Here is a 224,201-nt window from a genome sequence, read left to right as displayed (position 1 = left end):
GCTGGAGACGCTGGTCGGCGGCCTGCACTTCAGCAACGCCCAGCTCGACGGGCAGTGGCAGCAGACGCGGGAGAACGTCGCCGTCCTGGTGAAGGACGTCAACGCCGCGGCCGACACCATCGCGCAGCTGAACACCGCGATCCTCCGCGCCACCCAGGGCGGCCTGCCCGCGAACGACCTCATGGATCAGCGCGACCTCCTGGTCACCAAGCTCGCCGACCAGGTCGGCGCGACGGCGCGCACCCGGGAGGGGGGAGTGGTCGACGTCGTCGTCGGCAGCGTCACGCTCGTCGCGGGCGGGTCGGCGTCGAAGCTCGCCGTCACCGGCTCCACCGACCCGGCCGACCCGCTGGGCGACCCGCCGCGGATCGTGACCGCCTCCGGCGGCCTGACGGTCACCGTCGGCGGCACCGCCGGAGGCCAGCTGACCGCGCTCACCTCGATCATCCCCACCTACCGGGCGCAGCTCGACAGCATCGCCACCGACCTCGCGACGGCGCTGAACGACGCGCACGACGACGGTTTCGACCTCGACGGCACGCGCGGCGGGCCGCTCCTCGGCTCGACCACCGGCCCGATCACCGCCGCCTCGATCACCGTCGTCCTCACCGACCCCCGGAAGCTGGCGGCGTCCTCCATCGGCGCCGACGACGGCTCGGTCCCCGGCAACCTCGACCGCGGCAACGCCGACAAGCTCGCCCAGCTGGGCACCGGCGTCGGCTCGCCGGACACGACCTACCGCAAGATGATCGTCGAGCTGGGCGTCCAGTCCGCGGTGTCGCAGCGCAACCTCGGCATCCAGCAGGTGATCACCGGGCAGGTGGACGCCGCCCGGGAGTCCGTGGCGGGGGTCAACCTCGACGAGGAGATGACCAACATGCTCTCGTTCCAGCACGCCTACTCGGCCGCCGGCCGGCTGGTCAGCGCGATCGACGAGATGCTCGACATCCTCATCAACCGCACCGGCCGCGTGGGGCTGTGATCTGAGTGCGCATCACGCAGAAGGCCGTCGCCCTCACCAGCCTGCAGGGCCTCAACCGCAACCTCGACCAGTTCGGCAGGCTGCAGCAGCAGCTCACCTCCGGGCGGGTCATCAACAGGCCGTCGGACTCGCCGACCGGTACGAACAAGGCCATGCAGACCCGGTCGGACCAGGCCGCGGTGGAGCAGTTCGGGCGCAACATCGCCGACGCCGAGAGCTGGCTGGGCATCACCGACTCGACGCTGCAGAACATGCTCGCCGTCACCCGGCGGGTCCGGGACCTCACCGTCCAGGGCGCCAGCACCGGCAACTCCTCCGAGGCCAGCCGGCGCGCGCTGGCCACGGAGGTCGAGTCGCTGCGCGGCAGCCTGCTGGGGCTGGCCAACACCACCATCCAGGGCCGGCCCATCTTCGGCGGGATCACCGCGGGCACCAAGGCCTACGACGCCGACACCGGTGACTTCGTCGGCATGGCCCCGGCCGGTGGTGACGTGATGCGCCGGGTCTCCTTCACCGAGGAGGTCCGCGTCGACCTCGCCGGGCCGCAGGCTTTCGGGCCCGCCGGCGCCGACCTGTTCGCCGTGGTCGCCCGCATCGCCGACGACCTGGTCACCGACCCCGCGGCGCTGGACCAGGGCCTGGCCGACCTCGACGTGGCCATGCAGCGGATGCTCGGCAGCGTCGCCGACGTCGGCGCCCGCGCCGCCCGGGTCGACCGCGAGGCCCAGATCAACGCCGACCGCGCGCTCGACCTGGAGATCCAGCTGGGCGACGTCGAGAACGTCGACCTGCCGGGCACGATGATGCGGTTGAAGATGCAGGAGGTCGGCTACCAGGCCGCCCTCCAGGCGACCGCGAAGGCGATCTCGCCGACGCTCATGGACTACCTGCGTTGATGACCGGCCGCCCCCGGCCCGTCGCCGTCCGCCCGAGGAGGTGCCCCGCATGACCCCGTCCCCGGCCACCCTGGCCGCGCGTCCGCACGCCCCCGCGTCCGCGCCGGTCCGGACCGCCGTGGCGGTGCCCGCGGTGCAGGTCCTCACCCTGACCGAGCCGCTGCCGGGCTTCCCGGCCCACCGGGACTACGTGCTGGTCCCGGCGGACGGCGCCGGTCTCCTGTCGTGGCTGCAGTCCGTCGCCCCCGACGGACCGCGGTTCCTCGTCGCCCGGGCGGACACGTGGTTCCCGGGCTACGCGCCGGCCCTACCGTGGGCGGCCTGCGCCGAGCTCGGGCTCGACGGGGCGGCCGACGCCCAGGTGCACTGCCTCGTGACGGTGCCCGACGGCGACGTCGCCTCGGCCACGGCCAACCTCCGGGCACCGCTCGTGGTGAGCCCCCTCACCGCCCGCGCCCGGCAGGTCGTCCTGACCGACCCCGCACATCCGGTCCGGCGCCCATTGCGCCGATAACACCTGCAGCGGCGCACGGCGCCGCCCGCCCGGTCCTCCGGGCACGCCACGGACGGCCACACACAGACCCATGGAGGGGTACCCGTGCTCACACTCACCCGCAGCGTCGGCGAGACGATCCGCATCGGCGACGACATCGAGGTCCACGTCGTCGAGGTGCGCGGCGGCACCGTCCGCCTCGGCTTCAAGGCCCCGCGCGAGGTCACGATCCACCGCGAGGAGGTCTACCGGCAGATCGCCGAGGCCAACCTCCTCGCCGCGCAGGTGACCGCCGACACCCTCGGTGCCCTCGCGGCCTTCGCCCCTTCGGCCGTCGCGGCCGAGGCGGTCGGGGCGACCGCCGGCGAGCCCGCACCGGCACCCGCCGAGACGGCGGCGGGGGACACGCAGGCCTGAGCCGCCCAGCCCGGGACAGCCTTGTCGGCAGATGCTGCCGAAGGGCCCGTCGGCCGGGTGGGGCAGCGTGCAACACGGGCAAGATCTGCCGAAGTGTTGGTCGAGAAGTGCGTAGGACACGGCGAGTGTTGTGCCCTCGGTTGCCGAGGGGATGCGGCAGATTTCTCCCCAAGCAAGTGACAGGGGGCGATCACCATGCAACACAGTGCATCCAACGCGCAGGCCGACGTCGAGCTCGGCGGTGAGCAGGAGTCCGTGGTCGTCCACGTGCAGCTGCGGCCGCGCCGGGGCGCGACCCGCAAGTGCCTGGCGGCGCTCGCGGCGCTGGCCGCCGAGCACGACGAGGTCGCCTTCGCCGTCACCGGGCTGAGCAAGGACGACCGCGTCGTCCGCGTGACCGTCGGCGTCGACCTCGGCCCGCGGGCCGGCGTCGCGAAGTTCTCGCCGCAGGCGCAGGCCGCCTACGCGTTCGTCAGCGCCCTGTTCGCCTCGCTCTACGACCACATGCCGGTCTACGTCGCCGAGCCGAGCCAGGCCGAGCGCGCCGCGGCCGCCGTCCTCATCGAGCGGGCGGCCGCCGGCGCGACCGCCGCCGAGGTCGTCGAGGAGCTGCCCGCGACCCCGGCCGTCCCGAGCCCGCGGACCGCGGGTCCCGGCGAGCGCATCCCGGCCTGAGAGCCGGCTCCCGAGCGTCTTCGCAGGCTTCCTTCCCCGGAGCCTGTCCTTCCCCTCGTAGTGCCCAGGAGTTCCGGTGACCGACATCCTCGCGTCCGCCCCCGCCACCCTCGATCCCCGCACCCGCACCCGCCAGCCGCTCGTCTTCGGTGGCATCCCCGAGGCCGAGGGCTGGGTGCTCGCCCCCATCACCCCCCGCGACCGGGTGCACTTCCGCGTGGACCGCGAGCTGCCGCTCGACGAGTTCCGCGCCGACCTGCCCGACGGCGTCACGGTCAGCTACGACCAGGGTGACGGCCTCTACCGGGTGGACGGCGCCCGCGGCTCGGCATCGGTCCTCGCCGACTGGGTGCGCGCCTGGTGCGCCGGTCGCGGCGCCACGACGGTGGGCCTCCGGGCCGAGACCGACGTCCGTCGCCGCGCCCCGCGCGACCTGCCGCCGGAGTTCCTCGCCGACCTCTGCCGGCACTACGGCCCGGTCAGCCTCAAGCGGCTGCAGCGCAACATGAGCACCATCCGGCTGCACCTGCCCGACCCCGACGACCTCGGTCAGCAGGTCTACGAGTGGGTGCTCAAGGCCGTCAGCCAGTTCGACGAGACCAAGTCGGTCCCGTTCGGGGCGTTCCTGGCCACGCAGCTGTCCAAGTGGGTGCACGACCTGGGCCGCAACGCCCACGGGCGCACCGCAGCCGACACCGAGCACAAGCAGCAGAAGGCGATCGCGGCCTACATCGCCGAGCACCAGCGCCGGCCCAGCGAGAAGGAGCTGGCCGCCTACATGGGGCAGAGCGTCGCCACGCTGCGGCGCAACTCGCAGACCGTGGCCACCCTCAACGGGCTGCGCAACCTGCAGTCGCTCGACGGCGGCCCCGACGGCACCGAGATCCTCCTGCCGGACTCGGGCGAGGCCCCCGACGAGATCATGGGCGAGGCCGAGCAGACGCTGCTCTCGCACGCCCTCACCGCGGCCTGCGCCCCGGACCCGAGCGCGCGCCGCGACCAGCGGGCCGGCCAGCCCAACGTGCTCGGCTGGGCCACCTGGTACCTGACCACCTGGGGTGGGCAGACCAAGACGCAGCTCTCGTCCGACCTCAACACCTCGGTGCGCAACATGAACGTCTACGCCGACCGCGTCGAGAAGGCGCTGAAGGACCGGCTGGCCGAGCTCGCCGAGTAGCCCGCTCCACGAGATCTGCACACTCGGGGCCTTCAGACGTCTGAAGGCCCCGAGTGTGCAGATCTCACGGGCGGAGGGCCCGCCGGATCTCGGCGACGACCTCGGCCGGCCGCCCGAGGACGTCGGCCGATGTGAAGCGCAGGACGGTCCAGCCCTCGGTGACCAGCGCGTTCTGTCGCCGGAGGTCGCGCACGAACACGTCCCGGTCCCGGTGGACGTCGCCGTCGAACTCGACGAGCACCTTCCGGTCGGGCCAGGCGAGGTCGGCGCGGCCGAGGAACCGGCCACCGGCATCCCGCACGTCGTGCTGCAGGACGGGTCGGGGCACCCCCGCGACGTGCAGGAGCCAGCGCAGCACCGACTCCATCGGCGACTCCGCCCGCGGGTCGGCGAGCGGCAGCACCACCCGGGCCCGCGCGCAGCCCCGGCCGTGCGGACGCCGGTCGAGCTGCGTGCGCAGGTCGAGCATCGACGTGCCCGCAGCCAGGAGCTGGTCGGTGACGGCGAGGAGTGCCGCGGACTGCAGGACCATGGCCAGGTCCCGCCACGTGCGCGCCGGCGTGGTCACGGGGATGCCGTGGTGCCGGGTGGTCTCGTCGTCCGTGAGCGGTCTGCGGTGGACGACGCGGTCCCGGCGCGCCCGCACGGCGCTGCCGGTGCCGACGGTGATGTCGACGGCCCGCTGCTCGGGCTGCAGCGGGATCGCCACACCCCACAGCGCTGCCGCTGTCACATGGCTGACGACCGCACCCGGCGGCGCGGTGAGCAGGACCGCCGCGGCGAGAGCGGGGAGGTCGCGCGCGACGGCGCGGGGGAGGTAGGTGTCCCGGGAGAGACGGACGACGTCGCGGTGGCGGAGCTGCTCGTCGGTGATCCCCGCTTCCCGTGCCATGGACCGGGTCACCGGTGCGGTCAGGCGGGACGGATGACGTCGATTCGGCACCCGGTGAGCCTCGCCGGTGGCCGGCATCCCCCGTTGCCGCCGTCCACAGGTGCACCGAGATCTGCACACTCGTGGCCTTCACAGCGCTGAAGCCCACGAGTGTGCAGATCTCGTGGAGGATTCGCTGCCTGGAACGGGTCCATCGGGGCTCTGCGCTGCCGATATCCACTGCGTGACGCCGTCCCGCCCGACTCCCCGGGCCGCTCCCGCGGCCCCGGTGGGGGCGGTCGCGGCGGGTGCCTCGTGAGCGCCGTGCCCGCGGGCGAGGCCGGCTCCGGCGTGCTCGTCCCGCACTGGCTCGGTGCCCCCGAGCGGGTGGAGCTGGCGGGCGCCGTCCGCGCCGCGCTGGGTGACCCGGCCGTGCACCCGGTCGCCGTTCTGCACCTCGAGGACGTCCTGACCGAGCTGCACGTCGCGGCCGCTCGGGACGCCGTCTGGCCCGCCCCGGCCGCCCGGGTGCGGCTGGCCACGGGGTGGGACGCCGACGTGCTCCCCGTGCGGCTCAGCGTCGCGGAGGTGACCGCGGTGCTGGCGCTGTGCGCGCTGCCCGAGGCGCTCCGGGTCCGGCTCGCCGGTGGCCACGCGTGACCACGTTCGGGGCGCCGGCCCGGGGGCCCCTGCTGCAGCGGCTGCGCCCGACCCGCATCGGGGTCTCCGACCTCCTCGACGTGGCCGGGGCGGTCCTGCCCGCGCTGGCCGGCCCGAACCTGCGGGTGGAGCTGGTCCGCCGGCCGTCGGCGGGCTCGGTCGTCGTGCTGGAGGAGGACGAGCGCAGCCTCCGGGTCGACCTCGCCGACCTGGCCGACGACATGACCCGCGCCGGGGTCGCGCCCACCGCCGACGCGATGGCCGCCGCGCTCGGCTCCTGGATCGCCCACCGCCCCGTGACCGACGCCGCCGCTGCGTCCGACGGCATCGCGGTGCTCGACTGGACCGATGGCCACCGGACCGCGGTCGGCCGGCGGGTCGTCGTGCGCCGGGGCGACATCGCCCTGCCGTGGGACCCGGCTGCCGGCGACGCCGACGCGGTCCGCGCCGACGCCGCCCGGCGGTCCGCGGACGTGGAGCTCGTGCTGCGGGTCGAGGGCCCGGTCGCGCTCTGGTCGCACCCGGTCGTGCCGGTGCTCGCGACCACCGTGCTCGTCGCCCCCGCGTCCCTGCCCGCCCGGATCGCCGCGGCCGGTCTGCCGGTCGACGACCTGCACGTGGTGGTCACCCCGCACCGCCCGGTCGCCTGCGCCGGCCGCGGTGTGGCCGCCCGCCTCGCCGGGGAGACCTCCGAGGCCAGCGTGACCCTGCCGTGGGAGCGCCTGGCCGACCTGCCCTGGCTGGGGTGAGGATCGCAGCCCGGATCGGTGAACCAGGTCGCCCGAACGGTCGGCTGCCCGCCCCGATCGGTCACCGAGCGTGACGTGCACCGGCAGGATGCCCGCTGTGACGACAGCCCGCAGAGCGCTCGCTTCGCTGGCGACCATCGCCGCGGCGGCCGGGCTCATGGTGTTCGGGACCCTCGGTGAGCTCACCGCCGAGAACTCGGGCATCACGCGGTCCGTGCTCACGACCGCGGACGACGACTGAGCTCCGTTCCCCGGGACGAGCTCAGGAGATGTAGCCGTACTCCCAGTGCCAGGGCTCGGGCTTCTCGCCGCCGGGCGAGGCCCAGTCGGGCTGGACGAAGCCGAAGCGCCCGGCGTTGGCCGTCATCCAGCGCCACTCCGCGGAGCCGCTGTTCTGGATGCCGCCGCACAGGTCCACCGCGAGGGCCCACCCGTGGTTGGACGTCCCGGGCACGGCGGCCAGCGCCGGCTTGAGGCGGAAGGCCGACATCTGCGCACCCAGCGAGCGGTACGAGTCGGTGATGCACAGATCCGAACCGAAGGCGTCGCGGAAGGCGGCGCCGAGCTGCGCGTAGCCGGCGGCGGCGTCGCAGCGCAGCGCGTGGCGGTGGACGCCGAGCTGGCACAGCGCCTCGGTCGGGATCTCGCCGTTGTCCCAGCCGCCCCACTCCGGGCTGCTGGCCCCCGGGGTCGGGAGCGGCGCGCCGCACGGGCCGGTCGGGCCGCCCGCGGGCAGCGGCGCGTTCGGCTCACCGGCCCGCTCCACCGGAACCCGGACGGCGGTCGAGCCGGCGGCGACCGAGCGGACGCCGACCTGGTACGTGGCCGCCGACGCGCCGAGGACGTCGCCGTCGCCGAGGTAGATGCCGACGTCCTCGCCGCCCGGGGCGAACACGAGGTCGCCGATCTGCAGCCCGTCCAGCGGCACCGCGGTCCCGGCGGCCCACTGCTGCTGCGGGGTCGCGGGCAGCGCGTACCCGCCGAGCAGCCAGGACGCCGCCGTGAAGCCGCCGCAGTCATAGGTCTCGGGGCCGGCCGTGCCCGCGACGAAGGGCTTGCCGAGCTGGGACAGCGCGTTGCTCACCGCGGCGATCGTCTCCGACGGCAGCACGGTCACCGGGCTGCTGCCGACCACCGCCCACGCGACGCCGGGCACGGGGGAGCCGGAGGCGTCGAGCGCGGGGGAGAGGCCGGCGGGCAGCGCCGCGGGGTCGGCGAGCGCCGCCGCCGCGGGGGGCGTGATGCCGCCCGCGGTCAGCTGCGCCAGGTAGCCCTGCCAGCGGGCGACGGCGGCCTGGTTGCGGTCCTGCTGCTGCCCGGCGGCCGGGATGGTGCCCAGCGCCGCCAGCCGACCGGAGACCTCGGTGCTGAGGTCGTCGACCTGGGCGCGCATCGACTCCAGCGCCACGTCGAGCCGGGCCTCGGCCGCCGCGGCGGCGTCCTCGGCCCGCTCGACCCGGCTGACGGCGTCGGCCAGGGCGGTGCCGGTGCGCTCGGCGCGGACGACCGCGCTCTCCAGCTCGCGGTCGACGCGCTCGGTGACGGCCTGCAGGAACAGCACGTCGGAGGTGGCGCCGGCGTCGGCGGCGTCCAGGGACAGCACGGGGTAGCGGGAGGTGGGCGTGGCCCGGTACAGCTCGGCGGCACCGGCCCCGACGGCGCGCTGCTCCGCGGCGACGGCGTCGCGCGCGGCCTGCTCGGCGGCGCGGGCCTGGTCCAGCTGGGCCCGGCGGTGGTCGGCGGCCTGCTCCAGGGCGCGGTAGCCGTCAGCCGCCTCGAGCAGCGAGCTGCGCGCGGTCATCGCCAGCGCCGTCACGTCCAGCGGACCACCGGACGGGGTGGTCGCACCGGGCAGGACGACGGTGACGAGGGCGGGGACGAGCACGGTGCCGAGTGCGACGACGCCCAGCCGGGTCGACCAGCGGGAGCCGGTCCGGGGCGTGGTCGGCGACGACGAGGAGCCGGGACGCCGGGTCGGGCGCCGGGCGGCGGAGCGCTTCGGGGTGGACCGCTTGGCGGCGGGTCGCTTCGCAGCGGGGCGGGGTCCGGCTTGGGCAGCCAGCGCGGTGCGGGCGGCCGCGAGCTGCGCGGGGGTGAGGCCGGGGCGGGCCGACGCGACCTGTCGCAGGGCCATGGCGTCGCGCAGCGCCTGCGCCTCGCGCGCGCTGAGCACCGGGCGGCCCGGGCGGGCTCCGGAGGCAGCGGGGCGGGGCGTCCGTGGTGCGGGCACTGCGGCGTCCCCCGGCGGTCTCGTCTCGATGGCCGGCCCGGCTGCTGAGTGCAGTCGGGCCCTGACCTCGTATCGACGTGCCGCGAGCGGCGCCGGAGGGAGGGGGAGGTGGTCTAACCCCTGCGGGTGAGGGTGGATCCGGGTGGATCGCCCGGGAGGATGAACAGCCGGGGGTGCGGTTACGGAGCCCACCAGGCGCCGTGCCGGTGCACGAGGGGGATCCGCAGCTCGCCGCCGTCCTCGGTGGACACGACGACCTCGACCGCGGTGATCCGCACCGGCGGCCCGTCGCCCTCGGGTTCGAGCAGGCTGCCGCTCGCCAGCGGGATGGGCGGCACGACGAGGACGTCGTCGCCGGGCGGCTCGGCCATGGGCGGACCTCCTGTCCGGGGACCCCCGCGCGGGTGCGGGACGCCCTCACCGTAGGGGGGTCACGACCCGGACAGCGATCGGGCCGGGTCGAACCCCCTGGTGGGAGCTCCCCCGGCCCGATCGGTGGAGTCCATCAGCGGCGGTCGATGGGTACGAACGGCCGCTCGGTCTCGCCGATGTACAGCTGCCGCGGACGACCGATCTTGGTCGTCGGGTCGGCGATCATCTCGCGCCACTGCGCGATCCACCCGGGCAGCCGGCCCAGCGCGAACAGCACGGTGAACATCCGGGTCGGGAAGCCCATCGCCCGGTAGATCAGCCCGGTGTAGAAGTCGACGTTCGGGTAGAGCTTGCGCTCCACGAAGTAGTCGTCCTCGAGCGCGATCTCCTCGAGCTGCCGGGCGAGGTCGAGCAGCTCGTTGCTGCCGCCGAGCTTGTCCAGCACCGTGTCGGCGGTGGACTTCACGATCGCTGCGCGCGGGTCGTAGTTCTTGTATACCCGGTGCCCGAAGCCCATGAGCTTGACGCCGGGCTCCTTGTTCTTGACCCGCTCGACGAAGCGCCGGATGTCGCCGCCGTCGGCCTGGATCGCCTCGAGCATCTCCAGCACCGACTGGTTGGCCCCGCCGTGCAGCGGGCCGAACAGCGCGTTGATGCCGGCCGAGACCGACGCGAACAGGTTGGCGTGCGAGGAGCCGACCAGCCGGACGGTCGAGGTGGAGCAGTTCTGCTCGTGGTCGGCGTGCAGGACGAACAGCATGTCCAGCGCCTTGACCAGCTCGGGGTCCAGGGCGTACGGCTCGGCCGGGAAGCCGAAGGTCATCCGGAGGAAGTTCTCCACCAGACCCAGCGAGTTGTCCGGGTAGAGGAAGGGCTGGCCGACGGACTTCTTGTACGCGTAGGCCGCGATGGTCGGCAGCTTGGCCAGCAGGCGCAGCGTGGACATCTCGACCTGGTCGGAGTCGAAGGGGTCCAGCGAGTCCTGGTAGAAGGTCGACAGCGCGCTGACCGCCGACGAGAGCACCGGCATCGGGTGCGCGTCGAGCGGGAAGCCCTTGAAGAACTGCTTGAGGTCCTCGTGCAGCAGGGTGTGCCGCCGCAGCCGCTGGTCGAACTCGGCCAGCTGGTCGGCCGTGGGCAGCTCGCCGTAGATCAGGAGGTAGCTGACCTCGACGAAGCTGGCCTGGCCGGCGAGCTGGTCGATCGGGTACCCGCGGTAGCGCAGGATGCCCGCGTCACCGTCGATGTACGTGATGGCCGAGGTGCACGCGGCCGTGTTCACGAAGCCGATGTCCAGCGCGACCGTGCCGGTCGTGGCCAGCAGCTTGCTCGTGTCGAGGCCGTCGGCGCCCTCCGTCCCGTGCTTCACGGGAAGGGGCAGTTCTCCACCGGGGTAGCGCAGGGCTACATCTGTCTCGCTCATCGGGTGGGACGCTACCCCCGTCGGATTTCGCAGGCCCGGTGTCTTTACCTCGCGCTTGCGTCGACGGGTCGGGCGAACACGTTCACTTGGCCGCGGTAGCCCTCGGGGAGGGGGAACGGCAGCACCGCACCATCACTCTCGGCAAGAGCGGTGAACCGGAACTCCCCGGCGTGGCCGAGCAGATCGATCGCCTCCTCCTGCGTCCAGCCGTGGTCGGCGGCCGCGAGAGGGGTGTACTCGAAGACGACCGTCGGCCGGACCGCCGCGATGAAGTCCAGCGCACCGCGGAGCACGTTCAGCTCGTGACCCTCCACGTCGATCTTGACCAGCGAGACGTTGTCGAGCTCTCCGGCCGCGTGGAGGGTATCGAGGCGGACAGCCGGCACGGTGACTTGCTGCCACTCGTTCAGCAGGCCGAAGGCGTGCTGCCGCGCTGAGGCGATGGCGCTGTTACCGGGTGTCGCGTGGAAAGCCAGGTGCCCGTCGGTGTCGCTCGCCGCGGCGTTGTAGAGGACCACGTTGTCTGCGTCGTTCAACGCGATGGTCGAGGCGGCCAGCCGCAACGTCTCCGGCGAGGGCTCGAAGGCGAGGACGCGGCCTGATGATCCGAGGTGCGCGGCCACGCTTGCAGCGACGACGCCGATGTTGGTGCCGACGTCGACGTAGTCGCCCGGCCGCTGCGTGAGCTCGCTGGTGAGCGCGTCGATGAGGGTGTCATTGCACCCGGGGTCGACGGCGTGCAGGGCCGACGGCCAGTCACGGGCGTCACCGAGGTAGCGAATGCCCCCGGCCACAGAGCCGGTGAAGTAGGGGGCGTCCGGCGGGACGCTGGCCCGCGAGCGCTCGAAGTCCTGGATGAACCGCCCGTCCAGCCGGGTCACCAAGCCGTCACGTCGTCCCGACCGCCGGAACTCCGCCTCCGCCAGCGTGGCCCAGGTCGCGCTGCGGTCGCCGACCTGTTCCTGCGTGTCGGCGAGCACCGCTCGGCAGTCCTGGAGATCGAGTCGCGTCAGGCTGGGGCACGCGGGCTCCGCGGAGCCCGCGACCTCGAAGGTCCAGGTCGCCAGGGCCCGTCCGTCGTGCCACCAACGGTCCTCGGGGACGACGGCCAGCCAGGGCTCCGGCAACAGCGTGGCCGCGTCCTCGGTGGCCACGAGCTCCAGGTCGATATCCGACCCGCCGGCCAGGGCGGCCTCGAGCAGAGGGACGAAGCGGTCGAGGTCCGCCGACGGCACGGCGACCACTGCCTGCTCGGCGACGCCGGCGGTCAGCAACTCGCGGAAGGCCTGCACCGTCGCGCCGATCTCGTCCGAGTCGAGCGAGGGGGCGGCCAGCGCGTAGGGGTACACCCGCGTCCAGACGTCCAGTTCTTGTACGAGGTGCGCACGCACCGCGGGACCGTGGGCGCGCTCCGGCAGACCGTCGACGGCGCTGGCCGGCGTCGGCCGGGTGAGCTCCACCAGCGCGACGGTGGACAGGTACGCGGCCTCCAGCGCGGCGCCGTAGTTCGGCGTGTCGATGAGCTGGTGCAACCGGGAGGCGGCCTCGAGCAGCGCCCGCGCCTGGGCACGGCGGGCCTGTCCCTCGCCGGCGAGGAAGCCGTGCCGCGCGCCCCAATCAGCCAGCCGGGACCAGTCGCGCTCCCCCCGGCCGAGGTAGCGCGGGTTGTTCGTGTTCTGCCCCGGGTGGGACCGGAACCGGCTCAGGCTGCGGGGGGTGTAGTAGGCCGGCCCCTTCGCGAGCAGGTTGAGCCACAGTTGAACATCATTCAGGACGTCGACGGTGCGGCCGTCGAAGATCCAGAGGTCCTCCGGTGTCACGTCGTCGCGGCGGAACAGCACGGTGGTCGGCTCACCGATGACGTTGGCGCAGTTGAGCAGCACGGCGTTGCCCAGCTCGCGACCGTCGAGCAGGCCGGCGCGGTCGGTCAGCTTCTGGAACGAGTGACCGGGCACGGGTTGGCCGTTCTCGTCGATCAGCACCCGGTGCGAGAAGGCCATCGTCGCCTCGGGGTGCTGCTGCATCCCGCGGACCAGTTCCCGCACGCAGTCGGTACCGAGGACGTCGTCGTGCATGAGGTACTTCACGTACTCCCCGCGCGCCTCCGCCAGCAGGCGGCGCGGGTTCTCCAGCCCTCCGATGTTGGGGTCGAACCGGAGCACCCGCACGCGGGCGTCCTGCGCGGCCACCGCAGCGAGGATCTCGGGTGTGCGGTCGGTGGACCCGTCGTCGCCGACGATCACCTCGATGTTCCGGTAGCTCTGCCCGACCGCGGACTGCAGCGTCGCCTTGAGGAACCGCTCACCGTTGTAGGCAGGAATGAGGATGCTGACGAGGGGATCGGCTGTGGCTGCGGCCCGCCGGTCCGGGGCGGCGTCGCGAGCCGCCTCCAGGACCCGGCGGCGGGTCCGCAGCTGCGCGTCCACCCCGTAGGTGCGACGGGTGGTCCGCAGTCCGGCCTGAGCAACACGGCGCACCCCGTCGGGCTCCGCAACCAGGTCCAGGATGCGGGCGACGACGGCGTCCGGGTCGGCGCTCGGCATGTGGATGTCAGTGCCGTCGGTGTAGAGCCGGTTCTGGTTGAGCGGATCGGTCGCCACCACCGCAACGCCGCACAGCGCTGCCTCGACGCACGCCCCGGTCGGAAACCCGTCGAAGGCGCCGGGCGCCAGCCGGCCGGGAGCCGTGGGGGAGATGATGACGTCCTTGTCGAGGTAGAAGCGGCGCAGCTCGGGGGTGCTCAGGATCCCGGAGAAGCTCAGGTCGAGGTCCGCGTGCTCGGGCCCGACGTCGGCGGGGCCGAAGCCGCCGACCACGTGGCCGCGCACCGGGAGGCCGGCCAGCGCCAACATGCGGAGGGAGGCCAGGAAGACCGGCCAGCCCTTGTCGGAGCCGTCGGCGGTGTACCGCGCCGCGACGAAGCAGACGTCGAGGACGTCCTTGCCGGTACCGAAGTAGTCGGTGCGCAGCCCCGGCCCCGGCTGCAGGTAGCTCCTGCCGACGGGTCCGCCGATGACCTCGGTGACCGGCACCGAGCCTCCGGTGATCTCCCGCACGAGGGCGGTGACCAGTGGCTGGGTGGTGATCACGTGCGTGAGCAGGGGCGACCCGAGGACCCTGCGCAGCTTGCGCTCCGCCGCCGGCTCGCCGAGGTGCAGTCCGCCGCCGGGGTAGAGCTGCAGGACGAACGGAAGTCCGTGCCGCTCCAGGTCGGGCAGGAACCGCGCGGCGTTGTTGAGGAACATGATCGACGCGCAGCTGAACTGCCCGAGCCGGCGGGCGTCGTACGCGGAGACCTGCCCGGCGGATTCGGGGTACAGGGTGGCGTACTCCGCCAGGCGGGTGCTCAGGTCCGGGACGGTCGTCATCACCTCGGCGACGACGCCGGAGCGCAGCATCCAGTCGAACTCCGCGATGCGGAAACCGGTGCTGGTCGTCGGGAAGAAGTCGTCCAGGACGACGATCGCCTCGCGCTGCCCGGTGGCTGGCGGCGTGTGGGGCTCCCCGACGGAGCGGCTCAACGCCTCGACCACCGCCGGCAGCGGGTTCGGCGTCTCGTAGAGCCCTGGGTCGAGTCGCTCCAGCAGCTCGGCACGGAACAGCAGGCAGCCCGGGGTCGCGAAGCGGTCGCCGTCCACCGGGGTGGCGGACGTCGACAGTTCCGGGTGCCGGTCCAGGAGGTCCACCTGGCGGCGGAGCGCGTCCGCCGACGTCCACTCGTCCCCGCCGTCGAGCACGGCGACGTAGCGGCCGCGGCAGGCGGCGAGCCCCCGGTGCAGGGTCGGCCCGACGCCGAGCCGCGCCTCGTCAGGGAGGACGCGCACCTGGAGATCAGCGCCGTCCGCCCACTCCGCGACGACGACTGGCGTCCGGTCCTCCGACGCGTCGTCGGCCACTACCACCTCGATCGCCTCATCGAGCACCTGGCTGCGGATCGACGCCAGTGCGCGGGCGACGTGCTGCTCGTGGTCGCGAGTGGTCAGGAGCACGCTCACTCGGGGAGTCGTCACGTGGGCGGTCGCCTTTCGGGGAGGAGCGCTGCGGCGCGGGGGTCGCAGGAGGGCGGGGCTGTCATGCCAGCGGGCGGGCCGGCACGCCGACGGCGGTGATGTCGGCCGGGAGATCGCGGACGACGGCTGCGCCGGCGCCAACCGTGCTGCGGGCACCGATCCGCCGGCCTTCGATGACCGTGGCGCCGGTGCCCATGGTCACCTCGTCCTCGAGCACGGTTTTCCCGGAGATGGAGACGTTGGGGTTGACCGTCACGTAGTCGCCGAGGACGGCGTCGTGGCCGACGGTGACCGCCAGGTTCAGGTGCACGTGCCGGCCGAGGCGCACGTTGGTGGTGACCACCGCCGAGGCGCAGACGATGGAACCGGGACCGAGCACCACCCGGTGCCGGCCCAGGACCGCGCCCGGGTGGACGAGGGACGTGGTCTCGCGACCCTCCGCTCGCGCCCATTCGTCGATGCGCCGACGAGCCGCTCCGCTGCCGATCGCGATGACATGGCGGACGTCCGCAGGGAGGGACGTCAGCTCGGCGACGGGGCCGAGGAAGGGAACTCCGCGCTCCTCCACGAGCGCCACGTCGGCGTGACCGTCGGCCAGGAAGCCGACGCAGTCGAAAAGCGGTCGCCCGCTCGCGGACCGTGCGTCGTTCTCCGCCTCCAGCACGTCGTGCACCTCGCGTCCGAAGCCGCCCGCGCCGATGATCACCACCCTTGTCGCGATCACAGCGCCGCCGGGAGGTCCACGACCGCCTTGCGGCGCGGATGGGGGAGGACGCCGGGTGTCCGGGAGGACGACGCGGGAAAGGCCGGGTGCGACGCGTGCCGCGGGGCCACCGAGACCGCACGGACAACCAGGTCACGGATGCGCTCCAGCGAGTCCGCGGTCATGTCGTTGGCCATCGGCAGGCCCACGATCCGCTGCGACAGCGACTCGGTGACCGTCAGGTCGCTCACGCGTCGCAATCCGTGGAGCGCCGGCAGCTTGTGCATGGGCGGGTCGAAGTATGCGCGGACCTCGATGCGGGCGTCATGCGCGTTCTGCAACAGCTGATTGCGGGCGGCGCCGGTGGGCAGCGCCACCGGCACGAATTGAAAGGTCGATCCCGCAGACCCCGCCTGGAACGCCACGCCCGCAGGTTCGAGCTCGTCCCGCAACCACCCGGCGGCGGCGCGGCGGTGGGCGAGCACGTCGTCGAAGGACTCCAGGACGGCAAGCCCGACGGCGGCGGTCAGCTCGGGCAACTTCCCGTTGATGCCGAGGTGCCCGGTGACCGACCGGGCGTGGTCGAAACCGAAGTTGACCAGCTCGGCCAGGGACGCCCGGACCGCGGCCGAGCGGGATGTGACGAGCCCGCCCTCGCCTATCGCGAAGGGCTTGGTGGCGTGGAAGCTGAAGACCTCGGCGTCCCCCTGGTCGCCGAGGGTGCGGCCGTCCTCGTCGACGGCGCCGAAGCCCGCCGCGGAGTCGACGACGACCGGGACCCCCAGGTCGCGAGCCGCGGCGGCCAGCGAGTCCCGGCGCGCCCGGCTCGGAGCGGTACCGAAGGTGGAGCACTGCAGCACACCGGCGAGGGAGTCGCCGAGGCCCCGGAGCGCAGCGAGCGACGCCTCGGAGGGCTGCCAGTCGTCGGGGTCGATGTCGATGAACACCGGCTCGAAGCCGGCCCAGGTCACTGCGTTGACGCTGGCGATGAAGGTGAACGAGGGCACCGCGACCAGCCGGCGCCGGCCGTGGGGAACGCCGAGGCAGGCGCGCAGCGCCACCATCAGCCCCGAGGTCGCGTTGTTGACCGCCACGCCGGGGTGCTCGAGGCCCAGCCGATCGGCGCAGGCGCGCTCCAGCCGTGCGACGCACGGGCCGCCGTTGGAGAACCAGCGCTGCCGCTCGGCCTCGGCGAACCAGGGCTGGACCTGCGCGAGGGTGGGCAGGCTGGGCGCCTGGAAGCGGATCAGCTCGTGTGCGACCACCGCGGGGCTCCTCACGGGACGAAGGTCCGCCCGGTCGGACGACCGAGGGCGTCCGAGCTGAGGTCCTGTTGGCAAGCCCGGCGCGAGTGCCGAGGTGCGGCGGCCGCATGGTGCGACCGGAGAAGGCGGGCCTCGAGGCCCGGCTGCGGACAAGCTGAATCGTCACCCGACTGCTGTCCGCTCGGGACCAGCGACTCGCCGTGCCGACGCGGGGGCGGAGCCCTCCCCGGCTCAGTTCTGCTCTGCGGTCACAGCCGTCCCAGTCGTCCCGGCCGGGCAGAGCGCCGGCCGGGACGCGAGCCTGCTCAGGGGTGGGTCATGGAGAGCACGTCGAGCGCCTCGTCGAGCTGCTGCTCGGTGAGCTTGCCCTGCTCGACGTAGCCGCGCTCGAGCACCACCTGGCGGATGGTCTTCTGCTCCTTGAGCGACTGCTTGGCCACGACCGCGGCCTCCTCGTACCCGATGTACTTGTTCAGCGGGGTGACGATCGAGGGCGAGGACTCGGCGTACTCCCGGCACTGCTCGACGTTCGCGACGATGCCGTCGACGCAGCGGTCGGCCAGCAGCCGGCTGACGTTGGCCAGCAGGCGGATCGACTCGAGGACGTTGCGCGCCATGAGCGGCAGCGTCACGTTGAGCTCGAAGACACCGGTGGTGCCGGCGTAGGTCACCGCCGCGTCGTTGCCGATCACCTGGGCGCCCACCTGGATCACCGCCTCCGGGATCACCGGGTTCACCTTGCCGGGCATGATCGAGCTGCCGGGCTGGAGGTCGGGGAGCTGGATCTCGCCCAGGCCGGTGCGCGGGCCCGAACCCATCCACCGCAGGTCGTTGACGATCTTGATGAGGCCGACGGCGATGGTCTTCAGCTGGCCGGAGGCCTCGACCAGCCCGTCGCGCGAGCTCTGCGCCTCGAAGTGGTCCCGTGCCTCGGTCAGCGGCAGGTCCAGCTCGCCCGCGAGCCGCTCGATGATGGCGGCGGCGAACCCGGGCGGGGTGTTGATGCCGGTGCCGACCGCGGTGCCTCCCAGCGGCAGCTCGGCGATGCGGGGGAGCGAGGCCTCCAGCCGCTCGACGCCGTAGCGGACCGCAGCCGCGTAGCCGCCGAACTCCTGACCGAGGGTGACCGGGGTGGCGTCCATGAGGTGGGTGCGGCCGCTCTTCACGACGGTGGCGAACTCGTCGGACTTGCGCGCCAGCGACAGCTCGAGGTGGCGCAGCGCCGGGATCAGGTCGCGGACGATCGCGCTGGTGGCGGCGACGTGGATCGCCGACGGGAAGACGTCGTTGGACGACTGCGAGGCGTTCACGTGGTCGTTCGGGTGCACCGGGCTGCCGAGGGCCTCGGTGGCGAGCGTGGCGATGACCTCGTTGGTGTTCATGTTGCTCGACGTCCCCGAGCCGGTCTGGAAGACGTCGATCGGGAAGTGCTCGTCCCACTCGCCGCGGGCGACCGCGGCGGCCGCCTCCACGACGGCGCCCGCGACCGGGGCGTCGAGGACGCCGAGGTCGGCGTTCACGGCGGCGGCCGCGCCCTTGATGGCGGCCAGGGCGCCGATGAGCTCGCGCTCGATCGGGGTGCCGGAGATCGGGAAGTTCTCGACGGCGCGCTGGGTCTGGGCCCGCCACTTGGCCCAGGCGGGAACGCGGACCTCCCCCATGGAGTCGTGCTCGATGCGGTAGTCGGTGCCGTCCTGCTGGGTGGCCACGCGCTGCTCCCGGGTGTGGTGGATGGTGACGGTGCTCCGGGAGAAACCCTAGACACCGGCGCGGGCGGGGGAGGGTTCCGGCCCGGCCCGCGGCGGCCGATGAGTGCTGCGGCGGCGGGTCGCTGCCGGTGACCCGAGCCGAGGAGCCCCCATGTCCCAGCCGCCGCCGTCGCAGCAGCCCCCGCCGCCGTGGACCCCCGGCTGGACGCCGCCCGGCCCGGCCGCACCGCCCGCTCCGGCCGGCCCGCCCGCAGCCGGCAAGCCCTCCCGGCCGGTCGGACCGCTGCTGCTCGCCGCGGGAGCCGGGCTCCTGGCCGGGCTGCTCGGCTCGGGACTGGTCGTCGCGGGACTCTTCACCGTGGCGGCCGAGGACATCGGGCAGTCGATGGCCGACCGCCTCGGCCCCGTGGTGGAGGACGCCATCGTCGACGGCACGCTCGAGGCGATGGAGGAGAGCCTCGACGACTACGGCGCCTACCCGGAGGACATCTACGGGGGCTCCGGCGGCTCCCTGGAGGACGTGGAGGTCTTCGAGCCCGTGCCGCCGGAGAACCTGGGACCCGACCCGGTGCTCGACGGCTACGCGCGGGAGTGCTTCGACGGTGCGCTGCAGGCGTGCGACGACCTGCTGTACGAGGCGCCGCCGCTGTCCGCCTACGAGGAGTACGGGCTGACCTGCGCCGGTCGGGTGAAGTCCTACTCGATCGGCTACTGCACCGATCTGGACTGAGGAGACCCGGGCGGCTGCGCCTAGCATCCGCGGGACCGACCCGAACGCCGAGGAGCTCCGATGTCACAGCCGCCGTACCCGCCTCCGGGTGAGCCCGACCCGCGGGGCAGCGGCCCGGCGGGCGACGGCGCGGGCGCCGCGGGCCAGGGGGATCAGGGCTGGGCGTCGCCGCTGTACGGGCAGCCGCCGCAGTACGGGCAGCCGCAGCCCTACGGCCAGCAGCCCTACGGCCGGTCCCCGTACGGGCAGCAGCCGCCGTACGGCCAGCAGCCCTACGTCCAGCAGCCGTACGGCACGCCGCAGCCCGGCGGGCCCGTCCCGGCGTGGGGCGCCCCCGCCGGGCAGCCGAAGCCGGCGACCAGCCGCACGCTCGTGGCCGGGATCGTGGCCGGCGTGGCGGTGCTGATCATCGGGCTCGCGGTGGCGCTGGTCGTCGGCCTCCGCTCCGACGAGGGCGGCGGCAGCGGCGGCAGCGACGACTCCGGCATCCCGGAGGCGACGTCCGACCCGGACGGCCTGGGCGACGACCCCGAGCTGGACGGGTACGCCGAGGACTGCCACGACGGCGACATGGTGGCGTGCGACGACCTGTTCCGGCTCTCGCCCCTGGGCTCGGCCTACGAGCTGTACGGCGGCAGCTGCGCCGGCCGGCAGTCGAACTCGGAGGCCCGGACGGTCTACTGCGTGGACGCCTTCCCGCCCGCCAGCTGACCGGTCCGCTCGCGGGCCGGCTCCGCTACGGTCGGGCCGTGCCCGACGATCCCGGTCTGCCCGTCCCTGCTGCCGGAGACGCCGGGGCGCCCGGCGTCCGGGCCTCCGACGGGGACCGCGAGGCCCTGGTCGCCCGCCTGCAGCAGGCGCTCGCCGAGGGCCGGCTGGACCTCGACGAGTTCGGCCAGCGGGCCGGCGCGGCCTACGCGGCGGTGACCACCGCCGAGCTCGCGGCGCTGGTCGCCGACCTGCCCGCGGAGGCGCCGGTGGAGATCGTCGGCACCCGCGCGCCGGAGGTGCAGACCAGCGTCTTCGGCGACATCAAGCTCGCCGGGCCGTCGGTCCCGCTGCGCGCGAGCACGGTCTTCGGCGACGTGCGGCTGGACCTGCGCGGGCTGCGCACCGACGCCGACCGGCTCGACCTGTACCTGTCCACCGTCTTCGGCGACGTCCAGGTGATCGTCGCCGAGGGGGTGGACGCGCAGCTGCACGGCCGCACCGTCCTCGGCGACCGGAAGATCGACCTGGCCGCCGTGCCGCGGGTGGCCGGCACCCCGCGGATCGTCGTCCACGGCCGGACCGTCTTCGGCGACCTGGTGCTGCGCAGCCTGGCTCCGGGGGAGTCGGCCAGCCGCTGGCGGCAGGTCATGGACCGGCTCGCGGGCGGTCAGGCCTCGCGGTCGAAGGGCACGGCGGAGTAGGCGCGCAGCTTCTCCAGCGAGTGCAGGCTCTCGATCGAGCGGATGGTCCCCGACCGCGAGCGCATGACCAGCGACTGCGTGGTGCACCCGCCCGCCTGGTACTGCACCCCGCGCAGCAGCTCGCCGTCGGTGATGCCGGTGGCGACGAAGAAGACGTCGCCCTGCACGAGGTCGTCGATGTGCAGGACGCGGTCGAGGTCGTGCCCGGCGTCGAGGGCCTTCTGCCGCTCCTCGTCGTCCTTGGGCCACAGCCGGCCCTGCAGCGCACCGCCCATGCACTTGAGCGCGCAGGCGGCGATGATGCCCTCCGGCGTGCCGCCGATGCCGAGCAGCAGGTCCACGCCGGTGCCCTCGCGGGCGGCGGCGATGGCGCCGGCCACGTCGCCGTCGGTGATGAACTTGATCCGCGCGCCGGCCTCGCGGACCTCCTGCACCAGCGACTCGTGCCGCGGCCGGTCGAGGATGCAGACGGTGACGTCGCCGACCGAGCTCTTCTTGGCCTTGGCGATGCGCCGGATGTTCTCGGCGACCGGGGCGGTGATGTCGACGACGTCGGCCGCGGCCGGGCCGGTGGCCAGCTTCTCCATGTAGAAGACCGCCGACGGGTCGTACATGGCGCCGCGGTCGGCCACGGCCATGACCGCGATGGCGTTGGGCATGCCCTTGGCCATCAGCGTGGTGCCGTCGATCGGGTCGACGGCGACGTCGCACTCCGGGCCGTGGCCGTCGCCGACCTGCTCGCCGTTGTAGAGCATCGGGGCCTCGTCCTTCTCGCCCTCCCCGATGACGACGACGCCCTTCATGCTCACCGTGCCGATGAGCGCCCGCATCGCGTCCACCGCGGCGCCGTCGCCGCCGTTCTTGTCACCGCGCCCCACCCAGCGGCCCGCGGCCATCGCGGCCGCCTCGGTGACCCGCACCAGCTCGAGGGCCAGGTTGCGGTCGGGGGCGGGGCGGTCGGGGTGGAAGCCGCTCCCGCTCGAGGAGACGGGGCCTTCGGGGACGGGCAGCGACACGGGACCTCCAGGCGAGGGACCCGGTCCCGCCCGCCTGCGGGCGCAGGGCGGACCCGGGACGCAGGCCAGGGCGGCAGGGTGGAGCAGCGTTCCTGCGATCCTAGGTGCATGACCGAAGTCGGCCCGACGAGCCCGCGCCCCGCTGACCGCCCGGAGGCGCCTTCGTCGCTGCAGGCGCCGGCGGAGGCACCGGGAGCCACCGCGGCGGCGCCGTCGGCGGCCGTGGAGCGGGCGAACCGGCTGACCGCGGCGAACATGCTCCGGTCGCTGCTCCCGCTGGTGGTCATCTGCCTGCTCCTCGTCGGCTGGCAGGCGTTCCGCGCGAGCGAGGAGGAGACGGTCCGGGAGGTCGACCCGGCGAGCACCGTGCAGCTGGCCTCCGCCCGCGCCGGCTACCCGGTGCAGGCGCCGGAGGGGCTGCCGGAGGACTTCCGACCGACGAGCGCGCGCACCGACGCCGGGCTCGCCGACGAGGGCGACCCCGTCACCCTGGAGATCGGCTACCTGACGCCGTCGGAGGAGTACGCCGGCTTCACGATCAGCGACGACGTGCGCGCCGAGCCCGTCCGCACCGTGCTCGACGGGTCGACCGACGAGGGCGAGGTCGACGTCGACGGCGAGCCGTGGACGCGGCTGACCACCGAGCGGGGCGAGACCGCGCTGACCCGCGAGGACGCAGGCGTGGTGCTGGTCGTCAGCGGCTCGGCCACCGACGAGGAGCTGCGCGAGGTCGCCGCCGCCGTCCGCCCGGTCGAGGGCTGAGCCGGGCGATCGTTGCGGTCCCGTGTCGGGTGCGGGACGAGTCGGCGACGGCGGCCGTCGCAGCGGGGCGCCGGCCGGCGGAGCGGCCAGGCTGGGTTGACTCCCGGCGCCACCCCGGTCGCCGGCCGGCCGAGGAGCCGCCATGCACGACGACGCCTGCGCGCACGGGAAGCACCTCGCCCCGGCCACCGGCGGCTGCTGCCCCTGCGGGATGGTCACCCGCGTACCGGCCGCGCGCCCGGACCCTGCGGACCGGTGCGTGCGCGACCTGGTCGCCCGGTGCCTGGTCGAGCGCGGGGGCGCGGCGGACCTGCCGGAGCTCCGGCGGCGGGCCGACCGCGTGCTGGCGGCGCTGGCACGGGCCGGCCTCGAGCTGACCCCCCGGGCGGGGCGCGACGCGCCGGCGGAGCGGCGCCCCGCCTGAGCTCAGTCCCCGCCGTCGACGGGGGTGGCGGCGGCGAGCCGCTCGCGGGCCCGGTCGAGCCAGTGCTGGCACAGCGTGGCCAGCTCCTCGCCGCGCTCCCAGAGGGCCAGCGACTCCTCCAGCGTCAGCCCGCCCGCCTCGAGCCTGCGGACGACGTCGGCGAGCTCCTCGCGGGCCTGTTCGTAGGTGGTCGTCGGCTCGTCGGCCCCCCCGTCGGCGGGCCCCTCGGTCTGGTCGCTGCTCACGGTCGTCCATCCTCCCGGTCGACGCGGACGCCCAGCCGGCCCCCGCTCACCCGCACCCGCAGGTGCTCGCCCTCGGCCACCTCGGCGGGGTCGCGCACCAGCGCGCCGTCGGCCCGCTGGACCACCGCGTACCCGCGGTCCAGCGTCGCCGCCGGGGACAGCGCCGCCACGCGGGCACGGGCGTGCTCGAGGTCGCGCTCGGCGCCCTCGAGCCGGTGGGCGACGGTCCGGCGGGCCCGGGTGCGCAACGAGGCGACGTCGTCGGCCCGGCCGTGCAGCATCCGCTCGGGGTCGGCGAGCACCGGGCGGGTGCGGACCGACTCCAGCCAGCGCTCCTGCTGCTCGACCCGGGCGGTGAGCAGGTGCCGGGCCCGGGCGCGCAGCCCCTCGACCAGCCGCCGCTGCTCGCCGATCTCGGGCACGATGCGGTGCGCGGCGTCGGTCGGTGTGGCGGCGCGGACGTCGGCGACGTGGTCGACCAGCGTCGTGTCGGTCTCGTGGCCCACGGCGGTGACGACCGGGGTGCGGGTGGCCGCGATCGCGCGCACCAGCCCCTCGTCGGAGAACGGCAGCAGGTCCTCGACCGAGCCGCCACCACGGGCGATGACGATGACCTCGACCGACGGGTCGGCGTCCAGCCTTCGCAGGCCGTCGATCACGTTCTGCGCGGCCTGCGGTCCCTGGACGGCGCAGTTGTGCATCTCGAAGCGGACGGCCGGCCAGCGACGGCGGGCGGTGACCAGCACGTCGCGCTCGGCGGCGCTGTCCCGCCCGGTGATGACACCGACGACGGCCGGCGCGAAGGGCAGCGGGCGCTTGCGAACGGCGTCGAACAGGCCCTCGGCGGCCAGCAGCTGCCGGATCCGCTCGATGCGCGCCAGCAGCTCCCCGAGGCCGACGGCCCGGATCTCGGTGGCCCGCAGCGAGAAGGAGCCGCGGGCGACGTAGTAGTCCGGCCGGGCGCGGACGACCACCCGGGCTCCCTCGGTGAGCTCCAGGCCCGGCCGGTCGGCGATGTCGCGGTGGCAGGTGACCGGCACGGACAGGTCGGCGACCGGGTCGCGCAGGGTGAGGAAGACGGTGGCCGCACCGCCGCGGCGGGAGAGCTGGGCCACCTGGCCCTCGACCCACACCTCGCCGAGCCGGCCGATCCAGTCGGCGACCTTGCGCGCGACCGTGCGCACCGGCCACGGCGCCTCGGGGGAGGAAGGTGCCGTCATTCCGTCAGCCTGTCACGGCCCCTCTGCAGGGCCCCGCGCCGAGCATGCGAGGCGTGGGGGGCAGAGGGGTCCTTCTGCACACCCCGAGGGTGTCAGACGGTGCCGACACCGCTCAGGCGCCGCGGGGAGCCAGCGGGCTGGACTCGACCGCCTGCTCCTCGAGCTTCTCCAGCCGGTTGCGCAGCATCCGGAGGTAGGGCTCGCGGGCCTGGTTGGCCTCCTCGTACGCGACCAGGTCGGCGACGGTGCTGAGGGCGTAGCCGCGGAGGCGGCCCCGCAGCTGGGCGATGGAGAAGGAGTCGTAGCCGTCGATCGGCGCCTCGGCCGGGGCCGGGGAGGCCGCGCCCCCCGCGGTCCCGCCGCTCGCGTCCGCGGGGGAGTCGACGGCCGCGCCGGCGGCGATGGGTGCGTCCTCGGGAGCGGTGCCGGCGCCGTCCGCCTCCAGCACGCCGGTGGCCGTGGCGACGGGGCCGTCACCGCGGGCGACGTCCGTGCCGTCGTCGGTGGCGTCGGTGTGGTCGGCGGGCACCGGGGCGGCGATGCCCTCGTCGGTCACGGTGGCCTCGACGGTCGCGACGTCGCTGCCGTCGGTGGTCAGCACGTCCACCGCGACGGGGACGTCGTCGATGGCCGCACCGGCGACGCCGAGCTCGTCGGCGAGCTCGGCGTCGGAGTCGAGCACGTCTGCGTCCGGGGCGCCTGCGGCCGCGGACGCTGCCGGAGCCGTCTCCTCCAGCGTCGGCGCGGCCTCGATCGCCTCGTCGATGGCCAGCTCGTCGAGGATCTCCTCGGTGGCCGGCGCCTCCTCGACGAACTCCTCGACGGTGGTCTGGGCGCCCACGCGGTCGGGCACCTCGTCCGGGACCACGTCGGCCCGGTCGAACGCGGAGCCGCGGAAGCCCTGCGCCGGAGCGGCGTCGCCGTCGTCGTCGAAGGTGGCCAGGCCGGGCTCGGCCTCGCCGCGGATCCCCGTGAACAGCTCGTCGCCGCGGGCGACCAGCCCGGCGTACTGCTGCTGCACCTTCATCGCGTGCTGCATCGCCATGCCGATGATGCGCACCGGCAGGCCGGGGAGCGTCTCGGGCAGCTTGCGCGCCTCGTCGACGACCGTCGCCGCCAGGCCGGCAGCGGCGCGGACAACCTCAGGGATCTCGCGAGCCATGGGCACACCTTGCCCCAGGAATCGCCGTGCGACACCCCCACCGGAGCGCTCCACCCGGCCGGGGGCGTGTTCCTGACCACGTCCGGCAGCCCCGGCCGGGGCGCCCGCCCACGTACGCTGGGTGCATGGCAGATCAGCGCGGACGTGTCCTGCTGGCCGATCCCCGGGGCTACTGCGCCGGCGTGGACCGGGCGGTGGTGGCCGTCGAGCGGGCACTGGAGATCCACGGCGCCCCCGTCTACGTCCGCAAGCAGATCGTCCACAACAAGCACGTGGTGGCGACCCTCGAGCGGCGCGGTGCCGTCTTCGTCGACGAGACCACCGAGGTCCCCGAGGGCTCCGTCGTGGTGTTCAGCGCCCACGGCGTCTCGCCGGCGGTGCACCAGGAGGCGGCCGACCGGCAGCTGCGCACCATCGACGCGACCTGCCCGCTGGTGACCAAGGTGCACCAGGAGGCCAAGCGCTTCGCCCGCGACGACTACGACATCCTGCTGATCGGCCACCGCGGCCACGAGGAGGTCGAGGGCACCGCCGGTGAGGCGCCGGCCCACATCCAGCTCGTCGACGGCGCCGACGACGTCGCCAACGTGCAGGTGCGCGACCCGGAGAAGGTCGTCTGGCTCTCCCAGACCACCCTCTCGGTGGACGAGACCCTGGCGACGGTCGACCAGCTGAAGAACCGCTTCCCCGGGCTGCAGTCCCCGCCGAGCGACGACATCTGCTACGCCACGCAGAACCGCCAGCAGGCGGTGAAGCAGATGGCCGCCGAGTGCGACCTCGTGCTGGTGGTCGGCTCCACCAACTCCTCGAACTCGGTGCGCCTGGTGGAGGTGGCCCTGGAGGCCGGCTCCCGGGCCTCCTACCTCGTCGACTACGCCGCCGAGATCGACGAGGCGTGGCTCGAGGGCGTGCGCACCGTCGGCGTGACCAGCGGCGCCTCGGTGCCGGAGATCCTGGTCAGCGAGGTGCTGGACTGGCTGGCGGCCCGCGGCTTCGCGGACGTGGAGACGGTCAAGGCCGCCGAGGAGCGCCTGGTCTTCGCGCTGCCGCACGAGCTCCGCAAGCCCCGCGCCGCCACGGACTGACGGGGCTCCTCGTCAGCGGCGGGTGGCGAGCCGGAAGAGCGCCAGGACGAGGGCCACGCCCGTGCCCATGGCCATCGTCGGGAAGCCGCGGATGAGCAGCGTGGCGACCGTGGGGACGTTGAAGGTCGCCGAGGGTGCCAGTGCGATGTTGAGCGCCGCGACCCCGATGAAGACCAGCGGCGGGGCGACGACGACGGTGACCAGGTCGCGGCGCCGCACGACCAGGGTGGCGACCGTCGTGGAGGCGAGCAGCGCGGCGAGCGTGATGATGCCCAGGCCCACGCCGACGTAGGAGTCGATCCCGGCGCCGGCCAGCGTCACCAGGAAGATGCCGAGGACCGCGACCAGCCCGCGGACGGTGCCGCTGCCGGCGGCCGGCCGGGTGTCGGTCCGGCCGCGGGACGCGGTCGAGCCGCGCGCCTCGGCCGGGCGGGCCGCCGGGGGGCGCCCGCCGACGGGCCGGGACCCGCCGGGGATGCGCTCGGAGGGGCGGTGCGGCCGCATCGGCTCGCGGCGGGGCGGGAGCGGACGGCTGTCGAGGTCCGGACGCGCGCGGTCGGCGGCGCGGCCCCGCGGGGGCACCGGCGGGCGTCCCGCCCGGGAGTGGCGGTCGGGGTTCACGGCACGTTCCTCACGGGGCCCGCGGGACCCGGGGAACGGCCGGTCGGGGAAGCCCCCGCCCTGCCGCCAGGCGTCGGCCGTACTCGGCGTGGCCATGGCGCACCTCCGTTCCACCTCGGGCGGGCCCGGACGGCCGTCCCTCGATGGTCACGGTAACGAGCGGATGCGCAACAGCGGCGGATGTCGGGCCCGCGTCGCCCCCGGACCCGACCCTCGTGCGACCTGGGTGAGCGGTGGTGCGGGCGGGACTCCGGATGACGCCGGAGCCGGAACCCGGGCGTCCGGATCAGGCGGGGTCAGCCGTGCGTGCCGTCCCGTCCGCCGTCCTGGCGGCGGCCGACGTCGAACCGGTCCTCGCCGTCGAGGACGACGGCGTCGGTGCCGTCGGTCGGTTCCGGGCGCAGCGTGCGCACGGTGGCCTCCACCGGCTCCGGGCTGGGCACCGGCTGCTCGGCGACGCCGAGGTCGTCGAAGCGGCGGGCCGCGGTGAGGACCGACCGCTCGTAGGAGCCGACCGTCTCGTTGAACCGGGTCATGGTCGTGCCGAGGGCCGACCCCAGCCGGGTCAGGTGACCGGACAGCGTGGACAGCCGGGCGTGCAGCCGGCGGCCCACCTCCAGCACCTGGTCGGCGTCACGGGCCAGCCGCTCCTGGCGCCACGAGTAGGCCACCGTGCGCAGCAGCGCGAGCAGCGTGCTGGGCGTCGCCAGCACGACGTCGCGGGCGAAGCCGTGCTCGAGCAGGCCGGGCTCGGCCTCCAGTGCGGTGGTGAGGAAGCCGTCGGAGGGGACGAAGAGCACGGTGAACGGCGCGGCCGGCCGGAACGCGGTCGGGTAGCGCCGCGCGGCGAGCGCATCGATGTGGGCGCGGAGCTGCCGGGCGTGCACCGCCACCCGCTGGCCGCGCACCGCCTGGTCGGTGGCCTGGACCGCCTCGATGTACCCGGTGAACGGGACCTTGGCGTCGACCACCACCTGCCGGCCGTCGGCGAGGGTGACGACGAGGTCGGGCCGGACGCCGGCGCCCTCGTCGTTGGTGCCGGAGGGCTGCTCCACGAAGTCGCAGTGCTCCAGCAGCCCGGCCACCTCGACCATGCGGCGCAGCTGGACCTCGCCCCAGCGCCCGCGCACGTGCGGGGTGCGCAGCGCGGTGACCAGCGCGGCCGTCTCGTGCTTCAGCTGGGCGGAGGTCTGCCCGACCGTGCCCATCTGCTCGCGGAGCTCCCCGTGCGCGGTGGCCCGGGCCCGTTCCATCCCGGCCAGCAGGCGGTGCAGGTGGTCCAGCGACTCGTGGACCGGCTCGAGGCCGGCCTCGGCGGGGGAGCGGCGGGCGAGCAGGGAGACCACGCCGAGGGTGGCGGCGGTGGCGAGCAGTGCACCGAGGAGGAGCCCGAGGAGCAGGGAAGCGGCGTCCATGCCCCGGAGGGTGCCCGACGGGTCCGACAGTTCCGGTTCAGGCGGGCACCGGGGCGTGGCGCGCCTCGTGGTCGAGCAGCTGCTGCTTGACCGCCGTCCCCCAGCGGAAGCCGCCCAGCCCGCCGCTGGACCCGAGCACCCGGTGGCAGGGCACGAACAGCGCCGTGGCGTTGCGGGCGCAGGCGTTGGCCGCCGCCCGGACCGCGCTCGGCCGCCCGCACCGGGCGGCGAAGGAGGTGTAGGTGTCCGGCGTGCCCGCGGGCACGGTGCGCAGCACCTCCCACGCGTCCTCCAGGAACGGGCCGGAGCGCTGGCGGACCGGGATCGCGTCGATGGCGGTCACGTCCCCGGCGAAGAACGCGTCCGCGGCGTCCAGCACGGCGAGGTGCTCGGCGTGCTCGACCCAGGTCGGGCGCAGCGAGCGGTGCACCACGGGCAGCAGGTCGGCGACGTCGTCGGTCCAGCCGCTGGCCAGCACGACGTCACCGCCGTCCGGGGCGGTGGTGACCACGACGGTGAACGGGCCGGGCGGGGTGGACGTCGTCGCCCAGCGGGCGGGGGGAGGGGTCATCAGGCGCTCCGTTCCGATAGGGCCGGCACGGGGGCCGGGAGCTCTGCGAGGGGGTGGCGGAGGAAGAGGGACGGCGCGGCGAGCGCCCACAGGTGCATCACCGCGTAGGAGCGCCAGGGGCGCCAGCGGGTCGCGGCCTCGGCGTCGCTGCTGCCGAGGGCGCTCAGGGAGCGTCGCAACGCCAGGTCCCCGGGCAGCCACACGTCGGGGTCGGCGAGGCCGCGCAGGGCGACCAGCGCCGCCGTCCAGGGGCCGACGCCGCGGACGGCGAGCAGCGCGCGGACGGCCTCCTCGCGGTCGGCGCCCGGGTCGAGCGCGACGTCGCCGTCGGCCAGGGCGGTGCTCAGCGCGCGCACCGTCGCGCGGCGCGCGCCGGTGAGGCCGACCGTCGCGAGGTCGGCGTCCGCGAGCGCCTCGGGGCGGGGGAAGGCGTGGGTGAGGGTCCCGACCGGCGCGGCCAGCGGGACGCCGGCCAACGGCAGGAGCCGGGCGGTGAGCGTGCGGGCGCCGGCGACGGAGACCTGCTGACCGAGGACGGCCCGGACCGCCAGCTCGGGGCCGTCCGGGGAGCCGGGCACGCGACGGCCGGGGGCGGCCGCCACCAGGGCGGCCAGTGCGGGGTCGGCCCCGAGCACCTCGTCGACGGCCACCGGGTCGGCGTCCAGGTCGAGCATCCGCCGGCACCGGCTCACGGCCACGCCCAGGTCGCGCAGCTGGGCGAGGTGCAGCCGCGCGGTGACCGCGGGGCCGCCGTCCGCCGCGGGGGAGAGGGCGACGACGCCGGGCCCGTGCGGCAGGTCCAGCACCCGGGAGAAGGTGGTGCCGTCCCACTCCTCGAGGCCGGGGACCGCGTGCGCGCCGAGGAAGAGCAGCACCTCGGCGGCGTCGTACGGCGCCCGGGCGGTCAGCCGCAGGCTCAGCCAGCCCGGCGCCGTGCCCCCGGCAGGGGTCGGACGGCGGCGTAGCTCGGTGGGGGAGGCGGCGAACACCTCGCGCACGGTGTCGTTGAACTGCCGGATGCTGGCGAAGCCCGCGGCGAAGGCGACGTCGGCCATCGGCAGGTCGGTGGTCTCGATCAGCAGCCGGGCGGTCTGCGCGCGCTGCGCCCGGGCCAGCGCCAAGGGCCCGACCCCGAGCTCGCCGACGACCAGCCGGTGCAGCTGGCGCTCGGAGTAGCCCAGCCGGCGGGCCAGCCCGGGGACCCCGGTCCGCTCCACCTCGCCGTCGGCGATCAGCCGCATGGCACGGGCGACGGCGTCGGCCCGCACGTCCCACTCGGGCGAACCGGGTGCCGCGTCGGGCCGGCAGCGGCGGCAGGCGCGGTAGCCGGCGGCCTGGGCACCTGCGGCCGAGGTGAAGAAGGAGACGTTCGACGGCTTGGGGGTGCGGGCCGGGCAGGAGGGCCGGCAGTAGATGCCCGTCGTCCGCACCGCGGTGAAGAACCAGCCGTCGAAGCGGGCGTCGCGGCCGGCCACCGCCCGGTAGCGGCGCTCGTGGTCGGCCGAGGTGTCCATGCACCGAGCATGGCACCCGCCGGCGGCGGGCACTGGCGGGTTTCGGACGCCGCCGTCGTCAGCGCTCGATGACGGCGGCGACCCCGTCGAGCAACCGCTCGAGCCCGAACGCGTAGGCGCGCTCCGCTGGGTAGGCGCCGAGCTCCGGGCCCGACACCGGGCCGATCCGGGTGGCCGTCGGGTACCGATCGGGGTCGAACACGCGGTCCAGGTGCGGCTCGGTCGCCGCCCACCACTGCTCCTCGGTGAGGCCGCTGGCCTGCTCGGCCGCGACCTTCTCGTGCAGCCCACCGACGATGCCCCTCACGAAGCCGGTCACCAGGATCGTGACCAGCTCCATCTCCACCTCGGTCAGGCCCAGCCCGTCCACCGCGGCGAGCTCGGTCTCGTACTTCGCCATCAGGTTCGGCCCCAGGATCGGCCGGCCGGTACCCACCGTGGCGACCCAGGGATGGCGCACGAGCAGGTCCCAGTTCGCCTGCGCGACCGCGGTCAGCCGGGCCCGCCAGTCGCCCGACGGCGGTTCGGCGTACAGCTCGCCGAGCACCGCGTCGTGCATCAGCGCGATCAGCTCCGCCTTGCCGGGGACGTGCGTGTACAGGCTCATCGCCCCGACGCCGAGCTCGGCGGCCACACGGCGCATCGACAGCGCAGGCAGCCCGTCGGCGTCGGCCAGCCGGACGGCCGCGGCCACGATGCGGTCCACGTCGAGGGTCGCCCGGGGGCCGGGGCGTGCGGCGGTGCCGGGGGCTCCGCGCCACAGCAGCGCCATGGTGCGGGCCGGGTCGGCGCCGCCGGTGGACTCGGGAGCCATGCCCTCACTCTCCCGCACCCCGCGAGCGACCTGCGCGGCTCCTGGCGGAACTCTCCCCGTACGGCGTACGTTGTCGGCTCGCCGGAATGACGTACAGCGTACGGAGGGGTGGGCGTGGGAGCGATCTCGGTCGTGGGGCTGACCAAGCGGTACGGGGACAGGGAGGTGCTCGGCGGTGTCGACCTGGAGGTGGCGCGAGGCTCCGTCTGCGCGCTCCTGGGGCCCAACGGGGCGGGGAAGACGACGACGGTGCGGATCCTCGCCACGCTCGCCCGCCCCGACGGCGGCCGGGTGGAGGTGGCCGGCATCGACGTCCTCCGGCACCCGCGCGCGGTGCGCCGGCGGATCGGCCTGATCGGCCAGCAGCCGGCGGTCGACGACGCGCTGGACGCGCGGCAGAACCTGGTCCTCTTCGGCCGGCTGCACCACCTCGGGCGCAGGGCGGCGGCCGCGCGCGCCGACGAGCTGCTGGAGCAGGTGGACCTCACCGGTACCGGTGCGCAGCCCGTGCGGGAGTTCTCCGGCGGCATGCGGCGCCGGCTGGACATCGCCGCCGGGCTGGTGCTGGACCCGGAGGTGCTGTTCCTCGACGAGCCGACCACGGGGCTGGACCCGGCCGGCCGGCGGGACGTGTGGGACGCGGTGCGCGGCCTGGTCGCCGGCGGCAGCGCGGTGCTCCTGACCACGCAGTACCTGGAGGAGGCCGAGCAGCTGGCCGACCAGGTCTGCGTGCTCGACGGCGGCCGGGTCGTGGCCTCCGGCTCGCCGCGCGAGCTGACCGCGGCGGTCGGGGGCGACCGGCTGGAGCTCGTCGTCACCGACTCCTCGCGGGCCGCCGAGGCGGCGCTGCTGGCCGAGCGGGTGGCAGCCGGTCCGCCGGTGCTGCGGGCCGGGGGGATCGGGGAGCGGGTCGTCGTCGCGGTGTCCCGACGGCCGGGCGTGGTCGGGGACGTGGCGAGGGCCCTGGACGAGGCCGGGATCGGGGTCGACGACGTCGTCCTCCGGCCGGCCACCCTGGACGAGGCCTACCTGCGCCTCACCGGGGCGGAGCGGGCGCGGACGGGGGTGCCGGCGTGACCGCGGCCGCGGTTCCCGTGGAGTCGTCGGCAGAGCGGCTGCGCTGGGCGGTGGTGGACGCCTTCACCGTGGCCGGCCGCGACGTCGCGCACTGGCGGCGGCAGCCGTCGGTGGTGCTGGTCAACGCGCTGTTCCCGGTGCTGCTGCTGGTCATGTTCGCGTACCTGCTGGGCGGCGGCATGGTCGTGCCGGGAGGTGGCGACTACCGGGACTTCCTCGTCCCCGGGATGCTCGCCGTCGCGATGGTCTTCGGCGTCGAGGCGACCATGACCGCGGTGGTCACCGACACCGCGCGCGGGATCACCGACCGGTTCCGGTCGCTGCCGATGGCGCCCTCGGCGGTGGTCGCCGGTCGCTGCCTGGCCGACATGGCGTCCTCCGCGGTGGGCCTGGCCGTGCTGGTCGCGGCCGGGCTGGCCATCGGCTGGCGGCCGGACGGCGGGGCGGGGCTGCTGGCCGCGGTCGGGCTGCTGCTCCTGCTCCGGCTGGGGTTCCTCTGGATGGGCATCTACCTGGGCCTGCTGGTCCGCGACCCCGCCGCGGTGACCGCCGTGCAGATCCTCGTGTGGCCGTTCGTGTTCTTGTCGAACGCGTTCGTCGCCGCGTCGGGGATGCCGGGCTGGCTGGCCGTGGTCGCCGAGTGGAACCCGCTGGCGCCGACCGTCACCGCCGTGCGGGAGCTGGTGGGCTCGCCGGTCGGCACCGGTGGCGGCTGGGCGACCGAGCACGCCACCCTGCTCGCCGTCGGCTGGCCGGTCGCGCTCACCGCGGTGTTCGCCGCGCTCAGCGTCCGCAGGTTCCAGCAGCTCGGCCGCTGAGTTCCCGCTGTCGGACCCGTCGTCCACTCTGACGACGGGTCCGACCCGGGAGGTGGAGATGCACGTTGCGTTCCTCGCCGGCGTGCGGGCGGTCGCGCTCGCGCTGCCGGAGACCCTCGAGGAGCCGGCCTGGGTCGGCGTGCGGTGGCGCGTCCGGAGCCGGACCTTCGCCCACCTGCTCACCATCGAGGACGGCCGTCCGCAGTCGCACGCGCGCGCCGCGGGCACCGCCGGCCCGTGCCCGGTGCTGCTGTTCCGGTCGTCGGGCCTGGAGCTGGAGACCCTGCGCCGGACCGGCCCGCCGTTCTTCGCCGCGCCCTGGCGGGGCGACGAGGTCGGGCTGCACCTGGCCGACGACGTCGACTGGGCCGAGGTCGAGGAGCTGCTGACCGACAGCTACTGCCTGCTGGCCCCGACGTACCTGGCCGCATCGGTGGCGCGGCCGCAGTTCGACGAGGAGGCGCTCCGCCCGCCGCCATGAGGTCGGCCGGTCCACCGGTCGGTGGACGGGAGGACCAGCGCTTCGGCGGTGCCGCGACGGCGGCGGCGCCGACAGGCTCGGTGCATGACCACTGCAGAGCTCGCGCCGCTCCTCGTGAGCAGCGGACCCGACCACGCCGCGGTGACCGTGCGCGGCCTGACCAAGCGGTACGGCGGACGCCGGGTGCTCGACGGGCTGGACCTGGACGTGCGGCGCGGCGAGTGCTTCGCGCTGCTGGGGCCCAATGGCGCCGGCAAGACGACGACGATCGAGATCCTCGAGGGCGTGCGACCCCGCGAGGGCGGGCTGGTCGACGTCCTCGGGGCGGACCCGGCGGTGGCCGGCCGCGGCTGGCGGGACCGGATCGGCGTGGTCAGCCAGGGCGAGGGCGCGGGCCCGGCGCTCACGGTGCGGGAGACCCTCGACCACTTCGCCGGCTACCACGGCGCGCGCCGCCCGACCGACGAGCTGCTGGCCGCGGTCGGGCTGGCGGAGTCCGCTGCCGTGCGGGTGGAGCGCCTCTCCGGCGGGCAGCGCCGCCGGCTCGCCGTCGCCCTCGGGGTGCAGGGCCACCCGGAGCTGCTGTTCCTCGACGAGCCCACCACCGGCATGGACCCGGTCGCGCGCCGGCAGTTCTGGCAGCTGATCCGCGACCTGCGCGCCGACGGCACGACGATCCTGCTCACCACCCACTACCTCGACGAGGCCGCCGAGCTCGCCGACCGGGTGGGGGTGATCTCCGGTGGCCGGCTGGTCGACGTGGCGCCGCCCGATGAGCTGGGCGCCGCGCTGCGCCGCGAGTCGACGGTGAGCTGGCTGGAGGCCGGCGCCCGGCGGTCCGTGCGCACCGAGGCGCCCGCCGCGGTGCTGCGGGACCTGCTCGCCGCGCAGGCCGAGGTCCCCGGCCTCACCGTCACCCGTCCGGGCCTGGAGGACGTCTACCTCCGGCTCGTCGGCGCCGTCCCGACCCCCGAAGGAGCCTCCCGATGACCGCCGTCCTGACCCCGACCCGTCCCGCACCCCCGTCGGCCGCCCGCATCGCCGTCTCCCGGGTCGGCCTGGAGCTCCGGTTGTTCTCCCGCGAGCGGCAGCAGGTGGTGTTCGCCTTCGCCTACCCGCTGGTCATGCTGCTGATCTTCGCCTCGATCCTCGGCGACGAGGACCGGCCGGGCGGCATCCCGTTCGCCCAGTACTTCCTGGCCGGCATCGCGGCGACCGGGATCATGCTCACCAGCTTCCAGGCTGTCGGCACGGCGGTCGCGCACGAGCGGGAGAGCGGGCAGCTGGAGCGGCTGCAGCTGCTCGGCACGCCGCCGGTCGCCTACTTCGCCGGCAAGGCCGGGCAGGTGCTCGTGACGGCGGGGGTGCAGCTCGCGCTGCTGCTGCCGGTCGCGCGCTACGGATTCGACGTCCCGATGCCGGCCGACGCGGCGCACTGGCTGACGTTCCTCTGGGTGGCCGCCCTCGGGGCGCTGGCCGGCACGGTGCTCGGCATCGCCGCCTCCGCGCTGCCCGGCAGCGCCACCGCCACCGCCACCGCCATCTCGGCGCTCGCGATCGTGCTGCAGTTCTTCTCCGGCGTCTTCTTCGGCTTCCTGGAGCTGCCCGGGTGGATGCAGCAGGCCGCGGCGCTGTTCCCGCTGAAGTGGATGACCCAGGGGATGCGGTCGGCGTTCCTGCCCGAGGAGGCCGGGGCGTTCGAGATCGCGGGGGGATGGGAGCACGGAAGGATCGCCCTGGTGCTTGCCGCATGGGTGATCATCGGCGTCATGGTCTGCGTGCGCACGTTCCGCTGGCGCCGGGGCGAGGGATGACGTCCTCCTTCGCCGACGCCGCCGCCGTCCCCGCACCGGGGGACGGCGGCGGCCGGCCGCTGTCCGAGCGCGGCTGGCAGGTGACCCTGGTCGTGCACCACGTCGTGCTGGCGGTGCTGGTCGTCGTCGCCGCGGTGGACGCCGTCATCGAGGAGTCCGGGGCGCGCGAGGCCGTGCTGCTCACCGCCCTCGCGGTCCTGGCGCTGGCCTACGCGACGGTGGGCGGGCCGGCGCTCGTGCGGCGGGACCACCGGCGGGCCGCCTGGTACCTCGGCGTCCTCGTGGCCGTGGTAGCCGTCCTGGCGTGGATCCTGCCGGAGCTGCTCTTCCTGCTGTTCCTGGCGTTCCCGCAGGTCTGGTTCATGGTGGCGGACCTGCGGCGCGGGGTGCTGTGGACGCTGGCCCTGGGCGCGGCCGCGACCCTCGGCCCGGTGGTGCACTGGGCGCAGGGCACCGAACCCTTCGACCTGCAGACGTTCGTGGGGCTCGGGTTCAGCCTCGCGATGGGCGCCTGGGTGACCAGCGTGCTCGCGCACAGCGAGCAGCGGGCGGATCTGATCCGCGAGCTCGAGTCGACCCGCGCGGAGCTGGCCCTGCTGCACCACCAGCAGGGGATGGTCGCCGAGCGGGAGCGGCTGGCCCGCGAGGTGCACGACACCCTGGCGCAGGGCTACACGAGCATCGTGGTGCTGGCCCAGACCGCGGCCGCCGCGCTGCCGGGGGAGCCCGCGACCGCCGCCGAGCGGCTGGCCGTCATCGAGGAGGTCGCGCGGGAGAACCTCGCCGAGGCGCGGGCGATGGTGGCCGCCTTTGCGCCGGTCGCGCTGGACTCCGCGAGCCTGGTCGAGGCCCTGCAGCGGCTGGCCGAGCGGTTCCGTCGGGAGACCGGCGTCGCCACGCGCGTGGACACCGCGGCGCTGGGCGGAGGCGGCCCCGCGCTCAGCCGCGCGGAGGAGATCGTGCTGCTCCGCGGGGCACAGGAGGCGCTGGCCAACGTGCGCCGGCACGCCTCGGCCACCGCCGTGGTGCTGCGGCTGAGCCGGGTGGGCGCCGGGGAGGACGCGCAGGTGTCGGTGCACGTGGAGGACGACGGCGTGGGGTTCGACCCCGCGGTCTCCGCGGGCGTGGGGCTGGCCGGACTGCGCGACCGGGCGGAGGAGGTCGGCGGCGCCGTCGACGTCCGCTCGGCCCCGGGGGAGGGGACCCGCGTGACCGTGCGGGTGCCGGCCCAGTGATCAGGGTGCTGGTGGTGGATGACCACCCGGTCGTCCGCGGCGGTGTGGTCGGCTGGCTGGCCGCGCAGCCGGACATCGACGTCGTCGGCGAGGCGGGGGACGGGCTGGAGGCGCTGGCGATGGCCGCGGCGCTGGCGCCGGACGTCGTCCTGATGGACCTGCGCATGCCGCGCATGGACGGCGCCACGGCGACCGGCCGGCTCGCCGCGGACCACCCGGGCGTGCGGGTGCTGGTGCTGACCACCTATGACACCGACGCCGACATCGTGCGGGCGGTGGAGGCGGGCGCGACCGGCTACCTGCTCAAGGACACCCCGCTGCCGCAGCTGGCCGACGCCGTCCGCGCCGCCGCGCGCGGGGAGACGGTGCTCGCGCCGCCGGTGGCCGCCCGGCTGGTGTCGCGGATGCGGGCCCCGGCGGCGGACGCGCCGACCGCTCGCGAGCTGGAGGTGCTGGCCGGTGTGGCCCGCGGGCTGACCAACGCCGACATCGGGCGGGAGCTGTTCATCGGCGAGGCGACGGTGAAGACGCACCTGCTGCGGGTGTTCGCGAAGCTGGGCGTCGACGACCGCACGCGGGCGGTGCTCGTCGCGGTGGAGCGGGGGCTGCTGCCCGCACCCGGGCGCTGAGCGGTCAGGCGCTGAAGGCCCCGTCGCGGAGGACGGGCACGACCCGGCTGCGGTCCACCTCGACGGCGATCTCGACATCGGCGGCGAAGCCGCTCGCCGTGAGCTCGATCCCGGAGGCGCAGCCGCGGACGGCGTCGGGGACCGAGCGGGTCGCCTGGAACGCCGCCGCGGCAGCCGCGGCCTCGGGGGACGGCCTGACCCCGGTGCGCTCCAGCAGCGCGGCGATGACGGCGCCGGCGCCGAGCAGGTCCTCCAGCGCCGGGCGGAGCGTGCCGTCGGGCCAGCGCTCACCGGCGGCGATCACGGTGACCGGCGATCCGCCCTCCAGCCACCCGGCGACGGCGGAGGCGTTGCGCAGGCAGGCGGCCACGACCGTGCCCCCGCCCGCGGCGGCGGCGATGGCGGAGCCGTTCGGCGAGGGGAGGACCAGGCGCCCGGGTGCGGGCGCCGCGCGCAGGGCGGCCGGCGACAGCGACCACGGGTGGTCCGGCGTCACGTCGCGGCGGCCCACCGCCAGCCGCGCGTCCCTGTCGCGGGCCAGCGTCTCCGCGCGGGCGTCGCACCAGGCCACGGGGAGGACGGCGGTGCCCCGCTCGACGGCCACCGACACCGACGTGGTGAAGGAGAGGACGTCGACGACGACGAGCGGGCCGTCGTCGGTGTGCAGCGCCGCCGCACCGGTCGCACCCCAGTCGAAGCGGACGTCGTGGGCCTGCTGCGCCCAGGGGCTCTCCGGCATGCGGACCTCCGGTTGCTCTGTTCGCTCTCGCGGAGCCTCCGGCCCGCAGCGGCGGGCTGTCAAGCGTCCTCAGCGACCTGTGGACGGGTGTCTGAGCTGCGGATTCATGGGGTGCGGCGTGCTCGATCGCGGTAGACTTCGAACACCTGATCGAACCGGTGGAGGTGTTGTGAACGAGCTGGCCGAGGCCCTCGACGCGCTGGCCGGCGAGCGGCTGGACGGCCAGTTCGGCGCGGCCCTGCTCGAGCGACTGGGTCCGTTGCTCATCGCGGCGAACCGGCTGGCCGCCGAGGTGGCGCGGACGGTGCGGCAGTGCGAGGTGGCCGGCTCCGCTGAGCACGACGGCAAGGCGTCGATGGCGTCGTGGCTGCGCGGGCACCACCGGCTGAGCGCGAGCGCGGCGAGCCGGCTGGTGCGCAACGGGCGGGCGCTGGAGCAGCTGCCGGCTCTCGCTGCGGCCGCTGCGGCCGGGGGTGTGACGGCGGAGGCGGTGGGCGTCATCGCGCCGGTGACGTCGGCGGAGAACCTGGCCCGGGCCGAGGAGCAGGGCGTGGACGTCGGCGCGGTCGACGCCGCGCTCACCAAGGTGGCTGCGACCCGGCCGCACGTCGAGCTGCGGCAGGTCGTCGGGCACTACCTGGCCCGGCTCGACCCCGACGGCACCGAGCCCGACCCCACCGAGTTCCGCAGCCTGGTCACCGCCCGCGACAGCAACGGTGCGATCACCGGCCGGTTCGTCCTCGACGCGATCGGCGGGGAGAAGGTGCTCGCCGCGATCGAAGCGATCCGGCAGGCGTCGCGTCCCGCCGGGGACACCCGCAGCCGCGGCCAGCAGTCCGCCGACGCCCTCGTGCAGCTCGCCGACAACGCCCTGGCCTCCGGCACGCTCCCCACGATGCGGACCGTCAAGCCGCACGTCGCGGTCACCATCGACCTCGACGACCTCGTGGACACCTCGACCGCCGGCGCAGGCGCCGGTCGCACCGGGTTCGGCGGGGTCATCTCCGCCGCCCGCGCCCGCTGGCTGGCCTGCGACGGCAACCTCACCCGCATCGTCATCGGCCCCGACGGACAACCGCTCGACGTCGGCCGGACGCACCGGGTGGTCCCGCCGCACCTGCGCCGCGCCGTCGAGGTGCGCGACCGCACGTGCGTCTTCGCCGGTTGTGATGCGCCCAGCCACTGGTGCGACGTGCACCACCTCCTGCACTGGATCGACGACGGCGACACGTCGCTGGTCAACTCGGCGCTGCTGTGCGAACGCCACCACACCAAGGTCCACTCCGGCTTCCGCGTCGAACGACAACCCGACGGACGATGGCGCACCTGGCGCCCCGACGGCAGCGAGATCCGGCTGCCGCAACCGTTCCTGGTCCCTGCCTGAGCGTCAGACGAGCGCGGCTCCGTCGTGCCGGTCGGCCGTGAGCACTCCTCGCTGCGCCGGGATGCCCGCGGTGAGGGCCGGCTCGGGAACAGCGGGACGGCCGAAGAACCACCCCTGCCCGTAGTCGACGCCGAGCGTGCGGAGGACGGCCGCCTCGTCGGCGGTCTCGATGCCTTCGGCGACGACCCGTGCCCGCAGACCCGCCGCGAAGTCGACGAGCGAGCGGATGAGGACGGTGCGCACCGCGTCGCTGTCCAGCCCGCTCACCAGGCTCCGGTCGATCTTGATGACGTCGGGTGCGGTGACCACGATGTGGCGCAGGGAGGAGAACCCGGCACCGACGTCGTCGATGGCCAGCCCCAGCCCCGCGGCGCGGAACGGCGCGAGCACCGCGGCGATCGCGTCGTAGTCGTCCACCTGGTCGTGCTCCGAGAGCTCGAGCAGCACCCGTTCCACGGGCAGCTCCGCGAGCAGCTCGCTGCACGCGGGCGTGAGCAGCGTGCCGGGGGAGACGTTCATGGCGACGTAGCCGTCCACGGACTCGAGGTGCGCCGCCGCGCGGCGCAGGGCCAGCAGCTCCAGGTGGTCGCCGCGCCCGATGCTGTGCGCCTCCTCGAACACGACGTCCGGGGCCTTCTCCCACTCGGCGGGGAAGCGGCTGAGCGCCTCCGACCCGACACGCACGCCCGTCGCCAGGTCGATGATCGGCTGCAGCGCGACCACCGGTCCACCGGCGGCCATGACGGGGCCGAGCCGCTGCTCGATCTCCGACCGCCGCTCGTTCTCCCTCACCTGCGGCTCGATGATCACCGAGGCGGCCGAGGCGAGGACGTCCATCAGCGCCTTGTCGCGCTTGGTCAGGTCCTTGTCGGCAGTGAGTCCGGCTGCGCAGAACGTTCCGTACAGCGACCCGTCGGACAGGGTCACCGGCACGGAGACGTAGCTGCGGATGTGCGGGATCTTCGCCGCCGGCAGGGCCATCGCCCGCGGGAAGTCCTTGAGGTTCGGGATGACCGCCGGCAGCTCCTTGTCCAGGATGGCCTGGCACAGCGTCGTCTCCTGGACCTGCGTCACGCCCTCCTGGAACAGGACGGGGACCGAGGACTCGACCACCTCGAGGTGCTGGGTGGTGCCGTCGAGCCGGGACAGGAACGCCACGGACAGGCGCAGCGACTTCTTCGCCGTCCGCAGCAGCTCGGCGATCTGCTGCTCGGCGTCGGTACGGGTCTTCCCCATGGCGCGTCCCCTTCGAGCGGTCAACCCCGTCGTCGGCAGGTCGGCCGGTGAACTGGAGCGCCGGCCTCATCCGGACGGGTGGGCCGCCCGCGGCCTCCGGACGGCGCAGCGGCGGCACGTAACCTCGACAGCCGTGAGCCTCACCATCGGGATCGTCGGCCTGCCCAACGTCGGCAAGTCGACCCTCTTCAACGCCCTGACCAAGAACGACGTGCTCGCGGCGAACTACCCGTTCGCGACGATCGAGCCCAACGTCGGCGTCGTGGGCGTGCCCGACCCCCGGCTCGGGAAGCTGGCCGAGCTGTTCGGCTCGCAGAAGATCATCCCGGCGACGGTCTCCTTCGTGGACATCGCCGGCATCGTGCGCGGCGCCAGCGAGGGCGCCGGCCTGGGCAACAAGTTCCTCGCCAACATCCGCGAGAGCGACGCGATCTGCCAGGTCATCCGGGTCTTCACCGACCCCGACGTGGTGCACGTCGACGGCAAGGTCAGCCCGGCCGACGACATCGAGACGATCAACACCGAGCTCCTCCTCGCCGACCTCCAGACGCTGGAGAAGGCGGTCCCGCGCCTCGAGAAGGAGATGCGCAAGGACAAGGAGCGCGCCGAGCTGCACAAGGCCGCGGTCGAGGCGCAGCAGGTGCTGAACGAGGGGAGGACCCTCTTCGCCGCCGGCATCGACCCGACGCCGCTGCGCGAGCTCGGCCTGATGACCACCAAGCCGTTCCTGTACGTCTTCAACGTCGACGCCGACGAGCTGGCCAACAGCGAGATGCTCGACGAGCTGCGCGGGCTGGTGGCCCCGGCCGAGGCCATCTTCCTCGACGCGCAGACCGAGTCCGAGCTCGTCGAGCTGCCCGCCGAGGAGGCCGCCGAGCTGCTGGAGTCGATCGGCCAGAGCGAGCCGGGCCTCGACCAGCTCGCCAAGGTCGGCTTCCGCACCCTCGGCCTGCAGACCTACCTGACCGCGGGCCCCAAGGAGGCGCGCGCCTGGACCATCCCGGTCGGCGCCACCGCACCGCAGGCCGCCGGTGTCATCCACACCGACTTCCAGCGCGGGTTCATCAAGGCCGAGATCGTCTCCTTCGACCAGCTGGTCGAGGCCGGCTCCATGGCCGAGGCGAAGTCGAAGGGCTGGGTCCGCATGGAGGGCAAGGAGTACGTCATGGCCGACGGCGACGTCGTGGAGTTCCGCTTCAACGTCTGACGGGGATGCCGCTGACCTCGCCGTTCCTGGGAGAGTGCGGCCATGAACAAGTCCGAGCTGATCACCAGGATGACCGAGCGCCTCGGCGGGGACCGTGCAGCGGCCGTGGCCGCCGTGAACGGGGTCCTGGCGGAGATCGAGGGCGGCGTCGCTCGCGGCGAGCGGGTGGCTCTCACGGGATTCGGGACCTTCGAGCGCCGGGAGCGGGCGGCGCGCACCGGCCGGAACCCGCGGACCGGGGAGCCGGTCCAGGTGGGCCCGTCGGTGGTCCCCGTGTTCCGGGCCGGTGCAGGTTTCCGGTCCGCGGTCGGGGGCGAGGGCCCGGCCCGTCCGGCCGTGCGGCGCGCGGGCAGGACGGTGCGGATCGAGGTCGGCGAGCCCGCCTCCGACGAGAGCACCCGGGTGGGCGGCAAGGGGAAGGGCAAGGCGGGCAAGGGCAAGCCGGGGAAGGCCAAGCCGGAGAAGGGCAAGGGGAAGGCCGGCAAGGCCAAGGCCGCGAAGAAGGCGGCCAAGGGCTGATCGTCGAGCAGTCGCGTCAGGCGTTGCGGATGGCGGCGGCGTCCTGCAGCCCGAGCTCCTCGATGGACGTCTGGCGCATCTCGACCTTGCGGATCTTCCCGGTCACGGTCATCGGGAAGTCGTCCACGACCTTGACGTACCGCGGCACCTTGTAGTGGGCGAGCCGGCCGGCGCAGTACTGCCGGAGCGCCTCGGCGGTGAGCGGTTCGGCTCCCTCGCGGAGCCGGACCCAGGCCATCAGCTCCTCGCCGTACCGCTCGTCGGGTACGCCGATGACCTGGGCGTCGACGACGTCGGGGTGCGTGTAGAGGAACTCCTCGATCTCCCGCGGGTACACGTTCTCGCCACCGCGGATGACCATGTCCTTGATCCGGCCGACGATGTTGAGGTAGCCGTCGGCATCCATGACGGCCAGGTCGCCGGTGTGCATCCAGCGGGCGCGGTCGATGACGTCGGCGGTCTTCTCCGGCTCGTCCCAGTAGCCGAGCATCACCGAGTAGCCGCGGGTGCAGAACTCGCCCGGCTCGCCGCGGGGCACCGTGAGCCCGGTGGCCGGGTCGACCACCTTGACCTCGAGGTGCGGGTGCACCCGCCCGACCGTGGAGGTGCGGCGGTCGAGGTCGTCGTCGGCACCGGTCTGCGTGGACACCGGTGAGGTCTCGGTCATGCCGTAGCAGATGGTCACCTCCGTCATGCCCATCTCGCTGACCACCCGCTTCATGACCTCCACCGGGCAGGGCGAGCCGGCCATGATCCCGGTGCGCAGGGTGGAGAGGTCGTAGTCGGCGAAGTCCGGGAGCGCCAGCTCGGCGATGAACATGGTCGGGACGCCGTACAGCGAGGTGCAGCGCTCCTCCTGCACGGCCCGCAGCGTCAGCGCGGGGTCGAAGCCGGGCGCGGGGATGACGACGGTGGCGCCGTGGGAGGTGGCCGCCAGGTTGCCCATGCCCATGCCGAAGCAGTGGTAGTAGGGGACGGGGACGCAGATCCGGTCGGCCTCGGTGTAGCCGCAGCCCTCCCCGACGAAGAAGCCGTTGTTGAGCAGGTTGTGGTGGGTGAGCGTGGCACCCTTCGGGAAGCCCGTCGTCCCCGAGGTGTACTGGATGTTGATCGGGTCGTCGGCGGACAGCTCCGCCTCGCGGCGCGCCAGCAGGTCCCGGTCAGCGGCCCGGCCGGCGTCCAGCAGCTCCTGCCACCGCGGGTCGCCCAGGAAGAGGACCTCGCGCAGGTCGGGGCACTCGCCCCGGACCTCGGCCACCATCGCGCGGTAGTCGCTCGTCCTGAACTCCGGCGCGGACACCAGCACGGAGATGCCGGCCTGCTGCAGCACGTAGGACAGCTCGTGCGTGCGGTACGCCGGGTTGATGTTCACGAGGATCGCGCCCAGCTTGGCGGTGCCGTACTGGACGAACGCCCACTCAGCGCAGTTCGGTGCCCAGATGCCGACCCGGTCGCCCTTCCCGACGCCCAGGGCGTGCAACCCGAGGGCGACCGCGTCGACCTCGGCGACCAGCTGCGGGTAGGTCCAGCGCCGCCCGGTCGCGCACTCCACCAGGGCCTCGTGGTCACCCACGCGCGCCGCGGTGCGGTCGAGGTTCGCCCCGATGGTGTCGCCCAGCAGCGGCAGGGACGACGTCCCGCTGGCGTACGAGGGCAGTGCGGGCACCGCCGCCGTGCCTGGTTCGTCCACTGGTCTCTCCGTCTCCGTCGGCCGGCGCGGGACGTCAGCGACTATCGACCCCGGGCGCCGTGAGCGGAACCCCTCGTGCAGCTGCTCTACAGGTGCTCCGACAACCGCACGAACCGGTACCCGTCGGCGGTGAGCCGGGGGAGCGCGGCCGCGACACCGGCGGCGGTGCCGCCGGTGGGCTGGTTCATGTGGCCGATGACGATCGAGCCGGGGGAGACCGACCGCAGTGCGGCCGCCACCTCCTGCGGGCCGAAGGTGGCGCCCGCGTCGCCGTTGACGTCGAAGTTCACGACCGTCTCGCCCACGTCGCGGGCGATGCGCACCGCGACGTCGTCGTAGTGCGCCGTGCCGGAGCGGAAGAACCGTGGCGCCGACCCGGTCGCCTCGGTCAGCGTCCGCCGGTTGCCGGTGATCTCGTCGAACACCTCGCCCGGTCCCGCCGTGCCGGGGATCGCGTAGGCGGCGGCGCCGCGCACGGACAGCGGCAGATGGGTGGTGCCGTGGTTGGCCAGCTCGAACAGCGGATCGGCGGCCAGCTGCGCGGTGAGGTCGGGGTGGGCGAGGACCCAGCGCTGGTTGAGGAACAGCGTGGCCGGCGTGCCCGTCGTCCGCAGCGTCCCGATCAGCGCCTCGTCGTACCCGCTGCCACGGGCACCGCCGCACGCGTCGAAGGTCAGGGCGACCACCCGCGCGACGGTCGGCAGCCGGTTCACCACCCCGGGCACGTCGAGCCCGAAGGCCGTGGGCGCGACGCCCGCGTACCGGGCGACGACGTCCTCACGGGTCGGGACCACCGGCGTGCTCGGCGGCGGAGCCGTCGGCGCGACCGGCGGGCCGCTGCTCGGCGCGGCACCGGTACCGGTGGTGCGCGACTGCGGGCGGGCCACCGGGTCGGCCGACGGCGCGCAGGCGGTGACCAGGCCGGCCGCGGCCATCAGCAGGAAGGCGCGCCGGCCGGCCGCGGACCGACCGGCCGGTGGGGTGTCCGGGCACACGGCAAGCTCACCTCGGGGCGTCGACGCGGTGGAGCGCGCGCTCCGGAAGCGCTGCGAGTATGCCGCCCCGGCGGACGGTGGCCGGTCAGACGCGGCCGCGGAGGATCCGGCGGAAGTAGATCTGCGGCAGCACGTACCGGTCGAAGAACCAGGTGGTGCGCCGCGGCTTGAAGGGGTCGAGGAACGGCACGGACGGGCTGGGCCGGCCGTCGCGGTCGACCTCGTCGAGCATCAGCGTGCGCCGGCCCACGGTGATCGGCATGACCGTGTAGCCGTCGTACCTCTGCAGCTCCTTCCCCTCAGCGGCCGCGGCCAGGTTGGCGCTCAGCACCGTGACCTGCTTGCGCAGCGCACCGCCCGAGGGGCGCGTCGCGACGGCGGCGGCGTCGCCGATGGCCCAGATCGCGTCGTGCCCGCGGGAGCGCAGCGTCCCCGGATCGACGTCCACCAGACCCGCGGCGTCGGCCAGCCCGGATCCGGCGATCCAGCGCGGCGCCCGGTAGTGCGGCACGGCGTGCGCGAAGGCGACGTCCTCGAGCACCCGGCGGCCGGTGCCCGACGCGAGCGTGACGCCGTGCGCGTCCGGGTCGACGCGATCGATGCGGGTCTCCCTCAGCACCTCGATGCCGTAGGACTCGAAGGCGCGGTCCAGCACCGCGTCCGCCGCCGGCACCCCCGTCGCCGTGGCCTCGGGGAGGACCAGCCGCACGTCGAGGTCACCCAGGACGCCCGCCCGCCGCCACCGGTCGCAGGCCATGAAGAGCGGCTTGAGCGCCGTCGGCCCGCACGACGCCGGCTCCGGCGGCACGGTGAACAGGACCGAGCCCGCGCGCAGCGACGACAGCCGCGGCCAGACCGTCGGCGTGCTGCCCGGCACGTAGGACGACGCCGCCCAGCCGTCGGCGTAAGCGGCCCGCAGCCCCGGCGTCGCGTCCCAGTCCTCCTCCAGGCCAGGGCAGAGGACGAGGGTCGACCAGTGCAGCGTGCGCCCCGAACGCGTCCGGACCGTCCGGGCGTCCGGGTCGACCGCCTCGACGCTGTCCCGGATCCAGGTGCACCCGTCGGGGACGACGTCGGCCATGGGGTGCTCGAGGTCGGCCATCGCCGCCTCGCCGCCGGCCACGTAGTTGAGCAGCGGCTTGTAGCGGTGCACGGGCTGCGCGGCCACGACCGTCACCCCGCGGACGCCGTCGCGCAGCAGCTTGGCGGCCAGGGAGATGCCGGCGTTGCCGGCTCCGACGATCAGCACATCGCAGCGGTCCACGACAGCGGCCCTGCCCACTCCCCGGGGGTCCCACTCGCCGGTCGTGTGCTCACGCGCCGTTGCCGACACATCTCGTCCCGTGAGCGCACGCCATTCTCGCCGCCCGCTCCCTCGGAAAAATGGTCGATGAATGGGAGTCGCCTGGAACGGCTCTACCGATCTTGCGGCGCGCGTGCTCCACTCCCCGTGCTTTCCGGTCGCCGGGGGAAACGATCGTCGCGGGGATTGAGCAAGGGCGTGACCCGCTCGTAGGCGCACCGTATGTCGTCGTGGAGGGGTCATGTCGCACCGGTCGAGGGCTGCTCTCGTCGCCCTGTTCACCTTGCTGGCCGCGGTCTACGTCACCGTCGGCCCGTTCGCGCCGGCGGCCGAGGCCGCGGCGGGGGAGTCGGCCACCGCCGAAGGGACCGGCGCGGTGTACTGCGGCGCCCCGGGTGGTGATCGCTTCGACTACGACGGGGTCCCGGTATCGGTCACCGCGACCGGGCTCGGCACCTCGGGGAGCACCGCGGGAACGGGAACGTTCGCCTTCCAGTGCCCGGACGGCCTCGTCGCCGGGAACATCGACTTCTTCTTCATCGGTTCCGCGCGCGCCGACTACGCCCAGGTCTCCCTGAGGGGGCAGGTCACCTCGACGACGAACACCTTGATCCCGGCCGGCACGAACGTCTGCATCGATTTCCGCGAGTACACGATCTTCGGCCCGAAGCAGCAGGACTTCTACGCCTCCGACCGCACGACGAACTGCGGCGGTTTCAGCGTCGGCCCTTTCATCGGTGTCATCGAGGTCGTCGCTCTCGACGGTGACGGCGACGGCGTGCCCGATATCGGTGACAACTGCCCCGCGCAGGCCAACGCGGACCAGGCGAACGCCGACCGGGATTTCTACGGCGACGTGTGCGACCCGACGCCGAACGGCGACACCGACGGGGACCAGGTCGACAACCTCACGGACAACTGCCCGGACGTGGCGAACGGCGCGCAGACCGACTCGGACGGTGACGGCACCGGGGATGCCTGCGACTCGACGCCGAACGGCCCCGACGGCGACGCCGACGGCGTGCCCGACGTCCGGGACAACTGCGTCGAGGCTGCGAACTCGGGGCAGGCGGACACGGATCGCGACGGCGTGGGTGACGCGTGCGACCCGCTGACGGACTCCGACGGCGACGGGGTGGGCGACGCCCCCGACAACTGCGACCTCGTCGCGAACCCGGACCAGGCCGACGGCGACGGTGACGGGGTGGGCGACGCGTGCGACTCCACGCCCATGGGGGACACCGATGGGGACGGGGAGGACAACGGCAGCGACAACTGCGCTGCGGTGGCCAACGCGAACCAGGCCGACGGCGACGGCGACGGGGTGGGCGACGCGTGCGACTCCACGCCCACGGGGGACACCGATGGGGACGGGGAGGACAACGGCAGCGGCAACTGCGCTGCGGTGGCCAACCCGAACCAGGCCGACACCGACGGCGACGGGGTCGGGGACGCGTGCGACACGACGCCCACCGGGGACACCGATGGGGACGGGGAGGACAACGGCAGCGACAACTGCGCCGCGGTGGCCAACCCGAACCAGGCCGACGCGGACGGGGACGGTGTCGGGGACGCGTGCGACACGACGCCGAACGGCCCCGACGGGGACGAGGACGGTGTGCCGGACTCGCGGGACAACTGCGTGGCGGTCGGCAACGCGAACCAGGCCGATACGGACGGGGACGGGGTGGGCGACGCCTGCGACACCACGCCGAACGGCCCGGACGCCGACAGGGACGGCGTCCCGGACTCCCGCGACAACTGCCGCGACGTGGCGAACGCCGACCAGGCCGACAAGGACAAGGACGGCCTCGGTGACCTCTGCGATCCCACTCCGGGTGGCGTGAACCCGCCGCCCAACCCGAAGGCCTGCAACGGCGACGGGTGGCGGACCTACACCGACGCGCAGGGGCGTCCGTTCCAGAAGCAGTCGCAGTGCGTCACCTACGCGGCGAAGAACCCGCCGCCGCCTCGGCCGGCGCCCCCGGCGAACCCGCCGAAGGACGTCCAGGCGTGCGGCGGCAACGGGTGGCGGTCGGTGACCGACGCTCAGGGACGGCCGTTCGCCAAGCAGCTGGACTGCCTGGCCCACGTCGCCCGGACAGACCCCCGCGGGTTCATCGCGGACGTCGTGAAGGTCGTGGTCGGAGGACGCCGCTGAGGCCTCAGGGCCCGACGACCGCCGCCCCCACCTCGGGGCCGATCAGCCGGGAGAACTCGGCGGTCATGTGCAGCCCGTCGGCGTACACCGGCGTCGAGCCGACGAACGACGGGCACAGGCCGTTGATGCAGAACCACGCCCCGGGGTCGATCGACCGGGCGCCGGTCTCGGCGGCGACGGCCTGCTCGCTGGCCACCTGCTCGGCGAAGGTCTCCGATGGCCCGCGCAGGCAGTCCCCCGGCCCGTTGAGGCTGGTCGGGCAGTCCTGCAGGCTCGCCGACCCCGGCGGGGCGCCGAGCAGCACGACCTCGGCCCCCGAGGCCTGCACGCGCTCGACGACCGAGGCGAGGCCCTCGCGGTACACGGTCGCCTTGTCCGCCCCGCGCTCGAGCGCCGCACGCCACGAGTGGCTCAGCACGACCACGTCCGGCTGCTGCTCCAGGATGTAGCCGATGGCCCACTCGCGGTGCTCCGCGCACTCGTCGTAGGGCTGGTCCTCGAAGAAGACCGGCGCCGCGATGTTGGGGCACAGCCCGAGCGTCAGGCTCTGCACCGCCCACCCCTGCGGCACGAGCGACTCCCGCAGCGAGGGCAGCCAGGAAGCGGCGAACGAGTCGCCGAGCACCGCCACGGACCGGGTGGCGCCCGGGTCGCCGTAGCGGCACTCGTCGACGTTCGACGGGCCGGTCAGCAGGCAGCCCTCGGCCCACATCTCGGTGAGGTAGCCGGGCAGTGCGTCGAAGCCCGGCGTCAGGTCCTCGGGCCACTCCGTCGCCAGCGTCGCGGCCTGGATCTCCTGCTGCAGCGGGGTCAGGGACGGACCGCCCTCGGCAGCGGCGACGTCGTTCGCCGCGGCCGCGGCCCGGGCCGCCTCGACCTGCGCGGTCCCGTCGCTCTCCCGCGGCACGACGACCACGGCCACGGCGACGGCCGCCGCGACGACGGCGGCGCCCAGGCCGACCGCGCGGGCCCGCCGGAACACCCCCCGCGCCCGGTCGTGCCCGACGGCCCGACCCGGCAGCAGCCAGGTCGTGTGCAGCACCGGCTGCTCGATGCAGTAGTAGGACACCGTCGCCAGCACCAGCGAGACGGCGAGCGCGGCGGCGTAGAACAGCGCCGAGTCCGGCGTCAGCAGCACGCCGGCGACGACCAGCACCGGCCAGTGCCACAGGTACAGCGAGTAGGAGATCGCCCCGAGGAAGCCGGCCGGGGCGCTGCCCAGCGCCCACCGGGTGCCGGGCCCGCCGGGTGCGCTGCCCCAGGCCAGGAGGAGCGCGGTGCCCAGCACCGGCAGCGCCGCGGCGCTGCCGGGGAAGGGGGTCCGCTCGTCGATGAGGAGGGCGGACGCGAGGACGACGGCCAGCCCGGCCCAGGCGAGCGCGGCGCGCAGCGGGGCGGGCAGCCGGTCGAGCTGGGTCAGCGACACCGCGACCAGCGCGCCCACGCCCAGCTCCCAGGCGCGGGTGAACGTGGAGAAGTACGCCGTGGCGGGCGAGGCGGCGGTGGCGTGCAGCGACCAGGCGAACGACGCCGCGGTGACCGCCCCGAGCACGAGCCACAGCAGCAGCGTGCGACGGGCGCCGTCCCCCTGCCCGGCCGGCCGGTGCCGGCCGCGCGCGAGCGGGACGGCGAACGCCAGCAGGATCAGCGCCGGCCAGACCAGGTAGAACTGCTCCTCGACGGCCAGCGACCAGAAGTGCTGCACCATCGAGGGCGCCGCGGTCAGCTCGAAGTAGTCGGTGCCCTGCCGGGCGAAGTTGATGTTCGCGCTGAACAGGGCCGCCCAGACGACGTCGGTGACCGTCTCCTGGAAGCGCCCCTGCAGGAACACGTAGTAGGCCGCGGCGATCGTCGCCGCCAGCGTGACCAGCGCCGCGGGTAGGAGCCGGCGCGCGCGCCGCGCGTAGAAGCCGCGGAAGGAGATGCGCCCGACCCGCGCGCGCTCGCGCACCAGCAGGCCGGTGATCAGGAAGCCCGAGATGACGAAGAAGACGTCGACCCCGATGAACCCGCCCGCGGGCCACCCGGTGACGTGCGCGGCGACGACCAGGCCGACGGCCACGGCACGCAGGCCCTGGATGTCGGCGCGGAAGTGGTCCCTGGCGGCCGGCTCGGTGGCCGCGGCGGCGTCCGGCTCCGGGCGGCGTGGATCGGCCAGGGTGGTCGCGCCCGCCATCGCCGTCCTCCTGCCCTCGTCCGCCGGGTGCTGCCGCGCAGCCCCTGCGCCGGCCCCCATCCTCATCGGCGGATCGACGCGCTCCTCGTCCCTGATCCGCCAGTCTGCCTGCCGCGACGCGCCCGGGAACAGAGGGCGGCGCGATCGGGGGTACGGGTGGGTCAGGTGCCGCAGAAGGTGCGGAAGGTCTCGCCGAAGTCCCGTGGAGCCGGGTCGGCGTACCGCTCGCGGCCCGGCTGCTCGGTGAAGGGGGTGGCCAGCACCGTCAGCAGCTCGTCGAACGGCGCCATCTCCCCGGCGCCGGCCGCGTCGAGCGCCTCCTCCACCAGGTGGTTGCGCGGGATGTAGAGCGGGTTGACGCGGTCCATCGCGTCGCCGTCGGGAGCCAGCGCCCGCCACCGCCCGAGCCAGGCGTCGACGCCGGCCAGGTCGAGGAAGAGCAGCCGCACCGGCTCGGCGTCGCCGCGGGCGGCCCCGGCCAGCCGGCGGAAGAACGACGTCCAGTCGACGTGGTCGGCCTGCAGCAGCTCCAGCAGGTCGTCCACGAGCCCGAGGACGACGGCGTCGTCGGTGCCGGCGGGCAGCCCCAGCTTGGCCCGCATCCCCTCCGCCCACGCCGCGTCGTAGCGCGGGCGGAAGCCCTGCAGCGCCTCGACGGCCAGCGCGATCGCCTGGTCGGTGTCCTCGTGCAGGAGGGGGAGCAGCGCCTCGGCGAGCCGGGCGAGGTTCCACTCGGCGGCCAGCGGCTGGTTGCGCAACCGGTAGCGGCCGCCCTCGTCGATGGAGCTGAACACCGTGTCCGGGTCGTAGGCCTCCATGAACGCGCACGGCCCGTAGTCGATGGTCTCGCCGGAGATCGTCATGTTGTCGGTGTTCATCACGCCGTGCACGAAGCCGACCAGCATCCAGCCGGCGACCAGCGACGCCTGCGCCGCGACCACCGCCTCGAACAGCGCGAGGTAGCGGTTCTCCGCCCCGGCCGCGGCTGCGTGATGCCGCTCGATCGCGAGGTCGGCGAGCCGGCGCAGCAGGTCGACGTCGTCGGTGGCGCGGGCGTACTGGAAGCTGCCGACCCGCAGGTGGCTGCTCGCCACCCGGGCCAGGACGGCGCCCGGCAGCAGCGTCTCCCTCCGCACGGCCCGGCCGGTGGCGACGACGGCCAGCGCGCGGGTGGTCGGCACGCCGAGGGCGTGCATCGCCTCGCTGACCACGTACTCGCGGAGCATCGGGCCGACGGCGGCCAGGCCGTCCCCGCCGCGGGCGAACGGCGTCCGCCCCGAGCCCTTGAGGTGCAGGTCCCGCACCTCGCCCGCGGTGTCGACAAGCTCGCCCAGCAGCAGCGCCCGGCCGTCACCCAGCCGCGGGGAGTAGCCGCCGAACTGGTGGCCCGAGTAGGCCTGCGCGACCGGTCGCGCGCCGTCGGGCACAGCGGTGCCGACGAGCAGCTGCAGCCCCGCGGGCAGCCGCAGCGCCCCGGGGTCGAGGCCGAGCTCGGTCGCCAGCGGCTCGTTCAGCGCCAGCAGCCGCGGCTCGGGTGCCTCCTCGGCCCGCCACGCCAGCGCCATCTCCGGCAGGGCGCGGGCGAACCGGTCGTCGAGGCTCACGGGCGGAGCGGGCAGGACGGTCACCCCGTCGACGGTACGTCCGCGCGCGGAGGCGTGCCGGGGTCCGCGGCCGCTCAGCGGCCCGGCGGCACCCTGACCGGCGGATGGGGGACGGGTCCGGGGGTCACCTGATGGTCCGGCGGCTCGCGCGGCGGGAGGCTCGAGCCATGACCGAGAACGCGTCCACCACGCCCACCCCCGAGCCCCCGGCCGCGCCCCGCCGGGCCGTCCGCAGCGGCACCGACCGGATGGCCGGCGGCGTCTGCGGCGGGCTGGCCGACTACAGCGGGGTCGACGCCGTCCTCTGGCGGGCGGGGTTCGTGGCCCTCACCCTCGTCGGTGGCAGCGGCGTCCTGCTCTACCTGCTGCTCTGGGTGCTCCTGCCGCCGCCCGCACCGACAGCCGGCGAGGCGCTCAGCCCCCTCGAGCGGCTGGCCCGACGGCTGCACGCCGCCGTCAACGGCTACCGGGCGACGCCGCCGCCCGCGTGATCGGCGATCCGGGCGCACTCGGCACACCGGGTGGCGCCCGGCTCGGCCCGCCAGTCCCGCTCGGCGGTCGCGGCGACCAGCTGGCCGCAGACGGAGGAGTCCAGCCCGTCGACCGCCGGCCGGGCGACGGCGTGCACCACGTCGGACCCGGAGGCCACGGCGCCCCTGGGGTCGTGGCCGGTCCAGACCACGGGGGTACCGGTCACGAAGAGGCTGGCCGTCATGCCGAAAGACTCCTCCCCGCAGGTGTCGACGGGATGACGGCCGCCGGAAGAAACGGCGACGATCGCGGGCCGCCGGCCTCGGGAAGCTGCCGGCCCGCCGCGCGGTTGCCCTGGGCAACCGACGTGAAAGGCACCTCCTCATGCGCATCCCGCTGTCCATCCTCGACCTCGCGCCGATCAACCGGGGCGAGACCGCGTCCACGAGCATCGCGGCCAGCGTCGCCCTCGCCCAGCGCGCGGAGGAGCACGGCTACGAGCGGGTCTGGTACGCCGAGCACCACAACATGCCGCGGATCGCGTCGTCGGCGACCAGCGTGCTCATCGCCCACGTGGGCGCGCACACGCGCACCATCCGGCTCGGCGCCGGCGGCGTCATGCTCCCGAACCACTCGCCGCTGACCATCGCCGAGCAGTTCGGCACCCTCGACGCGATGTACCCGGGCCGGATCGACCTGGGCCTGGGCCGCGCGCCCGGCAGCGACCAGAACACGATGTACGCGCTGCGCCGCAACCCGAACTCCGCCGAGCGCTTCCCGCAGGACGTGCTGGAGCTGCAGGGCTACCTCAACGGCGAGACCCGGGTCGCCGGCGTCGACGCCATCCCGGGCAAGGGCTCACGGCTGCCGCTCTACGTCCTCGGCTCCTCGATGTTCGGGGCCACGCTCGCCGCGGCGCTCGGGCTGCCCTACGCCTTCGCCTCGCACTTCGCGCCGCAGATGCTGCAGCCCGCCGTCGAGGCCTACCGCCGCGAGTTCAAGCCCTCCGAGCAGCTCGACCGCCCACACGTCATCGCCGGCATGAACGTCGTCGCCGCCGACACCGAGGACGCCGCCCGCGAGCAGCTGCAGGCGGTCAAGCGCAACCTGGCCATCGGCCTGTTCGGCCGCGGGCAGTCGCTCACCGACGAGCAGGCCGACCAGCTGCTCGCCCAGGGAGCCGGGCACCACGTCGAGGGCATGCTCACCCACACCGCCGTCGGCGCCCCCGGTCAGCTCGCCGCGTACGTCGAGGACTTCCGGCAGCTGGCCGACGCCGACGAGCTGATCATCGCCCACCAGTCCTCCTCGGTGGAGGGCCGGCTGCGCTCGGTCGAGCTGCTCGCCGAGGCCATGGAGCCGGTCCGCGCCTGAGCGGCGCGCTCAGTCGTCGTCGTCGCAGACCTGCAGGACGACGCGCCCGCCCTCCAGGTCGGCCTCGAAGTCCAGCTCCTCCTCGCCCCGCCGGAACTCGACCTCGGCGCCGTCGTCGTCGCTGTTGACCCGGGTGCCCCACCCGCCCGTGGACGAGACGTTCAGCCGCACGCTGCCGCCCTCCATGCGCAGCTCGATCTCCCCGACGTCGGCGACGACGTACCGGCCGTCGGCGGACTCCGCCACCGGCTCGCAGGTCCCCGGCGCCGGGCGCGGCACCTGCCCGGGGCTCGCGGCGCCGGGGGAGCCCGTCGCGCCGGGGGAGGGCGAGGTGGTGGGGTCCGTGGACTTCGGCGCGCTCTTGTCGGAGGTCGTCGCGGGGGTGCTGGTCGCGGCCCCGTCCTGCCGGTCGGCGTCGTCACCTCCGCAGCCGGCCAGGACGGAGACGGCCAGGACCGGGAGCGCGAGGACCGGCAGGACCTTCGCGGACGGCGGGCGCATGGGCCCTCCCTACCGCTCCGCGGCGGCGCGCGCCAGGGGTTCGGTGTTTGTCCGACCCGCCGACGCGGGCAGCCCGGAACGGTGACCTACTCGATCGTCGCCCGCGACCCCGAGACCGGGGAGATGGGCGTGGCCACCCAGTCCCAGGCCTTCGCCGTCGGCAACAGCGTGCCCTTCGCCCTGCCCGGTCACGGCGTGATCGCCACCCAGTCGATGGCCGAGCCGATGTACGGCGCGGTCGGGCTGGACCTGCTGCGGGGCGGCTTCACCGCGCAGGAGGTGCTCACCGCGCTGAGCAGCGTCGACCCCCAGCCCGAGCGCCGGCAGGTCGCCGTCCTGGGGGTGAACGGGGACCTCGCGGCCTACACCGGCGCGCAGTGCGTCGACGCGGCCGGCCACGTCGCCGGGGACACCTGCGTGGCGCTGGCGAACATGGCCGCCTCCGAGGTGGTGTGGGAGTCGATGGTCGAGCGTTTCGAGAGCTCCGGCGGCCCGATGGCGCAGCGGCTGCTCAGCGCGCTGCAGGCGGGGGAGGAGGCCGGCGGCGACTTCCGCGGCCGGCGATCCGCGGCGATCATGGTGATCCGCGCGACCACCACCGGCCGCCCGTGGCACGACATGGTGGTCGACCTGCGGGTGGACGACTCCGCCGAGCCGATCGAGGACCTCACCGAGCTGCTGGTCACCCGTGCCCGCTACCAGGACGTGGTCCGTGCCTTCCAGCTCGCCATCGACGGCGACCCCGTCACGGCCGACCGCGAGCTGGAGCTGCTGCGGCCGATGGACGCCGCGACCGAACCGGACCAGCTGCTGTGGCGGGCGGTCGTCGCCGCCCTGGCCGGCCGGGAGGACGCCGCCCGGGAGATGCTCGCCGACCTGGGGGCCTGCGCGCCGCAGTTCGTGGAGGCCGCCCGGCGCTTCGGGAAGGCCGGGCTGATGCCTCCCGACGTCATCGAGCGGATCGTCCCGGCCCGGGGCTGAGTCCTCAGCCGCCGGGCGCTCCGGGGAGCGGGTGCTGTGCCAGCAGCCGGCGGGGCGCCCGGCACGCCCACGCCTCGGCCGCGAGCTCGGCCAGGTCCTGCGGACCGAGCAGGTCCAGCCGGCACAGCACGGTGGGGTAGCCGTCGAAGTGCGAGGTCGTGAAGTACAGCTCTGGCTCCTCGGCGATCAGCGCCGCCTTGGCACCCTCGTCCGGGACGTAGGCGGCCACGACCGGCCCGGTCGGGGCGCCCGCCCCCAGCTCGGCGACGTCCTTCCTGCCCAGCGGTCGCTCCCAGACGAACGCCTTGTCGCCCACCTTCCACTGCCGCCAGCCGCGCGACACGCCCTCGCTGGTGCCGGGCAGTGCGAGGCAGGTCCGCGCCACGTCGTCCCAGGTCGCCACGCCGGCACCGTAGGGCAGCGGCCCGCGCGCCGGGAGGGCCGGCGGCGCGCCGGGTGCGCGGTATGCGGAGTGCGGCCCGGCCGTCCCCCCGCAGGGTGAGGGCGCACCCGGCAGCGCCGGCGCCGTGCTCCAGATCACCCGGCCGGCAGCCGATGGGGGGTCATGCAGCAGGGTCAGCCGGACGTCCGTTCGGACGTCATCGACGAGGCGCGCGACGACGAGCGGTCGCTGCGCGTGGTGCGCGCGCTCGCCGCCGTCCTGGTGGGCATCTGGGTCGTCGCGCTGAGCGCGGTCGCCCTCGGTGCCGACGCCGTCGGCGAGCTGCTGGCCGCGCAGGGCAAGCTCTTCTTCCTCGCCGGGCTGGTGCTGGTCCTCGTGGTGCGCGGCGCCGGGACGCGGGCCGACCGCGCCTCCTGGTGGTGCTTCGCCGCCGCCGTGGCCTCCTACCTCGGCGGAGCGGCCGCCTACGAGTTCCACTACCGGGAGCTCGACGCGCAGCCCGCCCTCCCGTGGTCCGACGTCGCGTTCCTCGGCTTCTTCCCGCTGGCCTTCGCCGCCTTCCTGCTGCTGCTCCGGGGCCGCGTGCGCCGGGTGACGACCAGCACCTGGCTGGACTGCGTCGTCACCGGCTGCACCGCTGCCGCGGTCGCCGCGGCAGCCGGCATCGGCGCCCAGCTCCAGTCCGCCGACGGCGACGTGCTGGTCGTCGTGGTCGCGGTGCTCTACCCGATCGGCGACCTGCTGCTGCTCAGCCTGATCGCCGGCGGCCTGGTCCTGATCGGCCGCGGTGCCGGACCCGGCTGGTGGTGGCTGACCGCCGCGCTCGCCCTGTTCGTCTGCACCGACACCGCCTACGCCTGGCAGCTGGCCCACGGGACCTACACCGTCGGCGGCCCGCTGGACATCGCGTGGGGCCTGGCCTTCGTCTGCTGCGGCATGGCCGCCACCCAGCGCACGCCCCGCCGCGTGGCCGCGCGCACCGACGGCCGCGGTGCCCTGCTCATCCCCGGGGCCTGCGCGGTCACCGCGCTGGGCCTGCTCTTCCTCGGCTACCTCGCCACCGGTGACCCGGTCGCCGGCCTGTTCGCGCTGCTCGCCGTGCTCGCCGCCCTCGCCCGCACCGCGCTGAGCTTCCGGGACGTCCGGTCGCTGGCCGACAGCCGCCGGCAGGCCCGCACCGACGAGCTGACCGGGCTGCCCAACCGGCGCTCGGTGTTCGAGGCACTCGAGGCCGCGGACGCCCGGCTGGCCGCCGGCGTGCGGACCGCCGTCCTGGTGCTGGACCTGGACCGGTTCAAGGAGATCAACGACTCGCTCGGCCACGCCGTCGGCGACGGGCTGCTGACCCAGGTGGGGCCGCGGCTGCGCGGCGAGCTGCGCAGCGGTGACGTGCTGGCCCGACTCGGTGGGGACGAGTTCGTCGTCCTCGCCGACGACCTCGACGCCGAGGGCGCCCGGCAGCTCGCCGAGCGCCTGCGCACCCGGCTGCGGCGCCCCTTCGTCCTCGACGGGATGGGCCTGAGCGTCGACGCCACCGTCGGCGTCGCCGTCGGCCCGGACGAGTCGCTGAGCGCCGTGGAGCTGCTGCAGCTGGCCGACCTGGCCATGTACGCGGCCAAGACCTCCCGCGCCGGCGTCGCGGTGTACGACGAGCGGCGCGACGGCCACGGCCGCCACCGGCTCGAGGACGTCGCCCAGCTGCGCCGCGCGATCGAGGAGGGCGAGCTGGTCCTGCACTACCAGCCCAAGCTCTCCCTGGCGACGGGCACCGTGGACGGCGTCGAGGCGCTCGTCCGCTGGCAGCACCCCACCCGTGGCCTGCTCTACCCGGACGCCTTCATCGAGCTCGCCGAGTCCGCGGGCCTCATGGCGCAGCTGACCAACCGGGTCGTCGACATGGCGCTGGCCCAGTGCCGTGCCTGGTCCGACCACGGCCGGCTGCTGACCGTGGCGGTCAACGTCAGCCCGTCCAACCTCGTCGACGAGGCCTTCCCCGACCAGGTGCGGGCGCTGCTGGCCCGGCACGAGCTGTCGGCCGGCTGCCTGGTCCTCGAGGTGACCGAGAGCCTGCTCATGGAGGACCGGGAGCGGGCGGTGCGGGTGCTCGGCCGGCTGCAGGAGGACGGCGTCGGCGTGGCCATCGACGACTACGGCACCGGCTACTCGAGCCTGGCCTACCTCGCCGCGCTGCCGGTCACCGAGCTCAAGCTGGACCGGTCCTTCGTCAGCGAGATGACCGGCAGCCTCCGGGCCGAGTCGATCGTCACGTCGACCCTGCAGCTCGCGCACGCCCTCGGGCTGGTGCTCGTGGCCGAGGGCGCGGAGGACCAGGCCACGGTCGACGCGCTCACCTTCCACGGCTGCGACGTCGTCCAGGGTTACCACCTGAGCCGGCCGCTGCCGGCCGAGGCGCTGTGGGCCTGGCTCGACGAGCGGGCCGCCGTCCCCATCGGCTGACCCCCCGGACCGCGGCGCCCCTGACCCCGGCGCCGCAACGCGAGAGGCCCCCTCCGGAGCTCCGGAGGGGGCCTCTCGATGTGGCGTTCAGCTCTTGGGGCGGGCCCCCGCGCGCAGGGCGCCGAGCAGGTCGTGGTTCAGCCGGGAGATGGTTTCCATCGAGATGCCCTTCGGGCAGGCGGCCGAGCACTCGCCGATGTTGGTGCAGCCACCGAAGCCCTCGCGGTCCTGCTGGGCGACCATGTTGACCACGCGGTCGTTGCGCTCGGGCTGGCCCTGGGGGAGCAGGCCGAGGTGGGTGACCTTGGCGGCGGTGAACAGCATCGACGAGGCGTTCGGGCAGGCCGCCACGCAGGCGCCGCAGCCGATGCAGGTCGCGGCGTCGAACGCGTTGTCGGCGTCCTTCTTCGGCACCGGGGTGGCGTGCGCCTCGGGCGCGGTGCCGGTCGGGACGCTGATGTAGCCGCCGGCCTGGATGATCCGGTCCAGCGCGCGCCGGTCGACGGCGAGGTCCTTGATGATCGGGAAGGCGGTGGCGCGCCACGGCTCGACGTCGATCGTGTCGCCGTCCTTGAACGACCGCATGTGCAGCTGGCACGTCGTCGTCTGCTGCGGGCCGTGCGCCATGCCGTTGATCACGACGCCGCACATGCCGCAGATGCCCTCGCGGCAGTCGTGGTCGAAGGCGACCGGGTCGTCACCCTGCACGATCAGCTGCTCGTTGAGCACGTCGAGCATCTCGAGGAACGACATGTCGGGGGAGATGTCGGTGACCTTGTAGGTCACCATCTTCCCCTTGGCCGTCGGGCCCTGCTGCCGCCAGACGCGCAGCGTGAGGTTCATGCCGCGCTTGCCCGCACCGGGGTCGCCGACGCTGGAGCGCATCGTGTCTTCGTGGGTCGCTGTCACTTGTAGCTCCGCTGCGCGAGGTGGACGTACTCGTAGTTCAGGTCTTCCTTGTGGAGGACCGGCGGCTGACCCTCCGGCGTCCACTGCCAGGCCGCGACGTAGGCGAAGTTCTCGTCGTCGCGCAGCGCCTCGCCGTCGGGGGTCTGGCTCTCCGCCCGGAAGTGCCCGCCGCAGCTCTCGCGGCGGTGCAGCGCGTCGATGCACATGAGCTCGCCGAGCTCGATGAAGTCGGCGACCCGGCCGGCGTGCTCCAGCGTCTGGTTGAACGAGTGCCAGTCGCCGGTGACCTTGAGGTTGCTCCAGAACTCCTGGCGGATCTCGCGGATGCGGTCGATGGCCTTGCGCAGGCCCTCGTCCGTGCGCTCCATGCCGCAGAGGTCCCACATCAGCTGGCCGAGCTCGCGGTGGAAGGACGCCGGGGTGCGGGTGCCGTTGATGCTCAGCAGCTTCTGCACCTCCTGCTGGACGCCCTGCAGCGCCTCGACGGCGGCCGGGTGAGACTCGTCCACCTTCTCGAACGGACCGTCGGCCAGGTAGCTGCTGATCGTCGAGGGGAGCACGAAGTAGCCGTCGGCCAGGCCCTGCATGAGCGCGCTGGCCCCCAGGCGGTTGGCGCCGTGGTCGGAGAAGTTGGCCTCACCGATCACGAACATGCCGGGGATCGTCGACTGGAGGTCGTAGTCCACCCACAGGCCGCCCATCGTGTAGTGCACCGCCGGGAAGATCCGCATCGGCGTCACGTAGGGGTCCTCGCCCGTGATCTGGGCGTACATGTCGAACAGGTTGCCGTACTTGGCCTCGACCGCCGGGCGGCCCAGGCGCTTGATCGCCTCGGCGAAGTCGAGGTAGACCCCCAGCCCGCCGGGGCCGACGCCGCGGCCCTCGTCGCACACGTTCTTCGCCTGGCGCGAGGCGATGTCGCGGGGCACCAGGTTGCCGAACGAGGGGTAGAGCCGCTCGAGGTAGTAGTCGCGCTCGGCCTCGGGGATGTCGTTGGCCGGGCGGTCGTCGCCCCGCTCCTTGGGCACCCACACGCGGCCGTCGTTGCGCAGCGACTCCGACATCAGGGTCAGCTTCGACTGGTAGTCGCCCTTGACCGGGATGCAGGTCGGGTGGATCTGCGTGTAGCAGGGGTTGGCGAAGTACGCGCCCCGCTTGTGCGCCCGCCAGATCGCCGTGGTGTTCGAGCCCTTGGCGTTGGTGGAGAGGTAGAAGACGTTGCTGTAGCCGCCGGTCGCCAGGACGACGGCGTCGGCGAAGTGCGTGCTGATCTCGCCGGTGACCAAATCGCGGGCGACGATGCCGCGGGCGCGCCCGTCGACGATGATCAGGTCGAGCATCTCGGTGCGGGCGTTCTGCTCGACGGTGCCGGCCGCGATCTGCCGCTCGAGGGCCTGGTAGGCGCCGTAGAGCAGCTGCTGGCCCGTCTGGCCGCGGGCGTAGAAGGTGCGCGACACCTGGGTGCCACCGAAGGAGCGGTTGTCGAGCAGGCCGCCGTACTCGCGGGCGAAGGGCACGCCCTGCGCGACCGCCTGGTCGATGATGTTGACGCTGACCTCGGCGAGGCGGTGCACGTTGTTCTCGCGGGCGCGGAAGTCGCCGCCCTTGACCGTGTCGTAGAACAGCCGGTGCACGCTGTCGCCGTCGTTGCGGTAGTTCTTCGCGGCGTTGATGCCGCCCTGCGCGGCGACGCTGTGCGCGCGGCGCGGGCTGTCCTGGTACCAGAAGGACTTCACGTTGTAGCCGGCCTCGCCGAGCGTCGCGGCCGCGGAGCCGCCGGCCAGACCGGTGCCGACGACGATGATCGTCATCTTGCGGCGGTTGGCCGGGTTGACCAGGCGCCCGCGGAACTTGCGCTCGCTCCAGCGCTCGCCGATCGGGACGTCCGTGGGCGCCGCGGTGTCGGCGATCGGGTCGCCTTCGGTGAAGAGTTCGAGAGGCATTCCGGGATCCTTAGTCGATCAGACCGAAGAGGACGGAGAAGGGCACGAGCAGGAAGCCGAGGGTCAGCACCGTGGCGATGCCGGTGGCCGCCCAGTTCACCGTGAGCTCGCGCCGGCGGTTGCTCTGCCCCAGCGTCTGGGTGGCGCTCCAGATGCCGTGCCGCAGGTGCATGCCGACCAGGATCACCGCGATCGCGTAGAAGGCGGTGGAGACCGGGTTGGAGAAGCTGGCGACCAGCTTGTCGTAGGGGGTGGCGTCGCCCTGGCTGTTGACCGTGCCCCAGGTGAGGTCGAGCAGGTGCCAGATGACGAAGGCGGCGATGATCACGCCGCCCCAGCGCATCGTGCGGGAGGCGTAGGACTGGGCCACGGCCTTCTTCGTCACGTAGCCCTGCGGGCGGGCGCGCTTGGCCTGCCGCCACAGCGAGACGGCGGCCCAGATGTGGGCGGCGACGGCGGCCAGCAGGACGAGCCGGATGATCCACAGCGCGGTCGCGCCCGGCAGGGCCGGGTTGCCGATGGTGCGCAGCCACTCGGAGTAGTGGTTGAAGTCCTCGCGCCCGGAGAAGGCCTTGAGGTTCCCGATCATGTGCGCGATCAGGTAGAGCACCAGGATGATGCCGCTGACCGCCATGACGGCCTTCTTGAAGACCGAGGTGGTCTTCGCCGCCTTCGGCGTCCTGCGCTGAGTCGAGTCCGTCACCGTCACCACGGCGTCCAAGCTAGGACCTTCCCGGTCCGGCCACCACGTCACCGCGCCGTGACACACCTCTCGTAAGGGTTGCCTTACCGGGGCACACGCCGTTCACTGGCGGGTCGGGCCTGGTCCACCCGGTCGCCGGCCGCTGTTCACCGCCTCCGTCACCGGCCGATCCGGTCCGCCTGCGGCCGCCCCGGATGGGGGAGAGTGACCCCATGCCTGGACCCACCCGCGGCTTCCTGGGCCGCCGTCGCGACCGCGACCCCCGCCTGCCCCCCGGCCAGTACGACGCCGGGTCCGACTGGCCGGTGCTCACCGCCGAGCCGACGCCCCGGATCGCCCCGGAGACCTGGTCGATCACCGTCGACGGCGCGGTCGGGACGCCGACGACGTGGACCTGGGACGAGGCGCACGCCCTCCCCCGTGCGGAGTACCGCGGCGACATCCACTGCGTGACGACCTGGTCGAAGTTCGGCACCTGGTTCGCCGGGGTCAGCGTGGACACGCTGCTGGAGGCCGCCCGCCCGACCGCCGAGGCGCGCTTCGTCATGGCGACGTCCAAGACCGGCTACACCACCAACCTGCCGCTGGAGCACGTCACCGGCGGTCAGGCGTGGATCGTCTGGGAGTACGACGGCAAGCCGCTGCCGATCGAGCACGGCGGGCCGGTGCGCCTGCTCGTGCCGCACCTGTACTTCTGGAAGAGCGCGAAGTGGATCAGCAAGCTCACGCTGCTGCACCGCGACCAGCCGGGCTTCTGGGAGCAGAACGGCTACCACGACCTCGGTGACCCGTGGCGCCAGCAGCGGTACCAGGGTGATTGAGGACGGGGCCGTCCTGGGAGCGGGCGTCGCAGACGCTCCCAGCGGCGGGTGGCGGACGGCGACGGTGTCGGGGGTCCGGCGGCCGGTGCAGCGCTCGGTGCAGCTCCGGCTCGACGTCCACGACCGGGTCGACCACCTGCCCGGACAGCACTACGTGGTGCGGCTGACCGCGGAGGACGGCTACACCGCCCAGCGCTCGTACTCGGTGGCCTCGCCGCCCGGTGACCCGCTGGTCGAGCTCTTCGTCGAGCGGTTCGACGACGGCGAGGTGTCCACCTACCTGGCCGACGTCGTCGAGCCCGGCGACGAGCTCGAGGTGCGCGGCCCCATCGGCGGCTGGTTCGTGTGGGACGGCGAGACCCCCGCGCTGCTGGTGGCCGGCGGCTTCGGCGTCGTCCCGTTCGTGTCGATGCTGCGGCACGCCCGCGCGACCGGCCGGGAGGACCTGCTGCGGATCGCCGTCTCCGCCCGCACCCTGGCCGGGCTGCCCTACGCCGACGAGCTGGTCGCGGCCGGGGCGCTGGTCGTCCTCACCCGCGAGCAGTACGGCATCCGGCCCGCCGGGCGGCTGCGCGCCGAGGAGCTGCTCCCGCTGTGGGAGCCCGACCAGACCGTCTTCGTCTGCGGCTCGGCGTCGTTCGCGGAGTCGGCCACCCAGCTGCTCGTGGCGTCGGGCCGGCCGGCGGCGTCGATCCGGGTGGAGCGCTTCGGCCCCAGCGGTGGAACTGCCTGAGTCCCGCGGTCACGGTAGGAAGGCGGGATGACGACCGCCGAGCTCACCCCGACGGGCACCGCCACCTCCGGTCCGCTGGACCCCGCCCTGGTCGGCCGACTGGCCGCCCTGGTCACCGCCGCGCCCGGGCGCCCCCGCCAGGCCTCGCACGCACCGTTCGACGGGGCGCTGGTCGGCGAGGTGCCCACGTGCACCGCCGAGGACGTCGCCGAGGCGCAGCGCCGGGCGCGGGCCGCGCAGGTCGAGTGGGCGGCGCGGCCGCTGGCCGAGCGGCGCGCGGTGATGATGCGGTACCACGACCTCGTCCTGGAGCGGCAGGAGCAGATCCTCGACGTCACCCAGGTCGAGACCGGCAAGAACCGGGTCAGCGCCTTCGAGGAGCTGGCCGACGTCGCGATGACCGCGCGGTACTACGCGAACACAGCGCCGAAGCACCTGCGCCCGACCCGGCGGCAGGGGGCGCTGCCGGTGCTCACCCGCACCGTCGAGCACCACCACCCCAAGGGCCTGGTCGGCGTGATCAGCCCCTGGAACTACCCGCTGACGCTGGCGGTGTCCGATGCGATCCCCGCGCTGCTGGCCGGCAACGGCATCGTGCTCAAGCCCGACGCGCAGACGCCCTTCACCGCGCTGATCGCCGTCGAGCTCTTGTTCGAGGCAGGCCTGCCGCGGGACCTGTTCCAGGTGGTCACCGGTGCCGGCAAGGTGCTGGGCGCGCCGCTGATCGAGGGCGTCGAGTACCTGATGTTCACCGGCTCCACCGCGACCGGGCGGATCGTCGCCGAGCAGTGCGCGCGCCGGCTGATCGGCTTCTCCGCCGAGCTCGGGGGCAAGAACCCGATGATCGTGCTGGCCGACGCCGACCTGGACAAGGCCGTCGAGGGCGCGGTGCGCGCCTGCTTCTCCAACTCCGGGCAGCTGTGCATCAGCGTGGAGCGGATGTACGTCGAGGACGCCGTCTACGACCGGTTCGTGCCCGCGTTCGCCGAGCGGGTCGAGGCGATGAGGCTCGGCGCCGGCCTGGGCTGGGACGCCGACATGGGTTCGCTGGTCAGCGCCGACCAGCTCGACGTCGTCACCCGGCACGTGGACGACGCCGTGGCCAAGGGCGCGCGGGTGCTCGCGGGCGGGAAGGCGCGGCCCGACCTCGGCCCGCTGTTCTACGAGCCGACCGTGCTCGAGGGCGTGACCGACGGGATGGCGCTGGCGCGGGACGAGACCTTCGGCCCGGTGGTGGCCGTGGCGCGGGTCGCCGACGCCGAGGAGGCGGTGCGCCGGGCCAACGACACCGACTACGGCCTCAACGCCAGCATCTGGACCACCCCGGCGCGCGGCGCGGAGCTCGCCACCCGCGTGCAGGCCGGCACGGTCAACGTCAACGAGGCCTACGCCGCGGCCTGGGCCTCGCACGACGCACCCATGGGCGGGATGAAGGACTCCGGCGTCGGCCGCCGCCACGGTCGCGAGGGGATCCTCAAGTACACCGAGTCCCAGACGGTGGCCGTGCAGCGCGGGCTGCCGATCGGCCCGGTGCCCGGCCTGCCGCTGGAGAGGTACGCGTCGGTGATGACCGCCGGTCTGAAGCTGCTGAAGCGGGCGCCGTTCCTCAGGTAGGGCGTTGGGTGCCGGTCACCCGTGCACGACGAGCCCCGCCACCAGCAGCGGCAGTGACACGAGCAGGAAGACCCCGGCGGCGGTGAGCCCGTCGCCGCTGTCGGGGTCCTCGCGGTCCGGGCCCCACCCGAGGAAGGCGCGCGCCTGGGCGGTGGACGCGCGGGACACCGCGGCGCCGCCGGTCACCGCCAGGAGGCCTGCCACGGCCATCAGACCGATGCCCGCCGTCCGCCGGTAGGCGGTGTCACCGACGCCGGCCCACACGGCTGCTGCGGCCAGTCCGACGGCGGCTCCGAGCAGCAGCATGACCGACGCCTGACGCAGTGCTCGCCCCATGGCCCGATCCAACACCAGGCAGTGCCGGATCCGGCGCCGGACCGACCCGTGCCGCGGCCCTTCGCAGCCCGGGCCCGCGACGGCGGTCTCGGGTGGGTCAGCCGTCGCGCCGGAGGGCGGCGAAGTCGCGGCCGTGCGGGAGCCCGGCGACGAGCTCCAGCAGCGCGTCGTGCAGCCGGCCGTTGCTGGCCAGCACCGTGCCGTCGCCGGTCAGGACGTCGCGGCCGGACAGGTCGGTGACCCGGCCGCCGGCCTCCCCGACCAGCAGCGGCAGGACGGCGAGGTAGTCGTAGCCCATCGGCTGGCCGGCGATGACCAGCGCGTCGGCCAGCCCGGTGGCGAGGTCGACGTCGCCCTTGGTCCACGGCTGCAGGTACACCGTGCGGTGCAGCGCCAGCAGCAGCTCCTCGGACCAGGCCAGCGGGTTGAGCATCTCGACCAGTGCGCCGCGCAGCCGCTCGTGCTCGTTGACCCGCACCCGGCGCACCGGCCGGCCGGCGACGGCGTGCCAGCACCCCAGCCCGCGCCCGGCGTAGAGCACCTCGTCGCTCATCGGGTAGCCGGCGACCGCGACGGCGGGCCCCTCGGCGTCCTCCACGGCGAGCAGCACGTCGAACGTCGGCACCCGCTGGGCGAACAGGCTGGTGCCGTTGACCGGGTCGAGCACCCAGCGGCGCCCGGTCGTGCCCGCCGTGGGGCGGTCCGCGTGCCCGAGCACCGCGTCGTCCGGGTAGCGGGCGGCGATCCGCGCGCGGAGGAGCTGCTCGACCTCCACCTCGACCGGCGTCGTCGCGCCGGCGCTCCCGGCCGGTGCCGCCTCGGCGAACCGCCGGGCGGCCACCCCGCCGGCCTCCTCGACCAGCTCCACGGCGTACTCGAGCAGGTCGCGGTCCACGGACGCCGATCCTGCTGGCCCGGCGCCCGCCCGGCGACCCGACGTGTGGTGCGGGGTGGCAGGGGTAGCCGCTTCCCGCCGTGGCTCCCGCCGCGGCAGGAGAGGGGACCCCGTGGCCACCGACCAGGCACGCTCCGAGCTCGGGGAGACCGACGCGCCGGAGGAGGACGAGCTCGCCCAGGCCTTCGACCGGATCGTCAGCGAAGGCGCCCAGCGGCTGCACCGCACCTGGCGGGAGGTGCTCACCACCGGGCTGGCCGGCGGGCTCGAGGTGGGCGTCGGCGTGATCGCCCTGCTGGCCGTCTACGCCGAGACCGGGAGCCACCTGCTGGCCGGCGTGGCGTTCAGCATCGGCTTCATCGCCCTGCTGCTGGCCCGCAGCGAGCTGTTCACCGAGGGCTTCCTGGTGCCGGTGACCGCCGTCGTCTCCGGCCGGGCGGGCGCCGCCCAGCTGGCCAGGCTGTGGGCGGGTACGCTCGTGGCCAACCTGGTCGGCGGCTGGCTGGTGATGTGGGTGGTGGTCCACGCGCTGCCCGAGATCGGGGCGACGGCGGTGGAGTCCTCCCTCGCCTTCGTCGACGCGCCGCTGGACCTGCGGGCGGTCTGCCTGGCGTTCCTGGCCGGCAGCGTCATCACGCTCATGACCCGCATGCAGCACGGCGCCGACACCGAGGGCGGGAAGATCGTGGCCGCCGTGGCGGGCGCCTTCGTCCTGGCCGGCCTCGTGCTGTTCCACTCGATCCTCGACTCGCTGATCATCTTCGGCGGCATCCACGCCGGCGGGCCCGTCGGCTACGGCGACTGGCTGGCCTGGTTCTGGTACACGACCCTGCTCAACATGGCCGGCGGCCTGGGCGTGGTCACCCTGCTGCGGCTGGTGCGCAGCAAGGACCTGATCCAGCGCGAGCGGCGGGACGCCGGCGCCGGTCGGTGAGGGCGCGCCTCTTCCGCGGGAGGGGGCGCGCTGGCCATGCTGTCGCCCGTGATCGAGGTCGAGGCGCTCACCAAGGAGTACCGCTCCCGGGCCGCCGTCTCCGACCTCACCGTCACCGTCCACCCCGGTCGGGTCACCGGCTTCCTCGGGCCGAACGGCTCGGGCAAGACGACGACGATGCGCTGCGTCCTCGGGCTCACCCGTCCCACCTCCGGGGCCACGCGGGTGCTGGGCCGCCCCTACCGCGAGCTGGCGCACCCGATGCGGCGGGTGGGCGCGCTGATCGACCCGCGGGCCCGTCACCCCGGGCGCACCGCCCACGCGCACCTGCTCTCGCTGGCCCGCAGCAACGGCCTGCCCTCGTACCGGGTCGACGACGTCCTCGAGCTGGTCGGGCTGAATGCCGTCGCGCACGACCGGGTGCGCGGCTTCTCCCTCGGCATGGGTCAGCGGCTGGGCATCGCGGCGGCGCTGCTGGGCGACCCGGACGTGCTGCTGCTCGACGAGCCGGTCAACGGCCTGGACCCCGAGGGCATCCGGTGGGTGCGCGAGCTGCTGCGCGACCTCGCCGACGAGGGGCGCACGGTGCTGGTCTCCAGCCACCTGATGAGCGAGATGGAGGACACCGCCGACCACCTCGTCGTCCTGGGGCGCGGCCGGTTGCTGGCCGACGTCCCGATGGCCGACCTGCTGGGCGCGCACTCCGCCGTCCGGGTGCGCAGCCCGCAGGCGCCGGTGCTGGCCGCGGCGCTGCAGCGCGCCGGGGCGACCATCGAGCTGCAGATCGACGGCTCGCTGCACGTCGAGGGGCTGGACACCGACCAGGTCGGCGACGTCGCCTTCCTCTCCGGTGTCCGCGTGCACGAGCTGACCCGGGTCACCGCCTCGCTCGAGGCGGCCTACCTGGCGCTCACCGGCGACGAGGTTGAGTACCGGGCGGTCGCGCTGTGAGCCGGGGCATCCCGTTCTCCGCGGTGGTGAGCAGCGAGTGGACCAAGCTGTGGTCGGTGCGCTCGACCTGGTGGGCCACGGCGGTGTTCGCCGTCGTCGTGGGTGCGGGCGGGGCGCTCGCGGCGGCCGGCACCGACACCGCCGAGCGGCCCGCGGTCGCCGTCCAGACGGCGCTCGTCGGGTTCGGCGTCGGGCAGCTCGCCCTCCTCGTCGTCGGCGTGCTCACCGTGACGGCGGAGTTCGCGTCCGGCAGCGCGGTGGCCACGCTGACCGCGGTGCCGCGGCGCACGCGGCTGCTGCTGGCCAAGACCGCCGTGGTCGCCGGGTGGTGCCTGCTGCTCGGCATGGTGCTGGCCGCCGCCTGCTTCCTCGCCGCCCGCACCCTCACCGCCGTCCCCGGCGGGGTGCAGCCCGGGGACGCGGAGGTGCTGCGCACGCTCGGCCTGCAGGTCGCGGCGACCGGGCTGGTGGGGGTGCTCGGCGTGGCCCTCGGGGCGGTGCTGCGCTCCACCGCCGGCGCCGTCGGGGTGGGGACGGCGCTGGTGCTCGTGCTGCCGCCGGTGCTCGCGCTCTCCGGACCGCGGTGGGCCGAGCGGGCCAGCCAGGCGCTGCCGATGCTGCGCGTGGGGCAGGACGCCTTCTTCTCGGTGCCGACGACCTGGCCGGTCGGGATGGCCGTCGTGGCGGCCTGGGCCGGAGGCGCCTGGGTGGTGGGCGCCGTGCTGCACGAGCGGCGCGACGTCTAGCTAGCCGCGCGCGGCCCGCCCGATCGCGGCGACGTACCGGGCGGTGCCCAGCCGCTGCAGCAGCAGGCTCAGCGGGGAGGCCAGCCGGGCGGCGCGACCGGCCAGCCGGAAGAACACCCGGATCTCGTACACGACGTCGCCGCCGGGCAGCAGCCGCACGGTGAACCGCTCCTCGCCGCTCTCCGGGTGCCCGGCCAGCGTGCCGTAGGAGAAGCCGCGCTCGTCGCCCTCGGTGCGCGCCTCGACCACCCGGCACGGCAGCTCGTAGCCGAACCGCGCCGGCCCGGCGGTGAGGACGACGACGGTGCCGGGCCGCGTCGCGGGGCCGTCGGCGCGGACGACGAAGCCGACGCTGCGCTGGGCCCGCCAGTCGAAGACGGCGGCCGTGGCGCGCTCGAAGTCCGCCCGCCCCGAGCCGACCACCGACGAGTACGTCGCGCGCCGGTAACCGTCCGGCAGCCCGGCCTCACCGGTCGCGCCGACCTCGGGGTAGCTGAACGGCGCGTCGCGCAGGGACGCGGGGTCGGTCGCCCGGAACAGCCCCATCCCCACCTCCGCTCGTCGCGGCCCAGTCTCCCGCGGCGCCGGCCGGGGTCCGGCCGCGGGGCCGCCTGGCAGGCTGCCCGGCATGGAGATGACTCCCATCGGCCGCGTCGCCTCGCCGCGGACCGAGCCGCTGGACGACGACTGGGACGCGGTGACGGCGACCGTGACGCTGGACCCGGAGCGGTTCGCACCCGACGTCCTCGACGGGCTGGCCGAGTTCTCGCACGTCGAGGTGGTGTACGTGTTCGACCGCGTGGACCCCGCCGGCGTCGAGACCGGCGCGCGCCACCCGCGCGGCAACCCGGACTGGCCGCGCGTAGGCATCTTCGCGCAGCGGGCGAAGGGCCGGCCCAACCGCATCGGCGTCAGCGTGTGCCGGCTGCTCGGGGTGGAGGGGCTCACGCTGACCGTGCAGGCGCTGGACGCGATCGACGGCACGCCGGTGCTGGACGTCAAGCCGTACCTGGCCGAGTTCGGCCCGCGCGGGGAGGTCCGGCAGCCGGCCTGGTCGCACGAGCTGATGTCCGGCTACTGGCGGCGGGCGTCCCGGTAGGGTCGCCGGCACTGTGCTCGCCGCCGTCACCGCCACCCGCTACGTCACCCCGCTGCGCGAGGGTGGCTCCCTGCCGGGGCTCATGGAGGCCGACGACCTCGGCACCTACGTCGTGAAGTGGCGGGCCGCCGGGCAGGGCGTCAACGTGCTGGTGGCCGAGGTGGTCTGCGGCGAGCTGGCCCGCGCGCTCGGCCTGCCCGTGCCCGCGCTGGTCACCGTCGACGTCGCGCCGGAGCTCGCGGTGGGGGAGCCCGACCCCGAGGTGCAGGACCTGCTGCAGCGCTCGGCGGGGACCAACCTCGGCCTGGACTACCTGCCGGGGGCGCTGGACTTCGAGGCCGGTGCGGACGGCGTCGACGGCGGGCTGGCCGGCCGGGTGCTGTGGTTCGACGCGCTCATCGGCAACGTCGACCGCTCCTGGCGGAACCCGAACATGCTCTTCTGGCACGGTCGGCTCCAGCTGATCGACCACGGCGCCGCGCTGACCTTCCACCACCACTGGCCGGGCGCGCCGGCCGCCGTCGCGCGGCCCTACGACGCCTCGGCGCACGCGCTGCTCGAGTGCGCGCCCGACGTGCCGGCTGCCGACGCGGCGCTGGCGCCGCTCGTCACCCGCGAGCTGCTCGACGGTGTGCTCGCGCTGGTGCCCGACGAGTGGCTGGAGGGCGATCCGGCGGACGAGCTGCGCGCTCGCTACGCCGAGCAGCTGCTGGCGCGGCTGGCCGCGCGCGACTCCTGGCTGCCCGGGCTGGTCGCCGCCGCGGAGGCCGGGGGAGGGGGCCGCCGCCGGGCGCCGCGCGGGGAGAACCGTCCGTCCTGGCTCGGTCCACCACCGCCGGAAGGGATCACCCAGCGATGAGCCGGGAGACCTTCGAGTACGCGGTGCTGCGGGTGGTCCCGCGCGTCGAGCGGGGGGAGTTCCTCAACGCCGGGGTCCTCGTCTACTGCCGCCAGCGCGACTACCTCGGTGCGCGCATCCACCTGGACCGCGACCGGTTGCGCGCGCTGGACCCCACGGCCGACGCCGCGGCGATCGAGCGCGCGCTGCAGGCCGCCGGCGACGTGTGCGCCGCCGACCCGGGCGCCGGCGCGGCCGGCCGGGAGGCGCTGGGCTCCCGGTTCCGCTGGCTCACCGCCCCGCGGAGCACCGTCATCCAGCCCGGCCCCGTGCACACCGGGCTCACCGCGGACCCCGAGGCCGAGGCCGACCGGCTGTTCCGCCTGCTGGTCCTGCCCGTCACCGCCTGACCCTGCTTCTCCGCGGAAAGGCAGGCCGCTTCTCCGCGGAACAGCAGCCCGCCTGGTCACCGGGCCACACCTGGCCGGGTGTCCACACCACCGACGTCTGCCGCGCAATCGCTACCGTCCGGTTCCACTACTGAGCGGAGAGCGGGATGCAGCCGTACGAGAACGGGTCGTGGGACCAGCAGGAACAGGCCCTCGCCCCCAGCCCGCTGCCGTCCCGGGGGCGACGTCGGGGCCTCGCGTCGTGGGGGCTCGCCGCCGCGGCACTCCTGGTGGGCGCGAGCATCGGCTTCCTGGCCGGCCACACCGAACCCGAGGGCACTGCGGAGTACCAGGCGCTGGAGGAGCGGCTCGCGGACCGTGAGGCCGACGTCGTCGCCGCCGAGCGGGAGGCGCGGGACGCCGCCCGCGAGGCCGAGCGCGACGCGGACGAGAGCATGCGGGCGACCGAGGAGGAGATGGAGTCCCGGGCAGCCGAGCTGGACCAGCGGGAGGCCGACCTCGTGGCTCGCGAGGAGGCGCTGGCTGCACCGGCACCAGCACCCACCCCCACCCGCACCCCCGTCCCCTCGCGCACGCCGGCGCCGAATGCCGCACCCGTCCCTGCCCCGGCGCCGCAGGCCCAGCCGGAAGTCAATCCGGGCCTCGCCAACGCGCGTGGCGAGGCGCAGGCCTACCTCAGGTACTCGTCCTTCTCCCGGCAGGGCCTGATCGAGCAGTTGCAGTACGAGGGCTTCACCCCGGAGCAGGCCCAGCACGGGGCGGCCGCTGTCGGCTACTGATTGATCCGCGGCGCCCCGGCCCGGGTCAGGGCAGCAGCGCGTCGATCCGGCGGGCCAGCGCGAGGTCGAGCTCGCTCAACCCGCCCTCGGAGTGGCTGACCAGCGTCAGGTGCAGGGTGCGCCACCGGAGGTCGACGTCGGGGTGGTGGTCGAGCTCCTCGGCGACGTCGGCGATGGCCACGATCGCTGCGACGGCGTCCCGGAAGCTCGGCAGCTCGACGGTGCGCCGCAGCCCGTCGGCGTCACCGGACCACAGCGGCAGGTCGGCGAGCGCGCGAGCGACCGCGTCAGGGGCGAGGCGCGGCGGGCGGGGCATGCCGGCATTCTTCCGGTCGGGACGGCCACGGCCCAGGGGCCCGCGGCGTGCGGAGCACGTCGTGGGGAGGGGCGTGGTCCTGCGTCAGGTGTGCAGGCCGCACTCGGTCTTCGTGGAGCCCGCCCAGCGGCCGGCGCGGGGGTCCTCGCCGGGCGCGACCGGACGGGTGCAGGGCGCGCAGCCGATCGAGCCGTAGCCGAGCTCGAACAGCGGGTTCACCGGCACCTGGTGCTCGGCGATGTAGGCGTCCACGTCCGCCTGCGTCCAGGCCGCGATCGGGTTGACCTTGACCATGCCGCGCTTGGCGTCCCAGTCGACCAGCCGGGTGTCCGCGCGGGTCGCCGACTCGTCACGCCGGACGCCCGAGCCCCAGGCGGTGTAGCCCGACAGCGTCTCGGCCAGCGGCTGGACCTTCCGCAGCGAGCAGCACAGGTCCGGGTCGCGCTCGTAGAGCTTCGGGCCGAAGGAGAGCTCCTGCTCCGCGGGGGTCTGCGGCGCGGTCACGTTGACCAGCGTCACCGGCAGCACGCCGGTGATCCAGTCACGGGTGCCGATCGTCTCGGCGAAGTGGAAGCCGGTGTCCAGGAAGATGACGTGCACGCCGGGGATGGCGCGGCTGGCCAGGTGCGCCAGCAGGCCGTCGGCCATCGACGAGGTGATGGCGAACCGGTCGCCGAAGGTCTCACCGGCCCACTGCAGCGCGGCCAGCGCCTGCTCGACCGGGTCGGCGATCGCGCCGAAGCGCGCGTCGGCCTCGGCGGCCAGTTCCGGTGTGGCTGCGATGGCGGTCGTCATCCCTGCTGCACTCCCGTTCCGATCAGGCGGACGGAGAACGCCCGCAGGCAGGCGCTGCACCGCCAGCCCGAGGCCGTGTCGCCCTCGTACGGGGAGAGGTCCTCGTCCCCGCAGTACGGGCAGTGGAACACCGGCAGCTGCCGGGTCCTTCCCGCGCCCGCGTCCGCCTCGTCGCTCACAGCAGCCAGGCCTCCTCGGCCCGTGAGACGTAGTGGGCGAAGGACTCGCCCTCGGTGCGGCGCTCCAGGAAGCCGCGCAGCACCCGCTCGCAGTAGTCGGCGGTCTCGGCCTTGGTCACCTTGTGGCCGCGGAACTTGCGGCCGAAGGTCGCCTCGACGCCGAGGTGGCCGCCCAGGTGCACCTGGAAGCCCTCGACCATCTCGCCGTTGTCGTCCTTGACCATCGAGCCCTTGAAGCCGATGTCGGCGGTCTGGAACCGGGCGCAGCTGTTCGGGCAGCCGTTGACGTTGATGCCGATCGGCACGTCGAAGTCCGGCAGCCGCTTCTCCAGCTCCGCGTAGAGGTCCTGCGCGTGCTGCTTGGTCTCGACGATCGCCAGCTTGCAGAACTCCAGACCGGTGCAGGCCATGGTGCCGCGGCGGAACGCGCTGGGCCGCACCTGCAGGTCGTGCTCCGCGAGGGCGGCGATCAGCGCCTCCACCTTCTCGTCGGGCACGTCGAGGATGACCAGCTTCTGCTGCGTCGTCGTCCGGATGCGGCCCTGGCCGTACTCGTCGGCCAGGTCGGCGATGGTGGTGAGCAGCGAGCCGCTGATCCGGCCGGTGCGCAGCGCGAAGCCGACGGCGTTGGCGCCGTCCTTCTGCCGCGAGACGCCGACGTGGTCGCGCTGGTCGTGCTTGGCCGGCGCGGGCGCCGGGCCGTCGGGCAGCGCGCGGTGCAGGTACTCGTCCTGCAGCACCTGGCGGAACTTCTCCGGGCCCCAGTCGGCCATGAGGAACTTGATCCGGGCGCGGTTGCGCTGGCGGCGGTAGCCGTAGTCGCGGAACACCGAGGTGCAGGCCGCCCAGACCTCGGTGACCTCCTCGGGCCGCACGAAGACGCCGACCCGCTGGGCGAACATCGGGTTGGTGGACAGGCCGCCGCCGACCCAGAGGTCGTAGCCGGCCTCGCCGGCCTCGTTCACGACGCCCACGAGCGAGACGTCGTCGATCTCGGGCTCGGTGCAGTGGTCGACGCAGCCGGACATCGACGTCTTCCACTTGCGCGGCAGGTTGCTGAACTCCGGGCTGCCGACGTACTTCTCGACGGTCTGCGCGATGACGTCGGTGGCGTCGAGGACCTCGTCCTCGAGGATCCCGGCGAGCGGGCAGCCGAGCATGACGCGCGGCACGTCGCCGCAGGCCTCCATGGTGCTCAGGCCCACCGACTCCAGACGCCGCCAGATCTCCGGCACGTCCTCGATGCGGATCCAGTGGTACTGCACGTTCTGCCGGTCGGTGACGTCGGCGACGTCGCGGCCGAACTCGGTGCTGATGCCGCCGATGACCCGCAAGGCGTCGCTGCTGAGCTGACCGCTGTCGATGCGGACCCGCATCATGAAGTACGAGTCCTCGAGCTCCTCGGGTTCCAGCACGGCGGTCTTGCCGCCGGGGATGCCCTGGGCGCGCTGCGTGTAGAGGCCCATCCAGCGCATCCGGCCGCGGAGGTCACCGGGGTCGATGCCCGCGAAGCCGGTCTTCGAGTAGATGTCGAGGATGCGCTGCTGCACCTCGAGACCGTCGGAGTCCTTCTTCATCCGCTCGTTGGGGTTGAGCGGCTCCCGGTAGCCCAGAGCCCACTGGCCCTCGCCGCGCTTGGGGCGGTTGCTCGTGCGGGTGGGGGTCGTCACGTCTCGGTACTTCTTCCTGCGCCTGCTCCCGGCACGGCGGCCGGCCGTGGTCGGGGAGAGCGCTGCCGGTTCGGTGCGCAGAGATGCTGCGCGGGAGGGGCCTGGGTCAGCGCGAGGCGGAACAGGTGGCGCTGGAGACGCGCGCGAGATCGACGTGCAGGCGCGCGACGAGGAGCACTCCGCCGCCATTCACGCCTGTGATGGTGCCACAGCTCACCGACCGGTAGGCGTGGAGCGCCTCACATCCCGCCGTCCATGGCGGCGCGGATGCGGGCCACCGACTCGGCCAGCGGGGTCACCGAGGTGTCGACGACGACCTCCGGCGCCACCGGGGGCTCGTAGGGGTCGCTGACGCCGGTGAACACCGGGATCTCGCCGGATCGCGCCTTGGCGTAGAGACCCTTGACGTCGCGCTCCTCGCACACCTCCAGCGGCGTGGATAGGTGCACCAGGACGAAGCGGCCGTGCTGCTCGACCAGGGCCCGGGCCTGCTCGCGCGCCTCTTCGTACGGCGCGATCGCGGCGACGACGACCGTGCCGCCGTGCTTGACCACCTCGCCGGCGACCCAGCCGATGCGGCGGATGTTGAGGTCGCGGTGCTCCTTGCTGAAGTCCAGCTCGCTGGAGAGGTGGGTGCGGACGACGTCGCCGTCGAGCACGGTGACCGGGCGCCCCTCGCCCTCCAGCCCGGCGACCAGCGCATCGGCGATCGTGGACTTGCCGGCGCCGGAGAGGCCGGTCAGGAAGACGGTGACGCCGGGACGCGGAGCTGCGGGCATGGCGCCAGTGTCGCGCACCGCGTCGGAGGGCTCAGCCGCCGGTGGAGCTGCCGAACGACCGCCAGGCCTCGTCCATGGCGACCAGCTCGGCCGCGTGGGCGGGCAGCTCGCCGCTGACGACGTCGGCGACGGTGACCCCCTCGAGCACCCGGCGGTAGGCCTCGCGTGCGGCGACCCAGACCTTCGCCAGCTCGGCGGCGGCACCGGGGTAGGTCACGTCCTCCGGGCGCTGGCCGTGGACCTCGGCGAGGAAGCCCTGCTCGATGCGCATGACCCGCGCGATCGAGATCTCCGCCGCCGGCAGCGCCAGGCGGTAGCCGCCGTCCCGGCCGCGCTGGCTGGTCACGAGCCGGGCCCGCTGCAGGTCGGTGAGGATGGCCTGGAGGAAGCGGCTGGGGATCCCCTGGGCGGTGGCGATGGCGTCGGCGGTCATCGAGTCCGGCGCGGCGGCGGCCAGCTCGACGACGGCTCGGAGGGCGTAGTCGACCCGGGCGTTGATGCGCACGGGGGTCATCCTGCCGTGGTCTGCCAGAGTGGCTGCGTGCTGCGCCTGCGTTTCACCACCTTGGTGGAGGCGCCGCTGACCGTCGCGTTCGACGTCGCCCGCGCCCTCGGCCGCCCGTGGCCGGCGCCGCTGGAGGAGGTGGCGTCGGTCCGGCCGTTCTCCGACCTCTACGCCGCGGCGCCCTCCGCCCCGCGCCCGGTCACCCACTCGCGCCGGTTCACCGCCACCGCCGACGGCACGCTGGTCGACGAGCGGATCGAGGTGGGCGGCGGCCGGCCCGGCCCGCTCGGCCGGCTGGCCGACCGGCGGCTGCGCCGTCGGCTGGAGCGGGCCATGACCGCGCACCTGGACGGGTACGCCGCCGCGGCGGCCGCCCGCGCGGAGGACGTCGTCCAGGTGGTGGGCGCGGCGCTGGTCGACGGCGACCGCGTGCTGGTCGCCCAGCGGTCCGGCGGGCCCTACGACGGCTGCTGGGAGTTCCCCGGCGGCAAGGTCGAGCCGGGCGAGAGCGATCTCGCGGCCCTGGTGCGCGAGTGCGCGGAGGAGCTCGGCGTCGTCATCGAGCCGGGCGAGTTCCTCGGCGAGGTGCCGCTCGACGGCGTCGTCGCCGGTGGGCCTCGGGGTGCCTCGACCATGCGGGTGTGGTCGGCGCGCGTGGTGTCGGGGGAGCCGGCCGCCCACGAGCACGCCGCGCTGCGCTGGGTCGGGGCCGACGAGCTGGACGACGTCGAGTGGATCGCCGCCGACCGGCCGCTCCTCCCCGCCGTCCGCCACCTCCTGGAGGGGTAGCGCCCCGCCCTCGACCTGCTTTTCCGCGGAGAAGCGGTCCGCTTCTCCGCGGAGAAGCAGGGGCTGTGGACGACCGGAGCGGAGGGTGGACGCGGACGGCGAGCATGCCGGCATGCTTCTTCGGTCACCCGGGCTCCACGGGGTCTTCATCGGTGCGCATGCGGTGTCCGAGGGGGTCCTCACGCGGCACCAGCTGCAGAACGGTCCCTACGTCCGCGTGCTGCACGGGGTGTACGCCGATCCGTCGCTCGAGCGGGACCACGCGCTCCGTTGCCGTGCGGCGGCGCTGCTGATGCCCCGGTCGGCCGCAGTCGGTGGGCGCTCGGCAGCGGCGCTGCTCGGTGCGCCTCCGCCCACCTACGGCGATCCGGTGACGGTCGTCGTCCCGCCGGGGACGAAGTGGAGGGGGCCGGTCGGGGTGCGCGTGCACACCGCGGCTCTCGCGGACACCGACGTCCTGGTCGACCGCGAGGACCTCCGGTACACCCGGGCGGCCAGGACGGCATGGGACGTCGGCACGCTGGAGACGACCGGCACGGCGGTCGGGGTGCTGGACGCGATGGTCCGGATGCGCCTGATCGACCCCGGCTCTCTCCAGCAGATGCAGGAGCGGCCGCTCGGGAGCTGGCGCTCGACACGGGTGAGGCGGGCGTTCGCGCTCGTCGACGGGCGGAGCGAGTCGCCGCCCGAGTCCTGGGTGCGGGTCGCGTGCGCACTCGCCGGTCTGCCGGCCCCCGTCCCGCAGTTCGAGGTGGTGGACGCCGGCACCTGGCTGGCGCGCGTCGACCTCGCGTGGCCCGACCACCGACTGATCGTCGAGTACGACGGGGAGTACCACTTCGAGGGACTGCAGATCGCCAAGGACGACGTGCGGCTAGGAGCCCTGGTGGCCGCCGGCTGGCGGGTCATCCGCCTGTCGGCGGCAGACCTGCGGCACATGGACGGCGTCGTGAGCCGGATCGCTGCAGCACTCCGGACCATGCCGGTCGGCTGATGGTGCCTCGAGCTCTTCCGCGGAGAGGATCCCTGCTTCTTCGCGGAAAAGCAGGGAACAGCGGCGGAGGCCGCACCCCGGGTGGGGTGCGGCCTCCGCCGTCGCTGGTGCCGACCGTTACTTGAAGGCGTCCTTGACCTTCTCGCCGGCCTGCTTCAGGTTGCTCTTCGTCTGGTCCTTCTGGCCCGCGGCCTGGAGGTCCTTGTCGTCGGTCGCGTTGCCGAGCGCCTCCTTGGCCTTGCCGCCGAGCTCCTCGAGCTTGTTGTTGGTCTTGTCCTCGCCGCTCATCGCACGTCCTCTCTCTCGTTTGGATCGCACACGACCTACCCCGGCCCCCCTGGAGCGACACCTCGGCACCTCGTCGCACCACGCGCCCCGTGCGCCGCAAGCCGTCCGGATCCGGGCCCGGGGGACCGCAGCGCGTCCTGCCGCAGGCCAGCACCCCTGCAACGGTTGCGGCGACCGCTGTGAGACCGTGTCGGTAGGTCACAAATGGGCCACGGCGGTGGCACAGCCTGCGGGCGGCTGCCTAGCGTTGCTCCCCGTGCACGCGGGGTTCGCTCCCCGTACACGTGCGTGTCCGACCACGATCGCCAGGGCTGCAGGCACCGCCGGGCACTGGCCGACCAGTCCGAGACCCCGCGCTCGCGGGACGAGAGAGGCCTCTACGTGAAGCTCAACAAGCGCAGTTCCGCGCTCGTCGCATCCGGCCTGGCCGGCGCGATGCTGCTGTCCGCCTGCGGTGGCGGCGACGACAGCGGCACCGGCGGCGGCAGCGGCGACGGCGGTGGCACCTTCAGCCTGTTCGTCACCGAGCCGGAGAACCCGCTGGTCCCCGGCAACACCACCGAGAGCGAGGGCGACCAGGTCGTCAACTCGCTGTGGACCGGCCTGGTGAAGTTCAGCGAGGAGGGCGAGGTCGAGTACACCGGCGTCGCCGAGTCCATCGAGTCCGAGGACAACCAGAACTGGACGATCACCCTGAAGGACGGGTGGACCTTCCACGACGGCACCCCGGTCGACGCCGCGTCGTTCGTCGATGCGTGGAACTACACCGCCAACCCGCAGAACGCGCAGGACGGCGGCTCGTACCTCTCGCGCATCGCGGGCTTCGCCGAGGTCCAGGACGGCGCCGCGACCGAGCTCTCCGGCCTCGCCGTCGAGGACGACCTGACCTTCACGGTCGCGCTCGAGACGCCCTTCGCGCTCTTCCCGGCCGTCGTGGGCTACAACTCGTTCTACCCGCTGCCCGACGCCTTCTTCGAGGACCCCGAGGCCTTCGGCGCGCAGCCGATCGGCAACGGCCCCTTCCAGGCCGAGGAGGAGTGGGTCCCCGGTGAGGGCATCACCCTCACCAAGTACGAGGACTACGCCGGCGACGACGTCGCCCAGGCCGACGCCGTCGAGTACATCGTGTACGCCGACGTCGCGACCGCCTACACCGACGCCCAGGACGGCAACGTCGACATCATCGACGTCATCCCGGCCGACGTGATCGAGTCCGCCGAGAGCGAGTTCGGCGAGAACTTCATCGAGACCGAGTCCTCGCAGATCACCTACCTCGGGTTCCCGACCTACGACCCGCGCTTCTCGGACCCGCGGGTCCGCCAGGCGATCTCGATGGCCATCGACCGGGAGGCCATCTCGGAGGCCATCTTCGCCGGCACCCGCACGCCGGCCGACGCGTTCGTCGCGCCGGTCGTGGACGGCTACCGCGAGGGCGCCTGCGAGTTCTGCACGTACGACCCGGAGGCCGCCGAGCAGCTGCTGACCGAGGCCGGCTTCGACACCAGCCAGCCGGTGGACCTGTGGTTCAACGCCGGCGCCTCGCACGACGCGTGGATGGAGGCCGTGGGCAACCAGCTGCGCCAGAACCTGGGCGTGGACTTCCAGCTCCGCGGCGACCTGGACTTCGCGCAGTACCTGCCGCTCGGTGAGAGCAAGGGCTGGACCGGCCCGTTCCGCTACGGCTGGAGCTTCGACTACCCGGCCGCGGAGAGCTACCTGACCCCGCTGTTCACCGAGCAGTCGCAGCCGCCGCTGGGCTCGAACTACAGCTTCTACGCCGACCCGGAGGTCTCCAGCCTGATCGTCGAGGGTGACCAGGCCGCCGACGAGGCCGAGGCCATCGAGTTCTACAACCAGGCCGAGGACATCATCGCCGAGGCCATGCCGATGGCGCCGCTGTTCTTCACGGAGATCCAGTCGGTGCACACCGACAACGTGAGCAACGTCCGCCTGGACCTGTTCCAGCGCGTCGTCGTCGCCGAGGTCACGGTCAACTGACCTCGGCCTAGCAGGACCCGCACCACCCGCCGGGGGCGCCCGTCCACTCAGGACGGTCGCCCCCGGCGGCGCGTGTGCGGCAGTAAGAGCACGATGGACACCGGCCCGCCGCGACCTGCGCGGGCTCGTACCCGAGGGGGACCATGGGCCGCTACGTAGCGCGCCGCCTGCTGCTCACCATCCCGGTGCTGCTGGGCGCGTCCTTCCTGATCTTCGCGATGGTGTTCGCCCTGCCCGGCGACCCCATCCGCGCCCTGGGCGGGGACCGACCGCTGTCGCCGGCCGTGGTGGAGGTGCTCCGCGAGCGCTTCAACCTCAACGACCCGCTGTACATCCAGTACTGGGAGTACCTCAAGGGGCTGCTCAGCGGTGACCTGGGCACCGACTTCCGCGGTCGGCCGGTCCTGGACACCATCGAGCGCACGCTGCCGGTGACGATCCGGCTGACCATCGTCGCCGTCGTCTTCGAGGCGATCATCGGCATCATCGCCGGCGTCATGGCCGGCATCCGCCGCAACAGCTACTTCGACAACCTGGTGCTGGTGTCGACGACGATCATCGTCTCGATCCCGATCCTGGTGCTGGCCTTCATCGCCCAGCTGCTGTTCGGCCTCAAGCTCGGCTGGTTCCCGATCGCCGGCACCCGCGAGGGCTGGTACAGCTACGTGCTGCCCGGCCTGGTGCTCGCGTCGGGCTCGCTGGCCTACGTGGCCCGGCTGACCCGGACGAGCATCGCCGAGAACATGCGCGCGGACTACGTGCGGACGGCGCGGGCCAAGGGCCTGCCCAAGAGCCGCGTGATCGTCCGGCACACGCTGCGCAACAGCCTCATCCCGGTCGTCACCTTCATCGGGGCCGACATCGGGGCGCTGCTGGGCGGCGCGATCGTCACCGAGACCGTCTTCAACCTGCCCGGCATCGGCCGCGAGGTGTTCGACTCCATCAGCTCGCAGGAGGGCGCCGTCGTCGTCGGCATCGTGACGCTGATGGTCTTCTTCTTCATCTTCTTCAACCTGGTGGTCGACGTCCTCTACGCCGTCCTGGACCCGAGGATCCGCTATGACTGACCAGCAGCAGATGGACCTGCGCCACGACGAGGTCGAGGCGGGGACGACCACCGGGCTCGCCAGCCCGTCGGTCGACGTCACCAACCCACGGCAGAACAGCCTGTGGTCCGACGCGTGGGCCGCGCTCAAGCGCAACCCGCTCTTCTGGATAGGCCTGGTGCTGACGACGCTGCTCGTGGTCGTCGCCCTCTTCCCGCAGATGTTCGTGCGCGGGGCCGACCCGCGCGCCTGCGACCTGGCCAACTCCAAGGCCCTGCCGTCGGCGGAGCACTGGTTCGGCTTCGACCAGCAGGGCTGCGACTACATGGCCAACGTCGTCTACGGCGCCCGCAACTCGCTGATCATCGGCCTGTTCGCCGTGGTCGTGGTGCTGCTGCTCGGCGTCGTCGTCGGGGCCATCGCCGGCTACTTCGGCGGCTTGACCGACGGCGTCCTGTCCCGCATCGCCGACATCTTCTACGCGCTGCCGCTGATCCTCGGCGCGCTGGTGCTGCTGCGGGTGGGCCCCTCGACCGACATCCCGATCCTCAACACCCGGGGGCCGGGGGCGGTGGCGCTCGCGCTGGCGCTGTTCGGCTGGATGACCGCGATGCGGCTGGTCCGCTCGCAGGTCATCGCGGTCAAGAGCTCGGACTACGTCGCCGCCGCTCGCGCCATGGGTGCGTCGAACAGCCGTATCCTGATCCGGCACATCCTTCCCAACGCCGTCGCGCCGGTGCTGGTCTACACGACCATCACCATCGGCGTGCTCATCGCGGCCGAGGCGACGCTGACCTACCTCGGCGTCGGTCTCCAGCGCCCCGCGATCTCCTGGGGGCTGCAGATCGCGGCCGGCCAGGACCTGATCCGCACGGCGCCGCACCTGGTGCTCTTCCCGAGCATCGTGCTGACGCTGACCGTGATGGCGTTCATCCTGATGGGCGACGCCCTGCGCGACGCCCTCGACCCGAGGCAGCGCGCATGACCCAGTCCCAGATCGACCCCGCCCCGCGCCCGGTGAGCACCGGTGCGACGTTGCTGGAGGTCGACGACCTGCACGTCGAGTTCCGGCAGCGCTCCGGCGTGGTCAACGCCGTCAACGGCGTGAGCTACTCGCTGGCCGAGGGGCAGACCCTGGCCATCCTCGGGGAGTCGGGGTCGGGCAAGTCCGTCTCCGCCCAGGCGATCATGGGCATCCTCGACACTCCGCCCGCGGTCGTCACCGGCGCCATCCGGTTCGAGGGCCGGGACATGCTGACCATGTCCGACGAGGACCAGCGGCAGATCCGCGGCCCCGGCATCTCGATGATCTTCCAGGACGCGCTGTCGTCGCTGAACCCCGTCTACAGCGTCGGGTGGCAGATCGGCGAGATGTTCCGCGTGCACCAGGGGGCCTCCCGCAAGGAGGCCAAGCAGAAGGCCGTCGAGCTGATGGACCGGGTGCGCATCCCGGCCGCGGCCAAGCGGGTGGACGACTACCCGCACCAGTTCTCCGGCGGCATGCGGCAGCGCGTCATGATCGCCATGGCGATCGCCCTGGACCCGCGGATCCTCATCGCCGACGAGCCCACGACCGCGCTCGACGTCACCGTGCAGGCCCAGGTCATGGACCTGCTCAAGGACCTGCAGCGGGAGACGGGGATGGGGCTGATCCTCATCACCCACGACCTCGGCGTGGTCAACGAGGTCGCCGACGACGTCGCCGTCATGTACGCCGGCCGGATCGTCGAGCGGGGGACCGTCGACGACGTCTTCACCGACGCCGCGCACCCCTACACCGACGGGCTCATGGCCTCCGTCCCGCAGGTCGAGGCCAAGGGCGGCCGGCTGCAGCCGATCGTCGGCCAGCCGCCGAACCTCGCCGCGATCCCCAGCGGCTGCCCCTTCCACCCGCGGTGCGCGCACCGCAAGCTCGGCGCCGAGGCGGCACCGGGCCGCGACTGCGCCGCCGACGTCCCGCCGCTGCGCCTGGTCGCCCCCGGCCGCGAGGCGGCGTGCCACTACAGCGAGGAGGTCCTCGGTGCCTGAGCCGACGACTCCGTCCGGGTCCACCGGGGCCACCGCCGTCTCCTCGGCGCCGTCCTCCACGCGGGGTCCGCTGGGGGAGACGCTGCTGGAGATCCGCGGCCTGCAGAAGCACTTCCCGCTGACGCAGGGGATCCTCTTCAAGCGCACGATCGGCCACGTCCGCGCCGTCGACGGCGTGAACATGACGCTGCGCCGCGGGGAGACCGTCGGCCTGGTCGGCGAGTCCGGCTGCGGCAAGTCGACGGTGTCGAAGCTGCTGGTCGCGCTGGAGAAGCCGACCGGCGGCTCGATCCTCTACAAGGGCGAGGACGTCGCCAGGATGTCCGGCCGCGCGCTCAAGGAGTACCGCCGCGAGGTCCAGATCATCTTCCAGGACCCGTACTCCTCGCTGAACCCGCGGATGACCGTCGGCGACATCGTGGCCGAGGGCTGGGCGGTGCACTCCGACATCGCGCCCCGCAAGGACCGGCTCAAGCGCACCCAGGAGCTGCTCGACCGGGTCGGCCTGAACCCCGACTACGTCAACCGCTACCCGCACCAGTTCTCCGGCGGCCAGCGGCAGCGCATCGGCATCGCCCGGGCCCTGGCGCTGCGGCCCGAGGTCATCGTCTGCGACGAGCCGGTCTCCGCGCTCGACGTCTCGGTGCAGGCGCAGGTGGTCAACCTGCTCGAGGACCTGCAGGACGAGTTCGGCCTGTCCTACCTCTTCATCGCCCACGACCTCTCCGTCGTCCGGCACATCTCCGACCGCGTGTCGGTGATGTACCTCGGGTCCATCGTCGAGGAGGGCACCGACGAGCAGGTGTACGCGACGCCGTCGCACCCCTACACCCAGGCGCTGCTGTCCTCGGTCCCGCTGCACGAGCCGCACCTGCGTGGCCAGAAGGACCGCATCCTGCTGCAGGGCGACGTGCCCAGCCCGGCCGACCCGCCCTCGGGCTGCCGGTTCCGCACCCGCTGCTGGAAGGCGCAGGACATCTGCGCCACCGAGGCCCCGGAGCTGGTCGACCGCGGCCAGGGCCACCCGTCGGCGTGCCACTTCGCCGAGGCCCGCGCCGTCGTCCCCCTCGACGCCGAGTAGCCCCCGCTGGAATCAGGTGACCTGGTCCCAGCGCGCGTCCTCCCGCACGGTGCACGGTGGGGGAGGACGCGCTGCGGTGAGGGAGGACGCGCCCGCCTGCCTCACGCGGGCCTCGGGGAGAATGACCTCCCGTGACCGCTGACCGCCGCCTCCTGCTGGTGCACGCCCACCCCGACGACGAGACGATCAACAACGGCGCCACCATGGCCCGCTACGTCGCGGAGGGGGCCGCGGTCACCCTGCTCACCTGCACGCTGGGGGAGGAGGGCGAGATCCTCGTCCCCGAGCTGGCCCAGCTGGCCGCCGACCAGGCCGACCAGCTCGGCGGCTACCGGATCGGCGAGCTGCAGGGCGCGATGGCCGCCCTGGGCGTCACCGACTCCCGCTTCCTCGGCGGCGCCGGCCGGTACCGCGACTCCGGGATGATGGGGACGCCGGCCAACGAGCACCCCCGCGCCTTCTGGAACGCCGATCTCGACGAGGCGACGGCGCACGCCGTGGCCGTGGTCCGTGAGGTCCGACCGCAGGTGCTGGTGACCTACGACGAGAACGGCGGCTACGGCCACCCCGACCACATCCAGGCCCACCGCGTCGCCATGCGCGCCGTCGACGCCGCCGCCGACCCCGGCTACCGGCCCGACTTGGGCCCGGCGTGGGAGGTCGCCAAGGTCTACTGGAACGCCATGCCCCGCTCGGTGGTGCAGCAGGGCATCGACGCCATGGCCGCCGCCGGCGACGACACCTTCTTCGAGGGCGCCGCGAGCGCGGACGACCTGCCCTTCGCCGTCCCGGACGAGGTCGTCACCACCGAGGTGGACGGCGGGGCGTTCGCCCTGCACAAGGACGCCGCCATGCGCGCGCACCCCACCCAGATCCTGGTCGACGGCCCGTTCTTCGCGCTCTCGAACAACATCGGGCTGGAGCTGGCCGCCGTCGAGCACTACCGGCTGGTGCGGGGGGAGCGCGGCACGGGGTCCGGGCCGCACGGCTGGGAGGACGACCTCTTCGCCGGCCTGGCCAGGTGATCGCCCGCGTCGCCGCCGTCACGGGCTGGGCGGTGCTGGCGGTCGCGGTCTCGGGCTGGCTGGCGGTGGTCGAGGTGTTCTGGCTCCCGCTGCGGGTCGGCGGGGTGCCCCTGCCGCTGTCGGTGCTGGCCGCCGTCGGCGGCAACGTCGCGCTGGTCCGGCTGGCGCACCGGCTGTCCGGATCGCGGGCGGTCGCGGTGCTGCCCGCCGTGGTCTGGCTGGTCGTCGCGCTGGCGGCCATGGTGCGCCGTCCGGAGGGCGACCTGGTGCTGGTCGGCACCGGGGCGACCGGTGCGGTCGGGGTGGCGTTCCTCGGCGCCGGCGTGGTCGCGGCGGCCTTCGCGGCGGGCCGGCTGCTCGGTACGCCGCCGGTCAGCCCGGTGCGGTCCGGTAGTGGTAGCGGTGGTGCTCGGTGAAGCCCAGCCGCGCGTAGAGCGCCAGGGCCGGCCCGTTGTCCTCGCTGACCTGCAGCAGGCAGGAGCGGGCGCCGCGGTCGCGCCCGGCGGCGGCGAGCGCGGCCATGACCGCTCGGGCCAGCCCGCGACGCCGGGCCCCCACGACGACGGTCACCGCGGTGATCACCAGCCAGCCGTCGGCCACCACCCCGCGGGCGACCGCTGCCGGCGTCGCGGGCGCCGGCTCGGGCCGGACCGAGGCGAACAGCGGGCGGTCGGCGGCGGTGAGCACCGCCCGCGCCGCCGGCGGCAGGGGTGCGCCCCGGTAGCGGTAGCCGGTCAGCCAGGCGTCGTCCGGCGCGGGGGAGAGCTGCACCTCGACCGGCGGCGCGGGCCAGGGCGCGAGCGGTGCGGTCAGCACCAGGACGTCCTCCCCGCGGGTCCACCCGGCAGCGGCGAAGGCGGCGTCGGCCGGACCGGGCGGGCCGGGCAGCTGCGCCCGTGCGGGCAGGCCCCGGTCGGCGTACCACCGGGCGACGCTGCCGACGGCGTCCGCGAGGGGCCCGGGTGCCTCGCCGACGACGAGCACGGAGTTGGCCCGCTGGCTGAAGCCGGCGCCGGCGCGCAGCAGCCAGTCCCCGTACCGCTCCTCCTCGAGCCCCCGCCAGGTGCGGGCGGCGATCTCCTCGAGGCCGCGGACGTCGACCACGGCGTCCATCCTCGACCCTCCCCCGACGGGGTGAGGGCGCAGGGAAGGGCACCCTTCCCAGCCGTCCGCGCGCGGGAGGGTGATACTAATCAAGCCGATCGGCCGCCCCAGCGGTCGCTGCCCGCACCGTCCTCCAGGAGGAACCACCGTGACCTACGTCATCACACAGGCCTGCGTCGACGTGCTCGACAAGGCGTGCATCGACGAGTGCCCGGTGGACTGCATCTACGAGGGCGACCGGATGCTCTACATCCACCCCGACGAGTGCGTCGACTGCGGTGCGTGCGAGCCGGTCTGCCCGGTCGAGGCCATCTACTACGAGGACGACGTCCCGGACAAGTGGAAGGACTTCTACAACGCCAACGTGGAGTTCTTCTCCGACCTGGGCAGCCCGGGCGGCGCCGCCAAGACCGGAAAGATCAACAAGGACCACCCGCTGGTCGCGGCCCTCCCGCCCCAGGGCGAGGGGCACTGACCGGCCAGCTCCCCGGCGCACCGCGCGTCCTCCCGGACTTCCCGTGGGACGCGCTGGAACCGGCCCGGCACCGGGCCGCTGAGCACCCGGGCGGCGTCGTCGACCTCTCGATCGGCACCCCGGTCGACGACACCCCCGCGCTGCTCGGGAAGGCGCTGGCCGCGGCGGGCAACGCGCCGGGCTACCCCGCGGCGCTGGGCACCGCGGCGCTGCGCACCGCGGCGGCCGGCTGGCTGGAGCGCCGGCTGGGCGTGACGCTCGCCGACCCGCTGGGCGCCGCCCCCTCGGTGATCCCCACGGTCGGCTCCAAGGAGCTGGTCGCGCTGCTGCCGACCCTGCTCGGGCTCACCGGCGGCGGCACGGTGCTGATCCCGTCGGTCGCCTACCCCACCTACGAGGTGGGCGCGGTCGTCGCGGGGCTGGGCGTCCGGCGCACCGACGTGCCGCCGGAGGACGCCGACGGCGTCGTCCTGGTCTGGCTGAACTCGCCCGGCAACCCGCACGGCCGGGTCCTGGACGACGCCGAGCTGCGGGCCTGGGTGGAGTGGGGCCGCACCCACGGCGTGCCCGTCGTGGCCGACGAGTGCTACGTGACGCTGGGCTGGGACGCCGAACCGCGGTCGCTGCTGCACCCCGCGGTCGCCGGCGACGACCACACCGGCCTGCTCGCCGTCCACTCGCTGTCCAAGCAGTCCAGCGCCGCCGGCTACCGCGGGGGCCTGCTCTCCGGTGACCCGGCGCTGGTGCGCCGGGTCTGGGAGGTGCGCCGGCACCTGGGGCTGCTGGTCCCCGCACCCGTGCAGGCCGCGATGACCGCCGCGCTGGGCGACGACGCGCACGTCGACGCGCAGCGCGAGCGCTACCGGGCCCGCCGGGACCGGCTGGCCGCGGCGGTGCGCGGTGCCGGGCTGCGGATCGACCACTCCGCGGCCGGGCTCTACCTGTGGGTGACCCGGGACGAGGACTGCTGGGCGACCATCGACTGGCTGGCCGGCCTCGGCGTCGTGGCAGCACCCGGGGCGTTCTACGGCCCGTCGGGGGGGCGGCACGTCCGCATGGCGCTCACCGCCACCGACGAGCGGATCGACGCGGCGGTGCAGCGCCTCGGCGCCTGAGGGACCTCAGACCGGCTCGCGGTGGCGCACCACCGCCAGCGGACCGGCGTTCCGGGCGGCCGTGAGGCTCAAGGTGGCGCGCCGGAACACCTCGTGCGCGGTCAGGTCGGCGCGCAGCGGGGCGATGCCCGCGGCCGCGGACAGGCCCGGGATGCCGAGCCCGGCCACGGCGGTGGTCAGCCGCTCGGCGGCGACCGCGGCGGCGTCGCCGGACCCCGTGAGCACGATGGCGAACTCGGCGGCCCCGGACGCACCGAGCCAGTCGTCGCCGCGCAGCGAGCGGGCCAGGAGCGTGGTCACCGCGGCCAGCGTCGAGGCCGGCGTGGGCCAGCCGTCGTCGCGGCGGAGCAGGCCGACGACCACCAGCGCGGCGGGGTCGTGCGGAACGGTGACCAATCGCTCGGCGAGCCGGACCAGGAGCGCGTCGCGGTTCGGCAGGAGGGCGGTGACGTCGGCGACCGCGGCGACGTCGGGACCCGCGGCAGCCGCGGGCGGAGGGGTGGAGGGTGCGATCGTCATGACGACGCTGTCGGCGTGCCCCGCGCCGCGGTTGAGGGTTCCTCCCCCGCGCGGGGGAGGGAACCGGCCCCGGGGGTTTGCGGGCGTGGCAGCATCCCGGGCGTGAGCAGCGGAGCACCCGCGGAGCAGCGGCTGCGCGACCTCGCCCGCCTCCGGCGGGTCAAGGACCGCATCGACCGCGAGTACGAGCAGCCGCTGGACGTCGAGGCCCTCGCCCGCGGCGCGGCGATGTCGGCCGGCCACCTCAGCCGCGCGTTCCGGGCGGCCTACGGCGAGTCGCCCTACGCCTACCTGATGACCCGGCGGATCGAGCGGGCCATGGCCCTGCTGCGCCGGGGGGACCTGACCGCGACGGAGGTCTGCTTCGCCGTCGGGTGCTCGTCGCTGGGCACGTTCACGACCCGGTTCACCGAGCTGGTCGGCATGCCGCCGGGCGCCTACCGGCGGGCGGCCGCCGCGGGCACCGCGGACCTGCCCTCGTGCGTCGTGAAGCAGGTGACCCGGCCGGTCCGGGCCCGCCATCGGTCAGGAATCGAGAAGCGCGAGCCCGCCGGCCGTCCCTAGCGTGCTGGCCATGGACGTCACCATCCACCACGCCTTCCTGCCGCACGACGACCCGGACGCCTCGCTGGCCTTCTACCGCGACTCGCTCGGCCTCGTGCTGCGCAACGACGTCGGCTACGACGGCATGCGCTGGCTGACCCTCGGCCCGGCCGACGAGACGGCGACGACGCTGGTCCTGCACCCGCCCGCGGCCGACCCGGGCATCACCGACGCCGAGCGGCGGACCATCGCCGAGATGATGGCCAAGGGGACCTACGCCTCCCTGGTGCTGGCCGCCGGGGACCTGCAGGAGGTCTTCGACCGGATGGCCGCCAGCGGCGCCGAGGTCATGCAGGAACCGACCGACCAGCCCTACGGCGTCCGGGACTGCGCCTTCCGCGACCCGGCGGGCAACACGGTCCGGATCCAGCAGCGCAGCTGAGAACCCGGTCGCCGACCGGTCTTCTCCGTCGGACAGCGCTGGTAGACACGGGCGGTCACCGCACGGCGACCGCCCGGACGCATGGAGGCCCCCGCAGCATGAGCGCGCAGACCGAGCCCACGACCGGGCACACCGCCGACAGCCACGACGTGATCCGGGTGCTCGGCGCCCGGCAGAACAACCTCAAGGACGTGAGCGTCGAGCTGCCGAAACGGCGGCTCACCGTCTTCACCGGCGTCTCCGGCTCCGGCAAGAGCTCGCTGGTGTTCGGCACGATCGCCGCGGAGTCGCAGCGGCTGATCAACGAGACCTACAGCGCGTTCCTGCAGGGCTTCATGCCCTCGCTGGCCCGGCCGGAGGTCGACCTCCTCGAGGGGCTGACGACGGCGATCATCGTCGACCAGGAGCGGATGGGCGCCAACCCGCGCTCCACGGTGGGCACCGCGACCGACGCCCACGCGATGCTGCGCATCCTGTTCAGCCGGCTCGGGACGCCGCACGTCGGTCCGCCCACGGCGTTCTCCTTCAACGTCCCGACGCGCAGGGCCAGCGGGGTCATGAGCACGGAGAAGGCCGGCGGCCGGGTCGAGAAGGCCGTGGTCAAGGACGCGGTCTACCTGGGCGGGATGTGCCCGCGGTGCGAGGGCATGGGGTCGGTCTCCGACTTCGACCTCACCGCGCTGTACGACGAGTCCAAGTCGCTCAACGAGGGCGCGCTGACGGTGCCCGGCTACAGCATGGAGGGCTGGTACGGCCGGCTCTTCCAGGGCGCGGGCCTCGATCTGGACAAGCCGATCGGGAAGTACACGAAGAAGGAGCTGGACACCCTCCTCTACGCCGCGCCGACGAAGATCAAGGTCGAGGGCATCAACCTGACCCACGAGGGGGTCATCCCCAAGGTGCAGAAGTCGATGCTGTCCAAGGACGTCGACTCGCTGCAGCCGCACGTCCGCCGCTTCGTCGAGCGGGTGATCACGTTCCAGGCCTGCCCGGAGTGCGAGGGCACGCGGCTCACGCCCGAGGCCCGGTCGTCGCGCATCCGGGGGAAGAACATCGCCGACCTGTGCGAGATGCAGATCAGCGACCTGGCGGAGTGGGTGCGCGAGCTCGACGAGCCGTCGGTCGCCCCGCTGCTCGGTGGCCTGCAGCACCTGCTCGACTCGTTCACCGGGATCGGGCTGGGCTACCTCTCGCTCGACCGGCCGGCGGGCACGCTGTCCGGCGGCGAGGCCCAGCGGACCAAGATGATCCGGCACCTGGGCTCCTCGCTCACCGACGTCACCTACGTCTTCGACGAGCCGACGATCGGGCTGCACCCGCACGACATCGAGCGCATGAACCAGTTGCTGCTGCAGCTGCGGGACAAGGGCAACACGGTGCTCGTGGTGGAGCACAAGCCCGAGTCGATCGCCATCGCCGACCACGTCGTCGACCTCGGCCCCGGAGCCGGGGCCGCCGGTGGGGTCATCTGCTTCGAGGGCACCGTCGACGGGCTGCGGGCCAGCGACACCGTGACCGGCCGGCACCTGGACTACCGGGCGCGGGTCAAGGACTCGGTGAGGACACCCACCGGGGCGCTGGAGGTGCGCGGGGCGTCCACGCACAACCTGCAGGGCGTCGACGTCGACCTCCCGCTCGGGGTGCTGTGCGTCCTGACCGGCGTGGCCGGTTCCGGCAAGAGCTCGCTGGTCACCGGGTCGGTCGCCGACCGCGAGGGCGTCGTGGTGGTGGACCAGTCGGCCATCCGCGGCTCGCGGCGCAGCAACCCGGCGACCTACACCGGCCTGCTGGAGCCCATCCGCAAGGCATTCGCCAAGGCCAACGGCGTGAAGCCGGCGCTGTTCAGCTCCAACTCCGAGGGCGCCTGCCCGACGTGCAACGGCGCGGGGGTGATCTTCACCGACCTCGGCGTCATGGCGACCGTCGAGTCGCCGTGCGAGGAGTGCGAGGGCAGGCGGTTCCAGGCCGCGGTGCTGGAGTACACACTCGGTGGCCGGAACATCGCCGAGGTGCTCGCCATGTCGGTCGCCGAGGCCGAGCAGTTCTTCGGCAGCGGCGAGGGCAAGGTGCCGGCCGCGCACGCCGTCCTCGACCGGCTCACCGACGTCGGGCTGGGCTACCTGAGCCTGGGGCAGCCGCTGACGACCCTGTCCGGGGGCGAGCGGCAGCGGCTCAAGCTGGCCACCCAGATGGCGGAGAAGGGCAGCATCTACGTCCTGGACGAGCCGACGACGGGCCTGCACCTGGCCGACGTCGAGAACCTGCTGGGCCTGCTCGACCGGCTGGTCGACTCCGGGCGGTCGGTGCTGGTGATCGAGCACCACCAGGCGGTCATGGCGCACGCCGACTGGATCGTCGACCTGGGCCCGGGAGCCGGCCGCGACGGCGGCCGGGTCGTCTTCGAGGGCACGCCGGCCGACTTAGTCGCGGCGCGGTCGACCGTGACCGGCGAGCACCTGGCGGCCTACGTGGGGGCGTAGCGCCGCGGTGCTCGCCTACCGCGCCGCTCCGCCTTCCGCGGCGTCCCGGGCCGGTCCTACCGTCCCGGCATGAGCTGGATCGCCGGTGCCGAGGAGTCGTGGTCGGCGGAGGCCGCCGAGGCGTTCGCCCGCGACCGGGCGACGCTCGGCTACGTCGCCAACTACACGCGGCTGCTCGCCCGCCGCCCCGCCGTCCACGACGCGTGGAGGGGGCTGAACGCCTCGATCAAGGCCTCGATGGACCCTCGGCGGTACGAGCTGGCCACCCTGGCCGCCGCCCGGCAGCTGCGCTCGAGCTACTGCTCGCTGGCCCACGGCCGGGTCCTGGTCGAGCAGTTCGACGGCGAGCCGGAGGTGCGGGCGATCGCCGCCGGGCAGGAGGGCGACCTGGCGCCGGTCGACGCCGCCGTCGTCCGGCTGGCGGCGAAGGTCGCCGCCGGTGCCGCGGCGCTGACCGAGCAGGACCTCGCGGAGCTGCGGGACCTCGGCGTCGGTGACGACGAGGTCCTCGACGTCGTGCTCGCCGCCGCGGCGCGGTGCTTCTTCAGCTCGGTGCTGGACGCCACCGGCACCGAACCGGACGCCGCCTACCGGGCGCTGGACCCGGAGCTGCGCGACCCGCTGACCGTCGGACGGCCGATCGGGGAGCGCTGACGCTACCGCCGGGGTCCGGCTCCGGTGAGCCACGAGGCGATGCCTGCCAGGACGAGCGGATCCGAGACCAGCTCGGAGTGCCCCAGGTCCGGAAACTCCAGGAGGTCGGCGTCGTAGTGCCCGGCCACCAACCGTCCCGCCGACCGACCGGTGCCGCCCGTCACCACGAGCACGGGGCAGTCGACCGAGGGGACCGAGATGCCCCGCTTCCGCTCGTCCAGGGCGCGCAGGGATTCGGGGCGGCTCCTCGTACCGGGGGGCAGCGGGCCGTACGCCGACTGCGCGTCGTAGGTGCCCGAGCGGAGTTCCCGGAGCGGATCTCCTCCGGAGAGCTCCAGGGGGAGGCTCGGCTCCAGGACGACCAGAGCCGCCAACGGGGACCGCTGCGCGGCCATCAGCGCCACGAGGCCCCCCATGCTCCAACCGCAGACGACCGAGGGGCGGTCTGCGGCTGCGCCGAGCACCCGGTCGACGTAGTCGGTCATCCGGGCCCGTGCGACGTCGAGTCCCGCCTGCAGGTCCGGAGCGTGGACGTCGTAGCCGGGGAACGCGCCGGGCCAATGGTCGAACACCCAGGGCCCGCTGGTCGCCCCGTGGACCAGGACCAGTCGCTCCTCAGCGGCCATCGCCGCAGTGTGCACGACCGTGGTCAGGCGCAGCCGAGGGCGTCCGCGCTCAGCGCGGCGGTCAGCTCCTGGGCCAGGGGCTCGTGCTTCTGGTAGGCCTCGGGGAAGCCCGAGCGCTGCACGGCCTGGGCGACCTCGGTGAGCCGGCCGGTGTCCCAACCCGGCACCTGCACCAGGCGGTCGTAGAAGATGCCGGCCGCGTAGACCGGGTCCTGCACCTGCTCCGGGGTTCCCCAACCCTGCGACGGGCGCTGCTGGAAGAGGCCCAGCGAGTCGCGGTCGCCGTGGTCGAGGTTGCGCAGCGTGGACTCCTGCATCGCGGTCGCCAGCGCGATGACGATCGCCCGGTCCGGCAGGCCGCGCTCCCGGCCCACGCGCGCGATCGTCGCCGCGTGCTGCGCCTGGTCCGGCGAGAGCTGCACGTTCCCCGTCCCGATCGGCCCCTCGACGGTGCACGTGACGGCCGGCGGGACGTCGTCCGCCGCCCGCGCCCAGGCGACGCCCACCACGACCAGCGCTGCGACGATCACCAGCGGCCACCAGTTGTCCGAGCCGCCCCGCTTCGAGCGCGCCGGACCGCGCTTCCCCGGTCCTCGGCGGGCAGGGCGACGGCGGGCCGGCGCAGCGGCCCGGAGCGCGGTGACCCGGGCCGTCGTCGAGGTGGAGGGCATCGAGTCGAGCGTAGGTGGGCTCCCTGACCGTTCCCTGGACGCGCGGGGGTGACGGCGGCCGCAGGCTCAGTTCTTGTGCAGCTCCGCGTTGAGCGCGCCCCAGGCCCGGCCCTTCCGGTCGACGGCCTCGAGCGCGCCGCTGACGCTGTTGCGGCGGTACAGCAGGCCGCTGCTGCCGGAGAGCTCGCGGGCCTTGACCACCGAGCCGTCGGGAAGCGTGACCAGCGAGCCGCCGGTGACGTAGCAGCCGGCCTCGACGATGCAGTCGTCGCCGAGCGAGATGCCGATGCCGGCGTTGGCGCCCAGCAGGCAGCCGGTGCCGATGGAGATGACCTCCTTGCCGCCGCCGGACAGGGTGCCCTGGATGGACGCGCCACCGCCGATGTCGCTGTCCGCACCGACGACGACGCCCTGGCTGATCCGTCCCTCGACCATCGAGGGGCCCAGCGTGCCGGCGTTGAAGTTCACGAAGCCCTCGTGCATGACCGTCGTCCCCTCGGCCAGGTGCGCGCCCAGCCGCACCCGGTCGGCGTCGGCGATGCGGACGCCCGAGGGGATCACGTAGTCGACCATCCGGGGGAACTTGTCGACGCCGAACACGGTCACGTGCCCGACGGCGGCGCGCAGCCGGTGGGCGTTGAACGTGGCCGCCTCGACCGGCCCGGCGCTGGTCCACGCCACGTTGGTGAGCAGGCCGAAGACGCCGGTCATGTCCGCCTGGTTCGGCTTGGTCAGGCGGTGGGAGAGCAGGTGCAGCCGCAGCCAGACGTCGTAGGTGTCCACCGGCGGCGCCGACAGGTCGGGGATGACGGTGCGGACGGCGATGACCTCGACCCCGCGCGCCTCGTCGGTGCGCACCAGGCCGCCGTAGTCCGGGCCCAGCTCGCCGGCGAGCTCCAGCGCCCCGAGCCGGGTGGTGCCGGCCTGCGCCCCGTCGGGGGCGCCGAGCCGTGGTTCCGGGAACCAGGTGTCCAGCACCGTGCCCGCGTGGGTCACGGTGGCGAGGCCGGCGGCGGATGCGGAGACGGGCGCGGCGGTCACGGGTACGACGCTACCGAGCCGGGGGCGCGGGGCGCCCCCTAGGCTCGGACGCGTGAGCGACCTCCCTCCGCTGGACCTCTCCGCCGACGTCCTCACGCTGACTCGCGCGCTGGTCGACGTCCCGTCCGTGTCGGGGGACGAGCAGGCGCTCACCGACCTCGTCGAGGCGGCGCTCCGCGGCCTGGGTGGGCTGGAGGTGGAGCGCATCGGGAACAACGTCCTGGCCCGCACCAACCTCGGCCGGCCGACGCGGGTGGTGCTCGCCGGGCACCTGGACACCGTGCCGATCGCCGACAACGTCCCCAGCCGCATCGAGGGCGACCGGCTGTACGGCTGCGGCACCAGCGACATGAAGTCCGGCGACGCGGTGATGCTCCGGCTGGCCGGGCGCTTCGGCGTCCCCGGTGCCGAGCCCGCGCACGACCTGACCTTCGCCTTCTACGACAACGAGGAGGTCGAGGCGGTCAAGAACGGGCTCGGCCGCGTGGCCCGCGAGCGCCGCGGCTGGCTGTACGGCGACCTCGCGATCCTCCTCGAGCCGACCGACGGCGAGATCGAGGCCGGCTGCCAGGGCACCCTGCGGGTGCGGCTGACGACGCCGGGCCACCGGGCGCACAGCGCGCGGAGCTGGCTCGGGAAGAACGCGGTCCACGGGCTGGCCGGGCCGCTGGCCACCCTCGCGTCCTACGAGGCGCGCGAGGTGACCATCGACGGCTGCACCTACCGCGAGGGGCTCAACGCCGTCGGCATCTCCGGTGGGGTCGCCGGCAACGTGATCCCCGACGAGGCCGCGCTGCTGGTCAACTTCCGCTACGCACCCGACCGGGACGAGGACGCCGCCGAGGCGCACGTGCGCGAGGTGTTCGCCGACGCCGTCGCCGCCGGGGCGGAGATCGAGGTCGTCGACCACTCCGGTGGAGCGCTGCCGGGGCTGGGCGAGCCGGCGGCGGCTGCGTTCGTCGCCGCGGTGGGGCGGCCGGCCCGCGCGAAGTTCGGCTGGACCGACGTGGCGCGGTTCGCCGCCTTCGGCATCCCGGCGGTCAACTACGGCCCGGGCGACCCGCAGCTCGCCCACACGCGCGAGGAGCACGTCCTGCTCGACCGGCTGCAGCCGGCCGAGGACGCGCTGGTCGCCTACCTCTCGGGGAGCTCCGCATGACCCAGCAGCAGGACCCGCAGGCCCCGCAGGCGCAGCCGGCGCCCGAGCGGCGCCGGCGCGCCCGGCACCAGGGCCCGGTGATGCTGCGTGGCGGCGAGCCCGACCCGCGCACGGTGGGCACGACGACCGACCAGCGGCTGCTGGACCGCCGCGGCCCCACGGACTGGGTCCACACCGACCCGTGGCGGGTGCTGCGCATCCAGAGCGAGTTCGTCGAGGGCTTCGGCCTGCTGTCCGAGCTGCCGCGCGCCGTGAGCGTCTTCGGCAGCGCGCGCACGCCGGCCGACCACCCGCACTACGCGGCCGGCGTCGCCATCGGCGCCGCACTCGCGCAGGCCGGGTACGCGGTCATGACCGGCGGCGGGCCGGGCGCGATGGAGGCCGCGAACCGGGGCGCGTGCGAGGCGGGCGGGCTCTCGGTCGGCCTGGGCATCGAGCTGCCGTTCGAGCAGGAGCTCAACGAGTGGGTCGACGTCGGCATCACCTTCCGCTACTTCTTCGTCCGCAAGACGATGTTCGTGAAGTACGCGCAGGCCTTCGTGATCCTGCCCGGCGGCTTCGGCACCCTGGACGAGCTGTTCGAGGCGCTCACCCTGGTGCAGACCCGCAAGGTCACCCGCTTCCCGGTCATCCTCTTCGGCCGCGACTACTGGTCCGGGCTGCTGACCTGGATCCGCGACACCATGGCCGCCACCGGCACGATCAGCCCCGGCGACCTCGACCTGCTCACCGTGACCGACGACGTCGCCGACGTGGTCGCCGCGATCCAGGCGGCGGAGGCCGGCCGCGCCCAGGGCGACAACGGCGGTGGCATGCGGGCGCCGGTCGGCCCCTCCGACGCCTGACGTGCTCGACGTCGTCCTCTTCGTCGTCGGCGTGGTGGTCGTCGGCGCCCTGCTGTTCCTCGGTGCGGCGCTGCTCCTGGGCCGGGGCGAGACCCAGCCGCCGGCCGACCTCGACCGCTCGCCGGTCGAGCTGCCGGTGGCGCGGCCGGTCACCGGCGACGACGTCCGCGGGCTGCGGATGTCGGTCGCGCTGCGCGGCTACCGCATGACCGAGGTGGACTGGCTGCTCGAGCAGCTCGCCCGGACGCTGGACGAACGCGACACCGAGATCGCCGCGCTCACCCGGCGGCTGCATCCGTCGCCCGCCGACGACGGGAAGAGCGGGCGGACCGCACCCGCGGCCGAGGACGAGGAGGACCCGCATGCCTGAGCTGGTCGAGCGGATCGACGTGGACGCGTCGCCCGAGCGGGTCTGGGAGGTGCTCACCGACTGGGTGGGGCAGGGCGAGTGGATGGTCGCCACGGACGTCGAGACCGTGGGCGGCCCGGCGCAGGGCGTGGGCGGGCGGCTGATCGCGCGCACCGGGCTGCCGCTGCCCGGCGGCCGGCACCTGGGGCTGCTGGACACCATGGTGATCACGAAGTGGGACCCGCCGCGGCGGGTCGAGGTGCAGCACACCGGGCGGGTGATCCGCGGCCCGGGCATCTTCGAGATCGAGCCCCGCGGCGAGCACGCCACCTTCGTCTGGACCGAGCGCTTCTACCTGCCGTGGGGCTGGTTCGGGGTGCTCCTGACGCCGGGCTGGTACGCCGTCCGGCCGTTCGTGCAGTGGGGCGTACGCCGCTCGCTGCGCCGGTTCGCCGCGGTGGCCGCCCGGCCGGCGTGAGGGCCTGACCTGTCGGCGGGCGGCGCTACGGTGCCTCCCGTGCAGCGCTGCGCCTGGGCGGGGTCGGCCCCCGAGTACGTCGCGTACCACGACGAGGAGTGGGGGACGCCGCTGCACGGCGACGACGCCCTGTTCGAGCGGCTCTGCCTCGAGGCGTTCCAGTCCGGGCTGGCCTGGATCACCATCCTGCGCAAGCGGCCCGCGTTCCGCGCCGCCTTCGCCGGCTTCTCGATCGACGCGGTGGCGGAGTTCGACGCCGAGGACGAGGCCCGCCTGATGGGCGACGCCGGCATCGTGCGCAACCGGGCGAAGGTCGCCGCGGCCATCCGCAACGCGCGCACCGCCCAGCAGCAGCCCGAGGGGCTCTCCGCGCTGCTGTGGTCCTTCGCGCCGACCGGGCCGCGCACCCGGCCGGCGACCCTGGACGACGTGCCCGCCACCAGCCCGGAGTCGGTGGCGATGGCCAAGGAGCTCAAGCGCCGCGGCTTCGTCTTCGTCGGCCCGACGACCGCCTACGCGCTCATGCAGGCCACCGGGATGGTCGACGACCACGTCGCCGACTGCTTCCGCGCATCACCCTGAAGGGACCTCGTGTTGGACGACGGCGCTGCATACGGGATCATTGCTCCCGGAGTTCCAGCAGCGACGGACGCCACCCCACCCCCCGCCCCGGCGGGGAGCGGTGTGGCCGGCGAAGGAGGCACGCATGGCGGCCATGAAGCCGCGCACGGGTGAAGGTCCCCTCGAGGTGACCAAGGAGGGCCGCGGCCTGGTCATGCGCGTGCCGCTCGAGGGAGGCGGTCGCCTCGTCGTCGAGCTGTCGCCCGACGAGGCGGCGGCGCTGTCGGAGGCGCTCAAGGGCGCGACCAGCTGACCACCTCCGCCGACCTGCCCCCGGGCAGCGCAGCGCAGGACGACACGGCCCCGGCCGCCGGCGATCAGCCGGTGACCGGGGCCGCGCCGTTCCCGCGCATCGAGGTCGTCGCCGCGCTCCCGGTCCTCGGCACCGACGACCTGCTCGCCGTCCCGGTCGGCGCGGGCGGCGCGCTGCCGGCCTGGCTGTCGGGGGCCGATCCCGTGGTCAGCCCCGAGCTCCTCGCCGGCGCCCTCGCCGACACCGGGAACACCGGCGGCGCCGGGACCATCACGAACGTGCCGATCGCCGGGCGGCGGCCGCGCAGCGTGCTGGCCGTCGGGGCGGGGGCCGGCACCCTGCCCGACCTGCGCCGGTACGTCGCGACCGCCGTCCGCCGCGCGCAGACGCTGGCCGAGCACGGTGCCGCCCGGCTGGTCCTCCCGCTCGACGGGGGCACCACCCCGGCCGGCGCCGAGGAGGTCCGCGCCGCGGTCGAGGCCGCCCTGCTGGCCGGCTACCGCTTCCGCGACTCCTCGGCCCGCCCGCCGCGGCGGCTGAGCGCGGTGACCGTGGTCGCCGCGGCCGCGGGCGAGGACCGGGTCGCCGCCGCCGCGCGGGCCGGCGAGGTGGCCGCGGGGTCGGTCGGCTGGGCGCGCGACCTGGTCAACACGCCGCCGAACGTCAAGCACCCCGCCTGGCTGGCCGCCCGGGCGTGCGCCCGGCTCGGCGGCCTGCCGCACGTCACCGTCAGCGTGCTGGGGCCCGACGAGCTCCGGGCCGGCGGCTTCGGCGGGGTGCTCGCCGTGGGCGGCGGCTCGGCCGCGCCGCCGTGCGTCGTCGTCGCCGCCTACCGCCCGCCCTCCGCGGGCCCGGAGCACCCGGTGCTCGTCGGCAAGGGCATCACCTTCGACACCGGCGGCATCTCGATCAAGACCAACGCCGGCATGCGGCACATGGCGACCGACATGGCCGGGGGCGCCGCCGTCCTCGCCGCCGTCGACGCCGCGGCCCGGCTGGCGCTGCCCGTCGCCGTCACCGCCGTCGTCCCGGCGGCGGAGAACGCGGTCTCCGGCTCGGCGTACCGCCCCGCCGACGTCGTCCGGCACGTGGGCGGGCGCACGACCGAGGTGCGCAGCACCGACGCCGAGGGCCGGCTGGTCCTGGCCGACGGGCTGGCCCACGCCCGCCTCGCGCTCGGCGCCACGGTGCTCGTCGACGTCGCCACGCTGACCGGTGCGGTGAAGCAGGCGCTCGGTGGGCGGACCGGTGGGCTGTACGCCACCACGGACGGCCTCGCCGGGGCGCTCACCACCGCGGCGACCGCGGCGGGGGAGCCCCTGTGGCGGCTGCCGCTGGCCGAGGAGTACCGCGACCTGCTGGACAGCGCGGTCGCCGACGCGAACAACCAGCCGGGCAACCCGGGCGGCACGACGGCGGCGCTGTTCCTGCAGCCGTTCGCCGGCGGCCTGCCGTGGGCGCACCTGGACGTGGCGGGGCCGGCGCGCGCGGGCTCCGACCACGGTGAGACGGTCAAGGGCGGGACGGGCTTCGGCGTCCGCACCCTGCTGCGGTGGCTCGAGGCCGGGGCGCCGCCGGCGGCTGGAGAAGGGGAGAGGCAGCGATGAGCGAGGACGAGCGGGGCGTCGTGTTCCCGGCGGGACCGGACGGCCGGCGGAGCACCGCGGCGCTGGGCCGGGCGGTGATCGCCGACGCGCTCCGCCCGGCCGACGTCGCCGGGGCCCTGGCCGCCGAGCGGGAGACCAACTGGCGCGGGGGCTACCTGACCCACTTCCGGCGCACCGTGGAGGCCGGGTTGCCCTCAGGGGCGGCCGCCCGGTCCATCGCGGCGGCCGGCCTGGACTCGCTGCACCGGCGCATGCGGGTGGCCGGCCCGGACGGGGAGAGCGGCCTCGACGCGCTGCTCGCCGCGCCCGCCGGCCGCGCCCTGCACGCCGTCGAGGTGCAGGGGACCGCCGAGCCCGAGCGGGAGCTGTCGCTGCCCATCCACGGCGGGCGGCTGCGCGGCGACGCGCTGCTGCGCCGGCTGGACGACTGGGTGGCCGCCGGGGTGGTCGAGCCATCCTGCGCCGAGGCGGTCCGGACCGTCGCGGCCCACCCGGAGTGGCTCGCGCTGCCCGACACCACGGTCGTCGTGCTGGGTGCCGGTGCCGAGATGGGCCCGCTCACCGCGCTGCTGCGGTGGGGCGCCCGGGTCGCCGGCGTCGACCTGCCGCGCGCCCCGCTGTGGGAGCGGGTGCTGGACACCGCCCGCGGCAGCGCCGGGACGCTGCTGGTGCCGGTGGAGGATCCGACCGCCGGCCCCGACGCCGCCCGCGCGGGTGCCGACCTGATCACCGAGGTGCCGGCGGTCGCCGACTGGGCCGCGGACCTCCCGGGGCGGCCGGTGCTCGGCAACTACGTCTACGCCGACGGCGCCACGAACGTCCGCGTCTCGACGGCCGTCGACGCGCTCACCGTGCGGTTGACCGCGGCCCGGCCGGAGACGGCGCTGGGCTTCCTGGCCACGCCCACCGACGTCTTCGCCGTCCCCGCGGACGCCGTCGCCCAGTCGGTGCGCGCCTACGCCGACCGCTCGCGGGCCGCCAAGCTGCTGGGCCGGCCGCTGCGCACCGTGTCCGGCGGCCGGCTGCTGCAGCGGGCGTACGTCCCGGGCACCGATCCGGGCATCGCCGACAGCCTGGTCGCCCAGCAGGGCCCGAACTACGCGCTGGCCAAGCGGCTGCAGCGCTGGCGGGCGACGACGGCGCGGGCTGCCGGGAGCACGGTCTCGATGAACGTCGCCCCGCCCACCCGGACCCGCTCCGTGGTGAAGAACCGTGCGCTCGCCGCGGCCTACGCCGGCGCGCACCGGTTCGGCGTCGAGATCTTCGAGCCGGCGACGTCCAACGTGCTCATGGCCGCACTGCTGGTGCACGACCTGCACACCGGGGGTGGTCCGGCGCACGAGCACCCGTGGCAGGACGAGGCGCACGAGGCGGCGCACGGCGGTCTCTGGCGGGCCGCCTACCAGCCGCGCAGCGCCCTGGGCCTGGCCGCGCTGCTCGGGTACGGGGCCGCGCGGGGCTGAGCGCGGGCGCTCACTCGCCCACGGTCCCGTCGACGGCCTCGCGCAGCAGGTCGGCGTGGCCGGCGTGCCGCGCGGTCTCCTCGATCATGTGCAGCAGGACCCAGCGCAGGTCGACGTGCTGGCCGTCGCGGCGCGGGCGGGCGGACCGCTGGTCGAGCCGCTCGGCGCTGCGCACGACCTCGCGGCTGCGGGCGCACGCCTGCTCGTAGCGGCGCCGCAGCTCGTCGGCCGGGACGTCGGGTGCCGTGCGGAACTCGACGTCGGGGTCGGCGTCCCGGTCGACGCCCACCCACAGCGGGTCCGCCGGGCGGCCGGCGAACCGCTGCGAGAACCAGGAGTCCTCCACCAGCGCCAGGTGGTTGAGCAGCCCGCCCAGGGTCAGCGAGGACGGCGGTAGCGGCTGGGCGAGCTGCTCGCCGGTGAGCCCCTCGCACTTCCGCAGCACCGTCTCGCGCTGGTAGTCGAGGAAGGCGCTCAGCTGCAGCAGCTCGGCGCCGCAGGACGGCGGGTCGGTGCGCACCTTCCCCAGCCTGGCACAGGACGCACGGTCAGGCCGGGCCGACGAGCCCGGCCACGATCTCGGCGGACAGCGTGACCAGCGGGAGCCCGCCGCCGGGGTGCGCCGAGCCGCCGACCAGGAACAGGCCGGGGACGGGGGAGGCGTTGGCCGGGCGGAGGAACGCCGCCCGGGCGCCGTTGCTGGACGTGCCGTAGATCGAGCCGCCGACGCTGCCGGTGTCGCGCTCGAGGTCGGCGGGGGTGCGGACGACGCGGACGCGCACCCGGTCCCGGACGTCGAGCCCCCGCTCGGCCATGACCCGCAGGACCGTGTCGGCGTAGCGGTCCGCGAGTCCGGGGGTGGTCCAGTCCACGCCCCGCCCGGGCTCGTGCCGCGGGGCGTTGACCAGCACGAACCAGGACTCGCTGTCGTCGTCGGGGCGCAGCGCCGGGTCGTCCGGCGCGCTGACGTAGACGGTCGGGTCGGCCACCGGTGCCGGGCGCCCTGCGTGCCGCCCGGTGCCGAAGACGGCGTCGAACTCGGCGTCGTAGTCCGCCGGGAAGAGCACCGTGTGGTGCGCGAGCCCGGGGGTCCGGCGGCGCAGCCCCAGGAGCAGCACGAACCCGGACAGCGACGGCGTGGCGCGGGCCAGCGCCCGGCGCGGTGCCGCGGTGAGCGCCCGCGGGAGCAGGTCGGCGTACAGCGTGGCGGCGTCCAGGTCGGACACCACGACGTCGGCCGGGACCACCTCGCCGCCGGCCAGCTCGACGCCCGCGGCCCGGCCACCGGCCACGACGACCCGGCGCACCGCGCAGCCGGTGCGCAGCACGGCGCCGCGCCCGGTGGCCCGCTCGGCGACCGCGATCGCGAGCCGGTGCAGGCCGCCGCGGACGTACCAGGAGCCGTGGGCCTGCTCGGCGTGCGCGACCGTGGCGAGCACCGCCGGGGCCCGGCGCGGGTCCGATCCGGAGTAGGTGGCGTAGCGGTCGAGCAGGGTGCGCAGCCGCGGGTCGCGCAGGTACCGCTCGCCCAGCCCGCGCAACGACTCCCACGGCGCCACGGTGGCGACGTCGGACGGCCGGCGGGCCAGCCGGGCGAGCGTGGCGGCACCGGCCAGCGGCGCGCGCAGGAACGGGCCCTCGCTGATCCGCCACATCCGCGCGGCCCGGTCCATCAGCGCCGACCACTGGATTCCCGCGCCGGCACCCAGGGCGGCGTCGAGGGCTGCGGGTACGGCCGCCGGCTCGCCGGGGAAGGCGAGCCGCGTGCCGTCGGCGAACCGGTAGGCCACCGCCGGGTCGAGCCGGACGAGGTCGAGCGCGTCCTCCAGAGGCCCGCCGGTGGCGGCGAAGAGGTCGCGGTAGACCGACGGCAGCGTCACCAGGCTCGGCCCCGTGTCGAACACGTGCCCGTCGACGGAGAGCAGCCCGAGCTTGCCGCCGACCTGGTCGGACTGCTCCAGCACGGTCACCGCGTGACCCAGGGCGGCCAGCCGCGCGGCGGCGGCCAGCCCGCCGAGCCCGGCGCCCACCACCGTCACCCGCGCCACGCCGGCCACGGTAACCGCCGGCCGTCGTCCCGCTCGCCCGGTCGGGGGACCGACGTGTGACCGGCGGTGCGAGGCGGGTAGCCGCTCGGACGTCCGGCCGGGCAGCGCGCCGGACGAGGACCGCCCGAGGAGGAGTCGTGCGCAGAACCGGAGCACCGCTCGCCGGGCTCGTGGCCCTGGCGCTGCTGACCGGGTGCGCCGCCGGGGCGGAGGACGGCGCGCGGGCGGTCGCCGTGGCGTTCGAGGACCCCGGCGGGGATCCGGCGGAGCGCTGCGAGCTCCTGGCGCCGGCCACCCGGGCAGCTCTGGAGCAGGACGCGGCAGCCCCGTGCGGGGAGGCGATCGGCGAGCTGCCCCTGCCCGGGGGCGGGGTGACGTCGGTCGCCGTCTGGGGCGGCGACGCGCAGGTGCGCATCGGGGGAGACGTGGTCTTCCTGACCGAGACGTCCGACGGCTGGCGGGTCACCGCCGCGGCGTGCGAGCCGCGATCGGAACGGCCCTACGACTGCGAGGTGGAGGGGGCGTGAAGGGCGTCAAGGCGGTGTACGTGGTGTACCTCGTGGTCGTCCTGCTCGGGATCGGCTACGCGTTCCTGCTGGCGGCGACGGGTCGATGAGCGGCGTCGAGGAACCGGAGTACGGCTTCCTGCGCAACAACGCGCTCAGCCTCGCCTTCGGCGCGCTGTTCCTCGTCACCCTCGCCGGCCAGGCCGTTTCCGGGAACGCGGACTTCAACGCCCAGCAGCTGGCGAACGGGCTGGAACCGGTCGGGCTGCTGGACTACGTGACCTCGTCGTCGTTCATGGTCGACGTGATGGAGAACTGGCAGTCCGAGTACCTGCAGTTCTTCCTGTACGTCTTCGCGACAGTGTGGCTGGTGCAGAAGGGCTCGAGCGAGTCCAAGGAACCGGGCGAGGAGGGTGCCGAGAGCGACCGGGAGCAGCGGGTCGGCGGGCACGCGCTGGCCGATTCGCCGTCCTGGGTGCGGTCGGGCGGCTGGCGGACGACGCTGTTCTCGCGGTCGCTCGGGGTGGTGATGGGTGTGCTGTTCCTGCTGACCTGGGCGGCGTCCGCGGTCACCGGGTGGGTCGCCTACAACGGCGAGCAGCTGGGTCAGCGGCAGGACCCGGTGTCCTTCGCGGGGTACCTCGGCGAGGCCGATCTCTGGAACCGCAGCTTCCAGAACTGGCAGTCGGAGATGCTGGCGGTGGGGTCGATGGCGATCTTCGCGGTGTACCTCCGGCAGCGGGGGTCGCCGGAGTCCAAGCCGGTGGGCGTGGCGCACGCCGACACCGGCCAGACCGGCTGAGCTCAGGCGGGGACGGCGAGCGCCAGCAGCGCCATGTCGTCGGCCTCGTGGTGCGACCCGGCCACCTGCGCCTCGACCGCCGCCGCCACGGCCGCGACGGCGCCCTCGGCCTCCGCGCAGCCCGCGTCGGCGAGCAGCCGCTGGAGGGCCTCCTCGCCGAACTGGTCGCCGGCGTCGTCCCGGGCCTCGGTGACGCCGTCGGTGTAGAGCAGCAGCGTGCTGCCCGCGGGCAGCTCGACGGTGTCGTCGGTGAACACCGTGGCGGCGTCCACGCCCAGCGGTGCGGCCGGCCGGCCCAGCGGCGCGACCACGCCGTCGGGCGTGCGCAGCAGGGGCGGCGGGTGCCCGGCGATGCTGAGGCCGATCCGGCGGCCCGCAGGGCCGTTCTCGAGCACCAGGCAGCAGGCGGTGACGAACCGCAGCGGGCCCTCGGCCTGCTCGTGCAGCAGCGCGGCGTTGACCGCCGCGAGCACGGCGGCCGGGCAGCCGGCGGCCGAGGCGGCCCGGGCGGTGTGCCGGGTCAGGGCGGTGAGCGCCGCCGCCTCCGCGCCGGTGCCGCAGACGTCGGCGATCAGCGCCATCCACCGCCCGTCGGGCAGCGGCATGACGTCGTAGGTGTCGCCCCCGACCAGGGCCGCACCGCCGCCGGCGCGGTAGCGCGAGGCCAGCTCGACGCCGGGCACCGTCGGCAGGTGCGAGGGCAGCAGGCTGCGCTGCAGCGTCTCGGCCAGGCAGCGCATCTCGGACTCCGCGCGCAGCCGGCCGAGGAACTGGCCGACCTGGCGGCCGGCGTGCGCCAGCACCTCGACCAGCTCCGGCGGCACGGTGCGCTGGGTGCGCGAGAACAGCTCGCAGACGCCGAGCACCGCCTCGCCGCGCAGCACCGGGAAGGCCACGGCGGTGCGGACGTCGTCGGCGCGCGCGGCCTCCTGGCGCAGGAACCGCGGGTCGTGCCACAGGTCCTCGACGACCACCGGTGCGCGCCGGGACCGGACCAGCCCGGGGACGCCCTCCCCGCGGCCGAACGTGCGGCGGGTCTCCGCGCGCAGGGCGGGCACGTCGATGCCCGGGGCGGTCCAGGTGCCGGCGTGGACGAGGCGGCCGCTGTGCTCGTCGGCCTCCCACAGCACGGCGGCGTCCCAGTCCAGCTCGGTGCACAGCGTGGGCAGCAGCCGCTGGAAGGCGAGGTCGGCGTCCGTGGCCTCGGTCAAAGCGGCGGTGACCCGGAGGGTCGCGGCCAGGTAGCGGCTGACCTGCAGCTGGCGCTCGAGCAGCACCGTGGCGCCGGCGTCCCGCAGCACGCAGACGACCGAGCGCTGCTCCGGTGCAGCCCCGGGGTGCGGCTCGACGCGGGCCACCGTGAGGTCGACGACGACCTCGTGCCCCGCGGCGTGGAACAGCGGGAGCTGGGTGGTGCGGCCGAGCAGCTCGCCCTGGCCGGTCGCCAGCGGACGCAGCCGGCCGCCGTCACCGCCGGAGCGGAACCGCCGGGGCAGCGCGTTGGTCAGCGTGCGGCCGATCAGCGCCGCGGGGTCGTGCCCGAGCAGGGTGCGGATGGCCGGGTTCGCGTAGCTGATCCGGCCGGAGGCGTCGGCGACGACGACGGCGTCGGGGAGGGCGTCCAGCAGGGTCTCCGGTGGTACGGCGGACAGGTGCCCGAGGTTCATCGGCACCGGCCCCCTCGGCGTCGGACGATCACTACGCGTACGACCATGTCACACGAACGGTGACCTTTTGAAGACTTGGTGTCGACATGTGTTCTCGTCGACACCACCCTTGCCGATCGCGCTCAGAAGGCGTATCGGATGCGCAACCAGGGCGCGTGCAGCTCGATGAGTCGTTGCAGTCGCTGTACCCCGTCCCGCTTGACGTCGTTGCGGTAGCGGACGTTCAGCTGCCCGTTCTCGCTGCGCTTGGGCTGCTGCAGCTCCGGCCGCCACAGCAGCTCCTCCGCCTTGGGGTGCCAGCCCAGGTTGACCTCGTGCAGGTCGCGGTTGTGGGTGAGCAGGATGACCTCGGCCGCGGCCTGCGCCTTGGCGGCGGGGGAGAGCTCGTCGTCCAGTCGCTGCAACAACGCGGCCCAGGCCGGCTCCCAGCCCTCGCGGAGCACGACCGGGGACAGGTTGAGGTGCACCTCGTACCCGGCGGCCACGAAGTCGTCGACCGCCGCGATCCGCTCGGCGACGCGGCTGGTGCGGACGTCGAGCAGCTGGGCGTCGTCCTCCGGCATGACGGAGAACCGGATGCGGGTGCGGCCGGCCGGGTCGAGGTCGAGCAGCTGCCGGTTGACGTACTTGGTCGCGAACGAGGCCTTGGCCGTGGGCAGCTCGCGGAAGGTGGCGACCAGGTCGGCGACGTTGTCGCTCACCAGCGCGTCGACCGAGCAGTCGCCGTTCTCGCCGATGTCGTAGACCCAGCTGTCCTGGTCGACCTGGTTCGGCTCGGTCTTGGGCCCCTGCCGGGCGACGTGCCGCCGCAGGTACCCGGTGATCTGCTCGATGTTGGTGAAGACGGTGATCGGGTTGGCGTAGCCCTTGCGCCGCGGCACGTAGCAGTAGGCGCACGCCATGGCGCAGCCGTTCGCCGTCGAGGGCCCGATCCAGTCGGCGGACCGGCCGTTGGGCCGGGCGGAGAGCGACTTCTTGACGCCCAGCACGAGGGTCTCGGTCTTGACCCGCACCCAGCGCTCGACGTTGCCCTCGTTGCCGTGCAGCTCGGGGATCTGCCAGTGGGAGGGCACCTCGACGACCGCGGCGTCCGGGAAGCGGCCGAGCACCTGCCGGCCGCGCGGGCTGTCCAGGGCGGCGGGCTCGGCGTAGATGCGGCGCACCTGCAGCAGGCGGTTGGGCGGTGCGGGGGTGGTCGGCGGCTCGGGGTCGAAGAGCGTCAGCGGCTCGGCCGGTGCCATGCCAGGGACAGCGCCTGCCGGGGAAGTCGCATTCCGGTGCCAGACTGCGCCGGTGACCACATCCGGGGCCCGCGCGATCGACCTCAACGCCGACCTCGGCGAGGGCTTCGGGGTCTGGCGGCTGGGTGACGACGACGCCCTGCTCGAGGTGGTCACGAGCGCCAACGTCGCCTGCGGCTTCCACGCCGGGGACCCGAGCACCATGCGCCGCGTCTGCGCCGCCGCGGCGGCGTCGGGCGTCGCCGTCGGGGCGCAGGTCTCCTACCGGGACCTGGCCGGCTTCGGCCGCCGGTTCGTCGACGTCGAACCGGGTGAGCTGGCCGACGACGTGCTCTACCAGCTGGCCGCCCTCGACGGCGTCGCGCGCGCGACCGGCGGCCGGGTGCGCTACGTCAAGCCGCACGGCGCGCTCTACAACGCCACCGTCGCGCACGAGGCGCAGGCCCGCGCGGTGGTCGAGGCCGTGGCCGCGTACGACCCGGCGCTGCCCGTGCTCGGGCTGCCGGGCTCGGCGCTGCTGCGGGCGGCCGAGGCGGCCGGGCTGCGACCGGTGGCCGAGGGCTTCGCCGACCGCGGCTACACGCCGGACGGGACGCTGGTGCCCCGGAGCGAGCCCGGCGCGCTGGTGCACGACCCCGGCGAGGTGGCCGGACGGGCGGTGCGGATGGCGGTCGAGGGCACGGTCCTCGCCGTCGACGGGACCGCCGTGCGCGCCGACGTCGCCTCGATCTGCGTGCACGGCGACACCCCGCGCGCGGTCGACCTGGCCCGGGCCGTGCGGACGGCGCTCGGCCAGGCCGACGTCGAGCTGCGGCCGTTCACCTGAGCGGTCAGCCCGCGGGCTGCGGCTCGGCGGGTTCCACGGCGTCGCTGCCCGGCCGGTAGGTGTAGGCCGCCTCCCGCACGGCCTCGTCGGTCTCCAGCCCGGCGCCCAGCGCACCGCCGACGGTGGCCAGCGAGCTGATCAGCCAGGCCAGCTCGAGGTGGTCGGTCAGGCCGGCCGGGTGCCCCAGCGCCTCGCTGAACAGCGGGTCGACGACGAGCAGCAGCGCACCGAGCAGCGCCAGGACGAACAGGGCCGCGTACAGCGACAGCACGCCGATGACCACCGTGCCCAGGGTTGCCAGGTTGAACAGGGTGACCTGCTTGCGCACCCGGCGCGAGCGGGCCCGCTCCCACAGCTCCGCGCCGACGACGAGGGTGACGGCGGTGGCCACGACCGAGCCGACCGCGACGACGCTCAGCCGCACCGAGCCGAACACGTCGGCCAGCCGCCAGATGTCGGGCGTGATGAGCGCGAACACCCCGGCCGCGATGGCGGCGGTCAGCGCCCGGGACAGCCGGATGGCCAGCCGCCACGGCCGGTTGGCCCGCACCATGCCGACCAGCATCGAGAGGTTCCCGGTGAGCACCCGGGCGGTGAACCGGACGCCCTCGGTGGAGTCCGCCGGGTCGACGGCCAGCTGCCGCAGCCGGCGGCTGATGGCGGCGCGGTCGCCGGCATCGTCGGGCTCGCCGTCGCCGGCCAGCGCCTGCACGAGGCCGACGGCGGTCTGCAGCGCCCGCCGGCGGCGACCCACCGCACCCAGCCCGGGCAGGGAGAGGACCGCGACGGAGTGCACCGGGCTGGCGTGCCCGACGACGGGGCGCCGGTCGCGCTCCAGCGGCACGTCGGTGAGGCACACCGCGAGGTCCCAGTCCTCGCGCAGCAGCCGGTCCCGCGTCGCGGTCACCAGCTCGGCGTCGTCGGCCGGCGGCTGGACCAGCCCGTTCTCGACCGAGCGCACCTGCCAGGCCACCTCGGGGTGCTGCGCCGAGAGCTCGGCGGCGAGCTCGTCGCAGAGGCTCGCGGCGAGGGCGGCGGCCGCTCCGGGTGCGGCCACCAGGCCGACGACGACCACGGGCGGGGCGAGCTCCGCCACGGCGGGTTCCTCCTGCGGATCGGGGGTGGTGGGTCGGCCATCATGATCCGGTGGAGCGGATACGGGCCGGCATCCGGGTGCTGCCGTACGGCGACCGCGCCCTGCTGGTCGAGGTGGACGACGCCGGCGAGGTCGCGGCCGTGCGACGCGCGCTGGCGGCCGCCCCGCTGCCCGGGCAGCGGGAGCTCGTGCCGGCGGCGCGCACGGTGCTCGTCGTCCTGGACCGGCTCCCGACGGACCTCGACGCGGCGGCGCTGCGCCGGCTGCCGCTGTCCGACGGCGGACCGCAGGACGCGGTCGCGTCGGTGACCCTGCCGGTCGTCTTCGACGGCCCCGACCTGGCCGAGGTCGCCGGCCTGGTCGGCTGCACCGCGCCCGAGCTCGTGGCGGCGCTGACCGGCGCGCAGCTCACCGTCGCCTTCGGCGGTTTCGCCCCGGGCTTCGGCTACCTCACCGGCCTGCCGCCCGAGCTGCACGTGCCGCGCCGGGCGACGCCGCGCACCCGGGTCCCTGCCGGCGCGGTCGCGCTGGCCGGCCCGTACGCGGGCGTCTACCCGCGCTCCTCGCCCGGCGGATGGCAGCTGGTCGGCCGCACCGACGCGGTGCTGTTCGACGTCGACCGGGAGCCGCCCGCGCTGCTGGCCCCCGGTACGCGCGTGCGCTTCCGAGGGGTGGGCTGACGTGCTCGCCGTCCTGGCGCCCGGTCCGCTCACGACCGTGCAGGACCGCGGCCGCCCCGGGTTCGCCGCCATCGGGGTGACCCGGTCCGGCGCCGCCGACGCTCTGGCGGCTGGGCTGGCGAACCGGCTGGTCGGCAACCGGCCGGAGGCGGCCCTGCTCGAGGTGACCGCCGGGGGGCTCCGCGTGCGGGCGGGCCGCACCGTGCTGGTCGCGGTCACCGGGGCGCCGGTGCCGGTGGTGGTCGACGGCCGGCCGGCGCCGTTCGCCGCGCCGATGACGTTGCCGGCCGGCGCCGTGGTGCAGCTCGGGCAGCCGCGGGCGGGACTGCGCAGCTACGTCGCCGTGCGCGGCGGCATCGGCGTCCCCCCGGTGCTGGGGTCGCGCAGCACCGACACGCTCTCCGGCCTGGGCCCGCCGCCGCTCACCGCCGGCACGCTGCTGCCGGTCGGCGACCTCGCCGCCGACGAGCCGGTCGTGGACGTCGCCCCCGTCGGGCCGCCGCCGGACCGGCCGGTGCTCCGGGTGCTGCCGGGCCCGCGCCGCGACTGGCTGGACGACGCCGCGTGGGCCGCGCTCACGACGCAGGGGTGGGTGGTCGCGGCGGACAGCGACCGCGTCGGCCTGCGGCTGACCGGCCCGCGGCTGACCCGCGCCCGCGAGGGCGAGCTGCCCAGCGAGGGGCTGGTGGCCGGCGCGGTCCAGGTGCCACCCGACGGCGCCCCGGTGCTCTTCCTCGCCGACCACCCGGTGACCGGCGGCTACCCGGTGCTCGCCGTCGTCGTCACCGCCGACCTGCCGCTGGCCGCGCAGCTGCGCCCGGGGGACGGCGTGCGGTTCCGGGCGGTCGGCTGAGCCGCCGTCCGGCTGCCGGGTCCCGCCGGGCGGGGGAAACTGGTGGTGTGACGCGCGTCGGCCTGGTCCTGGGCGCCGGCGGTGTGGTCGGGCAGGCCTACCACGCCGGCGTCCTCGCCGTGCTCGAGCACGACCTCGGTTTCGACCCCCGGACGGCCGACCTGGTCGTCGGCACCTCCGCCGGCTCCATCACCGGCACGCTGCTGCGGCTCGGCGTCCGGGCCGAGGACCTCGCCGCCTGGACCGTGAAGGCGCCGCTCTCCGACGAGGGCGACGTGCTGCAGCAGATCGCCGGCACGGAGGTGCCCGAGCTGGCGCCGTTCCGCCCGGTCGAGCTGCTGCGCCGGCCGATGCGGCTGCCCGCCGTGGGGATGGTGCGCCGGGCCGTCGCCCGGCCGTGGCGCTTCCGGCCGCTGGCGGCCGCCTCGGTCCTCGTGGCCCCCGGGCGGCGGGACATCGGCGAGCAGCTCGCCGCGCTCCGCGAGCTGGAGCAGCCCGGCTGGCCGGAGCCCCCGCTGTGGATCTGCGCCGTCCACCGGCACGACGGCGGCCGGGTCGTGTTCGGCCGTCCAGGCGGGCCGACCCCGCCGATCCACCTGGCCGTCGCCGCCTCCTGCGCGGTGCCCGGCTACTTCGCGCCGGTCGAGATCGGCGCGCACACCTACGTCGACGGCGGCGTCCACTCACCCACGAACGCGGCGCTGCTGCGCGGCTGCGGCCTCGACCTCGCGATCGTCGTCGCGCCGATGAGCGGGCCCGCCGGCGCGTCGCTCAGCGTCTACGCGGCCTCGCGCCGGCACTCCGCCCGGCTGCTCCGCCAGGAGGTGCGGGCGCTCGAGGCGGCCGGCGTCCGGACCGTGGTCTTCACCCCGGGTCCCGCGGAGCAGGCGGTGATGGGCGACGACATGATGGCGCGGCACCGCCTGGACGAGGTGATCCAGCAGTCGTTCCTCGCCGCGGGTGCGCACGCCGCGCGACCGGAGGTCGGCGACCTCATCCGCGCCGCCGTCGCCGACCGGTAGCCGGCGGCGGCGTCACCGCAGCGGCAGCACCGCGGGGCCGTCCGGCCCGGGCACGACGTGCGCGCGGGCGCCGTAGTGCGCGGCCAGCGCCTCGGGGGTGAGCACCTCGGCCGGCGTGCCGTCGGCGACCACGCGGCCGCCGGCGAGCAGGGTCAGCCGATCGGCGTACTGGCCGGCCAGGGTCAGGTCGTGCAGCGTGCTGACCACGGTCAGCCCGTCCTCGCGGCGCAGCCGGTCCAGCAGGTCGAGCACCTGCTGCGCGTGGCCGAGGTCCAGCGCCGCGGTCGGCTCGTCGAGGAACAGCACCCGCGGTCGCTGGGCCAGCGCGCGGGCCAGGACGGCGCGCTGCTGCTCACCCCCGGAAAGCGTGACCACCAGACGGTCGGCCAGCGCCTCGAGCCCCAGGCGCGCCATGACGTCGGCGACGACGTCGCGGTCGACCCGCCGCGGCGCCGCCAGCAGCGGGCGGTGCGGGGTGCGGCCCAGCGCCACGTAGTCCGCGGTGCTGATGCCCTCGGGCAGCACCGGCTGCTGCGGTGCGTAGGCCAGCAGGCGGGCGCGCTCGCGGCGCGGCAGCCCCGTGGTCGGGACGCCGTCGACGCGCACCTGGCCCTCGTGCGGCTGCAGGCCGAGCACCGAGCGCAGCAGCGTCGACTTGCCCGAGCCGTTGGGCCCGATGACGGCCAGCCACCCGCCCGGCTCGACGGTGAAGCGCACCGAGTCCAGCACCCGGGTGCGGCCGTAGGCGGCGCCGAGGCCGACCACCTCGACGCGGGCGCCGTGCACGCGCTGCCTGCTCACCGGCGCCGCGCCCCCGCCCACAGCAGCGCGGCGAAGAAGGGCGCGCCGACGCAGGCGGTGACCACGCCGATGGGCAGCTCCGCCGGCGCCAGCACCACCCGCGCTACCAGGTCGGCCAAGACCAGGAACGCACCGCCGGCCAGCAGGGACAGCGGCAGGACGCGGGTGTAGGAGCCACCGGCCAGCCGCCGCACGATGTGCGGGACGACCAGGCCGACGAAGCCGATGAGGCCGCTCACCGCCACGGCCGACGCGGTGGCCAGGGACGCGGCGAGGATGACCAGCAACCGCAGCCGGCCCGGGTGCACGCCCAGCGAGGCGGCCTCGTCGTCACCGACGGCGAGCACGTCGAGCGCGCGGCCGCAGAAGAGCAGGATTCCGCAGGAGAGGCCGAGGTAGGGGAGGACCAGCGCGATGTCCGACCAGCGGGAGCTGCCCAGCTGGCCGATCATCCAGCCGTAGATCTCGCGCAGGTCGTCGGTGTTCTGCTGCTGCACCAGCGTCTGCGCGGCGGACAGGAAGGCGGCGACGGCGATGCCGGCGAGCAGCAGCGTCGGGCTGTGCGAGCCGCCCGCGACGGTGCCCAGCGCGAGCGCGCAGCCGACCCCCACGAGCGCGCCCGCGAAGGCGGCCAGCGGGACGATCCCCACCGGGCCGAGCGACTGGACCGGCGCGTAGGCGATGGTCAGGGTGGCCCCGAGCCCCGCACCGGCCGCGGCCCCGAGCAGGTAGGGGTCGGCGAGCGGGTTGCGGAACACCCCCTGGTAGCCGGCCCCGGCGACGGCCAGCGCCCCGCCGACGAGGACGGCGAGCACCACGCGCGGCAGCCGCAGCTGCAGCAGCACGGCCTCCTGGGTGCCCTCGAGCCCGCCGGGCAGGTCGACGCCGAGCGGGCCGAGGAGCCGGTCCAGCAGCGTGACGACCACGCCGCCGGGGGCCAGGGGCACCGCGCCCACCCAGATGCCGGCGAGGACCGCGGCGAGGAGCACCGGCACCGCCACGCCGTAGACCAGGGCGGCCGACCGGCGGGGACGCGCCGCACCCGGCCCGGCCGTCGGGCGGCCGGACCGGGTGCGGGAGGTGGTGGTGCTCACGGGCGCGGCGCTCAGCCCTGCAGGACCCCGGCCACGCCCTCGGCGAAGTCCGCGACGCGCGGGCCCCAGCGGGACACGACGTCGTCGTCGGCCTCGACGATGCGCCCGTCGACCACCGCGGGCACGGTGCCGAACGCCGGGCGCTGGGCGACGGTCTGCGCGCTCTCGCCGCAGCACTTGGTGTCGGCCAGGACGATGAGGTCCGGCGCCTGCTCGACGACGTACTCCGCCGACAGCTGCGGGTAGCCGCCGCTGGGGTCGGGCGCGCCGTCGGCGATGTTCTCCAGGCCGAACAGCGTGTAGATGCTGCCGATGAAGGTGGAGCTGTCCGCGGAGTACAGACCCGGGTCCAGCTCGTGGTAGACCCGCTGACCCGAGACGTCGGTGGAGACCGACGCGACGGCGGCCTCGATGCGGTCCTGCACGTCGGCCGCCGCCTCGGCCGCCTCCTCGGCGTGACCGGTGGCCTCGCCGAGCAGCTCCATCTGCGCGTAGGTGTCGTCGAGCTCCTCGGCCGCACCGAGCAGCAGCACCGGGACGTCGAGCCCCTCGAGCGCGTCGACGATGCCGTTGATGTCGTCGCTGAGGACCACCAGGTCCGGCGCGTACCCGACGATCGCCTCGGCATTGGGGGTGAAGGACGACAGGTCGGTCGTCGGCACGCCCTCGGGGAAGTTGGAGTTGCTGTCGACCGCCTCGACCTGATCGCCGGCGCCGATGGCGAAGAGCATCTCGGTGGCCGAGGGCGACATGGAGACGATCGCCTCGGGCTGCTCCTCGATGGTCACCTCGCCGTTGTCGGCGGTGAGGGTGACCGGGAAGTCGGCGGCCTCCGACGAGGGGGCCGCCGAGCCGGCGGCGTCGTCGGAGGAGTCGTCACCGCAGGCGGTGAGGCTCAGCAGCAGCGCCGCGGGCACGGCGACGAGGCGCAGTCGCGACGTGGACCGCGCGGCCCGGGGAAGGGAACCGGACAAGAGGAGGGCCTCCAGGGGAGGCGGAGGGCGTCGCTCCCGAGCTGACCCGACGCCCGATGCGCGACCCCTGCCGCGAGGGTCGGTTGCATGGCGCAGAGCAGGCGATCTGGCTCGGGCCCCGCTGCCTCGTGCAGGGGGGCCTCTCACAGTTGCGGGACAGCGCCGGATTCGCACCGGACTTCGCTGCTGCTGCGCCACCGGCGCACGGGCCGGCGGGGGAAAGGTACCAGCGGCGCGGCTACCGCCGCGCCGCCAGGACGGCCGCGTAGACCTCGACGGTCTGCCGGGCGATCGCCGGCCAGCCGAACTCGGCGAGCACCCGCTCGCGGCCCGCCGCGCCCATCCGCGCCGCCCGGTCGGGGTCGCGCAGCAGCTCGGTCATCCGGGCGGCCAGCCCGCTCGCGAACGCGTGGGCGTCCTCCGGGTCGTAGGGCACCAGCAGCCCGGTGCGGCCGTCGTCGACGACCTCGGGGATGCCGCCCACGGCGCTGGCGACGACGGCGGTGCCGCAGGCCGCGGCCTCCAGGTTCACGATGCCCAGCGGCTCGTAGACCGACGGGACGACGAACACCGTGGCGCCGGAGATGAGCGGCACGAGCTGCTCGCGCGGCAGCATCGCCTCGATCCACACCACGCCCTCGCGGCGGGCCTGCAGCGCGGCGACGGCGTCGGCCACCTGCTCGCGCTCGGCCGGGGTGTCCGCGGCACCGGCGCACAGCACCAGGCCGACGTCCGGCGGCAGCTGCTCGGCCGCGGCCAGCAGGTGGACCAGCCCCTTCTGGCGGGTGATCCGGCCGACGAACAGCGCGTAGGGCCGGTCGGGGTCGACGCCCAGCGCGCGCACCGTGTCCGGGGCGTGGACCGGGCGGTAGGCCTCGGCGTCCACCCCGTTGCCGACGACGTGCACGCGGGCGGGATCGAGGTCGGGGTAGACGTCGAGCACGTCGGTGCGCATGCCGGCGCTCACGGCGATCACGGCGTCGGCGGCGAGGTAGGCCGTCCGCTCCGCCCACGAGGAGAGGCGGTAGCCGCCGGCCAGCTGGTCGGCCTTCCACGGCCGGCGGGGCTCGAGCGAGTGCGCGGTGACGACGTGCGGGGCGCCGTGCACCAGGGCGGCCAGCAGCCCGGCGGTGTTGGCGTACCAGGTGTGGCTGTGCACGACGTCGGCGTCGGCGAGGGCGGCGGCGATCTCGACGTCCACCCCCAGCGCCTGGAGCGCGCCGTTGGCCTCCCGCAGCCCGGCGGGGACGGCGTGCGCGGTGGCGTCGTCCCGGGGGCCGCCGAAGCAGTGCACGTCGACGTCGAGGGCGCGGTCGTCCGCTCCGGCCGGCAGCCCGCGGAGCGCGGCGACCAGGTGCTCGACGTGCACGCCGGCGCCTCCGTAGACGTCCGGCGGCCACTCACGGGTCACGATGCCGATGCGCACGAGGTCACCGTAAGGGCACCGCCCGCATGCCGGGATGCCCCTCAGGGGTGGTCCCGTAGCCCGCGGAGGAGTGGCCGGGGCCACCGGGGGATACGTTGCGGGCATGCGCGGCGCTCCTCGGGTTCTCGGCATCGTCCTGGCGGGCGGTGAGGGGAAGCGGCTGGCGCCGCTGACCCAGGACCGCGCGAAGCCGGCGGTGCCCTTCGGCGGCAACTACCGCCTCATCGACTTCGTGCTCTCCAACCTGGTCAACGGCGACATCCGGCAGATCGCCGTGCTGACCCAGTACAAGAGCCACAGCCTCGACCGGCACATCACCACGACCTGGCGGATGTCGCAGCTGCTCGGCGGCTACGTCGCCCCCATGCCGGCGCAGCAGCGGCTGGGCCCGCGCTGGTACACCGGCAGCGCCGACGCGATCTTCCAGAGCCTCAACCTGATCTACGACGAGCGGCCGGAGATCGTCGTCGTCTTCGGGGCCGACCACGTCTACCGCATGGACCCGCGGCAGATGATCGACCAGCACCTGCAGACCGGTGCCGGGGTGACGATCGCCGGGCTGCGCGTGCCGCGGCGGGATGCCACCGAGTTCGGCGTCATCGACGCCGACGCGGAAGGCCGGGTGCGCGGCTTCCTGGAGAAGCCGGCCGACCCCCCGGGCCTGCCGGACTCGCCCGAGGAGAGCTTCGCCTCCATGGGCAACTACGTGTTCACCACCGACGCCCTGCTCGAGGCGCTGCGGACCGACGCCGCCGACGAGAACTCCGTGCACGACATGGGCGGTTCGATCATGCCGATGCTGGCCGCGGCGGGGGAGGCGTGGGTCTACGACTTCTCCACCAACGTCGTCCCCGGGGCCACCGAGCGCGACCACGGCTACTGGCGCGACGTCGGGACCATCGACTCCTACTACGACGCGCACATGGACCTGGTCTCGGTCACCCCCGTCTTCAACCTCTACAACGACCGCTGGCCGATCTACACCCTGCCTCCGCAGCTGCCCCCGGCGAAGTTCGTGCTGGGGGGACGGGCCGAGGAGTCGATGGTCAGCGCCGGCGCGATCATCGGCGGTGGCTCGGTGCACGGGTCGGTCGTCTCGCCCGGGGTCCGGGTCGAGCAGGGTGCGCGCGTCGTGGGCAGCGTCGTCATGGACGGCGCGTACATCGGCGAGGGCGCCGTCGTGCACAAGGCGATCCTGGACAAGAACGCCGTCGTCCCCGCCGGCGCGCGCATCGGCGTGGATCTCGACGCCGACCGGGAGCGCTACCACGTGAGCGCCGGCGGCGTGACCGTGCTCGGCAAGGGCGCCCGCGCCTTCGTCTGAACGGATGCCGGAGCCGCTGATCGTCACGCTGCTGCTGGACGACGCCGACCAGCAGCGGTTCGACCGGCTGAGAGCCGAGCACTTCCCGCCGGAGCGCAACGTCCTGCAGGCGCACGTGACGCTGTTCCACGCGCTGCCCGGAGAGCACCTCGACGCGGTGCGGGCCGACCTCGCCGCGGCCGCGGACCGCCCCCCGTTCGACGTCGCCGTCACCGGTGTGCGCTCGCTGGGGCGCGGGGTCGCGTACGTGCTGGAGTCCGGGACGCTGGCCGCCCTGCGCGCCGGCCTGGCGTCGGCGTGGGCGCCGTGGCTCACCCCGCAGGACCGGCAGCGGCACTCGCCGCACGTCACCGTGCAGAACAAGGTGGAGCCCGCCGTCGCCCGCGCGCTGCGCGACCGGCTGCTGATGGGGTTCGCGCCCCACGACGTCCGGGCCCGCGGGCTGGGTCTGTGGCGCTACCTCGGCGGCCCGTGGGAGCCGCTCGGCGAGCACGCCTTCGGCTGAGCGGTCAGCCCCGCCGGGTGGCGACGAGCAGGCCCTCGCCGATGGGCAGCACGGCGGACAGCAGTGCCTCGTCCTCGCGGACGACGCGCGAGATCTCCCGCCAGGCGACGGTCTGCGGGTCCCGCGCGGTGCGGTCGGCGATCCGCCCGCCGGCGAGCAGGCCGTGGCAGACCAGCGTGCCGCCGACGCGCACCAGGCCGATCAGGCCGTCGAGCTGGGCGGCGTACTCCAGCGGGGACCCGGCGCAGACCACCATGTCGTAGGCGCCGGGGGAGAACCGGGGCAGCACCTCCGCCGGGGTGCCGAAGATCATCCGCGTGCGGCCGGCCGGCACGCCGGCACCGGCGAACGCGGCGCGGGCCGCGCGCAGCTGCTCGGGGTCGCCGTCCAGCGCGGTGAGGACGCCGTCGGCCCGCATGCCGCGCAGCAGCCACAGGCCGGCCAGCCCGCCGCCGCTGCCGATCGAGACCACCGCGCGGGCGCCCACCCCGGCGGCGAGGACGGCGAGGGTGGCGCCGACGGCCGGCGCGACGGGAGGTGGGCCGGGCAGCCGGGCGGCGCGGTCCCGCGCGGCGACCATCTCGGCCGGCTCCGCGGCGTAGCGGTCGGCGTGGGCGGCGCCCTCCGCACCGCTCCCGGGCGGCGGTGGGGAGGCGCTCATCACCGGGCGAGGGTAGTGGCCGACGGCGCGCGGCCGCTGCGCGCACGGCCCGGTCGAGACCGAGCTGTGAGTTCACTGGGAAGGGCGACGCAGGGGAACAGCGCCCCTGACCTCGCCCGTTGGACCGGACGTGGCCCTCCTGCGACCCGTGCCCGCCCGCCCTGCCGACGCCGATCCCGACGCCGGCCCCCACGCAGGGGCCCGTGTCGGCGATACTGGTGCCGTGCCCGAGCCGATCCGCCCCGAGGTCGAGGGCTGGGTCGCGCCCACCTGGGAGCAGGTCGTGCGCGAGCACTCGGCGCGCGTGTACCGGCTGGCCTACCGCCTCTCGGGCAACCCGCAGGACGCCGAGGACCTGACCCAGGAGACCTTCGTCCGGGTGTTCCGCTCGCTGGCGGACTTCTCGCCGGGCACCTTCGAGGGCTGGCTGCACCGCATCACCACGAACCTGTTCCTCGACATGGTCCGGCGCCGGCAGCGGATCCGCTTCGACGCGCTCCCCGAGGACACCGAGCGCCTGCCCGGCCGCGCGCCCAGCCCCGAGCAGGTCTACGCCGACACGCACCTCGACCCGCAGATCCAGGCGGCCCTCGACGCCCTCTCGCCGGAGTTCCGCGTCGCCGTCGTGCTGTGCGACATCGAGGGGCTGACCTACGAGGAGATCGCCGCGACGCTGGGCATCAAGCTCGGCACCGTGCGCAGCCGCATCCACCGTGGCCGGGTCCAGCTGCGGCAGGCGCTGGCGCACCTGGCCCCCGGCCGGGTGCTGGGCGGGGACGACGTCCTCACCGAGGGGGGCGCGGCGCGATGAGCATGCCGGAGAGCCACCTGGCTCAGGAGGCGATCGCCGCCCTGGTCGACGGCGAGCTGACCGCCGGCCCGGCCGCGCGCGCCGCGCGGCACCTGGCCGGCTGCCTGCAGTGCCGGATGGCCGTCCAGGCGCAGCGCGAGGCGAAGGACGCGCTGAACGCCTCGCAGGAGGTGGCCGTCCCGGGCGACCTGATGTCGCGGCTGTGCGCCATCCCCTTCACCGCCGACGTCCCCGGCTCCGGGAGCGGCCCGGTCTCGCTGGGCGAGGACTCCGGCCGGGTCACCGTGCGCGGCGCGTCGGCCTGGGAGGTCGATCTGGCTCCGCAGGACCGCCCGCAGCGCGCCGACCACGCGCGCTGGCTGCGCCGCGGCCTGGTGGGCACGCTCGCCGGCCTGGGCGCCGGCGTCACCGCCCTGGCGCTGACCCTCCCGCCCGACGCCCGGGACGGCGGACCCGTGGCCGACTCCACCGTCCGGCAGCACACCGAGGTCGTCCCGCCGGTCGTCCGCACGGTCGACGTCGGCACCGCGACCACCTCCACCGGGTCGGCCGCCGACGGGCTGGGCGGCACGCCCTGACCGGTTCCGCTGACGGCGGCGCACCGCCGCCGGAGCCCCGCCCGCAGGACGACCCTGCCTTCGCCCGGCCGGCCGGTGCCGACGGGGCGTTCGGCGACGTGCCCGACCGGCTCACCCCGCGCCCGGTGGCCGCCCCCGAGCCCGGCCCGGGCCAGGAGGCCGCATTCGGCCGCCCGGCGAGCGTGCCGGGCAGCTTCGCCGGCGACCGTCCTCCCGCGCCCGCCCGGCCGGTCCCGCCGCCGCCCCCGGAGGCGCTGATCCGCGCGTTCGGCCCGGGCGCCGGCCAGCGGGGTCTGCAGGAACCCCCCACGGGCCGGCCCGGGCGCCGGCGCACCGCGAGCGGCCCCTGGTGGAAGTCCGACGCCCGCAGCGACCCCTGGCGCGACCCGTACGCGCCCGCCGGTCTCGGCGCCCCCGCGGTGTACGCCGACGAGCCCGAGGAGCAGACCGGCCCGCTCGTCGTCGACGTCAAGGGCCGCCGCAGGGTTCGCCTCCGCGACCTCTCCGTCCGGCTCTCCGCGCTGGTCCTGCTCGCCGTGCTCCTCGTCGGGGCGATCGGCGGCGGGGTCGGCTGGTGGCTCACCCGCGCGACGCCGGAGTCCCCGCTGCTGTCACCCGGCACGACGCTCACCCAGGTCGACCCCGGAACCACCCGCGAGCCGGGCTCGGTCTCCGCCATCGCCGCCGAGGTGAGCCCCGCGGTGGTCTCCATCGAGGTGCGCGTCGGCGAGTCCGGGGCGACCGGCTCGGGCGTGGTCATCGACGGCGACGACGGTTACATCGTCACCAACAACCACGTCATCTCCGGCGCCGCCGACGTGAGCGGCGCCGAGATCCGCGCGGTCTTCTCCGACGGCAGCGGCTCGGAGGCCCGGATCGTCGGCCGCGACCCGGCCAGCGACCTCGCCGTCATCAAGGTGGAGAAGCCGGGCCTGGTCACCGCCGCGCTGGGGACGTCGGACAGCGTCGTCGTCGGCGACCCCGTGGTCGCCATCGGCTCGCCGCTGGGCCTGGCCGGCACCGTCACCACCGGCATCGTCAGCGCGCTGGAGCGACCGGTGCGGCTGGCCGGCGAGGGCAGCGACACCAACGCCGTCATCAGCGCCGTGCAGACCGACGCCCCGATCAACCCCGGCAACTCCGGGGGCGCGCTGGTCGACGGCACCGGCGCCCTCATCGGCATCAACACCGCGATCGCCTCGCTGGGCGGCACCAGCAGCAGCAGCGGCGGCTCGATCGGCCTGGGCTTCGCGATCCCGATCGACACGGTGCGCGACATCGCCGAGCAGCTCATCTCCGACGGCTCCGCGGTGCACTCCTCGCTCGGCGTGAACGCCCGGTCGGTCACCGACGGCACCCGCGACGGCGCCCTGGTGCTCAACGTCGAGCAGGGCAGCGCGGCCGCGAACGCCGGCATCCGGGAGCGCGACGTCATCATCGCCGTCGACGGGGATCCGGTCGGCAGCTCCGAGGAGCTCGTCGTCGCGGTCGACCGGCGCGCCCCCGGCGACGAGGTGACCGTCGAGATCGTGCGCGACGGGGCCTCGCAGGAGCTCCGCGCGACGCTCGACGCCGCCTGACCGCCGCATAGGCTGAGGGCCCGAGGGACGGAGAGCGGCGGTGTTCAACTCGATCGGCTGGGGCGAGATCATCGTCCTGGCGCTCGCCGCGCTGTTCATCTTCGGCCCCGAGCGGCTGCCGCACCTGGCGAAGGACGCCGCGGGCGCGCTGAAGAAGGCGAAGGCGGCCATCTCCGGCGTCCGCGCGCAGGTCAACGAGACCCTCGGCGACGACCTGCCGGAGCTGCGCGACCTGGACCTGCGCAAGTACCACCCGCGGACGTTCATCCGCAGCCAGCTCTTCGACGACGACGAGCCCGCGCCGGCGCGCGGCGCCACCGGCGCGACCGCCGCGCGGGTGGTCGCCCGCCCGCGGGACCGCGCGGTGCCGCCGCCGTTCGACGTCGACGCGACCTAGAGCGCGGCGTCGGCCTCCGCGGCCGCCTTGAGCCGCTCGAGGGTGCCGAGGATGCCGGCGCGGTTGCGCTCGGGGAACTTCGCCGCCCGGACGACGGCGTCGGTGAGGCCGTCGGCGCGCGAGGCGTCGAAGGTCTCGGTGACCGTGGTGCCGCCGTCGGCCGTGGGCGCCAGCTCGTAACGCCAGCGGTTGGCGGTGAAGTGCCGCCAGGCGATCCGCCGTCCCGGCTCGAACTCGACGACCCGGTTGCGGATCACGTAGGGGACGCCGAAGAGCTTCATGCGCACGGTGAACGTCTGGCCGGTCGCGGTGAGCCGCTCGGGGGCGTTGACCACCGCGCCGACCGAGCCGGACCCGTCGATGCGGGAGTGCTGGCGGGGGTCGGCGAGGATCGCGAACACCACCTCCGGCGGGGCGGCCACGGTGATGCTCTCGCTGATCAGCTTGTCGGTCACGCCGCGAACGCTAGGTGACCGGCCGCGGACGCGCCGCTGGGGCGCCCCCTCCGGTCGGAGGGAACGCCCCAGCGGGCTTCGACGGTGCTACTTGCGGACGGGGGTGAGCCCGAGCGACATGCCCTGCAGGCCGCGCTGGCGGCTGGCCAGCCCGTCGGCGATCTTCGTGAGCGCCCGGGCGGCCGGGGAGTCCGGCTCGGCGAGCACGATCGGGGCGCCGTTGTCGCCGGCCTCGCGCAGCCGGGTGTCCAGCGGCACCTGGCCGAGCACCGGCACGCGCGCACCGAGGGTCTTGGTCAGGGCGTCGGAGACCGCCTCGCCGCCGCCGGAGCCGAAGACCTCCATGCGCGAGCCGTCGGGCAGGTCCAGCCACGACATGTTCTCGATGACGCCGACGACCTGCTGGTGGGTCTGCGTGGCGATCGCACCGGCCCGCTCGGCCACCTCGGCGGCGGCGAGCTGGGGGGTGGTGACGATGAGGATCTCGGCGTTGGGCAGCAGCTGCGCGATGGAGATCGCGACGTCGCCGGTGCCCGGGGGCAGGTCGAGGAGCAGGACGTCCAGGTCGCCCCACCACACGTCGGCGAGGAACTGCTGCAGCGCGCGGTGCAGCATCGGCCCGCGCCAGACGACGGGGGTGTTGCCGGGGGTGAACATGCCGATCGAGATGAGCTTCACCCCGAGGGCCTGCGGCGGCATGATCATGCTGTCGACCTGGGTCGGCTTCTCGTCGGTGCCCAGCATCCGCGGCACCGAGTGGCCGTAGATGTCGGCGTCCACGACGCCGACCGCCAGACCGCGCTTGGCCAGCGCGGCGGCGAGGTTCACCGTGACCGAGGACTTGCCGACGCCGCCCTTGCCGGACGCGACCGCGTACACGCGGGTCAGCGAGCCGGGCTGGGCGAAGGGGATGACCGGGTCGGCGGCGTCGGTCCCGCGCACGGTCTTGCGCAGCTCGGCACGCTGCTCGTCGCTCATCACGTCCAGGCCGACCTGCACCGAGGTGACGCCGGCGACGGCGCCCACCGCGGTGGTGACCCGGTTGGTGATGGTCTCGCGCATCGGGCAGCCGGCGACGGTCAGGTAGACCTCGACGCGGACGGAGCCGTCCGGGTCGATCTGGACGTCCTTGACCATTCCCAGCTCGGTGAGCGGGCGGTTGATCTCGGGGTCCTGGACGGTGGCCAGCGCGGCGGTGATGGCGTCGAGCGCCGGCGTGCCGGTCAGGGTGTCGGACATCGGTGCGTCTGTCTCCTTCGACGGGGGACCCCGAGGGCGGCCGGTCGCGGCTGAGCGGGGCCTGCGCACCCGGGTCGACCGCCACTGTACGGCGGCGTCGGCCCTGCACCGCGGGGCGCGGGGGTGATCTGCTGCTCAGGTCGGTGCCATGCTCCAGCGCATGAGCCAGCCCGCGGGGTCCGCGCCCGAGCCCGCCGCCGAACGCATCGAGGCCGTGCGCCTGATCCCGGCCTCGGCCGCGGAGGTCTTCGCCGTGCTGCGCGACCCGCAGGGGCACGTCGACATCGACGCCTCCGGGATGCTGATGGACGCCGAGGGCGAGCCGGTCTCGGCCGTCGGCGACCGCTTCGTGGTGCACATGGACCGCGAGGCCCTCGGGGACCTGCCGATGGGCCGCTACGACGTCGAGGTGGTCATCACCGCCTACGAGCCCGACCGCGAGATCGCCTGGACCATCGAGGGCACCATCCGGCCGCCGCTGCAGCACGTCTACGGCTACCGGCTCGAGCCGGCCGACGGCGGCACCCGCGTCGTCTCCTACTGCGACTGGTCGGACCTGCGCGAGGAGTACCGGTCGCTGCTGACCTTCCCGATCGTCCCGGCGAGCGCCCTCAAGGGGACCCTCGGCATCCTCGACCGCACCGTCCGGCGGCGCGCGCGCACCGGGGTCGCCGGCGGTGGCGGGAGCGCCGCCTAGTCTCGGCGGACGTGCCCGACCCCGCCCGTTCCCGCACGCTCCGCGACGCCGTCGGGCTCGGGGTCGCCGTCGGCTTCTACGGCATCGCGTTCGGTGCCGCGGCCGATGCCGCCGGGCTGGACGTCTGGCAGGCCCTGACGCTCTCGGCGCTGATGTTCTCCGGCGCGTCGCAGTTCGCCCTTGTCGGTGTCCTCGGTGCCGGCGGCAGCGCGCCGGCCGCCATCGGCAGCGCCCTGCTCCTCGGCACCCGCAACACCGTCTACGGCGTGCGCATGGCGCCGCTGCTGGCACCGCGCACCGCGCTGGGCCGCGCGGGTGCGGCGCACTGGGTGATCGACGAGTCGACGGCGATGGCCGTGGCCGCGCCCGACCGGGAGCTGGGCCGGCTGGCGTTCTGGGTCACCGGCGGCACGATCTACCTGGGCTGGAACGCGATGACGCTGGTCGGCGCGCTCGGCGCCTCCGGGCTCGGGGGCACCGCCGAGGCCGCGCTGGACGCCGTCGTCCCGGCCGCCTTCCTCGCCCTGCTGTGGCCGCGGCTGACCGCCGCCGGGTCGGCCGAGCCGGCCGTGCAGCGCCGGGTGGCGATCGGGGGAGCGGTGATCGCGCTCGCGCTCACGCCGTTCGTGCCCGTCGGCGTCCAGGTCGTCACCGCGGTCGTCGCCGTCGGGCTGGCCGGCCGGCCGCGGACGCCGGAGCGCCGGGCATGAGCGGCGACGCGATGTGGACCGCCGTCGTCGTCGCCTCCCTCGGCTGCTACCTGCTCAAGCTCGCCGGCATGTCGGTGCCGGCGTCCTGGGTGGAGCAGCCCTGGGTCGCCCGCGTCGTCGACTTCGTGCCCGCCGCGCTGCTCGCCGCCCTCGTGGCGGTGCAGGGCCTGACCACCGACGACCGGGTGGTGGTCGACGGCCGGCTCGCGGGGCTGGCGGTCGCCGCACTGGCGCTCGCGCTGCGCGCCCCGTTCATCGTGGTGATCGTGCTGGCGGGCCTGACCGGCGCCGGCGTCCACGTGCTCGCCGGCTGACCGGTCACCCCGGCGGCTCGGTGCGGGCGAACACCCGGGCGTAGAGGACCGCGGCCAGGATCCCGCCCAGCGTGGGTGCGACGAGGTAGATCCACAGCGGGGCGAGCTCGCCGGCCAGCAGGTTGGGGCCGAACGCGCGGGCGGGGTTCACGGCCCCTCCGGTGAGCGGTGCGGCGGCGAAGATGGCTGCGGCCAGGGCCAGGCCCACCGCGACGGGGGCGATCCCGCCCTCGGCGCGGTCGTCGGTGGCCACGGAGATGACGACGAGGACCAGCAGGAAGGTGACCAGCAGCTCGACGAGGAAGGCGCTCGCGGTCGACACGCCTCCGTCGGGGACGGTCGCGCCCAGCTTCTCCACGGTCCGCCCGCGGTCGCCGTAGCAGGCCCACGTCGCCGCAGCGCCCAGCAGGCCGCCCGCGAGCTGGGCCCCGACGTACCCGGCGGCGGCCGGCCAGGGGAACCGCCCTGAGGCGGCGAGCCCGAGGGTGACCGCCGGGTTCAGGTGGCACCCGGACACGTGGCCGAAGGCCGCCGCGAGCGCGACGAGCGTGACGCCGAACGCGAGCACCACGGCGAGCAGCTCGTAGCTGCCCCTGCCCGCGGCGACGGCTGCGCTCGTCCCGACGAACACCAGCAGGGCGGTGCCGATCAGCTCGGCGGTCGCCGAGCGGACCAGCCGATCCCCGATCCTGCTGCCGTACAGCCCGCGTGGGGCCTCCTGCGTCGACACGGCGTCGATCCCTGCGGAACTCATCTGCGTCTCGCCCCCGTTGCGCGACCCGCCTCGCGCGGGTCGGTGGGCCACAGGTGCCCGTTCCGGCGGCCGCGACACCTGGGTCGGCGCGGCGCGTCAGAGAGCGACGTCGCGCTTCTTCTTCGCCTTCTTCTCGCGGCGCTCGGCGTCGTCCGGGGTCTCGTCGGTGGTCAGCCGGCTGAGCTCGCTGCGGATGAAGTCGCGGGTCGCCAGCTCGCCGACCGCGACCCGGAGCGAGGCCAGCTCACGGGCCAGGTACTCGGTGTCGGCGCGGGTCGAGGCCGCCCGGGAGCGGTCCTCCTCGGCCTGCACCCGGTCGCGGTCGGCCTGCCGGTTCTGCGCCAGCAGGATCAGCGGTGCGGCGTAGGCGGCCTGGGTGGAGAACGCCAGGTTGAGCAGGATGAAGGGGTAGGGGTCCCAGCGGAGGTTGACCGCCGCGACGTTCAGCCCGATCCAGACGACCACGACGATCGTCTGGACGGCGAGGAAGCGGCCGGTCCCGAGGAAGCGGGCGATGCCCTCGGCGAACGCGCCGACCGAGTCGGGGTTGAGCCGGAGGAACCCGCTGAACCGCCGGGACCCGCCGCTGGGGACGTCGAGCCGCGGCCGCTCAGCCACGACGCGCCCGCTCGCGCCAGTCGTCGGGCAGCAGGTGGTCCAGGACGTCGTCGACGCTGACCGCGCCCACGAGCCGGCCCTGGGCGTCGACGACCGGGGCGGCCACCAGGTTGTAGGTGGCGAAGTAGTGGGTGACCTCGGCCAGCGGCGCCTCCGGGCGCAGCGGCTCGAGGTCGTCGAGGACGCCGCTCACCAGGCTGGACGGCGGTTCGCGCAGCAGCCGCTGGATGTGCGCCAGCCCGAGGTAGCGGCCGGTGGGGGTGGCCGACGGCGGGCGGCAGACGTAGACCTGGCTGGCCAGCGACGGGGTGAGCTCGGGCTCGCGGACCCGCGCGAGCGCCTCGGCGATGGTCGCGTCCGGCGTGAGGATCACCGGCTCGCTGGTCATGATCCCGCCGGCGGTGTCCTCGGAGTACTTGAGCAGCTGGCGGACCGGCTCGGCCTCGTCGGGCTCCATGAGCTCGAGCAGCCGGTTCCGGTCGACGTTGGAGAGCTCGGAGAGCAGGTCGGCGGCGTCGTCGGGGTCCATCTCCTCGAGGACGTCGGCGGCCCGGCTCTCCTCGAGGGTGCCGAGGATGACGACCTGGTCGGCCTCGGGCAGCTCGCCGAGGACGTCGGCCAGCCGCTGGTCGTCCATCGCCTCGGCCACCTCGTGCCGGCGCTTGATCGGCAGCTCCTGCAGGGCGTGCGCCATGTCGGCGGCGTTGAGCTCGCGGTAGGTGGCGATCAGCGTCTCGGCACCCTGCCCGGTCTGCGGCAGCGCCAGCCCCGCCACCTCGTCCCAGGCGACGGTGTGCAGCTGGCCGCGCCGCCCCAGCCGGCCCGGCTCCTGCACGGCGAGCCTGTTCATCTGCCACTCGCCGGTGCGGGTCTGCTCGATGCCGGCGTCCACGACGTGCGCCGGCCGGCCGCTCTCGTTGATGCGCACCGAACGGTCCAGCAGCTCGCCGAGCACGAGGGTCTCGCCGGCCCGCTGCTCGAAGCGCTTGAGGTTGATCGTGCCGGAGGCGAGCATCACCGCGCCCTGGTCGATCGCCGTGACCCGGCCCATGGGCACGAAGATCCGGCGGCGCGCGACCACCTCGACCACGAGGCCCAGCACCCGCGGGCAGGCGGTGCCGACGCGCAGCGCCACGACCACGTCGCGCACCTTGCCGACGCGGTCGCCGTTGGGGTCGAAGACGGTCAGCCCGGCCAGCCGCGAGACGTACGCCCTGCTCGCCGTGGTCACGAGTGTCAAGGCTACCGTCGGCGCCGTGAACGGCCCGGAGCTGCTGGACTACGAGATCGTCGACGTGTTCGCGCCGCGGGCGTTCGCGGGCAACCCGCTGGCCGTCGTGCTGGACGCGGACGGCCTCGGCACCGAGCAGTGCCAGGCCCTGGCGAACGAGTTCCACCTCTCCGAGACCTCGTTCCTGAGCGCCCCCACCGAGCCCGGTGCCGACTACCGGGTGCGCATCTTCACGCCCTACGCCGAGCTCCCCTTCGCCGGCCACCCGAGCGTCGGTGCCGCGCACACGCTGGTGCGCGCCGGCCGCCTGGCCGCGGGCACGCTGCGGCAGGAGTGCGGCGCCGGCGTGCTCGACGTCGTGGTGGACGACGACGGAGCCACCCTGTCCGGCGGGACGCCGACCCTCGACGACGGCCCCGCTGCCGACGAGCTGGCCCGCGCGCTCGGCCTGGAGCCGGCCGACGTCACGGGCGTGCCGGTCGAGGTCGCCGGGTGCGGGCTGCCGTTCGGCTACCTCTCGGTGCGGCCCGACGCCGTCGACCGCGCCGTACCCGACCCGGCGGCGCTGCGCCGGTTCGCGGTGGGCGAGGGCGTCTCGGTGCTGTCCTGGGACGCCGCGACCGCCACCGCCCGCGCCCGCGTCTTCGCCGCCGACCTCGCCTGGGGCGAGGACCCGGCCACCGGCTCCGCGGCGCTGGGCACCGGCGTCTGGCTGGTCGAGACCGGCCTGCTCGCCGGCGAGGGGACGTCGTCGTACACCGTCCGGCAGGGCGAGGCCATGGGCCGCCCGTCGGTGCTCGGGTGCACGGTCACCGCGGTGGCGGGGAAGGCCGCGGCGGCCACCGTGCGGGGCAGCGTCGTGCCGGTGGCCTCGGGCCGCATCCGGATCCCCTCCTGAACGCCACCACGGCGCCCTCGCCGTGGGCGGTCCAGCGTCCGGGGGGCCGGGACGTCGCGCTCATGGGCGTCGCCGTCCTCGGCGTCTCGATGTCGGGGCCGCTGACCGCGCTGGTCGTCGCGCCGGTGCTGGCGGTGGCCTTCTGGCGCAACGCGGCCGGGGCGGCCCTGCTGCTGCCGGTGCTGCTCACCCGCGAGCGGTCGACGCTGCACGGGCTGGGGTGGCGGGACCTGCGCAGCTCGGTGGTCGCGGGTCTGTTCCTCGCCGCCCACTTCGCCGCCTGGCTGCCCAGCCTGACGATGACCACCGTCGCGGCGTCGACGGCGCTGGTCACCACGACCCCGATCTGGACGGCGCTGGCCGCCCGGTACGCCGGGGTGCGGCTGCCCGGCACCGTCTGGTGGGGGCTCGTGCTCGCCGTCGTGGGCGCCGGGCTGATCGCGGGGGTGGACGTCAGCGTGAGCGTCGAGGCGCTGGTCGGTGACGGGCTGGCGCTGCTCGGCGCCGTCTTCGCGGGCGGCTACGTGCTGGCCGGGGCCAAGGCCCGGGAGCGGCTGTCCACCTCGGCGTACGCCGTCGTGGCCTATTCGGTCTGCGCCGTCGCGGTGGCGCTGGGCGCCTGGGTCTTCGACGTGCCGCTGCTCGGGATGAGCGGCCGCGACTGGCTGCTCATCGCGGGCATCACCGTCTGCGCCCAGCTGCTCGGGCACACGCTGCTCAACCTGGTGCTGTCGAGCGTCGGCCCGACGATGGTCAGCCTGGTGATCCTGCTCGAGGTGCCCGGCGCGACGCTGGTCGCGCTGGCGCTGCTGCAGCAGGCCCCGCCGCTGCTCGCGCTGCCCGGGATGGTCGCCGTCGTGGCGGGCGTCGCCCTGGTGGTGCGCGGCAGCCGGCCGACCACCCTGGTCGAGCCGGCCACCTGATGTCACGCCGCGGGGTGCTGCGTCGTCCCATGGGCATGACACCGACCGCGCGCCGGATCCTGCTCTGGATCCTCGTCCTCCCGGGCCTGTACGTGGGCCTCTGGGCGACGCTTGCCCCCGCCTCGTTCCACGAGTCGTTCCCCGGACCGTTCAGCTCCTGGGTGGCGGCCGACGGGCCGTACAACGAGCACCTCGTCCGGGACGTCGGCACCTTCAACCTCGGGCTCGCCGTCGCCTCGGCGGCCGCGACGCGGTACCGCGACCGAGGGCCCGGCCTCGTGGTCGCGCTCGCCTGGATCGTCTCCTCGGTGCCCCACCTCGGCTACCACCTGCACCACCTCGGGGGCCTGGGCGCCGTCGAGGCCGTCGCCCAGGTGGTCGCGCTCAGCTCCACGATCGTGCTGGCCGTCCCGCTGCTGCTCCCCGTCCGGGACGGCTCGTCGGCCGACCGGTCCGCCGGCGTCGCGGTGGTGGCCCGATGAGGATCGCCGTCGCCGGGGGCACCGGCACCGTCGGCCGCCACGTCGTGGACGTCGCCGGCGAGCGCGGGCACGAGGTCCTGGTCCTGGCGCGCTCCAGCGGTGTGGACCTGGTCGAGGGAGCCGGCCTGGACGCGGTGCTGGAGGGCGTGGACGCCGTCGTGGACGTGTCCTCGGTGAGCACGCAGTCGAAGGAGGAGTCGGTGCGGTTCTTCCGCGCCGTCTCCACCCACCTGCTCGCCGCGGAGGCGCGGGCCGGGGTGGGGCACCACGTGGCGCTGTCCATCGTCGGCAGCGACCGCACGCCGCTGGGCTACTACGCCGGCAAGGTGGTGCAGGAGGAGCTGGTGACGACGGGACCGGTGCCCTGGACCCTGCTGCGGACCACCCAGTTCCACGAGTTCGCGGGGCAGCTGCACGCGCAGCTGCGGTTCGGCCCCTTCCACCCGGTCCCCGTGATGCGGTCGCAGCCGGTCGCCGCCCGGGAGGTGGGCGAGCGGTTGGTCGCTCTGGTCGAGGCGGGACCGAGCGGGCGGGTCCCCGACCTGGTCGGGCCCGAGGTCCTGCGCATGACCGGCATGGTCCGGGGCTACGCCCGGGCCTCGGGCCGTGGTGGGCTCGTCGTGCCCGTCCGGCTGCCCGGGGCGGTGGGGAAGGCGTTCCGGGACGGCACCCTGACCGCCGGGCCGGGAGCCGATCGCGGCGTCCAGACCTTCGACCGGTGGCTCACCGAGCTCTCCGGGTGATCACCGCGTGGCGCGTGCGCCGAGGCCCGTGGCTACGCTCCGTGCGACCGATCCTCGTCGACCCCCACCAGCGGAGGCACCGTGGCCGAGCTCCGATCTCGCCGTTCCAACCTGGCCGTCCCGGGCAGCAACCCCCGGTTCCTCGAGAAGGCCAAGGGCCTGCCGGCGGACCAGGTGTTCCTCGACCTCGAGGACGCGTGCGCGCCGCTGGCCAAGCCCGGTGCCCGCAAGAACATCGTGGCGGCCCTGAACGAGGGCGGCTGGGGCGAGAAGATCCGCACCGTCCGGGTCAACGACTGGACGACGGAGTGGACCTACCGCGACGTCATCGAGGTCGTCGAGGGCGCCGGCGCCAACCTCGACTGCATCATGCTGCCGAAGGTCCAGGACGCCGCCCAGGTGCGCGCGCTGGACTTCCTGCTCACCCAGATCGAGAAGAGCAACGGCCTCGAGGTCGGGCGCATCGGCATCGAGGCGCAGATCGAGACCGCGCAGGGCCTCATCAACGTCAACGACATCGCCTTCGCCAGCGAGCGCATCGAGACGATCATCTTCGGCCCCGCCGACTTCATGGCCTCGATCAACATGAAGTCGCTGGTCGTGGGCGCGCTGCACCCCGACTACCCGGGCGACCCGTTCCACTACATCCTCATGCAGATCCTCATGGCCGCCCGTGCCCGCGGTGTGCAGGCCATCGACGGCCCGTTCCTGCAGGTGCGCGACGTGCCGGCGTTCGAGGAGGTCGCCAAGCGCTCCGCGGTGCTGGGCTTCGACGGCAAGTGGGTGCTGCACCCGGGCCAGATCGACGCCGCCAACGAGATCTACGCGCCGTCGCAGGAGGACTTCGACCACGCCGAGCTGATCCTGGACGCGTACGACTACTACACGTCCGAGGCCGGCGGGAAGAAGGGCTCGGCCATGCTGGGCGACGAGATGATCGACGAGGCCAGCCGCAAGATGGCGCTGGTCATCGCGGGCAAGGGCCGCGCCGCCGGCATGTCCCGCACCTCGACCTTCACCCCGCCCGAGGACTAGGCGCAGTTCCCCACGACGGCCGCCCGGTGCTCCGGGCGGCCGTCGTCGCGTTCAGGGGGCGAAGCCGTCGTTGGTGAGGGCGACGAGCGCCACCATCCAGAACACGATCACCAGCACGAACAGCGCGGTGGCGATGCCGCCGACGATGATCCCGGCCAGCGCGAAGCCATCGCCGGCCTCCTGGGTCCGGCGGATCTGCCGGCGGGCGAGGATGCCCGTGACCAGCGCGGCCGGCGCGAACACGAAGATCAGCACCAGCGACACGATCGCCAGCGAGTTGGTCGGCCGCCCGTAGGGGTAGGGCGGCTGACCGTACGGACCGGGCGCGTAGGGCGGCTGGCCGTAGCCGGGTGGCGCGTACGGGGGCGGGGCCCACGGGTGCTGCCCCTGCCCGGGCCGGGACCAGCTGCCGTCGTCCGGGGTGCTCATCGGTCTCCTCGTGCTCGCCGGCGGGTGGCCGGACGCCGTCGGGGGCCACTCCACCACGGCTCCCGGCCCCCCGGAGGAGGTGACGCGCTGGAGGCACGCGGCGGGCGGCCGGATGGCGTGGCCCATACTTCCCGGTAACTACGGACACCGGAGTCCCCGGAGGAGACCGATGACCCGCTTGGCCCAGACCGCGGACCTGACCGACATCCAGCGCGAGATCCTGTCGACGGTCAGGAGCTTCGTCGACCGGGAGATCATCCCGAACGCGCAGGAGCTCGAGCACGGCGACACCTACCCGCAGGAGATCGTCGACGGGCTCAAGGAGCTCGGGATCTTCGGCCTGATGATCCCCGAGGAGTACGGCGGCCTCGGCGAGTCGCTGCTCACCTACGCCCTGGTGGTCGAGGAGATCGCCCGCGGCTGGATGAGCGTCTCCGGCGTCATCAACACCCACTTCATCGTGGCCTACCTGCTGCGCCAGCACGGCACGCAGGAGCAGAAGGAGCACTACCTCCCGCGCATGGCCACCGGCGAGGTGCGCGGCGCGTTCTCCATGTCCGAGCCGGGCTTGGGCTCCGACGTCGCCGCCATCCGCACCAAGGCGACCAAGAACGCCGACGGGAACTACACGATCAACGGCCAGAAGATGTGGCTGACCAACGGCGGCAGCTCGACCCTGGTCGCAGCACTCGTGCGCACCGACGAGGGCGCCGACCGCGCGCACGAGAACCTGACCACCTTCCTGGTGGAGAAGCCGGCCGGCTTCGGCGAGGTCGTCCCGGGGGTCACGATCCCCGGGAAGATCGACAAGATGGGCTACAAGGGCGTCGACACCACCGAGCTGGTGTTCGACGGCTACCAGGCCAAGGCCTCCGACATCCTCGGCGGCGTCCCGGGCAAGGGCTTCTCGCACATGATGGACGGCGTCGAGGTCGGCCGGGTCAACGTGGCCGCCCGCGCCTGCGGCATCTCCATCCGCGCCTTCGAGCTGGCCATCGCCTACGCCCAGCAGCGCGAGACCTTCGGCAAGCCGATCGCCCAGCACCAGGCGATCGCCTTCCAGCTCGCCGAGATGGCGATCAAGGTCGAGGCCGCCCACCTGATGATGGTCAACGCCGCCCGGCTCAAGGACGCCGGCAAGCGCAGCGACGTCGAGTCGGGCATGGCCAAGACCCTGGCCAGCGAGTACTGCGCCGAGGTGACCACGCAGTCGTTCCGCATCCACGGCGGCTACGGCTACTCGAAGGAGTACGAGATCGAGCGGCTCATGCGCGAGGCGCCGTTCCTGCTCATCGGCGAGGGCACCAGCGAGATCCAGAAGACGATCATCAGCCGCGGTCTGCTCAAGGAGTACAAGCTCAAGGGCTGACGGCCACCCACACACGAGATCTGCACACTCGGGGCATCCCGCGCTCGGAGAGCCCCGAGTGTGCAGATCTCGTCGAAGGGTCAGTCGCGGCGTTCGTCGAAGGCGACCTCGACCTCGTCGACGCCGAGCGAGCGGGCCAGCCCGGTGAGCATCGCGCGGGTGTTGGTCTCGGCGCGCTCGCGCAGGTCGCTCCCGGCGGCGGCCGCCGCCAGCCGGTCCTCGGCCATCGCGTACAGCGCGCCGTCGTCGACCGGGTCGTCCTCGACGGCGTCGCCGATGCGCTCGACCAGACCCCGGTCGCGGTCCAGGACGCGGCTCTCGTCCTGGTCGATCCGCACCTCGTCCAGCTCCGGCGCCGGCAGCTCGATGGTCGCGGTGGTGCCGTCGGCGGACAGCGTCACCGCGCCCTCGTCCAGCGCGCCGAAGTCGACGTAGGCATCGGCGGTGCCGGTCGCGAGCAGCTGGACCCGCTCGCCGCTGATCACCGAGGGCACGTAGCGGGTGTCCACCTCGCGGTCGACGACGACCTGGAAGGTGCCGCTCGCCGCGTGGTACTCCTCGAGGTCCTGCAGGGCCAGCAGCAGCGGGGTGGTGCTGCGGTCGACGACGTCCCGGCCGAACGGGTCGTCGGGCAGCCAGCCGGCCACCTGCATGCCGACCGGCACGAGGACGGCGGCGCCGGCGCCGGCCGCGATCAGCCGGAGGGGCACCCGACGGCGGCGGCGCGGAGCGGGCTCGGCGGCGGTGGGGCGGGACTGGAGCAGCGTGGGCATGCGCGACCTCTCGGGGGCAGGGGGAGGGGCGGTGCTGCTGCTGCAGCGACGGGAGCCGGGCCCGCATTCCCGACGCGGGCGCTCCCCGTCCCGCTGGTGACGCAGCGCAGCCGTACGTGTAGGCAGAGGACATGCGCGCAGCCGGTGTGATCGAGTTCGGTGGGCCCGAGGCCCTGCAGATCGTCGACGTCGAGCCGGAGCCGCTCGGGCCCGGCCAGGTGCGGATCCGGGTGCAGGCGGCCGCGGTGGCGCCGACCGACACCCACGCGCGCTCCGGGGCCTACGCCGGCCGGGACCCGTTCAAGACGCCGCCGTGGGTGCCGGGCATGGACGTCGCCGGGATCATCAGCGAAGTGGGCGAGGGCGTCGAGCACCTGACCGTGGGCGACCTCGCGATGGGCATCGTCGTCCCGATGGGGCCGCACGGCGCCTACCGCGAGGACAAGGTGCTCTCCGGCAACTCGGTGGTGCGGGCACCCGAGGGCACCACGGCCGTCGAGGCGTGCACGCTGCCGATGAACGGGCTGACCGCCCGCATGGCGCTGGACCGCATGGCCCTGCAGCCGGGCCAGGTGCTCGCGGTGACAGGGTCGGCCGGCGCGTTCGGCGGCTTCGTCGTCCAGCTGGCCAAGGCCGACGGGCTGACCGTCGTCGCCGATGCCTCCGAGGCCGACGAGGGGCTGGTGCGCAGCCTCGGCGCGGACGTCGTCGTCCGGCGCGGGGACGACGTCGCCACGCGCATCCGCGAGCTCTACCCCGAGGGCGTCGACGGCCTGGCCGACGGCGCCGTGCAGAACGAACTCGTGCTGCCCGCGGTGAAGGACGGCGGCGTGGTGGCCACCGTCCGCGGCTACAAGGGCGACGGGGAGCGGGGCGTGCAGGGCCTCCCGTGCCAGGTTGCTCGGGCCGCCGAGGACCGGGCGGGGCTGGACCGGCTCCGGCAGCAGGCGGAGGACGGCGTCGTGACGCTGCGGGTGGCGCGGACCTTCCCCGCCGAGCAGGCCGCCGACGCGCACCGGCTGCTCGAGGCCGGAGGCATCCGCGGACGCATCGTGCTGACCTTCTAGGCGGCACCTGCCCCCGGTGTGGCCTCCGCCTGTGACCCGTGCCATGGTCGGCGGGTGAACGGCGCACAGGCACTGATCCGGACCCTGGTCGACGCGGGCGTGGACGTCTGCTTCTCGAACCCCGGCACCAGCGAGATGCACTTCGTCGCTGCGCTGGACGACGTCCCCGAGATGCGGGGTGTGCTGACCCTGTTCGAGGGCGTCGCCACCGGCGCCGCCGACGGGTACGCCCGGATGGCCGGCCGGCCGGCGGCCACGCTGCTGCACCTCGGCCCCGGCCTGGGCAACGGCCTGGCCAACCTGCACAACGCCCGCCGAGGCGGGGCGCCGCTGGTCAACGTCGTCGGCGACCACGCGCGCTCGCACAAGCGGCTGGACGCCCCCCTCGAGTCCGACATCGACGCCATCGCCGGCACCGTCTCCGGGTGGGTGCGCCGGTCGCTGTCCCCGGCCGACGTCGCCGGTGACGCGGCGGAGGCCGTCGCCATGGCGAAGAAGACCGGCGTCGCCACGCTCATCCTCCCGGCCGACGTGTCGTGGGAGGAGGGCGCCGAGCCCGCCACCCCGCTGGCCGTCCGGCACCGCCCGCACGCCGCGCCGGCGCTCATCGCGGGCATCGCGAAGGTGCTGACCGGTGAGGAGACGGTGCTCTTCCTCGGCGGCGACGTCATGGCCTCGCCCGAGGGCCAGCTGGCCGCGGCGCGGGTCGCCGCCGGTACCGGCGTGCGCCTGGTCGCCGAGACCTTCCCGGCGCGCACCGCCCGCGGCGCTGGCCTGCCCGACCTGCACCGGCTGCCCTACCCGCCGGAGATGGCGATGGCGGCGCTGAAGGGCACCAAGCACCTCGTCCTGGCGGGCGCCACCGCGCCCGTGCACTTCTTCGCCTACCCCGGGCTGCCCGGGCACCCGGTGCCCGAGGACTGCACGGTGCACGTGCTCAGCCAGCCGGGGGAGAACGGTGTGGCCGCGCTGACGGCTCTCGCCGAGCTGGCCGCCCCGGGCGCCGAGCCGCAGGTCATGGAGCGGGAGACGCCCGAGCTGCCCACCGGGAAGCTGACCCCGCGCACGATGGCGGCGGTGGTCGGCGCGCTGCTGCCCGACGACGCGATCGTCGTCGACGAGGCGCTCACCTCGGGCGCGGGGCTGACCGAGATGACCTCGGCCGGGCCGCGGCACGACTGGCTGTCGCTGACCGGCGGCGCGATCGGCGACGGTCTGCCCATGGCCCTGGGTGCGGCCGTGGCCTGCCCCGACCGGCCGGTCATCGGCATCCAGGCCGACGGCAGCGCGATGTACACGATCTCGGCGCTGTGGAGCTACGCCCGCGAGCAGGCCAACATCACCACGATCATCTGCGACAACGGCTCCTACGCGATCCTCGAGCACGAGCTGACCCGCGTCGGTGCGGCCAGCGACGGCGAGCGGGCCCGCAAGCTGCTCGACCTGACCGGCCCGGCGCTGGACTTCGTCTCGATCGCGGAGGGCATGGGAGTGCCGGCCTCGCGGGCGACCACCGCCGAGGAGCTGGCCGAGCAGGTGCGGCACGCGCTGGCCGAGCCCGGGCCGCACGTCGTCGTCGCCACCCTGCGGTAGCGCGCCGGGGCGCCGCTCGGTGGCGCCCGATCTTGTGACACGAGGCATGGCTGCGGTACGGCCGGGTACCGCAGCGCCCGAGCGGCGGTCCGGTGAGCAGGGCCGGGCGAGGTCGTTCGGAGCTACGGAGTCCCTTCCATGCGCATGCTGTCCCGTCTCGCTCTCCTCCCGGTCGCCGTCGTCGGTGCCGTCGTCCTGACCGCCGCGCCGGCTCTGGCCGCGCCGTCGGAGCAGGACGTGGCCTGGATGCAGGCCGCGCACCAGAGCAACCTCGCCGAGATCGCCGCGGGCACCGCGGCCCAGCAGTCCGCGACCACGCCCGAGGTCAAGCAACTCGGCCAGATGTTCGTCCAGATGCACACCGAGCTCGACACCGCCCTCACTCAGGCCGCCCAGCAACTCGGCGTCCAGCTACCGGCCGAACCGACCGCCGAGCAGCAGCGGCAGCTGGCCGCCGTGCAGCAGAACACCGGCCGGGCCTTCGACACCGCCTGGATCGCCCAGCAGATCGGCTCGCACACCACCACGCTGGCTGCGACGCAGCGCGAGCTGCAGAACGGTTCCGACCCGGCCGTCCTCGAGCAGGCACGGACCGCGACGCCCGTCGTGGAGCAGCACCTGGTCGAGCTCCGGCAGGTCGCCGCGCAGTACGGCGTGCCGACCTCGGTCCCGGGTGGGTCCGGTGGCCAGGCGGCCGACGGCGGTACCGGAGCGCTGGGCTGGGGCCTGGCGGGTCTCGGTGCCGTGGTGCTCCTCGCAGGCACGGCGGGGCTGGTGCGCCGTCGGCAGACCGCCGGGTGAGCCCGGCGTGACGTCCGCGCGCGCCCGGCACCTGGTGCTGGTCGTCGCGGGCGTCACCCTCGTCGGCTCGGGGGTGGCGCTCGCGCAGGCCTCGCCCCGTGCCGACGTCCCGGACCTGGGGACGGCGCCCACCGCGGCGCCGTCCCCGGCGGCCGAGGAGTCCGTACCGCGCACGCACGAGCCGGTGGCGCCGCCACCGGTCGCCCCGGTGCCGCCCCTCCCGGCTGCGGCGCCGGTCGCGGTGCAGCTGCCCGGCGCCGGCGAGCCGGTGCCCCTGGTGCCTGTCGGCGCACTGGCGTCGGGTGCCCTGCAGCTGCCGGAGCGCCCGACGGTCCTCGGCTGGTACGCCCCCGGCGCGGTGCCGGGGGACGACGCGGGCTCCGCGGTGCTGGCCGGGCACGTCGACTCGGCGGAGTACGGCTCCGGCCCGCTCGAGCAGCTCTACGCCGTCGACCTGGGCGAGGTCGTCGAGGTCGCGGACGCGGCGGGGGAGCGGCACCGGTTCGCGGTGGTGTCGCGCACGTCGTACCGGAAGGCGGCGTTGCCGGCCGAGGTGTTCCGCACCGACGGCCCCCCGCAGCTGACGCTGATCACCTGCGGCGGCGCCTTCGACGAGGCGACCGGGAACTACGCCGACAACGTCGTCGTGGTGGCCGAGCCGGTCGCCTGACGCACCGGGGCCGGACCGCTTCCCACGCGAGGTCACCGGGCGGATGATCGGGGCACCGACCCCGGGAGTCGCCATGACCGACACCTCCCCGCAGGCACTCGCCGCGCGCAGCCCCCGCGAGGTGCTGGAGGACCACCTCCGGCTGGCCGCCCAGCCCGACGGGTTCGAGGCCGACCTCGCCCGCAACGTTGCCGAGGACGTCGTCGTGCTCACCGGGCGGGGCGTCTTCCGCGGGATCCCGGGCGTGCGCGAGCTCGCCCGCCAGCTGATGACCGAGATCCCCAGCGGGCGGTGGACCTACGTCACCTGGCTGGTCGAGGGGCGGATGGGCCTGCTGGAGTGGACGGTCGACGAGGGGCCGTTCCGCATCCGCGACGGCGTCGACTCCTACCTCATCGAGGACGGCCGCATCTGCGCCCAGACCATCCACTACACGGTCGAGGACGAGTTCGGGAACGTGCTGATCCGGGCCGACGGCACCCGGCCCTGACCCCCCGGCGGGACGGGGCGGGCACGAGGGCGCTGGTCGTCGCACACTGAGCAGGTGCCGCACGCCTCCGTCGTCCCGCCCGGGGCGGCGGTCCCCTCGTGACGGCGACCGAACTGCAGCGTCCCGGCACCCGCGGCGCGGCCGCGCCCCCACCACCGGAGGGTGGCTGGCTCAAGCGGTTGATCGGCTACTGCCTGCGGCACCGCGGCGACCTGGTCGGCGCGTTCGCGGCCGCGCTGGTCGCCTCCGTGACCGCGGCGCTCGCCCCGCTGCTGGTGCGCGAGGTGGTCGACCGGGTGGTCGCCGGCGCGGACTCCGGCCGGGCCGTCGACGTCACGCCGTTCGTCGTCGCGCTGATCGGCGCGGGGGCGCTGCGCTTCGCCGCCGGGTTCGTCCGCCGGTACCTCGCCGGCCGGCTGTCCCTCGACGTCCAGATGGACCTGCGCAACGACGTGCACGCGGCCCTCGCCCGGCTCGACGGGCCCGAGCAGGACCGGCTGCAGACCGGCCAGACGGTCAGCCGCGCGATCAGCGACGTGACGCTCGTCCAGGGCCTGCTCGCGTTCTTCCCCAACCTGACCGGCAACGCGCTGCTTTTCGTGGTCTCGCTGGGCGTGATGGCCTGGCTCTCCCCGCTGCTCACCCTCGTCGCGCTGGCTGTGGGGCCCGCGCTGTGGGTGCTGGCGCTGCGCTCCCGCCGCGACCTCTTCCCGGCCAACTGGGCGGCGCAGCAGCAGGCAGGCGCGGTCGTCGGGGACGTCGAGGCGGCCGTCACCGGCGTGCGCGTGGTCAAGGGCTTCGGCCAGGAGGGTCGCGAGCTCGACCGGATCGACGACGGCGCCCGCCGGCTGTTCGGCGCCCGCATGCGGGTGGTCCGGTTCACCTCGCTGTACAACCCGCTGCTGCAGGCGGTGCCGGCGCTCGGCCAGGTCGGGGTGCTGGCGCTGGGCGGCTGGCTGGCGCTGCGCGGCTCGATCTCGCTGGGCACGTTCCTGGCCTTCGCCACCTACCTCGCCGCGCTGGTCTCCCCGGTGCGCCAGCTGGCCGCCCTGCTCACCATCGGGCAGCAGGCGCGGGCGGGAGTCGAGCGGGTGCTCGAGGTCGTGGACACCCGCCCGGCGCTGGTGCCCGGCACCGGCTCACTCCCCGCCGGGCCGCTGGCCGTCGAGCTGGACGACGTCACCTTCGCCCACGACGACGACCGGCCGGTGCTGTCGGGGGTGACCCTGCGGATCGAGCCGGGGGAGACCCTCGCGCTGATCGGCACGGCGGGCTCGGGCAAGTCCAGCGTGGTCACCCTGCTGCCGCGCTTCTACGACGTGTCCGAGGGTGCGGTGCGCGTCGGCGGGGTCGACGTCCGCGACCTCGACACCCGGGAGCTGCGGGCAGCGATGGGCGTCGTCTTCGAGGACAGCTTCCTGTTCTCCGACTCGGTGCGCGCCAACATCGCCTTCGGCCGCCCGGACGCCACGGACGACGAGGTGCGCGCCGCCGCCCGCGCCGCGCAGGCCGACGGGTTCATCACCGAGCTCCCGCACGGCTACGACACCGTCGTCGGCGAGCAGGGGCTGACGCTGTCCGGTGGTCAGCGGCAGCGGGTCGCGCTGGCTCGCGCGCTGCTGGTCGACCCGCGCGTGCTGGTGCTGGACGACGCCACCTCCGCCGTCGACGCGGCCGTGGAGGCGCGCATCCACGAGGCGCTGCGGTCGGAGGTCCGGGGGCGGACGACGCTGCTGGTCGCGCACCGCCGCTCGACGCTGGCGCTGGCCGACCGGGTCGCCGTCCTGGACGCCGGCCGGGTGGTCGACGTCGGCACCGCCGCGGAGCTCGAGGCGCGCTCGCCGCTGTACCGGTTGCTGCTCTCCGGCGCCGAGGGCGAGCTGCCGCCGGTCGAGGAGCTGCCGCCCGGCGGCACCACCCCCGAGGCGTGGCCCGAGCCGGAGGCGCCCGCGGAGGACGACGGCCCGTCGCGGGCGGCCACCGGCTCCATCGGTGCGCCCGGTGGCGGCGGGGGAGGTGGCGCGGGGATGGCTGCCGCGGCCGCACCCACCGCGGCGCTGCGGGAGATGGTCGACCGGCTGCCCCCGGCCACCGGGACGCCGGACGTGCCGGCCGAGCGGGCCCGGGCCGCGGACCCGGACTTCTCGCTGTGGCGGCTGATCCGGCCGTTCCGCTGGCCGCTGGCCGGCGCCCTGGTGCTGGTCGCAGGTGACACCGCTGCCCAGCTGGCCATCCCCGCCCTGGTGCGCACCGGTGTCGACGACGGCGTGGCCGCGGGCTCGCTGGGCCTGCTGCTGACCGTGGCGGCGGTCGCGCTGGTCGTCGTCGTGGCCGACTGGGCGCTGGTGCGCGGGTCGACGAGGCTGGCCGGCCGCACCGGCGAGCGGCTGCTCTACACGCTCCGGGTGAAGACCTTCGCCCAGCTCCAGCGGCTCGGCCTGGACTACTACGAGCGGGAGCTCGGCGGCCGGATCATGACGCGGATGACGACGGACGTCGACGCGCTGTCGGCGTTCCTGCAGACCGGGTTGACCACCGCGGTGGTCAGCGTGCTCACCCTGACCGGGGTGCTGGTCGCGCTGGTCGTCCTCGACGCGGAGCTCGCGCTGGTGCTGGTGGCCGTGCTGCCGGTGCTGGTGGTGGCCACGGTCTGGTTCCGGTCGCGGTCGGTACCGGCGTACACGGAGGCCCGCGAGCGGGTCAGCGCGGTCAACGCCCGCTTCCAGGAGGACGTCGCCGGGGTGCGGATCACCCAGGCGTTCGACCGCACCGAGCGCTCGACCGAGGTGTTCGAGGGGTACGCCCGCGCCTACCGCGACGTCCGGCTGCGGGCGCAGCGCTACATCGCCACCTACTTCCCCTTCGTCGAGTTCCTGTCCGAGGTGGCCGCCGCCGCGGTGCTGGCGGTCGGTGCGGCCCGGCTGACCGACGGCGGCATCACCGCGGGCGTGCTGATCGCCTTCGTGCTCTACGTGGACACGTTCTTCGCGCCGGTCCAGCAGCTCTCGCAGGTGTTCGACAGCTACCAGCAGGCCGCCGTCGGCCTGCGCCGGGTGCGGGACCTGCTGCGCACGCCGACGTCGACCCCGGCCGCGGTGCAACCCGAGCCGGTGGGCCGGCTGCGCGGCGAGGTGCGGCTGGCCGACGTCACGTTCGCCTACACCGGAGCGCCGTCTCCGGCGCTGCGGGACGTGACGCTGACCGTCGCGCCGGGGGAGACGCTGGCGCTGGTCGGGGAGACGGGGGCGGGCAAGTCGACGGTGGTGAAGCTGGTCGCCCGCTTCTACGACCCGACCTCGGGCGCGGTGTGCGTGGACGGCAGCGACCTGCGCTCCTTGGACCTGGGGGAGTACCGGCAGCGGCTGGGCGTGGTGCCGCAGGAGGCGTTCCTGTTCGCCGGCACGGTGCGCGACGCGATCGCCTACGGCCGGCCCGACGCGACCGACGCCGAGGTGGAGGCCGCCGCCCGGACCGTCGGCGCGCACGACATGGTCGCGGCGCTGCCGCGCGGCTACCGCACGCGGGTGGGGGAGCGAGGCCGGTCGCTCTCGGCCGGGCAGCGGCAGCTGCTCGCGCTGGCCCGCGCGGAGCTGGTCGACCCCGACGTGCTGCTCCTCGACGAGGCGACCGCGTCGCTGGACCTGGCCACCGAGGCCGCCGTGACCCGGGCGGCCGACGCCGTCGCCCGGCGGCGGACGACGCTGGTCGTAGCCCACCGGCTGACCACCGCCGCCCGCGCGGACCGGGTCGCCGTGCTCGACCACGGTCGGCTGGTCGAGGTGGGCACGCACGACGAGCTGCTGGCCGCCGGAGGTGCCTACGCCGCGCTGTGGGCGGCGTTCACCGCGGACGAGGACGCCGACCCGCTGATGGACTGAGGCTGATTCGCGGTCTCTGTGCAAGCGAGAGGCACGCCGCCTTTGAGAGACGCGGTGTGTAGTCGAGCGGAGGTTCCGGGGGGAACAGGTCACCTGCAGAGGCGTCTTCCGCTCCCTCATCGTCAGGCGGGATACACCCAGCGCTTGAGCAGCTACGGCCTGTCGCGCCGCTCGTCTCTTGCTCGTCATTGGGAGCCATCCGCCCTCGTAGGTCACACTCGCCTATTGCCACTGAGGGGCACGTGGCCGGACCGTTGCCGGGTGTCATCCCCGCCCGCGAGGCGGCCTGTGCGCCGTCATCGGCTCCAGCGACTCAAGGGTTGGCAAACGCTGGTCGCCGCTCTGGTGGCAGGCGTCGCGGCCGTCGTGGCGGCCTTCATCACTTCAAGCGGGGGATCTGACAACTCTGAGGGGTCTGTGAGCGGTCCATCCACCAGCAGCCCCACAGATCGGACGCAAGCTCCGGCCGTCGTCTCGATGACGAGCGTGACCCTGGCGTCCGCCGAGGCGGACAGCGTCGTCATGCGTATCGCCGGCACCTCGTCCGACGTCCCCGAGTGGGCGGCAATCTTCGTCCTGGCCGAGCCCGCTACGACGAATGAGGCGGACGGGTCACCAAGCCCTACTCCCCAAGCCGGGCCCACGGCTGCAGACAGCGGGCTTGTGCCCTGGTTGGTGTCTCCGCCTGCCAAGAAGCGGGCCGCAGGAACGTGGGAGGTCGACTTCCCGCTTCCGCCCCAGACGCCGCTACCCTTGCGGTTCACGGCACTCATCAAGTACGGCTGTCCGCCGGAATATGCGTGCTCGATCCCTCCCCTCGAAGAGGACCTGACGAGTCGAGGACTGGCTGACTTCACAGTGTCCAACTCGATCGTCGGACCGTAGAAGCCGTCAGTCGCCTGGCAGGAGCCACGCCAGGCCGTGCACGTTCACGCCAGGCCATACATCTCACGTTGCTGAGCTACCTGTGCCGCCGTACACGGGCCTACGCCGTTCGCGCGCCCCGACTCGTCGCGCAGCGTCACGGCGGCTGGCGGCTCGGACTCGCTGTTCGGCGGCTCGGGTGACTACTTCGCCCTAGCTGACGGGTCGTCCACGAGGGTGCCGCAGCCCGGCTACGCTCCCGCGGTGCCGCGAGCTGCCGAGTACCCCACTGCCCACGCCGCCCCGCGGAACCGGTGGATGCGGAGGGCACTGCTCGGCGCATCGTTTGCGCTCGCCGGCGTCTACCGGTGGCAGCGACCGCTGCTCCTCACCGGCACCGGGTACGCCGCCCACAACGCCTGCGCCGTGCGGCACGTCGCCGGGCGGAGCGACGCCGCGGCCGACCTGCCGCCCAACCCACTGGTCCGGGTCCTCCGGGTGCGGGAGGACGGCGACACCGCCGAGGTTGGTCTTCTCGGGCTGCTCACCCGGCAGCGGGCCTGGTACACGCCGGGCTTCGGGGCCACGGTCGCTCGGTCCCGGCCCGCGCTGCCCCGGCCGGTCGACGTGCCGGCCGGTGCCAACCCGTTCACCTCGGCGCCCGCGCCCACCGCGGAGCCCGCGGTCGAGGCAGCGCTCAGCCGCGCCTTCGGGGACGATCTCGATCCCGCCGACCGGGCGGCCCTCGGCACGCGCGCCGTGCTGGTGATCCGCGACGGCCGGCTGGTCGCCGAGCGGTACGCGCCCGGGTTCGACGCCGGTACGCCGCAGCTGGGCTGGTCGGTGACGAAGAGCGTCATCAACCTGGTCGTGGGCCGGCTGGTCCAGCAGGGCGTGGTGTCGCTCGACGACGCGGGCCTCCGCCCCGAGTGGGCCGGTGACGCGCGGTGCGGTATCACCGTCCGCCACCTGCTGAGCATGACCAGCGGCCTGAGCTGGGACGAGACCTACGCCCTCGGCACGCCGATCACCCGGATGCTCTACATGGAGGAGGACATGGGTTCCTACGTCGCCTCCCGCGAGCTCGCCCACGAGCCGGGCACGTTCGTGCAGTACTCCTCGGGCAGCACCACCCTGCTCTGCAGCGTCCTGGCCGAGCGGAGCGGGCTGGGGGCCAACCTGCCCCGCACGCTGCTGTTCGGCCCGCTGGGGTTGTCGAGCGCGGTGCTGGAGACCGACGGCGCCGGGACCCCGGTCGGCTCCTCCTACATGTGGGCCACCCCCCCGGACTGGGCCGCGGTCGGCCAGTTCGCCCTCGACGACGGCGTGTGGAACGGGGAGCGGCTGCTGCCCGAGGGGTGGATCGCCGAGTCGGTGACCGCGGTGCGCGGGAGCGGGGAGCAGGACGGGAACGCCGCCGGTTGGTGGGCCAACCTCCGTGCCGACGGAACCCTGGTGCACCCCGAGCTCCCCGAGGACGCCTACTTCGCCCAGGGCCACGACGCGCAGTGGATCGCGGTCGTCCCGTCGGCGCGGCTCGTCGTCGTCCGGCTGGGGTTCACCCCCGCGCGGGAGGACGACCGGGTGCCGCGGCTGGTCGCGGACCTGCTCCCCTCGCGCTGAGCACCGGCCGGGCGTTCACCCGGCCGGGTGGACCTGCGGGTGCGTCGTCCACAGGTTGGCTGCGGAGCGTCACGTCGGACCGCTGGGTTCTCCTAGGGTCCGGCCGTGGCGAGCGCTCTGGACGTGGTGGACGGCGAGGTCCGCGAGCTGATCCGCCGCCGCGGGCTGGACCCGTTCACCGACCCCGGGCCGGTGCGGCTGCTGGTGCGCGACGTCGTCGCCGACTACTCCGAGCGGTCGCTGACCTCGGCGCTGCCGCCGATCGGTGACACCGAGACCGTGGTCCGCGACGTGCTGGACCGGGTGGCCGGTTTCGGGCCGCTGCAGCGCTACCTCGACGACCCCGAGGTCGAGGAGATCTGGGTCAACGAGCCGGGCCGGGTGTTCGTGGCCCGCCGCGGCCGGTCGGAGCTGACGACGACGATCCTCGCGCCGGGCGAGCTGGCCGACCTGGTCGAGCGGATGCTGCGCACCTCGGGTCGGCGGATCGACATGTCGACCCCGTTCGTGGACGCGACGATGCCGGACGGCTCGCGGCTGCACGTCGTCATCCCGGACATCACCCGCCGGCACATGGCCGTCAACATCCGGAAGTTCGTGCTGCAGGCGCACTCCCTCGACGAGCTGATCGCGCTGGGGACGATCACGGCGCAGGCCGCCCGTTTCCTCGAGGCCGCGGTGGCGGCCGGGCTCAACGTGCTGGTCTCCGGCGGGACGCAGGCGGGGAAGACGACGCTGCTCAACTGCCTGTGCGCGGCCATCCCGGCACAGGAGCGGGTGATCACCTGCGAGGAGGTCTTCGAGCTCCGCGTGCCGCTGCCCGACCTCGTCGCCATGCAGACCCGTCAGCCCAACCTCGAGGGCGCCGGTGAGATCCCGTTGCGCCGGCTGGTCAAGGAGGCGCTGCGCATGCGGCCCTCGCGGATCGTCGTCGGCGAGGTGCGGCAGGAGGAGTGCCTCGACCTGCTGATCGCGCTGAACAGCGGCCTACCCGAGCTGACCTGTGCGCGGTAGAGGGGGCCCACCGAGAGGCTTCCCGGTAACGCCCCGTATGCGGGAACGACACGCGGAGTGACGACAGGTCTAGCTTTATGGCGGTCTATCCGCCTACTGTCTCGGCAGCGCCCCGCCATGAGGGGCGCCCCCGGCGCCGGGCGGCCACCCAGCAACCGGGGACTTCTGCAACACCGACTAGACCGGAGTGCAGCACCGTGGATCTTGTCACGCCCTCGAACGTCCTTGACCTCGCCGAACGCCGGGCCGTCATCCGCCAGCAGCAGGCTGCGGAGGCCCAGGGAGCCGACCTGCATCTCCAGCTCCTCGAAGAGGCGCAAGCAGACATCGGTCTCCTCTTGGGCCGGGCGGTCATGTAGCGCCGGATCCGAAGACGACGAAGGCCCCGACTCCCAGAAGGGAGGCGGGGCCTTCGTTCTTGACCTCGGCAGCGACCGACCGCTCTTTGTGCAACGAGATCTACCTTGTCTACAAGTTCGTCACGGCGATCGGGTACTTCCCGCACAATTGCCGCCGCCACCCGAGCAATTGCCGCCTGACCAGCGATTCCTCGTCTGGCGCGGTCCTCCTGGCCCCGGCGAGCATCCGCCGACACCAGGCCGTGAAACATCGTGAAACATTCCGGCGCCGACGCTGTGTCAGGCGAACAGGGCAGTCTCAGTGGTGCCTCGGAGATGCGTCCCGGCTCTATCCACCGGGAGGCCGCTTCGCGGTGTTGGACCGCTGCGACTGAGTAGCGGTGCAACGTCACCACTCGTAGGGCGGGAAGCCGGTCAGGCGACCAACCACACCGGCTCCCCGCAGCCCCGAGCCGCCCACGTCGAGCACCACGGAGCCACGAATGACTGTGCCAGTCCGGACAACCCCCGCCGATGCCGCCCACCGGATGACCGCGACGACGGAAGTCGCGGCGTGATCCAAGGGGATCCCCTGCATGACGCCGCGATGCAAGCGGTGGAGGTGGCCTCCCTGCGGCACCGTGAGGCGCTGGAGAGCGGTGACGCGGTCGCCGCAGCCCGCGAAGAACTCGTGTTCGTGCGCGTGCTCCGGTGTGCCGAGAGCAAGGGGCTCACCGTCGCCGACTTGTGCCGTGCCTCGGCTCTTGACGGGCCGTACCTCTGGCACCTGCTGAGGGAGTAGACGACGAAGGCCCCGTCTCTCACGGTTCGGTGAGAGACGGGGACCTTCGCGTTCGGCCGGACGAGGCTGTCGGCGGCACCTGCGACGCTGCCATGCATGGACGCATCGGCAATCGTCGCGGTCGTGGCCGCAGGCATCTCGTTGGCGGCGCTCGGTGCCTCGATCTACCAGGCCCGAAGCGCCCGCGATCAGGTAGCGGAGTCCAGAGCCCAGACAGAGCTGCAACGCCAGATGCACCGCGACGCCGCACAGCCCTACGTGTGGGCGGATGTCGTCCCCGATGAGGGGCAGGGGCAGTTGCTCAAGGTCATCGTGGAGAACAGTGGCTCGACGGTCGCCCGGGACGTGCGCGTCCGCTTCGACCCGCCGTTGACTGACCAGCTACGCCGAGACAGAGAGCACTTCACCGGGCTGGACGGCGGTATCTCCGCTCTAACGCCGGGACGCAGGATGACGTGGCCCCTGGGAGTGGCGCACAAGTTGATGGCCGATGAGATCGGGGGCGCGCACACGGTAGTGGTGGACGCGGTCGGCCCATTCGGTCCGGTCGAGCAGTTGCGGTACACGATCGACCTGTCCCAGTGGCGGGAGGGCTCCGCCGTCCCTCCGGGCACCCTGCACGAGGTGCGGAACGCGATCACGGACGTCGCGAAGGCGCTCAAGAGCCGGTGAGGGCAGCGCCAGCCGCGACGCCATGGTCAGGGCCACCTTCATCGATGCCTACTGCGATGCTCACCAGCGTCGCCTCTTCGACGCCGCGACGCGGCAGGACTCGACTACGTCGTGCCCCGCGACGACTGAGCAGTCGCACCGCTGTCTGACTAACGGCAAGACTGTGGAGCTGTCTACAGCCTCAGTGGACGGCGGCTGCGTGCTCCTCGTCGAGCGCCTGGCCGACGGCCTCGTGCAGCCGGCGCAGCCGCTCCAGGTCTGACCTGCTGCGCGACCAGTCGCGGTAAGCCTGGTCGACGCGCGCTGTACCGCGGCGCGCCTCGTTTCGGCGGTGGACGTCGCTGTGGACAAGCTCGGCGCGACCGGCGCCGCCCTCGCGGATGCCGTCGCGCAGCCCGAAGCACTCGACGTACGGGCCGGAGCGGACGACGACGTGCCGGCCGGTGATGCGGGCGACGGTGCCGGCTCGGTGGCGTCGGCGGGCGAAGTCCAGGCCAGCCTCGATGGTGACCGGGTCGCCGGGCGCGAGCGCGGCGAGATCGTCGGCGGTGAGCCGGTCTTCGGCGGCCAAGGGCTTCCCTCCGGTGGCGTGGCGTGCGGGTGCCCGGGGGAAGCCAAGCAGCCATTGAGGTTACTCCGGGTTGACCGTCGGGCCGCCCGATCAGGTGAGGGCTGCTGCCCGTCCGGGCGCATCACCGTGCTCGCGCTCACCGACGGTGACCATCGACGGCAGGATGCCTGCCGTGACCCTCACCCGGAAGCTGCTTGCCTCTCTCACCACGGTCGCCGCGGCCGCCGGGCTGATGCTGTTCGGCACCGTAGGCGAGATGACCGCCGCCAACGCCGGCATCACGACATCCATCGAAGCGGGGCGCTGAGCCTCGTGGAGTTCATGATCTGGCTGCTCGCGCTGCCCTTCATCTGCCTGGGGCTTGCGATCTTCGCTGCTGGCGCGGTGTTCATGGTTCCGCTGCTGGTGATCTTCGGCGTGCCAGCGTTTGCGCTGACCATCGGGGCGTGGCCCATCGCCATCGCCTGGCTGTTGGGCGTCGGAGTCCTCTCACTGAAGAACGCCTGACGTCTCAAGCGACGAGCGCGCACGGTCAGCTACCTTGCTCGCCCGAGAAGCTCGTCTTGGTCGTGCGCGTCGGCTCAGTCGCCTCTCACGCGGCCGTAGAACCGAGGGGCAGCCACCGTTAGGGACCCGAAGCCGGCCCCGGCCAGACTGGCGAACAAGATGGCCCTCTCCGGCACCTCAGCCGAGAGCACCGCAGCGATGAGGCCGCCGACCACCACCGCGAGCGACAGGTAGGTCAGGCCGGCCCACGCGCGGTCGATCTGTCGAGCGCGTCTGCCTGCTTCACGCTCAGCTAGCTCGGCCAACTCCGCTCGAACGAGTTCCGTGATCGGCGACCGAAGCTCGTCCGGCAGGTCTCTTAGCAGCGCGACGTGCTCCCGAAGCCGACGGCGAAGGGTGGGCAAGCCGCGGCTGACAGCTGCGCCGACGAGCGCGGTGGCCACGACGGTCAGCAGCTGCTCCCACACGGCGCGCCAGCCTACGGACGTGAGCCGACCAGGTCGCCCGAAGCGCCGCTTTCAGCGGCGCGCGACCTTGCGGAACCCTTGCGCCTCGCTCGCGGTCACCGTGCGGAGGGCCAGCCAGTGCTGGCCAGAAGAGCGCTTGCGAGCAAGAGCCAGACGGGGCGTCGCGACATGGCGACAGCCTAGGGGCGGCCGGACCGTCCAGCAGGGGCCTGTGGCTGGACGGTCCGCTACCGCTGGCGGGGCCGTACACCTCGCCCATAGCGCCCCCCGGTCAGAGCTCGGTATCCGGTCACCGGAGTCCGATGCGAACCTGCCCGTGGAAGCGGCAGGATGACCGGGTGAGCAGAGTCGTCATCCCCGGCAACAACCCGCCCTCCGGCCGGGGCCACCGCCACGAGGTCCCCGGCTACCCCAAGCGAGAGCTCTACCGGCACGGCGGCGAGGTGGTGCAGTGCACTTGCGGCGACCTGTTCCAGCTGGTCTGGGTGGCCAGCGCAACGCAGCGGGGCAAAGCGTGGGAGTGGCGCCCCGTTTCCCGGTGGAAGCGGAGTCTCCGCAGGCAGGCCCTCGACCGTATTGCCGCGGAGCAGCAGGCTCAGCGTGATGCCTGGGCACGTTGGTCGTCGAACGGCTGACGGGCGGTTGGCGCGTGTAGGCGGCAGGCTGCCCGCATGAGTGTCTTCCGCGTGACCATGGAGTTCGACCTCGAGATCCTCGACGAGGAGCCGGCCAAGGCGCTCACCGCTGAGCACTGGCGGACGGCCGCCCAGGCCATCATCGACGAGGGCGGACACATCCAGTCCGAGGGCGGAGCGTCTCCCGAGGTAGCCGGCCGAGGCATGGCCGACCACCCGCAGGCCGTGGCGAGCACCGTTGCCTTCCGGCTCCTCGCAGAAGGGGCACATCTCCGCCCGTTCGTCCGCGTCACCGATGTGGAGGTGAACAACGAGCCGAAGTAGCTGCGAACGGCCTCCAGTACCGGTCCGGCGGCCCCATCGGGTGAGACGGTGGCCGGTCGGATTCCCTGCGGCGCCTAGACCTGGTCACGATCGGCGCATGAAGTACCGGGCGGCCGCGGCGATGCCGTACAACGACGTCGAGCGAGCCACCTCGGCCTGCGCGGGCAGTTGCGGCTGCTGGCGATCGACGGCGGCGGAAACGTCGACTGGGCGACCCTCAACGTGCTTGGACCCACCGAAGCCCCCGGACTCCGAGGCGCCACCTGGTTCGAGTGGGAAGCGACTGTGGAGACACGGCCCGACGGCGGGTGGGCCGTATGCCCGCCCCGTGCCCCTGCTGAGGGTTTGCAGAGCGCGCCGTCGACGCCGTCATGAGCTGACGCCATAACGTCATCGGCCGTGTCTGCCTACCGCATCACCTTCGGCGAGCGGGCCGTCGTCGGATCGTTCGAGGCTGTGGACGATGACGCGGCGATCACGCACGCCCGCGCCTGCGCGTTGAGCCTGCCTCGGCGTTCCCCGGACGTGGCCACGAGAAGCGACTTCCGGCTGGACCGCCGAGACGGTGAACGCTGGGCGGCCGTGTATGCGTGGGTGCCCCGCGTGGAGGCGCCCCCTTGGGCCGGGCCGGGTACCCCGGCGCGTCGGCCGCTTGCGACCGCCTGACCGGGGCTGCGCAAGACGGATCAGCGCCGCACATTGTGGCTCTCGCGCGTCCACGCCGTGTCGCTCGGGCAGCCTGAGCGGTCCCGCTGTGGGCGACCGACGAGGGGTGCGGGCGCCGAACACCTTGGATCATCGCCGAACAGTCGAGGCAGCGGCGGGTCTGGCCAGTGTCAGGCGTATCGGCGAGCCCTCTCGTTGCGCTGGGCGGTACGCCACTTGTGCTCGCCGGGGGCCGGACGCGGGCTTGGGTTCTCGAAAACCTGCTGGACCGCACCTCGGACGGCCTCACGGACGCAGGCCTCCTCACTGACCCGGCCACCGTGCCTGCGTGCCGCTGCGGCCCTGCCCGCAGCGACGGTGGTCTCGCGGCCGTCGGCGCTCACGCCGCCCTCCCGGCGCGGTCGGTGATGCGGCGCTGAGCCTCTGCCTTACCCTCGTCGGCCCGGCCCCGGGCCGCCTTTGCAGCGTCCACCTCGGCAGCGTCCTCGCGGCGGTGTCGGGCGGTTCGCTGTCGGTCGGTCTCCGCCTCGGCCTGGCCGGAGTTGGTGCGGCCATAGCGCCGGAGGGCCTCCTCGCGGCCAGCGGCGGCGCTCGTGCCGTTGCGGGGGGTCTCGTCGCGGCCCTCGGCGGAGATACCTCGGGCGGCCTGGTCGTCCAGGGCGGCTCGGAGGTTGGCCTGGAGGCGGGCCACCTCAGTCTCGGCGGCGGCCAGGGCTTCCTTCGCGGCGTCGATCTCGGGGGTGGTGGTCATGGGGTGGGTCTCCTCGGAGGAGTGGTCAGGAATGACGAAGGCCGCCATCCCGAGACGGGATGACGGCCTTCGGCCGGGCAGAGTCAGGTCAGTTGGGGTTCCCGAACTCATCGACGTCGCCGATGGTCTGGAGCTGGGCGTTGATGTCGCGGAGCTGGGTCTCGATGTCACCGAGGCGCACGGTCAGGTAGCCGATGTCGTCGCTCAACTGCTTGGCCCAGGCGGGCGGCTGGTCGGGGCTGGCGGAGTCAGTCATGCGACTCATCCTGCGAGGAGGGCGGGGGAGCGATGTAGATGCCCCTGTCTGCCCAGCGCTCGCGGGCGCTTCTGTGCCCCGAAGGGCGCACGGTGCCAGCCCGAGGTCGGGCGGACGGCGTCGCGGCCTCACCGGCACGAGGCAGAAGCCACCGGTTTCTAGCCGCCCCGGCGAGGGTGAGACCGAGGTCGTCGCCCATCCGGCGGATGAGCGTGCCCATCGCGGCGTGCGGCTTGGTCTCGAAGAGGGCGAGGGCGCGGGCATAGGCACCGACCTCGCGGGTCAGGTTGAAGACCGGCCAGGCCGTGGCCTGTGGCCGCCGCCATAGGTCGTTCCAGATCGCGGCCTCCTGGTCGGAGGGCTCGTCGCCGAGAGGCCATGGCGGCGGCGGGTCGGTGGGGGTGGTCAGACGAAGCCAGCCCTGACCGGCCTGGTCGCCTCGGTGGAGGGCGAGCGGGTCGGGAGCAGGACCGCTGCGGGCGTGGCCGCCGCTGGTCATGGGGTCCTCCTGTTTGTGGTGACTCGAAGTAGGGGTGGGCCGGGCGTCGTGGCTGGCGGCGGCATGCTCGGGCCTTACCGTCAGGCCATGCCTCTCGATCCCGTCCCGGTGCCGTTCGGTTGGTGCTCCTGGTGCCTGGCCCTGCCGGGTCGTCAACAGAGGCAGGCCGAGACGCTCATGGATGGGTTCGCCCTGTGCCGCAAGTGCAACGCGGCGGCTCACGAGCACATGGGCGACCAGTGGTCGGCGGCGAAGCGTGAGCGCCTGCGCCGTATGAAGGAAGCGGCGGCCGCGTTGCGGTCCCTGGATCTGAGCCGTCCGGACTAGTAAGGCCCGCGTAGCCAGAGCTGCCCGGAAGTGTTTTGACCCGGCTCACCCCGGAGCGCCCTCCCACCGGTCTAGGCCGCCAGGGGGCCCGGGGGCCTCCCCCCGGGTCCCGCACACGGAGGGTGAGGTACGGGGGGGCCGGGGTGAGGAGTCAGAGGCTTCTAGGGGCGCTGAGCGAGGTCACAATCCGGTCCGTCGCCATCAGTAGTTGCATCTCCGACACTGAGCCTCGATGCCATCGGCTGTTGTGCCTCCCAGCTCGTCGCGCTCGTCGGTGTCCACCCGTCGCAGGGTTGGCCTCGGTGAAGGGGTCACCACATACGGGGCAATGGGTGGCCCCTCGTAGGGCTGCCTCTCGGGTGCGCCGGTACCTGGAGTCGTAGCCACGCTGGGCCGTCGTACCTCGGGCAGCCTCGTACGCACGGGCATGGGCTGGGCATAGGCCACGGGTGGTGGCTACCTCGGGGCAGGCACGACAACAGGGCATGGGAGGCTCGGGGCGACCAGATTCCGTGCGCCTCGCGGGCAGACTGGCCCCATGAACGTGACTGCGTGGGTAGCGATCGCCGGGGCGGTGATCGCGTTTCTGTCGGCCGTGGTTTCTGGGCTGACCGTCTATCTGACGGGGCGACGTGAAACGCGAAAGTGGTTGAGGGAATCGCTGCTAGAAGCGCAAGTCCAGTTCTTGGATGCGAGCTTTGACCACCCAAGTCACGAGCTGTACGACTACCTCGCCGAGTTCCCGGCGGCTTGGGCCGTGGGGGAGGAGATCGACGTAACGAGGTACGTGGCGCAGTATGGCAAGGCCCATGAGTCTCAGAACGACGCGTTGACCAGGATTCGACTATTGGCCGATGAGTCCGCGGTCCGGGCAGCGGAAGAGCTGCATTGGGTTGATAAGGAGATGACTCAGCGACTCCTTGAGGAAGACGGCCTTCCGCGTGGCGAGGAATTCAGAGAGATGCGCATGGAGCAGAAGCAGGCTCGCGAGCGCTTCATCCGGGCGGCCAGGCAGGCCGTCAACCTTCCTGCGGGAGCGCCAATTCGGCATACGTCGCTCGGAGAGGGGCGTTCCACGCTTCGGCCAAAGCGCCCATCGGTCGTGGTGCCGGACGACCTCACCCCCGGTACTTGACTCCGGTCCGGCCGTTCGGCGGACGAGCCTGGGAGGCTCTGCTCAGACGGCGGCGGTAGGCCGAGGGCCGGGGCGACCCCGGCGAGGCGTCGGTCGTCGGGACGACCCTGACCCCGCCGGGGCGTTGCTCAGACGGCGGCGGCGCCCCGTCCGACGTGCGGGTTCAGCAACTCCCGGCCCCGGACGACGGCGAGCAGGTGCAGAGGCGAGGACACGTCGAAGACGTCGAACGGGGCGCTGAAGGTGACGGGCACCGTCTGACCGAGGAGGTCGGCCTGCGGGGTCTGAACGTGGGTGGCGAAGTTCGGCCACATGTTGTGCAGCGTGCGGAAGTACGCCTGGAGGAGTCGAGCAGTCCGGCCGCCGAGGTCCTCGCCGGTGAGGCGGAGAAGGGCGCGCTGCTCTTCCCGCAGGGTGGCGTACTCGGAGGTCAGTTCCATCAGTCGAGCCCAGTCGTCAGCGCGCTGGGCGCGGATGGCGGCCTCGGCCGAGCCGATGCCGGCGAGGCTCTCGGCGACCGGCTCGGCACGGTCGAGCAGGTCTTCCAGGCTCTCGCCGAGGTCCTCCAGGTAGCGATCCTCGTCGCTGCCGATCAGGTCAACGATGCGGTCGTTGTACGCCCGGGCCACAGAGTCCAGGACGGCGATGACGCGGACCCTCGGGGTTGCCAGGACGAGGCGGGGGAGCGTCTTGTCACCGTTGCCCAGGCCAGCCGTCAGGCTGACGTGCGCAAGGCGGCCGACGCGGTCCATGAGGGCGGCCGGGTCGATGGGGTCTCCGGCCTGGAGAGCGGCGTCGATCTCGGCGGTGAGGTCGGGCTCAGCGGGCAAGCGGCGGGCCTCAGCGGCGGCTTCGGTTGCGGCCTCGTAGGACCGGACGAGGTCGGCCAGCTCGGCGGTGGGGACGGCCCGGAGCAGCCGCTCGGAGTTCAGGACGAGGTGGGTCAGCCTCTCCTCCGGGCGGCTGCCGAGGTGCAGCTTGGGGATGGTCAGGGTTGCGGTCGTGGTCATGGGGATCTCCCTTGTGGGGGTGGGGTCTCCGGGGCTTCTCCGGAGTCGGGTGGGGCCGCCGAGAGGGGCTTCTCCTCTGGCGGTAGGCGGCGCACGCGGACGGGGCTGGTCTGGAAGAAGCCGCCAGAGCCAGCCCCGTCCTGGCGCTCAACCCGGCGGCCGTCTTCGGGCAGCGGCCGGGGAGTCGGTGGTCAGTCCTGGGCGGGGACCCAGCGGTCCAGGCGGGCGCTGATGCCCTGGACGGCCTGGAGCAGTTCGTGGAGTTGGCGCTCCAGGCGGTCGATGTCTGAGCGGGTCACGGGGGCGTTGTCCGTGTCGGGAAGCGTGGGCCGGGCGGCTTGCCGACTGTCGCGGACGATGACCGGCCCGTCGACCGGCTTGGGTGCTGGTTGGGCGCCGGAGTAGAGGTGGTTCACAGGTCGAACGAGGGGGTTCACGGGATCTCCCAGGGTTGTGGTTCGGTGATTCGGATGCCGGGCTTACGCCGCCCGGTGACGGCTCCGCTCGTTGGCGAAGATGCCGAGGAATCGCGGGGCATCGCCCCACTGATCTCGGAAGACGCGCTCGGCTTCCTGGAGGCCGGCGGGGGTCCCGTCGCACGCGGCGAGGGCTTCCCGAGCTGCGGTGTGGGCGGCGCTGCGGACCAGGGACCACCCCGGGTCGTGGCGGCGGACGCGGGCCAGGGGGTCGGTCATCGGGCACCTACCCGGGCAGCTCGCCGGGCGCTCTTCTCGGCCTCGGCGGCTCGGATCGCGGCGACGCGGCGGGGGATAACGCCGTCGGGATCGACCAGCTCGTAGGAGCCGGGGCAGGCGCAGTGAGTGCGGCGGTCCCCGAGGGCGAGCTTGTCCAGGTCGTCCCCGGCGCCGTGAAGGACGTCGCGGAGGCAACGCTCGCAGCGGGCGTCCACGAGGTAGGCGTGATCGCGGGTGGCCGGACGGAGGTAGGTGATGGTGGCGAAGTTCAAGAGGGCGGGTCGTCTTTCGGGCAGAGGTAAGAGGCCCTCGCCGGGGATCGGTGGGGGCCTTGGGTGGGGGAGGGGTCCGGGGAGGGGCGTAGTTCGCCGCAGTCGCCGGGCAGGCGGTGTGACGGGGTGTGACGGGGTTCAAGGGAGGCTCTCGGGAGACTTGAGTCCTCCCGAGAAGCTCCTCAACACCCCGTCACACCCCGTCACACCTCTCCGGGATCACCCGGCGAGGAGGCGCCCTCCAGCGACGTAGCCCCGTGCCTCGTCTGTGAAGCGGAGGCCGAAGACGTAGCGAGCCGGACCGCTCGGCGCAGCAGCCCCCACGGCGGAGGACAGCTTTCGGCCGCCGAGCCTGGCCGTGCCGCTGGGGCGGACGATGGCTCCGGAGGCCATGACGTCGTGGCCCTTGAGTCGCTCCCAGAAGAGCTGGTCTCCCCATGCCTTGAACCCGTGGGCGTCGGACCAGGCTCGGAAGACGTCGTAGAACTCCCGGGAGAGGACGGCGGCGTCCTCGTCCAAGTCGGTCACCTCTTCCAAGAAGCGGCCCAGGACGTCGGCGGTGCCCCTCCACTCACGGGTGGACTCCTCCACCGTGAGAGGTGCCTTCGGGAGGACCTCCCCGGCGGCGTGCCAGTCCACGGCGCCGGAGACGATCCAGGCGAGGGCGGCCTCATGCTGGCCGTCCCGGCCGTCCCGCACTCGGGGCCGGAGGGTGGGGTCCTTGGGCAGGTCCCCAGGGGCGTCCCCGTAGCGGTAGGGGAAGGGCACTCGGGCGAGGCGCCGCCAGGTGCCGTGGTCGTTCTCGTCCACCCGCAGCTCGTAGTTGGTGGTCACGATCAGAGCGTGGGTCGGAGTCCAGGAGATGTTGTCCTTGCCGATGAGGCGGGCCGTGATGCGGTCCGTCCCGGCGATGGACTTGAGTCGCTTGGCGTCTAGGTAGCGGCCCTGGGGCAGCTCCTCCAGGACGGTGAGGCGGCGGCCGTGGAGGGTCATCATCTCGGTCGGGTGGTCACCGGGGGAGGTGAGGAGGACCTTCTCCGGGATCACGACGGCGAAGTCGCCGAGAGCCTGGAGGACGCCGGTCACGATGGTGGACTTGCCGTTGGCCCCGCCTCCGTAGAGGAAGGGGACGATGTCGTCGCTCGGCGGGAAGCCGGTGGCGGCCTGGCCGAAGCGGAGCCGCATCCACTCCCGGACGTCCTCGGGCATGGCCTGGAGGGCGGCCTCCCAGTCGGCGTGGACCCTCCCGGGTTGGTAGTGGACGTCGGTGATCTTGGTGAAGCGCAGCTCAGGACGGTGGGGGCGGAGGTCGCCGGTCTGCAGGTCCACAACGCCATTCCCGACGTTGAGGAGGTAGGGCTCGGCGTCGAAGCTCGCGGCGTCCTCGATCAGCACGCCCTTGGCGATGCTGAGGACGGCCTTGATCTTGCCGAGGGTGAAGTAGGACCGGAGAGCCCGGAGACGGTCGCGGTGCTCCGCCGCCGCCGCGTCCCGCTCGGCCTTCGCGGCTTCCTCGTCCTCGTCTCGGCGGGCCTTGTCGTGGCGGGCCTCCAGGCGGGTGTTCGCAACGGTCAGGTCGTGGCGGTGGGCGTCGATGAGGGCACACCGCACGGCTTCCTGGGCGGCGGTCTCGGGGACGTTCTCCCAGCGGCGACCGTCCCACGTCAGCCAGCCGAGGCCGGACGACCAGGCCCATCGGCCCCGGAGGTGCTCCTCGGCGATCCGGGCACCAAGGTGGGCGTCGTCGGTGCTCGCCGGGTTGTAGGACGCCTCCCGGCGGCCCCCGGGCTGCCCCTGCTCGCTGACCTCGCGGGCCTGCGAGACGGCCTCGGCGAGGGCGGCAGGGAAGCGGTCTCCCTCGGCATGGCGCCAGGCGGCGAGATCGTTCACACCGCTGGGAAGGCTCAGGCGGCGGACGTCGATGGCGCGGGTGGAGAGCGCCGCTGAGACGGTAGAGGCGAACAGCTCACCGGCGGCGTCGTTGTCGCCAGCGACGATCACCGGACGGCCGTTCACTCCGGCGGCGATCCGGTCGGCCAGCGCGGGGGAGGTGCTGAGAGCAGCTCCTCGGATGGAGACGGCGTCGTATCCGACGGCGACAGCGGTCAGGCCATCGCCCGGTCCCTCCGTCACCAGGATCTCCGGCCGAGCATCGGAGGCCCGCAGGACGCCGTACTTCCCCCAGGATGACCCCTCCGGGTTGACCGGCCCGGACCAGCGGACCGTAGTGGCCTTGTCGTCCAGAGCGCGGGCCTGGAGGCCGTGGGCGTGGCCATCGAAGTCGTAGAAGGGCACTACAAGACGGGCCGTGTCGTGGAAGCGGGAGCGGGAGAGACGCAGCCGTCCACCGTCGAGGTTTCCGTCGTCGTACCCAAGGCCCAGCTCCAACGCGAGGCTCTCGGAGACGCCGAACCGGAGGGCGACGTAGCAGAGAGCGTCACCTCCGGAGTCCTCCAGGGCGGCGGTGGCCCGGTCCAGGTAGTGCCGGAGGGCGGCACGGTCGCCGGTGGTGATCGCGGCGTTGCTCTTGTCGGCGGTGCGAAGGCTCTCGGTGAGGTCGCCGACCTCCACGTCGAAGAGGGCCGACATCGTGAGGTTGAGAGCGTCCATGACGTCCTCGGTGGTGCAGCCGGTGCGGCACCTGAGCGCGATGGTCTTGCGCTCTGCGCTGTACGCCACTCGGAGAGAGGGGTCGGAATCGTCGTGGGCGGCGCAGTTGACTACGTAGCCGTTGCCCTGGGTTCTCACGTCGGGGAAGTAGGAGAGGAAGTCGGCCAGGGTCAGGGAGGTGCGTGCGGGGTCGTGGAACAAGGAAGAGTCCTCGGCGTTCGCGGACACAGGCGGTGTCCTGGGGTGGGTTGAGCAGGCACGGATGACGGCCCGTGCCGAGACGGCATGCGCTCGGTGCGCTTCGGGGGCTTGGCGGGTGTGGGCACCTACGACCGGCAGGAGATCCGTGACCGGCGGAGGAGTCACCCTCGGCCGTTGACGTGCCACGGACCTCCCGCCGGGAGGTTGCTCAACCCAGAGCCCCTCCGGCCTGCCAGAGCCGGAGGTCTTGGTGGGAACCGGCTCGACGCGGCGCGTTTACACGCGGGCGGAGCCTCGGTCCGGATGTTCGGTCTCGGTGGGGACCGACGCCGACCGTCCATGCGGTCGGCGTCGGCCGTCCTCCAGTGACCAGGACGGCCTGACACGGGCGTCCTCTCCGAGGCGGCGACCTCGGGAGCTGGGGCCGCCCCGGCGGCGTCTGGGAGAGAAGACGCCGCCGGAGCGGGTGGGTGGCTGGGCTACCTCCAGGCCACCCGCCGACCTCGGCCCCACAGCGAGGGGCGCGCTGCGTGGGGTCCGGCCAGGTCGGGGATCGTGGGCTCTACGCCGCCTGAGCGACGTGGCCGGTTGCTACCTGCTGACGGAGCTGGTGCAGCTCAGAGATGAGTGCGGCGCGCTTGGCGCGTTGGCGGGCGGCGTGGGTAGCCAGCCGACATTCCTGTCCGCAGAACGCGGGCGGGCGGCCGAAGTGGCCGGTGATGTCGGCGACCTGGCCGCAGCGGCGGCAAGTGATCGTGGACAGAGGGGATCCCTCCTTCCTCTGAGGGAGCGAAAGTGAGGCGACCGAGAGCGGAGCCGTGCCCGCCCCTGATGGGGGGCTATGCCAAGGACGTCTGCGAGCGACGGAGTTCTTGCTCAGATTCCGGTAGGCAGAAGCCCATACGTCTACAAGATCTTTTCGTGGAGCATTGCCAACCCTCGGGCGTCCTGCCGCGACGCCGCTCCGGTCTACGACGCTGGCCGGAGGAGCTAGGGCGAGGCGGTCGCGCTGGGCGGCGGACAGGGGCGGGGCGGCGGCGTCCACGAGGCGAGCGATGTGGGCGTCCGATCTACGCAGCGTCCGCGACAACGGCCCAGCGGTCCTTGGGATCGGTACTCACCCCTGCGACGTGGGCGGGGCTGCTCATCATCACGACGCGGGCGGGGTCGAAGATCCGGCTCCCTCGGCGGCCCTTGCGCACGGAGAGGACGGCGAGGGTGGCTCCGAGGATGGCCCGGCGGCCGTCCAGGTCGGCGGCCTCCCACGCCTCGGAGTAGGTGCGGCCGGTGGGGACCAGCCGGACCGTCGGCTCCTGGGGGGCGGCCTTGAGGGCGGCCCGTCGCTCCTTGAGGAGTGCCAGGCGGCGGCCCAGCTCCACGGGGTCGGCGTCGTCGGCGGTCATCTCGCGGGCGGTCTCCTCGATGGCCCGTTGGACCTCGGCGAGGGCGGCGGCATCGGGGCCGGCCTCGATGACCTCCTCGATGACCTCGCGGTCGCCGACACCGGAGAGGAAGACCTCGGCGACGTGCCGCTCTACGGCGTCGGCGGAGATGCTTACCCCGTCGCACGGACGACCGTTCGAGCGGGCGGAGCAGCCGTAGGCGGCATGGCCTGCACCGTTGGACCGGAGGTAGAGAGGGGCTCCGCACCCGGCGCACGTGACGAGGCCGGAGAGCAGGCCGGACCGGCGACGACGCGGCGGCCGGACTCCGCGAGGGATGCCCACGCCGAGCGCGGAGCGGACCCGCGTCCAGGTCTCCAGGTCCAGAACCGGAGGCCAGACCGTGAAAGGTAGGCCGTCCTCGCCTCGGAGCAGTTCGCCTCGGTGGGTGATGCGGCCGAGGATGGCGTCCGCCGTGAGGACCTGGCGGAGGGCCTGAATGCTCCAAGTTCTCGGCTTGGTCTTCTCCTTGTCCTTGAAGGGCCGCCTCGTCGGAATCTCGCGGGCATTGAGGTCACGGGAGATGGCGTAGATGGACTCACCGGCGAGCACGCGGGAGGCGGCCTCGCGGACTACGGCCGCTTCCGCCTCGTTGATCACCAGGACTCGGCCGGGACCTTCGGGATTCGGGGTGGAGCGGTAGCCGTACGGCAGGTTGCCACCGGCGTACCGGCCTACGCGGCGCAGCCTGTCCACCGATGACTTGACCCGCGCCTTGGTGTTGTCTCGCTCCATCTTGGCGACGGCGACGAGCATCCCGGCGTGCAGGTCCCACGTCGCGGCGGTCGAGTCAAGGCCGTCTCGGTCTGCAACGAAGGTCGCCTCGGGGCGCTGCTCCAGCACTTCCAATAGGTCGGCGAGGGCGCTGAGGCCCTGCCGGGTCCAGCGGTCCATCTTCCACACGGCGAGCACCTCGGCGGCCCCGTCGCGGAGCATCGAGAGCGCCTGATCCGCCTTCGGACGACGCTTGCCGCCGGAGACGCCGTCATCCACGAGGACGTCAACGACGGTCCAGCCCTCACGGGCGGCGCGAGCACGAAGGTCGGCCTCCTGCCGAGCGATGGAGGTAGATGCCTCATCGCTCTCGGAGAGGCGGAGGTATAGGACGGCTCGGGTCACGGTGGGCCTCTCAGATCGGGAAGTGCTGCCTGGCATGCCCAGGAGGTCTGCGACTCCTCGCCCAGTCGCTCATGCGCACTTCGGTAATCCGAGGCTGCCGGGCATGTGCACGCTGCACGCCAACAGCGCCCGCGAGGCCGTGGTCAAGATGTGCACGCTGCCGCTGCTGGCCGGCGAGAACATCGGGACGGCCTTCGTCGTCCCCACCGTGGCGTCCAGCGTCGACCTGGTCGTGCACGTGGGCACCGACCCCTCGGGCCAGCGGCGCGTGCGGGAGATCGTGGCGCTGCCTGGACGGGCCGAGGGCGGCGTCATCGAGACCGCGGACGTCTTCACCACGAGGGACGGCCGTCTGGTGCGCGCCGACGGCTACCCGCCGCACGCCGACCGGTTCGCCGCGCGCGGCATCGACCTGGCCGGGCTGCTGGCGTGACCGGCTCCCTGCTCGGGCTGCTGTTCGGCCTCGGTCTGCTGCTCATCTGGCGCAGCGGTTCGCGGGCGCCGCAGCGGTCGACGGAGGTCCGGCGGCCGGGCCGGACCCAGCAGCTGCTGGGCGCGGCGGGCCTGACCGGGATCAACCCGGCGCAGCTGCTCGCGCTCCAGGTCGGGCTCGCCCTGCTGGTGCTGGTCGTCGTGCTGCTGACCACCGGCACCGTGACGGTCAGCCTGGCGTTCGCGCTGTTCGGCTTCGCGTTGCCCTACGCGCAGGTCCGCCGGCTGGCAGGGAAGCGTCGGGCCGACCTGCGCGAGGTGTGGCCGGAGGTCGTGGACAACCTGTCGTCCGCCGTGCGGGCCGGCATGTCGCTCCCCGAGGCGCTGGCCGCGCTCGGCACCCGGGGGCCCGAGGTGCTGCGCCCGCCGTTCGCCCGCTTCGCCGCGGACTACCGCTCGAGCGGCCGGTTCGCGCAGGGGCTCGACCGGCTCAAGGCGGACCTCGCCGACCCGGTGGGTGACCGCATCGTCGAGACGCTGCGGGTGGCCCGAGAGGTGGGCGGCAGCGACCTGGGCCGGGTGCTGCGAACGTTGGCGACCTTCCTGCGCGAGGACGCCCGGGCGCGGGCGGAACTGGAGACCCGGCAGGGCTGGGTGGTGTCGGCCGCGCGGCTGGCCGTCGCCGCGCCGTGGCTGGTGCTGCTCCTCCTGGCGACCCAGTCGACGACGCTCGCGGCGTACGACACCGCGCTGGGCACGGTGATCCTGGTCGTCGGTGGCGCGGTCTGCGTGGTGGCCTACCGGCTGATGCTGCGGATCGGCCGGCTGCCGCAGGACGTGCGGGTGCTCCAGTGAGCCCGGCCGTCGCGGGGATGCTGCTGGGGCTGGTCGCGTCCGGCGGGCTGGTGCTGGCCGTCCGCTACGCGCCGCCGTTCCGCTCGGTGCGGTTGGTCGACCGGCTCGCGCCCTACGTGCACGACACCCCGCCGCCGTCCCGCCTGCTGGGGACGGCGACGGAACCGGGACTGCTCGTCGCCGTCCGGCGGGTGTTCGGGCCCGCGGTCGCGGACGGCGCCCGCGTCGTCGACCGCTTGCTCGGGGGCCGGGCCGCGGTGCGCCGTCGCCTGGACGCGCTCGGCGGTGAGGTGAGCGTCGAGGACTTCCGCGTCGAGCAGGTGGTGTGGGGCGGGCTCGGGCTGCTGGGTGGTGTCACCGTCGCGGGGATCGGCTCGGCCGCGGCGGGGAGCCTCAACGTGCTCAGCGCCGGCCTGCTCTGCGTGGCCGGCCTCGTCGGCGGGGTGCTCGGCCGAGACTGGTGGCTGACCCAGCAGGTGAACCGGCGCGAGGAGCTGCTGCTCGCGGAGTTCCCGGTGGTCGCCGAGCTGCTCGCGCTGGCGGTGACGGCGGGGGAGAGCCCGGCCGCGGCGATCGCCCGGGTGACGCGGCTGTCCGGGGGCGAGCTGGCCCGCGAGCTCGGCGACGCGCTGGGCCGGGCGCGCGCCGGGGTGTCGTTGACCGAGGCGCTGCAGGATGTCGCCGACCGGACCTCGCTGGACCCGCTGGCCCGCTTCATCGACGGCCTGCTGGTGGCCATCGAGCGGGGCACCCCGCTGGCCGAGGTGCTGCGGGCCCAGGCCGCCGACGTGCGGGAGGCCGGCAAGCGCCGGCTGCTCGAGGCGGGCGGCCGCAAGGAGATCGCCATGATGGTCCCGGTCGTGTTCCTCGTGCTGCCGGTGACTGTCCTCTTCGCCCTCTTCCCGGGGTTGATCAGCATCGTCTCGCTGGCGCAGTGATGCCGGCGGACACGGAGAAAGGACGCGCCATGCGCCCGTTCGCACACCTGGTGGCGGCCCTCGCGGCCCTGAGCGCGCGGCTCGAGGCCGACGATCCGGAGCGGGGTGACGTCCCCGGCTGGGTCATGATCACGGTGATGACGGCGGCGCTGGTGCTGGCCATCCTCGTGCCGTTCCGGACGGCCATCGTCGACGCGGTGACCAATGCGCTCACCTCCGTCACGAGTGCGGGTTAGCCGGCGCCTCTCCGATGACGACGGCGAACGCGGGAGCGCCGTCGTCGACTTCGTGCTGGTCTCGCTACTGGTCGTGGCGCTGCTGCTGGCGGTGCTGCAGGTGGCGGTCTACGCGCACGTGCGGAACGTGGTGACGGCGAGCGCGCAGGAGGGCGCCCGCTTCGCCGCCAACGCCGACGTCGACTCCGCGCTGGGTGCGGCGCGGACGCTGGAGGTCGTCGGGCGTGCCACCAACGACCGGACGGCCGCGGGCCTCGCGTGCACGTCGGGGGAGGAGACCGATGCGAGCGGGCTGACGCTGGTGGTCGTCCGTTGCTCCGGAGCGGTGCCCTCGCTGCTGTCGTCGTTGGGGGACCTGCTGCCGCTGGAGGTCACCGGCCGCGCGGTGAAGGAGGGCGCGTGAGGTGGCTGCGCGCCCGGCTCGGGCAGCTCGAGGGCGAGCGCGGCTCGGCGCTGGTGGAGTTCGTGTTCATCGCGCTGGTCGCCTTCGTGCCGCTGGTCTACATCGTGGCGGGGTTCTCGGCGGTGCAGCGCGGGGTGTTCGCGGCGAACGCGGCGGCCCGCGAGGCCGGGCGTGCGATCGGTACCGCGGACGACCCGGCGACCGGGCAGCAGCAGGCGCTGAGGGCCGCGCAGTTGGCGGTGGAGGACCAGTCGGTCGAGGCGACCGACGTGCGGGTCGAGTACGCGCCGTCCGGTGCGGACTGCGACGCCGCCGGCTCGTACATCCCGTCGCTGATGCCGGGCGAGCGGTTCTCCGTCTGCGTGACGGTGACCGTGCGGATCCCGCTGCTGCCCGAGTTCGTCGACGCCAACACCGCGACCGGGCAGTTCGTCGTGGAGCGGGACCGGTACGTCGACGGTTGAATGTGCCGCTCGGGACGGCGGTGTGATGCATGGTGCACCAATGGTTGGGCCACTTGGTGTTACGGTGGAACGGTGAAGGCAGCAACCGGGCCACGGATCACCGCCGAGGCTGAGGACGTCCTCGCGCTGGACCGCCAGGTGTGCTTCGCCCTGTCGGTCGCCGCCCGCAACGTCGTCGCGATCTACCGGCCGGTGCTGGAGCCGCTGGGCCTGACCCACCCGCAGTACCTGGTGATGCTGGCGCTCTGGCAGTACGGGACGTTGTCGGTGAAGAAGCTTTCTCACCTGCTGCAGCTCGACCCGGGCACGCTCTCGCCGCTGCTCAAGCGGCTCGAGGCGTCGGGGCTGCTGCGGAGAGAGCGGGACCCGCAGGACCAGCGGAACCTCGCCCTCGCGCTGACCGACAAGGGCAAGGCGCTGCGCGAGGAGGCGGAGAAGATCCCCGCCGGCATCGTCGAGCGGCTCGGCATGCCGGTCGACGAGCTGATGCACCTGCACGAGGTGCTGACCCACGTCATCGCCACGTCGCAGGAAGCGCTCGCCCGCTCCCGCGACGCTGCGGCCGCGCGAGAGGTGGCGTCGTGACGGGTTCCGTCGAGAGCGCAGAGCCGATCGTCCGGCCTGCTCCGCACCTGTGGCTCTGGTACGCCCTCGGCGGGCGGCTGCCCCGGCGGCACCGCAGCTGGGTGCTGTTCGACACCACCACGAGCACCTGGTGGATGCGGCACACCGCCCGCAGCATGGTGCAGCTCGCGGTCCCGATCGCGTTGATCATGGTCTTCGTGCCCGGCAGCTTCGGGCTGCGCGTCGGCATGTGCCTGCTCGGCATCTTCCTGGCGCTCATCTACTCGACCGCCTACATCGCCGAGTCGACGGAGACCCGGGTCAAGAAGGCCGGCTACCCCGTGGGGACCGCCCTGGCGCACCGCGACCGCGCCGGCATCGAGCGCCAGCGGCTGGAGAGCGAGCGCAAGCGTGCCGCCGCCGCCAAGCGCGCCGCCCGCTACCAGCGGCGCGCGGACCGCTGACACGACGCTCAGCCGGGCCAGCCTGGGCTGCGCCCGGCTCTGACGACGCGGCGCGTCCGCTGGGACACGCCGGTTCCGAGAACGGGCAGGGCCGCCCATCTTCCGTCAGCCGCCACCGTGGGGTCACACTCCCCGGCGCCGGACGCGACAGCTCTGAGAGCTTCGGGTAGACGGCGGAGAACGGGGGCCCGATGTTCGATCCTGCTGCTGCCGCCATCCTGGCTCACCACGAGAGCAAGTCCGGGCACTCGATGATGCGGGCCGCTGCTACCCGCGCCCATGAGTTGGGCTACGTCCCGATCCCGCCCGCGAAAGGCGACGGGAAGTACCTGCGCCTGGTGCTCCGGGGCCGCGGACCCAGGTCAGTCACTCTCTATCTCGACGGAAGCAGGCTCAGCGCGGGCGCCAAGGGGTTGCGAGAGTTCGCCCTGACGTTGCCCGGCGCGGTGCCCACGGCGAGCAATGTGCAGTTCCCGCTGGGCACCGTCGACATCGCAGCGCTCGAGGCCTTCGCCGGCTGGGCGGGGACGATTGAGCATGGGAAGGCGACGGCGGCTTCCGGCCCATCAGGGGCATCTGCGGTGCCGCCGGTCCCCGGTCTCGCGCCGGAGACCGTGTCGTGGTCGCGGGCCAAGCAAGCACCTGCACCGACCGCCGTTACGGCAGCGCCTCCGTCGCCGACTCCCACGACCGCGCCTCAGTCAGCGGCGCCACTTCCACCACCAGCGTTTCCCGAAGCCGAATCGCTCCCGGTGGCCGCCAGGGGATTGCGGTCCCCGCAGGCGCTCACCGTCGCGGTCGCTGCGCTTGTCGTGCTGCTGGGCGCCCTCCTGGTCGGAGTCGGCGGGGCCCTGGTCCTCAGCGGACTCGTCGTCCTGGGCGTCGGCGTCGTGGCGGCCGTCCGAGGCCAGGTCGGATGGGCTCGCATCACTTCTCGGAGGGTGGGCGGCGCAGTCGTCGCGGGTGGCTTGGTCATCTTCATCGTCGGCGGCGCCCTGCTTCCTGCTCAGCCGCCGACGCAGGCCGACACCAGCGCACCGGCGGACACGACTGAGGAAGCGCCCAGTCGCGATGCGGCCGAACTGGACATCGCTGCCGCGGAGAACGCACTCGCCCTCGCCGAGACGGACGAACGAGCGATCGCTCCCGATGGCCTGGTGAGGAGTCCGTCGAGCGGCGTCCTCCCGGATGACGCGGCCGGCGCGGCGGTCGAAGCCGCGGCGCCGACAACAGCTCTCGCCGCCATGGCGGCACTCGAGGTCAAGGGACGAGCACCGAAGACCGGATACGCCCGAGACCTGTTCGGATCCGGTTGGGGCGACACCGATCGCAACGGCTGCGATACCCGCAACGACGTGCTCGCCCGCGATCTCACCGGCGACGAGTTCAAGCCAGGAACCCGCAACTGCGTCGTCGTCTCCGGCGACCTGGCCGACCCGTACTCCGGCCGGGCCATCGCTTTCGTGAGAGGGCAGACCACCAGCGAGGCAGTGCAGATCGACCACGTGGTCGCGGTCTCCGATGCATGGCAGAAGGGCGCGCAGGCCTGGAACGCCGAGCGCCGGCGCGCGTTCTACAACGACCCGCTGAACCTGCTGGCGGTGGACGGGCCGTTGAACTTGCAGAAGGGCGACGGGGACGCCGCGACGTGGCTGCCCCCCAACCGTGCCTATCGCTGCGCGTACGTCGCCCGGCAGGTCGCTGTGAAGTTGAGCTACGGCCTGTGGGTGACCCAGGCCGAGAAGAACGCCATGGCCACGATCCTCGACGCCTGTCCGGATGAACCTCTTCCGGGAGGCGTCGTCGCTCCGAGCGCCGAGGCGCCGGCTCCGGCTCCGGCTCCCTCCCCTCCGCCCCTGCCGGAATCGTCGGTCGTCCCGCCGGCGCCCGTCGCTCCCACGCCACTGCCCGCACCCGTACCCGCGCCGGTCATCCCGGTGCCGGTGCCGGCGCCCGCACCGCAACCGTTCATCCCGGCGCCCGCTCCGCCCCCGCCACCCGCTCCGGCGCCGGCTCCACCGCCAGCACCGGCACCGGCCCCGGCACCGGCACCGGCACCGGGCGCCTACTACGCGAACTGCGACGCCGTGCGCGCCGCTGGTAAGGCCCCGATACGCCCCGGCGACCCAGGCTGGCAGCAGAAGTTCGACCGGGACAACGACGGGGTCGGATGCGAGTGATCGCTGTGCGAGCACTCATGTTCCGGCGCGGCTGACCCAGCTGGTCTCTTCCGAGGGACGGCTCGTCGATTGCTGACCGGCCGACGAGCCGGATGCCCGATCGGCGGGGAAGGATGGCTGCGTGGCCGTACGCGACGCGCAGACGATCGACTCCATCGCCCGGGCCTCCGACGGGCTGCTCACCCTCCTCGTCACCGAGGACCGGCCCTACACGCCCGACAGCACCCCGGCGCTGGCCGAGGAGCTGCGGTCCAAGCTCAACGCCTACATCTACGCGCTCAAGACCGAGCAGATCGCCGAGCGCGAGGCCGGCGAGCCCGCCGTCGTCCTGCTGCACACCGTCGGCGAGCCGCCGCAGGCGATCGTCGACGTGCTCAAGGCCGCCGGGCACGTGCTGCACCCGGACGGCGTGACCGTCGCCTGGCAGGTCGCCGAGAGCCTGCCCGCCCGTGACCAGACCGCCGTCGTGCGCGAGATCGCCGGCGGGCTCATCGACGCCGCACCCGAGGAGTGGACCCACCTGCGCTACGGCGCGATGCTCGTCGGCGCGCGCCGCCGTGACCGGCTCACCGCCACCACCGCCGACGGCCCCGTCGACCTGCAGGGCGCACCCGGCGAGGTCCGCGCCGCCGTCGAGGAGCTCAAGCAGCTCATGTGGACCCCCGAGCGCGGCACCTGGCTCGAGCTGGAGTTCACCGTCGACCGCGCCGCCGGCCAGCTGAGCCCCGGCTTCAACTACAACCTCGAGCCCGCGGGCGAGCCGCTGACGGCGGAGGACTACGCCGAGGAGCTGCGCCGCTTCCCCCGGGCCCTGGAGCCGCTGCCCGACTGGCTCGCGCAGAGGGTCGCCGACGCGGGCTGAGCCGCGTCAGCCGGTCAGATCCCGGCGGAACAGCAGGTACTCGCCGTCCTCGCCGGTGCGCACGAAGCCGGCCGTCTCGTAGAGCCGTCGGGCGGGGTTCTCCCGGTGCACGCCCACCTCCAGGACGTCGTTCCCGCTCCGCCGCACGTCCTCGGCCACGATCGCCAGCAGCCGGCGGCCCAGACCGGAGCGGCGGTGCGCCGGCGCAACGTGCAGGGTGACCACGGTGGCCCGACCCTCCAGCACTGCCCACATCCCGTAGCCGACCGGCGTCCCGCCCACCTCGGCCACCGTCGTCCGCGCCAGGTTCTCGGCCCACAGCTGCCGGTTGCGGTCAGCGGCGGCGAGCCAGGCCGCCTCCTGGTCGGGCTCCCGCTCGCGGATGTAGTCCAGCTCCGCCGCCTCGATGAACGGCAGGTCCGTCGCCTCCGCGGCGCGCCACCGCAGGTCGGGTCCCTCGTCCACGCGCCTCCTCCGCTCCAAGTGCCCCGCCAGCCTGCCCTCCCGTGCCGCGCGGGCGGCCACTCGCCCCGGGCGGTCCGCTTCTGACAAGGTCGCGGCATGCGGCTCGACGAGATCCCCACCCCCGCGCTCGTCGTCGATTCCGGCGCGCTCGACCGCAACCTCGCGGCCATGGCGGAGGTCTGGCCGGGCCGTCGCCTGCGTCCGCACGTCAAGGCGCACAAGACCAGCGGCCTGGCCAGGCGGCAGGCCGAGCTCGGGCACACCGGCTTCACCTGCGCCACCATCCGCGAGGTCGAGGTGCTCGCCCGCGCGGGCCTGGGGGAGGACCTGCTGCTGGCCAACGAGGTGCTCGACATGCGCCGGCTCGGCGCGCTGGTCGAGGCCGGCTCCCGCGTGACCGTCGCAGTCGACTCCGACGCGGTGCTGAAGGCCGCCGTGGCCGGCGGCGTCCGCGAGGTGCTCATCGACGTCAACGTCGGGCTCCCGCGGTGCGGCTGCGCCCCCGAGGACGCCGGCCGGCTGGCCGACGCCGCCCGATCCGCGGGCCTCGGCGTCCGCGGCGTCATGGGCTACGAGGGCCACCTGATGATGGTGCCCGACCGCGAGGACCGGGTCCGCAAGACGGCGAAGGCCATGGACCTGCTGCTGCAGGCGCACGCCGACGTCGGCGGCGACGTCCTCTCCGGCGGCGGCACCGGCACCTGGCGCGCCAACGAGGCGGTCACCGAGCTGCAGGCCGGGTCTTACGCGCTCATGGACACCGCCTACGCCGCGCAGGACGACGTCCCCTTCGAGCAGGCGCTCACCGTGCTGGCGACCGTCGTCTCGGTGAACCCCAAGGGCTGGGCCGTCGCCGACGCCGGGCTCAAGGCCTTCGGCATGGACCACGGCAACCCGACCCTGCCGGGCTCCACCGTCCTCTACTGCTCCGACGAGCACACGGTCTTCTCCCCGGCCGAGGGCGGCACCCTGCCCGCCGTCGGCGACCGGGTGCGGCTGGTGCCCGCGCACATCGACCCGACCTGCGCCCTGCACGAGCGCATGTGGTTGGTCGACGGTGACGACGTCGTCGACTGCTGGCCGGTCGACATGCGCGGCTGGTGAGCCGGGGTCAGTCGCGGTCGGGCGGGTCGAAGGTGACGTGCACCGTCTCGAAGCCCTTGAGCCGCTCGGCCTTCGCCTTGCCGGTGTAGCTGCGCCGGTCGCCGGGGGTGAGGTCGACGGCGTCGGTGAACGGGGTGAGCAGCGCCCGGGGGTACAGCCGGTCCACCCGCACCACGTTGATCTCCACGCACAGCACGCCCGCGACCGAGGCCAGGTACAGGAAGGCCAGCAGCCCGAGCACCAGGGCGAACACCCCGTTGACGGCGCTGGCGCTGTCCATCACCCGGCTGACGTAGCTCACCCCGAAGGTCTGCAGCAGTTGCCACAGGACGGCGGCGATCAGCGCCCCGGGGAGCACGTCGCGCACCGTCAGCTTCCGCGTGGTGGCCAGCCGGAACACCAAGGTGAAGATCAAGGCGTTGATCAGCACCGAGGCGACCAGCACCAGCGTCCGCACGAGCACGCCGAACGAGCCGGCCCCGCCCGTCCCGATCGTCGACAGCGCCGTCGTCCCGAGCACCGCCACCCCGGCGGTGGCCAGCAGCAGCAGGCTGCGGCCGCGGGCCAGGATCGGGTTGGGCCGGTCGTTGCGCGGCACCGTCCAGGCGGTGTTCATCATGTGCTGCACCGCCTGGGCCACCCCCAGCCCGCCGTACAGCGCGCCCAGGATGCCGACGACGACGCCGAGGGTGCCGCCGCCGAGGCCCTGCGGCTCACCCAGCTGCTCACCGACCACCGGGAGCTGGCTGAGCGCCGAGTCCAGCACCCGCTCCTGCAGCTCGGGGTTCCCGGCCAGGACGAAGCCCAGGATGGTCGTGGACAGCAGCAGCAGCGGGAACAGCGAGACGAACGCGTAGTAGGTGATCAGCGCGGCCAGGAACGGCCCGGTGTCGTCGACGTACTTGTAGACGACGGCGATCGGGAAACCCGCGGCCGGATGGCGGCGCTGCAGCCGGTCGAGCCGGTCCACGAGAGGCACCCGCCCAGTCGATCACGCACCGGGCCGCGCCGCTCCGGGGCGCGATCGCGGTTCGGTCTCAGTGCAGTCGGCGCGCCCGCAGCACGACGTCGTCCGCGTGGTGGGCGCCCGCGCCGCCCTCCGGCACCACCCGCGGCCGCTCCTCGTCGACCTCCACCTGCCAGCCGTCGTCCAGCATCGCCGCGACCATCGACGGCCAGACGTAGTCGGCCGGATCGGGACGGCCCTCCTCCGGGACGTGGGTCTCCATCCCGGCGTGGTGCACCAGCAGCAGCACCCCGCCCGGCGCGACCGCGGCCAGCAGCGCCCGCTCGGCCGCGGCATCCGGGGTGCGCAGCAGCGCCGGGTACTGGGCGGAGACGAGGTCGAACGAGCCCGGCGGGAGCGCCGCCTCGACCAGCCCGGCATGCACCCAGGTGACGGCGACGCCCGCCTCGGCCGCGTGCCGGGCCGCCCGCTCCAGCGCGACGCCGGAGACCTCCAGCCCCGTGACGTCCCAGCCCTGGCCGGCCAGCCAGACGGCGTCGGCCCCCTCGCCGCAGCCCACGTCGAGCACCCGCCCCGGCGTCATGCCGGCGACCTCGGCCAGCAGCGCGCCGTTGGGCCGGCCGCTCCACAGCCGGTCCTCCCGCAAGGCGTACCGCTCGTCCCACTCCGCCCGCTCGGCGGGATCGCCGAGGAAGCCCTCGGCAGGGAACGCGGGATCTGGTTCTCGTCCGGTCACCCCTCCACTCTCGCGACGACCGGCCGTCGGCTCCAGCCCCCGTTGCCGGAGCGGCAAACCGGCGGGCGCGGTCGTGGGGCTGCTGCGCCTCCCGCGGGGCGCTAGCGTCCGGGCCGTGACGTCGCCCGCCGCCCCGACCGACCCCGCTGCCGGCGACGACGTCGCCACCCGGATCGCCGCCGGGTACGAGTCGTCGGGACCGGCACTCGTCCTCGGCTCGGTGGTGCACGACGGCCGGCCGCACCCCGAGGCGCAGGTCCGCGTGCCGCTGGCGATGCTCAACCGGCACGGCCTGATCGCCGGCGCCACCGGCACGGGCAAGACCAAGACGCTGCAGCTGATGGCCGAGCAGCTCTCGGCCGCCGGCGTGCCCGTCGTCGTCGCCGACATGAAGGGCGACCTGAGCGGCCTCGCGCACCCCGGCGAGAGCAGCGAGCGGGTCACCCAGCGGGTCGCGGCCACCGCCGACGACTGGGCGCCCACCGGCTTCCCGGTCGAGTACCTCTCGCTGGGCGGCATCGGGCCCGGCGTGCCGGTGCGGGCCACCATGACCGACTTCGGCCCGGTGCTGCTGGCCAGGGTGCTCGACCTCAACGCCACCCAGGAGAGCTCGCTGGGCCTGGTCTTCCACTACGCCGACCAGGCCGGCCTGCCGCTGCTCGACCTCAAGGACCTGCGCGCGGTCATCAGCTGGCTGGTCAGCGACGAGGGCAAGCCCGACCTCAAGGGCCTCGGCGGGCTGTCGGCCAGCACCGCCGGGGTGCTGCTGCGCGAGCTGATCGGCCTCGAGCAGCTCGGCGGCGACGTCTTCTTCGGCGAGCCCGCGTGGAACCCGGCCGACCTGATCCGCACCGCCGCCGACGGGCGCGGGGTCATCAGCGCGGTCGAGCTGCCCGCCGTGCAGGACCGGCCGGCGCTGTTCTCCACCTTCCTCATGTGGCTGCTCACCGAGCTGTTCGAGGAGCTGCCCGAGCTCGGCGACGTCGAGCGCCCCGAGCTGGTCTTCTTCCTCGACGAGGCGCACCTGCTGTTCTCCGGCGCCAGCAAGGCGTTCCTGGAGTCGGTGACCCAGACCGTCCGGCTCATCCGCTCCAAGGGCGTCGGCGTCTTCTTCGTGACGCAGAACCCCGGCGACGTGCCCGCCGACGTGCTCGGCCAGCTCGGCAACCGGGTGCAGCACGCGCTGCGCACCTTCACGCCCGAGGACGCCACCGCGCTGCGCAAGACGGTGAAGACCTTCCCGAGGTCCGAGGACTACGACATCGCCGGGATGCTGACCTCGCTCGGCATCGGCGAGGCGGCGGTCACCGTGCTCTCCGACCGCGGGACGCCGACGCCGGTCGCCTGGACGATGCTCCGCTCACCGCGCTCGCTCATGGGTCCGGCCGACCCGGCGGCGCTGCAGCAGGCCGTCGACGCCTCACCGCTGGACGCCACCTACGGCCGGGCGGTCGACCGCGAGTCGGCGTACGAGCAGCTGGCCGCCCGCCTCGTGCCGCCGCCGGCCCGCGAGCAGCCCGTGGAGCCCGTGCCCGCGGAGGAGCCGGCGCCGCGGCGCCGCCGCGAGGAGCCGCAGGACGAGGACCTCGTCGCCAAGGTGCTCGGCTCCGCGGCCTTCCGCTCCTTCGCGCGCTCGGCGGCCTCGTCGCTGGGCCGGGAGATCACCCGCGGGCTGTTCGGCACCCGCCGGCGCCGCCGGTGACCGCGAGGGGCGCGCTCACCGCCGCCGGCGTCGTCGCGCTGTTCGTCCTCGGCGTCCTGGCCGTGGTGCTCGGCGGAGCGGACGACTCCCCGGGCCTGCAGGGCATCGGCGGGTTCCTCATCGTGGCCGCCGTCGTCCTGGGGGCGCGCGCCGTGCGGCGCCGCCCGGCGTCGCCCGGTCGCTGACCCGGCCGGGGCCGGCTGGACGCGCGCCCCCGGCACCGACAGACTCCGGGCACCAGCAGCGGACGACGAGGTCTCGAGGTCGGCATGGGCTACCCGTTCCCGCGCGACGGCATCGACGTGGGTGCCGACGGCATCCGCCGGTACCGGGACCTGCCGCGGAACCTGACGCAGGTGCTGCGCGCCGCGGTCGACCGGCGGCCCGACGCCGAGGCCCTGGTCCAGCTCGGCGGCGAGCGGGTGACCTACCGGCAGCTGTGGGACCGCGCGGCCCGGGTGGCCGGCGGCCTGCGCGCGGCCGGGGTGCAGCCGGGTGACCGGGTCGCCAACCGGCTGCCCAACGGCAACGACTGGGTGTTCGCGTTCTGGGGGACGCTGCTCGCCGGCGGCGTCGTCGTCCCGGTGAACACCCGCTTCGCCGAGCCGGAGGTCCGGTACGTCGTCGAGGACTCCGGTGCCGCCCACGTCTGCGAGCCGGGCGAGCCGCTGCCCGACGGCGACCCGCTGGAGACCACCGACCAGGAGCACACCGACCTGGCCGGGATCTTCTACACGAGCGGGACGACCGGCTTCCCCAAGGGTGCGATGACCACCCACGAGAACTTCCTGTCCAACGTCGAGACCTGCCTGCGCTGCCTGGACCTGGGCCGCGAGCCGCGGACGACGCTGATCTCGGTCCCGCTGTTCCACGTCACCGGCTGCAACTCGCAGCTGCTCGTGGTCACCGCGGTCGGCGGGACGTCGGTGATCATGCCGGCGTTCGAGGTGGGGGCGTTCCTCCGCGCCATCCAGGACGAGCGCGTCGACGTCCTCACCACGGTGCCGGCCATCTACTGGCTGGCCCTCCAGCAGCCGGACTTCGCCGGGTACGACACCTCCTCGGTCGTCTCGCTCAGCTACGGCGGCGCACCGATCGCCCCGGACCTGGTGCACCGCATCCAGCAGGCGTTCCCGACGGCCCGGGTCGGCAACGGCTTCGGCCTCACCGAGACCTCGTCGGTCTCGACGTACCTGCCGCACGAGGACGCCGCCGAGCACGCCGACTCCGTCGGCTACCCCGCGCCCGTGGTCGACGTCGACCTGGACGCGCCCGACCCGGACACCGGGGTGGGGGAGCTGCTCGTCCGCGGGCCGAACGTCGTCGCGGGCTACTGGCGCAAGCCCGAGCAGACCGCGGAGACCTTCGTCGACGGCTGGCTGCGCACCGGCGACCTGGCCCGCATCGACGACGCGGGACGCGTCTCCATCGTCGACCGCAAGAAGGACATGATCAACCGAGGCGGCGAGAACGTGTACTGCGTCGAGGTGGAGAACGCTCTCGCCGCGCACCCGGCCGTGGGCGAGGTGGCCGTCATCGGCGTCGCCGACCCGATGATGGGCGAGAAGGTGGGCGCGGTGGTCGTGCCGCTGCCCGGCCGCACCCTCGACGCCGCCGACCTGGTGTCCTTCGCGCGGGAGCGCCTGGCCGACTTCAAGGTCCCGCAGTACGTCGTCGTCCGGTCCGAGCCGCTGCCCCGCAACCCCGGCGGCAAGGTGCTCAAGCCGTCGCTGCGCGAGGGCACCGACTGGCAACCGGTGCGCTGAGCCGGACGTCAGCCGAGGACGACGAGGCGCTGCGTCGCCCGCGTCATCGCGACGTAGCGGTCCACCGCGCCTTCGACGCCCTCGCCGAAGGACTCCGGGCGCACCAGCACGACCAGGTCGAACTCCAGCCCCTTCGCCAGCACCGGCGTCAGCGAGCGCACCCGCTCGGAGCCGGCGAAACCCGGCTCGCCGATGACGCAGGCGACCCCCTCGGGGTGCCCGGCCAGCCAGTCGTCGAGCACCGACCGCAGCTCGGTCACCGACCCGTGCTGCACCGGCACCCCGCTGCTGCGGATCGAGGTCGGAACGTTGGCGTCCGGCAGCGCCGCCCGGATCACCGGCTCGGCCTCGGCCATGACCTCCGCCGGCGTCCGGTAGTTGACCGTCAGCGAGGCCATCCGCACGTCGCGCACCCCGACCCGCGCCAGCCGCTCCTCCCACGACTCGGTGAAGCCGTGCCGCGCCTGCGCCCGGTCGCCGACGATCGTGAAGCTGCCCGAGGGGCACCGGAGCAGCAGCATCTGCCACTCCGCGTCGGTCAGCTCCTGCGCCTCGTCCCCCACCACGTGCGCGAACGGCCCGGCCAGCGGGTCGCGCTCGGCGGTCGGCAGCGCCGCGTCGTCGACCAGCGCCGACCGGAGGTCGTCGTGCCGCAGCGACGTCATCAGCAGCAGCTCGGAGTCGTCGGCCTGGATGAGCTCGTCGATGACGCCGGCCATCCGCTCGCGCTCGCGTGCGGTCACCGCGGCCTGCCGGCGCCGCCGCCGCTCGACGCCCGGGTCCCCGAGCCGCAGCCGCGCGGCGTCCAGCCACGGCAGGTCGGCGAGCGTCCAGGCGGCGGGGTCGGTCCGCTGCAGCGCGCGCACCTCGTCGGGTTGCAGCCAGGGCGCGCAACGGCGCAGGTAGGCCGGCACCGACCAGAGGTCCGCGACGACGTCGGCCGCCTCGAGCAGCGGCCACGCCCGGTCGAAGGCGCCCCGCAGCTCGCGGTCCTGGTCCAGCACCTCGCGCACCTCGTCGCGGGAGGCGTCGGCGTCCCCGGCCGCGTCGACGAGGATCGTCAGCAGCTCCTCCCGCACCCGCTCGCGCGCCTCGTTGTGCGGGGTGCCGGGGTCGGGCGCCTCGAACGCCTCGGCCCAGTCCTCGGCGCCCAGCCGCAGGTCCCCCCACGGCGTCTCGACCGTCAGCCCGCGCGCCGGCGGCTCCTCGTAGAAGCGCACCGCCGCCTCGACCACCTCGCCGACCCGGGCGGTCGCCTTGAGCCGCGCCACCTCGTCGTCCGGCTCGGTGCCGGCCGCCGCGCCCTCAGGCACCAGGTCGCGCAGCGTCGCCGTCCGCACGCCCTCCTCGCCGAGGCTGGGCAGCACGTCGGACACGTAGGCCAGGTAGGGCTCGTGGGGCCCCACGAACAGCACCCCGCCGCGGTCGTGCCCGACCCGCGGATCGGCGTAGAGCAGGTAGGCGGTGCGGTGCAGCGCGACCACCGTCTTGCCCGTCCCCGGCCCGCCGTCGACGACCAGCGCCCCGGTGGAGCCGGCGCGGATGATCGCGTCCTGGTCGGCCTGGATGGTGCCCAGCACGTCCCGCATCCGGGGGGACCGGGTGCTGCCCAGGCTGGCGATGAACGCCGACTGGTCGTCCAGCGCGGCATGGCCCTCGAGCCCCTCGGGCGTGAAGACCTCGTCCCAGTAGTCGGTGATCCGGCCGCGGGTCCAGCGGTACCGGCGCCGGCTGACCAGACCCATCGGGTGCGCGTGGGTCGCGGCGAAGAACGGCTCGGCCGCCGGGGAGCGCCAGTCGACCAGCAGCCGCCGGCCCGTGCTGTCGGTCAGCCCGAGCCGGCCGACGTGGACCGGTTCGCCGTCGGCACCGACGATCCGGCCGAGGCAGAGGTCGAGGCCGAACCGGCGCAGCGTGCGCAGCCGGGCGGTCAGCCGGTGGATCTCCAGGTCGCGGTCGAGCGCGGCCTGGCCGTCACCGCCGGGGGCGCGGCGCTCGGCGTCCAGGCGGGCGGACAGCTCGGCGACGGATTCGGCGAGGCTCGCGGCGATGGCCGCGAAGTGCTGCTCGTCAGCCGCGATCAGGGCCGGATCGGCCTTGGCGGCGAGGGTGTCGGGGAGGGCGAAGGTGCTGGTGGTCAGCGGTTCCACGGGCATCAGCTCCGATCTGAGGAGCGCGACCGTAGACCCGAAAAAACGGCCTCATGAGGCTTGACCAGAACTGCTACAAAGAGAGTGGCGGGAGGTGCGTCAGCGGGTCGCCACCGGCGCGGAGCCGGGCACCTCGTTAAGCGCCTCGACGACGAAGCGGGCGCCGTCCCAGGCGTAGGTCACCGTGCCCACGTGGCCGGGGCAGCAGGTCGGGTCGTCGCCTGCGACGGTCGGTCCGCTCAGCGTCACCGTCGCGCCGGCGGTGCTCACGGTCGCCTCCGGGAAGAACAGGTCCCCGCCCAGCACGCCGAGCAGAGCCGGTGCGGCTCCGCTGACGTCGAGGACGACGACGCGGCTCGCCGGGGTCGAGGTCGCCGACGGGCAGCCGGCCTGCACGAGCACCTCGGCCACGCCGTCACCGGTCACGTCCGCGGCGGTGCGCCGCACGGTCCCGTCGTCCCAGGCATCGGCGGGCAGGCCGGCGGCCACCCAGTCGGTGCGGGAGGCGCAGCCGAAGGCCTCGTACGCGAGGCCCTCCAGGTCGTCGGCAGCGGTGGCCGGCACGGCCTTGGCGGCGGCCTTGCCGCCACCCTCCGCGGCGCCGGGTCCGGCGGCGCAGCCCGCCAGCACCAGCGCGGCGCCGACGGCGAGGAAGCGGCGGAGCCGGCCGCGGGGGGAGGAGGTCACGGAATCCCATCGGGACGCCGGGCCAGGACGACGACCACCCCTCACCCCTCGGGGTGAGGTCGCCGCCTCATCACCGCGGGTGACCGCCGCCCGAACCGGGTGTCGCACGACCGGGTGACCGCGCGACCGGGCGGTCCTCGCGCCGGAACCGTGCGCCCTACCGTGCCCGGGTGCGCATCGCCGGACGCTTCGGGGCACCGGTCCTCATCCTCGCCGGCCTCGTCGCCGCGGGCTGCGGACCGGCCGAGGACGCGCGCCCCGAGCAGGCGGCCGACGCGTCCTACGAGGCGCCCGCCGGCACTCCGGCGTTCTGCACCCGGCTGGCATCGGTCGAGGAGCTGGGCGAGCTGCCGCTCTCGGTCGGCCTGCTCGTGGCCGGGGACGACGTCGAGGCCCGCACCGGCATCAGCCAGGTGGTGCGGGAGCTCCGCGGCGTGCTCTCCGACGTCCGCGACGGGGGCGGCCCCGAGGACCTCGCGACGGCGCTCGACGGCCTGGTCGCCTCCCTCGGCTCGGTCGTGGACGGGCCCCTGACCGACGCGGTGCTGCGTGCGGTGTCCGCCGGTCTCGCCGAGGTCGGCGCGACGGCCCAGCCGGTCTGCGAGTTCGCGACGTGAGGCGCTCGGTGCCGGCAGCGGCCGTGCTGCTCGTCCTGCCGCTGCTCGGGGTGCCGTCGGCCGCGGCGGCCCCGCCCGGCGGCCGGACCGCGGAGCTGTGCGACGCCGACGAGAGCCGCGGCGGTGTGGCCGCAGACTTCCCGATCGAGGCCTGCGTGGACGGCACCGCGATCACGTTGCGCAACGACCGCGACCGCTCGGTGGCGCTGAGCGGCGTCGGTGACCTCGGCGTCCCCGTGCGGCTGCGCAGCGAGAACAGCGCGGTCGCCGCGGCCGTGCGGCTCACCGCCGAGGACCAGGTCGTGCTCATGCCCGGCGAGGTGGTGCGGTGGCCGGTCGGCCCGCAGGCCGCCTCCCTGACGGTCTCGCCGCTGCCCGTCGCGGCGGCACCGGAGATCGCCGCCCTGCTCCGCGAGTGGCTGGCCGGAGCGCCCGACGAGCGGCCGACCGTGGCCGCCGCCCTCATCGGCGGGCTGACCGCCGAGCTGCGCACCCGGGACGCCTGCGTCGAAGGCAGCAACTTCCTCGGGACGACGGCCTGCGACGTGGTCGCCGCGGCCGCGATCGCCGAGGAGGTGGCCGACCGGCTGGACCGTCGCACCGCCGTCGAGGTGCTCCCGCTGCTGCTCGACCCGGGGTCGTGGCGCGCCTGGCCCGCGATCGACCCGGACTGGCCGGCCGATGCGGTGGTGACCCAGGAGCAGACGGCAGTCGTCGTCCCGGCGCCGGTCGAACCGCCGCCCGCCGCCCCGCCCGTCGCCCCGCCCGTCCCGGCTCCGGCCCCCCGGGCGCCGGCGCCCCGCCCGGCGGCTCCGGCTCCCGCGCCGGCTCCGGCTCCGGCTCCCGAGCCCGCACCGGCCCCGGCGCCAGCCCCCGCGCCTCCTCCGGTGGCCGCGGCCCCGCCGGCGCAGCCCCACGTGCCGACCCTGCCGGAGATCTACGAGCGCAACCTGCAGTGGCTGCGCGAGCTGGCGGCCGCCTGGGAGCGCGCCGTGCAGGAGCAGCTGCAGCGCGAGGCCGAGCAGGGGCGTGCCCAGGGAACGGGGCACCGTCCCGGGCAGGGCCAGGGGCACGGGCACCGCTGAACGCGGCACGGGGCGGCCGCGATCGCCCGCGACCACCCCGTGCCGTCCTGCTGGGGCGGATCAGCCGCCGCGCCGCACCTCGGCCTCGAGCACGCCGCGCACCGCGGTCGCGAGGGCCTCGTCCGAGGTGTCGCCCGACTGCAGCGCCGAGCGGGCGGCCTCGGGCAGCGTGCTGCCGGCCACGGTGTCGAGCCACGTGACGTCGCCGTCGACCCGGCGCCCGACCTGCAGGTCCTCGCCGTCGCGCCGCACCACGTAGGTCTCGCCGTCGATCTCCATCGTCATCTCGTCGGTCATGAGGCCCCCCTACCCCCGCGGGCGGGGAAGTTATCCGGCCGTCCGCGAAGTCGCGGGCCGGGGCGGTGCACGAGGATCGCGCCGTGGACGAGGAGTGCTGCGAGATCGTCATCACCGACGCGGACGCCGACCGGCTGGTCGCGCTCACCCGCACGCTGGTGGAGGAGCGGCTGGTGGCCTGCGGTCAGCAGGTCGCCCCGATCCGCTCGGTCTACCGCTGGGAGGGGGCGGTGCACGACGAGGCCGAGGCGCGTGTCGCGCTGCACACCCGCCGGTCCCTCGCCGACGCCGTCGTGGCTCGCGCCGTGGAGCTGCACGCCTTCGACGTGCCGTGCGTGCTCGTCCTCCCCGTCGCGGGCGGCAATCCGGCGTACTTGCGCTGGATCGCCGCGGAGACGCGCGAGCCGTGAGCCGGCTCACCCCATGGGGCGACCGGTTCCGTCCGTAGTTGTTCCGCCTGCCCGGCGCTGCCGATACGAGCCCGGAGCGGGTGCCGGCCGGCGTCCGCGGGAGAACGGGGGTGGGGACCGTGCGACCAGGACGTGCGCTGCCCGTCGAGACCGTGCTCGACGCACTGCCCGCACCGACGCTGCTGATCGACCGCGACGGCACGGTGCTCCTGGCCAACGCCGCCTGGGCGCGGACCGCCGTGGAGCTCACCGACGACCGCGTCCGCATCGCCGTCGGCGACGACTACTTCGCGATGGCCCGCGCCATCCGGGACGACGCCCGCACCGCCGCGCTGGTGGCCGGCGTGCACGAGGTCTCGATGGGCCTGCGCGACGCGATGGCCGCCGACTGCGCGGTGCCGCTCGCCTCGGGCACCCGCTGGTACCACCTCGAGGCCTCGCGGGTCGACGCTGCGGGCACCGTCGTCCTGACCCACACCGACGTCACCTCCCGGGTGCGGGCCGAGCGCGCCTCGGCCTGGCAGGCGCGGCACGACGCGCTCACCGGTCTGCCCAACCGCGCCCACCTGCACGAGCTCGTCGACGCCGACCTCGCCGCCCCGCGCACGCCGGTCGCCGTCCTCTTCCTCGACGTCGACGGGTTCAAGGAGGTCAACGACTCGCTCGGCCACGAGACGGGGGACGACCTCCTCCGCCAGGTGGCCGATCGGCTGACCGCCGCCGTCCGCGAAGGTGACACCGTCGGGCGCCTCGGTGGGGACGAGTTCGTCGTCCTCGCGCGCGGATGCACCCCGGAGGAGGCCGAGGCGCTCGCCGAGCGGCTCCGGGCCACCCTGGAACGGCCCTTCGACTCCGCCGGCCGCACCGTCGGGCTGGGCGCGAGCGTCGGCATCGCCGGCACCTCGGGTGCCCGGTACCACCGCGCCACCGACCTGGTGCGCGACGCCGACCTGGCGATGTACGCGGCCAAGGCCGCCGGGCGCAACCGGGTGCACGTCTTCAGCCCCGACCTGCGCGACGCCGCCGAGCGCCGGGCCGCCCTGGCCGGCGAGCTCCGCGACGCGCTCGTCCGCGAGGAGCTGGCGCTGCACTACCAGCCGGTCCTGCGCCTGCCGTCGGGCCGTTGCATCGGGGTGGAGGCGCTGGTGCGCTGGCAGCACCCCGAGCGCGGCCTGCTCGCGCCGGCCGAGTTCCTGCCCACCGCCCAGGCCCACGACCTGATGACGCCGCTGACCCGCTGGGTCCTGCGCGAGGCGACCCGCCAGCTCGCCGCCTGGACGAGCGCCGGCCTCGACCTCGTCGTCGGCGTCAACGTCGGGGCGGACCAGTTCTCGTGCGGCACGCTGGTCGCGGACGTGTTCGCGGCGCTGGCCGCGGCGGGCGCCCGCCCGGAGCAGCTGGTCGTCGAGCTGACCGAGACCTGCGTCGCCGAGGACCCCGTCCGCGCCGCCGAGCAGATGGCCGAGCTGCGGCGGGGCGGCGTCGAGGTGTCCATCGACGACTTCGGCAGCGGGTTCTCCTCGCTCGGCCAGCTGGTCACCCTCCCGGCCGGCGTCCTCAAGATCGACCGCAGCCTGGTCAACTACGCCGAGGGGCACCGCGAGCGGGCCGCCGCGGCCATCGCCGCGATCGTCGCGCTGGGGAGGGCCTGCGGGATCCGCAGCCTCGCCGAGGGCGTGGAGACCGCGGAGCAGCTGGCGCTGGCCGCCGAGCTCGGGTGCAGCTCCGCCCAGGGCTTCCACATCGCCCGGCCGATGCCGGTCGGCGCGGTGCCCGCGTGGGTGGCCGCGCACCACGCCGGGCTGCCTGCCGGGGCGCGGGGCTGACTACCCTGGGTCGACGTGGCCGCTGACTTCTCCGTCGTCCTGGACGAGCTGAACACGACTCTGGGGTCGATCGAGGCCGTCCTCGACGTCGACGACCTCCGCCAGGAGGTCGCCGAGCTCGAGCAGCAGGCCGCCGCGCCGGACCTGTGGAACGACGTCGAGGCCGCTCAGGCGCTCACCTCGCGGCTGTCCTATCTGCAGGGGACGCTGCGCCGGGTCGAGGAGCTGCGCAGCCGGCTCGACGACGTCGCCGTCCTCCGCGAGCTGGCCGAGGAGGAGGGCGACGAGGGCACGGTCGCCGAGACCGAGCGCGAGCTGGAGAGCATCCGCGCCGTCATCGACGAGCTCGAGGTGCGCACGCTGCTGTCCGGCGAGTACGACTCGCGCGAGGCGCTGGTGACCATCCGGTCCGAGGCCGGCGGCGTGGACGCCGCCGACTTCGCCGAGATGCTCATGCGCATGTACCTGCGCTGGGCCGAGCGGCACAAGTACCCCACCGAGCTGCTCGACGTCAGCTACGCGGAGGAGGCCGGCATCAAGTCGGCCACGTTCGCGGTCAAGGTGCCCTACGCCTACGGAACCCTCTCGGTCGAGCAGGGCACCCACCGGCTGGTCCGCATCTCGCCGTTCGACAACCAGGGCCGCCGGCAAACGTCGTTCGCCGGCGTCGAGGTGCTGCCGGTGGTCGAGCAGACCGACCACGTCGACATCCCCGAGAACGAGATCCGGGTCGACGTCTTCCGGTCCTCGGGCCCCGGTGGGCAGAGCGTGAACACCACCGACTCCGCCGTCCGCATGACCCACATCCCGACCGGCATCGTCGTCTCCTGCCAGAACGAGAAGTCGCAGATCCAGAACCGGGCGGCGGCGCTGCGCGTGCTCCAGGCCCGGCTGCTGGTCGTCCGCCAGCAGGAGCAGAAGGCCGAGATGGACGCGCTCAAGGGCGAGGGCTCGAGCTGGGGCAACCAGATGCGCTCCTACGTGCTGCACCCATACCAGATGGTCAAGGACCTGCGCACCGAGCAGGAGAGCGGCAACCCCGGCGACGTGCTGGACGGCGGCATCGACGCCTTCATCGAGGCCGGCATCCGCTGGCGCCGCTCGCAGGAAGCCACCTCGGCCGCCTAGCTGCCGCTGTAGGGGAGGTCACTCGGGCGGGCCGATCGGCGCCCGGTGCCGACCCTCCGTGACCGGTCTCCTGGGCGAACGCCGGAGGACGGTCACGGACCGCGAGAACGAGCCCCGCGCGTTCCGTGGCGTACGCCGGTTCGGGGGCCTCCGGGCTAGTACCGTGGCGCCTCGTGATCGAAATGCAACACGTCACCAAGCTCTACCCGGCGAGCGGCCGGCCGGCCCTGGACGACGTGTCGACGGAGATCGACAAGGGGGAGTTCGTCTTCCTCATCGGTTCGTCCGGCTCGGGCAAGTCCACCTTCCTGCGGCTGCTGCTGAAGGAGGAGGACCCGACCTCCGGCACGATCAAGGTGAACGGCAAGACGCTGAACACCCTGAGCAAGTGGCACGTGCCCAAGCTCCGCCGCACCATCGGCTGCGTCTTCCAGGACTTCCGGCTGCTGCGCAACCGCACCGTGGCGCAGAACGTCGCGTTCGCGCTCGAGGTCATCAACAAGCCGCACCGCACCATCCGCAAGGTGGTGCCCGAGGTGCTGGAGATGGTCGGCCTCGAGGGCAAGGCCAACCGGCTGCCCGGCGAGCTCTCCGGTGGCGAGCAGCAGCGGGTGGCCATCGCCCGCGCGTTCGTCAACCGGCCGCTGGTGCTGCTCGCCGACGAGCCGACCGGCAACCTCGACCCGGAGACCAGCGAGGGCATCATGCTGCTGCTGGAGCGGATCAACCGGACCGGCACCACGGTGATCATGGCGACGCACGACTACCACATCGTGGACTCGATGCGCCGTCGCGTGATCGAGCTCAACGGGGGAGCGCTCACCCGCGACCAGTCGCGCGGCGTCTACGGCGTGGGCCGCTGAGCGGCCCCGCCCGCCGCTGACCGACTCCTTCCGAACACCACGACAGGACATCCATGCGCGTCAACTTCGTGCTCTCCGAGGTGGCCACCGGGCTTCGTCGCAACCTCACCATGACGGTGGCGATGATCCTGACGACGGCCATCTCGCTCGGACTCATGGGCACCGGCCTGCTCATCGCCGGGATGATCTCCGACATGAAGGAGATCTACTACGACAAGGTCCAGGTCTCCATCTTCCTCGCCGACGGCGTGACCGACGAGCAGCGCGGCGCCATCGAGGCGCAGCTGTCGTCGTCGTCCGAGGTCAAGAGCTACGTCTACGAGAACAAGGACGAGGCGTACGAGCGCTTCCAGCAGCAGTTCAGCCAGCAGCCCGAGCTGGTGCAGAACACCCCGCCGGACGCGCTGCCGGAGAGCTTCCGCGTCGAGCTGGTCAACCCCGAGCGCTACCCGGTCATCGCCGAGCAGTTCCCCAACGGGGAGAACGGCGTGGACCAGGTCCGCGACGAGGGCGACTTCCTCGACCGGTTGTTCAGCCTGCTCAACGGCGCCCGCAACGCGACGATCGCCGTGGCGGTGGTCCAGGCGCTGGCGGCGCTGCTGCTGATCTCGAACACGATCCAGCTGGCCGCGTTCAACCGCCGCAACGAGACCAGCATCATGCGGCTGGTCGGTGCCTCCCGCTGGTACACCCAGCTGCCGTTCATCCTCGAGGCGGCGCTCGCCGGCCTCATCGGTGCGCTGCTGGCCATCGGCGGGCTCGTGGTCACGAAGGTCCTCTTCGTCGACCGCACGCTGTCCGGGCCGATCAAGGCGGGCATCATTCCGCCGGTCGACTGGGGCCAGATCGCGCTGATCAGCCCGGTCATCGCCGCGGCCGGCGTGGGCCTGGCCGGCGTCGCCGCCTACGTGACCCTGCGCCTGTACGTCCGGCTGTAGCCCCGCACGTCCTCCACGAGATCTGCACACTCGGGCCCTTCAGCGCGCTGATGGCCCCGAGTGTGCAGATCTCGCGGCGTTCCGGGGTGATCACGGGACCGACGTAAGGTGGAGGGATGCCGCGGGAACAGGGGCGCAAGTTCATCGCCCAGAACAAGAAGGCGCGGCACGACTACTCGATCCTCGACACCTACGAGGTGGGCCTGGTGCTCACCGGCACCGAGGTGAAGAGCCTGCGTGCCGGCCGGGCCTCCCTCGTCGACGGGTTCGCCTCGATCGACGACGGCGAGGTGTGGCTCCAGCACGTGCACATCGCGGAGTACGCCGAGGGGACATGGACCAATCACGCCCCGCGCCGCAAGCGCAAGGTGCTCATGCACCGCAGCGAGATCGACAAGCTGATCGGCAAGATCAAGGAGGGCGGGCTCACGCTGGTCCCGCTCGACCTGTACTTCAAGGACGGCAAGGTCAAGGCCACGCTGGCGCTGGCGAAGGGCAAGAAGGCCTACGACAAGCGGCACGACATGGCCGAGCGCGACTCCCGCCGCGAGATCCAGAAGGCCTTCGGCCGGTACGTGAAGGGCCGCCGCTGAGGCTGCGGTAAAGCGCTCGACCGCCCGGGGAGGATCGGCGGGTGCAGATCACGTTCCGGCGGATGGCCGACCGGCGTCCGGTCGAGACCCTCGTCGAGCGGGACGACGGCGTCGTGTTCGCGATGCGCGGCGCCGGCGGTGGGGCGGACCTGCCGCACGACCTCGTGCACGCCGTCGTCGAGACGGCGCTGCCGCTCGCGGACGGCATCTGGGGCTGCATCGCCGACGGCGTGGTGTGGGGCAGCATGCGGCACCTCTCGGGACGGCGTCCCCCGCACGCGGCCGACCGGTCGGAGAAGCTGAAGCGCGACCGCCACGACGCGGTGCAGCGCGCGGAGCACGTGGCCGACCTCGTCGGCCGGCTGGCGCGGGGCGAGGACGTGCCGCCGTCGGCGGTCGCGGCGGTGGGCGTGCCGCGCGAGCGGGTGGACGCCGCGGTGGGTGCCGTCCGGGATGCGGCCCGCCGCTGGGCCGCGCTGCCGGTGGGGGAGGAGTGGGTCGTGGAGTGGCCGCCGCCGGACCGCGGCCGCCGTGCAGCAGCGCAGCCGCGGCGGGCACCGGCTCCGCGGTCGCGCCGCGGCTCCGACCGCTGACGCCTACGGTGGCGGCATGCGCGGAATGGCCTACGACCGGTTCGGCGACGACGACGTCCTGACGCTGCGGGACGACCTCCCGGAGCCGCCCGTCGGACCCGACGTCGTGCTGGTCCGCGTGCACGCCGCGGGCGTGAACCCCGTGGACCTCGGCATCCGCGCCGGCGGCCTGGCGAGCCTCTACCCGCACCACTTCCCGATCGTCCCGGGCTGGGACGTCTCCGGCGTCGTCGAGGCGGTCGGCCCCGCCGTGGTCGCCTTCGCGCCCGGTGACGAGGTGTTCGGTTACGTGCGTCGCGACGACGTCCAGTGGGGGACGGCGGCCGAGCTGGTGCCCGCACCGCAGCGCTGCCTCGCGCACAAGCCGCAGTCGCTGTCGTTCGCCGAGGCCGGGGCGCTGCCGCTGGCCGGCCTGACCGCCTACCAGTCCCTCACCGAGGCGCTGGACGTCGGCGAGGGTGACCGCGTGCTGGTCCACCGGGCGGCCGGCGGCGTCGGCTTCAACGCCGTGCAGATCGCCGTCGCCCTGGGTGCGCACGTCATCGGGACGGCGAGCCCGCGCAACCACGGCTTCCTCACCGACGCCGGCGCCGCCGAGGTGCTCGACTACTCCGCCGGGCCGATCAGCGAGCAGCTGTCCGAGCCGGTCGACGCCGTCCTGGACCTGGTGGGCGGGGAGACGCTGGCGGACGCGCCGAAGCAGGTCCGCGACGTCTCCCGCATCGCGTCGGTGGTCGACCCGTCGGTCAACGACCTGGGCGGACGGTACGTGTTCGTCCGCCCCGAGCAGCACGACCTCGAGGAGCTCGGGCGCATGGCCGACGCCGGGCAGCTGCGGGTGCCGATCGCCAAGGCCTTCCCGCTCGAGGACCTGGTCGCGGCGCACCGCCTGCTGGGCGAGGGCCACGTGCGCGGCAAGGTCGTCGTGACCCTCCGCTGAACCGGCCCACGGCACCGGTCACCCCCACCGGCGCGGCGGGCGCACCGCGCGCCGCGTCCGGGCGGGGTCCCTGTCGGCGCACGACCCGGCAGGGCAGCGTGCCCGCATGCCCGGATCGCGGCGCGTCCTCGTCCTGCTCGCCTCGCTCGTGGTCGCCGTGCCGCTGCTCGCAGCACCGGCCGTCGCCGGACCGCCGCGCGCTCCGGAAAGGGGCGAGCTGCAGAGCGCGCTCGACGCCCTCGTCGCGCAGCCCGGAGGACCGCCCGGCGCCGTCGTGACCCTCGGCCGCGGCTCCCGGCTCGACGTGCTCACCGCCGGTGCCGCGGACCTGGCGACCGGCCGCCCCGCCGAGGCGGACGACGCCATGCGGGTGGCGAGCGTCGCGAAGGCGTTCAACGCGGCGACCGTGCTGCACCTGGTCTCCCGGGGCGCGCTGTCGCTGGACGACACCGTCGGCGCCCGGCTGCCGGGGCTCCCGGCCGCGTGGTCGCCGGTCACCTTGCGCCAGCTGCTGGGGCACACCAGCGGGATCCCCGACTTCAGCCGCAGCCCGCGCTTCGCCGAGGCGCTGCTGGCCTCCCTGCTCGACCCGCCGCCGCCCCGGGAGCTGCTGTCCTACGTGGACGAACCGGCGCTGCTGTTCCCGCCCGGGGCGGAGTACCGGTACTCCAACTCGGACAACATCGTGGCCGCGCTGATGGTCGAGCAGGCGACCGGACGCAGCTACGCCGACGTGCTGCGGTCCGCGGTGCTCCGTCCGGCCGGGCTCGCCGCCACGGACCTGCCTGTCGGCGCCGAGCTGCCCGAGCCCGCGATCCGCGGCTACGACGTCTCCGAGCAGCCGCCCGAGGACGTAACCGAGGCGTTCGCGGCGGGCTGGACGTGGGCCTCCGGCGGCGTGGTCTCCACGCCCGCCGACCTGGCCCGGTTCATCGGCGCCGACGTCCGCGGGGACTTCACCGACCGGCGCGCGCGGGCCGAGCAGTTCACCTTCCGCCCGGGGTCCTCCGAGCCGCCCGGCCCCGGCCGGAACGGCGCCGGCCTGGGGCTGTTCCGGTACGAGACGCGCTGCGGCACCGTCTACGGCCACACCGGCAACACCGCCGGGTACACCCAGTTCGCCGCCGCCACCCGTGACGGGCGGCGGACGGTCACCGTCTCGGTCAACGGGCAGATCACCCCGGCCGCCGCGCCGGAGCGGTTCGACCAGCTGCGCGCGGTGTTCGAGCTCGCCACCTGCGCGGCCCTCACCCGGCACCGCTGACCGAGCGCCCGGCGGGGGACCGCTACGGTCCGCGGGTGACCCTGCGCCCGCCGGTCGACGACGCCGACGTCCCCCGCTACTGGCGCGAGCTCGGGCTGCCCGGGCTCGTCGACGTGCACGTGCACTTCCTGCCCGAGCGCGTGCAGGCGAAGGTGTGGGAGTACTTCGGCCGGGCGCGCGACCACTACGGCACCGCCACCTGGCCGATCACCTACCGGCTCCCGGTGGAGGAACGGCTCGAGGTCCTCGACCGGCTGGGCGTGCGGGCGTTTCCCACGCTGCCGTACCCGCACAAGCCGGGCATGGCCGCCTGGCTCAACGAGTGGTCCGCAGGGTTCGCCGAGGGCCGCCCGCAGGTGCTGCAGTCGGCGACGTTCTACCCGGAGCCGGAGGCGGCGGGCTACGTCGTCGAGGCGCTGGACCGCGGTGCCCGGCTGTTCAAGGTGCACGTGCAGGTCGGCGCCTTCGACCCGCGGGACCGCCTGCTGGACGACGTCTGGGCACGGCTGGAGCGGACCGGCACGCCGGTGGTCATCCACTGCGGGTCCGGACCGCTGGCCGGCGAGCACACCGGGCCGGAGCCCATGGCCGGCCTGCTGCAGCGTTTCCCGCGGCTGCAGCTGGTCATCGCCCACCTCGGCATGCCGGAGTACGCGGAGTTCCTCGCCCTGGCCGAGCGGTACGAGCGGGTGCACCTGGACACCACGATGTTCGCCACCGACTTCACCGAGCGCGGCAGCAACGCCTTCGACCGCGCCCTGCTGCCCCGGTTGTCGGACCTGCGGGGCAAGGTGCTGCTCGGGAGCGACTTCCCCTCGATCCCGTACCCCTACGCCCACCAGCTGGAGGCCCTGCACCGGCTGGACCTGGGCGAGGAGTGGCTGCGCGCCGTGCTCTGGGGCAACGGCGCCCGTCTGTTCGGCCTGGAGGCCTGATGCCCGGCATCTCGTTCACCGCCACCGTCCTCGGCACGCCCGACCCGCGGGGCCTGGCCCGCTTCTACCAGCGGCTGCTGGGCTGGCCGATCCGCGACGACACCGACGAGTGGGCGACCCTGCGCCCGGCCGACGGCAGCACCGGGCTGTCCTTCCAGCTGGAGTCCGACCACGTGCCGCCGGTCTGGCCCCCGGAGCCCGGGACCCAGCAGATGCAGCTGCACCTGGACCTCTTCACCGACGACCTGCCGGGTGCGTGCGCGCTGGCCGAGGAGGCCGGCGCGCAGCCGGTGGGCGGGCACGAGGACGACGACGAGGTCGTGCGGGTCTACCGCGATCCCGCCGGCCACCCGTTCTGCCTCTTCACGACCAGGTAACCCGCTGGCTCCCCGCCGGGGCGCTGCCTAGGCTCCCGCGGCGTGGCAGCTCCTCCCGTCCTCCCCGGCGGCCTGACCGTCGGGCGGCTCACCCCGGACGACGTCACCGACGCCGCGGCGCTGCTCGCCGTCACGGAGACGGTCGACGACACCGGTGAGCACTGGAGCGCCGAGGACCTGACCGAGTGGTGGGTCAACGACCTGGTCGACCTCGACCGGGACGGCCTGGCCGTGCGTGCCGGCGACGGCACCCTCGTCGCCTGGGCGACCGTGCTGGCGCTGCCCGACTTCCGCGACGCCTTCCGGATCGAGCTGGAGGCCCGGGTGGCCCTGCCGTGGCGCGGCCGGGGCGTCGGCCGCGCCCTGCTCGCCTGGCAGCTCGCCCGCGGGCGCGAGGTGCACGCGGAGCGCCACCCGGCCGCGCCCGCCGTCCTGGCGGTGGAGGCGCCGACCGCCATGACCTCGCTCGCCTCGCTGCTGCGCCGCGCCGGCCTGGACGAGGAGCGGTGGTACCGCTCGATGGAACGGCCGCTGGACGCACTCGCCGAGGTGCCCGAGGTCGCCGGCATCGTGCTCGTGCCCTTCACGTGGGAGCGCGACGAGGAGGTCCGCCGCACCCACAACGCCTCGTTCACCGAGCACCACGGCTCCGCCGAGCGGGACGTGGCCACCTGGCGGACGCTGTTCACCGGCCAGCGCGCGTTCCGGCCGGACCTGTCGCTCCTGGCGCTCGAGGACGGCGACGTCGTCGGCTACGCGCTGGGCTACGTGCACCGGGCGGACTCGGCCGCGAACGGCTACGACACCGTGCACCTCGGCCAGATCGGCGTGCTCCCGGCGGCGCGCGGGCGCGGCGTGGCCTCGGCGGTCATCGCCGGGGTGCTGCGTGCGGCCGCCGCGGCCGGCTGCCGCAGCGCCGGGCTCGACGTGGACAGCGGCAACTCCACCGGCGCCGTCGGCCTCTACGAGGGCCTGGGGTTCCGGACCACCCGCACCTCGGTCACCTGGTCGCTCGCGCTGCGCGCGGGTGGCTAGGGTGCGCGCATGGTCAGCGCTGATCCGTCCACCGACGTCCTCGACCCGCGGCAGATCGCGCGGGCGCACCGAGCGATCGAGCTGGTGCACTCGCACGTCTACTTCGCCCCGGAGACCGAGCAGCACCTGACCGCGGTGGGGCTGCGCCCGGGCCGGATGTGCTACTTCGCCGGCCGCTCGGCGGCGATGGGCGCGGTCGGCGCCGGCGCGGTGACCGGCACCTTCTACAACTTCTCGCCGGCCCTCGTGGCGCGCACGATCCCGGCGGCCTGGGAGCTGGCGACCCCCGAGCAGGTGCTCGCCGCCCGCCTCGACGCCGCCCGCGCCTCCCTCACCCGGCTGCTCGGCGACATGGCGTCCGCCCCGGAGGTCGGCGAGCTGGGGGAGCTGCTCCGCGAGGCGTGCACGGCGCTGAGCCCCGAGGGGCGCGCGCTCTACGCGGGCCACGCGGACCTGCCCTGGCCGGAGGAGCCGCTGCTGGTCCTGTGGCACGGGGCCACCCTGCTGCGCGAGCACCGCGGGGACGGGCACGTCGCCGCGCTGCTGCACTCGGGCCTGTCCGGCATCGAGGCGCTGGTGACCCACACGGCCATGGGCCGCGGCTTCACCCCGGAGGCGGCCAAGGCCACCCGCGGGTGGAGCGAGGAGGAGTGGACCGCCGCCGTCCAGGCGCTGGCCGACCGCGGGCTGGTCGACGACGCCGGCCTCACCGAGGAGGGCGTCGAGCTGCGGGCGCGGCTCGAGGTGCACACCGACGCGCTGTCCGCCGACCCCTGGCTGCTGCTCGGCCCCGAGCGCACGGCCCGGGTCGTGGAGCTCGCCAAGGGGTTCTCCCGGCAGCTGGTCGCCAACGGCGCGCTGAGCGCATCCGGCCTGGCCAGGGGCTGATTCCCCGGGTCGCCGTCGGCGGCCGCGCTCCCTAGGGTCAGGAGGATCTCAGACCCGGGAGGCGTCATGACCGCAACGGAGCGGCCGCAGGTCCAGCGCACCGACGTCGACGCCGCGTTCCGCGGCAGCGCGACCTACCGGAGCCTGGGGGAGCAGGAGCTCAGCCCTGCCGAGGAGCGGTTCGAGAAGGGCCGGCGCACCGTCGGCCTGTTCCTGGCGCCGGTCGTCACGATCGTCTTCGCCCTCATCCCGTTCGACCTCCCGCGCGACCAGCACCTGCTCGCGGCGATCCTGCTGGGCGTCATCGTCCTGTGGATCACCGAGCCGGTGCCGATCCCGGTCGGCGGGCTGATCGGCATCGGCGCGATCGTGACCATGGGTGTCGTGCCGGCCGACGACGCGCTGGCCCCGTTCGGCTCGACGACGGTCTTCACCTTCATCGGGGCCTTCATCCTCGCGATGGCGATGCTCAAGCACGGCCTCGCGCGGCGCTTCGCGATGTTCGTGCTGTCCCTGAAGTGGGTCGGCACCTCGACCTACCGGGTGGTCATCGCCTTCGGCGCGATCACCGCGCTGCTCTCGGCGTTCGTGTCCAACACCGCCACCGTCGCGATGCTGCTGCCGACGGCGCTGGGCATCCTCTCGGTGATCGCCAAGCTGCTGCAGGACAAGGAGCTGGTCAAGCCCGACTTCGACCCGCTGCGGCTGCGCGTGGGTGCGGCGCTCATGCTGATGCTGGCCTACGGGGCCAGCGTGGGCGGGCTCATCACCCCGGTGGGCACCCCGCCGAACCTGATCGGCCGCGGCCTGATCGAGGAGGCGACCGGCGAGCGGATCGGTTTCCTCGACTGGATGCTCATGGCGCTGCCCATCTGCGCGCTGATGTTCGTCGCCCTCGCCGTCGTCCTGCTGCTGTTGAACAAGCCCGAGATCCGGCGGATCGAGGGCGTCAGCGAGTACGTGCAGCAGGAGCGGGGCGAGCTCGGGAAGTTCTCGCGGGCCGAGCGCAACACGCTGATCGCCTTCGGCGTGACCGTCGCCTGCTGGATCTTCCCGGGCGTCATCGCGCTCACCGCGGGCACCGAGTCCGACCTCTACACGACCATCAGCGACCGGATGGACGAGGGCATCATCGCCGTCCTCGGTGCCTCGCTGCTGTTCCTGCTGCCGACGGACTGGAGGGCGCGGGAGTTCACGCTCAACTGGAGCGACGCCGCCAAGATCGACTGGGGCACGATCCTGCTGTTCGGCACCGGGATCATCTTCGGCTCGCTGCTGGCCAGCACCGGCCTGGCCGAGACCATCGGGAACGCCTCGGCGGACAACCTGGGCCTCAGCAGCACCTTCGCCATCACGGTCTTCGCCGTGATCCTCGCGATCATCATCAGCGAGACGACGAGCAACACGGCCTCGGCCGCCGTCGTCGTGCCGATCATCATCCCGGTGGCCATGGCCGCGGGCATCAACCCGTTCGTGCCGGCGCTGGCCGCGACCTTCGCCGCCTCGTTCGGCTTCATGCTCCCGGTGTCGACGCCGCAGAACGCGATCGCGTACGGCTCGGGCGTCGTGCCCATCACCAAGATGATCCGCAGCGGCATCTCCTTCGACGTCCTCGGTGCGCTGCTGATCGTGATCCTGCTCCCGGTGATGGTCGACCTGGTGCTCGGCAGCGTCGGCTGACCGTCGTGGGCTGTTCACCCGCTGGGGCGACGCGGATCCGGCGCAGCGTGACACCATGGACGACGGCCGGCTGACGGACGCCGGCCCCGAGGAGGACGGAGGCGAGCGCATGCGCAGCGAACCCCCGAGTACCGGTCCCGGGGTCCCCGGCCGCTGACAGACGGCGGCGCAGGGGGCCCACGCGTCCCTCGTCCTCCCGCCGTCCCCGGAGTCCGTCATGACCGAGCGCCGCCGCGCGCCGCTGAGCGCGCTCAGCACCCTCACCCGCCGTCCCCGGCCGGAGATCCGCCTCGCCCCCGCGCCGCAGCAGGGGGCGGCACCGCACGCGAGCACCTCGCGCGTCGTCGACAACGCCGTCTACTCCGGCGGGCGCCGGGTGGCGACGCCGGACTCCGCCGCCGGCAGCCGCGCCGAGCTCGACCTCGGCGAGGAGCGGCTGGTCTGGCTGGGGCTCTACCGGCCCGAGCCGCAGGAGCTGGGCGAGCTCGCCGAGCTGTTCGACCTGCCGGAGCTGGCGGTCGAGGACGCGATCAAGGCCCACCAGCGGCCCAAGCTCGAGCGCTACGGGAGCACGCTGTTCGTCGTCCTCAAGGCGGCGCGGTACGAGGACGCGGCCGAGGAGGTCGAGTTCGGCGAGCTGCACCTCTTCCTCGGCGCGGACTTCGCGATCACCGTGCGGCACAGCGAGTCGCCGGACCTCTCCCGCGTGCGCCGTCGCCTGGAGAGCGAGCCGGCGCTGCTGGCCCGCGGCAGCGAGGCGGTGCTGTACGCGACGCTGGACGCCGTCGTCGACGGATACCGGCCGGTCGTCGACGGCCTGGCCACCGACATCGACGAGATCGAGACCGAGGTCTTCCGCGGCGACCCCGGGGTCTCCCGGCGCATCTACGAGCTGTCGCAGGAGGTGCTGGAGTTCCAGCGGGCCGCGCAGCCGCTCACCGGCATCCTCGCCGCGCTGACCGCCGGCTTCGACAAGTACGGCGTGGACGAGGAGCTGCGCGGCTACCTGCGCGACGTCGCCGACCACGTGGTGCAGGTCATCGAGCGGGTGGAGGCGTTCCGGCTGCAGCTGCGCGACATCCTCACCGTCAACGCGACGCTGGTGGCGCAGCGGCAGAACGAGGAGATCCGCGAGCTCACCGAGGCCTCGATCGCGCAGGGCGAGGAGGTCAAGAAGATCTCGGCGTGGGCGGCCATCCTGTTCGCACCCACCCTCGTGGGCACCGTCTACGGGATGAACTTCGACGACATGCCGGAGCTGCACTGGTCGTTCGGGTACCCGTTCGCGCTGGTCGCGATGGCGGGGGTCAGCCTCGCGCTGTACGCGGTGTTCAAGCGGCGCGGCTGGATCTGAACCCCCGATCGGCGCTGACCGGTCCTGTCGGTCCTGTCCGGTAGACAGGCGGGGTGCTGCACGTCCACCGAGCCGAACGGACCGCGCGCCTGGCCGACGGCCTGGCGCGCGTGCTGGCGACGCCGCTGGCCGACCCGTTCGCCTCCGAGGTCGTCGCCGTCCCGGCGAAGGGCGTGGAGCGGTGGCTGGCCCAGCGGCTGTCGACGGCGCTCGGCGCGGGCGCGGCGGGCGACGGCATCTGCTCGGGCGTCGTCTTCCCGTCGGCGGGCCGGCTGGTGGACGAGGCGCTGGCCGCGGCCCGGGGCACCGAGTTCCGCGACGACCCGTGGGCGGACCCGGTCTGGCCGCTGCTCGAGGTGATCGACGCCTGCGCCGGCGAGCCGTGGTGCGCGGTGCTCGGCCGGCACCTCGGCGCGGGCGCGGACGACCACCGCCGGGGCCGCCGCTGGGCCGCGGCGGCGCGGCTGGCCGGGCTGTTCCGCTCCTACGGAGCGCACCGCCCGCAGATGCTGCGCGACTGGGCGCAGGGCCGGGACACCGACGGGCACGACGCCCTGCCCGCGGACCTGGCCTGGCAGGCCGAGCTGTGGCGGCGGCTGCGCGACCGGCTGGGTCCCAGCCCAGCCGAGCGGCTGGAGGCCGACTGCGCCGCGCTCCGCGGCGACCCGTCGCTGTCGGCGCTGCCCGAGCGGATCAGCGTCTTCGGTCCCACCCGCCTGCACGCCGACGCGCTGGCGGTGCTCGATGCGCTGGCCGCGGACCGCGACGTGCACCTGTGGTTGCCGCACCCCAGCCCCGTGCTGTGGGAGCGCCTCGCCGGGCGCACCGCCGGCCGCCGCCGCGAGGACGGCAGCGCCACGCTGCCGCGGCACCCGCTGCTGCGCAGCCTGGCCCGCGACGTCCGCGAGCTCCAGCTGCGGCTGCCCCCGCACGCCGACGAGCACCACGGGGACGAGCCGCGCCCCGCGACGTTGCTCGGGCGGTTGCAGGCCGATCTCCGCGACGACGCCGCCCCCGGCTCCGCCGCCCTCGACGACACGGTGCAGGTGCACGCCTGCCACGGGCCGGCCCGGCAGGTGGAGGTGCTGCGCGAGCTGCTGCTCCGGCTGTTCGAGGACGACCCGACCCTCGAGCCGCGCGACGTGCTGGTGATGTGCCCGGACGTCGAGACGTTCGCACCGCTGATCTCCGCCGCCTTCGGCCTGGGCCCGGGGTTGCCGCACCCCGGGGGCGCGTTGCGGGTGCGGCTGGCCGACCGGAGCCTGCGGCGCACCAACCCGCTGCTCGACACCGTCGCCGCGCTGCTGGACCTGGCGCAGAGCCGGGTCACCGCCAGCCAGGTGCTCGACCTCGCGGCCACCCCGGCCGTGCGGCGTCGCTTCGGCTTCACCGACGAGGAGCTGGAGCGCGTCCGCGACTGGGTCGCACGCTCCGGTGTCCGCTGGGGCGTCGACGCCACCACCCGGCGCCCCTACGAGCTGGAGCACGTCCCGCAGAACACCTGGCAGGCCGGGCTGGACCGGGTGCTGCTCGGGGTCACGACGTCGGAGGACGAGCCGGTGTGGCTCGACCGCGCGCTGCCGCTGGACGACGTGGACAGCAGCGACATCGACCTCGCCGGCCGGCTCGCCGAGCTGCTGGACCGGCTCGACGGCGTGCTCTCCGCGCTGACCGGCGAGCACCCCGTCGGGCACTGGGTGGACGCGCTGGCCGGCGCGCTCGAGCTGCTCACCGACACCGACCCGGCCGACGCCTGGCAGCTGGCGCAGGCCCGGCGGGAGCTCGCCGAGGCGGGGGAGGGCGGCGTCTGCCCGGTGCGGCTGGCCGACGTCCGCGCGATGCTGGCCGACCGGCTCCGCGGCCGCCCCACCCGCGCGAACTTCCGCACCGGGAACCTCACCGTCTGCACCCTGGTGCCGATGCGCTCGGTGCCGCACCGCGTCGTGGTCCTGCTCGGCCTGGACGACGGCGTCTTCCCCCGCTCGGCCGGCATGGACGGCGACGACGTGCTGGCGCGCGACCCCTGCGTCGGGGAGCGCGACGTGCGCGGCGAGGACCGTCAGCTGCTGCTCGACGCGGTCATGGCCGCCGGCGAGCGGGTGGTGGTGCTCTTCACCGGCGCCGACCCCGTCAGCGGTGCTCCCCGGCCGCCCGCCGTGCCGCTCGGCGAGCTGCTGGACGTGCTGGAGGTGATGGTGCCGGGCGCCCGGTCGGAGCTCGTCGTCCGGCACCCGCTGCAGCCCTACGACGTGCGCTCGTTCGCCGGTGCGCCGCCGGCGAGCTTCGACCCGGTGGGGCTCGCGGGCGCCCGCCGCTCGCTGCGCCCGCGGACCGCACCGGCGCAGCGCCGGCCGCTGGGCCCGCGCACCGGACCGGTGGCGCTGGAGGACCTCGTCGCCTTCGTCGAGCACCCGGTCCGGGCGTTCCTGCGGCAGCGGCTGGGCATCACGCTGCCCGGTGAGGACGACGAGGTCGCCGACGCCGTCGCCGCCACGCTCGACCCGCTGCAGGAGTGGGCCGTGGGGGAGCGGCTGCTCGAGGCGGGGCTGCGCGGCACCGCGACCGAGGACGCCCAGCACGCCGAGTGGCTCCGCGGCACCCTCCCGCCGCGCGGGCTGGGCGCGCAGGTGCTGCGGCGGGTCGGCACGCGGGTGGACGCGCTCGTCGCTGCCGGGCGGCCGCTGGTCGCCGGGCCGGCGCGCACGGTCGACGTCCGCCTCGACCTGGGAGGCCGGGAGCTGCAGGGCACGGTGAACGGGGTGCGGGACGGCGCCGTCGTCGGCGTCACCTACTCGAGCCTGGCGGCGAAGCACCGCGCGCGGGCCTGGGTGCTCGCGCTGGCGCTGGCGGCCACCGAGGGCCAGGGGCGGGCGGTGACGGTGGGCCGGCGGGGCGACCGCGCTCGGACGTCCACGATCACCGCACCGGCCGGTGCGCGGTCGGTGCTGGCCGACCTGCTGGACCTGTACGACCGCGGGATGTGCGAGCCGCTGCCCCTCGCGGTCAAGACCTCGTGGGCCTACGCGGGCGCCCGGCTGGAGGGGCAGGACGCCGACCGCGCCCTCGACGGCGCGCGCAAGGAGTGGCAGCGCGACGGCGGCGGCGAGCACGAGGACCGCTCGCACCGGTTCGTGTGGGGGGAGCGGCCGGCCTTCGACCAGCTCGTCGCCGCCGCCCCCGGCGACGGCGAGGCGTGGGCCGGCGAGACCACCCGCTTCGGTGCGCTCGCCTGCCGGTTCTGGACGCCGGTCCGCGCGGCGGAGCAGTTCTCGTGAACGCCTTCGACGTCTGCGGCGACCTGCCCACCGGCACGACCGTGCTCGAGGCCAGCGCCGGCACCGGCAAGACGTTCACCATCGCCGCGCTCACCGCGCGCTACGTCGCCGAGGGCGCGGCCGACCTCTCGCAGATCATGCTGGTCACCTTCGGCAACGCGGCCTCCCGCGAGCTGCGCGACCGCGTCCGCGAGCGGCTGGTCTCCGCCGAGCGCGGGCTCCGCGACCCCGCCGCTGCCCGCGCGGACGAGGGCGACCCGGTGCTGCAGCTGCTCGCCGACGGGTCCGACGAGGAGGTGGGGCACCGGCGGGACCGGTTGGCGCGGGCCCTGGCCGCCTTCGACGAGGCGACGATCGCCACCACGCACTCGTTCTGCTCGCAGATGCTCGCCGGCCTCGGGATGGTGGCCGACGCCGATCCCACGGCCGAGTTCGTGGAGGACATCGACGACCTGGTGCGGGAGGTGGTCGACGACCTCTACGTGCGCACCTTCGCCCACGCCGAGCAGGTCCCGTTCCTCACCCACGCCGAGCTGCTGGAGCTGGGCCGCAGAGCGGTGGGCAGCGACCGGCAGGCCGAGCTGGAGCCGCAGGCCGACGAGGGCCTGCCCGGGCGTCGCCGACGGGCGGCCGCGGCCGTGCGGCGCGAGGTCGAGCGGCGCAAGCGCCTGCTCGGGCTGGTCGACTACGACGACTGGCTGTCCCTGCTCCGCGACGCGCTGGCCGACCCGCACTCCGGGCCGGTGGCCTGCGACCGGATCTCCTCCCGGTACCGCGTGGTCATGGTCGACGAGTTCCAGGACACCGACCCGGTGCAGTGGGAGATCCTGCGCCGGGCGTTCCACGACCGCACCGCGCTCGTGCTCATCGGCGACCCGAAGCAGGCGATCTACGCCTTCCGCGGCGGCGACGTGGCCACCTACCTGGCCGCGGCGGCCGAGGCGACCACCGAGGCGACGCTCGGCACCAACTGGCGCAGCGACGCCGCGCTGCTCGGGGCGCTGGAGCACGTGTTCGGGGGCGCCGCGCTCGGCCACGAGCGGATCGTCGTCCGCCCGGTCGGCGCCGCCCACCCGGAGCCGCGGCTGACCGGCGCGGGCGCGCCGCTGCGGTTGCGCCGGCTCGGGCGCACCGGGTACGGGCGCCGGTGGCGCGGGGTGCCGGGAGTGGCGCCGCTGCGCGAGGCGGTGGCGTGCGACGTCGCCGCGGACGTCGTCGACCTGCTGTCCGGCGGTGCCGAGTTCGGGGGCCGCCCGGTGGCGCCCGGCGACATCGCCGTCCTGGTCCGCACCAACGCGCAGGGCGCGCTGGTGCGCGAGACCCTCGGCCGGGCGGGTGTGCCGGCGGTCTTCGCCGGCGGGGGCAGCGTCTTCGCGACGCCGAGCGCGCAGTCCTGGCTGCGGCTGCTCGAGGCGATGGAGCAGCCGCACCGCGCCGGGCGGGTGCGCTCCGCGGCGCTGTCGGTCTTCCTGGGGCACGACGAGGCGAGCCTCGACGAGTCCGGGGACGAGCTCGCCGACGTCCTCGGTCAGCGGCTGCGGCAGTGGGCCGACCTGCTCGCCGACCGCGGCGTGGCCGCCTTCCTCGAGGTGCTCACCGCCGAGGAGGGGCTCCCCGAGCGGGTGCTCGGCCGGCCGGACGGCGAGCGGGTGCTCACCGACCTGCGGCACGTCGGCCAGGTGCTGCACGCGGCGGCGCAGCGCGAGTCGCTGGGGCTCACCGCGCTGGTGGAGTGGCTGCGCCGCCGGATCGCGCAGGCCGCCGTCGAGGGCGCCGACGAGCGCAGCCGCCGGCTGGAGTCCGACGCCGCGGCGGTGCAGGTCATGACCGTGCACGTCAGCAAGGGCCTGGAGTTCCCCGTCGTCTACGTGCCCTTCGGCTGGGACCGGTGGATGCCCGACACCCCTGCGGTGCTGCGGTTGCACGACGACGCCGGCCGGCGGGTGCTCGACGTCGGCGGGCCGGGGAGCAGCGGGTACGCCGAGTCCTTCCGCAGGCACGCGGCCGAGGAGTCCGGCGAGGACCTCCGGCTGCTCTACGTGGCGCTCACCCGGGCCCGCTGCCAGGTCGTCGCGCACTGGGCCCCGAGCGGCAACACCGCCTCGGCGCCGCTGAACCGGCTGCTCTTCGGCGCCGCCGGCCCTGGTGCGGAGCCGGCGGCACGGGTGCAGCCGCCGGAGGACGACGACGCGGCGTCGGCGCTCGCCGCGCTGGCCGCCCGGTCGGCCGGGAGCATCGAGGTCGCCGAGGTAGGCCGCCGCCCGCTGCCGCGGTGGGAGCCGCCGGGCTCGCCGGCGCCCGAGCTGCAGGTCAGCGCGTTCACCCGCGTGCTCGACGAGGAGTGGCGCCGGACCTCCTACAGCGCGCTCACCCGCGCGGCGCACGACGCCGCCCACGAGCAGCACCTGGCCAGCGAGCCGGACGCGCCGGTCAAGGACGACGAGCAGGACTCCGACGCCGCGGCGACGGAGGCGCCGGCGGAGCCGCCCCCGGACGCGCAGCCCTCGCCGCTGAGCGAGCTGCCCGGTGGTGCCGCCTTCGGCACCCTGGTGCACGCGGTCCTGGAGGACCTCGACCCTGCCGCCCTGGACCAGCGGTGCGCCGACGAGGTGGCCCGCCAGCTCGTGCCCGGGGTGACCGCCGAGGCGCTGGCCGACGGGCTGCGCCCGGTGCTGCACACGCCGCTGGATGCGCGCGGGACGACGCTGGCCACGGTGCCGGCGGGCGACCGGCTGGCCGAGCTGGACTTCGAGCTGCCGCTGGCCGGTGGTGACGCCGCGGTCCCGCACGCCACGCTCGCCGACGTCGTGGACCTGCTCCGGCGGTACGAGCTGGGCGCGCTGGCCGGTTACCCCGACCTGATGGCGCACCTGGAGCCGCAGGCGCTGCGCGGCTTCCTCACCGGCAGCATCGACGCGGTGCTGCGGCTGCCCGGGCCGGTGTTCGCGGTCGTGGACTACAAGACCAACCGCCTCGGCACCGAGCCGCTGACCACCTGGGACTACCGGCCCGAGGCGATGGCCGAGGAGATGCGCCGCACCCACTACGTCCTGCAGGCGCTGCTGTACTGCGTCGCCCTGCACCGCTACCTGCGCTGGCGGTTGCCCGGCTACGACCCCGAGCAGCACATCGGGCCGGTGCTGTACCTGTTCGTCCGGGGAATGGCCGGTCCGCAGACCCCGGCCGGGGCCGGGGTCTTCGCGTGGACCCCGCCGCCCGGCCTGGTCGCCGAGCTGTCCGACCTGCTGGCGGGTCGGCCGTGATCCCGGTGCGGGCGGAGGGCCTGCTCCGCGAGTTCACCGAGGCCGGCGTCCTGGCCGCCGCCGACGTGCACGTCGCGTTGCGGCTGGCCCGGCTCGGCGGTGAGGACCGCGAGCCGGTCCTGCTGGCCGCGGCGCTGGCGGTGCGCGGGGTGCGCGCCGGGTCGGTGTGCGTGGAGCTGGCCACCGTGGCCGGCTCGGTGGTGCCCGACGAGGACGCGCCGCCGGTCGAGCTGGACTGGCCCGACGACTGGAGCGCGCTGCAGGACAGCCCGGTCGTCGCCGTGGGCGTCGAGGCACCGTGGCGCCCGCTGCGGCTGGTCGACGGCCTGCTCTACCTCGACCGCTACTGGCAGCAGGAGCAGGCGGTGCGCCGCGAGCTCGACGAGCGCGCCGCGCGACCGGCGCCCCCGGTCGACCTCTCCGCCCTGGGCGCGCTCTTCCCGGGCGAGGCGCCGGACCTGCAGCGGCTGGCCACGGCGGTCGCTGCGGGGCGCTGGGTCAGCGTCATCACCGGCGGCCCGGGCACGGGCAAGACGCACACGGTCGCGCGGCTGCTCAAGGTGCTGCTGGACCAGCCCGGCCCGCCGCCGCGCATCGCGCTCGCCGCACCCACCGGCAAGGCGGCCGCCCGGCTGCAGGAGTCGGTGCTCGAGCAGGCCGCCGCGGTCGGGCTGCCGGTCGACCTCACCGCCTCCACGCTGCACCGGCTGCTCGGGTGGCGGCCGGACAGCCGCAGCAGGTTCCGGCACGACGCCGGCAACCACCTGCCCTACGACGTCGTCGTGGTCGACGAGTCCTCGATGGTCTCGCTCACGATGATGAGCCGGCTGCTCGAGGCGCTCCGGCCCACCGCGCGGCTGGTCCTGGTCGGCGACCCCGACCAGCTCACGCCGGTCGACGCCGGCGCGGTGCTCAGCGACCTGGTGCACCGGCCGGCACCCGCGGGCGACGGGCCCGACGGCGTGCTCCCCGACGCCGCCGAGCTCGACGCCGACGAGCTCCGGCAGCTGCGCAACGGCGTCGTGCGGCTGCGCGTCTCGCAGCGCTACGGCCCCGGTATCGCCGGGCTGGCCGAGGCCGTGCGCCGGGGTGAGGCCGACCGCGTGCTCGAGCTGCTCGCGGACGGCGCGGAGTTGAGGCTGGACACCGGCACCGGGGCGCTCGAGGAGCGCATCCGGGCGGTGTCCGCGGAGCTGCGGGACGCGGCCGAGGACGGGGACGCCGAGGAGTGCCTGGCGCTGCTCGGCCGGCACCGGCTGCTCTGCGCCCACCAGCGCGGGCCGGCCGGGGTGACGACGTGGAACGAGCGGGTCGGCCGGCTGATCGGCGCGGCGCCGGGGGAGTGGCTGCCGGGAGCTCCGGTGCTGGTCACCGCCAACGACTACGAGAACCAGCTGTGGAACGGGGACACCGGCGTCGTCGTCCGCACCCCCGACGGCCTGCGGGCGGCGTTCCTCCGCGGCAGCGGCCCCGCGCTGGTGCCGCTGTCGCGGCTGTCGTCCGTGAGCCCCGCGCACGCGCTGACGGTGCACCGCAGCCAGGGCAGCCAGTTCGAGGAGGTCGCCGTCCTGCTGCCGCCCGCGTCGTCCCCGCTGCTGACCCGCGAGCTGCTGTACACGGCGGTGACCCGGGCCAGCCGCCGGGTGCGGGTCGTCGGTTCGGAGGAGTCGGTGCGGGCGGCGGTCGGCCGCCAGGTGGTGCGGGCCAGCGGGCTGCGGAGGGCGCTCGCCGGCTCCGGCGGCACACAGGGAACACCGGGGGCCGGGGACCCGTTACCCTGACTGCACAACTGCACAGGGGGTGAATGGTCTCGACTTCGGTCGGGTGACCAGGGGAAGCGAGCCGAGGAAGGCAACGATCATCTCGTTAACGATCCGTTGCACAACACACAAGCGCCGATTCCAATCAGCGCGACTTCGCTCTCGCTGCCTGATAGCAGCTAGGCGAGTCTGTCAGCCCGGGTTCGTCATCGGCCCGGATCCTGGCATCAGCTAGATGACTCACCGCGCGCGCCGGTCGCGGGTGCGCGTGGGACACCACACAGCGACTGGGCCCGTCACGTCGACTTGTCCGCATGATCGACGGGGTCGAGCAGAGGCACTGCGGACTGCGCTCGGAGAAGCCCTGGTGATGCGTCGAAGGACGCGGGTTCGATTCCCGCCACCTCCACCCCGAGGTCTTCGCAGATTGTGCGGAGACTCTTCGTAGATTGACGAACCGCCCCGGACCTCCAGGTCCGGGGCGGTTCGTCGTTTCACGCAGGTGTCAGGCAGCCTCGAGGACCGGCTGCATGTGGCCGCCGCGGAGGCGACGCAGGTGCTCAGCGTCGACGGCCTTCGCCTCCTCCTTCGTCAGGTCGCGGAAGCCCCAGTAGGGCGGGTCGGGCTGCAACAGCGGGTGGTCGGCCGGGCCGCGGGCGGTGCGGTCGTGCCAGCTGCGGAGCTGCTCCTCGTTGAAGACGCTGGCCTTGACCGCGGCGACGATGGAGGCCATCGCCAGGCCGGGGAGTCGGTTCTGACCGCGGCGCAGTCGCTGCCGGCTGGCGTTCTTGAGGATCCCGAAGACCCCCTCGACCAGCGCCCGCCGCTTGAACAGCCGCCGCCACCGGCGGCTGCCGTAGTACTCACGCTGCATCAGCTTGCGCTGGTGGTTCGCGTCGTCCGGGTCGGGCGTGAAGTCCATCGTCTTGTTCGTGCAGGACTTGCGGGTGGTGTGGTCCTCCGGCGGGGTGATGATCGGCAGCCCCAGCTGGGTGGCCGCCTCGACCTGCGCGGCGCCGAGGGCGTGGCAGCCGGCGCGCCCGGCGCGGGCGGGGCAGATCCACTTGCTGGTCACGCTCTTGCCGAGGCCGCTCTCCTTCCGGTCGAAGGCCCAGTTGCGCTGGAACTCGTTGACGTCGTCGTGGAAGGCGTCCCACTCCTCGGCGGTGGCGCGCTCCGGCGGCAGCGGCCGCTGGTCCATTGGGGCGGCGGCGCAGTGCAGCCAGCCGTGCTGCATCTGCGCGCCGTTGATGTCGACGACCCTGTGGTTGTCGGTGCGCATGGCGAGACCCTGTTCGATGCCCCGCTGGGCCAGCGGTACGGCCCACCGGCCGCCCTTGAGGTTGGTGTACAGCATGTCGCCCACAAGCCGGGTGATCTGGTGGCGGCTGCGGATGCGGTCGATCAGCCCGAGCGAGGCCTCGACGACGTCGGCGTTGGCGGGGGTGAGGGCGAACCCGTCGATGAGCACCGGCTCGGAGTCGTCGTCGGCGTTCGGGTCGGGCACTCGGCAGATGGTGTGCTGGTGCGGGCCGAAGCCGACCTCCTTCTCGCCGCTCTTGCTGGTCTTGTAGCCCCAGGCGGCGTCGAGGCAGCGGCCGCGGGCGGCGGCGGGCGCGGGCGCGCTCTGGTCCTCGGGCGCGGTGGCGCCCTCGTCGTCTGTGGCGATGCCGGCGACCTCGAGCGCGTCCGGGTCCGCCCCGTCGGTGACGCCGTCGACGAGGTCCTTCTCCAGCTCCTTCCTCCGCTTGCCAGGGCCGCGGGTCCAGGCCCACTGCCCGGTGGCGTCCAGCGCACTGGTGCTGCCGGTCCGCGGGATGGTGGTGACAGCGATGAGCGCGTCGATGATCTGCTCGACGGTCCCCTGACGAGCGGCGCGCTCGGTGTCGTCGAGCTGCGGGGCCGCGCCGTGGCCGTAGTCGAGCCGCTTCCGCAGGGCGGTGGCGGCGTTGGACAGGTCGTCGTAGCCGATCTCCTCGACGCCGTCCTCGGCCCAGATCCTCTTGCGGGGCTTGCCGTTCTTGACCAGCGCGGGCGCGTCGGGGTCGAACGGCTTGGCGTTGGTGCGCTTCGTCGTGGTCGGCGGGCGCAGCACGCCGAGCTCCCACTGCTTGTCACGGGGCAGGGCCTCGGTGAGCACCTGGTGAATGCTGGCCAGCGTGGTCTCGTGCCCCAGCCGGGTGCACAGGTGCATGCCGATGAACAGCAGGCGGGTGTTGTCCCGGATCCTGCCGATCCGGCCGGGCTTGCCGGGCTGCCGGGGCGGGCAAGCCAGGTCCAGGACGCCGCTGCGGTCGATGACGTGCACGGTGCGGTCGACTAGTGCCGGGGTGAGGTGCTTGGCGCTCATCGGGCACCCCCGCGCAGCGCGCCGGCGGCGGGCGTGGTCAGGCCCTTGTGCTCCAGCCACGGACCCAGGTGGGGAACGAGGTCGACCAGCGTGCGGGCGGACTTCAGCCCAGCCGCCTGCAACAGAACACCGATGGGGACGGTGTCGGTCATCAGGTCGGCCAGCCAGGTGGCGCGCAGCCGCGCCGCCTCGATGTGCGGGACGTTGTAGAGCGCGGCGTTCTCGACGGCGCGGGCCGCGGTGTTCCGCCGGTCCACCTTGTCCCCGAGCACCAGCTCGCCGGCCCGCCTGCCGTCGACGGCGGAGCGGAGGAGGTCCTCCAGGTGCGAACGGACCGGCACGATCCGCGGCCTCGGCTCCTGGACGTGGACCTGTAGGCCCTGCATGCCGAGGTCCTCGATGTGCTCGATGCGCAGATGGCGGAGGTCGACGCTGTCCAGGCCGGCGCCGGCGCCGAGGGCCACGACGGTCGACAGGTCGCGGCGCTTGGCCTCGGTCGGCTGGGTGCGGCAGACGCGGGCAATAACCGCCCGTTCCGTGGGCGTGTAGGGCGGCTTGACCGCGCTGTGCCCGATCGGGGTGAGCCGTGCCGGGGTGGTCGGTCCCGGGTTGACGGTGCGGGCGAGGGCGAGCAGGCGCCGCCGACGCTCGGCCTTGACCGACTCGCCGGCTCCTGCCATGCCGAGGCGCACGTACTCGTCGATGAAGGCGGTCGTCAGCACCTGGACGGGCTCGAGGGTGACGCCGCGCCGGGTCGCGTAGGCCGCCAGTCCGGCGATGTGCGTGCAGTGCTTGCGAACGCTTTCGGCACCGGTCAGCGTGCTGGCGGTGATGACGGTGCGGAGGAACGGCCGGATGGCGGCCATCTGCACGGCCGTGTAGCTGGCACCGTCGTAGTCGTCGATCAGCTGCGCCAGCGCGGGGGGCAGTTCGCGCTCCTGCTCGTGCTGTGCCTGCACCTGTGCCAGCTGGCGGAGCATCGCCGCCTTGCTGGGCTTGCGCGGTCGGGTGGAGTTGCTCGTCAAGGTCGGCTCCCCGGTCCGGCTGCCCGGCCTCTCCGGGCAGCTCGGGCCGGGACCGTGCGGGGGCCGCTCGGTACGGCAATCACCGCGACTGGCGGTCGTCAGGCGCCGCGCAGCACCGCCCTGTGCCCGTCGGACGGCTGGTCCGGCAGTGCTGTGGCGTGGGTGAGGCCGAGGTCGAGGTCACGCCTGGTCAGCCCCGCTGCGGCGATGTGCACCGCCAGCGGCTGCTCGGTCAGCAGCACCTCGTGGGTGACCGCTGCGGCCAACACCCGCTGGGTGAGTCCGAGTCCGTGGCGCTCCGCGAACGCCCGGGCCCGCCGCCAGGCGGTCGGATCGGCGTCGCCCGCCTCGCCGTGCCCGCGGCGAGCGCGGCGGGCTGCCTCCACCGCGGCGACGAAGGCGGCCGCGTCGGCGCCCCGGTCTCTCTCGGCGACGGCCATGAGTCGGTCGATCTCGCCAGCGAGCGATGGTGAAGGCAGGGCGTCGACCCGCTCGCCGTCCGTGCGCCGGGCCTGCCGCCACGGCACGTCGTGGTGGGCCGCCTGCAGCCGGCGCAGGATGCCGCGGCGGTTCTCCCGGGTCTTGTCCGACGCGCCGCCCCGCGCCAGTGCGAGGTCGAAGTCCAGCAGCGTCGTGTCCGCCAGCGCTTCGTCCAGCGACAGGTCGCGGTTGCGCTCGACCAGTCGGGCGGTGACCGCACCCAGCGCCTGGATGTCCTTCTCCACGCGGGTCCGGGTCAGCGGCCCGGCCTTCTTGACCAGGGCGATGGCGTCGGGCGCGAGAAGGGCCCAGCACTGGGCGGCCACGCCGGTCGGGGCGTAGTCGGCGAGAAAGCGGTCGAGCTCAGCGGGGTCGTCGAGCCGGGGGCCCCGGCCGTCGGCGGTAGCGGTCATGCCGGTACGGGTCCGGCGATGGGACGGATCGGCAATGAGGTCGATCCGGCCGCGGGGAAGGCGCTTGGCTGACGCTGCTGGTGTGGACGGCCGGCGCACCGACCAGGACATGGGTGTGGCCCCGCCCTTGCGGGCGGGGCCACGGTGACGATCAGGACGCCGGGCGGACCTCGACGTCGGATACGTGCCACTGCCGACAGAGCCGGCAGGACTCCGATGCCGGCCGGCCAGCGGTGTGAAGCCGGCCGGCGTCGGCGGCTACCCACATGGCGTTCGACTGGGCCCAGACGGCGGGGTACTCCAGCCGCAGCCGTTCCTCGACGCGGTGGAGGCTCTCCCAGAGAAGGTCCGCCCCGGGCAGGTCGTGGCAGAGGTGCTCGACGGCGGCGTCGGCGAGCGCCTGTCGGCGAACCAGGAGCTTCTTCAGCCGGTAGTCGCGCAGCGGTTCGGGCGTGCTGGCGCCCTGGGTGTGTGAGTTGGGGGTCATCGGCTTCTCCGTGCCGATCGGCGTTCCCGGCACCGGCGGTGCGGGTGACGCGGACGGGCCGAGGCCCGACCGCGTCACCCCTCCGCGCGGCTTCCCAGGGCACAAGCCCCGGTCACCGCTCCTTCGGCGCCGCCATCCACCCCAGCACCAGCTCGGCGTCATGGGCCAGTGCGTCCAGCCGCGCCTCCAGCTTCCCGAGTTCACGGGCGCAGTCCATCGCCTGGTCGGAGCCGGCGCAGTCGGAGCACGCACCGGAGGTCTCCTCCAGCCTCGACAGGAGCACTGTCGCGGTGACCCGGAGAACCGCGAGCTGGGCAGGGCCTGGACCCCAGCGCAGCGGAAGCGGCAGCAGATGGGTGGGGATGCTTACCAGCTCCGCGACGCGGGCGAGCACAGCCTGATCCGAGGCGGTGGCGACGCGATCCGCCGGCCACGGCCGGTGGCCGTTGTCGACGGAGGGGAAGGGGAGCACGGACATGCCGGCACCTCCGGTTGCTGGCGACCCAATGGGCCGCGGCGGACGATCCGCGCCCTCAGCTGTGCCGGCTGAATCCGTCCGGGCATTCGACTGGGCAGCCCGATTGACGAAGGAAAGCGCCCGGTGACCCTGCCCGGCGGCGGCGTCCCGCGGCCCGCCGATCGCAGCTTGACAACTCCACAGAGATCAACGGACGCCGGGTCGCCGGCGGCTGGCAGCCGTCATCGAAGGAGGTGATCTGGACGGCCTAGCCGCCCGCGGCCAACAGGCTCCCGACTCACTGATGTCTGGGCACAGGAGATGTGCCCAGGTCATGCCGACGCCGAAAGGAGGTGAACCGCTCGTTGGCGTGACCGACCGTGTCCGGTTGTCCACTGTGTGGAGGCCGTCGGGCTACCGTGCCTGTGCTTGAACTGAACCGAAGGAGTTGCACGTGCCGCCGCGCGCAAAGAAGTACGAACCGCTGAAGTTCCAGGCCGTGCCGTTCACGGCAGCAGACCAGTTCTGCGACCCACTGCGACGGGTGGCGTCGATGACGGAGGCGTCAGCGTGATCACCGGCGAGCTCAAGGGCAAGATCGACAGAGTTTGGGACGCCTTCTGGTCCGGAGGTATCTCCAACCCCCTCGAGGTCATCGAGCAGATCACCTACCTGCTCTTCATCCGTCGGCTCGACGACCTCCAGACGCTGAAGGAGCGGAAGGCCAACCGCACCGGCAAGCCGATCGACGACCCGATCTTCCAGCCCGGCGAGGCGGACCTGCGCTGGTCCCGGTTCAAGGACTTCGAGCCCGGGGTCATGCACCAGGTGATCGGGGAGGGTGTCTTCCCGTTCCTGCGCCGACTCGGCGGCGACGGGTCCACCTACTCCGAGCACATGAAGGACGCCCGGTTCACCATCCCGACACCGGCACTGCTCTCCCGTGTCGTCGACATGCTCGACGACGTCCCCATGCAGGACCGCGACACCAACGGCGACCTTTACGAGTACATGCTCAGCAAAATCGCCTCAGCTGGCCAGAACGGCCAGTTCCGCACGCCCCGGCACATAATCCAGCTGATGGTGGCCATGACCGCCCCACAGCCGTCGGACGAGATTTGCGACCCGGCGTGCGGCACTGCCGGCTTCCTCGTCGCCGCCTCCGAGTACGTGCGCCACGAGCACCCCACGGTCATGGCTGATGAGCAGCAGCGGCGGCATTACCACCGCAGCATGTTCCACGGCTACGACTTCGACTCCACCATGCTCCGCATCGGCAGCATGAACATGCTGCTGCACGGGGTCGAGCAGCCGGACATCCGCTATCGCGACTCCTTGTCTGAGGGGGCGGCGGGCGAGGAAGGCCTCTACTCGCTGATCCTCGCGAATCCCCCGTTCGCCGGCAGCCTCGACTACGAGTCCACGTCGAAGGACCTGCAGCGGGTGGTCAAGACGAAGAAGACGGAGTTGTTATTTCTCGCGCTCTTCCTGCGACTGCTCAAGCCGGGTGGGCGGGCTGCGGTGATCGTCCCCGAAGGAGTACTTTTCGGCTCGTCGACGGCGCACAAGGCTCTGCGCCGAATCCTGGTCGAGGACCAGAGGTTGGACGCTGTGGTGAAGCTCCCGTCTGGCGTTTTCAGGCCGTACGCAGGGGTGTCGACAGCGATACTTATTTTCACCAAGACCAACAGCGGCGGCACGAACAATGTCTGGTTCTACGACGTCCGAGCCGACGGTTTCAGCCTTGACGACAAGCGGACGCCGACGGCATCGAACGATCTTCCCGATGTGCTTGAACGCTGGGCGGAGCGCGACGGCGATGAACTGCAGCGCGCACGCACCGAACAGAGCTTCTGTGTGCCCAAGTCCGACATCACCTCCCAGGGATACGACCTCTCCCTCAACCGGTACAAGGAAGTCGCCTACGACGAGGTCGCACACCGGGCGCCGCTTGAGATAGTCGCCGACCTCGAGAGGCTCGAAGCTGAGATTCAGCAGGATCTTGTCGCGTTGAAGTCGATGCTCTCGTGACCGAGTACCGACTGGAGGAAGTGGCGGTTATCCACGGGGGAGGGCGGTTGAGGCTGTCCGGCAACGATTTCGTCGAAGATGGTGTCCCTGCATACGGTGCGGGTGGTCAGAACGGAATGGTCGCCACTGCCGAGTACGACAGAGAGGCAATCGTGCTGTCGTCCATCGGCGCTCGCTGCGGAAAGTGCTTTCACGTGCGCGGCCAGTGGACAAGCCTCGCTAACACTCAGGTGATTCTGCCCGACGAGTCCCGAGTCGATTCGCGTTTTCTCTGGTACCAGCTCAACGACGAGGCGCGGTGGCCTCGTTCGGGCTCTGCTCAGCCATTTATCAAACCGTCCGACGTGAAGGCGCACCGGATCTGGCTGCCAACCCTCGACTCGCAGCGGGGGATTGCAGCAATCCTTGACCGAGTCGTCCATCTACGCGAGAAGCGCCGCCGAGTCCTCGTTCACCTTGAGGAGCTCACTCGGTCCGTCTTCCTTGACACATTCGGTCAGCCGATGATCGCCCAGGGGACTTGGCCGCGCGTAATGCTCGGCGACCTTGCCCGCATCATTCGAGGAGCCAGCCCCAGACCGGCTGGAGACCCCCGATACTTCGGTGGACAGATCCCGTGGCTCAAGATCGCAGACATCACGGCGACGCCAGGGCGGGTTGTCACAAAGATCAAGGAAGGTGTGACCGAGGCCGGCCGTGGCAAGAGCGTACTTCTCCCTCCCCAGACTCTCGTGCTGACGAACAGTGCTACGGTAGGAATCCCCAAGATTATCGGGCCCGAGACCTGTATTCATGACGGCTTCTTGGCGTTCTTGGATCTCGACCCGAGGGTCGATCAGACCTGGCTGTACGCCGCTCTTCTGGTCTCGCGGGAGCGACTCGTTGCTCTCGCGCCAGAGGGGACACAGAAGAACCTGAACGGGCCGATCGTCAAGGCCGTCGAGATTTCTCTACCTCCCATCGAACTGCAGCGCGGATTTGTGAGCCGCCTTGCCGCCATGGAGTCGATGAGAGTCTCAGCCCTGCTCGGCGCAGAGCAAATAGACGACTTGTCGGACGCCCTTCAGGACGCAGCGTTCAATGGCGTTCTCTCTTCGGAGATCAAGTGAGGCCTGGATCGGAAGCAGAGGCGACGCAGTGAGCAACTTTGCCTTCGTGGAGGCCGAGTGGCCTCCGGTTTATGCGGACTGCGGGCGGGCTGAGAGCTACCTTGCCTCCGATCCTCGGTCGGCGTGCTTCTACGCCCGTCGCGCGGTGGAGCATCTTGTCGGCCTCGTCTACGACGTTGACGGGCTCCCGATCCCCTACAAGGACGACCTCTCGGCCCGCATCAACGAGCCAGCATTTCAGCGGCGCGTTGGCGTCGGCATCGCGCAGAAGCTCAACCTGATTCGCAAGCTCGGCAACCGGGCGGTTCACGACGTGCAGCCCATCCCAGCTCGCGCCGCGGTCGATGTGCTGCGCGAGTTGCATCACGTGGTGGTGTGGACGGCGTTTCGCTACTCCACCAACCCGGCGGTGGTGCCGACTGGGGCGGTGTTCGACCCGAAGATCGCGGGCGGTCAGGCTCCGCTGAGCCGGGCGGATGTCGTGAAGCTCGCGGAAAAGTTCCGTCAGCAGGACGAGAACCACGCTCGCGCGCTGAAGGAGCGGGACGATCTCGCCGCGGCGAGGGACGCCGAGATCGAGGAACTGCGCCAGCAGATCAAGGCCGCGCAGGCCGCGAACACGCTGACCGACACGCACGACTACTCCGAAGCCCAGACGCGCGATCTCATCATCGACGAGCTCCTCCGTGAGTCGGGCTGGCAGCTCACCGATGCCCGAGACCGCGAGTTCGAGGTCACCGGCATGCCCAACGCCGAGGGTAAGGGCTTCGTTGACTACGTGCTGTGGGGGAGCGACGGGCTGCCGCTGGCGGTGGTGGAGGCGAAGAAGACCACCGTCGAGCCCGCCGTGGGCCAGCAGCAGGCCAAGCTGTACGCCGATTGCTTGCAGCAGATGACCGGCCGCCGGCCGGTGGTCTTCTACACCAACGGCTACCAGACCTGGCTGTGGGATGACGCCGCCGGCTACCCGCCGCGTCGGGTCGAGGGCTTCTTCACCGCCGACGAGCTGGAGCTGATGGTGCAGCGCCGCACCGGCCGTCTGCGGCTGGCCGACGCGGGCATCGACAAGGCAATCGTCGGCCGGCACTACCAACAGCGCGCGATCCGGGCAGTAGGGGAGACGTTCACCGCCAAGCAGCGAGCTTCGCTGCTGGTGATGGCGACGGGGTCCGGCAAGACCCGCACCGTCATCGCGCTGGTCGACCAGCTCATGAAGGCGGGCTGGGTCAAGCGGGTGCTGTTTCTCGCCGACCGCACCGCCCTGGTCAACCAAGCCGTCGGGGCGTTCAAGACCCACCTGCCAAACGCGACCACGGTCAACCTGGTCACCGAAAAGGTCGCCGACGGCCGGGTGTACGTCTCGACGTACCCAACGATGATGAACCTGATCAACGAGACCGACGCGGGTCAGAGGCTGTTCGGACCGGGCTACTTCGACCTCATCGTCATCGACGAGGCCCACCGATCGGTCTACCAGAAGTACCGCTCCATCTTTTCCTGGTTCGACTCGCTGCTGGTGGGCCTGACGGCCACGCCGAAGGACGAAGTCGACCGCAACACCTACACGCTGTTCAACCTTGAAGACGGTGTACCCACGGACGCCTACAGCCTCGATGAGGCCGTCGCCGAGGGCTACCTCGTGCCCCCGGTGGCGGTATCGGTGCCCACCAAGTTCCTCCGCGAAGGCATCCGCTACGACGAGCTCAGCGAGGCGGAGAAGGACGACTGGGACGCCCTCGAGTGGAGCGAAGACGGCGACATCCCCGACGCCGTCTCGGCCGAGGAGCTCAACAAATTCCTCTTCAACGCCGACACCGTCGACAAGGTCCTCGCCACTCTCATGAAGGACGGCCACAAGGTCGCCGGAGGCGACCGGCTCGGGAAGACCATCGTCTTCGCCAAGAACCAGGCCCACGCCGAGTTCATCCGGAAGCGCTTTGATGCCAACTACCCCGAGTACGCCGGTCACTTCGCCCGCGTCATCACCCACTCGGTGACCTACGCCCAGAGCCTCATCGACGACTTCTCGAGCAAGGACAAGGCGCCGCACATCGCGATCTCCGTCGACATGCTCGACACGGGCATCGACGTGCCCGAGGTCGTCAACCTCGTCTTCTTCAAGCTGGTGCGGGCCAAGAGCAAGTTCTGGCAGATGATCGGTCGGGGCACACGCCTGTGTTCCGACCTTTACGGTCCGGGGGAGGACAAGAAGAACTTCTACGTCTTCGACTTCTGCGGCAACCTCGAGTTCTTCAGCCAGAACCTGCCCGACTCCGGCGGGTCGCTGCAGAAGTCGCTCGCCGAGCGGCTGTTCGAGGCCCGCCTGGGACTGCTCGCCGCGCTGGATCAGACCGGCGCCGACGCGGATGGCCAGGCCGAGGTCGGCCAGGGTGAGGTCAGCGAGCGCGGCCTGCGCATGGACGTGGCCTGGACACTGCACGAGGTCGTGGTCGGCATGAACGTCGACAACTTCCTGGTCCGCCCAGCTCGGCAATGGGTCGAGACGTACTCCGACTGGGATGCCTGGCACCAGCTGACGCCGGAGAAGGCCGGCGACATCGCGCACCACCTCGCCGGCCTGCCCTCGACCAAGCGGGACGACGACGAGGACGCCAAACGCTTCGACCTGATCTTGCTGCGACTGCAGCTGGCCCGGCTCGACGGCGATGCCATCCTGTTCGAGCGGCTGCGCACGCAGGTGCAGGACATCGCGGGCGCGCTGCTCAGCCAGGCCGGAATCCCCTCCGTCAAGGCACAGGAGCAACTGCTCGAGGAGCTGGCCGGCGACGAGTGGTGGGTCGACGTCACCCTCCCGATGCTCGAGCTCGCCCGGCGCCGAATCCGCGGGCTCGTGCGGTTCGTGGAGAAGTCCCGGCGCGCCGTCGTCTACTCCAACTTCGCCGACGAGCTCGGGGAGAGCAGCGTCATCGAACTGCCCGGCGTCACGCCCGGCACCAACTGGGAACGGTTTCGTGCGAAGGCCCGCGCCTACCTCCGCGACCACGGGGACCACCTGGCCCTGCAGCGTCTCCGCCGCAACCTCCAGCTCACACCGGAGGATCTGTCGTCGCTGGAGGCGATGCTGGTGGAGTCCGGCGCCGGTAGCGAGGCCGACATCGCCCGCGCCCGCGAGGAGTCCCACGGACTCGGGCTGTTCATCCGCTCCCTGGTTGGTCTCGACCGCGAGGCCGCGACCGCCGCGTTCGACCGCTACCTGTCCGACGGCGTGTACTCGGTCAACCAGATCCGGTTCGTCCAGCTCATCGTCGAGCACCTGACCGCGAACGGGGTCATGGACGTGGGCCGTCTGTACGAATCGCCGTTCACTGACAGCGCGCCCCACGGCCCGGACTCGATCTTCACCGAGGATGACGTGGACGGCATCGTGACCGTTCTTCACCAGGTCAGAGAGCGTGCTCTTCCCGACGTCACGGTCGCGTGACGGCACGGATGACGAAGCACTGCTGCCCACCGAACAAGCAGGAAGGCGCCGCCTACATGAAACACGCTGCCCTACTTCGCCACGGCGGAGTCACCGCGTGAGCGCAGCTCCATCACCTGAGCACAGGGTCGACCTGGACAGCTGGGACTTGGGCGACGTACTCGCCGTCGTCGATACGCCCGACGCCCTCATCAAGAAAGACCGATCTTGGACAACGACTGATGTTGTCACCGCGACGGTCGGCGTGGCCACCGGCGGCCTTGCGGCGGTTCCTCTGGCTGTGCTGATGCTGACGGGACGTCGTACCGGGTCGGCGCAACCGCCACACGCTGCACTGATGGAGGTGGAGGACGCACGAAACCTCGTCCAGCCGGATCTCCTCTTCTTCCCAGAGGGCGGACCCAGCAGCGGTCAGGTCTACGCCAGGCATCCACTGCGACGCCGCGACTACGTGCCCTACGCCGCTTTCCATCGCCTCGTTCTGAACGAGAAGTCAGTCGAGGCCGCCAGGTACTTGTTGTCGCTGGGCGCGCGGGACATCGAGATCACCTGGCGGGAGTCGAGCGGCAAGGCAGCGAAGGCTGAAGGGCGCATCGACCTGCCCAACGCTGAGGACATCTCGCTGACGATGGGGTTCGGTCGCGATGACAGCGGAAAGCTGGCCATCCGCATCATTGGAGCAGGCAAGGCGAGGCCAGTCCTGGATGACCTGATCTGGCCTGACCGAGACCCGATGTTCAAGCTAATGCGCACCTCTGCCGACGCTGGCGCCGAACAGTTCCACTTCGGCATCAAGACGGAGCAGTCGGCGTCGGTGAACGCTGGGGCAGCCGTGAAGCTGAAGGATCTCGGTTTGAGCCTCGGCGGCGAGTACAAGCGGTACGAGGATCTCGCGTTCACAGTCGACGCGACGTTCGCTCCCGGCCAGTGACAGGCCAACTTCCAGCGTCGGCTGCGCCCGTCGACGTCATGAGGGAATGGCGAGACCGCCACGCGGCGCTGGCCGAAGGGTGGCGCGCCCTCAGCCTCGCCGAACGGGCGCAGGGCGCTGCCGTGGTGACGCAGTGGGAGGACCGCTTCGGGAAGCTGCGGGACACCCAGCGGCACCTTGTGCAGACCGGCCGCTGGAGGGGTGGCCCGCGCACGCTGCTCGCGGCCCTCGACCAGCAGTACCGGGAACTAGCCATGACCGCCGGGCTGGCCTGGCTGCTGCGGTCGGATGGCCACCATGGCCTTGGCCCCGCTGTGCTCGACGGGCTGCTCGACTACCTCGCGATCGACGGCTCCGGTACAGAGGCCGGCGTGCGGGTGGTGCTAGAGGAACAGCGGGACGAGACCCGCGCTGACCTGATCGTCTACGGCGGCGACTGGACGATCGTGCTGGAGGCCAAGACCTTCGCCGTTGAACAGGAACGCCAACTGGACCGCCTGTACGCGCACTGGCGGGACGAGTCGGCCCCCTGCTTCGTCTTCCTCACCCGCGGCCAGCGTCCACCGACCACCGCGGTGGACAGCCGCGGCCAGTGGCGAGCCCTCACCTGGGAGCAGGTCGCCGACATCGCCCGGGCTGCTGCCACCTCGATGACCGGGGCGGCACCCGGCGTCCACGACTACATCGCCACCCTGGAGGCCTACCACCGTGTCTGACCCGATCGTCCCCACGCGCGAAGATGCCGACGCGAAGGCGTGGTTCTACCTCGACCACCGGCACGACATCGAGACCTGGGCGGCTCTGCGCGCAGAAGGCCGCCAGCTCCTGGACAAGCATCTCGTCGGCGTCGTGGCGCAGCTGGAAGAGCTCGCCGAGGAGCTCGACGCCGAGCTGGAGACCAACGACCTGGACTCCGGCTCCTGGCCCAGAGCTGGCCTGCGCCGTCCGATCTGGCAGCACAACGAAATCGCGGACGTCAGCGTCGTCATCCAGTGGGAGCGTGCTCGCCTGCTCACACCGGGACCAAACGAGTGGCCGTACGTGGCCGTGCGTCTGCCCGCCGACGCGGCCGACGAGGAACGCCGGCGGCAGATCAGCGACGCCATGCGGCCGGTGCGCGCCGAGCTCAAGGGGTCGTCGACTCGGACGCTCCCGTTCTGGCGCTACGTTCAGCCCCCGGCGGCCGGCGCCCCGCTGGACCCGGACGCGCTCATCCATGACGTTGAGATCGCCTTCCGCCAGCTGTGGGACGCCGCGGGCCCGGTCCTGGATGAGTTGCATGCCCGTCACGACGGGGTCACCGCGCTCTGATCACCGTGGGCGCGGTATCCGGTCCCCGCTGGACCGGCAGTCGACGGAGAACTGTCAGTACCCATTCGTAGCCTCCCGGTGAGCGCCAGCGAAGGCTGTCGCCACAGCGGGGGAGGCCACGATGAGTAGTCCGGACCAGATTCGCCGCCAGATGGACGACGCCGTCAAGAAGCGCGCTGAAGCGGACAAGCAGGCGGCAGACGCACGCGTCAAGCAGGCGAAGAAGGAAGGGGACGCGGCCTCCTACCGGTCCAGGGCGGGCCGCGCCTCCTCGGAATCAATGGCACGTTCTTACATGCGACAAGCCGAAACGGCGCAGAAGGAAGCGCTGACGCTCGGAGCCAAGGCAGCGGACTACAGCACCAAGAGCGCGCAGTTCTCGAAGAAGGAAGCCGACCTCAGCCGGGCCCTGTCGACGGCGTTGGCCAAGCAGCGCGGCGACGAGCAGCGCGTCCAGAAGCAGCGGCAGTTGGCGGAGCAGCGGGCTCAGAAGCAACGGGAGGCTGACGACAAGCGGGCTCGCGAACGGCTACAGCTGGCCGAGCGGCGCGCCAGGGAACGTGAGCAACAGGCTGAGCGAGCCCGGACACAGGCGCTGATGGCAGCAACCGAAAGCCGACTGCAAGAGCAGATTGCGGAGATGCGCCCTCCGAAGGTGGAGCGTCTTCGCATCCTCTACGTGACTGCTGCCGCCGATGGTGACCTGCGGGTGGACAAGGAGATCCGCAGGGTCAAGAAAGGGGTCAAGGCGGCCACACTCCGGGACCTCGTGGAGATCGAGCCCCTGCTTGCTGCGACCGGCCCCGACCTTCTGGACGGCATGAGCGGCTTCAAGCCCCATGTTGTCCACTTCGCCGGGCACGCTGACGAAGACGTGTTGGTGTTCGACACCGAGGCCGACGGGGACAACCCGGGCCACGTGATCACGAAGTCGGTGTTCGCTCGCGCGATGGGAGCGGTCGACGACCCTCCCGTACTGGTCGTCCTCAACGCCTGTCACTCGGTCGGACACCTGGACGAACTGCTGACTGTCGTGCCGATGGCGATCGGCATGGCCGACGAGATCGGTGACCTGGACGCGATGTCCTTCGCTGCGAGGTTCTACACCGCCATCGCCGACGGCCAATCCGTCCGGAGTGCCTACGAGGCGGCGCGCATCCAGATGGAGATGGACGGCATGTCTGACGCGGATCTGCCGGTCCTCCGCGCACAGGACACGGTCGACCCAGCGGCGACACCGCTGGTCATTCCGCCCGCAGACTAGCTTCCGCGCCCTCGGCGAGCGCCCTCCGCTTGAACAGCCGCCGCCACCGGCGGCTGCGCGTAGTACTCGCGCTGCATCAGCTTGCGCTGGTGGGCGGTCGACCGCTCCACCGGTCGAATGACGCTGGCCACGCTGCGCGCCCGCTTCCTCGATGAGCGGGGCGGTAGACCTGCGGCTTCAGGACGGGTGCTGATTTCGGCGCCGAAGGGTGCAACCGGCTCATGTCGTCCGTAGAACTGGATGCCCGGACCTCGGCGTTCCTCGATCTACGAAGACCCCACCCCGGCACGACGGAGCCGGGGCCACCGCGAACAGCGGTGGCCCCGGCTTCGTCGTGTCCAGGGCATGACGAGCGTCACCGAACGGATCGGACGGCAAACCGACCGATCTGGTCGGTCGCTCGTACGATGGGCGCGTGACCCGGACGTTCCGCCAGCAGGCCGACGAGGTGATCCTCGACCGCGCCGCGGCCCTCTTCGCGCGGCAGGGCTTCGCCAAGACGTCCGTGCAGGACGTCGCCGCCTCGGTGCACCTGTCGAAGGCCGGCCTGCTGCACCACTACGCCAGCAAGGAGGCGCTGCACAGCGCGGTCCTGGCGCAGGCCGACGCCATCGGTCAGCGCGTGCTCGCCGGCGTCGTCGACCTTCCGCTCGGCGCCGACCGCGACCGGCAGGCCCTCGAGGTCCTGGTCGACGTCGCGCTGGCCCACCCCGGGCTCGTCGCGCTGCTCCTCGCGCCGCTCACGCGGGGCGATCAGGAGGCGGTCCCGTCCGAGGTGGACGCCGTCGGCGCCCGGGCCCTCGAGGCCTTCGGCGTCGACCCCGAGGGTCCCGTGACCGAGCGCGCGGTCCGCGTCTCGGGCGCGCTGGGAGCCCTGGCGGTGCTCACCCTCGCCGCGCAGCGCGAGGACACCACCACGGCCTGGCGGCGGTACATCGTCGCCACCTGCTTCGACGCGCTGGGCCACCGCCGCCCCGGCACCACCCCGCCCGCCCCCGACCAGATCGAGGCCTGATCCGCATGGCACTCCTGTTGTCCCGACTCGGTGCGTTCGCCCACCGCCACCGCCTGGCGGTCGCCGTCTTCTGGGTCGCCCTGCTCGTGGCGTGCGGGGTCGGCGCCGTGACGCTGTCGGGCCAGACGTCGAACAGCTTCTCGATCCCCGGGCAGGAGTCGACGACCGCCCTGGACCGGATCGAGGAGGAGTTCGGCGCGGGTGAGGGGGCCACCGCGAGGGTCGTGCTGGCCGCTCCCGACGGCGAGCTCATCACCACCCCGGAGAACGCCGCTGTCCTGGCCGACGTCGTCGAGCGGCTCGGCGCGCTCCCCGGCGTGGCGTCCGCGACCGACCCGCTGGACCCGGCCAACCCCTCGGTCAACGCCGAGCAGCGCGTCGCCTTCAGCACGGTGACCTACGACGCCGGCCCTGGCGAGGTGTCGGTCGAGCAGCAGGACGCGCTGGCCGAGGCCGCGGAAGCCGCGCGCGCGGGCGGCCTCACCGCCGAGCTCTCGGGCGACGCCACCCAGGAGGCGACGCACGTCGGCGGTCCGGCCGAGGCGATCGGCGTCGTGGTGGCGCTCGTCGTCCTGGCCGTCACCTACGGCGCCCTCGCCATCGCGGGCATGAACCTGCTGACCGCGATGGTGGGTGTGGGCATCGGCGTCCTGGGCGTCACCATCGCCACCGGCTTCGTCGACCTGTCGTCCACCACGCCCACCCTGGCCGCGATGCTGGGCCTGGCCGTGGGCATCGACTACGCGCTGTTCATCGTCACCCGCTACCGCCAGGAACTGCGACGCGGGGCCGACGTGGGCGCGGCCATCACCACCGCGGTGGGCACCGCCGGGTCCGCCGTCGTCACCGCGGGCCTCACCGTGGTCATCGCGCTGGCCGGGCTCTTCGTCGTCGGGATCCCGTTCCTCACGCAGATGGGTGTCGCCGCCGCGCTGACCATCGTCGTCAGCGTCCTGGTCGCGCTCACCCTGGTGCCGGCCGTCCTGTCCTTCCTCGGCCGGCGGGTGCTGCCCCGGAAGCACCGTGCCGCGGCGGCCGACGCGGTCCCGGCGGCGGAGGAGGCCTCCGGCGGCCGCGGGTTCGTGGCCGGCTGGATCGCCGCGGTCACCCGCCGGCGGGTGCCGGCGCTCCTGCTGTCCGTGGTGGCGCTGGCGGTCGTGGCGATCCCGTTCTTCTCGATGCAGACGACCCTCGTGCAGCTGCCGTCGTCCGACAGCACCCAGGCCCGGGCCGAGCAGCTGCTCACCGACGGCTTCGGCGCGGGCGTCAACGGCCCGATCACCGTGCTGTTCGAGGGGGACGGCGCCGCGGCCGCGGCCGAGCAGGCCGCCGGGAGCATCGCCGACCTCGACGACGTCGCGCGCACCACGCCGCCCGTCCCGAACGGGGACGACTCCGCGGCGCTGCTCACCGTCATCCCCGAGTCCGGCCCCACCGACCCGGCGACCGAGCAGCTGGTGGCCGACCTGCGCGCCGACCTCGCCGACCTCGACGGCGTCGAGGCCTCGGTCACCGGTCAGACGGCGGTCAGCGTCGACGTGGCGCAGAGCCTGGACGAGGCGCTGCCGGTCTACCTCGCGCTCGTCGTCGGACTGGCGCTGGTGCTGCTGATCCTGGTGTTCCGCTCGATCCTCGTGCCCGTGGTCGGGGTGCTCGGCTTCGTGCTCACCATCGGCGCCTCGCTCGGTGCGACGGTGGCGGTGTTCCAGTGGGGCTGGCTCGGCGCCGCGGTGAACCTCGACGTCACCGGACCGCTGATCAGCCTGACCCCGATCCTGGTCATCGGCATCCTCTTCGGCCTGGCGATGGACTACCAGATCTTCCTGGTCTCGCGCATGCACGAGGCGCACAGCCACGGGAGCCCGGCGCTGCCGGCCGTCCGCACCGGCTTCCGGCAGGCGGCCCCCGTCGTCATCGCCGCCGCGCTGATCATGTTCTCGGTCTTCGCGGGCTTCGTCCCGGCCGGGGAGCCCACCATCAAGTCGATCGCCTTCGCCCTGGCGGTCGGGATCCTGGTCGACGCGTTCGTGGTGCGCATGGTGCTCGTCCCGGCGGCCCTGGCACTGCTCGGCGTGCGCGCCTGGTGGCTGCCCCGCTGGCTGCGGTGGCTGCCCGCGCTGGACGTGGAGGGCGCGGCACTGGAGAAGTCCCGTCCCCACCACGTCGCGGAGGAGGGGCCCGTCGCAGCCGGCACCCGGGCCGGCTGACCGCCGGTGCGCCCGCGACGGTCAGGGCTCGACGATGGCGAAGTCCTGCGCCGGCTGCACCAGCAGGCCGAACAGGCGTCGGAGCGCCTCCGCGGCGGCGGCGCCGGCGCCCGCCCCCTCCCGCACGCGGGACCCCACCGAGCCCCGCTCGCCGCTGACCGCCCGCAACGCCCACCCCCGCCTGGTGACGACCAA

The 224,201-nt window shown here is 73.9% G+C and carries 225 protein-coding genes and 1 other RNA gene (1 of these 226 running past the window's edge); 144 read left to right on the top strand and 82 right to left on the bottom strand.

The genetic code is table 11. The features are described 5' to 3' along the window. The 6 genes from flgK to ACI79H_RS01105 form a co-directional block, all read left to right on the top strand. Positions 1–982 carry the 3' portion of a flagellar hook-associated protein FlgK gene (gene flgK / locus ACI79H_RS01130; RefSeq protein ID WP_456552530.1) on the top strand. 431 nt of this gene lie to the left of the window's left edge, so 982 of the gene's 1,413 nt are visible here — the last part of the coding sequence; its start codon lies off the left edge, out of view; it ends in the stop codon at positions 980–982. 5 nt (positions 983–987) lie between these two features. Then, positions 988–1,878: a flagellar hook-associated protein FlgL gene (flgL, locus tag ACI79H_RS01125; RefSeq protein ID WP_456552529.1), complete on the top strand. Its 891-nt coding sequence runs from the start codon at positions 988–990 to the stop codon at positions 1,876–1,878. A 49-nt stretch (positions 1,879–1,927) separates the two neighbouring features. Then, entirely contained in the window at positions 1,928–2,392 is a 465-nt protein-coding gene (fliW, locus tag ACI79H_RS01120; RefSeq protein ID WP_456552528.1) for a flagellar assembly protein FliW, read from the top strand. Positions 2,393–2,476: 84 nt separating this feature from the next. Beyond that, positions 2,477–2,788, top strand: coding sequence for a carbon storage regulator CsrA (gene csrA / locus ACI79H_RS01115; RefSeq protein ID WP_456552527.1), 312 nt, complete (start codon positions 2,477–2,479; stop codon positions 2,786–2,788). A 195-nt stretch (positions 2,789–2,983) separates the two neighbouring features. Next, positions 2,984–3,463 carry a hypothetical protein gene (locus ACI79H_RS01110; RefSeq protein WP_456552526.1) on the top strand — a complete coding sequence of 160 codons (480 nt, stop codon included), beginning with the start codon at positions 2,984–2,986 and terminating at the stop codon, positions 3,461–3,463. A gap of 76 nt (positions 3,464–3,539) precedes the next feature. Continuing rightward, positions 3,540–4,640, top strand: coding sequence for a flagellar biosynthesis protein FliA (locus tag ACI79H_RS01105; protein WP_456552525.1), 1,101 nt, complete (start codon positions 3,540–3,542; stop codon positions 4,638–4,640). 64 nt (positions 4,641–4,704) lie between these two features. Here the strand turns inward: ACI79H_RS01105 and ACI79H_RS01100 are convergent, their stop codons facing one another. Beyond that, positions 4,705–5,532 carry a DUF559 domain-containing protein gene (locus ACI79H_RS01100; protein WP_456552524.1) on the bottom strand — a complete coding sequence of 276 codons (828 nt, stop codon included), beginning with the start codon at positions 5,530–5,532 and terminating at the stop codon, positions 4,705–4,707. Positions 5,533–5,826: 294 nt separating this feature from the next. On the opposite strand from ACI79H_RS01100, the gene ACI79H_RS01095 reads away from it, so the two are divergent. The 3 genes from ACI79H_RS01095 to ACI79H_RS01085 all read left to right on the top strand — a co-directional run bounded on the left by ACI79H_RS01095 (position 5,827) and on the right by ACI79H_RS01085 (position 7,161). Beyond that, the gene (locus ACI79H_RS01095; RefSeq protein ID WP_456552523.1) at positions 5,827–6,171 is read left to right on the top strand and encodes a hypothetical protein; all 345 of its coding nucleotides are present in this window, start codon (positions 5,827–5,829) and stop codon (positions 6,169–6,171) included. Continuing rightward, positions 6,168–6,920, top strand: a complete 753-nt coding sequence (locus ACI79H_RS01090) for a hypothetical protein (RefSeq protein ID WP_456552522.1) — start codon at positions 6,168–6,170, stop codon at positions 6,918–6,920. The genes ACI79H_RS01095 and ACI79H_RS01090 overlap by 4 nt, the downstream gene beginning before the upstream one ends. A gap of 97 nt (positions 6,921–7,017) precedes the next feature. Then, positions 7,018–7,161: a hypothetical protein gene (locus ACI79H_RS01085; protein WP_456552521.1), complete on the top strand. Its 144-nt coding sequence runs from the start codon at positions 7,018–7,020 to the stop codon at positions 7,159–7,161. Between the two features lie 21 nt (positions 7,162–7,182). Here the strand turns inward: ACI79H_RS01085 and ACI79H_RS01080 are convergent, their stop codons facing one another. From ACI79H_RS01080 to ACI79H_RS01050, 7 genes are all read right to left on the bottom strand, one after another. Further along, positions 7,183–9,150 (bottom strand): NlpC/P60 family protein, encoded by a 1,968-nt coding sequence (locus ACI79H_RS01080; protein ID WP_456552520.1) that lies wholly within the window; start codon positions 9,148–9,150, stop codon positions 7,183–7,185. 179 nt (positions 9,151–9,329) lie between these two features. Continuing rightward, positions 9,330–9,521, bottom strand: coding sequence for a hypothetical protein (locus ACI79H_RS01075; RefSeq protein ID WP_456552519.1), 192 nt, complete (start codon positions 9,519–9,521; stop codon positions 9,330–9,332). Positions 9,522–9,655: 134 nt separating this feature from the next. Next, positions 9,656–10,945: a citrate synthase gene (locus tag ACI79H_RS01070; RefSeq protein WP_456552518.1), complete on the bottom strand. Its 1,290-nt coding sequence runs from the start codon at positions 10,943–10,945 to the stop codon at positions 9,656–9,658. Between the two features lie 44 nt (positions 10,946–10,989). After that, positions 10,990–14,934 (bottom strand): FkbM family methyltransferase, encoded by a 3,945-nt coding sequence (locus ACI79H_RS01065; RefSeq protein WP_456552517.1) that lies wholly within the window; start codon positions 14,932–14,934, stop codon positions 10,990–10,992. An 82-nt stretch (positions 14,935–15,016) separates the two neighbouring features. Next, on the bottom strand, positions 15,017–15,679 hold the full coding sequence (locus tag ACI79H_RS01060; protein ID WP_456552516.1) for an acetyltransferase: 663 nt from the start codon (positions 15,677–15,679) through the stop codon (positions 15,017–15,019). Beyond that, entirely contained in the window at positions 15,676–16,923 is a 1,248-nt protein-coding gene (locus ACI79H_RS01055) for a DegT/DnrJ/EryC1/StrS family aminotransferase (protein ID WP_456552515.1), read from the bottom strand. The genes ACI79H_RS01060 and ACI79H_RS01055 overlap by 4 nt, the downstream gene beginning before the upstream one ends. 305 nt (positions 16,924–17,228) lie before the next feature. After that, positions 17,229–18,632 (bottom strand): class II fumarate hydratase, encoded by a 1,404-nt coding sequence (locus tag ACI79H_RS01050; protein ID WP_456552514.1) that lies wholly within the window; start codon positions 18,630–18,632, stop codon positions 17,229–17,231. 151 nt (positions 18,633–18,783) lie between these two features. Between ACI79H_RS01050 and ACI79H_RS01045 the strand changes: the two genes are divergently transcribed. From ACI79H_RS01045 to ACI79H_RS01035, 3 genes are read left to right on the top strand one after another with little or no spacing between them, the layout of a single operon-like run. After that, entirely contained in the window at positions 18,784–19,362 is a 579-nt protein-coding gene (locus ACI79H_RS01045; RefSeq protein ID WP_456552513.1) for a hypothetical protein, read from the top strand. A gap of 60 nt (positions 19,363–19,422) precedes the next feature. After that, positions 19,423–20,073, top strand: coding sequence for a hypothetical protein (locus ACI79H_RS01040; RefSeq protein WP_456552512.1), 651 nt, complete (start codon positions 19,423–19,425; stop codon positions 20,071–20,073). Between the two features lie 38 nt (positions 20,074–20,111). After that, on the top strand, positions 20,112–20,774 hold the full coding sequence (locus ACI79H_RS01035) for a DUF1707 domain-containing protein (protein WP_456552511.1): 663 nt from the start codon (positions 20,112–20,114) through the stop codon (positions 20,772–20,774). Here the strand turns inward: ACI79H_RS01035 and glpX are convergent. Further along, entirely contained in the window at positions 20,741–21,790 is a 1,050-nt protein-coding gene (gene glpX / locus ACI79H_RS01030; protein ID WP_456552510.1) for a class II fructose-bisphosphatase, read from the bottom strand. The genes ACI79H_RS01035 and glpX overlap by 34 nt on opposite strands. Before the next feature lie 108 nt (positions 21,791–21,898). Here glpX and ACI79H_RS01025 point away from each other — a divergent pair, with 108 nt between their 5' ends. Continuing rightward, entirely contained in the window at positions 21,899–22,552 is a 654-nt protein-coding gene (locus tag ACI79H_RS01025; RefSeq protein ID WP_456552509.1) for a DUF4245 domain-containing protein, read from the top strand. Between the two features lie 142 nt (positions 22,553–22,694). Further along, a complete protein-coding gene (locus tag ACI79H_RS01020; RefSeq protein ID WP_456552508.1) occupies positions 22,695–22,976 on the top strand; it encodes a hypothetical protein in 282 nt (93 codons plus the stop codon). A gap of 2 nt (positions 22,977–22,978) precedes the next feature. On the opposite strand, the gene ACI79H_RS01015 is transcribed toward ACI79H_RS01020, so the two are convergent. The 3 genes from ACI79H_RS01015 to ACI79H_RS01005 all read right to left on the bottom strand — a co-directional run bounded on the left by ACI79H_RS01015 (position 22,979) and on the right by ACI79H_RS01005 (position 25,603). After that, entirely contained in the window at positions 22,979–23,221 is a 243-nt protein-coding gene (locus tag ACI79H_RS01015; RefSeq protein ID WP_456552507.1) for an exodeoxyribonuclease VII small subunit, read from the bottom strand. After that, positions 23,218–24,441: an exodeoxyribonuclease VII large subunit gene (gene xseA / locus ACI79H_RS01010; RefSeq protein ID WP_456552506.1), complete on the bottom strand. Its 1,224-nt coding sequence runs from the start codon at positions 24,439–24,441 to the stop codon at positions 23,218–23,220. Before xseA ends, ACI79H_RS01015 begins: the two co-directional genes overlap by 4 nt. 112 nt (positions 24,442–24,553) lie before the next feature. Next, positions 24,554–25,603 carry a hypothetical protein gene (locus tag ACI79H_RS01005; RefSeq protein ID WP_456552505.1) on the bottom strand — a complete coding sequence of 350 codons (1,050 nt, stop codon included), beginning with the start codon at positions 25,601–25,603 and terminating at the stop codon, positions 24,554–24,556. A gap of 125 nt (positions 25,604–25,728) precedes the next feature. On the opposite strand from ACI79H_RS01005, the gene ACI79H_RS01000 reads away from it, so the two are divergent. Beyond that, positions 25,729–26,688 carry a 4-hydroxy-3-methylbut-2-enyl diphosphate reductase gene (locus tag ACI79H_RS01000; RefSeq protein WP_456552504.1) on the top strand — a complete coding sequence of 320 codons (960 nt, stop codon included), beginning with the start codon at positions 25,729–25,731 and terminating at the stop codon, positions 26,686–26,688. Between the two features lie 12 nt (positions 26,689–26,700). Here the strand turns inward: ACI79H_RS01000 and ACI79H_RS00995 are convergent, their stop codons facing one another. From ACI79H_RS00995 to ACI79H_RS00975, 5 genes are all read right to left on the bottom strand, one after another. Continuing rightward, positions 26,701–27,405, bottom strand: coding sequence for a DUF6542 domain-containing protein (locus ACI79H_RS00995; protein WP_456552503.1), 705 nt, complete (start codon positions 27,403–27,405; stop codon positions 26,701–26,703). A gap of 200 nt (positions 27,406–27,605) precedes the next feature. Beyond that, positions 27,606–28,724, bottom strand: a complete 1,119-nt coding sequence (locus ACI79H_RS00990; protein ID WP_456552502.1) for a DNA recombination protein RmuC — start codon at positions 28,722–28,724, stop codon at positions 27,606–27,608. A 37-nt stretch (positions 28,725–28,761) separates the two neighbouring features. Then, a complete protein-coding gene (locus ACI79H_RS00985; protein ID WP_456552501.1) occupies positions 28,762–29,295 on the bottom strand; it encodes a methylated-DNA--[protein]-cysteine S-methyltransferase in 534 nt (177 codons plus the stop codon). Further along, positions 29,295–30,809: an AlkA N-terminal domain-containing protein gene (locus ACI79H_RS00980; RefSeq protein WP_456552500.1), complete on the bottom strand. Its 1,515-nt coding sequence runs from the start codon at positions 30,807–30,809 to the stop codon at positions 29,295–29,297. The genes ACI79H_RS00985 and ACI79H_RS00980 overlap by 1 nt, the downstream gene beginning before the upstream one ends. 58 nt (positions 30,810–30,867) lie before the next feature. Next, entirely contained in the window at positions 30,868–31,623 is a 756-nt protein-coding gene (locus ACI79H_RS00975; RefSeq protein ID WP_456552499.1) for a TetR/AcrR family transcriptional regulator, read from the bottom strand. A gap of 114 nt (positions 31,624–31,737) precedes the next feature. On the opposite strand from ACI79H_RS00975, the gene ACI79H_RS00970 reads away from it, so the two are divergent. From ACI79H_RS00970 to ACI79H_RS00940, 7 genes are all read left to right on the top strand, one after another. After that, complete coding sequence (locus ACI79H_RS00970; RefSeq protein WP_456552498.1) at positions 31,738–32,700, top strand: ABC transporter ATP-binding protein; 963 nt, start codon at positions 31,738–31,740, stop codon at positions 32,698–32,700. Continuing rightward, the gene (locus ACI79H_RS00965) at positions 32,697–33,518 is read left to right on the top strand and encodes an ABC transporter permease (protein WP_456552497.1); all 822 of its coding nucleotides are present in this window, start codon (positions 32,697–32,699) and stop codon (positions 33,516–33,518) included. Before ACI79H_RS00970 ends, ACI79H_RS00965 begins: the two co-directional genes overlap by 4 nt. Positions 33,519–33,576: 58 nt before the next feature. Further along, on the top strand, positions 33,577–33,999 hold the full coding sequence (locus ACI79H_RS00960; protein WP_456552496.1) for an MmcQ/YjbR family DNA-binding protein: 423 nt from the start codon (positions 33,577–33,579) through the stop codon (positions 33,997–33,999). Between the two features lie 84 nt (positions 34,000–34,083). Further along, positions 34,084–34,989 carry an ABC transporter ATP-binding protein gene (locus ACI79H_RS00955; protein WP_456552495.1) on the top strand — a complete coding sequence of 302 codons (906 nt, stop codon included), beginning with the start codon at positions 34,084–34,086 and terminating at the stop codon, positions 34,987–34,989. Then, entirely contained in the window at positions 34,986–35,813 is an 828-nt protein-coding gene (locus ACI79H_RS00950) for an ABC transporter permease (protein ID WP_456552494.1), read from the top strand. The genes ACI79H_RS00955 and ACI79H_RS00950 overlap by 4 nt, the downstream gene beginning before the upstream one ends. After that, complete coding sequence (locus ACI79H_RS00945) at positions 35,810–37,048, top strand: sensor histidine kinase (protein WP_456552493.1); 1,239 nt, start codon at positions 35,810–35,812, stop codon at positions 37,046–37,048. The genes ACI79H_RS00950 and ACI79H_RS00945 overlap by 4 nt, the downstream gene beginning before the upstream one ends. A gap of 14 nt (positions 37,049–37,062) precedes the next feature. Next, positions 37,063–37,677: a response regulator gene (locus ACI79H_RS00940; protein ID WP_456552492.1), complete on the top strand. Its 615-nt coding sequence runs from the start codon at positions 37,063–37,065 to the stop codon at positions 37,675–37,677. Between the two features lie 4 nt (positions 37,678–37,681). Here ACI79H_RS00940 and ACI79H_RS00935 read toward each other — a convergent pair whose 3' ends face one another. Continuing rightward, positions 37,682–38,416, bottom strand: a complete 735-nt coding sequence (locus ACI79H_RS00935; protein ID WP_456552491.1) for a 2-phosphosulfolactate phosphatase — start codon at positions 38,414–38,416, stop codon at positions 37,682–37,684. 169 nt (positions 38,417–38,585) lie between these two features. On the opposite strand from ACI79H_RS00935, the gene ACI79H_RS00930 reads away from it, so the two are divergent. Continuing rightward, positions 38,586–39,800, top strand: a complete 1,215-nt coding sequence (locus ACI79H_RS00930) for a DUF222 domain-containing protein (RefSeq protein ID WP_456552490.1) — start codon at positions 38,586–38,588, stop codon at positions 39,798–39,800. Positions 39,801–39,803: 3 nt separating this feature from the next. Here ACI79H_RS00930 and ACI79H_RS00925 read toward each other — a convergent pair whose 3' ends face one another. Continuing rightward, on the bottom strand, positions 39,804–41,036 hold the full coding sequence (locus tag ACI79H_RS00925) for an EAL domain-containing protein (RefSeq protein ID WP_456552489.1): 1,233 nt from the start codon (positions 41,034–41,036) through the stop codon (positions 39,804–39,806). Between the two features lie 133 nt (positions 41,037–41,169). On the opposite strand from ACI79H_RS00925, the gene ychF reads away from it, so the two are divergent. Both ychF and ACI79H_RS00915 read left to right on the top strand, forming a co-directional pair. Beyond that, a complete protein-coding gene (gene ychF, locus ACI79H_RS00920; RefSeq protein WP_456552488.1) occupies positions 41,170–42,243 on the top strand; it encodes a redox-regulated ATPase YchF in 1,074 nt (357 codons plus the stop codon). A gap of 42 nt (positions 42,244–42,285) precedes the next feature. Further along, positions 42,286–42,762, top strand: coding sequence for an HU family DNA-binding protein (locus ACI79H_RS00915; RefSeq protein WP_456552487.1), 477 nt, complete (start codon positions 42,286–42,288; stop codon positions 42,760–42,762). 16 nt (positions 42,763–42,778) lie between these two features. On the opposite strand, the gene ACI79H_RS00910 is transcribed toward ACI79H_RS00915, so the two are convergent. The 3 genes from ACI79H_RS00910 to ACI79H_RS00900 all read right to left on the bottom strand — a co-directional run bounded on the left by ACI79H_RS00910 (position 42,779) and on the right by ACI79H_RS00900 (position 46,711). Continuing rightward, the gene (locus ACI79H_RS00910; protein ID WP_456552486.1) at positions 42,779–44,452 is read right to left on the bottom strand and encodes an AMP-binding protein; all 1,674 of its coding nucleotides are present in this window, start codon (positions 44,450–44,452) and stop codon (positions 42,779–42,781) included. Positions 44,453–44,538: 86 nt separating this feature from the next. Next, the gene (locus ACI79H_RS00905; RefSeq protein WP_456552485.1) at positions 44,539–45,447 is read right to left on the bottom strand and encodes a polysaccharide deacetylase family protein; all 909 of its coding nucleotides are present in this window, start codon (positions 45,445–45,447) and stop codon (positions 44,539–44,541) included. A gap of 85 nt (positions 45,448–45,532) precedes the next feature. Continuing rightward, positions 45,533–46,711: an NAD(P)/FAD-dependent oxidoreductase gene (locus tag ACI79H_RS00900; protein WP_456552484.1), complete on the bottom strand. Its 1,179-nt coding sequence runs from the start codon at positions 46,709–46,711 to the stop codon at positions 45,533–45,535. Between the two features lie 280 nt (positions 46,712–46,991). Here ACI79H_RS00900 and ACI79H_RS00895 point away from each other — a divergent pair, with 280 nt between their 5' ends. Continuing rightward, the gene (locus ACI79H_RS00895; RefSeq protein ID WP_456552483.1) at positions 46,992–48,911 is read left to right on the top strand and encodes a thrombospondin type 3 repeat-containing protein; all 1,920 of its coding nucleotides are present in this window, start codon (positions 46,992–46,994) and stop codon (positions 48,909–48,911) included. Positions 48,912–48,915: 4 nt separating this feature from the next. Here the strand turns inward: ACI79H_RS00895 and ACI79H_RS00890 are convergent, their stop codons facing one another. Both ACI79H_RS00890 and ACI79H_RS00885 read right to left on the bottom strand, forming a co-directional pair. Continuing rightward, entirely contained in the window at positions 48,916–51,087 is a 2,172-nt protein-coding gene (locus ACI79H_RS00890; protein ID WP_456552482.1) for an acyltransferase family protein, read from the bottom strand. A 161-nt stretch (positions 51,088–51,248) separates the two neighbouring features. Beyond that, the gene (locus tag ACI79H_RS00885; protein ID WP_456552481.1) at positions 51,249–52,715 is read right to left on the bottom strand and encodes a protein adenylyltransferase SelO; all 1,467 of its coding nucleotides are present in this window, start codon (positions 52,713–52,715) and stop codon (positions 51,249–51,251) included. Positions 52,716–52,858: 143 nt separating this feature from the next. Here ACI79H_RS00885 and ACI79H_RS00880 point away from each other — a divergent pair, with 143 nt between their 5' ends. After that, positions 52,859–53,182, top strand: coding sequence for a PspC domain-containing protein (locus ACI79H_RS00880; protein WP_456552480.1), 324 nt, complete (start codon positions 52,859–52,861; stop codon positions 53,180–53,182). Here the strand turns inward: ACI79H_RS00880 and ACI79H_RS00875 are convergent. After that, positions 53,155–53,406 (bottom strand): hypothetical protein, encoded by a 252-nt coding sequence (locus tag ACI79H_RS00875; protein WP_456552479.1) that lies wholly within the window; start codon positions 53,404–53,406, stop codon positions 53,155–53,157. The two genes, ACI79H_RS00880 and ACI79H_RS00875, sit on opposite strands and share 28 nt — an antisense overlap. Positions 53,407–53,546: 140 nt before the next feature. Here ACI79H_RS00875 and ACI79H_RS00870 point away from each other — a divergent pair, with 140 nt between their 5' ends. Continuing rightward, on the top strand, positions 53,547–54,536 hold the full coding sequence (locus ACI79H_RS00870; protein ID WP_456552478.1) for an LLM class flavin-dependent oxidoreductase: 990 nt from the start codon (positions 53,547–53,549) through the stop codon (positions 54,534–54,536). Between the two features lie 9 nt (positions 54,537–54,545). On the opposite strand, the gene ACI79H_RS00865 is transcribed toward ACI79H_RS00870, so the two are convergent. Beyond that, positions 54,546–55,037 carry a hypothetical protein gene (locus tag ACI79H_RS00865; protein WP_456552477.1) on the bottom strand — a complete coding sequence of 164 codons (492 nt, stop codon included), beginning with the start codon at positions 55,035–55,037 and terminating at the stop codon, positions 54,546–54,548. Positions 55,038–55,118: 81 nt separating this feature from the next. On the opposite strand from ACI79H_RS00865, the gene ACI79H_RS00860 reads away from it, so the two are divergent. Next, positions 55,119–56,018: a DUF1028 domain-containing protein gene (locus tag ACI79H_RS00860; protein ID WP_456552476.1), complete on the top strand. Its 900-nt coding sequence runs from the start codon at positions 55,119–55,121 to the stop codon at positions 56,016–56,018. A gap of 4 nt (positions 56,019–56,022) precedes the next feature. On the opposite strand, the gene ACI79H_RS00855 is transcribed toward ACI79H_RS00860, so the two are convergent. Continuing rightward, positions 56,023–56,421 (bottom strand): MmcQ/YjbR family DNA-binding protein, encoded by a 399-nt coding sequence (locus ACI79H_RS00855; RefSeq protein WP_456552475.1) that lies wholly within the window; start codon positions 56,419–56,421, stop codon positions 56,023–56,025. 162 nt (positions 56,422–56,583) lie between these two features. On the opposite strand from ACI79H_RS00855, the gene ACI79H_RS00850 reads away from it, so the two are divergent. Beyond that, the gene (locus ACI79H_RS00850; protein WP_456552474.1) at positions 56,584–58,878 is read left to right on the top strand and encodes a putative bifunctional diguanylate cyclase/phosphodiesterase; all 2,295 of its coding nucleotides are present in this window, start codon (positions 56,584–56,586) and stop codon (positions 58,876–58,878) included. 87 nt (positions 58,879–58,965) lie between these two features. Here ACI79H_RS00850 and ACI79H_RS00845 read toward each other — a convergent pair whose 3' ends face one another. The 3 genes from ACI79H_RS00845 to ACI79H_RS00835 are packed head-to-tail and all read right to left on the bottom strand — an operon-like array spanning position 58,966 to position 62,433. After that, a complete protein-coding gene (locus ACI79H_RS00845) occupies positions 58,966–59,763 on the bottom strand; it encodes a succinate dehydrogenase/fumarate reductase iron-sulfur subunit (RefSeq protein WP_456552473.1) in 798 nt (265 codons plus the stop codon). Between the two features lie 20 nt (positions 59,764–59,783). After that, entirely contained in the window at positions 59,784–61,730 is a 1,947-nt protein-coding gene (locus ACI79H_RS00840) for a fumarate reductase/succinate dehydrogenase flavoprotein subunit (RefSeq protein WP_456552472.1), read from the bottom strand. A 10-nt stretch (positions 61,731–61,740) separates the two neighbouring features. Then, positions 61,741–62,433: a succinate dehydrogenase cytochrome b subunit gene (locus ACI79H_RS00835; protein WP_456552471.1), complete on the bottom strand. Its 693-nt coding sequence runs from the start codon at positions 62,431–62,433 to the stop codon at positions 61,741–61,743. A 212-nt stretch (positions 62,434–62,645) separates the two neighbouring features. Here ACI79H_RS00835 and ACI79H_RS00830 point away from each other — a divergent pair, with 212 nt between their 5' ends. From ACI79H_RS00830 to ACI79H_RS00820, 3 genes are all read left to right on the top strand, one after another. After that, a complete protein-coding gene (locus tag ACI79H_RS00830; RefSeq protein WP_456552470.1) occupies positions 62,646–63,254 on the top strand; it encodes a molybdopterin-dependent oxidoreductase in 609 nt (202 codons plus the stop codon). 85 nt (positions 63,255–63,339) lie between these two features. Then, the gene (locus ACI79H_RS00825; protein WP_456552469.1) at positions 63,340–63,987 is read left to right on the top strand and encodes an FAD-binding oxidoreductase; all 648 of its coding nucleotides are present in this window, start codon (positions 63,340–63,342) and stop codon (positions 63,985–63,987) included. Positions 63,988–64,014: 27 nt separating this feature from the next. Continuing rightward, the gene (locus ACI79H_RS00820) at positions 64,015–65,601 is read left to right on the top strand and encodes a succinic semialdehyde dehydrogenase (RefSeq protein ID WP_456552468.1); all 1,587 of its coding nucleotides are present in this window, start codon (positions 64,015–64,017) and stop codon (positions 65,599–65,601) included. Positions 65,602–65,616: 15 nt separating this feature from the next. Here ACI79H_RS00820 and ACI79H_RS00815 read toward each other — a convergent pair whose 3' ends face one another. After that, positions 65,617–65,937: a hypothetical protein gene (locus ACI79H_RS00815; RefSeq protein WP_456552467.1), complete on the bottom strand. Its 321-nt coding sequence runs from the start codon at positions 65,935–65,937 to the stop codon at positions 65,617–65,619. A 97-nt stretch (positions 65,938–66,034) separates the two neighbouring features. Beyond that, on the bottom strand, positions 66,035–66,832 hold the full coding sequence (locus ACI79H_RS00810) for an inositol monophosphatase family protein (protein WP_456552466.1): 798 nt from the start codon (positions 66,830–66,832) through the stop codon (positions 66,035–66,037). Between the two features lie 112 nt (positions 66,833–66,944). Here ACI79H_RS00810 and ACI79H_RS00805 point away from each other — a divergent pair, with 112 nt between their 5' ends. The 3 genes from ACI79H_RS00805 to ACI79H_RS00795 are packed head-to-tail and all read left to right on the top strand — an operon-like array spanning position 66,945 to position 69,463. Then, positions 66,945–67,766: a formate/nitrite transporter family protein gene (locus ACI79H_RS00805; RefSeq protein WP_456552465.1), complete on the top strand. Its 822-nt coding sequence runs from the start codon at positions 66,945–66,947 to the stop codon at positions 67,764–67,766. A gap of 48 nt (positions 67,767–67,814) precedes the next feature. After that, complete coding sequence (locus ACI79H_RS00800; RefSeq protein WP_456552464.1) at positions 67,815–68,717, top strand: ATP-binding cassette domain-containing protein; 903 nt, start codon at positions 67,815–67,817, stop codon at positions 68,715–68,717. Continuing rightward, positions 68,714–69,463 (top strand): hypothetical protein, encoded by a 750-nt coding sequence (locus tag ACI79H_RS00795; RefSeq protein WP_456552463.1) that lies wholly within the window; start codon positions 68,714–68,716, stop codon positions 69,461–69,463. The genes ACI79H_RS00800 and ACI79H_RS00795 overlap by 4 nt, the downstream gene beginning before the upstream one ends. Here ACI79H_RS00795 and ACI79H_RS00790 read toward each other — a convergent pair whose 3' ends face one another. Continuing rightward, complete coding sequence (locus ACI79H_RS00790) at positions 69,464–70,009, bottom strand: DUF1990 family protein (RefSeq protein ID WP_456552462.1); 546 nt, start codon at positions 70,007–70,009, stop codon at positions 69,464–69,466. Positions 70,010–70,091: 82 nt separating this feature from the next. Between ACI79H_RS00790 and ACI79H_RS00785 the strand changes: the two genes are divergently transcribed. The 4 genes from ACI79H_RS00785 (at position 70,092) to ACI79H_RS00770 (ending at position 72,589) form a co-directional block, all read left to right on the top strand. Then, positions 70,092–70,562, top strand: coding sequence for an SAM-dependent methyltransferase (locus tag ACI79H_RS00785; protein WP_456552461.1), 471 nt, complete (start codon positions 70,092–70,094; stop codon positions 70,560–70,562). A 13-nt stretch (positions 70,563–70,575) separates the two neighbouring features. Continuing rightward, positions 70,576–71,421: a HipA family kinase gene (locus ACI79H_RS00780; RefSeq protein ID WP_456552460.1), complete on the top strand. Its 846-nt coding sequence runs from the start codon at positions 70,576–70,578 to the stop codon at positions 71,419–71,421. Next, on the top strand, positions 71,418–71,810 hold the full coding sequence (locus tag ACI79H_RS00775) for a DUF3037 domain-containing protein (RefSeq protein WP_456552459.1): 393 nt from the start codon (positions 71,418–71,420) through the stop codon (positions 71,808–71,810). The genes ACI79H_RS00780 and ACI79H_RS00775 overlap by 4 nt, the downstream gene beginning before the upstream one ends. 146 nt (positions 71,811–71,956) lie before the next feature. Further along, a complete protein-coding gene (locus ACI79H_RS00770) occupies positions 71,957–72,589 on the top strand; it encodes an Ltp family lipoprotein (protein ID WP_456552458.1) in 633 nt (210 codons plus the stop codon). A gap of 25 nt (positions 72,590–72,614) precedes the next feature. Here the strand turns inward: ACI79H_RS00770 and ACI79H_RS00765 are convergent, their stop codons facing one another. The 7 genes from ACI79H_RS00765 to ACI79H_RS00735 all read right to left on the bottom strand — a co-directional run bounded on the left by ACI79H_RS00765 (position 72,615) and on the right by ACI79H_RS00735 (position 76,842). Next, positions 72,615–72,905: a 4a-hydroxytetrahydrobiopterin dehydratase gene (locus ACI79H_RS00765; protein ID WP_456552457.1), complete on the bottom strand. Its 291-nt coding sequence runs from the start codon at positions 72,903–72,905 to the stop codon at positions 72,615–72,617. Between the two features lie 84 nt (positions 72,906–72,989). Further along, entirely contained in the window at positions 72,990–73,700 is a 711-nt protein-coding gene (locus tag ACI79H_RS00760; protein WP_456552456.1) for a phosphoadenylyl-sulfate reductase, read from the bottom strand. Further along, a complete protein-coding gene (locus ACI79H_RS00755; RefSeq protein WP_456552455.1) occupies positions 73,697–73,879 on the bottom strand; it encodes a hypothetical protein in 183 nt (60 codons plus the stop codon). Before ACI79H_RS00755 ends, ACI79H_RS00760 begins: the two co-directional genes overlap by 4 nt. After that, entirely contained in the window at positions 73,876–75,549 is a 1,674-nt protein-coding gene (locus ACI79H_RS00750; protein ID WP_456552454.1) for a nitrite/sulfite reductase, read from the bottom strand. Before ACI79H_RS00750 ends, ACI79H_RS00755 begins: the two co-directional genes overlap by 4 nt. 106 nt (positions 75,550–75,655) lie before the next feature. Beyond that, positions 75,656–75,727, bottom strand: coding sequence for a putative leader peptide (locus ACI79H_RS00745; protein WP_456553100.1), 72 nt, complete (start codon positions 75,725–75,727; stop codon positions 75,656–75,658). A 61-nt stretch (positions 75,728–75,788) separates the two neighbouring features. After that, on the bottom strand, positions 75,789–76,328 hold the full coding sequence (cysC, locus tag ACI79H_RS00740; protein WP_456552453.1) for an adenylyl-sulfate kinase: 540 nt from the start codon (positions 76,326–76,328) through the stop codon (positions 75,789–75,791). A 31-nt stretch (positions 76,329–76,359) separates the two neighbouring features. Next, positions 76,360–76,842, bottom strand: coding sequence for an RrF2 family transcriptional regulator (locus tag ACI79H_RS00735; protein WP_456552452.1), 483 nt, complete (start codon positions 76,840–76,842; stop codon positions 76,360–76,362). 27 nt (positions 76,843–76,869) lie between these two features. Here ACI79H_RS00735 and ACI79H_RS00730 point away from each other — a divergent pair, with 27 nt between their 5' ends. Both ACI79H_RS00730 and ACI79H_RS00725 read left to right on the top strand, forming a co-directional pair. Then, a complete protein-coding gene (locus tag ACI79H_RS00730; protein ID WP_456552451.1) occupies positions 76,870–77,622 on the top strand; it encodes a (deoxy)nucleoside triphosphate pyrophosphohydrolase in 753 nt (250 codons plus the stop codon). Between the two features lie 163 nt (positions 77,623–77,785). After that, on the top strand, positions 77,786–78,616 hold the full coding sequence (locus tag ACI79H_RS00725; RefSeq protein ID WP_456552450.1) for a DUF559 domain-containing protein: 831 nt from the start codon (positions 77,786–77,788) through the stop codon (positions 78,614–78,616). Positions 78,617–78,733: 117 nt separating this feature from the next. Here the strand turns inward: ACI79H_RS00725 and ACI79H_RS00720 are convergent, their stop codons facing one another. Continuing rightward, positions 78,734–78,904: a CsbD family protein gene (locus ACI79H_RS00720; RefSeq protein ID WP_456552449.1), complete on the bottom strand. Its 171-nt coding sequence runs from the start codon at positions 78,902–78,904 to the stop codon at positions 78,734–78,736. A 288-nt stretch (positions 78,905–79,192) separates the two neighbouring features. Between ACI79H_RS00720 and ACI79H_RS00715 the strand changes: the two genes are divergently transcribed. From ACI79H_RS00715 to ACI79H_RS00685, 7 genes are all read left to right on the top strand, one after another. Next, positions 79,193–80,902, top strand: coding sequence for a peptide ABC transporter substrate-binding protein (locus ACI79H_RS00715; protein ID WP_456552448.1), 1,710 nt, complete (start codon positions 79,193–79,195; stop codon positions 80,900–80,902). A 143-nt stretch (positions 80,903–81,045) separates the two neighbouring features. Continuing rightward, complete coding sequence (locus ACI79H_RS00710; protein ID WP_456552447.1) at positions 81,046–81,969, top strand: ABC transporter permease; 924 nt, start codon at positions 81,046–81,048, stop codon at positions 81,967–81,969. Next, positions 81,962–82,933: an ABC transporter permease gene (locus ACI79H_RS00705; RefSeq protein WP_456552446.1), complete on the top strand. Its 972-nt coding sequence runs from the start codon at positions 81,962–81,964 to the stop codon at positions 82,931–82,933. The genes ACI79H_RS00710 and ACI79H_RS00705 overlap by 8 nt, the downstream gene beginning before the upstream one ends. Further along, a complete protein-coding gene (locus tag ACI79H_RS00700) occupies positions 82,930–83,976 on the top strand; it encodes an ABC transporter ATP-binding protein (RefSeq protein WP_456552445.1) in 1,047 nt (348 codons plus the stop codon). Before ACI79H_RS00705 ends, ACI79H_RS00700 begins: the two co-directional genes overlap by 4 nt. Then, entirely contained in the window at positions 83,969–85,057 is a 1,089-nt protein-coding gene (locus ACI79H_RS00695; protein ID WP_456552444.1) for an ABC transporter ATP-binding protein, read from the top strand. Before ACI79H_RS00700 ends, ACI79H_RS00695 begins: the two co-directional genes overlap by 8 nt. 131 nt (positions 85,058–85,188) lie before the next feature. Beyond that, positions 85,189–86,082, top strand: a complete 894-nt coding sequence (gene mshB / locus ACI79H_RS00690) for an N-acetyl-1-D-myo-inositol-2-amino-2-deoxy-alpha-D-glucopyranoside deacetylase (protein WP_456552443.1) — start codon at positions 85,189–85,191, stop codon at positions 86,080–86,082. Further along, positions 86,079–86,498, top strand: a complete 420-nt coding sequence (locus tag ACI79H_RS00685; protein ID WP_456552442.1) for a hypothetical protein — start codon at positions 86,079–86,081, stop codon at positions 86,496–86,498. Before mshB ends, ACI79H_RS00685 begins: the two co-directional genes overlap by 4 nt. Here the strand turns inward: ACI79H_RS00685 and ACI79H_RS00680 are convergent. Next, on the bottom strand, positions 86,455–87,195 hold the full coding sequence (locus ACI79H_RS00680) for a GNAT family N-acetyltransferase (RefSeq protein WP_456552441.1): 741 nt from the start codon (positions 87,193–87,195) through the stop codon (positions 86,455–86,457). The two genes, ACI79H_RS00685 and ACI79H_RS00680, sit on opposite strands and share 44 nt — an antisense overlap. Positions 87,196–87,334: 139 nt before the next feature. On the opposite strand from ACI79H_RS00680, the gene fdxA reads away from it, so the two are divergent. Together fdxA and dapC are read left to right on the top strand one after the other, a co-directional pair. Continuing rightward, positions 87,335–87,661 carry a ferredoxin gene (fdxA, locus tag ACI79H_RS00675; RefSeq protein WP_091764542.1) on the top strand — a complete coding sequence of 109 codons (327 nt, stop codon included), beginning with the start codon at positions 87,335–87,337 and terminating at the stop codon, positions 87,659–87,661. After that, positions 87,658–88,776, top strand: coding sequence for a succinyldiaminopimelate transaminase (dapC, locus tag ACI79H_RS00670; RefSeq protein ID WP_456553099.1), 1,119 nt, complete (start codon positions 87,658–87,660; stop codon positions 88,774–88,776). The genes fdxA and dapC overlap by 4 nt, the downstream gene beginning before the upstream one ends. A 6-nt stretch (positions 88,777–88,782) precedes the next feature. Here the strand turns inward: dapC and ACI79H_RS00665 are convergent, their stop codons facing one another. Beyond that, positions 88,783–89,295, bottom strand: a complete 513-nt coding sequence (locus tag ACI79H_RS00665) for a hypothetical protein (protein WP_456552440.1) — start codon at positions 89,293–89,295, stop codon at positions 88,783–88,785. Between the two features lie 102 nt (positions 89,296–89,397). Here ACI79H_RS00665 and ACI79H_RS00660 point away from each other — a divergent pair, with 102 nt between their 5' ends. The 4 genes from ACI79H_RS00660 to ACI79H_RS00645 all read left to right on the top strand — a co-directional run bounded on the left by ACI79H_RS00660 (position 89,398) and on the right by ACI79H_RS00645 (position 93,414). Next, entirely contained in the window at positions 89,398–89,859 is a 462-nt protein-coding gene (locus tag ACI79H_RS00660; protein ID WP_456552439.1) for a helix-turn-helix transcriptional regulator, read from the top strand. A gap of 10 nt (positions 89,860–89,869) precedes the next feature. Then, positions 89,870–90,280 (top strand): VOC family protein, encoded by a 411-nt coding sequence (locus ACI79H_RS00655; RefSeq protein ID WP_456552438.1) that lies wholly within the window; start codon positions 89,870–89,872, stop codon positions 90,278–90,280. Positions 90,281–90,378: 98 nt separating this feature from the next. Next, positions 90,379–92,760, top strand: coding sequence for an ATP-binding cassette domain-containing protein (locus ACI79H_RS00650; protein ID WP_456552437.1), 2,382 nt, complete (start codon positions 90,379–90,381; stop codon positions 92,758–92,760). A 69-nt stretch (positions 92,761–92,829) separates the two neighbouring features. Next, the gene (locus ACI79H_RS00645) at positions 92,830–93,414 is read left to right on the top strand and encodes a carboxymuconolactone decarboxylase family protein (protein WP_456552436.1); all 585 of its coding nucleotides are present in this window, start codon (positions 92,830–92,832) and stop codon (positions 93,412–93,414) included. 2 nt (positions 93,415–93,416) lie between these two features. On the opposite strand, the gene ACI79H_RS00640 is transcribed toward ACI79H_RS00645, so the two are convergent. The 3 genes from ACI79H_RS00640 to dapD all read right to left on the bottom strand — a co-directional run bounded on the left by ACI79H_RS00640 (position 93,417) and on the right by dapD (position 95,752). Next, positions 93,417–94,040: an alpha/beta fold hydrolase gene (locus ACI79H_RS00640; RefSeq protein WP_456552435.1), complete on the bottom strand. Its 624-nt coding sequence runs from the start codon at positions 94,038–94,040 to the stop codon at positions 93,417–93,419. Between the two features lie 23 nt (positions 94,041–94,063). Then, positions 94,064–94,711 carry a hypothetical protein gene (locus ACI79H_RS00635; protein ID WP_456552434.1) on the bottom strand — a complete coding sequence of 216 codons (648 nt, stop codon included), beginning with the start codon at positions 94,709–94,711 and terminating at the stop codon, positions 94,064–94,066. A 66-nt stretch (positions 94,712–94,777) separates the two neighbouring features. After that, positions 94,778–95,752 carry a 2,3,4,5-tetrahydropyridine-2,6-dicarboxylate N-succinyltransferase gene (gene dapD / locus ACI79H_RS00630; RefSeq protein WP_456552433.1) on the bottom strand — a complete coding sequence of 325 codons (975 nt, stop codon included), beginning with the start codon at positions 95,750–95,752 and terminating at the stop codon, positions 94,778–94,780. 52 nt (positions 95,753–95,804) lie between these two features. On the opposite strand from dapD, the gene dapE reads away from it, so the two are divergent. The 8 genes from dapE (at position 95,805) to ACI79H_RS00590 (ending at position 102,527) form a co-directional block, all read left to right on the top strand. After that, positions 95,805–96,911, top strand: coding sequence for a succinyl-diaminopimelate desuccinylase (gene dapE, locus ACI79H_RS00625; protein ID WP_456552432.1), 1,107 nt, complete (start codon positions 95,805–95,807; stop codon positions 96,909–96,911). Further along, positions 96,908–97,756 (top strand): LOG family protein, encoded by an 849-nt coding sequence (locus ACI79H_RS00620; RefSeq protein WP_456552431.1) that lies wholly within the window; start codon positions 96,908–96,910, stop codon positions 97,754–97,756. The genes dapE and ACI79H_RS00620 overlap by 4 nt, the downstream gene beginning before the upstream one ends. 1 nt (position 97,757) lies before the next feature. Then, positions 97,758–98,126 (top strand): DivIVA domain-containing protein, encoded by a 369-nt coding sequence (locus ACI79H_RS00615; RefSeq protein WP_456552430.1) that lies wholly within the window; start codon positions 97,758–97,760, stop codon positions 98,124–98,126. Beyond that, positions 98,119–98,583, top strand: coding sequence for an SRPBCC family protein (locus tag ACI79H_RS00610; protein WP_456552429.1), 465 nt, complete (start codon positions 98,119–98,121; stop codon positions 98,581–98,583). The genes ACI79H_RS00615 and ACI79H_RS00610 overlap by 8 nt, the downstream gene beginning before the upstream one ends. Before the next feature lie 39 nt (positions 98,584–98,622). After that, positions 98,623–99,165 carry a DNA-3-methyladenine glycosylase I gene (locus ACI79H_RS00605; RefSeq protein ID WP_456552428.1) on the top strand — a complete coding sequence of 181 codons (543 nt, stop codon included), beginning with the start codon at positions 98,623–98,625 and terminating at the stop codon, positions 99,163–99,165. A gap of 124 nt (positions 99,166–99,289) precedes the next feature. Continuing rightward, positions 99,290–99,457: a DUF3117 domain-containing protein gene (locus tag ACI79H_RS00600; protein ID WP_012947303.1), complete on the top strand. Its 168-nt coding sequence runs from the start codon at positions 99,290–99,292 to the stop codon at positions 99,455–99,457. Between the two features lie 71 nt (positions 99,458–99,528). Further along, a complete protein-coding gene (locus tag ACI79H_RS00595; RefSeq protein WP_456552427.1) occupies positions 99,529–101,064 on the top strand; it encodes a leucyl aminopeptidase family protein in 1,536 nt (511 codons plus the stop codon). Then, complete coding sequence (locus ACI79H_RS00590; RefSeq protein ID WP_456552426.1) at positions 101,061–102,527, top strand: hypothetical protein; 1,467 nt, start codon at positions 101,061–101,063, stop codon at positions 102,525–102,527. The genes ACI79H_RS00595 and ACI79H_RS00590 overlap by 4 nt, the downstream gene beginning before the upstream one ends. A gap of 10 nt (positions 102,528–102,537) precedes the next feature. Here ACI79H_RS00590 and ACI79H_RS00585 read toward each other — a convergent pair whose 3' ends face one another. Together ACI79H_RS00585 and ACI79H_RS00580 are read right to left on the bottom strand one after the other, a co-directional pair. Beyond that, positions 102,538–103,047, bottom strand: a complete 510-nt coding sequence (locus tag ACI79H_RS00585; protein WP_456552425.1) for a DinB family protein — start codon at positions 103,045–103,047, stop codon at positions 102,538–102,540. A 28-nt stretch (positions 103,048–103,075) separates the two neighbouring features. Further along, the gene (locus ACI79H_RS00580) at positions 103,076–104,575 is read right to left on the bottom strand and encodes a phytoene desaturase family protein (RefSeq protein ID WP_456552424.1); all 1,500 of its coding nucleotides are present in this window, start codon (positions 104,573–104,575) and stop codon (positions 103,076–103,078) included. A gap of 137 nt (positions 104,576–104,712) precedes the next feature. Here ACI79H_RS00580 and ACI79H_RS00575 point away from each other — a divergent pair, with 137 nt between their 5' ends. After that, positions 104,713–105,102 carry a hypothetical protein gene (locus ACI79H_RS00575; RefSeq protein WP_456552423.1) on the top strand — a complete coding sequence of 130 codons (390 nt, stop codon included), beginning with the start codon at positions 104,713–104,715 and terminating at the stop codon, positions 105,100–105,102. 85 nt (positions 105,103–105,187) lie between these two features. Continuing rightward, positions 105,188–105,883, top strand: coding sequence for a DUF6766 family protein (locus ACI79H_RS00570; protein WP_456552422.1), 696 nt, complete (start codon positions 105,188–105,190; stop codon positions 105,881–105,883). A gap of 2 nt (positions 105,884–105,885) precedes the next feature. Here ACI79H_RS00570 and ACI79H_RS00565 read toward each other — a convergent pair whose 3' ends face one another. Next, positions 105,886–107,550 (bottom strand): SpoIIE family protein phosphatase, encoded by a 1,665-nt coding sequence (locus ACI79H_RS00565; RefSeq protein ID WP_456552421.1) that lies wholly within the window; start codon positions 107,548–107,550, stop codon positions 105,886–105,888. Between the two features lie 122 nt (positions 107,551–107,672). Then, a complete protein-coding gene (locus tag ACI79H_RS00560; RefSeq protein WP_456552420.1) occupies positions 107,673–108,791 on the bottom strand; it encodes a spore photoproduct lyase family protein in 1,119 nt (372 codons plus the stop codon). A 52-nt stretch (positions 108,792–108,843) separates the two neighbouring features. Between ACI79H_RS00560 and ACI79H_RS00555 the strand changes: the two genes are divergently transcribed. Next, the gene (locus ACI79H_RS00555; RefSeq protein ID WP_456552419.1) at positions 108,844–109,617 is read left to right on the top strand and encodes a LamB/YcsF family protein; all 774 of its coding nucleotides are present in this window, start codon (positions 108,844–108,846) and stop codon (positions 109,615–109,617) included. 4 nt (positions 109,618–109,621) lie between these two features. Here the strand turns inward: ACI79H_RS00555 and ACI79H_RS00550 are convergent, their stop codons facing one another. Next, entirely contained in the window at positions 109,622–110,713 is a 1,092-nt protein-coding gene (locus ACI79H_RS00550; protein ID WP_456552418.1) for a hypothetical protein, read from the bottom strand. Between the two features lie 50 nt (positions 110,714–110,763). Between ACI79H_RS00550 and ACI79H_RS00545 the strand changes: the two genes are divergently transcribed. From ACI79H_RS00545 to ACI79H_RS00535, 3 genes are read left to right on the top strand one after another with little or no spacing between them, the layout of a single operon-like run. Next, entirely contained in the window at positions 110,764–111,393 is a 630-nt protein-coding gene (locus tag ACI79H_RS00545; RefSeq protein WP_456552417.1) for a 5-oxoprolinase subunit B family protein, read from the top strand. A gap of 1 nt (position 111,394) precedes the next feature. Next, positions 111,395–112,246 (top strand): 5-oxoprolinase subunit C family protein, encoded by an 852-nt coding sequence (locus tag ACI79H_RS00540; protein WP_456552416.1) that lies wholly within the window; start codon positions 111,395–111,397, stop codon positions 112,244–112,246. Between the two features lie 47 nt (positions 112,247–112,293). Beyond that, positions 112,294–113,268, top strand: a complete 975-nt coding sequence (locus ACI79H_RS00535) for a patatin-like phospholipase family protein (protein WP_456552415.1) — start codon at positions 112,294–112,296, stop codon at positions 113,266–113,268. A gap of 12 nt (positions 113,269–113,280) precedes the next feature. Here ACI79H_RS00535 and ACI79H_RS00530 read toward each other — a convergent pair whose 3' ends face one another. The 4 genes from ACI79H_RS00530 to glgA form a co-directional block, all read right to left on the bottom strand. Next, the gene (locus ACI79H_RS00530) at positions 113,281–114,069 is read right to left on the bottom strand and encodes an ABC transporter ATP-binding protein (protein WP_456552414.1); all 789 of its coding nucleotides are present in this window, start codon (positions 114,067–114,069) and stop codon (positions 113,281–113,283) included. Next, on the bottom strand, positions 114,066–115,163 hold the full coding sequence (locus ACI79H_RS00525; protein WP_456552413.1) for a FecCD family ABC transporter permease: 1,098 nt from the start codon (positions 115,161–115,163) through the stop codon (positions 114,066–114,068). Before ACI79H_RS00525 ends, ACI79H_RS00530 begins: the two co-directional genes overlap by 4 nt. 11 nt (positions 115,164–115,174) lie before the next feature. Continuing rightward, the gene (locus tag ACI79H_RS00520) at positions 115,175–116,080 is read right to left on the bottom strand and encodes an ABC transporter substrate-binding protein (RefSeq protein ID WP_456552412.1); all 906 of its coding nucleotides are present in this window, start codon (positions 116,078–116,080) and stop codon (positions 115,175–115,177) included. 295 nt (positions 116,081–116,375) lie between these two features. Next, on the bottom strand, positions 116,376–117,563 hold the full coding sequence (glgA, locus tag ACI79H_RS00515; RefSeq protein ID WP_456552411.1) for a glycogen synthase: 1,188 nt from the start codon (positions 117,561–117,563) through the stop codon (positions 116,376–116,378). 103 nt (positions 117,564–117,666) lie between these two features. Here glgA and glgC point away from each other — a divergent pair, with 103 nt between their 5' ends. Both glgC and ACI79H_RS00505 read left to right on the top strand, forming a co-directional pair. After that, entirely contained in the window at positions 117,667–118,887 is a 1,221-nt protein-coding gene (gene glgC, locus ACI79H_RS00510) for a glucose-1-phosphate adenylyltransferase (RefSeq protein ID WP_456552410.1), read from the top strand. 4 nt (positions 118,888–118,891) lie between these two features. Further along, positions 118,892–119,392: a 2'-5' RNA ligase family protein gene (locus ACI79H_RS00505; RefSeq protein ID WP_456552409.1), complete on the top strand. Its 501-nt coding sequence runs from the start codon at positions 118,892–118,894 to the stop codon at positions 119,390–119,392. Between the two features lie 4 nt (positions 119,393–119,396). On the opposite strand, the gene ACI79H_RS00500 is transcribed toward ACI79H_RS00505, so the two are convergent. Next, positions 119,397–120,053 carry an O-methyltransferase gene (locus ACI79H_RS00500; protein WP_456552408.1) on the bottom strand — a complete coding sequence of 219 codons (657 nt, stop codon included), beginning with the start codon at positions 120,051–120,053 and terminating at the stop codon, positions 119,397–119,399. Between the two features lie 223 nt (positions 120,054–120,276). On the opposite strand from ACI79H_RS00500, the gene sigE reads away from it, so the two are divergent. The 4 genes from sigE (at position 120,277) to ACI79H_RS00480 (ending at position 123,419) form a co-directional block, all read left to right on the top strand. Then, entirely contained in the window at positions 120,277–120,864 is a 588-nt protein-coding gene (gene sigE, locus ACI79H_RS00495) for an RNA polymerase sigma factor SigE (RefSeq protein ID WP_456552407.1), read from the top strand. After that, on the top strand, positions 120,861–121,442 hold the full coding sequence (locus ACI79H_RS00490; RefSeq protein WP_456552406.1) for an anti-sigma factor family protein: 582 nt from the start codon (positions 120,861–120,863) through the stop codon (positions 121,440–121,442). Before sigE ends, ACI79H_RS00490 begins: the two co-directional genes overlap by 4 nt. 98 nt (positions 121,443–121,540) lie before the next feature. Next, positions 121,541–123,022, top strand: coding sequence for a S1C family serine protease (locus tag ACI79H_RS00485; RefSeq protein WP_456552405.1), 1,482 nt, complete (start codon positions 121,541–121,543; stop codon positions 123,020–123,022). A gap of 40 nt (positions 123,023–123,062) precedes the next feature. After that, positions 123,063–123,419, top strand: a complete 357-nt coding sequence (locus ACI79H_RS00480; protein WP_456552404.1) for a twin-arginine translocase TatA/TatE family subunit — start codon at positions 123,063–123,065, stop codon at positions 123,417–123,419. Here the strand turns inward: ACI79H_RS00480 and ACI79H_RS00475 are convergent. Both ACI79H_RS00475 and ACI79H_RS00470 read right to left on the bottom strand, forming a co-directional pair. Further along, a complete protein-coding gene (locus ACI79H_RS00475; RefSeq protein WP_456552403.1) occupies positions 123,416–123,874 on the bottom strand; it encodes an SRPBCC family protein in 459 nt (152 codons plus the stop codon). The two genes, ACI79H_RS00480 and ACI79H_RS00475, sit on opposite strands and share 4 nt — an antisense overlap. An 87-nt stretch (positions 123,875–123,961) precedes the next feature. After that, positions 123,962–125,113 (bottom strand): Mrp/NBP35 family ATP-binding protein, encoded by a 1,152-nt coding sequence (locus ACI79H_RS00470; RefSeq protein WP_456552402.1) that lies wholly within the window; start codon positions 125,111–125,113, stop codon positions 123,962–123,964. Between the two features lie 160 nt (positions 125,114–125,273). Between ACI79H_RS00470 and ACI79H_RS00465 the strand changes: the two genes are divergently transcribed. The 3 genes from ACI79H_RS00465 to ACI79H_RS00455 are packed head-to-tail and all read left to right on the top strand — an operon-like array spanning position 125,274 to position 126,834. Continuing rightward, on the top strand, positions 125,274–125,810 hold the full coding sequence (locus tag ACI79H_RS00465) for an SRPBCC family protein (RefSeq protein WP_456552401.1): 537 nt from the start codon (positions 125,274–125,276) through the stop codon (positions 125,808–125,810). Between the two features lie 11 nt (positions 125,811–125,821). Next, positions 125,822–126,520 carry an AzlC family ABC transporter permease gene (locus tag ACI79H_RS00460; RefSeq protein WP_456552400.1) on the top strand — a complete coding sequence of 233 codons (699 nt, stop codon included), beginning with the start codon at positions 125,822–125,824 and terminating at the stop codon, positions 126,518–126,520. Beyond that, positions 126,517–126,834: an AzlD domain-containing protein gene (locus tag ACI79H_RS00455; RefSeq protein ID WP_456552399.1), complete on the top strand. Its 318-nt coding sequence runs from the start codon at positions 126,517–126,519 to the stop codon at positions 126,832–126,834. Before ACI79H_RS00460 ends, ACI79H_RS00455 begins: the two co-directional genes overlap by 4 nt. 4 nt (positions 126,835–126,838) lie before the next feature. On the opposite strand, the gene ACI79H_RS00450 is transcribed toward ACI79H_RS00455, so the two are convergent. From ACI79H_RS00450 to ACI79H_RS00440, 3 genes are all read right to left on the bottom strand, one after another. Next, positions 126,839–127,588 carry an MIP/aquaporin family protein gene (locus tag ACI79H_RS00450; RefSeq protein WP_456552398.1) on the bottom strand — a complete coding sequence of 250 codons (750 nt, stop codon included), beginning with the start codon at positions 127,586–127,588 and terminating at the stop codon, positions 126,839–126,841. A gap of 96 nt (positions 127,589–127,684) precedes the next feature. Continuing rightward, positions 127,685–128,206 carry a DUF1003 domain-containing protein gene (locus tag ACI79H_RS00445; RefSeq protein ID WP_456552397.1) on the bottom strand — a complete coding sequence of 174 codons (522 nt, stop codon included), beginning with the start codon at positions 128,204–128,206 and terminating at the stop codon, positions 127,685–127,687. Then, positions 128,199–129,437: a magnesium transporter MgtE N-terminal domain-containing protein gene (locus ACI79H_RS00440; protein WP_456552396.1), complete on the bottom strand. Its 1,239-nt coding sequence runs from the start codon at positions 129,435–129,437 to the stop codon at positions 128,199–128,201. The genes ACI79H_RS00445 and ACI79H_RS00440 overlap by 8 nt, the downstream gene beginning before the upstream one ends. A gap of 25 nt (positions 129,438–129,462) precedes the next feature. Here ACI79H_RS00440 and ACI79H_RS00435 point away from each other — a divergent pair, with 25 nt between their 5' ends. The 5 genes from ACI79H_RS00435 (at position 129,463) to ACI79H_RS00415 (ending at position 133,518) form a co-directional block, all read left to right on the top strand. Next, positions 129,463–130,335, top strand: coding sequence for a PhzF family phenazine biosynthesis protein (locus ACI79H_RS00435; RefSeq protein ID WP_456552395.1), 873 nt, complete (start codon positions 129,463–129,465; stop codon positions 130,333–130,335). A 62-nt stretch (positions 130,336–130,397) separates the two neighbouring features. Further along, entirely contained in the window at positions 130,398–131,258 is an 861-nt protein-coding gene (locus ACI79H_RS00430; RefSeq protein WP_456552394.1) for a DMT family transporter, read from the top strand. 35 nt (positions 131,259–131,293) lie between these two features. Continuing rightward, positions 131,294–131,740 carry a hypothetical protein gene (locus ACI79H_RS00425; RefSeq protein WP_456552393.1) on the top strand — a complete coding sequence of 149 codons (447 nt, stop codon included), beginning with the start codon at positions 131,294–131,296 and terminating at the stop codon, positions 131,738–131,740. Then, positions 131,737–132,483, top strand: coding sequence for an SDR family oxidoreductase (locus tag ACI79H_RS00420; protein ID WP_456552392.1), 747 nt, complete (start codon positions 131,737–131,739; stop codon positions 132,481–132,483). Before ACI79H_RS00425 ends, ACI79H_RS00420 begins: the two co-directional genes overlap by 4 nt. 81 nt (positions 132,484–132,564) lie before the next feature. After that, positions 132,565–133,518: an HpcH/HpaI aldolase/citrate lyase family protein gene (locus ACI79H_RS00415; protein ID WP_456552391.1), complete on the top strand. Its 954-nt coding sequence runs from the start codon at positions 132,565–132,567 to the stop codon at positions 133,516–133,518. A 51-nt stretch (positions 133,519–133,569) separates the two neighbouring features. Here the strand turns inward: ACI79H_RS00415 and ACI79H_RS00410 are convergent, their stop codons facing one another. Next, positions 133,570–133,947, bottom strand: coding sequence for a DUF4190 domain-containing protein (locus ACI79H_RS00410; protein ID WP_456552390.1), 378 nt, complete (start codon positions 133,945–133,947; stop codon positions 133,570–133,572). A 169-nt stretch (positions 133,948–134,116) separates the two neighbouring features. Between ACI79H_RS00410 and ACI79H_RS00405 the strand changes: the two genes are divergently transcribed. Beyond that, a complete protein-coding gene (locus ACI79H_RS00405; protein ID WP_456552389.1) occupies positions 134,117–135,316 on the top strand; it encodes an acyl-CoA dehydrogenase family protein in 1,200 nt (399 codons plus the stop codon). A gap of 80 nt (positions 135,317–135,396) precedes the next feature. On the opposite strand, the gene ACI79H_RS00400 is transcribed toward ACI79H_RS00405, so the two are convergent. After that, positions 135,397–136,089 carry a DUF4230 domain-containing protein gene (locus ACI79H_RS00400; RefSeq protein WP_456552388.1) on the bottom strand — a complete coding sequence of 231 codons (693 nt, stop codon included), beginning with the start codon at positions 136,087–136,089 and terminating at the stop codon, positions 135,397–135,399. Between the two features lie 131 nt (positions 136,090–136,220). On the opposite strand from ACI79H_RS00400, the gene ACI79H_RS00395 reads away from it, so the two are divergent. The 10 genes from ACI79H_RS00395 to ACI79H_RS00350 all read left to right on the top strand — a co-directional run bounded on the left by ACI79H_RS00395 (position 136,221) and on the right by ACI79H_RS00350 (position 149,901). Further along, positions 136,221–137,156, top strand: a complete 936-nt coding sequence (locus tag ACI79H_RS00395) for a quinone oxidoreductase family protein (protein ID WP_456552387.1) — start codon at positions 136,221–136,223, stop codon at positions 137,154–137,156. A gap of 54 nt (positions 137,157–137,210) precedes the next feature. Then, the gene (locus tag ACI79H_RS00390; RefSeq protein ID WP_456552386.1) at positions 137,211–138,749 is read left to right on the top strand and encodes an acetolactate synthase large subunit; all 1,539 of its coding nucleotides are present in this window, start codon (positions 137,211–137,213) and stop codon (positions 138,747–138,749) included. Positions 138,750–138,887: 138 nt separating this feature from the next. Beyond that, positions 138,888–139,550, top strand: coding sequence for a DUF4142 domain-containing protein (locus ACI79H_RS00385; protein ID WP_456552385.1), 663 nt, complete (start codon positions 138,888–138,890; stop codon positions 139,548–139,550). Positions 139,551–139,557: 7 nt separating this feature from the next. Further along, a complete protein-coding gene (locus ACI79H_RS00380) occupies positions 139,558–140,220 on the top strand; it encodes a class F sortase (RefSeq protein WP_456552384.1) in 663 nt (220 codons plus the stop codon). 73 nt (positions 140,221–140,293) lie between these two features. Next, entirely contained in the window at positions 140,294–140,710 is a 417-nt protein-coding gene (locus tag ACI79H_RS00375; protein ID WP_456552383.1) for a nuclear transport factor 2 family protein, read from the top strand. Positions 140,711–140,808: 98 nt separating this feature from the next. Further along, positions 140,809–144,588: an ABC transporter ATP-binding protein gene (locus ACI79H_RS00370; RefSeq protein ID WP_456552382.1), complete on the top strand. Its 3,780-nt coding sequence runs from the start codon at positions 140,809–140,811 to the stop codon at positions 144,586–144,588. A gap of 1,128 nt (positions 144,589–145,716) precedes the next feature. Then, positions 145,717–147,075: a serine hydrolase domain-containing protein gene (locus ACI79H_RS00365; RefSeq protein ID WP_456552381.1), complete on the top strand. Its 1,359-nt coding sequence runs from the start codon at positions 145,717–145,719 to the stop codon at positions 147,073–147,075. Positions 147,076–147,180: 105 nt separating this feature from the next. Further along, positions 147,181–148,089, top strand: a complete 909-nt coding sequence (locus ACI79H_RS00360; protein WP_456552380.1) for a CpaF family protein — start codon at positions 147,181–147,183, stop codon at positions 148,087–148,089. A 197-nt stretch (positions 148,090–148,286) separates the two neighbouring features. Beyond that, entirely contained in the window at positions 148,287–148,448 is a 162-nt protein-coding gene (locus tag ACI79H_RS00355) for a hypothetical protein (RefSeq protein ID WP_456552379.1), read from the top strand. A gap of 877 nt (positions 148,449–149,325) precedes the next feature. Further along, entirely contained in the window at positions 149,326–149,901 is a 576-nt protein-coding gene (locus ACI79H_RS00350) for a hypothetical protein (RefSeq protein WP_456552378.1), read from the top strand. A gap of 181 nt (positions 149,902–150,082) precedes the next feature. Here ACI79H_RS00350 and ACI79H_RS00345 read toward each other — a convergent pair whose 3' ends face one another. Next, a complete protein-coding gene (locus tag ACI79H_RS00345) occupies positions 150,083–150,472 on the bottom strand; it encodes a hypothetical protein (protein ID WP_456552377.1) in 390 nt (129 codons plus the stop codon). Positions 150,473–150,644: 172 nt separating this feature from the next. On the opposite strand from ACI79H_RS00345, the gene ACI79H_RS00340 reads away from it, so the two are divergent. Together ACI79H_RS00340 and ACI79H_RS00335 are read left to right on the top strand one after the other, a co-directional pair. Further along, positions 150,645–150,779: a hypothetical protein gene (locus ACI79H_RS00340; protein ID WP_456552376.1), complete on the top strand. Its 135-nt coding sequence runs from the start codon at positions 150,645–150,647 to the stop codon at positions 150,777–150,779. Between the two features lie 5 nt (positions 150,780–150,784). Beyond that, the gene (locus tag ACI79H_RS00335; RefSeq protein WP_456552375.1) at positions 150,785–150,979 is read left to right on the top strand and encodes a hypothetical protein; all 195 of its coding nucleotides are present in this window, start codon (positions 150,785–150,787) and stop codon (positions 150,977–150,979) included. Positions 150,980–151,053: 74 nt separating this feature from the next. On the opposite strand, the gene ACI79H_RS00330 is transcribed toward ACI79H_RS00335, so the two are convergent. Then, a complete protein-coding gene (locus ACI79H_RS00330) occupies positions 151,054–151,446 on the bottom strand; it encodes a hypothetical protein (protein ID WP_456552374.1) in 393 nt (130 codons plus the stop codon). A 338-nt stretch (positions 151,447–151,784) separates the two neighbouring features. Here ACI79H_RS00330 and ACI79H_RS00325 point away from each other — a divergent pair, with 338 nt between their 5' ends. Next, positions 151,785–152,081: a hypothetical protein gene (locus tag ACI79H_RS00325; RefSeq protein ID WP_456552373.1), complete on the top strand. Its 297-nt coding sequence runs from the start codon at positions 151,785–151,787 to the stop codon at positions 152,079–152,081. Between the two features lie 36 nt (positions 152,082–152,117). Continuing rightward, a complete protein-coding gene (locus ACI79H_RS00320; protein ID WP_456552372.1) occupies positions 152,118–152,405 on the top strand; it encodes a hypothetical protein in 288 nt (95 codons plus the stop codon). Between the two features lie 1,045 nt (positions 152,406–153,450). On the opposite strand, the gene ACI79H_RS00315 is transcribed toward ACI79H_RS00320, so the two are convergent. The 3 genes from ACI79H_RS00315 to ACI79H_RS00305 form a co-directional block, all read right to left on the bottom strand. Then, positions 153,451–153,822: a hypothetical protein gene (locus ACI79H_RS00315; RefSeq protein WP_456552371.1), complete on the bottom strand. Its 372-nt coding sequence runs from the start codon at positions 153,820–153,822 to the stop codon at positions 153,451–153,453. 88 nt (positions 153,823–153,910) lie between these two features. Then, positions 153,911–154,078 (bottom strand): hypothetical protein, encoded by a 168-nt coding sequence (locus tag ACI79H_RS00310; protein WP_456552370.1) that lies wholly within the window; start codon positions 154,076–154,078, stop codon positions 153,911–153,913. Further along, a complete protein-coding gene (locus ACI79H_RS00305; protein ID WP_456552369.1) occupies positions 154,071–154,577 on the bottom strand; it encodes a hypothetical protein in 507 nt (168 codons plus the stop codon). Before ACI79H_RS00305 ends, ACI79H_RS00310 begins: the two co-directional genes overlap by 8 nt. Before the next feature lie 87 nt (positions 154,578–154,664). Here ACI79H_RS00305 and ACI79H_RS00300 point away from each other — a divergent pair, with 87 nt between their 5' ends. Both ACI79H_RS00300 and ACI79H_RS00295 read left to right on the top strand, forming a co-directional pair. Further along, positions 154,665–154,904 carry a hypothetical protein gene (locus ACI79H_RS00300; protein WP_456552368.1) on the top strand — a complete coding sequence of 80 codons (240 nt, stop codon included), beginning with the start codon at positions 154,665–154,667 and terminating at the stop codon, positions 154,902–154,904. A 538-nt stretch (positions 154,905–155,442) separates the two neighbouring features. Continuing rightward, positions 155,443–156,039 carry a hypothetical protein gene (locus ACI79H_RS00295; RefSeq protein ID WP_456552367.1) on the top strand — a complete coding sequence of 199 codons (597 nt, stop codon included), beginning with the start codon at positions 155,443–155,445 and terminating at the stop codon, positions 156,037–156,039. Between the two features lie 128 nt (positions 156,040–156,167). On the opposite strand, the gene ACI79H_RS00290 is transcribed toward ACI79H_RS00295, so the two are convergent. From ACI79H_RS00290 to ACI79H_RS00280, 3 genes are all read right to left on the bottom strand, one after another. Beyond that, positions 156,168–157,049: a hypothetical protein gene (locus ACI79H_RS00290; RefSeq protein ID WP_456552366.1), complete on the bottom strand. Its 882-nt coding sequence runs from the start codon at positions 157,047–157,049 to the stop codon at positions 156,168–156,170. A gap of 1,186 nt (positions 157,050–158,235) precedes the next feature. Continuing rightward, the gene (locus tag ACI79H_RS00285) at positions 158,236–160,992 is read right to left on the bottom strand and encodes a phage/plasmid primase, P4 family (protein WP_456552365.1); all 2,757 of its coding nucleotides are present in this window, start codon (positions 160,990–160,992) and stop codon (positions 158,236–158,238) included. Between the two features lie 905 nt (positions 160,993–161,897). Beyond that, a complete protein-coding gene (locus ACI79H_RS00280; protein ID WP_456552364.1) occupies positions 161,898–163,424 on the bottom strand; it encodes a recombinase family protein in 1,527 nt (508 codons plus the stop codon). Between the two features lie 67 nt (positions 163,425–163,491). On the opposite strand from ACI79H_RS00280, the gene ACI79H_RS00275 reads away from it, so the two are divergent. From ACI79H_RS00275 to ACI79H_RS00230, 10 genes are all read left to right on the top strand, one after another. Further along, positions 163,492–163,821 carry a hypothetical protein gene (locus tag ACI79H_RS00275; protein ID WP_456552363.1) on the top strand — a complete coding sequence of 110 codons (330 nt, stop codon included), beginning with the start codon at positions 163,492–163,494 and terminating at the stop codon, positions 163,819–163,821. Next, positions 163,818–164,675 carry a type II secretion system F family protein gene (locus tag ACI79H_RS00270; protein WP_456552362.1) on the top strand — a complete coding sequence of 286 codons (858 nt, stop codon included), beginning with the start codon at positions 163,818–163,820 and terminating at the stop codon, positions 164,673–164,675. The genes ACI79H_RS00275 and ACI79H_RS00270 overlap by 4 nt, the downstream gene beginning before the upstream one ends. Then, positions 164,672–165,613, top strand: a complete 942-nt coding sequence (locus tag ACI79H_RS00265) for a type II secretion system F family protein (RefSeq protein ID WP_456552361.1) — start codon at positions 164,672–164,674, stop codon at positions 165,611–165,613. The genes ACI79H_RS00270 and ACI79H_RS00265 overlap by 4 nt, the downstream gene beginning before the upstream one ends. Before the next feature lie 29 nt (positions 165,614–165,642). Further along, a complete protein-coding gene (locus ACI79H_RS00260) occupies positions 165,643–165,849 on the top strand; it encodes a hypothetical protein (protein WP_456552360.1) in 207 nt (68 codons plus the stop codon). Then, positions 165,818–166,252 (top strand): TadE/TadG family type IV pilus assembly protein, encoded by a 435-nt coding sequence (locus ACI79H_RS00255; RefSeq protein WP_456552359.1) that lies wholly within the window; start codon positions 165,818–165,820, stop codon positions 166,250–166,252. Before ACI79H_RS00260 ends, ACI79H_RS00255 begins: the two co-directional genes overlap by 32 nt. Beyond that, the gene (locus ACI79H_RS00250; protein WP_456552358.1) at positions 166,249–166,716 is read left to right on the top strand and encodes a hypothetical protein; all 468 of its coding nucleotides are present in this window, start codon (positions 166,249–166,251) and stop codon (positions 166,714–166,716) included. The genes ACI79H_RS00255 and ACI79H_RS00250 overlap by 4 nt, the downstream gene beginning before the upstream one ends. 72 nt (positions 166,717–166,788) lie before the next feature. Next, complete coding sequence (locus tag ACI79H_RS00245; protein WP_456552357.1) at positions 166,789–167,301, top strand: MarR family winged helix-turn-helix transcriptional regulator; 513 nt, start codon at positions 166,789–166,791, stop codon at positions 167,299–167,301. Then, positions 167,298–167,744, top strand: a complete 447-nt coding sequence (locus tag ACI79H_RS00240) for a DUF5313 family protein (protein ID WP_456552356.1) — start codon at positions 167,298–167,300, stop codon at positions 167,742–167,744. The genes ACI79H_RS00245 and ACI79H_RS00240 overlap by 4 nt, the downstream gene beginning before the upstream one ends. Positions 167,745–167,935: 191 nt before the next feature. Further along, positions 167,936–169,924 (top strand): GmrSD restriction endonuclease domain-containing protein, encoded by a 1,989-nt coding sequence (locus ACI79H_RS00235; RefSeq protein ID WP_456552355.1) that lies wholly within the window; start codon positions 167,936–167,938, stop codon positions 169,922–169,924. 121 nt (positions 169,925–170,045) lie between these two features. Continuing rightward, complete coding sequence (locus tag ACI79H_RS00230; RefSeq protein ID WP_456552354.1) at positions 170,046–170,786, top strand: hypothetical protein; 741 nt, start codon at positions 170,046–170,048, stop codon at positions 170,784–170,786. A 6-nt stretch (positions 170,787–170,792) separates the two neighbouring features. Here ACI79H_RS00230 and ACI79H_RS00225 read toward each other — a convergent pair whose 3' ends face one another. Beyond that, on the bottom strand, positions 170,793–171,251 hold the full coding sequence (locus ACI79H_RS00225; protein ID WP_456552353.1) for an N-acetyltransferase family protein: 459 nt from the start codon (positions 171,249–171,251) through the stop codon (positions 170,793–170,795). Between the two features lie 96 nt (positions 171,252–171,347). Here ACI79H_RS00225 and ACI79H_RS00220 point away from each other — a divergent pair, with 96 nt between their 5' ends. Continuing rightward, a complete protein-coding gene (locus ACI79H_RS00220) occupies positions 171,348–172,355 on the top strand; it encodes an alanine racemase (protein WP_456552352.1) in 1,008 nt (335 codons plus the stop codon). Between the two features lie 7 nt (positions 172,356–172,362). Here the strand turns inward: ACI79H_RS00220 and ACI79H_RS00215 are convergent, their stop codons facing one another. Then, positions 172,363–173,334 (bottom strand): YihY/virulence factor BrkB family protein, encoded by a 972-nt coding sequence (locus tag ACI79H_RS00215; protein ID WP_456552351.1) that lies wholly within the window; start codon positions 173,332–173,334, stop codon positions 172,363–172,365. A 58-nt stretch (positions 173,335–173,392) separates the two neighbouring features. Beyond that, entirely contained in the window at positions 173,393–174,058 is a 666-nt protein-coding gene (locus ACI79H_RS00210) for a class I SAM-dependent methyltransferase (RefSeq protein ID WP_456552350.1), read from the bottom strand. A 115-nt stretch (positions 174,059–174,173) separates the two neighbouring features. Here ACI79H_RS00210 and ACI79H_RS00205 point away from each other — a divergent pair, with 115 nt between their 5' ends. The 3 genes from ACI79H_RS00205 to ACI79H_RS00195 all read left to right on the top strand — a co-directional run bounded on the left by ACI79H_RS00205 (position 174,174) and on the right by ACI79H_RS00195 (position 177,526). After that, positions 174,174–175,760, top strand: coding sequence for a helicase HerA-like domain-containing protein (locus ACI79H_RS00205; RefSeq protein WP_456552349.1), 1,587 nt, complete (start codon positions 174,174–174,176; stop codon positions 175,758–175,760). Further along, positions 175,757–175,945, top strand: a complete 189-nt coding sequence (locus ACI79H_RS00200) for a hypothetical protein (protein ID WP_456552348.1) — start codon at positions 175,757–175,759, stop codon at positions 175,943–175,945. The genes ACI79H_RS00205 and ACI79H_RS00200 overlap by 4 nt, the downstream gene beginning before the upstream one ends. An 84-nt stretch (positions 175,946–176,029) precedes the next feature. Beyond that, a complete protein-coding gene (locus ACI79H_RS00195) occupies positions 176,030–177,526 on the top strand; it encodes a class I adenylate-forming enzyme family protein (protein ID WP_456552347.1) in 1,497 nt (498 codons plus the stop codon). Between the two features lie 8 nt (positions 177,527–177,534). Here the strand turns inward: ACI79H_RS00195 and helR are convergent, their stop codons facing one another. Beyond that, complete coding sequence (helR, locus tag ACI79H_RS00190; protein WP_456552346.1) at positions 177,535–179,682, bottom strand: RNA polymerase recycling motor ATPase HelR; 2,148 nt, start codon at positions 179,680–179,682, stop codon at positions 177,535–177,537. Between the two features lie 93 nt (positions 179,683–179,775). Next, positions 179,776–180,363, bottom strand: a complete 588-nt coding sequence (locus tag ACI79H_RS00185) for a hypothetical protein (protein ID WP_456552345.1) — start codon at positions 180,361–180,363, stop codon at positions 179,776–179,778. A gap of 170 nt (positions 180,364–180,533) precedes the next feature. Here ACI79H_RS00185 and ACI79H_RS00180 point away from each other — a divergent pair, with 170 nt between their 5' ends. Then, positions 180,534–180,980, top strand: coding sequence for a hypothetical protein (locus ACI79H_RS00180; RefSeq protein ID WP_456552344.1), 447 nt, complete (start codon positions 180,534–180,536; stop codon positions 180,978–180,980). Beyond that, positions 180,977–182,065 (top strand): hypothetical protein, encoded by a 1,089-nt coding sequence (locus ACI79H_RS00175; protein ID WP_456552343.1) that lies wholly within the window; start codon positions 180,977–180,979, stop codon positions 182,063–182,065. The genes ACI79H_RS00180 and ACI79H_RS00175 overlap by 4 nt, the downstream gene beginning before the upstream one ends. A gap of 60 nt (positions 182,066–182,125) precedes the next feature. Here ACI79H_RS00175 and ACI79H_RS00170 read toward each other — a convergent pair whose 3' ends face one another. After that, on the bottom strand, positions 182,126–182,362 hold the full coding sequence (locus ACI79H_RS00170; protein WP_456552342.1) for a hypothetical protein: 237 nt from the start codon (positions 182,360–182,362) through the stop codon (positions 182,126–182,128). 83 nt (positions 182,363–182,445) lie between these two features. Here ACI79H_RS00170 and cutA point away from each other — a divergent pair, with 83 nt between their 5' ends. From cutA to ssrA, 19 genes are all read left to right on the top strand, one after another. Then, entirely contained in the window at positions 182,446–182,772 is a 327-nt protein-coding gene (gene cutA, locus ACI79H_RS00165; RefSeq protein WP_456552341.1) for a divalent-cation tolerance protein CutA, read from the top strand. 119 nt (positions 182,773–182,891) lie between these two features. Continuing rightward, positions 182,892–184,598, top strand: a complete 1,707-nt coding sequence (locus ACI79H_RS00160; protein WP_456552340.1) for a putative bifunctional diguanylate cyclase/phosphodiesterase — start codon at positions 182,892–182,894, stop codon at positions 184,596–184,598. Between the two features lie 15 nt (positions 184,599–184,613). Further along, entirely contained in the window at positions 184,614–185,726 is a 1,113-nt protein-coding gene (prfB, locus tag ACI79H_RS00155) for a peptide chain release factor 2 (protein ID WP_456552339.1), read from the top strand. A 182-nt stretch (positions 185,727–185,908) separates the two neighbouring features. After that, positions 185,909–186,589 carry a cell division ATP-binding protein FtsE gene (gene ftsE, locus ACI79H_RS00150; RefSeq protein WP_456553098.1) on the top strand — a complete coding sequence of 227 codons (681 nt, stop codon included), beginning with the start codon at positions 185,909–185,911 and terminating at the stop codon, positions 186,587–186,589. A 53-nt stretch (positions 186,590–186,642) separates the two neighbouring features. Beyond that, positions 186,643–187,527 (top strand): permease-like cell division protein FtsX, encoded by an 885-nt coding sequence (gene ftsX, locus ACI79H_RS00145; RefSeq protein ID WP_456552338.1) that lies wholly within the window; start codon positions 186,643–186,645, stop codon positions 187,525–187,527. 116 nt (positions 187,528–187,643) lie between these two features. After that, positions 187,644–188,120: an SsrA-binding protein SmpB gene (gene smpB, locus ACI79H_RS00140; RefSeq protein WP_456552337.1), complete on the top strand. Its 477-nt coding sequence runs from the start codon at positions 187,644–187,646 to the stop codon at positions 188,118–188,120. Between the two features lie 41 nt (positions 188,121–188,161). Further along, positions 188,162–188,713, top strand: a complete 552-nt coding sequence (locus ACI79H_RS00135) for a hypothetical protein (RefSeq protein ID WP_456552336.1) — start codon at positions 188,162–188,164, stop codon at positions 188,711–188,713. Between the two features lie 16 nt (positions 188,714–188,729). Next, on the top strand, positions 188,730–189,653 hold the full coding sequence (locus ACI79H_RS00130) for an NADP-dependent oxidoreductase (RefSeq protein ID WP_456552335.1): 924 nt from the start codon (positions 188,730–188,732) through the stop codon (positions 189,651–189,653). 106 nt (positions 189,654–189,759) lie between these two features. Continuing rightward, positions 189,760–190,917, top strand: coding sequence for a serine hydrolase domain-containing protein (locus ACI79H_RS00125; protein WP_456552334.1), 1,158 nt, complete (start codon positions 189,760–189,762; stop codon positions 190,915–190,917). 35 nt (positions 190,918–190,952) lie between these two features. Then, complete coding sequence (locus ACI79H_RS00120) at positions 190,953–191,852, top strand: amidohydrolase family protein (RefSeq protein WP_456552333.1); 900 nt, start codon at positions 190,953–190,955, stop codon at positions 191,850–191,852. Further along, positions 191,852–192,229 carry a VOC family protein gene (locus ACI79H_RS00115; protein WP_456552332.1) on the top strand — a complete coding sequence of 126 codons (378 nt, stop codon included), beginning with the start codon at positions 191,852–191,854 and terminating at the stop codon, positions 192,227–192,229. The genes ACI79H_RS00120 and ACI79H_RS00115 overlap by 1 nt, the downstream gene beginning before the upstream one ends. Positions 192,230–192,271: 42 nt before the next feature. Next, complete coding sequence (locus ACI79H_RS00110) at positions 192,272–193,264, top strand: GNAT family N-acetyltransferase (RefSeq protein WP_456552331.1); 993 nt, start codon at positions 192,272–192,274, stop codon at positions 193,262–193,264. A gap of 9 nt (positions 193,265–193,273) precedes the next feature. After that, positions 193,274–194,152, top strand: a complete 879-nt coding sequence (locus ACI79H_RS00105) for an SCO6745 family protein (RefSeq protein ID WP_456552330.1) — start codon at positions 193,274–193,276, stop codon at positions 194,150–194,152. Positions 194,153–194,218: 66 nt separating this feature from the next. Continuing rightward, positions 194,219–195,832: an SLC13 family permease gene (locus tag ACI79H_RS00100; RefSeq protein ID WP_456552329.1), complete on the top strand. Its 1,614-nt coding sequence runs from the start codon at positions 194,219–194,221 to the stop codon at positions 195,830–195,832. 217 nt (positions 195,833–196,049) lie between these two features. Further along, positions 196,050–197,186, top strand: coding sequence for a magnesium and cobalt transport protein CorA (locus ACI79H_RS00095; protein ID WP_456552328.1), 1,137 nt, complete (start codon positions 196,050–196,052; stop codon positions 197,184–197,186). 53 nt (positions 197,187–197,239) lie between these two features. Further along, entirely contained in the window at positions 197,240–200,461 is a 3,222-nt protein-coding gene (recC, locus tag ACI79H_RS00090; RefSeq protein ID WP_456552327.1) for an exodeoxyribonuclease V subunit gamma, read from the top strand. Further along, positions 200,458–203,724 carry a UvrD-helicase domain-containing protein gene (locus ACI79H_RS00085; RefSeq protein ID WP_456552326.1) on the top strand — a complete coding sequence of 1,089 codons (3,267 nt, stop codon included), beginning with the start codon at positions 200,458–200,460 and terminating at the stop codon, positions 203,722–203,724. Before recC ends, ACI79H_RS00085 begins: the two co-directional genes overlap by 4 nt. Continuing rightward, positions 203,721–205,505 carry an exodeoxyribonuclease V subunit alpha gene (gene recD / locus ACI79H_RS00080; protein WP_456552325.1) on the top strand — a complete coding sequence of 595 codons (1,785 nt, stop codon included), beginning with the start codon at positions 203,721–203,723 and terminating at the stop codon, positions 205,503–205,505. Before ACI79H_RS00085 ends, recD begins: the two co-directional genes overlap by 4 nt. 15 nt (positions 205,506–205,520) lie before the next feature. After that, positions 205,521–205,896, top strand: a transfer-messenger RNA (tmRNA) gene (ssrA, locus tag ACI79H_RS00075). A gap of 93 nt (positions 205,897–205,989) precedes the next feature. Here ssrA and ACI79H_RS00070 read toward each other — a convergent pair. From ACI79H_RS00070 to ACI79H_RS00050, 5 genes are all read right to left on the bottom strand, one after another. Beyond that, on the bottom strand, positions 205,990–207,834 hold the full coding sequence (locus ACI79H_RS00070) for a hypothetical protein (protein ID WP_456552324.1): 1,845 nt from the start codon (positions 207,832–207,834) through the stop codon (positions 205,990–205,992). Then, positions 207,831–208,859, bottom strand: coding sequence for a hypothetical protein (locus ACI79H_RS00065; protein WP_456552323.1), 1,029 nt, complete (start codon positions 208,857–208,859; stop codon positions 207,831–207,833). The genes ACI79H_RS00070 and ACI79H_RS00065 overlap by 4 nt, the downstream gene beginning before the upstream one ends. Positions 208,860–208,957: 98 nt before the next feature. Beyond that, a complete protein-coding gene (locus ACI79H_RS00060; protein ID WP_456552322.1) occupies positions 208,958–209,752 on the bottom strand; it encodes a hypothetical protein in 795 nt (264 codons plus the stop codon). A gap of 151 nt (positions 209,753–209,903) precedes the next feature. Next, positions 209,904–210,239: a hypothetical protein gene (locus ACI79H_RS00055; RefSeq protein WP_456552321.1), complete on the bottom strand. Its 336-nt coding sequence runs from the start codon at positions 210,237–210,239 to the stop codon at positions 209,904–209,906. Positions 210,240–210,351: 112 nt separating this feature from the next. Beyond that, positions 210,352–210,717, bottom strand: coding sequence for a hypothetical protein (locus tag ACI79H_RS00050; RefSeq protein ID WP_456552320.1), 366 nt, complete (start codon positions 210,715–210,717; stop codon positions 210,352–210,354). Positions 210,718–211,266: 549 nt separating this feature from the next. Here ACI79H_RS00050 and ACI79H_RS00045 point away from each other — a divergent pair. From ACI79H_RS00045 to ACI79H_RS00005, 9 genes are all read left to right on the top strand, one after another. Then, positions 211,267–212,727, top strand: coding sequence for a type I restriction-modification system subunit M (locus tag ACI79H_RS00045; protein ID WP_456552319.1), 1,461 nt, complete (start codon positions 211,267–211,269; stop codon positions 212,725–212,727). Then, complete coding sequence (locus ACI79H_RS00040) at positions 212,724–213,836, top strand: restriction endonuclease subunit S (protein WP_456552318.1); 1,113 nt, start codon at positions 212,724–212,726, stop codon at positions 213,834–213,836. Before ACI79H_RS00045 ends, ACI79H_RS00040 begins: the two co-directional genes overlap by 4 nt. A gap of 28 nt (positions 213,837–213,864) precedes the next feature. Then, positions 213,865–217,278 carry a DEAD/DEAH box helicase family protein gene (locus ACI79H_RS00035; protein ID WP_456552317.1) on the top strand — a complete coding sequence of 1,138 codons (3,414 nt, stop codon included), beginning with the start codon at positions 213,865–213,867 and terminating at the stop codon, positions 217,276–217,278. A 97-nt stretch (positions 217,279–217,375) separates the two neighbouring features. Beyond that, positions 217,376–218,209 (top strand): hypothetical protein, encoded by an 834-nt coding sequence (locus tag ACI79H_RS00030; protein ID WP_456552316.1) that lies wholly within the window; start codon positions 217,376–217,378, stop codon positions 218,207–218,209. 38 nt (positions 218,210–218,247) lie between these two features. Continuing rightward, complete coding sequence (locus ACI79H_RS00025; RefSeq protein WP_456552315.1) at positions 218,248–218,925, top strand: PD-(D/E)XK nuclease family protein; 678 nt, start codon at positions 218,248–218,250, stop codon at positions 218,923–218,925. Further along, positions 218,918–219,520 carry a hypothetical protein gene (locus ACI79H_RS00020; RefSeq protein ID WP_456552314.1) on the top strand — a complete coding sequence of 201 codons (603 nt, stop codon included), beginning with the start codon at positions 218,918–218,920 and terminating at the stop codon, positions 219,518–219,520. Before ACI79H_RS00025 ends, ACI79H_RS00020 begins: the two co-directional genes overlap by 8 nt. A gap of 151 nt (positions 219,521–219,671) precedes the next feature. After that, positions 219,672–220,784 carry a hypothetical protein gene (locus ACI79H_RS00015; protein ID WP_456552313.1) on the top strand — a complete coding sequence of 371 codons (1,113 nt, stop codon included), beginning with the start codon at positions 219,672–219,674 and terminating at the stop codon, positions 220,782–220,784. 415 nt (positions 220,785–221,199) lie between these two features. Further along, positions 221,200–221,799 (top strand): TetR/AcrR family transcriptional regulator, encoded by a 600-nt coding sequence (locus ACI79H_RS00010; protein ID WP_456552312.1) that lies wholly within the window; start codon positions 221,200–221,202, stop codon positions 221,797–221,799. A 5-nt stretch (positions 221,800–221,804) separates the two neighbouring features. After that, positions 221,805–224,006, top strand: coding sequence for an MMPL family transporter (locus tag ACI79H_RS00005; protein ID WP_456552311.1), 2,202 nt, complete (start codon positions 221,805–221,807; stop codon positions 224,004–224,006). The last annotated feature ends 195 nt before the right edge of the window (positions 224,007–224,201 follow it).

The organism is Blastococcus sp. SYSU D01042 (assembly GCF_054050515.1).
The sequence above is the reverse complement of the archived record's forward strand: the minus strand, read 5'-3'. Positions and strand labels throughout refer to the sequence as shown.

Bases quoted from the DNA above. Each gene is read 5' to 3' on its own strand.
- fliW (WP_456552528.1), top strand. From the start codon at position 1,928: ATGACCCCGTCCCCGGCCACCCTGGCCGCGCGTCCGCACGCCCCCGCG.
- ACI79H_RS01110 (WP_456552526.1), top strand. From the start codon at position 2,984: ATGCAACACAGTGCATCCAACGCGCAGGCCGACGTCGAGCTCGGCGGT.
- ACI79H_RS01100 (WP_456552524.1), bottom strand. From the start codon at position 5,532: ATGGCACGGGAAGCGGGGATCACCGACGAGCAGCTCCGCCACCGCGAC.
- ACI79H_RS01075 (WP_456552519.1), bottom strand. From the start codon at position 9,521: ATGGCCGAGCCGCCCGGCGACGACGTCCTCGTCGTGCCGCCCATCCCG.
- ACI79H_RS01070 (WP_456552518.1), bottom strand. From the start codon at position 10,945: ATGAGCGAGACAGATGTAGCCCTGCGCTACCCCGGTGGAGAACTGCCC.
- ACI79H_RS01045 (WP_456552513.1), top strand. From the start codon at position 18,784: ATGTCCCAGCCGCCGCCGTCGCAGCAGCCCCCGCCGCCGTGGACCCCC.
- ACI79H_RS01040 (WP_456552512.1), top strand. From the start codon at position 19,423: ATGTCACAGCCGCCGTACCCGCCTCCGGGTGAGCCCGACCCGCGGGGC.
- ACI79H_RS01025 (WP_456552509.1), top strand. From the start codon at position 21,899: ATGACCGAAGTCGGCCCGACGAGCCCGCGCCCCGCTGACCGCCCGGAG.
- ACI79H_RS01020 (WP_456552508.1), top strand. From the start codon at position 22,695: ATGCACGACGACGCCTGCGCGCACGGGAAGCACCTCGCCCCGGCCACC.
- xseA (WP_456552506.1), bottom strand. From the start codon at position 24,441: ATGACGGCACCTTCCTCCCCCGAGGCGCCGTGGCCGGTGCGCACGGTC.
- ACI79H_RS01005 (WP_456552505.1), bottom strand. From the start codon at position 25,603: ATGGCTCGCGAGATCCCTGAGGTTGTCCGCGCCGCTGCCGGCCTGGCG.
- ACI79H_RS01000 (WP_456552504.1), top strand. From the start codon at position 25,729: ATGGCAGATCAGCGCGGACGTGTCCTGCTGGCCGATCCCCGGGGCTAC.
- ACI79H_RS00995 (WP_456552503.1), bottom strand. From the start codon at position 27,405: ATGGCCACGCCGAGTACGGCCGACGCCTGGCGGCAGGGCGGGGGCTTC.
- ACI79H_RS00990 (WP_456552502.1), bottom strand. From the start codon at position 28,724: ATGGACGCCGCTTCCCTGCTCCTCGGGCTCCTCCTCGGTGCACTGCTC.
- ACI79H_RS00985 (WP_456552501.1), bottom strand. From the start codon at position 29,295: ATGACCCCTCCCCCCGCCCGCTGGGCGACGACGTCCACCCCGCCCGGC.
- ACI79H_RS00980 (WP_456552500.1), bottom strand. From the start codon at position 30,809: ATGGACACCTCGGCCGACCACGAGCGCCGCTACCGGGCGGTGGCCGGC.
- ACI79H_RS00975 (WP_456552499.1), bottom strand. From the start codon at position 31,623: ATGGCTCCCGAGTCCACCGGCGGCGCCGACCCGGCCCGCACCATGGCG.
- ACI79H_RS00960 (WP_456552496.1), top strand. From the start codon at position 33,577: ATGCACGTTGCGTTCCTCGCCGGCGTGCGGGCGGTCGCGCTCGCGCTG.
- ACI79H_RS00955 (WP_456552495.1), top strand. From the start codon at position 34,084: ATGACCACTGCAGAGCTCGCGCCGCTCCTCGTGAGCAGCGGACCCGAC.
- ACI79H_RS00950 (WP_456552494.1), top strand. From the start codon at position 34,986: ATGACCGCCGTCCTGACCCCGACCCGTCCCGCACCCCCGTCGGCCGCC.
- ACI79H_RS00945 (WP_456552493.1), top strand. From the start codon at position 35,810: ATGACGTCCTCCTTCGCCGACGCCGCCGCCGTCCCCGCACCGGGGGAC.
- ACI79H_RS00935 (WP_456552491.1), bottom strand. From the start codon at position 38,416: ATGCCGGAGAGCCCCTGGGCGCAGCAGGCCCACGACGTCCGCTTCGAC.
- ACI79H_RS00925 (WP_456552489.1), bottom strand. From the start codon at position 41,036: ATGGGGAAGACCCGTACCGACGCCGAGCAGCAGATCGCCGAGCTGCTG.
- ACI79H_RS00915 (WP_456552487.1), top strand. From the start codon at position 42,286: ATGAACAAGTCCGAGCTGATCACCAGGATGACCGAGCGCCTCGGCGGG.
- ACI79H_RS00895 (WP_456552483.1), top strand. From the start codon at position 46,992: ATGTCGCACCGGTCGAGGGCTGCTCTCGTCGCCCTGTTCACCTTGCTG.
- ACI79H_RS00890 (WP_456552482.1), bottom strand. From the start codon at position 51,087: ATGGCGGGCGCGACCACCCTGGCCGATCCACGCCGCCCGGAGCCGGAC.
- ACI79H_RS00880 (WP_456552480.1), top strand. From the start codon at position 52,859: ATGACCGAGAACGCGTCCACCACGCCCACCCCCGAGCCCCCGGCCGCG.
- ACI79H_RS00875 (WP_456552479.1), bottom strand. From the start codon at position 53,406: ATGACGGCCAGCCTCTTCGTGACCGGTACCCCCGTGGTCTGGACCGGC.
- ACI79H_RS00870 (WP_456552478.1), top strand. From the start codon at position 53,547: ATGCGCATCCCGCTGTCCATCCTCGACCTCGCGCCGATCAACCGGGGC.
- ACI79H_RS00865 (WP_456552477.1), bottom strand. From the start codon at position 55,037: ATGCGCCCGCCGTCCGCGAAGGTCCTGCCGGTCCTCGCGCTCCCGGTC.
- ACI79H_RS00850 (WP_456552474.1), top strand. From the start codon at position 56,584: ATGCAGCAGGGTCAGCCGGACGTCCGTTCGGACGTCATCGACGAGGCG.
- ACI79H_RS00845 (WP_456552473.1), bottom strand. From the start codon at position 59,763: ATGCGCTCCAGCGTCGGCGACCCCGGTGCGGGCAAGCGCGGCATGAAC.
- ACI79H_RS00840 (WP_456552472.1), bottom strand. From the start codon at position 61,730: ATGCCTCTCGAACTCTTCACCGAAGGCGACCCGATCGCCGACACCGCG.
- ACI79H_RS00830 (WP_456552470.1), top strand. From the start codon at position 62,646: ATGCCTGGACCCACCCGCGGCTTCCTGGGCCGCCGTCGCGACCGCGAC.
- ACI79H_RS00820 (WP_456552468.1), top strand. From the start codon at position 64,015: ATGACGACCGCCGAGCTCACCCCGACGGGCACCGCCACCTCCGGTCCG.
- ACI79H_RS00815 (WP_456552467.1), bottom strand. From the start codon at position 65,937: ATGGGGCGAGCACTGCGTCAGGCGTCGGTCATGCTGCTGCTCGGAGCC.
- ACI79H_RS00790 (WP_456552462.1), bottom strand. From the start codon at position 70,009: ATGGGGCTGTTCCGGGCGACCGACCCCGCGTCCCTGCGCGACGCGCCG.
- ACI79H_RS00785 (WP_456552461.1), top strand. From the start codon at position 70,092: ATGGAGATGACTCCCATCGGCCGCGTCGCCTCGCCGCGGACCGAGCCG.
- ACI79H_RS00775 (WP_456552459.1), top strand. From the start codon at position 71,418: ATGAGCCGGGAGACCTTCGAGTACGCGGTGCTGCGGGTGGTCCCGCGC.
- ACI79H_RS00770 (WP_456552458.1), top strand. From the start codon at position 71,957: ATGCAGCCGTACGAGAACGGGTCGTGGGACCAGCAGGAACAGGCCCTC.
- ACI79H_RS00765 (WP_456552457.1), bottom strand. From the start codon at position 72,905: ATGCCCCGCCCGCCGCGCCTCGCCCCTGACGCGGTCGCTCGCGCGCTC.
- ACI79H_RS00760 (WP_456552456.1), bottom strand. From the start codon at position 73,700: ATGACGACCGCCATCGCAGCCACACCGGAACTGGCCGCCGAGGCCGAC.
- cysC (WP_456552453.1), bottom strand. From the start codon at position 76,328: ATGCCCGCAGCTCCGCGTCCCGGCGTCACCGTCTTCCTGACCGGCCTC.
- ACI79H_RS00735 (WP_456552452.1), bottom strand. From the start codon at position 76,842: ATGACCCCCGTGCGCATCAACGCCCGGGTCGACTACGCCCTCCGAGCC.
- ACI79H_RS00720 (WP_456552449.1), bottom strand. From the start codon at position 78,904: ATGAGCGGCGAGGACAAGACCAACAACAAGCTCGAGGAGCTCGGCGGC.
- ACI79H_RS00710 (WP_456552447.1), top strand. From the start codon at position 81,046: ATGGGCCGCTACGTAGCGCGCCGCCTGCTGCTCACCATCCCGGTGCTG.
- ACI79H_RS00705 (WP_456552446.1), top strand. From the start codon at position 81,962: ATGACTGACCAGCAGCAGATGGACCTGCGCCACGACGAGGTCGAGGCG.
- ACI79H_RS00700 (WP_456552445.1), top strand. From the start codon at position 82,930: ATGACCCAGTCCCAGATCGACCCCGCCCCGCGCCCGGTGAGCACCGGT.
- ACI79H_RS00680 (WP_456552441.1), bottom strand. From the start codon at position 87,195: ATGGACGCCGTGGTCGACGTCCGCGGCCTCGAGGAGATCGCCGCCCGC.
- ACI79H_RS00665 (WP_456552440.1), bottom strand. From the start codon at position 89,295: ATGACGATCGCACCCTCCACCCCTCCGCCCGCGGCTGCCGCGGGTCCC.
- ACI79H_RS00655 (WP_456552438.1), top strand. From the start codon at position 89,870: ATGGACGTCACCATCCACCACGCCTTCCTGCCGCACGACGACCCGGAC.
- ACI79H_RS00650 (WP_456552437.1), top strand. From the start codon at position 90,379: ATGAGCGCGCAGACCGAGCCCACGACCGGGCACACCGCCGACAGCCAC.
- ACI79H_RS00645 (WP_456552436.1), top strand. From the start codon at position 92,830: ATGAGCTGGATCGCCGGTGCCGAGGAGTCGTGGTCGGCGGAGGCCGCC.
- ACI79H_RS00640 (WP_456552435.1), bottom strand. From the start codon at position 94,040: ATGGCCGCTGAGGAGCGACTGGTCCTGGTCCACGGGGCGACCAGCGGG.
- ACI79H_RS00635 (WP_456552434.1), bottom strand. From the start codon at position 94,711: ATGCCCTCCACCTCGACGACGGCCCGGGTCACCGCGCTCCGGGCCGCT.
- ACI79H_RS00620 (WP_456552431.1), top strand. From the start codon at position 96,908: ATGACCCAGCAGCAGGACCCGCAGGCCCCGCAGGCGCAGCCGGCGCCC.
- ACI79H_RS00610 (WP_456552429.1), top strand. From the start codon at position 98,119: ATGCCTGAGCTGGTCGAGCGGATCGACGTGGACGCGTCGCCCGAGCGG.
- ACI79H_RS00600 (WP_012947303.1), top strand. From the start codon at position 99,290: ATGGCGGCCATGAAGCCGCGCACGGGTGAAGGTCCCCTCGAGGTGACC.
- ACI79H_RS00590 (WP_456552426.1), top strand. From the start codon at position 101,061: ATGAGCGAGGACGAGCGGGGCGTCGTGTTCCCGGCGGGACCGGACGGC.
- ACI79H_RS00570 (WP_456552422.1), top strand. From the start codon at position 105,188: ATGAGCGGCGTCGAGGAACCGGAGTACGGCTTCCTGCGCAACAACGCG.
- ACI79H_RS00565 (WP_456552421.1), bottom strand. From the start codon at position 107,550: ATGAACCTCGGGCACCTGTCCGCCGTACCACCGGAGACCCTGCTGGAC.
- ACI79H_RS00560 (WP_456552420.1), bottom strand. From the start codon at position 108,791: ATGGCACCGGCCGAGCCGCTGACGCTCTTCGACCCCGAGCCGCCGACC.
- glgC (WP_456552410.1), top strand. From the start codon at position 117,667: ATGCGCGGCGCTCCTCGGGTTCTCGGCATCGTCCTGGCGGGCGGTGAG.
- ACI79H_RS00505 (WP_456552409.1), top strand. From the start codon at position 118,892: ATGCCGGAGCCGCTGATCGTCACGCTGCTGCTGGACGACGCCGACCAG.
- ACI79H_RS00500 (WP_456552408.1), bottom strand. From the start codon at position 120,053: ATGAGCGCCTCCCCACCGCCGCCCGGGAGCGGTGCGGAGGGCGCCGCC.
- ACI79H_RS00490 (WP_456552406.1), top strand. From the start codon at position 120,861: ATGAGCATGCCGGAGAGCCACCTGGCTCAGGAGGCGATCGCCGCCCTG.
- ACI79H_RS00470 (WP_456552402.1), bottom strand. From the start codon at position 125,113: ATGTCCGACACCCTGACCGGCACGCCGGCGCTCGACGCCATCACCGCC.
- ACI79H_RS00465 (WP_456552401.1), top strand. From the start codon at position 125,274: ATGAGCCAGCCCGCGGGGTCCGCGCCCGAGCCCGCCGCCGAACGCATC.
- ACI79H_RS00455 (WP_456552399.1), top strand. From the start codon at position 126,517: ATGAGCGGCGACGCGATGTGGACCGCCGTCGTCGTCGCCTCCCTCGGC.
- ACI79H_RS00450 (WP_456552398.1), bottom strand. From the start codon at position 127,588: ATGAGTTCCGCAGGGATCGACGCCGTGTCGACGCAGGAGGCCCCACGC.
- ACI79H_RS00430 (WP_456552394.1), top strand. From the start codon at position 130,398: ATGGGCGTCGCCGTCCTCGGCGTCTCGATGTCGGGGCCGCTGACCGCG.
- ACI79H_RS00425 (WP_456552393.1), top strand. From the start codon at position 131,294: ATGACACCGACCGCGCGCCGGATCCTGCTCTGGATCCTCGTCCTCCCG.
- ACI79H_RS00420 (WP_456552392.1), top strand. From the start codon at position 131,737: ATGAGGATCGCCGTCGCCGGGGGCACCGGCACCGTCGGCCGCCACGTC.
- ACI79H_RS00410 (WP_456552390.1), bottom strand. From the start codon at position 133,947: ATGAGCACCCCGGACGACGGCAGCTGGTCCCGGCCCGGGCAGGGGCAG.
- ACI79H_RS00405 (WP_456552389.1), top strand. From the start codon at position 134,117: ATGACCCGCTTGGCCCAGACCGCGGACCTGACCGACATCCAGCGCGAG.
- ACI79H_RS00400 (WP_456552388.1), bottom strand. From the start codon at position 136,089: ATGCCCACGCTGCTCCAGTCCCGCCCCACCGCCGCCGAGCCCGCTCCG.
- ACI79H_RS00395 (WP_456552387.1), top strand. From the start codon at position 136,221: ATGCGCGCAGCCGGTGTGATCGAGTTCGGTGGGCCCGAGGCCCTGCAG.
- ACI79H_RS00385 (WP_456552385.1), top strand. From the start codon at position 138,888: ATGCGCATGCTGTCCCGTCTCGCTCTCCTCCCGGTCGCCGTCGTCGGT.
- ACI79H_RS00375 (WP_456552383.1), top strand. From the start codon at position 140,294: ATGACCGACACCTCCCCGCAGGCACTCGCCGCGCGCAGCCCCCGCGAG.
- ACI79H_RS00350 (WP_456552378.1), top strand. From the start codon at position 149,326: ATGGACGCATCGGCAATCGTCGCGGTCGTGGCCGCAGGCATCTCGTTG.
- ACI79H_RS00320 (WP_456552372.1), top strand. From the start codon at position 152,118: ATGAGTGTCTTCCGCGTGACCATGGAGTTCGACCTCGAGATCCTCGAC.
- ACI79H_RS00315 (WP_456552371.1), bottom strand. From the start codon at position 153,822: ATGACCACCACCCCCGAGATCGACGCCGCGAAGGAAGCCCTGGCCGCC.
- ACI79H_RS00310 (WP_456552370.1), bottom strand. From the start codon at position 154,078: ATGACTGACTCCGCCAGCCCCGACCAGCCGCCCGCCTGGGCCAAGCAG.
- ACI79H_RS00305 (WP_456552369.1), bottom strand. From the start codon at position 154,577: ATGACCAGCGGCGGCCACGCCCGCAGCGGTCCTGCTCCCGACCCGCTC.
- ACI79H_RS00300 (WP_456552368.1), top strand. From the start codon at position 154,665: ATGCCTCTCGATCCCGTCCCGGTGCCGTTCGGTTGGTGCTCCTGGTGC.
- ACI79H_RS00295 (WP_456552367.1), top strand. From the start codon at position 155,443: ATGAACGTGACTGCGTGGGTAGCGATCGCCGGGGCGGTGATCGCGTTT.
- ACI79H_RS00290 (WP_456552366.1), bottom strand. From the start codon at position 157,049: ATGACCACGACCGCAACCCTGACCATCCCCAAGCTGCACCTCGGCAGC.
- ACI79H_RS00280 (WP_456552364.1), bottom strand. From the start codon at position 163,424: ATGCCAGGCAGCACTTCCCGATCTGAGAGGCCCACCGTGACCCGAGCC.
- ACI79H_RS00275 (WP_456552363.1), top strand. From the start codon at position 163,492: ATGTGCACGCTGCACGCCAACAGCGCCCGCGAGGCCGTGGTCAAGATG.
- ACI79H_RS00260 (WP_456552360.1), top strand. From the start codon at position 165,643: ATGCGCCCGTTCGCACACCTGGTGGCGGCCCTCGCGGCCCTGAGCGCG.
- ACI79H_RS00255 (WP_456552359.1), top strand. From the start codon at position 165,818: ATGCGCTCACCTCCGTCACGAGTGCGGGTTAGCCGGCGCCTCTCCGAT.
- ACI79H_RS00235 (WP_456552355.1), top strand. From the start codon at position 167,936: ATGTTCGATCCTGCTGCTGCCGCCATCCTGGCTCACCACGAGAGCAAG.
- ACI79H_RS00220 (WP_456552352.1), top strand. From the start codon at position 171,348: ATGCGGCTCGACGAGATCCCCACCCCCGCGCTCGTCGTCGATTCCGGC.
- ACI79H_RS00195 (WP_456552347.1), top strand. From the start codon at position 176,030: ATGGGCTACCCGTTCCCGCGCGACGGCATCGACGTGGGTGCCGACGGC.
- helR (WP_456552346.1), bottom strand. From the start codon at position 179,682: ATGCCCGTGGAACCGCTGACCACCAGCACCTTCGCCCTCCCCGACACC.
- ACI79H_RS00170 (WP_456552342.1), bottom strand. From the start codon at position 182,362: ATGACCGACGAGATGACGATGGAGATCGACGGCGAGACCTACGTGGTG.
- ftsE (WP_456553098.1), top strand. From the start codon at position 185,909: ATGCAACACGTCACCAAGCTCTACCCGGCGAGCGGCCGGCCGGCCCTG.
- ftsX (WP_456552338.1), top strand. From the start codon at position 186,643: ATGCGCGTCAACTTCGTGCTCTCCGAGGTGGCCACCGGGCTTCGTCGC.
- smpB (WP_456552337.1), top strand. From the start codon at position 187,644: ATGCCGCGGGAACAGGGGCGCAAGTTCATCGCCCAGAACAAGAAGGCG.
- ACI79H_RS00130 (WP_456552335.1), top strand. From the start codon at position 188,730: ATGCGCGGAATGGCCTACGACCGGTTCGGCGACGACGACGTCCTGACG.
- ACI79H_RS00125 (WP_456552334.1), top strand. From the start codon at position 189,760: ATGCCCGGATCGCGGCGCGTCCTCGTCCTGCTCGCCTCGCTCGTGGTC.
- ACI79H_RS00115 (WP_456552332.1), top strand. From the start codon at position 191,852: ATGCCCGGCATCTCGTTCACCGCCACCGTCCTCGGCACGCCCGACCCG.
- ACI79H_RS00105 (WP_456552330.1), top strand. From the start codon at position 193,274: ATGGTCAGCGCTGATCCGTCCACCGACGTCCTCGACCCGCGGCAGATC.
- ACI79H_RS00100 (WP_456552329.1), top strand. From the start codon at position 194,219: ATGACCGCAACGGAGCGGCCGCAGGTCCAGCGCACCGACGTCGACGCC.
- ACI79H_RS00095 (WP_456552328.1), top strand. From the start codon at position 196,050: ATGACCGAGCGCCGCCGCGCGCCGCTGAGCGCGCTCAGCACCCTCACC.
- ACI79H_RS00070 (WP_456552324.1), bottom strand. From the start codon at position 207,834: ATGAGCGCCAAGCACCTCACCCCGGCACTAGTCGACCGCACCGTGCAC.
- ACI79H_RS00060 (WP_456552322.1), bottom strand. From the start codon at position 209,752: ATGACCGCTACCGCCGACGGCCGGGGCCCCCGGCTCGACGACCCCGCT.
- ACI79H_RS00055 (WP_456552321.1), bottom strand. From the start codon at position 210,239: ATGACCCCCAACTCACACACCCAGGGCGCCAGCACGCCCGAACCGCTG.
- ACI79H_RS00050 (WP_456552320.1), bottom strand. From the start codon at position 210,717: ATGTCCGTGCTCCCCTTCCCCTCCGTCGACAACGGCCACCGGCCGTGG.
- ACI79H_RS00025 (WP_456552315.1), top strand. From the start codon at position 218,248: ATGAGGGAATGGCGAGACCGCCACGCGGCGCTGGCCGAAGGGTGGCGC.
- ACI79H_RS00015 (WP_456552313.1), top strand. From the start codon at position 219,672: ATGGACGACGCCGTCAAGAAGCGCGCTGAAGCGGACAAGCAGGCGGCA.
- ACI79H_RS00005 (WP_456552311.1), top strand. From the start codon at position 221,805: ATGGCACTCCTGTTGTCCCGACTCGGTGCGTTCGCCCACCGCCACCGC.